At 63.3% G+C, this 230,686-nt stretch carries 181 protein-coding genes and 1 other RNA gene (2 of these 182 only partly in view); 109 read left to right on the forward strand and 73 right to left on the reverse strand.

All coding sequences use genetic code 11. From position 1 onward, the window contains the following. The 3 genes from gmk to OJ996_RS06295 all read right to left on the reverse strand — a co-directional run. On the reverse strand, nucleotides 1–683 hold the 5' portion of the coding sequence (gene gmk, locus OJ996_RS06285; protein WP_264512357.1) for a guanylate kinase. It extends 94 nt beyond the left edge of the window; 683 of the gene's 777 nt are visible here — the first part of the coding sequence; its start codon is at nucleotides 681–683; its stop codon lies beyond the left edge, outside the window. Continuing rightward, nucleotides 604–2,754, reverse strand: a complete 2,151-nt coding sequence (locus OJ996_RS06290; RefSeq protein WP_264512360.1) for a M3 family metallopeptidase — start codon at nucleotides 2,752–2,754, stop codon at nucleotides 604–606. The genes gmk and OJ996_RS06290 overlap by 80 nt, the downstream gene beginning before the upstream one ends. A 108-nt stretch (nucleotides 2,755–2,862) precedes the next feature. After that, on the reverse strand, nucleotides 2,863–3,258 hold the full coding sequence (locus OJ996_RS06295; RefSeq protein WP_264512362.1) for a ribosomal maturation YjgA family protein: 396 nt from the start codon (nucleotides 3,256–3,258) through the stop codon (nucleotides 2,863–2,865). A 110-nt stretch (nucleotides 3,259–3,368) separates the two neighbouring features. On the opposite strand from OJ996_RS06295, the gene OJ996_RS06300 reads away from it, so the two are divergent. The 3 genes from OJ996_RS06300 to OJ996_RS06310 all read left to right on the forward strand — a co-directional run bounded on the left by OJ996_RS06300 (nucleotide 3,369) and on the right by OJ996_RS06310 (nucleotide 7,020). Beyond that, nucleotides 3,369–3,968, forward strand: a complete 600-nt coding sequence (locus OJ996_RS06300) for an NUDIX hydrolase (protein ID WP_264512364.1) — start codon at nucleotides 3,369–3,371, stop codon at nucleotides 3,966–3,968. Nucleotides 3,969–4,023: 55 nt separating this feature from the next. Further along, nucleotides 4,024–5,721 carry a single-stranded-DNA-specific exonuclease RecJ gene (gene recJ, locus OJ996_RS06305; RefSeq protein WP_264512366.1) on the forward strand — a complete coding sequence of 566 codons (1,698 nt, stop codon included), beginning with the start codon at nucleotides 4,024–4,026 and terminating at the stop codon, nucleotides 5,719–5,721. Between the two features lie 171 nt (nucleotides 5,722–5,892). Next, nucleotides 5,893–7,020 (forward strand): hypothetical protein, encoded by a 1,128-nt coding sequence (locus tag OJ996_RS06310; protein ID WP_264512368.1) that lies wholly within the window; start codon nucleotides 5,893–5,895, stop codon nucleotides 7,018–7,020. A 398-nt stretch (nucleotides 7,021–7,418) separates the two neighbouring features. Here OJ996_RS06310 and leuA read toward each other — a convergent pair whose 3' ends face one another. Then, entirely contained in the window at nucleotides 7,419–9,101 is a 1,683-nt protein-coding gene (gene leuA / locus OJ996_RS06315) for a 2-isopropylmalate synthase (protein WP_264512370.1), read from the reverse strand. Nucleotides 9,102–9,461: 360 nt separating this feature from the next. On the opposite strand from leuA, the gene OJ996_RS06320 reads away from it, so the two are divergent. The 4 genes from OJ996_RS06320 to OJ996_RS06335 all read left to right on the forward strand — a co-directional run bounded on the left by OJ996_RS06320 (nucleotide 9,462) and on the right by OJ996_RS06335 (nucleotide 19,277). Next, nucleotides 9,462–13,094, forward strand: a complete 3,633-nt coding sequence (locus tag OJ996_RS06320; protein WP_264512373.1) for a choice-of-anchor D domain-containing protein — start codon at nucleotides 9,462–9,464, stop codon at nucleotides 13,092–13,094. A 316-nt stretch (nucleotides 13,095–13,410) separates the two neighbouring features. Next, the gene (locus OJ996_RS06325; protein ID WP_264512375.1) at nucleotides 13,411–14,310 is read left to right on the forward strand and encodes a GAF domain-containing DNA-binding protein; all 900 of its coding nucleotides are present in this window, start codon (nucleotides 13,411–13,413) and stop codon (nucleotides 14,308–14,310) included. A 288-nt stretch (nucleotides 14,311–14,598) separates the two neighbouring features. Continuing rightward, the gene (locus tag OJ996_RS06330; protein ID WP_264512377.1) at nucleotides 14,599–17,658 is read left to right on the forward strand and encodes a PVC-type heme-binding CxxCH protein; all 3,060 of its coding nucleotides are present in this window, start codon (nucleotides 14,599–14,601) and stop codon (nucleotides 17,656–17,658) included. Nucleotides 17,659–17,843: 185 nt separating this feature from the next. Next, complete coding sequence (locus tag OJ996_RS06335; RefSeq protein ID WP_264512379.1) at nucleotides 17,844–19,277, forward strand: C39 family peptidase; 1,434 nt, start codon at nucleotides 17,844–17,846, stop codon at nucleotides 19,275–19,277. Between the two features lie 73 nt (nucleotides 19,278–19,350). On the opposite strand, the gene OJ996_RS06340 is transcribed toward OJ996_RS06335, so the two are convergent. Together OJ996_RS06340 and OJ996_RS06345 are read right to left on the reverse strand one after the other, a co-directional pair. Beyond that, a complete protein-coding gene (locus OJ996_RS06340; RefSeq protein WP_264512381.1) occupies nucleotides 19,351–19,668 on the reverse strand; it encodes a type II toxin-antitoxin system RelE/ParE family toxin in 318 nt (105 codons plus the stop codon). Next, nucleotides 19,665–19,871, reverse strand: a complete 207-nt coding sequence (locus tag OJ996_RS06345; RefSeq protein WP_264512383.1) for a hypothetical protein — start codon at nucleotides 19,869–19,871, stop codon at nucleotides 19,665–19,667. The genes OJ996_RS06340 and OJ996_RS06345 overlap by 4 nt, the downstream gene beginning before the upstream one ends. A gap of 177 nt (nucleotides 19,872–20,048) precedes the next feature. Between OJ996_RS06345 and OJ996_RS06350 the strand changes: the two genes are divergently transcribed. After that, nucleotides 20,049–20,894: a DMT family transporter gene (locus tag OJ996_RS06350; protein ID WP_345783771.1), complete on the forward strand. Its 846-nt coding sequence runs from the start codon at nucleotides 20,049–20,051 to the stop codon at nucleotides 20,892–20,894. A 36-nt stretch (nucleotides 20,895–20,930) separates the two neighbouring features. On the opposite strand, the gene OJ996_RS06355 is transcribed toward OJ996_RS06350, so the two are convergent. Together OJ996_RS06355 and OJ996_RS06360 are read right to left on the reverse strand one after the other, a co-directional pair. Next, nucleotides 20,931–22,193 (reverse strand): Gfo/Idh/MocA family oxidoreductase, encoded by a 1,263-nt coding sequence (locus OJ996_RS06355; protein ID WP_264512387.1) that lies wholly within the window; start codon nucleotides 22,191–22,193, stop codon nucleotides 20,931–20,933. A gap of 38 nt (nucleotides 22,194–22,231) precedes the next feature. Then, nucleotides 22,232–23,623, reverse strand: coding sequence for a nucleoside permease (locus OJ996_RS06360; RefSeq protein WP_264512389.1), 1,392 nt, complete (start codon nucleotides 23,621–23,623; stop codon nucleotides 22,232–22,234). Nucleotides 23,624–23,802: 179 nt separating this feature from the next. Between OJ996_RS06360 and OJ996_RS06365 the strand changes: the two genes are divergently transcribed. The 12 genes from OJ996_RS06365 to OJ996_RS06420 all read left to right on the forward strand — a co-directional run bounded on the left by OJ996_RS06365 (nucleotide 23,803) and on the right by OJ996_RS06420 (nucleotide 39,611). Next, on the forward strand, nucleotides 23,803–25,095 hold the full coding sequence (locus OJ996_RS06365; protein WP_264512391.1) for a Gfo/Idh/MocA family protein: 1,293 nt from the start codon (nucleotides 23,803–23,805) through the stop codon (nucleotides 25,093–25,095). Between the two features lie 80 nt (nucleotides 25,096–25,175). Then, nucleotides 25,176–26,327: a formylglycine-generating enzyme family protein gene (locus OJ996_RS06370; protein ID WP_264512393.1), complete on the forward strand. Its 1,152-nt coding sequence runs from the start codon at nucleotides 25,176–25,178 to the stop codon at nucleotides 26,325–26,327. Nucleotides 26,328–26,452: 125 nt separating this feature from the next. Next, complete coding sequence (locus tag OJ996_RS06375) at nucleotides 26,453–27,364, forward strand: hypothetical protein (RefSeq protein ID WP_264512395.1); 912 nt, start codon at nucleotides 26,453–26,455, stop codon at nucleotides 27,362–27,364. Between the two features lie 50 nt (nucleotides 27,365–27,414). Next, nucleotides 27,415–29,031 carry an ABC transporter permease gene (locus OJ996_RS06380; protein ID WP_264512397.1) on the forward strand — a complete coding sequence of 539 codons (1,617 nt, stop codon included), beginning with the start codon at nucleotides 27,415–27,417 and terminating at the stop codon, nucleotides 29,029–29,031. Between the two features lie 66 nt (nucleotides 29,032–29,097). Beyond that, the gene (locus OJ996_RS06385) at nucleotides 29,098–29,754 is read left to right on the forward strand and encodes a hypothetical protein (protein ID WP_264512399.1); all 657 of its coding nucleotides are present in this window, start codon (nucleotides 29,098–29,100) and stop codon (nucleotides 29,752–29,754) included. Nucleotides 29,755–29,767: 13 nt separating this feature from the next. Further along, complete coding sequence (locus tag OJ996_RS06390; RefSeq protein WP_264512401.1) at nucleotides 29,768–31,840, forward strand: flotillin family protein; 2,073 nt, start codon at nucleotides 29,768–29,770, stop codon at nucleotides 31,838–31,840. Nucleotides 31,841–31,887: 47 nt separating this feature from the next. Then, on the forward strand, nucleotides 31,888–32,262 hold the full coding sequence (locus OJ996_RS06395; protein WP_264512403.1) for a GxxExxY protein: 375 nt from the start codon (nucleotides 31,888–31,890) through the stop codon (nucleotides 32,260–32,262). Between the two features lie 51 nt (nucleotides 32,263–32,313). Continuing rightward, nucleotides 32,314–37,395 (forward strand): DNA repair ATPase, encoded by a 5,082-nt coding sequence (locus OJ996_RS06400; RefSeq protein WP_264512405.1) that lies wholly within the window; start codon nucleotides 32,314–32,316, stop codon nucleotides 37,393–37,395. A 54-nt stretch (nucleotides 37,396–37,449) separates the two neighbouring features. Continuing rightward, a complete protein-coding gene (locus tag OJ996_RS06405) occupies nucleotides 37,450–37,689 on the forward strand; it encodes a type II toxin-antitoxin system Phd/YefM family antitoxin (RefSeq protein WP_264512407.1) in 240 nt (79 codons plus the stop codon). After that, complete coding sequence (locus OJ996_RS06410; protein ID WP_264512409.1) at nucleotides 37,686–38,093, forward strand: type II toxin-antitoxin system VapC family toxin; 408 nt, start codon at nucleotides 37,686–37,688, stop codon at nucleotides 38,091–38,093. Before OJ996_RS06405 ends, OJ996_RS06410 begins: the two co-directional genes overlap by 4 nt. Continuing rightward, entirely contained in the window at nucleotides 38,087–39,082 is a 996-nt protein-coding gene (locus tag OJ996_RS06415) for an amidohydrolase family protein (protein WP_264512411.1), read from the forward strand. The genes OJ996_RS06410 and OJ996_RS06415 overlap by 7 nt, the downstream gene beginning before the upstream one ends. 76 nt (nucleotides 39,083–39,158) lie before the next feature. Further along, a complete protein-coding gene (locus OJ996_RS06420) occupies nucleotides 39,159–39,611 on the forward strand; it encodes a type II secretion system protein (protein ID WP_264512413.1) in 453 nt (150 codons plus the stop codon). 7 nt (nucleotides 39,612–39,618) lie between these two features. On the opposite strand, the gene OJ996_RS06425 is transcribed toward OJ996_RS06420, so the two are convergent. Then, entirely contained in the window at nucleotides 39,619–41,094 is a 1,476-nt protein-coding gene (locus tag OJ996_RS06425; protein WP_264512415.1) for a DNA recombination protein RmuC, read from the reverse strand. A gap of 115 nt (nucleotides 41,095–41,209) precedes the next feature. Here OJ996_RS06425 and OJ996_RS06430 point away from each other — a divergent pair, with 115 nt between their 5' ends. The 7 genes from OJ996_RS06430 to OJ996_RS06460 all read left to right on the forward strand — a co-directional run bounded on the left by OJ996_RS06430 (nucleotide 41,210) and on the right by OJ996_RS06460 (nucleotide 51,646). Further along, nucleotides 41,210–41,836 carry a superoxide dismutase gene (locus OJ996_RS06430; RefSeq protein ID WP_264512417.1) on the forward strand — a complete coding sequence of 209 codons (627 nt, stop codon included), beginning with the start codon at nucleotides 41,210–41,212 and terminating at the stop codon, nucleotides 41,834–41,836. A 146-nt stretch (nucleotides 41,837–41,982) separates the two neighbouring features. Then, nucleotides 41,983–42,729 (forward strand): helix-turn-helix transcriptional regulator, encoded by a 747-nt coding sequence (locus OJ996_RS06435; RefSeq protein ID WP_264512418.1) that lies wholly within the window; start codon nucleotides 41,983–41,985, stop codon nucleotides 42,727–42,729. Between the two features lie 204 nt (nucleotides 42,730–42,933). Beyond that, nucleotides 42,934–44,520, forward strand: a complete 1,587-nt coding sequence (locus tag OJ996_RS06440; protein ID WP_264512420.1) for a LamG-like jellyroll fold domain-containing protein — start codon at nucleotides 42,934–42,936, stop codon at nucleotides 44,518–44,520. After that, nucleotides 44,517–46,319: a right-handed parallel beta-helix repeat-containing protein gene (locus OJ996_RS06445; protein WP_264512422.1), complete on the forward strand. Its 1,803-nt coding sequence runs from the start codon at nucleotides 44,517–44,519 to the stop codon at nucleotides 46,317–46,319. The genes OJ996_RS06440 and OJ996_RS06445 overlap by 4 nt, the downstream gene beginning before the upstream one ends. A 15-nt stretch (nucleotides 46,320–46,334) precedes the next feature. After that, the gene (locus tag OJ996_RS06450; RefSeq protein WP_264512424.1) at nucleotides 46,335–48,578 is read left to right on the forward strand and encodes a hypothetical protein; all 2,244 of its coding nucleotides are present in this window, start codon (nucleotides 46,335–46,337) and stop codon (nucleotides 48,576–48,578) included. A gap of 72 nt (nucleotides 48,579–48,650) precedes the next feature. Then, nucleotides 48,651–50,690: a PDZ domain-containing protein gene (locus tag OJ996_RS06455; protein ID WP_264512426.1), complete on the forward strand. Its 2,040-nt coding sequence runs from the start codon at nucleotides 48,651–48,653 to the stop codon at nucleotides 50,688–50,690. Between the two features lie 62 nt (nucleotides 50,691–50,752). After that, nucleotides 50,753–51,646, forward strand: a complete 894-nt coding sequence (locus OJ996_RS06460) for a S1 family peptidase (RefSeq protein WP_264512428.1) — start codon at nucleotides 50,753–50,755, stop codon at nucleotides 51,644–51,646. 89 nt (nucleotides 51,647–51,735) lie between these two features. Here OJ996_RS06460 and OJ996_RS06465 read toward each other — a convergent pair whose 3' ends face one another. Next, entirely contained in the window at nucleotides 51,736–54,111 is a 2,376-nt protein-coding gene (locus OJ996_RS06465) for a LamG-like jellyroll fold domain-containing protein (protein ID WP_264512430.1), read from the reverse strand. A 294-nt stretch (nucleotides 54,112–54,405) separates the two neighbouring features. Continuing rightward, complete coding sequence (gene lpdA / locus OJ996_RS06470) at nucleotides 54,406–55,794, reverse strand: dihydrolipoyl dehydrogenase (RefSeq protein WP_264512432.1); 1,389 nt, start codon at nucleotides 55,792–55,794, stop codon at nucleotides 54,406–54,408. Between the two features lie 339 nt (nucleotides 55,795–56,133). On the opposite strand from lpdA, the gene OJ996_RS06475 reads away from it, so the two are divergent. The 4 genes from OJ996_RS06475 (at nucleotide 56,134) to OJ996_RS06490 (ending at nucleotide 60,395) form a co-directional block, all read left to right on the forward strand. Next, nucleotides 56,134–57,045 carry a LysR family transcriptional regulator gene (locus OJ996_RS06475; RefSeq protein WP_264512434.1) on the forward strand — a complete coding sequence of 304 codons (912 nt, stop codon included), beginning with the start codon at nucleotides 56,134–56,136 and terminating at the stop codon, nucleotides 57,043–57,045. Beyond that, nucleotides 57,020–57,955: a LysR family transcriptional regulator gene (locus OJ996_RS06480; RefSeq protein ID WP_264512436.1), complete on the forward strand. Its 936-nt coding sequence runs from the start codon at nucleotides 57,020–57,022 to the stop codon at nucleotides 57,953–57,955. The genes OJ996_RS06475 and OJ996_RS06480 overlap by 26 nt, the downstream gene beginning before the upstream one ends. A gap of 87 nt (nucleotides 57,956–58,042) precedes the next feature. After that, nucleotides 58,043–59,278, forward strand: coding sequence for a hypothetical protein (locus OJ996_RS06485; RefSeq protein ID WP_264512438.1), 1,236 nt, complete (start codon nucleotides 58,043–58,045; stop codon nucleotides 59,276–59,278). Nucleotides 59,279–59,582: 304 nt separating this feature from the next. Continuing rightward, nucleotides 59,583–60,395 (forward strand): hypothetical protein, encoded by an 813-nt coding sequence (locus OJ996_RS06490; RefSeq protein WP_264512440.1) that lies wholly within the window; start codon nucleotides 59,583–59,585, stop codon nucleotides 60,393–60,395. Nucleotides 60,396–60,483: 88 nt separating this feature from the next. Here OJ996_RS06490 and OJ996_RS06495 read toward each other — a convergent pair whose 3' ends face one another. Then, entirely contained in the window at nucleotides 60,484–60,834 is a 351-nt protein-coding gene (locus OJ996_RS06495; RefSeq protein ID WP_264512442.1) for a hypothetical protein, read from the reverse strand. Between the two features lie 161 nt (nucleotides 60,835–60,995). Between OJ996_RS06495 and OJ996_RS06500 the strand changes: the two genes are divergently transcribed. Further along, the gene (locus tag OJ996_RS06500) at nucleotides 60,996–61,268 is read left to right on the forward strand and encodes a hypothetical protein (RefSeq protein ID WP_264512444.1); all 273 of its coding nucleotides are present in this window, start codon (nucleotides 60,996–60,998) and stop codon (nucleotides 61,266–61,268) included. 221 nt (nucleotides 61,269–61,489) lie between these two features. On the opposite strand, the gene ribD is transcribed toward OJ996_RS06500, so the two are convergent. Further along, entirely contained in the window at nucleotides 61,490–62,527 is a 1,038-nt protein-coding gene (ribD, locus tag OJ996_RS06505; RefSeq protein ID WP_425605551.1) for a bifunctional diaminohydroxyphosphoribosylaminopyrimidine deaminase/5-amino-6-(5-phosphoribosylamino)uracil reductase RibD, read from the reverse strand. Nucleotides 62,528–62,668: 141 nt separating this feature from the next. On the opposite strand from ribD, the gene OJ996_RS06510 reads away from it, so the two are divergent. Genes OJ996_RS06510 through OJ996_RS06525 form a run of 4 tightly spaced genes read left to right on the forward strand, consistent with a single transcriptional unit; the run spans nucleotide 62,669 to nucleotide 65,985 of the window. After that, the gene (locus OJ996_RS06510; RefSeq protein WP_264512448.1) at nucleotides 62,669–63,247 is read left to right on the forward strand and encodes an STN domain-containing protein; all 579 of its coding nucleotides are present in this window, start codon (nucleotides 62,669–62,671) and stop codon (nucleotides 63,245–63,247) included. A 41-nt stretch (nucleotides 63,248–63,288) separates the two neighbouring features. Further along, nucleotides 63,289–64,617, forward strand: a complete 1,329-nt coding sequence (locus tag OJ996_RS06515; protein ID WP_264512450.1) for a sensor histidine kinase — start codon at nucleotides 63,289–63,291, stop codon at nucleotides 64,615–64,617. A gap of 22 nt (nucleotides 64,618–64,639) precedes the next feature. Next, the gene (locus OJ996_RS06520; RefSeq protein ID WP_264512452.1) at nucleotides 64,640–65,287 is read left to right on the forward strand and encodes a response regulator transcription factor; all 648 of its coding nucleotides are present in this window, start codon (nucleotides 64,640–64,642) and stop codon (nucleotides 65,285–65,287) included. Nucleotides 65,288–65,337: 50 nt separating this feature from the next. Further along, nucleotides 65,338–65,985 (forward strand): SDR family NAD(P)-dependent oxidoreductase, encoded by a 648-nt coding sequence (locus tag OJ996_RS06525; RefSeq protein ID WP_264512454.1) that lies wholly within the window; start codon nucleotides 65,338–65,340, stop codon nucleotides 65,983–65,985. A gap of 14 nt (nucleotides 65,986–65,999) precedes the next feature. Here OJ996_RS06525 and OJ996_RS06530 read toward each other — a convergent pair whose 3' ends face one another. Together OJ996_RS06530 and OJ996_RS06535 are read right to left on the reverse strand one after the other, a co-directional pair. Further along, nucleotides 66,000–66,581 (reverse strand): type II secretion system protein, encoded by a 582-nt coding sequence (locus OJ996_RS06530; protein WP_264512456.1) that lies wholly within the window; start codon nucleotides 66,579–66,581, stop codon nucleotides 66,000–66,002. A gap of 124 nt (nucleotides 66,582–66,705) precedes the next feature. Next, nucleotides 66,706–67,026 (reverse strand): RNA recognition motif domain-containing protein, encoded by a 321-nt coding sequence (locus OJ996_RS06535; RefSeq protein WP_264512458.1) that lies wholly within the window; start codon nucleotides 67,024–67,026, stop codon nucleotides 66,706–66,708. A gap of 173 nt (nucleotides 67,027–67,199) precedes the next feature. Here OJ996_RS06535 and alaS point away from each other — a divergent pair, with 173 nt between their 5' ends. Then, nucleotides 67,200–70,022 carry an alanine--tRNA ligase gene (gene alaS, locus OJ996_RS06540; protein WP_264512460.1) on the forward strand — a complete coding sequence of 941 codons (2,823 nt, stop codon included), beginning with the start codon at nucleotides 67,200–67,202 and terminating at the stop codon, nucleotides 70,020–70,022. Between the two features lie 19 nt (nucleotides 70,023–70,041). On the opposite strand, the gene OJ996_RS06545 is transcribed toward alaS, so the two are convergent. Beyond that, nucleotides 70,042–70,446, reverse strand: a complete 405-nt coding sequence (locus tag OJ996_RS06545; protein ID WP_264512462.1) for an acyl-CoA thioesterase — start codon at nucleotides 70,444–70,446, stop codon at nucleotides 70,042–70,044. Nucleotides 70,447–70,562: 116 nt separating this feature from the next. Here OJ996_RS06545 and OJ996_RS06550 point away from each other — a divergent pair, with 116 nt between their 5' ends. The 3 genes from OJ996_RS06550 to OJ996_RS06560 all read left to right on the forward strand — a co-directional run bounded on the left by OJ996_RS06550 (nucleotide 70,563) and on the right by OJ996_RS06560 (nucleotide 75,334). Further along, entirely contained in the window at nucleotides 70,563–72,299 is a 1,737-nt protein-coding gene (locus OJ996_RS06550) for a hypothetical protein (RefSeq protein WP_264512464.1), read from the forward strand. A 104-nt stretch (nucleotides 72,300–72,403) separates the two neighbouring features. Beyond that, complete coding sequence (locus tag OJ996_RS06555; RefSeq protein ID WP_264512466.1) at nucleotides 72,404–73,882, forward strand: S1C family serine protease; 1,479 nt, start codon at nucleotides 72,404–72,406, stop codon at nucleotides 73,880–73,882. 111 nt (nucleotides 73,883–73,993) lie between these two features. After that, the gene (locus OJ996_RS06560; RefSeq protein ID WP_264512469.1) at nucleotides 73,994–75,334 is read left to right on the forward strand and encodes an OmpA family protein; all 1,341 of its coding nucleotides are present in this window, start codon (nucleotides 73,994–73,996) and stop codon (nucleotides 75,332–75,334) included. Between the two features lie 22 nt (nucleotides 75,335–75,356). Here OJ996_RS06560 and ffs read toward each other — a convergent pair. Beyond that, nucleotides 75,357–75,451, reverse strand: an RNA gene (ffs, locus tag OJ996_RS06565) — signal recognition particle sRNA small type. A 62-nt stretch (nucleotides 75,452–75,513) separates the two neighbouring features. Further along, entirely contained in the window at nucleotides 75,514–76,500 is a 987-nt protein-coding gene (queA, locus tag OJ996_RS06570; RefSeq protein ID WP_319800684.1) for a tRNA preQ1(34) S-adenosylmethionine ribosyltransferase-isomerase QueA, read from the reverse strand. 76 nt (nucleotides 76,501–76,576) lie between these two features. Here queA and OJ996_RS06575 point away from each other — a divergent pair, with 76 nt between their 5' ends. Both OJ996_RS06575 and OJ996_RS06580 read left to right on the forward strand, forming a co-directional pair. Further along, nucleotides 76,577–77,677, forward strand: coding sequence for an AAA family ATPase (locus OJ996_RS06575; protein WP_264512473.1), 1,101 nt, complete (start codon nucleotides 76,577–76,579; stop codon nucleotides 77,675–77,677). A 67-nt stretch (nucleotides 77,678–77,744) separates the two neighbouring features. Next, nucleotides 77,745–79,337, forward strand: a complete 1,593-nt coding sequence (locus tag OJ996_RS06580) for a hypothetical protein (protein ID WP_264512475.1) — start codon at nucleotides 77,745–77,747, stop codon at nucleotides 79,335–79,337. A gap of 9 nt (nucleotides 79,338–79,346) precedes the next feature. Here OJ996_RS06580 and OJ996_RS06585 read toward each other — a convergent pair whose 3' ends face one another. From OJ996_RS06585 to OJ996_RS06635, 11 genes are all read right to left on the reverse strand, one after another. Continuing rightward, nucleotides 79,347–81,224, reverse strand: coding sequence for an ankyrin repeat domain-containing protein (locus tag OJ996_RS06585; RefSeq protein ID WP_264512477.1), 1,878 nt, complete (start codon nucleotides 81,222–81,224; stop codon nucleotides 79,347–79,349). Nucleotides 81,225–81,280: 56 nt separating this feature from the next. After that, on the reverse strand, nucleotides 81,281–81,589 hold the full coding sequence (locus OJ996_RS06590) for a YHS domain-containing protein (protein ID WP_264512479.1): 309 nt from the start codon (nucleotides 81,587–81,589) through the stop codon (nucleotides 81,281–81,283). A gap of 21 nt (nucleotides 81,590–81,610) precedes the next feature. Beyond that, nucleotides 81,611–81,853 (reverse strand): hypothetical protein, encoded by a 243-nt coding sequence (locus OJ996_RS06595; RefSeq protein ID WP_264512481.1) that lies wholly within the window; start codon nucleotides 81,851–81,853, stop codon nucleotides 81,611–81,613. 18 nt (nucleotides 81,854–81,871) lie between these two features. Beyond that, complete coding sequence (locus OJ996_RS06600) at nucleotides 81,872–83,953, reverse strand: multicopper oxidase family protein (RefSeq protein ID WP_264512483.1); 2,082 nt, start codon at nucleotides 83,951–83,953, stop codon at nucleotides 81,872–81,874. Between the two features lie 146 nt (nucleotides 83,954–84,099). Then, nucleotides 84,100–84,462 (reverse strand): hypothetical protein, encoded by a 363-nt coding sequence (locus OJ996_RS06605; protein ID WP_264512485.1) that lies wholly within the window; start codon nucleotides 84,460–84,462, stop codon nucleotides 84,100–84,102. A gap of 42 nt (nucleotides 84,463–84,504) precedes the next feature. After that, complete coding sequence (locus OJ996_RS06610) at nucleotides 84,505–85,638, reverse strand: permease (protein WP_264512487.1); 1,134 nt, start codon at nucleotides 85,636–85,638, stop codon at nucleotides 84,505–84,507. Between the two features lie 15 nt (nucleotides 85,639–85,653). After that, nucleotides 85,654–85,929 (reverse strand): metal-sensitive transcriptional regulator, encoded by a 276-nt coding sequence (locus tag OJ996_RS06615; RefSeq protein WP_264512489.1) that lies wholly within the window; start codon nucleotides 85,927–85,929, stop codon nucleotides 85,654–85,656. Nucleotides 85,930–85,989: 60 nt separating this feature from the next. Continuing rightward, nucleotides 85,990–86,385: a hypothetical protein gene (locus OJ996_RS06620; protein WP_264512491.1), complete on the reverse strand. Its 396-nt coding sequence runs from the start codon at nucleotides 86,383–86,385 to the stop codon at nucleotides 85,990–85,992. Nucleotides 86,386–86,397: 12 nt separating this feature from the next. After that, entirely contained in the window at nucleotides 86,398–86,739 is a 342-nt protein-coding gene (locus OJ996_RS06625) for a heavy-metal-associated domain-containing protein (protein ID WP_264512493.1), read from the reverse strand. An 18-nt stretch (nucleotides 86,740–86,757) separates the two neighbouring features. After that, nucleotides 86,758–87,378, reverse strand: a complete 621-nt coding sequence (locus OJ996_RS06630) for a hypothetical protein (protein ID WP_264512495.1) — start codon at nucleotides 87,376–87,378, stop codon at nucleotides 86,758–86,760. 124 nt (nucleotides 87,379–87,502) lie between these two features. Beyond that, nucleotides 87,503–87,877: a hypothetical protein gene (locus OJ996_RS06635; protein WP_264512497.1), complete on the reverse strand. Its 375-nt coding sequence runs from the start codon at nucleotides 87,875–87,877 to the stop codon at nucleotides 87,503–87,505. 134 nt (nucleotides 87,878–88,011) lie between these two features. Between OJ996_RS06635 and prfB the strand changes: the two genes are divergently transcribed. Both prfB and OJ996_RS06645 read left to right on the forward strand, forming a co-directional pair. Next, nucleotides 88,012–89,152, forward strand: a protein-coding gene (gene prfB / locus OJ996_RS06640; RefSeq protein WP_264512499.1) for a peptide chain release factor 2 whose coding sequence is annotated in 2 segments (ribosomal slippage) — nucleotides 88,012–88,089 and nucleotides 88,091–89,152 — 1,140 coding nt in all. Because the reading frame shifts where the segments join, the coding sequence is not laid out codon by codon here. Nucleotides 89,153–89,273: 121 nt separating this feature from the next. After that, complete coding sequence (locus tag OJ996_RS06645; protein WP_264512501.1) at nucleotides 89,274–89,801, forward strand: glutathione peroxidase; 528 nt, start codon at nucleotides 89,274–89,276, stop codon at nucleotides 89,799–89,801. Nucleotides 89,802–89,819: 18 nt separating this feature from the next. Here OJ996_RS06645 and OJ996_RS06650 read toward each other — a convergent pair whose 3' ends face one another. Next, complete coding sequence (locus OJ996_RS06650) at nucleotides 89,820–90,488, reverse strand: GntR family transcriptional regulator (protein WP_264512503.1); 669 nt, start codon at nucleotides 90,486–90,488, stop codon at nucleotides 89,820–89,822. A 123-nt stretch (nucleotides 90,489–90,611) separates the two neighbouring features. Between OJ996_RS06650 and madL the strand changes: the two genes are divergently transcribed. The 5 genes from madL to OJ996_RS06675 all read left to right on the forward strand — a co-directional run bounded on the left by madL (nucleotide 90,612) and on the right by OJ996_RS06675 (nucleotide 97,342). Then, the gene (gene madL, locus OJ996_RS06655) at nucleotides 90,612–90,992 is read left to right on the forward strand and encodes a malonate transporter subunit MadL (protein WP_264512505.1); all 381 of its coding nucleotides are present in this window, start codon (nucleotides 90,612–90,614) and stop codon (nucleotides 90,990–90,992) included. Then, the gene (madM, locus tag OJ996_RS06660) at nucleotides 90,992–91,753 is read left to right on the forward strand and encodes a malonate transporter subunit MadM (protein WP_264512507.1); all 762 of its coding nucleotides are present in this window, start codon (nucleotides 90,992–90,994) and stop codon (nucleotides 91,751–91,753) included. Before madL ends, madM begins: the two co-directional genes overlap by 1 nt. A 5-nt stretch (nucleotides 91,754–91,758) precedes the next feature. Then, entirely contained in the window at nucleotides 91,759–93,222 is a 1,464-nt protein-coding gene (locus tag OJ996_RS06665) for an acyl-CoA synthetase (protein WP_264512509.1), read from the forward strand. 157 nt (nucleotides 93,223–93,379) lie between these two features. Continuing rightward, nucleotides 93,380–94,174: a PEP-CTERM sorting domain-containing protein gene (locus OJ996_RS06670; protein ID WP_264512511.1), complete on the forward strand. Its 795-nt coding sequence runs from the start codon at nucleotides 93,380–93,382 to the stop codon at nucleotides 94,172–94,174. Nucleotides 94,175–94,213: 39 nt separating this feature from the next. After that, nucleotides 94,214–97,342 carry a GDSL-type esterase/lipase family protein gene (locus tag OJ996_RS06675; RefSeq protein WP_264512513.1) on the forward strand — a complete coding sequence of 1,043 codons (3,129 nt, stop codon included), beginning with the start codon at nucleotides 94,214–94,216 and terminating at the stop codon, nucleotides 97,340–97,342. Between the two features lie 74 nt (nucleotides 97,343–97,416). Here the strand turns inward: OJ996_RS06675 and OJ996_RS06680 are convergent, their stop codons facing one another. Further along, entirely contained in the window at nucleotides 97,417–98,259 is an 843-nt protein-coding gene (locus tag OJ996_RS06680) for an endonuclease/exonuclease/phosphatase family protein (protein ID WP_264512515.1), read from the reverse strand. A gap of 87 nt (nucleotides 98,260–98,346) precedes the next feature. On the opposite strand from OJ996_RS06680, the gene OJ996_RS06685 reads away from it, so the two are divergent. Further along, nucleotides 98,347–99,129: a carbohydrate-binding family 9-like protein gene (locus OJ996_RS06685; protein ID WP_264512517.1), complete on the forward strand. Its 783-nt coding sequence runs from the start codon at nucleotides 98,347–98,349 to the stop codon at nucleotides 99,127–99,129. A gap of 114 nt (nucleotides 99,130–99,243) precedes the next feature. On the opposite strand, the gene OJ996_RS06690 is transcribed toward OJ996_RS06685, so the two are convergent. The 3 genes from OJ996_RS06690 to OJ996_RS06700 all read right to left on the reverse strand — a co-directional run bounded on the left by OJ996_RS06690 (nucleotide 99,244) and on the right by OJ996_RS06700 (nucleotide 101,149). After that, nucleotides 99,244–99,729 (reverse strand): fasciclin domain-containing protein, encoded by a 486-nt coding sequence (locus OJ996_RS06690; protein ID WP_264512518.1) that lies wholly within the window; start codon nucleotides 99,727–99,729, stop codon nucleotides 99,244–99,246. 125 nt (nucleotides 99,730–99,854) lie between these two features. Next, nucleotides 99,855–100,571, reverse strand: a complete 717-nt coding sequence (locus OJ996_RS06695; RefSeq protein ID WP_264512520.1) for an anti-sigma factor — start codon at nucleotides 100,569–100,571, stop codon at nucleotides 99,855–99,857. Continuing rightward, nucleotides 100,568–101,149: an RNA polymerase sigma factor gene (locus OJ996_RS06700; RefSeq protein ID WP_264512522.1), complete on the reverse strand. Its 582-nt coding sequence runs from the start codon at nucleotides 101,147–101,149 to the stop codon at nucleotides 100,568–100,570. Before OJ996_RS06700 ends, OJ996_RS06695 begins: the two co-directional genes overlap by 4 nt. Nucleotides 101,150–101,459: 310 nt before the next feature. Between OJ996_RS06700 and OJ996_RS06705 the strand changes: the two genes are divergently transcribed. Then, nucleotides 101,460–102,860, forward strand: coding sequence for a C25 family cysteine peptidase (locus OJ996_RS06705; RefSeq protein WP_264512524.1), 1,401 nt, complete (start codon nucleotides 101,460–101,462; stop codon nucleotides 102,858–102,860). A gap of 172 nt (nucleotides 102,861–103,032) precedes the next feature. Beyond that, a complete protein-coding gene (locus tag OJ996_RS06710) occupies nucleotides 103,033–105,009 on the forward strand; it encodes a hypothetical protein (protein ID WP_264512526.1) in 1,977 nt (658 codons plus the stop codon). Between the two features lie 65 nt (nucleotides 105,010–105,074). On the opposite strand, the gene OJ996_RS06715 is transcribed toward OJ996_RS06710, so the two are convergent. Further along, on the reverse strand, nucleotides 105,075–105,593 hold the full coding sequence (locus OJ996_RS06715; RefSeq protein WP_264512529.1) for an ankyrin repeat domain-containing protein: 519 nt from the start codon (nucleotides 105,591–105,593) through the stop codon (nucleotides 105,075–105,077). Nucleotides 105,594–105,666: 73 nt separating this feature from the next. Beyond that, nucleotides 105,667–107,145 carry a catalase gene (locus OJ996_RS06720; protein ID WP_264512531.1) on the reverse strand — a complete coding sequence of 493 codons (1,479 nt, stop codon included), beginning with the start codon at nucleotides 107,143–107,145 and terminating at the stop codon, nucleotides 105,667–105,669. 104 nt (nucleotides 107,146–107,249) lie between these two features. Here OJ996_RS06720 and OJ996_RS06725 point away from each other — a divergent pair, with 104 nt between their 5' ends. From OJ996_RS06725 to OJ996_RS06740, 4 genes are all read left to right on the forward strand, one after another. After that, complete coding sequence (locus OJ996_RS06725; protein WP_264512533.1) at nucleotides 107,250–108,131, forward strand: LysR family transcriptional regulator; 882 nt, start codon at nucleotides 107,250–107,252, stop codon at nucleotides 108,129–108,131. A 71-nt stretch (nucleotides 108,132–108,202) separates the two neighbouring features. Then, nucleotides 108,203–108,619 (forward strand): BlaI/MecI/CopY family transcriptional regulator, encoded by a 417-nt coding sequence (locus OJ996_RS06730; protein WP_264512535.1) that lies wholly within the window; start codon nucleotides 108,203–108,205, stop codon nucleotides 108,617–108,619. Beyond that, nucleotides 108,616–110,943, forward strand: a complete 2,328-nt coding sequence (locus OJ996_RS06735; protein ID WP_264512537.1) for a M56 family metallopeptidase — start codon at nucleotides 108,616–108,618, stop codon at nucleotides 110,941–110,943. Before OJ996_RS06730 ends, OJ996_RS06735 begins: the two co-directional genes overlap by 4 nt. Nucleotides 110,944–111,081: 138 nt before the next feature. Then, complete coding sequence (locus OJ996_RS06740; protein WP_264513052.1) at nucleotides 111,082–111,543, forward strand: pyridoxamine 5'-phosphate oxidase family protein; 462 nt, start codon at nucleotides 111,082–111,084, stop codon at nucleotides 111,541–111,543. Nucleotides 111,544–111,549: 6 nt separating this feature from the next. Here OJ996_RS06740 and OJ996_RS06745 read toward each other — a convergent pair whose 3' ends face one another. Genes OJ996_RS06745 through OJ996_RS06755 form a run of 3 tightly spaced genes read right to left on the reverse strand, consistent with a single transcriptional unit; the run spans nucleotide 111,550 to nucleotide 113,871 of the window. Further along, complete coding sequence (locus OJ996_RS06745) at nucleotides 111,550–112,365, reverse strand: TIGR03943 family putative permease subunit (RefSeq protein WP_264512539.1); 816 nt, start codon at nucleotides 112,363–112,365, stop codon at nucleotides 111,550–111,552. Continuing rightward, complete coding sequence (locus tag OJ996_RS06750) at nucleotides 112,362–113,423, reverse strand: permease (RefSeq protein ID WP_264512541.1); 1,062 nt, start codon at nucleotides 113,421–113,423, stop codon at nucleotides 112,362–112,364. Before OJ996_RS06750 ends, OJ996_RS06745 begins: the two co-directional genes overlap by 4 nt. 31 nt (nucleotides 113,424–113,454) lie before the next feature. Next, nucleotides 113,455–113,871 (reverse strand): thiol-disulfide oxidoreductase DCC family protein, encoded by a 417-nt coding sequence (locus OJ996_RS06755; protein WP_264512543.1) that lies wholly within the window; start codon nucleotides 113,869–113,871, stop codon nucleotides 113,455–113,457. A 100-nt stretch (nucleotides 113,872–113,971) separates the two neighbouring features. Here OJ996_RS06755 and OJ996_RS06760 point away from each other — a divergent pair, with 100 nt between their 5' ends. Next, complete coding sequence (locus tag OJ996_RS06760) at nucleotides 113,972–114,424, forward strand: ExbD/TolR family protein (RefSeq protein ID WP_264512545.1); 453 nt, start codon at nucleotides 113,972–113,974, stop codon at nucleotides 114,422–114,424. Between the two features lie 42 nt (nucleotides 114,425–114,466). Then, entirely contained in the window at nucleotides 114,467–115,336 is an 870-nt protein-coding gene (locus tag OJ996_RS06765) for a LysR family transcriptional regulator (RefSeq protein ID WP_264512547.1), read from the forward strand. 3 nt (nucleotides 115,337–115,339) lie between these two features. Here the strand turns inward: OJ996_RS06765 and OJ996_RS06770 are convergent, their stop codons facing one another. After that, nucleotides 115,340–116,281, reverse strand: coding sequence for an FAD:protein FMN transferase (locus OJ996_RS06770; RefSeq protein ID WP_264512549.1), 942 nt, complete (start codon nucleotides 116,279–116,281; stop codon nucleotides 115,340–115,342). Nucleotides 116,282–116,454: 173 nt separating this feature from the next. Here OJ996_RS06770 and OJ996_RS06775 point away from each other — a divergent pair, with 173 nt between their 5' ends. The 3 genes from OJ996_RS06775 to OJ996_RS06785 all read left to right on the forward strand — a co-directional run bounded on the left by OJ996_RS06775 (nucleotide 116,455) and on the right by OJ996_RS06785 (nucleotide 131,352). Beyond that, a complete protein-coding gene (locus OJ996_RS06775; RefSeq protein ID WP_264512551.1) occupies nucleotides 116,455–122,112 on the forward strand; it encodes a CotH kinase family protein in 5,658 nt (1,885 codons plus the stop codon). A gap of 122 nt (nucleotides 122,113–122,234) precedes the next feature. After that, nucleotides 122,235–127,271: a lamin tail domain-containing protein gene (locus tag OJ996_RS06780; protein ID WP_264512553.1), complete on the forward strand. Its 5,037-nt coding sequence runs from the start codon at nucleotides 122,235–122,237 to the stop codon at nucleotides 127,269–127,271. A 73-nt stretch (nucleotides 127,272–127,344) separates the two neighbouring features. Further along, nucleotides 127,345–131,352, forward strand: a complete 4,008-nt coding sequence (locus OJ996_RS06785) for a lamin tail domain-containing protein (protein ID WP_264512555.1) — start codon at nucleotides 127,345–127,347, stop codon at nucleotides 131,350–131,352. 6 nt (nucleotides 131,353–131,358) lie between these two features. On the opposite strand, the gene OJ996_RS06790 is transcribed toward OJ996_RS06785, so the two are convergent. After that, entirely contained in the window at nucleotides 131,359–131,811 is a 453-nt protein-coding gene (locus OJ996_RS06790; protein ID WP_264512557.1) for a universal stress protein, read from the reverse strand. 100 nt (nucleotides 131,812–131,911) lie between these two features. Here OJ996_RS06790 and OJ996_RS06795 point away from each other — a divergent pair, with 100 nt between their 5' ends. The 6 genes from OJ996_RS06795 to OJ996_RS06820 all read left to right on the forward strand — a co-directional run bounded on the left by OJ996_RS06795 (nucleotide 131,912) and on the right by OJ996_RS06820 (nucleotide 138,452). Further along, nucleotides 131,912–132,289 (forward strand): VOC family protein, encoded by a 378-nt coding sequence (locus tag OJ996_RS06795; protein WP_264512559.1) that lies wholly within the window; start codon nucleotides 131,912–131,914, stop codon nucleotides 132,287–132,289. A gap of 78 nt (nucleotides 132,290–132,367) precedes the next feature. Then, nucleotides 132,368–133,246 (forward strand): alpha/beta fold hydrolase, encoded by an 879-nt coding sequence (locus tag OJ996_RS06800; RefSeq protein WP_264512561.1) that lies wholly within the window; start codon nucleotides 132,368–132,370, stop codon nucleotides 133,244–133,246. A 67-nt stretch (nucleotides 133,247–133,313) separates the two neighbouring features. After that, nucleotides 133,314–134,114 carry a DUF475 domain-containing protein gene (locus OJ996_RS06805; protein ID WP_264512563.1) on the forward strand — a complete coding sequence of 267 codons (801 nt, stop codon included), beginning with the start codon at nucleotides 133,314–133,316 and terminating at the stop codon, nucleotides 134,112–134,114. A gap of 65 nt (nucleotides 134,115–134,179) precedes the next feature. Continuing rightward, nucleotides 134,180–134,920, forward strand: a complete 741-nt coding sequence (locus OJ996_RS06810) for a M14 family metallopeptidase (protein ID WP_264512564.1) — start codon at nucleotides 134,180–134,182, stop codon at nucleotides 134,918–134,920. Between the two features lie 44 nt (nucleotides 134,921–134,964). Continuing rightward, entirely contained in the window at nucleotides 134,965–137,163 is a 2,199-nt protein-coding gene (locus OJ996_RS06815; protein ID WP_264512566.1) for a transglutaminase domain-containing protein, read from the forward strand. A 182-nt stretch (nucleotides 137,164–137,345) separates the two neighbouring features. Beyond that, entirely contained in the window at nucleotides 137,346–138,452 is a 1,107-nt protein-coding gene (locus tag OJ996_RS06820) for an aldo/keto reductase (protein WP_264512568.1), read from the forward strand. Nucleotides 138,453–138,525: 73 nt separating this feature from the next. Here the strand turns inward: OJ996_RS06820 and OJ996_RS06825 are convergent, their stop codons facing one another. Further along, complete coding sequence (locus OJ996_RS06825; RefSeq protein ID WP_035610395.1) at nucleotides 138,526–138,873, reverse strand: P-II family nitrogen regulator; 348 nt, start codon at nucleotides 138,871–138,873, stop codon at nucleotides 138,526–138,528. Between the two features lie 256 nt (nucleotides 138,874–139,129). Here OJ996_RS06825 and OJ996_RS06830 point away from each other — a divergent pair, with 256 nt between their 5' ends. Together OJ996_RS06830 and azu are read left to right on the forward strand one after the other, a co-directional pair. Beyond that, a complete protein-coding gene (locus OJ996_RS06830) occupies nucleotides 139,130–139,495 on the forward strand; it encodes a hypothetical protein (RefSeq protein ID WP_264512573.1) in 366 nt (121 codons plus the stop codon). A gap of 102 nt (nucleotides 139,496–139,597) precedes the next feature. Further along, the gene (gene azu / locus OJ996_RS06835) at nucleotides 139,598–140,047 is read left to right on the forward strand and encodes an azurin (protein ID WP_264512575.1); all 450 of its coding nucleotides are present in this window, start codon (nucleotides 139,598–139,600) and stop codon (nucleotides 140,045–140,047) included. An 82-nt stretch (nucleotides 140,048–140,129) separates the two neighbouring features. On the opposite strand, the gene OJ996_RS06840 is transcribed toward azu, so the two are convergent. From OJ996_RS06840 to OJ996_RS06850, 3 genes are all read right to left on the reverse strand, one after another. Further along, nucleotides 140,130–140,999 carry a protein-disulfide reductase DsbD domain-containing protein gene (locus OJ996_RS06840; protein WP_264512577.1) on the reverse strand — a complete coding sequence of 290 codons (870 nt, stop codon included), beginning with the start codon at nucleotides 140,997–140,999 and terminating at the stop codon, nucleotides 140,130–140,132. Nucleotides 141,000–141,090: 91 nt separating this feature from the next. Next, the gene (locus OJ996_RS06845) at nucleotides 141,091–142,026 is read right to left on the reverse strand and encodes a GNAT family N-acetyltransferase (protein ID WP_264512579.1); all 936 of its coding nucleotides are present in this window, start codon (nucleotides 142,024–142,026) and stop codon (nucleotides 141,091–141,093) included. Between the two features lie 154 nt (nucleotides 142,027–142,180). Continuing rightward, nucleotides 142,181–142,981 (reverse strand): 1-acyl-sn-glycerol-3-phosphate acyltransferase, encoded by an 801-nt coding sequence (locus tag OJ996_RS06850; RefSeq protein ID WP_264512582.1) that lies wholly within the window; start codon nucleotides 142,979–142,981, stop codon nucleotides 142,181–142,183. Between the two features lie 296 nt (nucleotides 142,982–143,277). On the opposite strand from OJ996_RS06850, the gene OJ996_RS06855 reads away from it, so the two are divergent. Next, the gene (locus tag OJ996_RS06855) at nucleotides 143,278–147,093 is read left to right on the forward strand and encodes a beta strand repeat-containing protein (protein WP_264512584.1); all 3,816 of its coding nucleotides are present in this window, start codon (nucleotides 143,278–143,280) and stop codon (nucleotides 147,091–147,093) included. A gap of 83 nt (nucleotides 147,094–147,176) precedes the next feature. Here OJ996_RS06855 and mscL read toward each other — a convergent pair whose 3' ends face one another. The 4 genes from mscL to OJ996_RS06875 all read right to left on the reverse strand — a co-directional run bounded on the left by mscL (nucleotide 147,177) and on the right by OJ996_RS06875 (nucleotide 152,287). Next, nucleotides 147,177–147,581 (reverse strand): large conductance mechanosensitive channel protein MscL, encoded by a 405-nt coding sequence (mscL, locus tag OJ996_RS06860; protein ID WP_264512586.1) that lies wholly within the window; start codon nucleotides 147,579–147,581, stop codon nucleotides 147,177–147,179. A gap of 136 nt (nucleotides 147,582–147,717) precedes the next feature. Beyond that, complete coding sequence (alr, locus tag OJ996_RS06865) at nucleotides 147,718–148,815, reverse strand: alanine racemase (protein ID WP_264512588.1); 1,098 nt, start codon at nucleotides 148,813–148,815, stop codon at nucleotides 147,718–147,720. Between the two features lie 401 nt (nucleotides 148,816–149,216). Continuing rightward, nucleotides 149,217–150,725, reverse strand: coding sequence for a tryptophan 7-halogenase (locus tag OJ996_RS06870; RefSeq protein WP_264512590.1), 1,509 nt, complete (start codon nucleotides 150,723–150,725; stop codon nucleotides 149,217–149,219). Between the two features lie 23 nt (nucleotides 150,726–150,748). Next, entirely contained in the window at nucleotides 150,749–152,287 is a 1,539-nt protein-coding gene (locus tag OJ996_RS06875) for a tryptophan 7-halogenase (protein ID WP_264512592.1), read from the reverse strand. Between the two features lie 144 nt (nucleotides 152,288–152,431). Here OJ996_RS06875 and OJ996_RS06880 point away from each other — a divergent pair, with 144 nt between their 5' ends. Next, entirely contained in the window at nucleotides 152,432–153,205 is a 774-nt protein-coding gene (locus tag OJ996_RS06880; protein ID WP_264512594.1) for a class I SAM-dependent methyltransferase, read from the forward strand. A gap of 215 nt (nucleotides 153,206–153,420) precedes the next feature. Then, complete coding sequence (locus OJ996_RS06885) at nucleotides 153,421–155,682, forward strand: hypothetical protein (protein WP_264512596.1); 2,262 nt, start codon at nucleotides 153,421–153,423, stop codon at nucleotides 155,680–155,682. 80 nt (nucleotides 155,683–155,762) lie between these two features. Here the strand turns inward: OJ996_RS06885 and OJ996_RS06890 are convergent, their stop codons facing one another. Further along, a complete protein-coding gene (locus tag OJ996_RS06890; protein WP_264512598.1) occupies nucleotides 155,763–156,152 on the reverse strand; it encodes a VOC family protein in 390 nt (129 codons plus the stop codon). A 168-nt stretch (nucleotides 156,153–156,320) separates the two neighbouring features. Here OJ996_RS06890 and OJ996_RS06895 point away from each other — a divergent pair, with 168 nt between their 5' ends. Further along, nucleotides 156,321–158,393: a hypothetical protein gene (locus tag OJ996_RS06895; RefSeq protein ID WP_264512600.1), complete on the forward strand. Its 2,073-nt coding sequence runs from the start codon at nucleotides 156,321–156,323 to the stop codon at nucleotides 158,391–158,393. 60 nt (nucleotides 158,394–158,453) lie between these two features. Here OJ996_RS06895 and OJ996_RS06900 read toward each other — a convergent pair whose 3' ends face one another. From OJ996_RS06900 to OJ996_RS06910, 3 genes are all read right to left on the reverse strand, one after another. Then, nucleotides 158,454–159,011, reverse strand: a complete 558-nt coding sequence (locus OJ996_RS06900) for a hypothetical protein (protein WP_264512602.1) — start codon at nucleotides 159,009–159,011, stop codon at nucleotides 158,454–158,456. Then, the gene (gene uvrA, locus OJ996_RS06905) at nucleotides 159,008–164,677 is read right to left on the reverse strand and encodes an excinuclease ABC subunit UvrA (protein WP_264512604.1); all 5,670 of its coding nucleotides are present in this window, start codon (nucleotides 164,675–164,677) and stop codon (nucleotides 159,008–159,010) included. The genes OJ996_RS06900 and uvrA overlap by 4 nt, the downstream gene beginning before the upstream one ends. An 84-nt stretch (nucleotides 164,678–164,761) precedes the next feature. Beyond that, nucleotides 164,762–166,639: an alpha/beta hydrolase family protein gene (locus tag OJ996_RS06910; protein ID WP_264512606.1), complete on the reverse strand. Its 1,878-nt coding sequence runs from the start codon at nucleotides 166,637–166,639 to the stop codon at nucleotides 164,762–164,764. Between the two features lie 124 nt (nucleotides 166,640–166,763). On the opposite strand from OJ996_RS06910, the gene OJ996_RS06915 reads away from it, so the two are divergent. Next, complete coding sequence (locus OJ996_RS06915) at nucleotides 166,764–167,132, forward strand: globin domain-containing protein (RefSeq protein WP_264512608.1); 369 nt, start codon at nucleotides 166,764–166,766, stop codon at nucleotides 167,130–167,132. Between the two features lie 6 nt (nucleotides 167,133–167,138). Here OJ996_RS06915 and OJ996_RS06920 read toward each other — a convergent pair whose 3' ends face one another. The 4 genes from OJ996_RS06920 to OJ996_RS06935 all read right to left on the reverse strand — a co-directional run bounded on the left by OJ996_RS06920 (nucleotide 167,139) and on the right by OJ996_RS06935 (nucleotide 176,082). Further along, nucleotides 167,139–170,288 (reverse strand): protein kinase domain-containing protein, encoded by a 3,150-nt coding sequence (locus tag OJ996_RS06920; protein WP_264512610.1) that lies wholly within the window; start codon nucleotides 170,286–170,288, stop codon nucleotides 167,139–167,141. Between the two features lie 106 nt (nucleotides 170,289–170,394). Next, entirely contained in the window at nucleotides 170,395–173,085 is a 2,691-nt protein-coding gene (locus OJ996_RS06925; RefSeq protein WP_264512612.1) for a serine/threonine-protein kinase, read from the reverse strand. 327 nt (nucleotides 173,086–173,412) lie between these two features. Then, complete coding sequence (locus tag OJ996_RS06930) at nucleotides 173,413–174,633, reverse strand: serine/threonine-protein kinase (RefSeq protein WP_264512614.1); 1,221 nt, start codon at nucleotides 174,631–174,633, stop codon at nucleotides 173,413–173,415. A 63-nt stretch (nucleotides 174,634–174,696) separates the two neighbouring features. Then, the gene (locus tag OJ996_RS06935) at nucleotides 174,697–176,082 is read right to left on the reverse strand and encodes a CPBP family intramembrane glutamic endopeptidase (RefSeq protein ID WP_264512616.1); all 1,386 of its coding nucleotides are present in this window, start codon (nucleotides 176,080–176,082) and stop codon (nucleotides 174,697–174,699) included. 209 nt (nucleotides 176,083–176,291) lie between these two features. On the opposite strand from OJ996_RS06935, the gene OJ996_RS06940 reads away from it, so the two are divergent. The 5 genes from OJ996_RS06940 to OJ996_RS06960 all read left to right on the forward strand — a co-directional run bounded on the left by OJ996_RS06940 (nucleotide 176,292) and on the right by OJ996_RS06960 (nucleotide 183,370). Further along, the gene (locus tag OJ996_RS06940) at nucleotides 176,292–178,448 is read left to right on the forward strand and encodes an RCC1 domain-containing protein (protein WP_264512618.1); all 2,157 of its coding nucleotides are present in this window, start codon (nucleotides 176,292–176,294) and stop codon (nucleotides 178,446–178,448) included. Between the two features lie 150 nt (nucleotides 178,449–178,598). Next, the gene (locus OJ996_RS06945) at nucleotides 178,599–180,704 is read left to right on the forward strand and encodes an RCC1 domain-containing protein (protein WP_264512620.1); all 2,106 of its coding nucleotides are present in this window, start codon (nucleotides 178,599–178,601) and stop codon (nucleotides 180,702–180,704) included. Nucleotides 180,705–180,815: 111 nt separating this feature from the next. Next, nucleotides 180,816–181,865 carry a CPBP family intramembrane glutamic endopeptidase gene (locus OJ996_RS06950; protein ID WP_264512622.1) on the forward strand — a complete coding sequence of 350 codons (1,050 nt, stop codon included), beginning with the start codon at nucleotides 180,816–180,818 and terminating at the stop codon, nucleotides 181,863–181,865. Nucleotides 181,866–181,989: 124 nt separating this feature from the next. Then, complete coding sequence (gene thiL / locus OJ996_RS06955; RefSeq protein ID WP_264512624.1) at nucleotides 181,990–182,910, forward strand: thiamine-phosphate kinase; 921 nt, start codon at nucleotides 181,990–181,992, stop codon at nucleotides 182,908–182,910. A gap of 61 nt (nucleotides 182,911–182,971) precedes the next feature. Continuing rightward, nucleotides 182,972–183,370, forward strand: a complete 399-nt coding sequence (locus OJ996_RS06960; protein WP_264512626.1) for a ketosteroid isomerase-related protein — start codon at nucleotides 182,972–182,974, stop codon at nucleotides 183,368–183,370. A gap of 286 nt (nucleotides 183,371–183,656) precedes the next feature. Here OJ996_RS06960 and OJ996_RS06965 read toward each other — a convergent pair whose 3' ends face one another. The 3 genes from OJ996_RS06965 to OJ996_RS06975 form a co-directional block, all read right to left on the reverse strand. Next, nucleotides 183,657–183,857: a hypothetical protein gene (locus OJ996_RS06965; protein ID WP_264512628.1), complete on the reverse strand. Its 201-nt coding sequence runs from the start codon at nucleotides 183,855–183,857 to the stop codon at nucleotides 183,657–183,659. A 1,295-nt stretch (nucleotides 183,858–185,152) separates the two neighbouring features. Continuing rightward, on the reverse strand, nucleotides 185,153–187,042 hold the full coding sequence (gene mnmG, locus OJ996_RS06970; protein ID WP_264512630.1) for a tRNA uridine-5-carboxymethylaminomethyl(34) synthesis enzyme MnmG: 1,890 nt from the start codon (nucleotides 187,040–187,042) through the stop codon (nucleotides 185,153–185,155). A 161-nt stretch (nucleotides 187,043–187,203) separates the two neighbouring features. Further along, complete coding sequence (locus tag OJ996_RS06975; protein WP_264512632.1) at nucleotides 187,204–187,608, reverse strand: cytidine deaminase; 405 nt, start codon at nucleotides 187,606–187,608, stop codon at nucleotides 187,204–187,206. An 89-nt stretch (nucleotides 187,609–187,697) separates the two neighbouring features. Between OJ996_RS06975 and OJ996_RS06980 the strand changes: the two genes are divergently transcribed. The 7 genes from OJ996_RS06980 to OJ996_RS07010 all read left to right on the forward strand — a co-directional run bounded on the left by OJ996_RS06980 (nucleotide 187,698) and on the right by OJ996_RS07010 (nucleotide 194,082). Continuing rightward, complete coding sequence (locus OJ996_RS06980; protein ID WP_264512634.1) at nucleotides 187,698–188,282, forward strand: DUF6580 family putative transport protein; 585 nt, start codon at nucleotides 187,698–187,700, stop codon at nucleotides 188,280–188,282. Nucleotides 188,283–188,326: 44 nt separating this feature from the next. Continuing rightward, the gene (pdhA, locus tag OJ996_RS06985) at nucleotides 188,327–189,409 is read left to right on the forward strand and encodes a pyruvate dehydrogenase (acetyl-transferring) E1 component subunit alpha (RefSeq protein WP_264512636.1); all 1,083 of its coding nucleotides are present in this window, start codon (nucleotides 188,327–188,329) and stop codon (nucleotides 189,407–189,409) included. Nucleotides 189,410–189,478: 69 nt separating this feature from the next. Continuing rightward, nucleotides 189,479–190,465 carry an alpha-ketoacid dehydrogenase subunit beta gene (locus OJ996_RS06990; protein WP_264512638.1) on the forward strand — a complete coding sequence of 329 codons (987 nt, stop codon included), beginning with the start codon at nucleotides 189,479–189,481 and terminating at the stop codon, nucleotides 190,463–190,465. A gap of 141 nt (nucleotides 190,466–190,606) precedes the next feature. Further along, nucleotides 190,607–190,999: a hypothetical protein gene (locus OJ996_RS06995; RefSeq protein WP_264512640.1), complete on the forward strand. Its 393-nt coding sequence runs from the start codon at nucleotides 190,607–190,609 to the stop codon at nucleotides 190,997–190,999. Between the two features lie 105 nt (nucleotides 191,000–191,104). Further along, a complete protein-coding gene (locus OJ996_RS07000) occupies nucleotides 191,105–191,425 on the forward strand; it encodes a hypothetical protein (protein ID WP_264512642.1) in 321 nt (106 codons plus the stop codon). A 78-nt stretch (nucleotides 191,426–191,503) separates the two neighbouring features. Further along, a complete protein-coding gene (locus OJ996_RS07005; protein ID WP_264512644.1) occupies nucleotides 191,504–192,823 on the forward strand; it encodes a dihydrolipoamide acetyltransferase family protein in 1,320 nt (439 codons plus the stop codon). Between the two features lie 602 nt (nucleotides 192,824–193,425). Further along, nucleotides 193,426–194,082: a hypothetical protein gene (locus OJ996_RS07010; RefSeq protein WP_264512646.1), complete on the forward strand. Its 657-nt coding sequence runs from the start codon at nucleotides 193,426–193,428 to the stop codon at nucleotides 194,080–194,082. Between the two features lie 27 nt (nucleotides 194,083–194,109). Here OJ996_RS07010 and OJ996_RS07015 read toward each other — a convergent pair whose 3' ends face one another. The 4 genes from OJ996_RS07015 to OJ996_RS07030 form a co-directional block, all read right to left on the reverse strand. Then, the gene (locus OJ996_RS07015) at nucleotides 194,110–195,267 is read right to left on the reverse strand and encodes a prenyltransferase/squalene oxidase repeat-containing protein (RefSeq protein ID WP_264512648.1); all 1,158 of its coding nucleotides are present in this window, start codon (nucleotides 195,265–195,267) and stop codon (nucleotides 194,110–194,112) included. A gap of 4 nt (nucleotides 195,268–195,271) precedes the next feature. Next, nucleotides 195,272–196,687, reverse strand: coding sequence for a permuted SH3 domain-containing protein (locus OJ996_RS07020; RefSeq protein ID WP_264512650.1), 1,416 nt, complete (start codon nucleotides 196,685–196,687; stop codon nucleotides 195,272–195,274). Between the two features lie 21 nt (nucleotides 196,688–196,708). Further along, entirely contained in the window at nucleotides 196,709–197,386 is a 678-nt protein-coding gene (locus tag OJ996_RS07025) for a hypothetical protein (RefSeq protein WP_264512652.1), read from the reverse strand. Between the two features lie 126 nt (nucleotides 197,387–197,512). Further along, entirely contained in the window at nucleotides 197,513–197,788 is a 276-nt protein-coding gene (locus OJ996_RS07030; protein WP_264512654.1) for an HU family DNA-binding protein, read from the reverse strand. 161 nt (nucleotides 197,789–197,949) lie between these two features. On the opposite strand from OJ996_RS07030, the gene OJ996_RS07035 reads away from it, so the two are divergent. The 12 genes from OJ996_RS07035 (at nucleotide 197,950) to OJ996_RS07090 (ending at nucleotide 209,103) form a co-directional block, all read left to right on the forward strand. Next, entirely contained in the window at nucleotides 197,950–199,290 is a 1,341-nt protein-coding gene (locus OJ996_RS07035; protein WP_264512656.1) for a YiiX/YebB-like N1pC/P60 family cysteine hydrolase, read from the forward strand. A 131-nt stretch (nucleotides 199,291–199,421) separates the two neighbouring features. Further along, nucleotides 199,422–200,351: a F0F1 ATP synthase subunit A gene (gene atpB, locus OJ996_RS07040; protein ID WP_264512658.1), complete on the forward strand. Its 930-nt coding sequence runs from the start codon at nucleotides 199,422–199,424 to the stop codon at nucleotides 200,349–200,351. Nucleotides 200,352–200,421: 70 nt separating this feature from the next. After that, nucleotides 200,422–200,655: an ATP synthase F0 subunit C gene (locus OJ996_RS07045; RefSeq protein ID WP_264512660.1), complete on the forward strand. Its 234-nt coding sequence runs from the start codon at nucleotides 200,422–200,424 to the stop codon at nucleotides 200,653–200,655. Nucleotides 200,656–200,742: 87 nt separating this feature from the next. Beyond that, the gene (locus OJ996_RS07050) at nucleotides 200,743–201,303 is read left to right on the forward strand and encodes a F0F1 ATP synthase subunit B (protein WP_264512662.1); all 561 of its coding nucleotides are present in this window, start codon (nucleotides 200,743–200,745) and stop codon (nucleotides 201,301–201,303) included. A gap of 20 nt (nucleotides 201,304–201,323) precedes the next feature. Next, complete coding sequence (locus tag OJ996_RS07055; protein WP_264512664.1) at nucleotides 201,324–201,716, forward strand: F0F1 ATP synthase subunit delta; 393 nt, start codon at nucleotides 201,324–201,326, stop codon at nucleotides 201,714–201,716. Nucleotides 201,717–201,766: 50 nt separating this feature from the next. Continuing rightward, entirely contained in the window at nucleotides 201,767–203,308 is a 1,542-nt protein-coding gene (atpA, locus tag OJ996_RS07060) for a F0F1 ATP synthase subunit alpha (RefSeq protein ID WP_264512666.1), read from the forward strand. 56 nt (nucleotides 203,309–203,364) lie between these two features. Further along, nucleotides 203,365–204,264, forward strand: a complete 900-nt coding sequence (atpG, locus tag OJ996_RS07065) for an ATP synthase F1 subunit gamma (protein WP_264512668.1) — start codon at nucleotides 203,365–203,367, stop codon at nucleotides 204,262–204,264. A 25-nt stretch (nucleotides 204,265–204,289) separates the two neighbouring features. Further along, on the forward strand, nucleotides 204,290–204,811 hold the full coding sequence (locus tag OJ996_RS07070; protein ID WP_264512670.1) for a DUF4410 domain-containing protein: 522 nt from the start codon (nucleotides 204,290–204,292) through the stop codon (nucleotides 204,809–204,811). An 18-nt stretch (nucleotides 204,812–204,829) separates the two neighbouring features. Further along, entirely contained in the window at nucleotides 204,830–205,324 is a 495-nt protein-coding gene (locus OJ996_RS07075) for a hypothetical protein (protein ID WP_264512672.1), read from the forward strand. Nucleotides 205,325–205,362: 38 nt separating this feature from the next. Next, nucleotides 205,363–206,829, forward strand: a complete 1,467-nt coding sequence (atpD, locus tag OJ996_RS07080; protein WP_264512674.1) for a F0F1 ATP synthase subunit beta — start codon at nucleotides 205,363–205,365, stop codon at nucleotides 206,827–206,829. Nucleotides 206,830–206,916: 87 nt separating this feature from the next. Further along, nucleotides 206,917–207,330 carry a F0F1 ATP synthase subunit epsilon gene (locus tag OJ996_RS07085; protein WP_264512676.1) on the forward strand — a complete coding sequence of 138 codons (414 nt, stop codon included), beginning with the start codon at nucleotides 206,917–206,919 and terminating at the stop codon, nucleotides 207,328–207,330. 222 nt (nucleotides 207,331–207,552) lie between these two features. Beyond that, a complete protein-coding gene (locus tag OJ996_RS07090) occupies nucleotides 207,553–209,103 on the forward strand; it encodes a hypothetical protein (RefSeq protein ID WP_264512678.1) in 1,551 nt (516 codons plus the stop codon). A gap of 9 nt (nucleotides 209,104–209,112) precedes the next feature. On the opposite strand, the gene OJ996_RS07095 is transcribed toward OJ996_RS07090, so the two are convergent. The 3 genes from OJ996_RS07095 to OJ996_RS07105 form a co-directional block, all read right to left on the reverse strand. After that, entirely contained in the window at nucleotides 209,113–209,907 is a 795-nt protein-coding gene (locus OJ996_RS07095; protein ID WP_264512680.1) for a hypothetical protein, read from the reverse strand. 117 nt (nucleotides 209,908–210,024) lie between these two features. After that, on the reverse strand, nucleotides 210,025–210,936 hold the full coding sequence (locus tag OJ996_RS07100) for a hypothetical protein (RefSeq protein ID WP_264512682.1): 912 nt from the start codon (nucleotides 210,934–210,936) through the stop codon (nucleotides 210,025–210,027). Nucleotides 210,937–211,011: 75 nt separating this feature from the next. Beyond that, nucleotides 211,012–212,955, reverse strand: coding sequence for a DUF4394 domain-containing protein (locus OJ996_RS07105; RefSeq protein ID WP_264512684.1), 1,944 nt, complete (start codon nucleotides 212,953–212,955; stop codon nucleotides 211,012–211,014). A gap of 134 nt (nucleotides 212,956–213,089) precedes the next feature. On the opposite strand from OJ996_RS07105, the gene ispG reads away from it, so the two are divergent. From ispG to OJ996_RS07120, 3 genes are read left to right on the forward strand one after another with little or no spacing between them, the layout of a single operon-like run. Continuing rightward, nucleotides 213,090–214,877 carry a (E)-4-hydroxy-3-methylbut-2-enyl-diphosphate synthase gene (ispG, locus tag OJ996_RS07110; protein WP_264512686.1) on the forward strand — a complete coding sequence of 596 codons (1,788 nt, stop codon included), beginning with the start codon at nucleotides 213,090–213,092 and terminating at the stop codon, nucleotides 214,875–214,877. A gap of 7 nt (nucleotides 214,878–214,884) precedes the next feature. Further along, on the forward strand, nucleotides 214,885–215,160 hold the full coding sequence (clpS, locus tag OJ996_RS07115; protein ID WP_264512688.1) for an ATP-dependent Clp protease adapter ClpS: 276 nt from the start codon (nucleotides 214,885–214,887) through the stop codon (nucleotides 215,158–215,160). Next, nucleotides 215,157–215,615 (forward strand): DUF2017 family protein, encoded by a 459-nt coding sequence (locus tag OJ996_RS07120; protein WP_264512690.1) that lies wholly within the window; start codon nucleotides 215,157–215,159, stop codon nucleotides 215,613–215,615. Before clpS ends, OJ996_RS07120 begins: the two co-directional genes overlap by 4 nt. Nucleotides 215,616–215,632: 17 nt before the next feature. Here OJ996_RS07120 and OJ996_RS07125 read toward each other — a convergent pair whose 3' ends face one another. The 3 genes from OJ996_RS07125 to OJ996_RS07135 form a co-directional block, all read right to left on the reverse strand. Then, nucleotides 215,633–216,574, reverse strand: a complete 942-nt coding sequence (locus tag OJ996_RS07125; protein ID WP_264512692.1) for a glycosyltransferase family 9 protein — start codon at nucleotides 216,572–216,574, stop codon at nucleotides 215,633–215,635. Between the two features lie 43 nt (nucleotides 216,575–216,617). Beyond that, the gene (locus OJ996_RS07130; RefSeq protein WP_264512694.1) at nucleotides 216,618–217,646 is read right to left on the reverse strand and encodes a hypothetical protein; all 1,029 of its coding nucleotides are present in this window, start codon (nucleotides 217,644–217,646) and stop codon (nucleotides 216,618–216,620) included. Between the two features lie 251 nt (nucleotides 217,647–217,897). Then, on the reverse strand, nucleotides 217,898–218,500 hold the full coding sequence (locus OJ996_RS07135; protein WP_264512696.1) for a DOMON domain-containing protein: 603 nt from the start codon (nucleotides 218,498–218,500) through the stop codon (nucleotides 217,898–217,900). A gap of 125 nt (nucleotides 218,501–218,625) precedes the next feature. Here OJ996_RS07135 and OJ996_RS07140 point away from each other — a divergent pair, with 125 nt between their 5' ends. Further along, nucleotides 218,626–219,435 (forward strand): DUF1287 domain-containing protein, encoded by an 810-nt coding sequence (locus OJ996_RS07140; protein ID WP_264512698.1) that lies wholly within the window; start codon nucleotides 218,626–218,628, stop codon nucleotides 219,433–219,435. Nucleotides 219,436–219,481: 46 nt separating this feature from the next. Next, nucleotides 219,482–220,327: a sialate O-acetylesterase gene (locus OJ996_RS07145; RefSeq protein WP_264512700.1), complete on the forward strand. Its 846-nt coding sequence runs from the start codon at nucleotides 219,482–219,484 to the stop codon at nucleotides 220,325–220,327. Here the strand turns inward: OJ996_RS07145 and OJ996_RS07150 are convergent. Next, a complete protein-coding gene (locus tag OJ996_RS07150) occupies nucleotides 220,296–220,619 on the reverse strand; it encodes a low molecular weight protein tyrosine phosphatase family protein (RefSeq protein WP_264512702.1) in 324 nt (107 codons plus the stop codon). The two genes, OJ996_RS07145 and OJ996_RS07150, sit on opposite strands and share 32 nt — an antisense overlap. Nucleotides 220,620–220,623: 4 nt before the next feature. Continuing rightward, nucleotides 220,624–221,517 (reverse strand): LysR family transcriptional regulator, encoded by an 894-nt coding sequence (locus OJ996_RS07155; RefSeq protein WP_264512705.1) that lies wholly within the window; start codon nucleotides 221,515–221,517, stop codon nucleotides 220,624–220,626. A 70-nt stretch (nucleotides 221,518–221,587) separates the two neighbouring features. Between OJ996_RS07155 and OJ996_RS07160 the strand changes: the two genes are divergently transcribed. From OJ996_RS07160 to OJ996_RS07170, 3 genes are all read left to right on the forward strand, one after another. Further along, nucleotides 221,588–221,818 carry a ferredoxin gene (locus OJ996_RS07160; protein ID WP_264512707.1) on the forward strand — a complete coding sequence of 77 codons (231 nt, stop codon included), beginning with the start codon at nucleotides 221,588–221,590 and terminating at the stop codon, nucleotides 221,816–221,818. A 50-nt stretch (nucleotides 221,819–221,868) separates the two neighbouring features. Then, nucleotides 221,869–222,930, forward strand: a complete 1,062-nt coding sequence (locus OJ996_RS07165) for an SAM-dependent methyltransferase (RefSeq protein ID WP_264512709.1) — start codon at nucleotides 221,869–221,871, stop codon at nucleotides 222,928–222,930. A 164-nt stretch (nucleotides 222,931–223,094) separates the two neighbouring features. Then, a complete protein-coding gene (locus OJ996_RS07170; RefSeq protein ID WP_264512711.1) occupies nucleotides 223,095–225,701 on the forward strand; it encodes a glutaminase family protein in 2,607 nt (868 codons plus the stop codon). Nucleotides 225,702–225,796: 95 nt separating this feature from the next. On the opposite strand, the gene OJ996_RS07175 is transcribed toward OJ996_RS07170, so the two are convergent. Beyond that, complete coding sequence (locus tag OJ996_RS07175) at nucleotides 225,797–226,615, reverse strand: ThuA domain-containing protein (protein ID WP_264512713.1); 819 nt, start codon at nucleotides 226,613–226,615, stop codon at nucleotides 225,797–225,799. A 173-nt stretch (nucleotides 226,616–226,788) separates the two neighbouring features. Between OJ996_RS07175 and OJ996_RS07180 the strand changes: the two genes are divergently transcribed. The 3 genes from OJ996_RS07180 to OJ996_RS07190 all read left to right on the forward strand — a co-directional run. After that, a complete protein-coding gene (locus OJ996_RS07180; protein WP_264512715.1) occupies nucleotides 226,789–227,148 on the forward strand; it encodes a hypothetical protein in 360 nt (119 codons plus the stop codon). Between the two features lie 51 nt (nucleotides 227,149–227,199). Further along, nucleotides 227,200–228,060, forward strand: a complete 861-nt coding sequence (locus OJ996_RS07185; protein WP_264512717.1) for a GNAT family N-acetyltransferase — start codon at nucleotides 227,200–227,202, stop codon at nucleotides 228,058–228,060. 299 nt (nucleotides 228,061–228,359) lie between these two features. Then, nucleotides 228,360–230,686, forward strand: partial view of a LamG-like jellyroll fold domain-containing protein gene (locus OJ996_RS07190; protein WP_264512719.1) — the 5' portion only. It continues 1,231 nt past the right edge of the window; 2,327 of the gene's 3,558 nt are visible here — the first part of the coding sequence; the start codon lies at nucleotides 228,360–228,362; its stop codon lies beyond the right edge, outside the window.

The following is a 230,686-nucleotide window of genomic DNA, read 5'->3' on the forward strand; positions in this document are numbered from 1 at the left end:
CGGTACTTGTACTCCGGCCAGTGGCGCATCTCGTCGATGGCGTTGCGGAGGCGGAGTTCGATGACCTCGGCGCTGTCGGTGCCACGGCCGTTGAGGCGGGCGGCGAGCTCCTGTTCGTCTGGGGGCATGACGAAGAGATCCACCAAGGCGAGGTGGATGGATTCGTCATCGCAGGCGCGGACCTGGGCGGCGCCTTGGACGTCGATGTCCATGACGACATCGATGCCGCTGGCGAGGCGGCCGAGGACCTCGCTGCGGAGGGTGCCGTAGTGGTTGCCGTGAACCAGCGCGTGTTCCAAGAACTCACCGGCGGCGACCTTGGCGGCGAACTCTTCCCGGGTGAGGAAGAAGTATTCGCGACCGTGAGTCTCCCCGAAGCGCGGCTGGCGGGTCGTACAGGAGATCGAGAACTCGGCTTCGCCATCCTTTGCGAGGCGGCGGCAGAGGGTCGATTTCCCGGAACCCGAAGGGCCGGAGACGAGGAAGAGGATGCCGGTGCGGGACATGAAGACGATGAGAGCGGGAGAGAGGTCGCCAAAGACGCGGAGATCTGGAGCGCCTCCAGCCGGACCGTTCGGAGAACGGTCCCTGCCGTGGCGGCGATCAGGCGAGTGCTTGGGCGCGGGCTTCGGCGGCGAGGAGCATTTCTTCTTCGGCGAGGCCGGAGCGCTTGAGCAGGGCATCGAGCGAGGCATCCCGGCCCATGAAGCGACGGAAGAGTTCATCGACCGGCTCGGAGTTCCCCTTCGAGAGGATGTGCTCGCGGAAGGCATAGCCGGACTCGGGGTCGATCACGCCATTCTCCTCGAAGCGGGTGAAGGCATCCGCATCCAGCACCTCCGCCCACTTGTAGGAGTAGTAGCCCGCGGCATAGCCGGTGGGTGAGCTGAAGAGGTGGTTGAAGCGGCGCGCCATGCTGGGCGAGTCGGTCTTCAGCGGGACGCGGTACTCGGCGAGGATCTCGCGGTCCACGGTATCGAGGTCGCGGCCCTTGTAGCGATCGAGGTGGGTGTGCAGCTCGAGGTCGAGCTTGCCGAAGGAGAGCTGCCGCATGAAGGCGGTGGCGCTCATGTAGTTCTTCGCGGCGATCATGCGCTGGTAGAGGTCCTCCGGAATCGGCTCGCCGGTCTCGTGATGGCGGGCGAAGAAATCGAGGGAGCGGCGGTCCCAGCAGAAGTTCTCCATGATCTGGGAGGGCAGTTCGACGAAGTCCCAAGGGACGTTCGTGCCGGCGAGAGACTTCACCTGCACCTCGCTGAGCAGGCCGTGGAGGAGGTGGCCGAACTCGTGGAAGATGGTCTCCACCTCGCCGTGCGTGAGCAGAGCGGGCTTGCCATCCACGGGCGGGGTCATGTTTCCGGTGATGAGGCCGAGGTGCGGCTCGCGGGCAGCGCCATCCCCACCGGGGTGGCCGGTGAAGATGCAGTTCATCCATGCGCCGCCGCGCTTCGATTCGCGCGGGTGCCAATCGGCATAGAAGGAACCGAGGTGCTCGTTGGTCTTGGTATCCCGCAGGTCGTAGAACTTCACCTCCGGGTGCCAGACTTCGATCTCGTTCTCCGAGGCGGTGGCGGGGCGCTGGCCGCGCTCATGGAAAACGGCGGCGCGCTCCTGGATGGTGATGCCGAAGAGCTTCGAGCAGAGATCGAACATACCCGCCATGACCTTATCGACGGGGAAGTAGGGGCGGAGGACCTCGTCATCGAGATCGTATTCCTCCTGGCGGCGCTTCTCCGACCAGTAGGCATATTCCCACGGCTGGAGGCCATCGACCTCGGTGTCGGTTTTGCGGCCCTTATAGTCGCAGAGTTCGCGATACTCGCGGTGGAAGGCCTTGTCGATACGGTCGTGCAGGTCCTCGGTGAACTTGAGCGCGGTCTCGCCGGTGCGAGCCATGCGGCGCTGCAGGGTGAGATCCGCAAAGTGATCGTGGCCGAGGATGGCGGCCTTCTCGCGGCGGAGCTCGAGGATCTTCCAGACGAGGTCGGTATTATCGTGATCGCCCTCGCTGGCGACTTTCACGGAGGCTTCCCAGACCTGCTTGCGGATACCCTCGTCATCGAGGTGCTGCATGACCGGGAACATGGAGGGCATCTGCAGGGTGAAGCGCCATGCGGGGGCTTCCTCGGTAGCGACACCCTTGGTCTTCGCGTTGGCGAGGGCGGCGGCCTTCGCGGAGGCGGGCAGGCCGGCGAGCTTCGACTCATCGGTGATGACGAGGTCCCAGGCATTGGTGGCATCCAGAACGTGCTCGGAGTATTGCTTGGTGAACTTGGACAGCTCGGCCTCGATCTCGGCGACGCGCTGCTTCTTCTCCGGCGGGAGGTCGGCGCCGGATTGGGCGAAGTCGAGCATGGTCTCCATGACGTAGCGGCGCTGCACCGGGGAGAGGGAGTAAACCGCCTCCGACTCGCCGAAGGACTTGAGCGAGGACCAGATGCGCTCATTGAGCGGGATGGAGGCGTAGAACTCGGAGACCTCCGGGAGCATGGCATTCAAGGCGGCGCGCTGGGCGGGCTCGTCGCAAACGGAATCGAGGTGCTGGAGGCGGCCCCAAGCGAGATTGAGTGCATCGCTAGCCTTCTCGAAGGCACCGAAGGTGTTCCCGTAGGTGGCCTCTTCCGGCTTCACCTGGCAGACGGCTTCCAGATTGGCCTTCGCGGTTTCCAGCGCGGCGCGGATGTCCGGCTCGACCGCCTCCGGAACCAGCGTGGACCAGCGGACATGAAAGCCTTCATCGAGAAACGGATGCATGGGCGGTGTACTAGGCGAGCCGCCGGGAAATGGGAAATGGAGAAATGACGAATGCTGGAGAAATGACGAATGTCGAATTTCCGAATGACGAAGGAGTGGGAGACAGCCTCACGGGCTGCTTGGGCGAGATCGGGCGGCGAGGGTTTCCAAGGCGATGCCGAGGGCGACGCCCGCGGCGTAGGCGAGGAGATCGGGGGGATTGAAAGTGGAGCCGAGGACGAGGTGGCCGGGGCGGGTCTGGCGGATCGCATCGAGCCAAGCGGCGCGGTAGAGTTGGAGGAACTCGATGGTCCAGGCGAAGGCGAGAGCGGCCGCGCCGATGCGGAGAGTGGAACTGCGACGGAAGAGCCAGGCGAAGCCGAAGAAGGCCATGAGGGCCCAGAGGAGATCGCCGCCGTATTTCTCGATAGGCGGAGGGAGGGAGACGGGGTGGGAGCGGAGGAGGAGGCCGCTGGCGATGGTGAGAAGGATCCAGAGGGTATAGAGCGGGCGGCTGCGGGACATGGGGAAAGAGGAATGACGAATGAGGAATTTTCGAATGCCGAATGACGGAGAGGCAGGAACGGTGTGAGAAGGGGGTCGACATTCGGGGAATCGGGTTTGTGATCCAGGGCATGGCGTCCGACTTGCTGGCTGTGTCCCGGGAACTGAAGGCGATGGCGGAGGCGGGGCTGCGCTATTCGACGGGGGTCTATGATCTGGAGCGCTACAAGCGCCTGCACGAGATCGCGTCCGAGCTGCTGGCGGCGGAGGCGAAGGAATTCCGCTGGCCGGTGGAGATCGGCTACGCGACGCCAAAGGTGGACATCCGCGCGGCGGTGATCGAGAGGGGCAAGATCCTGCTAGTCAGGGAGGTGGGGACGGGGACTTGGGCGCTGCCGGGGGGCTGGGCGGACCTGAACGTGAGCCCGGCGGAGAATGCGGCGAAGGAGGTGCTGGAGGAGGCGGGAATCGAGGTGGAGGTCACGAAGCTGATCGCTTGCTGGGACAAGGACAAGCAGGGGCACCCGCGGCAGCCGGAGCATGTGTATAAACTTGTATTTCTTTGCCAACCAAAGGGTGGCGAGCTGAGGACATCGCACGAGACGGACGGCTCCGCCTATTTCACGGAGGACGAATTGCCCGAGATGTGCCCATATCGGAATGCTCCTCATTATGTGAAACTTGCGTTTGAACATTTCCGCAACCCGGAATTGCCGACATTGTTCGACTGAACGCGATGCGGGCTTGAGTGGCACGAGTTCCGCTGCCTATGTTCCCGGCACTGAAATGCGTGCGCCTCCCGCCGACTGGATTCTCCGCGGCGACCCTTTCCATGCCAATGGGAAAGGTCGGGGGCATGCCTTTCCGGCGATCCTCGAACACCTGATCCGGCAGCGCGGTCTGCCGGCGGGGGAGGATCTGGAGGGTTTCCTGCGGCCGAAGCTGCGCGACCTGAGCGACCCCTTCCTGATCCCGGAAATGCGGGACGCGGTGACGCGGATCCTGCGGGCGGTGGACCGGAAGGAGAAGATCTGCATCTACGGCGACTACGACGTGGACGGCGTGACCTCCATCGCGGTGATGCGGCGGCTGCTGCATGCCTACGGTCTGGAGGCGCGGCACTTCATCCCGCGGCGGAGCAGCGAGGGCTACGGGCTGAGCTGTGCGGCGCTGGCACGCTGCATGGTGGAGGGGCCGAAGCCGGACCTGCTGATCGCGGTGGACTGCGGGACGGTCTCGATCGACGAGATCGCGGGGCTGCGGCAGGACGGGGTGGATGTGATCGTGGTGGACCACCACGAGCCGAGCCCGCGCGGGCGACCGGAGGTGAACGCGCTGGTGAACCCGAAGTGCGGCGGCGGGCCGACCTATCTCTGCGCGGCCGGGGTTTGCTTCAAGCTGGCCCACGCGATGATGAAGGAGCGGCCGGTGGAGTCATTCGATCTCAAGGAGTTACTGGAGCTAGTGGCGGTGGCGACGATCGCGGACATCGTGCCGATGGTCGGGGAGAACCGGATCATGGTGCGGCACGGTCTGAAGCGGCTGCCGATGACCCTGAACCCGGGGCTACAGGCGCTGCAGGAGGTATCCGGGATGAACGGCAAGCCGACCTCGATGGACGTGGGCTTCCGGATCGGGCCGCGGCTGAATGCGGCGGGCCGGATGGATGTGCCGGAGGACGCGCTGGCCACGCTGCTGACCGATTGCAAGCGGCTGGCGCGGACGATGGCCGACAAGCTGGACGACTACAACAAGCGGCGGCAGGCGCACGAGAACCAGATCCGGCGCGAGGCGATGGAGATGCTTTCCAAGAGCTTCGACCCGATGCGCGATCCGGTGATCGTGCTGGGATCGCGGACCTGGCACCCGGGCGTGGTGGGAATCGTGGCCTCGCGGCTGATGCGGCAATTTCACAAGCCGACCTTCGTGGTGGCGATCGACGACGGCGGGGTGGGCAAGGGCAGCGGACGCAGCATCGAGGGGGTGTCCCTGGTGCAGGCGATCAATGCGTGCCGCGGTCACCTGCTGGCAGGTGGCGGCCACGACATGGCGGCGGGTCTTTCGATCGAGGAAGACCGGATGGATGCCTTTCGGAGCGACTTCGCGGAGTTCGTGCTGAACAACACGATCGCCGAGCAGCGGCAGCCGAAGCTGCGGGTGGATGCGGAGATCACCTTCGACCAGCTCTCGCTGGAGTTCTTGGCGGACTACGAGCTGCTGCAGCCTTTCGGCAACGGGAACCCGCAGCCGATCTTCATGGCGCGCGGGGTGCACCTGAGCCGACCGCCGGTGCACATGAAGAACCAGCACCTGCGGCTGAATTTGCGGCAAGGCTACCATGAGCAGGATGCCGTCTTCTTCGGGGGCGGTGAGCTGGCTCTGCCGGATCCGCCGTGGGACATCGCATTCACGATCGACCGAAATTGCTTCCGGGGACGGACGAGCCTGCAGATCATCATGCAGGATGTGCGGGCCTCGAAGTGAGGGGAGTGGCCGGCGACGGTGGGCCTGAGGGAGACGGGAGCGCTGCCGTGCAAAGTCAAAGTCGTGTCAAAGACGCGACAGCGCGGCGGTCCGATGTTGCGGAGGGTTCATGAGATATGAGCTAGTCATGGGATGGATCGGATTCCCTTTCGTGTCCCAGCTCTTTTGTCCGTGCTTGCGTTGCTGTCGCTTGGCGGATTGCGGGCTGATCCGGTGGTGCCGCTGCCGGACAAGATGAAGATCGGGAAGAAGGAGGGTGAGGCCTTGGAGGGCGTGTATCTCAACTTCAATTTCGCGGAACTCTCTGCGGCTTTCGGGATGAAGGATGGGGTGAGCACGACCACCGTGCCGTGTGCGGAGATGGATGCGGCAAGCCTTGCCGCCCTCGCGGCGAAGATTCCGCCGGTGGCGGGCTGGCTGGACGCAGGCAGGGCGCATGTGTGCATCCGGGTGGTGGGTGCGGCGACGCCGGAAGCGGAGACCGAGGCCGCGGATGCGATCCGGCAGGCGGCGGAGGCAGCCGAAGCGATGAAGGAGAAGATCGCCCTGTATCAAGTCTTCGGCATCGTCTCGCAGCTCTTGGCGGCGGAGAAGGCAGCCCATGATGCGGAGACGAAACTGGAATCCGATCTCGAGCAACTGGGGCTGGCGATCAAGGCGGCGGAAGAATGGGGCAAGAAGTACGGGGTGAACCCCCTGACCGGGGAAGACCGGTCGAAGGCCCACATGGAGTGGGCGACGGGAAGCCTGAAAGGGAGCGTGGCCCATGGCCGCGAATACAAGCTGCCGGAAACGAAACGCGACCTGATGATCCGTCTGGCGTCTTGCCGCGCCTACATCGGCTACTGCGAGATCTCCGGACGGAAGGAGTATGGGAAGGTGCTCGATGAGCTGATGCAGAAGGTGCTGGCGCGCTCGGCGATCGCGAGGGAATGGGAGCCGGCGGGATGCTGTCTGCTGGGGACGCTGGCACCCAAGGTGGCGGAGCACAGTCATCGCGGGAACAACGTCAAGCTGCTGGGCCAAATGTTCGGCAAGATGACCCTGCAATCGACGCCGGACAAGGCGCTGGACCTGCTGATCCCGCACTCGAACATCGTGGAGCGGGATGCGATCAAGAAGGCGCTCGTCGACACGGTGACACGCAAGATCAATCAGGCAAGCGTGGGGGAAGGCGATGCCCAGAGACATTTCTGGTATGCGATCAAACCGGCGATTGCCGACTTCGATCGGCGGCAGCGGGTGTTGAAGAACGTATCGCTCTTTCTGGAGGAGTCGGTCCGGATGAGCGGGCTCTGAAAAGAACTGAGCCGGGCGATTATCCAAGCGCTCCGTTCAACTACTACTTTAGCTGTTCGGATTTTTGCGACTTGGAACCGTCCGGCTCTGAGAGACTGGTCGCACGGATTCCGACGGGTGCAAATGGTTTTTTCCCACCTGCTGACCAAGGGGGAAAGCGGCGATGCTCGCACGCAGTCCAAAGCGGCTGCACCGCCAAAAGGGGCGGACTTACTGCCAATGAGGGAAAAAGTGAGCCGGGCGATTTTTTCCGTGCCCACGCCGGTCTCTCTTCAAGAACCCGCGAATTATGGACTCGGAATCGTCCGGCTCTGGGATACCGGTCGCACGGATTTCGAGCCGTGCAACCGGTTTTTGAGATGGTTAGAGAAGAGCGCAAGATGCGCCCTCTCCTAGGTTTAGCGCAGGAGATTCCACGCGGTGACCAGGGCCTTGAGGCCGGCCATTTCGATCGAGGAATCGATGCCACAACCCCAAAGGATCCGGCCGTCATCGTGCTGGACCTGGACGTAGGCGGCGGCGCTGGCATCCGATCCGCCGCGCACGGCGTGCGAGCGGTAGTCGGTGACCTTGAAGTCCTTCATGCCGACACTCTCCATGGCATGGACGAAGGCATTGATCGGACCATTACCGAGGCCGTGGATCTTCTTCTCCTCGCCATAAAGTACGACAGTCGCCGTACATGCGACCTGGCCGCGTTCGACGGTGTGGTGGATCAGCTCGTAATCCTTCACCGAGAGTGGCAGCTCGACATTCGCGAACAGGCGGTGGAACGCGTCCCGGATCTCATCCGCGGTGAGCTCGCGGCCCAATTCATCGGCGAGGTCATAGATGCGCTTGCCGACCTGCGGGTGCATGGTCTTGGGCAGATCGAGGCCGTGCTCGCGATCGAGGATGTAGGCGATGCCGCCCTTACCCGACTGCGAGTTGATGCGGATGATGGCTTCGTAGGAACGGCCGATGTCTTGCGGGTCGATGGTGAGGTAAGGTACGCCCCAAGGAATATCGGGGTTCTCCTTCACTTCCTTCTCGCGGCGGTCGAGGCCCTTCTTGATCGCGTCCTGGTGAGAACCGGAGAAGGCGGTGAAGACCAGCTCGCCGGCATAGGGATGACGCTCGCCCACGGTCATGCGGGTGACCTTCTCGTAGACCTGCCGCAGCGAGGTCAGGTCGGAGAAATCCAGGCCGGTCTCGATGCCGTGGCCGTTCATGTTCAGCGCCACGTTCACGATATCCAGATTGCCGGTGCGCTCGCCATTGCCGAAGAGCGTGCCCTCGACACGATCCGCGCCGGCCATCAGGCCCAGCTCGGTGGCGGCGGTGCCGGTGCCGCGGTCATTGTGCGTGTGCAGCGAGACGATCACCGAGTCGCGGCGGTCCAGATGGCGGACCATCCACTCGATCATATCGGCGTGGATGTTCGGCGTGGTCCACTGGACGGTGTCCGGCAGGTTAATGATCATCTTCTTCTCCGGCGTGGGCTGCCAGACATTGATGACCGCGTTGCAGATCTCCGCGGCGAAATCCAACTCGGTGTCGGAGAAGGACTCCGGGGAATACTGGAGGATCACCTCGGTCTGCGGGATCGTCGGGGCCAGCTCTTTCACCAGCTTCGCGCCGTCGATGGCGAGCTGCTTGATATCATCGCGCGAGGCGTCGCTGAAGGTCACGCGGCGCTGCAGCGGCGAGGTGGAATTGTAGATGTGAACGATCGCCTTCTTCGCGCCAGCGATGGCTTCGAAGGAGCGGCGGATCAGGTGCTCGCGGGTCTGCACCAGGATCTGGATGGTCACATCCTCCGGGATGCGGTTCTCCTCGATCAGGCGGCGGCAGAAATTGAACTCCGTGTCTGCGGCGGACGGGAAACCGATCTCGATCTGCTTGAAGCCGACGCGGCAGAGCAGGTCGAAGAACTCCAGCTTCTCCTCCACGGACATCGGCTGCGGTAGTGCCTGATTGCCGTCGCGGAGGTCCACCGAGCACCAGATGGGTGCGGTGGTGATGGTCTGGTCCGGCCAAGTGCGGTCCGGCAGCTGCACCGGCGGGAAGGGCCGGTATTTTGAAATCGAGGCAGAGTTCACGGGTAGAAAAGTAGAGAAATCGGAAAAACGGCGTGACGCCGCGGAACATGCGGCAGTCGGTGAAACGACGGTAGGAAAAGAAAATGCTCAGCGGGTGGCCAGCCCTAGAAGGAGCGGCCGCAGCTCAAGAAGCCCGCGGAGATTCGTCGTCACGGCGCAAAGCTGGACCGCGGCAAGGGAGCTGTCGAGGGGAAAGCGTCCGCGGACCCGAGGGGCGGGAGTTCTCCAATTCTTCACACATGACAGATTGAGTCTCATGCTGCTCGGGATCTAAGCTCCCCTCCCCTGTGACCGGACGAGTTATCTTTTCCCCGTAAAAGGTTATTTACAGAAATCACAAAGTAACTACTGAGTGATTACGTGAAACCCTCCAACCCATCCCGGCGTGTCATCGTCCTTGCGACTCTCGCCCTTCCGAACTCCAGCCTGCTGGCGAACACGGCCCCTGTCCTGAGCACGCCGACGTCCCCGCTGGTGATCCAGACGACGAATGCCGCAGGGGCGGCGGTGAAGTTCCTGGCCAGCGCCGATGATGCCGAGGACGGCTGGGTGGAAACCTTGGCGACCCGGGGGGGAGTGACGGTAAAAAGCGGCGACTTCTTCCCGACCGGCGACACGGTGGTGGAGCTGCGCGCGAGCGACAGCGGCGGGCTGAGCAGCACCGCCAGCTTCACGGTGCAGGTGGTCCCGGGGCCGGATCTGAAGTTGATCAACCCATCCGGCGGGACCGAGGGGAAGAGCACCGAGGTGGTGGGCTGGGGTGATCCGCAGGTGGATAATTACAAGGTTCTGCAGATCCCGAACGGACTTCAGGACGTGAAGCAGATCGACGTGAGCCAGACCCACGGGCTGGCGCTGCGGGTGGATGGCAGCGTGGTGGCCTGGGGAGGGCCAACGTATCTCAACGTGCCGACCGATCTGCCGCCGGTGATCGACGTGGCGGCGGGGACCCACGGCTCGCTGGCGCTCACGGCGGAGGGCGAGATCCGGATCTGGAATGCGATTCCGAACGCGGTGCCGCCACCTCCGGTAGGAATCGGCCCGATAATCGATATCGCGGCGGGAGGCGGCCACTATCTGGCGCTGCGGGCGGACGGCACGGTGGTGAGCTGGGCGGAAAGTTCCGTGGGCAATGCCTTGGACGTACCGGCGGGCCTCAGCGGCGTGGTGGCCGTGGCGTGCGGGCTGGGCCACAGCTTGGCGTTGAAGGCGGATGGCACGGTGGTGGCATGGGGCTACAACACCTTGGGCGAAATCTCGGTGCCGGCGGGCCTGCGCGGGGTGAAGAAAATAGCGGCCGGTCTGAAGTACTCGCTCGCGCTACGCGAGGACGGCACGGTGGTTGGCTGGGGAAGCTTCCATCCTACGGTTCCCCAGCCCCTGCCCGGCGGCCTGAAGGGAATCAAGGAAATCGGGGCGGGGAGCACCTTCTTCACCACCTTGGATGCCGCGGGCGAGATCGAGTCCCATGGCCTATTCTTCCAAGAGGCACCGGAGGATCTGCGGCCGGTCTCCGCGCTGGACAATAGCGCGGGGCAATCCTTCGCGCTGGCCGAGCTGCCACTGCGCTGGGAATTCGGCGGCTGGGAGCAGGGCTTGTCCGACTCGGTATCCTACACGATCCGGAACGAGGGCCTAACCGATCTGAACATCAGCAGCCTGGCGATGACGGGCGGGCATACCAGCGACTTCAGCCTGACAACGGATGCGCCGGATCTGGTGCTGGCACCGGGAGAGAGCTTGAGTTTCACGCTCACCTTCACGCCGACAACGAACGGCCCGCGGAAGGCGACGGCCCGGATCACGAGCAACGACACCGAGCGCCCGGTGTGGGACATCGAGCTGATAGGGCGCGGGATCAACGGCACGCCGGTCGTGCAGGACGTGAGCGACCTGAGCACTCCGGAGGAAACGCCGATCCATATCACCCTGCCCGCGAGCGATCCGGAGGGCGACCCGCTCACCTACCGTTTCAGCAACATGAACCCGCCCGGAGCGGGCATCTTCTTCGGTGTCACGGCCAACAGCGTGGGCTTCGCGCCCCTGCGCGACTTCAACGGGGACGTGAGCTTCGACTATGTGGCGGACGACGGAGGAACGGAGAGCGAGCCAGCCCGGGTCTCGCTGACGGTGACACCGGTGAATGATCGGCCGGTGCTGCTGAACATGCCGCAAATGGTCCGCGCCTTCACCCGGGGACCTGCCCCGGTGGAGGTTCATTTCCTGCGACCGACGGCCAGCGATGCCGAGGACGGGGCGCTGACACCTGCCATCACCTTGGGCGGGCATGCGCTGCCCAATCCCTTCATTGCAGGACCGGGACTCTACAATGTAACGGTGCGAGTCCGCGATCGTGAGGACGTGGAAGTCATGGGCAGCTTCCAAATCCACGTGGTTTCAGCCGCCGGCCCGGCGCTCCAGATCGAGTCTCCGACCGGTACCGCCCTCTCCCGACCGGCGAACTTCCACGAGTGGAACCGGAGCGGCTTGCTGAACGGTGCTCCGTCCGATGTCCGGGGGGCGAAACAGATCGCCCTGGGGATGGAGCACGGCTTCGTGCTGCGGAATGACGGGATCCTGGTCGGGTGGGGCAACGGATCTTACCGGCAACTCGAGGTGCCGAGCGATCTCACCGACGTGGTGAAGGTCGCCTGCGGGGACTATCACACCGTAGCGATCAAGGCGAACGGAAGAGTGGTGCAATGGGGCAAGGGCGAGGCAGGGGGCCTCGGCGAGATTACGAACGCCATCGATGTGGCGGCGGGCTCGGACTTCACGGGCGTGCTCAAGGCGGACGGGACGGTGACCGCGAAAGGGGGCAACTTCTACACCAACTACGGACCGCAGCCAAACAGCAACATCAAGGCGATCTCCATCTGCGACACCTACGGCCTGGCGCTGCGGAACGACGGTACGGTGAGCGGCTGGGGCATCAACACCAAGGGAAGGCTGAACATTCCAAACGGACTGAACAACGTGACCGCGATCTCCGCGGGCCGCTACCATGCGATGGCCCTGAAAGCGGACGGGACGATTGTAAGCTGGGGCAGCGGCGAGGAAGGACAGCGGAGTAACTCCCCAAACACGGTGACGGCGATCGCCGCGGGTGGCTACCACAGTCTGGTGCTCCGCTGGCAGAACAACCCCTTCGCTTGGGGGACTTACAAACCGGGAGAATCGCGGATCCCTTACCCATCGAACAACGTGCCGCCCGAGGTCAAGACCGCCACCTTGATCGCGGCGGGGAACGGTCGCTCCGCCGCAGCGGTGCCTGTGCAGCCTTACGTGCTGGATCTGGGCAAGATACCGATCGGTGTGGAAACCAGCCGCCTGATCCATCTCAAGAACGCGGGCTCGGGCAACCTTGCCATCACCTCGGTGGCCAAGCGATTGGGCCCGAATTCTTTCTCTGGTATCCCCTTCCAAAGCACTACCACGCCCGGCGGGCAGTCCACGGCGGTCACGATCCGCGTCAAGCCGGCGGGCCCGGGCCATATCTCGGCGACCTACCGGGTCACCACGAGCGATGCTCTGGAAGGCCATGCCGATGTCCTGGTGATGGCGCAGGGGGTGACGCCATACGAGGCGTGGGCCAATGCCAAGGGGCTGGGCGGAGCGGCATCCGCCGACGCGATCCCCTACGGCGACGGGCTGGAGAACCTGATCAAGTTCGCCTTCAACATGAGCACGAGCGGGCCGGACACGAAGGTGCTGGTGGCGGGAACGGGGAGCTCCGGGCTGCCGCATGTTTCCCTGCAGGGCAGCGGGGACCACAGCTTCCTGCAGGTGGAATTCGTGCGGCGGAAGAACGGGGGAATCGACTACCTGCCGGAGCAGACCGACTCGCTGGCGGAAGGAGATTTCGAGCCAATGACCCAGCTCTACGAAACTTCCCCCATCGACGCTGACTGGGAACGAGTGATTTATCGGGAACCCGTCGATCCCGAAACGCAGCCGAAACGGTTCGCGCGGGTGCGGGTAAGATTTCCCTAAAGGCGGACCAAGCCGCGGTTCATGCGGGAGGCCGACGACCCTGGAAACGGGGCGGGTCTCCCGCATGGGCCGTTCTTTTCAATCCCCGGACCGGCCCAACGCATGGAGGGAGGGTGTCACGAGCAAGTGACCCTCCCTCCATGGTTTCGGCTAGGCGTGCACGCCAGACTCCGGGGCTAGAAATCTTGGGTGAGCGGGGGCGGGTGGAAGCTCCCGATCCGCCTCCCGTATTGGGTTGTGGATCGTGGCACTGCTTGTTAGGGCTTGTCCACCCAGTGACCGATTTCCGGCAATAGCGGTCGAGAATCTGCAATCCATGTCGAACACGCCCCTGTCCGGCAGCGCCGAAGGCTGCACGACCGCCCGCCTGTGGAGGGAGCTGGCGCTGCTGGCCGCCCGCCACGATGCGGCGACGGCGGTGGATGAGGGGCTGGCCCTGCTGGGGAGGCACCACGATGTGGACCGGGTCTGGGTGGTGCGCTACAACGAGGAGCTGACCCACCTGTGGAACACACACGAATGGTCACGCGACGAGGTGAGCTCGCATGTGGAGGACCTGCAAGGTGCCTCGGTGGACTTCATCCGCTGGCTGCACGGGCAACTGCTGGAGGGTAAGACGGTGGTGGTGAAGGATGTGGAGGCGCTGCCGCGGCAGGCGCGCGGGTTCCAAGCGGAGCTGCGGCGGCAGAAGATCCGCTCCAGCATCAACGTGCCGCTGGTGCAGGACGGCAAGCTGCGCGGAATCTACGGCTACGACATGGTGCGGAAGCTGGGGGAGTGGCCGGACGAGACGATCGCGCTGCTGAAGGAGGCGGCGCCCTACTTCACCGCGCTGCTGCACGGGACGCGGGAGGGCACGGCGGAGGAGCGCCCGGTGCATCCCTCGACCAAAACGATCCACATCCACAGCAGCGGTTCGGTGGTGGCGATGAACCGCGACGAGCTGATCCTGATCGAGGCGGATGGCGATTACACGCACCTGCACTTCAGCGGGCAGCGGAGCTTCACGGAGTTGAGGAGTTTGAAATCCTGGGAGAAGCTGCTGCCGGAGGAGGAGTTCCTGCGGATCAACCAGAAGAGCCTGATCCACCACGGGAGGATCCGGGAATTGGAGAAGTCGGGAGGTGAGTGGCTCCTGCATCTGAACGGATGGCCGCATGCCTTGCCGGTGGGGCGGACTTATCGGCCGCGGGTGAGGCAGCATTTGGGATTTTGAGAGACGGTTCGTGGTGCGGGCCCGAGGCAACCCCGTTGGGGTTGGGATATCGGAGGACATTGTCCCGGGGTAGGCACTCCTACGTCGTGCCAACCCCGGGCTGTAAGAGGGAACGGCGTTGCCGTTCTTTGAGAGGATTCGCCGCGATTCTCCGGGAGGGTTTGCTGCCGATCTTTGAGAAGATTCGATGCCGTTCTGGAGGCGAGTTGGTTGCCGCTCTTGGAAAGAGCGGAGCGCTGGCGAGAAAATCCTTCGGATTTGATAGGTGGAACACGTATGAGGGTTGCGATGCGTGTCCTCCGCTACCTTTTGCCTCTGCTCCTTCTCGGCATCATCGGCCTATTCGCCCAACAGGAAGCGCCCAGCCAGGAGGCGCGGAGGGTGGAGGTGCTATTCTTCGGCGATGACGGGCATCACCGGCCGCTGGATATGTACCGGATCTTCAAGGAGGTGAGCGGGAACCGGGGGATCAACCTGAGCTACGAGAAGCGCATGGAGGCGCTGACTCCCGAGAACCTGGCGAAGTACGACGTGCTGCTGGTCTTTGCGAATCATCAGGTGATCACGCCGGGTCAACTAGAGGCGGTGAAGGGATTCGTGGAAAAGGGCGGTGGCTTCATGCCGGTGCATTGCGGGTCGGCATGCTTCAAGAAAACGGACGGCTACATCGACTTGGTGGGCGGACAGATCGAGGGGCATGGCGACGGGACCTTCACGGCTCGGGTGGTGGAGCCGGAGCACGAGGCGATGAAGGATTACAAACCCTTCGAGACTTGGGACGAGACCTACCGGCATCACCGGCTGGCGAAGGACATCACGATCCTGCAGCGGAACGGGGAGGAGCCGTGGACCTGGGTGCGGACGCAGGGCAAGGGCCGGGTCTTTTACACGGCGCATGGTCACGATGAACGCTGCTGGAATCAGGAGGGCTTCCACGATCTGTTAGAGCGCGGGATCCGTTGGGCGGCGGGTGAGGAGGTGGAGATCCTGAAGCTGCCAGCGCTGGAGTACAAGGTGCCGATGCTGCCGAACCACTACGAGACGAAGATCCCGGTGCCGAAGGTGCAGCAGCCGCTGAGTCCGGAGGAATCGATGAAGCGGGCGCAGGTACCGGCGGGTTGCGAGCTCTCGCTCTTCGCGGCGGAACCGGAGATCGAACACCCGATCGCGATCGCGTGGGATCACCGCGACCGGCTGTGGGTGGTGGAGACGCTGGATTATCCGAACGGGATGACGACGGGCGAGCGCGGGAACGATCGTGTGAAGATCTGCGAGGACACGAATGGCGACGGGCGGGCGGACAAGTTCACGGTCTTCGCGGATCACTTGGCGCTGGCAACCTCCGTGGTGCACGCGAATGGCGGCGCGATCGTGTCCTCCGGTGGGAAGATGCTGTTCCTGAAAGACACGGACGGCGACGACAAGGCGGACGAACGGAAGGTGCTCTTCGAGGGCTTCAAGATGTACGACACGCACGCGGGGGTCTCGAACCTGCGCTATGGCTTCGACGGGTGGATCTACGGGACGGTGGGCTATGCGGGCTTCGATGGCGTGGTGGGAGGCAAGCCGGTGAAGTTCGACACGGGGGTGTTCCGCTTCCTACCGGATGGATCGCAGATCGAGTTCCTGGGGAAGACGACGAACAACACCTGGGGTCTGGGGTTCACGGAGCAATTCGATTTGCTGGGATCGACGGCGAACCGGCAGGCAAGCTGGCAGGTGATCGGGGATGGCGGGAACGTGCGGCGCTCCGATCGCGGCACGCGGGTGTATCCGACGACTCTGGACGTGCAGGGATCCGATGGCTGGGAGCCGCCGGTGGAACTGCTGGGTGACGGAAAGATCCGGGCGAAGGGGCGGCACTACACGGCCGCGGCGGGGCACGCGGTCTACACCGACCGGCGTTTCCCTTGGGATTGGCAGAACAAGGCAGCATTCGTGTGCGAGCCGACAGGGCACTTGGTCTCGATGACTCGTCTGCGAACGGAGAACGCGGACTTCATCGCGTCCTTCGAGGGGGAGAATCTGTATGCGAGCTCCGATGCGTGGTCGGCACCGGTGGCGGCGGAGCCGGGTCCGGACGGGGCGATGTGGATCGCGGATTGGTACAACATCATCGTGCAGCACAACCGGCCGGGCGCGCCTTTCGAACAGACGAAGGTGGAGCGCGGGGCGGGAGCGGCCTATATCACGCCGCTGCGGGAGAAGCCGATGGGGCGGATCTACCGTGTGACACCGAAACTGAGGGAGAATGTTTCTCCCGTGGAAAAAGATGCCGAGCCGAAGCTCGAACCGATCGACCCCGGTAATCCGGAGAGCCTGCTGGAAGCACTTTCGGATACCTCGCTGCTCAGGCGGCTTCACGCCCAGCGTTTGATCATGGAGCGCGGAGGAGAGGATTTGATCCCGGGCTTGGTCGAGCGGGGTAGAAACATTCACGCCCTGTATGCCCTGCGCCATCTGGGTTACTTCAAGAAGGAATCCGCGGAGCCGTTGACACTCCTGCGCGACATCCTGGATGCCTCCCCTTCCCCGGCTCTTCGCCGGGCGGTGCTGGAGGTCTGGCCGGAGGGCGCAGCGATTCCGGCGCTGAAGCCGCAGTTTGAATCGGACCCTTTCTACTATCGCGCGTGGTTGCTGCTCGCGGCGCGTTCGCCCGCGGACGAGACGCTTGGGCGGACCCTGCGCGACTGGCACCGCAACGAGCAGAAGCTGCGGCGTGGCGAGGTGCTGGACCGGTGCTTCGCGATGGCGGCGGCAAGGCATTCGACGGGCTTCCTGCTGGCCTCACTGGAGAATGCGCCGGATCCCTCCGTACTGAAGGAGCGGATTTATCCGGCGGCGATCAAGGCCTTCGCGGAAAACCGCTCGCCGCAGGTGATGGCAGCGATCGAGAAGAACAAGTCGCCGCTGGGCCAAGCGCTGAAGGAGGCGATCAAGGAGCACAAGGTGGAGAAGAAGCACACCCCGCCCGCCGAGCTGCTGGCGCGGGGCGAGGGCGTGTATGCGCGGACCTGCGCGGCCTGCCACCAGAGCAATGGCAGCGGGGTGGACGGGGCCTTCCCGCCGCTGGACGACAATGCGCGGGTGGCGGGGAGCCCGGAGGCGCTGGTGAAGATCGTGCTGCACGGGCTGGCCGGGCCGGTGGAGGTGCCGGGGAAGCTGGCGGTGAACTCGCTGATGCCGCCGGTGGTGGGCCTGAGCGATGCGGAGATCGCGGAGGTGCTGAGCTTCGTGAGGCATGCCTGGACGAACGACGCCGCGCCGGTATCCGCCGAGGAGGTGGGCAAGGTGCGGGCCGCGACCAAGGAGCGTCAGGCAGCGTGGACGGTGGGGGAGCTGAAGTAGGGACGATTGCAAGGAGAGCGATCCCCTGCCCTATTTCCGCGCCTGGAACCGGAGCCAATGAGCTTTCCCTAAAGATCAGACATCACGAATCGTTCCGGATGCACGCCGAAACAGTCAGACGGAAGCGAAACTCCGGGGCGCTTCCGGTGTTGATATCCGCCTGTAAATTCGTATCGCTAGCATCCATGAAGCCCCTGTTTGCCCTCATCCCTCTGGCACTCTGTATGAACTTGCACGCGGCCATCGGCGAATGGCGCGTGCTCAAAGACGGTGAGGGCGGCCAGATCCGTGCCCGCTTCGAAGGCCTGAAGGACGACCGCTACCTGCTGCGCCGCGAGGCGGACGGCAAATTGTTCGAGGTGGCTCCGGGGATGCTGATGGGCGAGGACCGCACGAGCTTCGACGCGCAGGCCAAGCAGCTTTCGGAAGAATTGGGCAAGCTGAGCAAGATGGCGGGCTACCCGCTTTTCTCTGGCACCCCCTTTGAGGTGCGGAAGGCGGACGAGATCGCATCGGCGCTGCGACTCGGCCTTGAATCGCGGACGAAGCACAGCGCGAGCTGGCGTGCCTACACCGGCGATTCCTACAAGCTTTTCGGCGCCCGGCCTTACTCGGTGGCGCTCTATGCCGCGGAAGACGGCAATGCCTCGGTGCTGTCCGCCGTGTATGCGAACAAGGGTGACTTCAAGAGCACCATGGGCCAGGGCGAGCAGCACTTCGAAGGGAAGAGCGAGGCCGACGAAGCCAGCTTGGCGAAGGCGATGGAAGCCGACGAGAAGGCGGTGCTGGCAAGCATCACCGAAGTCCTCGGCGAGCCGACGACGCAGCGCTTCGGTGATTCCCGCAAGACCCGCCGCAAGGTGATGCGCTGGGACTGGAACGGCCACTCGCTGATCCTCTCCAGCCAGGAGGGCGAGTACGTTTCCCTTTCCATCGTGCCGCTGGAGCTGGCCGATGCCGGTGGCAAGACCGCGAAGGTGAAGGACGGCGACATCCGCAAGCGCCTGGAGCAGGACGTGGTGAAGAAGCCGAACGGCGACGTGTATCTGGGCCAGGTGCCGATGGTGAACCAAGGGCCGAAGGGCTACTGCGTGCCCGCGACCTTCGAGCGCGCAATGCGCACGGCGGGAATCGAGGCGGACATGTATGTGCTCGCGATGATCGGCAAAAGCGGCATGGGCGGCGGCACGGTGGTGGAATTCCTGCTGGATGAAGTGCGCCAGATGGTCCGCAACAAGGGCCGCCGCACGAAGGACGAGCGCGTGAAGGAACTGCGCGTGCGCGACGTGAAGGGCTACATCGACAAGGGCATCCCGGTGATGTGGACGATGCGCTCGCTGAAGCAATACAACGAGACCGCCAACGGCAACACGGCCCGGCGCAACCGGGTGACGGATTGGGCGGCATGGGCCACCGAGATCGCCGAGAAGGCGGATCTGGTGACCAAGCAGGAATCCGAGAACGAGGCCTACCACATCTGCATGATCGTGGGCTACAACGAGGCGACGAACGAACTGGCCGTGTCCGATTCCTGGGGTGCGAGCTACGAGCGCCGCTGGGTGCCTGCTTCGGTGGCGAACTGGGCCAGCTCCGGCGGTCTATTCATGATCCTGCCCTGAGACGCGGGAGATTTCCTTGGTTGTTGCAAACCCCGGGGGCAAGTCCCTCCGGGGTTTTTCGTTTCTGCACGGACTAAGCCTGATCCCGTTTGCGGGTCCTGATCTCTTCGCGGATCGACGACGGAGCGCGGCGGCCGTCAAGGATCGCCACCACAATCACTTCATTCCGATCAAGGATGTCATAGTAGATGGCATGAGGGAAATCCTTCACCAGCACCTTGTGGAAGCCATGCCTCTTGCCGTGAAAGCCGTGCAATCGTTCCAAGCGCCGCAGTTGCCGGAACACTGCATTGAACAAGAGGTCCCCGGCACCGGGTTCTTGTAGATCATAGAATTCGACCGCGGTTGCGAGATCCTCCCCGGCTTGGCGGGTCAGCCGAACGGACTTCATTTCTTCCTCGCCCGATGGCGGGCTTCCACTTCCTCCAAGCTCAGGAGCTGCACCTGTCCACTCTCCAAGTCATCGCGTCTCTGCCGGAGCAGGGGCTCCACCCAAGAGGCTTCCTCTCCCTCTTCCAGCGATTCTTGGAGCCACTCGAGCGTCTGCCACTTCTCCTCGCGGCTCAACCGTGCGATTTCCTCCCGGGTGATCATGGCGGCATGCTAGCCCGCTGCATGACCTCCTTCAAGGAGCGATCGGGCACGCAATCCGTGGAGGATCAGCCGAGTTTTCGCAGGTGACAGCGGCAGCCGGAGGGGCAGACTCCGCGCCCCGTGAACCCGGACCCGATCGCCACCCGCAAGCCGCTCGATGGCTTCAGCATCGCCTCGATGGTGGGGCTGTGCGTGATCTGGGGATTCCAGCAAGTGGCCATCAAGGCTGCGGCACCGGACATGAGCCCGGTGCTGCAGGTGGGCATCCGCTCGGCGGGTGCGGCGCTGTTGGTGCTGGCGCTGATGCTGGTGCGTCGGGAGAACCTCTCTCTGCGTGATGGCACGCTGATGCCGGGGCTGCTGGTCGGCCTGCTCTTCGGCGGCGAGTTCATGGCGGTCTCGATGGGGCTGAACTTCACGACGGCAGGACACATGGCGGTGTTCCTCTACACCGCGCCGATTTTCACGGTGCTTGGGATCCCCTTCCTCTCGCGGGAGGAGCGGATGAACCGCAAGCAGTGGCTGGGTGCGGGCGTGGCCTTCGCCGGGGTGGCGATGGCGTTCTCGGGCAGCTTCTTCGGGCCGAACGGGAAAAACATGCTGCTGGGCGATGCGCTGGGAATCCTGGGCGGGATCCTATGGGCTGCGACGACGCTGGTGATCCGAGGCAGCCGGCTCTCCGAGACACCGGCGACCAAGACGCTGCTCTATCAGCTGGCGGGGGCCGGGCTCATGCTACCGGCCTATGCGTGGCTCAGCGGGAAGATGGGTGCGGTGACCTGGACGCCGCGGCTCGGGGCCAACCTGGTCTTCCAGACGGTGGTGGTAGCCTTCGCAAGCTACCTGTATTGGTTCTGGCTGCTGCGGAAGTATCTGGCCTCGCGGCTCTCGGTATTCTCGTTCCTGACGCCGATGTTCGGGATCACCTTCGGAGTGCTGATCCTGAAGGAGCCGCTGGACCCGCGATTCGTGATCGGGGCGCTGCTGGTGCTGACGGGGATCACGATCGTGAACCGGAGGTAGGTCCTATCGGAAGTTAGCGCTCCCGGAAAAGATCTCTCAAACCTCAATCTTCCAAGGCGAGCGCATGGGCTGGTTGATCAGCTTGTTGGCGTCCGCGTCGTCGAACTTGAGGGTCTTGGGGTCGAACTTGAGGCTCTTGTTCAGGCGATGGGCGGTGACGCCCATGTTCACCATGGTGCAGGACCAGAAGCCGTTCCGTTCGTTCAGGGCGAACTTCTTGCGGGTGCGGACGCTCTCGTGGAAGTCGGTGATGACGGGCTCGGGATCCTTGAGCTCGTCGAGCTTCTTGGCGAGGTCCGGGATGCTGGACTCGAAGCCCTTGGTGATCCAGCCCTTCGGGCCTTCGATGTACTTGGCCTCCTTGTCCTTGTTGGCGCCATCGAGAACGATCTTGCAGCCGTCCGCATAGGTGAACTCGATGCGGCGCCAAGTGCCGATGGCATCGGCATCCTGCGGGTCGGCATCGATCTCCACGGAGATCGGCGCGGTATCGTCCTTACCCAGGATGTATTGGGCGGGATCGAGGTAGTGCTGGCCCATGTCGCCAAGGCCGCCGCCATCGTAATCCCAGTAACCGCGGAAGGAGGCGTGGGTGCGGTGGGCGCTGTAAGGTTTCTTGGGCGCGGGGCCGAGCCAGAAGTCGTAATCGAAGCCTTCCGGCACGGGTTGCTCGGGCAGGTTGGTCTTACCGGTCCAGATGCCGAGCTTCCAATCGAAACCGGTGACACCGGAGACGGTGATCTTGAGCGGCCAGCCTAACAGATCGTGCATGGCGGCTTTCTTGATCTGCTTCACCGGCACGCCCATGCCGTAGAAGTTATCCTGGAAGCGGAACCAAGTGTTCAGGCGGAAGACGCGGTCGTACTTCTCCACCGCCTTCACCATGGCGATGCCTTCGCCGATGGTGCGGCTCATCGGCTTCTCGCACCACACGTCCTTCCCGGACTTCGCGGCCTCGATGGCCATGAGGGCATGCCAATGCGGCGGGGTAGCGACGTGGATGACATCGATATCCTTGCGCTGCAGGACCTCGCGGAAGTCGTGATAGCCTTTCACGCCCTTGGCCTCGCCGCCGGAGTCTTTCATGCGCTGGGCGAGGTGGCCCTTGTCCACATCGCAAAGTGCAAGCAACTTGCCAGGCATCGGCAGATGGGAAGCGGAGATGCCGCCACAACCGATGATCGCCTTGGTGATTTCTTCCGAAGGCGGCGTCTGCCCTGCCAAACCGAGCACACGGCTCGGCACGATCTGGATGGTCGCGAGGGCGGCGAGGGACTTGAGCGTGTGACGGCGGTTCATGGGTTTACTCGGTTCCAGGCTACTACGTGCGAAACCAGTTAGTGTTTCGCATCCTCGCCATCGGCGGACTTATCCCAGAAGCCGAGGAAGAAGATGATGGCGATCACGGCGGCCATGCCGGCAGGGAAGATCCAGTAGTTCTTCCAATCGCCGAGGACCTTCGCGACGAGGGCGGAATCGATGCCGGCGGGGTAAGCCTTCCCGAACATACCGGCGAGACTCTCGAAGAAGCTCGGGGTGGCGGTGCCGGAGAGTCCCTTGATCTGCTCGATGAGCTGCGGGTGCTCGGCCGGAGCGGCACCATAGGCGCCGAGGGTGTTCGGCAACTTGGCCTCCGTGAGCGGGAAGTTCTGGCCGAAAGCCATGCGGAAGCCGAAGAACATACCAAGGCCTTGGGTGAGGAAGACCAGCAGCGACTGGGCCTGACCGCGGATCTCGGCGGGAGCCTTCTTGTCGGTATAGATGAAGCCGGTGACGAAGAAGAAGTCGTAGCAGATGCCGTGAAGGGCGACGCCGGCGAGAAGCATCCAAGCGACCTGATCCGGTGCGCCGAAGGCGAAGAGGGCGTAGCGGGCCACCCAGGAGAGCATGCCGATGAGAAGCATCATCTTCACCCCGAGCTTCCGGAAGAAGAAGGGGATGAGGAGCATGAAGACGATCTCGGACATCTGGCCAAGGGTCATGGTGGAAGCGGCTTGCTTGAAGCCGGCGGCACCGAGGTAGGCGGAGGTCTGACCGTAGTAATAGGCCAGCGGAATGCAGATCAGCATCGAGCAAAGCGCGAAGACCAGGAAGGGCGGGTTCTTCAGCAGCTTGAAGGCATCCACCATCAGCAGCGAGCCGAGATCGAGCGGCTTACCCTTCGCGGGGGGCGGGGTGTGCGGCAGGGTGAAGCTGTAGAGGCCAAGCGCGAGGCTGGAGGCAGCGCCAAGCCAGAAGATATTCAGAGAGGCGGACCAGCCGACTGCGCCGACGGTGAGGCCGGCTACGATCCAACCGATGGTGCCCCAGACACGGGCCTTCGGGAAATCCTCCTGACGGAGATGGGTGAAGGTGATCGTGTTCCCCAAACCGAGAGTCGGCATGTAGCAGAGCATGTAGCCGATCATCAGCCAGACCATGAGGTCGCCCTTGGCAGCGCCTTGCGGGGCAATGACAGCGACGGCAGCGACGAGAATACCGCCGATGATCATGAGCACGCCCATAACCCGCTCCGAGGAGAACAGGCGGTCAGCAATCAGGCCTAGGAAGAGAGGGGCGAAGATCGCACCGATGGGCGCGCTCTCATAGGCACGACCGATGAAGTCCCCGAGCCCGTTCCCGCCCATGGCCAGAGCAAGAGTGGCGAACCACGATCCCCAGGCAAAGAACTGAAGAAACATCATCACCGAAAGGCGAGGCAGGGCGGAGGGTGGAGCAGCTTTGTCCATAGATGGAGGGGAGACTCGACGAGAGGCTGAGGGAACGGCAAGCTAGAAGCACGGTCAATTCGGCTTGATTCGTCCGATTCTCTCATGAAAATCGGTCTAAACTGAAATTTACACCCGGATCGCGAAAGTCCGCATGGGAAATCGCGTATCCCCGTTCCGTTCAAAACCAAGCATCCGTCATGAATTCACCATCCCTATCCCGTCGCCATGTTCTCGCGGGCTCTGTCGTGACCGCGGCAGTGGCCGGCTTCCCGAACCTCTTGCTGGGCCAAGGCGCGAATACCCAAAAGCTGAAGATCGGTCTGATCGGCTGCGGCGGTCGCGGCACCGGAGCGGCGGAGCAGGCGCTGAATGCGGACCCGAACGTGGTCCTGTGGGCGGTGGGCGATGCCTTCCCGGAAGCGATCACCGGCAGCTTGAACGGCCTGAAGGGCTTCGGCGCGAAGGTGGACGTGGGCGACCGCAAGTTCGCCGGGCTGGACGCTTATCAGAAGGTGATCGAGAGCGGTGTGGACGTGGTGCTGCTGGGAGCGCCTCCGGGATTCCGCCCGCAGCACCTGCGCGCGGCGGTGGAGGCGGGCAAGCACGTCTTCGCCGAGAAGCCGATGGCGATCGACGTGGCCGGCGTGAAGTCGGTGCTGGAATCCGCCAAGCTGGCGAAGGAGAAGGGTGTGGCCATCCAGCACGGCTACTGCTGGCGCTTCGCCCCGGGCGTGCGCGAACTCTACTCGAAGATCACCTCCGGCGAGCTGGGCAAGGTCTACTCGATCTACGGCACCTACATGGGCAGCCCGCCGAAGCCGCTGCAGCCGGGGATGAAGAAGCCGGACGGCATGGGAGACGTGGAGTGGCAGTTGCGCTGGTGGACGAATTTCGAGTGGACCAGCGGCGGACCGCTGCTGGAGCAGGCGATCCACACGGTGGACAAGATCGCCTGGGCGATGGGCGATGTGGCCCCGATCGCGGCGGTGGCCAACGGTGGCCGCGCCTACCGCACGGATGCAGGCAACGTGTACGACCACTACAACATCGCTTACGAGTATCCCGGCGGCGTGATCGCCCATCTGGGCGAGCGCCAGTATCTGGGCTGCCACACCGAGGTGATCGACCGCATTTACTGTGAGAAGGGCACGGCGATCGCGCCGAACACGCCGATGGTGATGGGCTTGGATGGCAAGAAGCGCGAGTGGATGTATCGCGCGCCCGCCGGAATGGAGCAGAACATGTATCAGGTCTGCCACAACGAGTTCTTCGCCGCGCTGCGCAAGGGCGAGATCATCAACACCGGCGAATACATGGCCAACAGCACCATGCTGGGGATCCTGGGCCGCGAAGCGGCGCACACGGGCCAGCGGATCACCTGGGATGCCCTCTGGGCCTCCAACCAGGACCAGGCTCCGGACACCCTGCAGATGGGCGATGCCTTCGCGGTGACGCCGGTACCGGTGCCCGGCGTGCACAAGGTCGCCTGATCGATTGATATCCAGACCCGGTTTTCACCCAAGCGCGGACTGGACTCCATCCGGTCCGCGCTTCATTCTACCCTGCCACGATGAGCACCCGTTCGCTTCTCCTCCTCGCGCTGATCACGGCGCCGCATGTCCACGCTCAGACCGCGGCGCCGGAAGCCCCGGCCAAGCCCGCCGATCTACCAAGCCCGCAGTACTTCCCGGTGACGGAGAAGATCCACGCGCTGGTGAAGGCAAAGGGCGACGTGCCCGCGGACGCCGCGGCGATGAAGGCCTACACCGAGACGGTGCCGCAGGCGAAGGATGCGAAGTTCGACCTGGTGGCGATCCCGGGCGGCGAGTTCACGATCGGCTCGCCTGCGGGCGAGGCGGGTCGCAAGGAGAACGAAGGGCCGCAGGTGAAGGTAGCGGTGGATCCCTTCTGGATCGGCAAGTGCGAGATCACCTGGGACATTTACCGCGCCTTCATGGAAAACGGGAAGGCGCGCAACAAGGATGGCACCCTGAACCGCGACTCGAACATCGCGACGCCGGAAGCGCCCGAAGTGAAGGATGGCGAGACCTTGGTGGACGTGGTGAGCCAGCCGACACCGCCGTATGTGCCGATGCACTTCGAGATGGGTGAAGGCTATGGCGCGGGATGGCCCGCGATCGCGATGACCCACCATGCGGCGAGCAAATTCTGCGAATGGCTGACGGCCCAGACGGGACACTACTACCGCCTGCCGACCGAGGCGGAGTGGGAGTATGCCTGCCGCGCGGGAACGACCACGGCCTACAGCTTCGGCGATGATCCGGCGCAGCTCGACGAGTATGCGTGGAGCATGGCGAATGCGAGCTACACCTACCAGAAGGTGGGCCAGAAGAAGCCGAATGCCTGGGGCCTGTACGACATGCACGGGAATGTCTCCGAGTGGTGTCTGGATGCCTACGTGCCGGACGCTTACGCGAAATGGCAGGCGGGTGCGAAGAATCCATGGAACCCGGCGGTGAACCGCTATCCGCACGTCACACGCGGCGGACATTATTTCGATGGCGGTCCCGAGACGCTGCGCTCGGCAGCACGGGTCCCTTCCGACCCGGCGTGGAAGATGATCGACCCACAGAACCCGAAATCGATCTGGTACTTCACGAGCGCACCGTGGGTGGGCTTCCGCGTGGTGCGGCCGATGACGGTGCCGGAGGTGAAGGAGATGCACCGGATGTGGAACACGGGTCCGGGGCCGAAGGAGTAGGGTTTCAAGGACGGGAAGATCGGTTTCCGCCTTGTGATGTAGAGGAACGTGAGGGTGACTTCTGCGGGCCGGAGGCTCCGCGCTCCCGGGCTTGAACCTTGGCGGTAGGGCGACATGATCGGCGCATGCCAGCCCGTGTGCTAATGCTGTTCGTCTTCTGCGGGGCAGGCTTTCTCCGGGCGGAGGAAGCGGCACCGCTATTCAAGCGGGCGAGTCCGGAGGGGCACCTGCAATCGCGCGACCTGAACGAGGCCAGCGGGATGGCGGCCTCGCCGAGCGATAACCGCTTGCTCTGGCTGCTGAATGACAGCGGGTGCAGCGCCGAGCTTTTCCTGACGGAGACCGACGGCGGCAAGCGCGGTCGGGTGAGCGTGGAGGGAGTGAAGAACGTCGACTGGGAGGATCTCGCGTCCTTCGAGCTCGGCGGGAAGCCCTTCCTGATCATCTCCGATACCGGCGACAATGCCTCGAAGCGGAAGAGCTGCATGCTCTACGTGGTGCCGGAACCGAGGCTACCGGCGGAGGGTGTGGATCTCGAGGGCGCGGTGAAGCCCGCATGGACGATCCGCTTCCGCTACGAGGATGGCCCGCGCGATTGCGAATCGCTGGCGGTGGACGTGAAGGCGGGGAAGATCCTGCTGCTGAGCAAGCGCACGAATCCGCCGATGCTCTACGAGCTGCCGCTGAAGCCGGAAGGCAAGGCTGAGCAGGTCGCCCGCAAGATCGGCCAGCTCTCCAAGACGCTGCCGATGGGCTTCCCGCCGATCCCCTACGGCACGCAGCCGACGGGGATGGATATCTCCGCGGACGGAACCATGGCGACCGTGGTGACCTACGCAGGGGTTTTCGTGTTCCCGCGCGGGGAGGGCGAAACTTGGGCGCAGGCCTTTGCCCGGGAGCCGCAGGAGCTGGACTCGCATCAGTCCAGGCAGGCGGAGGCGATTGCATTTTCCCGCGACGGCAAGACGATCTGGGTGACCGCGGAGGGGGTGAAGGCCCCGGTGATACCCTACCGTCGGGTGGAGGAGAAACCGTGATGCGGCTTCCGGCCCTTGCCGGGCGGAGGGATCGCGGCTAGGCAAGGCCCATGGCCCGCCGCTCCTTCAGTCTCATGCTCGCCTGGCGCTATCTCAACCCGCGCCGGGCGATGCTTTCTGCCGTGACCTTGATCTCGGTGACGGGGGTGCTGCTGGGCGTGCTGGTGCTGGTGGTGGTGATGTCCGTGTATGCGGGTCTGGAGCGGACGGTGAAGGAGCGCCTGCTGGGTTTCACGCCCCATATCCGGCTGGAGTATGTCCCCTTCGGCGGCTTCCGCGAACCGATCGGCGAATGGCGGGGGGTGGCGGAACAGGTCGCACAGACGCCCGGCGTGGAATCCGCCACGGCCTTCGTGCAGGACTATGTGCTGATGGTGGATGAGCAATCCCGCAAGCGGCCCGTGATGTTCCGCGCGGTGGACACGGAAACGCCCTCGCAGGTGGAAGGCATCAGCAAGATGCTGGACTCGGCTTACCCGGGCAGCAGCGCAGACATGGGCTTGGACAACCGGATCGTGGTGTCCTCGGTGATCGCGAAGCAGTTTCAACTGCAGCTGGGGGACAAGATGAAGTTCCTCTCCGCGAAGAATCTCGACGAGGTGGAACGCATCGACCGGATGGCGAACGAGCCGCCGGTGCGCGAGAAGTATGCGACCGCGCTGCAATCGACCCGCGAGCTGCTGAAGACTTCCTTTGAAGAGCGCGGCGACAAGCTCTTCCTGAGCGCGGACAAGGACTTCGCCCTGACGGGGCCCTTCATGGATATCTCCCATCAGATGGAAGGCATCCGTGACCAAGAGCGCGAGATCATCGAGAGATTCCTCGCCCTCTTCGAAGCCGAGCCGGCCGAAGCAGGATTCCTGCTGGAGAAGTCGGTGCCGGAAGAGGCCGCGAAGGTGCTGGCTGAGCTCGATGCCACGGATGTGGAGAAGATGAACGCGGAGAACGACAAGAGCCTGCGCGAGATCATCCTGCCGAAGGAAGCAACGGTGATCGGGGTTTACCAAGCATCGCAGATGGCGCTGACGCCGGATGTCTTCATGCCTCTGCCGCTGGCCCAAGAGTTGACGGGTCTGCAGGATGCGGTGCAGGGGATCGCGGTGCGGCTGAAGGATCCGTATCAGGCGGAGCTCGTAGCGAACGAATTCGTCAAGACGCTGCCCGAAGGTTGGCAGTTGATCACATGGATCGAAGAACTCGGCGAGTTCTCGCGACTGATCAACCAGCAGCGCGGGATGATGTATTTCGTGCTCTCGTTCATCATCGTGATCTCGGCGTTCTCGATGATGGCGGTGATGTTCACGGTGACGATCCAGAAGCGCCGGGAGATCGGGGTGATGAAGGCACTGGGTGCCGCGCCAGGGCAGATCGTGAAGGTCTTCGTGTATCAGGGGATGATCCTGGGCTTCCTGGGGTCGCTGTTGGGCGTGGGGCTGGGACTGCTGGTGGTGAGGCTGCGGACGCAGCTTCAGGAAGGCTTGCGGGCGGTGGGTTTCGATCCGTTCTCCAAGTCTTTTCTCGGGGTGGACGATCTCCCGGCCCATGTGAACCCGACGGAAGTGGTAGTGATCGCGATCTCGGCGTTTATCTTGTGCACGGTGGCGGCCTTCGTTCCGGCCTTCTCGGCGGCGCGGAGTGATGCGGCGAAGTCGTTGCGGAACCTCTAACCGTGGGAATTCAGCCATCCTTTTATAGTCGCGAAAAGACGTTGCATTGTCTGTGATGGCAGCGTCGTGAAGGAAATTTGGGATTTAGCCACCAGCGGACCGATGCTGCCGATGACCATCTTGTTGGTCCCGATCGGCATCTATTGGCTGCTGAGCATTATCGGCGCGGTGGATCACGACATGCTCGGCGTGGATCTCGACGGCGCGGACGGCCACCACGGCGCTGATGCCCACCATGACGGAAATCCCATCTCCGAGGTGATGCATGGTGCGCTGCGCATCCTGAATGCGCAGGGAGTACCGGTGATGATCGTGCTCTCGGTCCTGATCGCCTATCTCTGGGGCTGCTCGATGCTGGGCAATCTCTGGTTTAACAAAAGCCTGAGCGGCGGCACCGGGTTCCTCGTATCTCTGGGTGCTCTTTTCTCCGCCGTGGTGCTGACGCGCCTGACGGTCACACCACTGAAGCCGGTCTTCCGGATGATGCAGGAAGATCCCGAATCCACGAAGCCGGTGCTGGGACGCACCGGGGTCGTCCGCACCGCCCTCGTGAACGAGCGGGAAGGTCAGGTGGAGGTTGAGAATTCCGGCGCGAGCCTGCTCCTGAACGCCCGGGTGGCCATCGGCTCCCCTCCCCTTTCCCGCAATACTCCCGTGCTGGTCGTCAGCTACGACGAACCTTCCGGTATCTACACCGTCCGTTCCCTCTCCGAAACCTCCTGACCACACCCTACCCATGAACCTGTCCATCCCACCACTTCTGGCAGCCCTTGAGCCCGCCATCATTGCATTGATGCTCGGCGGAGTTGTCGCCGTCGTCGTTGGCGGCGGCGTGCTGTTCTCGATGTTCTATCGCAAGGCCCAACGCGGTCAGGCGCTGATCAAGACCGGCTTCCGCGGCACCAAGGTTTCATTCAACGGCTTCACGGTGGTTCCCGTGCTGGAACGGCTGGAGACGATGGACATTTCGCTGAAGCGCGTGGAGATCGACCGTACCGCGAAGAACGGGCTGATCTGTAAGGACAACATGCGCGCGGACATCAAGGTGGCCTTCTTCGTGCGGGTGAACCAGACGGACGAGGACGTGCTGCGCGTGGCGCAGTCGGTGGGTTGCGATCGCGCCTCGAACACGGATGAAATCCGCTCGCTCTTCGACGCGAAATTCTCCGAAGCACTCAAGACCGTAGGCAAGCGCTTCGACTTCACGGAGCTGTATGAAGAGCGCGAGACCTTCCGCGACGAGATCATCAAGATCATCGGCACCAACCTGAACGGCTTCGTGCTGGATGACGCGGCGATCGACTATCTGGAGCAGACGCCGATCGAGGCGCTGGATCCGGACAACATTCTGGACGCCGAGGGTATCAAGAAGATCACCGAGTTGACCGCTGCACAGGCGAAGCTCGCGAACCACATCCAGCGCGACAAGGAGAAGGTCATCAAGCAGCAGGACGTGGAGGCGCGTGAGGCAATCCTGGAGCTGGAGCGCCAGCTTTCCGAAACCGAGGCCAAGCAGAAGCGCGAGGTCGAGAGCGTGCGTGCCCGCGAGGAAGCGGAGACGCAGAAGGTGCGCGAGGAGGAGCGCCAGAAAGCCGAGCGCGCACGCATCGCCGCGCAGGAAGAGATCGACGTCGCGACCCAGAACAAGGATCGCCAGGTGCTCGTGGCGCAGCGCAACAAGGAGCGCACCGACGTGGTGGAAGTGGAGCGCGTGAAGCGCGACCAGGAACTCGAATCGATCGAGCGCGAGCGGGTGACCCAGCTCAAGGCGATCGAGAAGGAGAAGGCCGTGGAAGTGGAGAAGAAGCTCATCCAGGACGTGATCAAGGAACGCGTGGCGGTCGAGAAGCTGGTGGTGATCGAACAGGAGCGGATCAAGGACACCGAGGCTTTCGCCGGTGCGGATCGCCAGAAGCAAGTCAAGGTGACCCTGGCGGAGGCGGCGGCACAGGAAGATGTGATCCACAAGATCAAGGAGGCCGAGGCTGCCCAGGAGGCTGCAAAGCTGCGCGCCGATCAGGAGCTCTACGAGCGCGTGAAGGCTGCCGAGGCTTCGAAGAAGTCCGCCGAGCTCAAGGCCGAGGAAGTCGTGATCTCCGCGGAAGCCGAACAGGCTGCCAGCGAGAAGCAAGCGCTCGCCAAGAAGGTGCTGGCGGAAGCTACCGCGAAGGAAGCCGCTGCCTCCGGACTCGGCGAGGTGGAGGTGCTGCTCGCCAAGGCAGATGCCACCCAGAAGCAAGGCACGGCCGACGCCGAAGTGAACCGTCTCAAGTTCGAAGCGGAAGCGGAAGGCATCAACAAGAAGGCCGAGGCGATGAAGCTGCTGGAATCCGCAGGTCAGTCGCACGAGGAGTTCAAGCTCCGCCTGGAGAAGGAGAAGGCCGTGGACCTCGCGGGCATCAACATCCAGAAGGATATCGCCGAGGCTCAGGCCAAGGTGATGGGCGAAGCCATGAAGTCGGCGAAGATCGAGATCATCGGCGGCGAAGGGAAGTTCTTCGACCAAATCGCGGGAGCCATCTCGCGCGGCAAGTCGGTGGACCGCATGGTGGAGAACAGTGCTGTGCTGGCCGATGTGAAGGACACCTTCTTCAATGGCGATCCGGAATACTTCAAGGCCCAGCTGCGCGAATGGGCGGGGCAGTTCGGAGTGACCACGGAGGATGTGAAGAACCTCAGCGTGGGCGCGATCCTCGGGAAGCTGCTGGTCGATGCCACCGGCGAAGACCGGCGCAAGCTGCTGTCCTTCCTCGGCACCGCCGACCGCTTCGGCCTGGCCGATGAAAAGGCCGCGAAGGTCCTGCGCTAAGCAAGCCAAACCACGGAATACACGGAACACACGGAAAGGACTTTCTTATGGCACTGATTCTTGAATCGGAGACTCACGCGATTCTTGGAGCATGCTTTGAAGTCTACCGCGACAAAGGCTGTGGATTCCTAGAGGACGTTTATCAGGAATGCCTCGAACTCGAACTTGCTGATCGAGGCATTCCTTTTGTCCCGCGCCTCCCGCTGCAACTCGAATACAAAGGAAGGATCCTGCGGAAACGCTACGAGCCCGACTTCATCTGTTTCGACGAAGTGATCGTGGAGATCAAGGCGTGCAAGCATATCGAGGATTCTCATCGGGCCCAGCTCATGAACTACCTCAAGGCCACCCGGAAGCGGGTGGGTTTACTGATCAATTTTGGACACTATCCGAAAGCCCAACACGAGCGATTCGCACTCTGATTACTTCTTCCGCGTGTTCCGTGTATTCCGTGGTTTTCTTTCCTCTTCCTGATGCCTGAAGAACCCCAAAAGCCCGACCAGCTCGAAGGCGGTGCGTATGAAGTCATCCGCGCCCGCCTGGACAAGCATGCTGCCACGCTGCGGACGGGACTCGATGCGCTGAATGCGGAACGCCTGCAGGTCTTCGGCGGTGTCGAGACGGCGCTGCTGGGTACCGAGCGCGTACCGACGGAGCACAACTGCATCGCCCGCGACTTGGTGGCGATCGGCAAGCAGCGCTTCCTCTTCGGCTACAACATCCAGTTCGGACTGAAGCAGACGACGGACACGAAGGACGTCTTCGCCGCGTACGATTTCAATCCGGAGACGCGCTCGTTCACGCAGGTGGCGGTGGAGGGGGTGCTGGGCGATCCGAAGTTCACGGAGGACTTCGCTTACCTCTTCAAGTATTACCGCGAGGCGGTCTTCCTGAAGTTTATGGTCATCGGGCCGCACTTGTATCTGGTGATGCGGGCCGGCAAGACGGTGGATGACATCAAGGCCTTCAAGTGGCGCTTCGCCAGCAACGGCACCCTGGAGTATGTCGGCAACCGCTTCGACCACGAATGCGTGTTCCCGGCGCAGCAGGAGTTCCAGTGGAAGCGCGCTCACCGCGGCATGCATCGCTCCGGCGAGCATCCCCACATCTCGATCGAGGATCGTGTCTTCGTGGAGACGGTGGGTGGAGACCTGACCGTGAAGGTCGAGGACAACACGGCCAGCGGCCAAGGCATCTACTCGGAGCCGGTCACGGAGAGCGACCAAACGCTGGACGATGCGGAGATCTTCTACGCCACGGTCGGCTCGCTGATCCTGCTGAAGATCTTACCCTACCGCGAGTCGATGCACCGCCATCTCGTCTACAACGAGAAGACGAAGACGGTGCACCGCATCGACACGATCGGGGACTCCTGCGTGCTGCTACCGGATGATCACGGCATCATCTTCGCGAACGGCTACCTGCTGCAGAGTGGCGAGGTGAAGACCTTCGACCACGGCATGCTGGACATGCGCTTCGAGCGCAAGGTGGCGAGCGCGAACGGCGAGGACATCCTCTACTCCTTCTACAACCGCGCGGCGGGCGACTACGTGCTGCTCTCCTACAACCGGATCAAACAATCGGTGGAGACGCCGATCGTGTGCTCCGGTTACTCGCTCTTCGGCAACGGACAATTGGTGCTCTTCCGCGCCGATGGCCAGCCGCAGAAGCACCACGTCCTGCAAGTATGGCAAACGCCGTACTTGGACGACGAGACCAGCGCGGCCGCAGCCGCCGACAAGGAGTCCTTCCTCTACAAGATCGGCAATCCGGAACTGGTCCGCGGGATGGCGGAGTCGCGCGAGCTACTCACGCTGCTCCAGAAGGACGACTCCTTCGCCGGGCTTTACCTCGATATCGTCAAGCGCTCGGGCGACCTGCTTGATGCCTACTTCTGGCTCGATCGCAAGGAGTGCCAAGCGCTGGCCGAACCGGTCCGCGAGATCAAGAAGGCGGGTGAAGCGGCGATCGGTGAGTTCGACAAGGTCCAGAAGCTCCGCACGGTCGCCGCCGAGCGGACGGCCGTGGTCCGCACCGCGATGGAGAAGCTGGTGCGCGATGCGAAGAACTCGCCTCCGGACGCGCTGCAAGGTTTCGTCCACCAACTGGCGGGTCTGCGGAAGCTGCGGGGCGAGATCATCTCGCTGCGCGACGTCCGCTATACCGAGACGGAAACCATCGCTGCCTTCGAGAAGGAAGTGGTGGAGACCACGGATGCGGTTTCGGCACGCACGGTGGAATTCCTGTTAGGTGAGGAATCGCTGAAGTCCTACGCCGCGGCGATCGACACGCAGGAGGCCGCTCTCGCGAAGATCGCCAAGGTCACGGAAGCGGATGAAGTCGCGACCGCGCTCGACCAAGCCGCCGCCGAACTGGAGATGCTGATCGAGATTGTCGGCGGCCTGAAGATCGCCGATGCGACGCAGACCACGGCGATCATCGAGCGCATCTCCGCACTCTATGCGCGACTGAACGGCACGCGCGGATCGCTGCGCAACAAGCGCAAGGAGCTCGCACGCGGTGAAGGCGAGGCGCAGTTCGCGGCGCAGATGAAGCTGCTTTCGCAGGCGCTGGCGAACTACCTCGATCTATGCGACACGCCGGAGAAGTGCGACGAGTCCCTCACACGCCTGATGGTGCAGGTGGAGGAGCTCGAAGGCCGCTTCGCGGAGTTCGACGAGTACATCGAACAGATCGCGACGCGACGCGAGGAGATCTACGACGCCTTCGAAGGACGGCGCACGCAACTGGTGGAAGCGCGCGGCAAGCGGGCGGGTGCGCTCTTCAAGTCCGCCGAGCGGATCCTGGCCGGCATCCGCAACCGGGTGTCATCCTTCGGCGAGGTCGAGGAGATCCACTCCTACTTCGCGACCGATCCGATGATCGAAAAGGTCCGCGACCTGATCGGCCAGCTGCAGGCGCTGGGTGATTCGGTAAAGGCGGACGATCTCCAGACCCGCCTCAAGACGCTGCGCGAGGACGGCGTTCGCCAGCTCAAGGACAAGAAAGATCTCTTCGTGGATGGCCAGAACGTCATCCGCTTCGGCAAGCACGCCTTCAACGTGAACACCCAGCCGCTGGAGATGACCATCGTGCCGCATGAGGATGCGATGGCCTTCCACCTGACGGGTACCAAATTCTTCGAGCCGATCGGCGATCCGGAGTTCCTCGCTGCGCGCGAGGCATGGGACCTGGAGGTGCCGAGCGAGAGCCCGCGGGTCGCGCGGGCCGAGTATCTTGCCTGGCGGTTCCTGATGGAGGGCAAGGCCGAGGGCGAATTGCTTCCCGCGGTCCAAGCCTTCATGCAGCCGCGCTATGCTGAGGGATACACCAAGGGCATCCACGACGAGGATGCCGCGAAGATCCTAGGCCAGCTCTTGCCGATCCACGCCGAGGCCGGACTGCTTCGTTTCGCACCGCGCGAGCGCGCTGCCGCGATTCTTTTCTGGGAGTCTTGGGATGATCCGGCGAAATCACGCCTCGCCGGGCAGTTCGCTTCCTACGGCAAGCGCCGTAGCTTGTTCGCGGGCGGCGACGAAACCGAACGCTGGAAAGCCCGTTTGGCGGAAGCCTTCACGAAATGGCGCGCCGACTACGGCCTGTTCACGGAAGTGGATGCCGCAAAGGTCGCAAGCTACTTGGAAGAGGAACTCGCGGCCGGCGGAGGCTTCCTCGTCTCTGCTTCCGCAGCGGAACTATCGAAGTCCTTCCACCAAGGCCTGGTGGCGAAGAGAGCGGACTCCATCTTCAAAGATTCACTCGGCGGCGAAGAGAGCCCGATCCCGCTCAAGTATGAGATCGCCCGTGACTGGCTCGCCGGTTTCGCGGCCTCCTACCCGGAGAGCCTGCAAGGGAGCCCGGCGGATCTCGCGGATGCGGTGATCGATGAGGCGGCAGTCCACATCGCGCGCGGCGGTTACGAGCAGCGCGCGGTGAAGACGGTTCCGCTGTCCTTCACCGTCGACGGTCTTCGCTCCAGCCACGCACGGGTGCAGAATGGTAGCCTGGAGATTCACTACAGCGAGTTCCTCGACCGGCTGGAGCGCCATGAGCGGACGGACGCCGCGGCCTTCCGATCCCTCGCCGAGCGCAAGACCAAGCTGACCGGCACCAAGCGTGCGGAGATGCGTCTCGAAGAGTTCAAAGCGAAGGTGATGAGCGCCTTCGTGCGCAATCGCTTGATCGACGAAGTCTACCTGCCCCTGATCGGCAACAACCTGGCCAAGCAGCTCGGCACGGCGGGTGCGAACACGCGCACCGACCGCATGGGCCTGCTGCTGCTGATCTCTCCCCCCGGCTATGGCAAGACGACGATCATGGAGTATGTGGCCAACCGCTTGGGCCTGACCTTCGTGAAGATCAACGGTCCGGCGCTCGGTCACCGCGTCCTCTCGCTCGATCCCGCCGAAGCCCCGAACGCCTCCGCCCGCATGGAGGTGGAGCGTGCGAACCTCGCACTGGAGATGGGCGACAACGTGATGCTCTATCTGGACGACATCCAGCACACGGATCCGGAGTTCCTGCAAATGTTCATCAGCCTCTGCGACGCGCAGCGGAAGATCGAGGGCGTTTGGAAAGGCCAGCCGAAGACCTATGACCTGCGTGGCCGGAAGGTCGCGGTGGTCATGGCGGGCAACCCCTACACGGAAAGCGGCGGCAAGTTCCAGATCCCGGACATGCTCGCGAACCGCGCCGATACCTACAACCTCGGCGACATCCTGGGCGGACATGAGGCGGCTTTCAAAGCGAGCTACATCGAGAACGCGCTGACCTCGAATGCCGCACTCTCCCGGCTGGCCAGCCGCTCGCAGAAGGACGTGCTCACGCTCATCCGCATCGCCGAGACCGGCAGCCGCGACGGCGCCGACTTCGAGGGCAATTACACGCCCGCGGAGATCGAGGAGATGCTTGCGGTGACCAAGCACTTGCTCGCCGTGCGCGACACGATCCTGCGCGTGAACCTCCAGTACATCGCGAGCGCGGCCCAGGAGGATGCCTACCGCACCGAGCCCTCCTTCAAGCTGCAAGGATCCTACCGCAACATGAACCGGATCGCCGAGAAGGTGCTGCCGCTCATGACGCCGGAGGAAGTGCGACAAATCATCGTCGATCACTACCGCAGCGAGTCACAGAACCTCACCACCGCGGCGGAAGCGAACCTGCTGAAGTTCTACGAAATGGAAAAGCTCCTCGACGAAGCCCAGGCCGCGCGCTGGGAGGCGATCAAGAAGGAGTTCAACAAGCGCAAGCTGATGGGCGCCGGCGGCGACAGCGATCCGGTGGGCCGCGTGGTCGCGCAGCTCACGCAGTTCAACGACGGGCTGGAGGCGATCAAGGAGGGCATCTCCTCGGCAGGCCGCAACTACTCGCAGCCGCAGTCGCTGGCCGAGCAAACGGTCTCGCAGCTCCGCCAGATCATCGAGGGCCTGCGCGCCGTGCCGGTGCAGGTCGACATCAAGGTAGTGCCGGTGCAGGACGACAAGGGCAGCATCGAGAAGATCGACGCTCCGGACAAACCACCTCTGGCCTTCCAGCCGGATGTGAAGCAGGGCTAGACCGGCACAGGAAATCGATTGCAGATCTAGCTAACTTAGCTAAGTTATTCCGTCATGCAGGTCAGCATTCACGAGGCGAAGACCCAGCTCTCCAAGCTCATCGCAGCCGCAGAGCGCGGGGAAGAAGTGATCATCGCCCGGCGCGACAAGCCTATCGTGAGGCTCAACCTCATCACCGAGTTTCAAGGCGGCAGCCGGATTGGAGGCCTCAAAGGGAAGAAGCTGAAGATCGGAGCGAAGTTCGATGATCCCCAGTTGAACAAGGAGATCGCCCGTTCTTTCGAACAAGCATGAGCTCCGCAGACGTGGAGGGATGGCTACTGGATACCCATGCCCTTCTTTGGATGCTTCACGGTGACAAGCGCCTCTCCAAGAAGGCGGCCAAGGAGATCGACGGCCGCCTGCCACTTTACCACTCTTCCGCCAGCTTCTGGGAGATCGCGATCAAGCTCTCGGGCAAGGGCTTCGATTTCGCGGTGGATGACGATTGGCACCGGATCTACCCGGAAGAATTGGAGCGCATTGCGGTCCCCCTTCTTTCGCCTTCAGTGGAGGACTTCCGGCTGCTCCAGGATCTTCCGAAGCGTCATGGCGACTCCTTCGACCGGATCCTGATCTGCCAAGCCAAACGGCGCCGCTTGGGAATCATCTCTGCAGACGAGGCATGGGATGCCTATGGAATTGTCCGCGTATGGTAGAACGAGGATCACCCCGCATCGACTGTCACGTCCACATCGTGGGCACGGGGACCGGCGGCACCGGCTGTTGGTACCGGCCGAAAGGCCTTACCCGCATCGGCGAGCCCTTTCTGGTGCGGGCGGTCGGGCTTACGACCAAGGATCTGCATGGCCCGGAGTTCGACCGACTATATGCGGAGAAGCTGCTGGAGATGGTGCGCGGCGCGACGCTGATCGATCGTGCGATGCTTCTGGCCCACGAGCTTCCTCACAAGGAAGACGGCACGGCGATCCCCGAGCTCTCCTCACTCTACGTGCCGAATGACTACGTGCTGAAGCTGGCGCAGGATCATCCCGAATTCCTCGCCGGCGTCTCCATCCATCCCGCGCGCAAGGACGCGATGGAAGAGCTGGAGAAGTGTCTCGCGGGTGGAGCAGCGGCGCTCAAATGCCTGCCGAATGTGCAGGGCATCGACTGGAACTTGCCACGCTACACCGCCTTCCTCGAGCGCATGGCCGAGGCCAAGCTGCCGCTGCTGGCCCACACCGGCAGCGAGCGCACGATGCCGGTGATGGACCACGCACTCGCATCCCCGAAGGTGCTGACCCGCGCGCTGGAGATCGGCGTGACCTGCATCGCCGCGCATGCGGGCACCGGGATGATGGTGCTGGATCCCGATTACTTCGACGTCTTCGCGGAGATGCTGGCGAAGTATCCGAATCTCTATGGCGACAATAGCGCGCTGGCCGGGCTGAGCTTCCGCCTGAGACCCTCCGCCCTGCGTGGCCTGGTCTCCACGGAGATGGAGGGACGCATTCTCCACGGCAGCGACCTGCCGGTGCCTTCCAGCGGCTTGCTCACCTGGGTTTTCGGGATGCTGTCGTGGAGGGATTTCCGCGCCTCCGCCGCGATCAGGAACCCGATGGAGCGGGATGCCCGGCTCAAGCAGATGCTCGGCTTCGGCGAGGAGAGTTTCCTCCGCGCCGCGAGCGTGCTGCGCACTGCGTAGCACTACTGCACGTGATCACGTGATGTCGCCGCGGCAGGGAACTGCTACGGTTCCGTCACCCCCAATCCCCCCAAGAATGAAAACCGCATCCCCCCTGCGGTCTTCGAGAAGGAAGCATGGCTTCTCACTGCTGGAAGTAACCGTGGTGATCGCCGTCCTCCTTTCGTTGACTACTGTACTGATCCTAGGCGCACGCGCGTGGAAGAACGGCTCCGATCGCGCCGGCTGCATCCTCAACATGCGCATGGTGCAGACCGCCGTGCGTTCCTATCAGAACCTCTACGAATACAATCCCGGCAGCATGCCCTACGCGGAGAATGGCACCCAGGATATCGGCGCGCATCTTTTCCTGAAGGGCTACATCAGCGGCAAGATGCTCAACGAGATGCAGGGATACGCCACCTGCGCCGGTGGCGGCTCCTACAGCCGCCCGCACCCGGATGTCTTCCCTCCGATAGGAGAGCTCTACATCAAGTGTTCCATGTCCTCACAGGAGGACCACGCTCTCCCCGACGGGCCGGAGTGGTGATCTGAAATCACTCGCCCAGGGCCGAACGAAGGTCGGAGGCCACGGACAGGGCCTTCACCTTCGGATCCGGGGTGGTTTCGCGTTCCTCCTCCGATTCCGACGCAGCGGCATCTGCCGGCAAGCGCGGGGATCGCTCGATCGGCTCCAAGTCCGGTAGCGGCGCATCGTGAGCCGCCACTTCCAGATCCGTGAACTTCCGTGCCGTGCCGAGCACGCGCGTTTCGTAGGCGCCCACGGCGGCATTGTAGTGGCCCACGGCGTTATCGAGGGACTTGCCCAGCTTCACGAAATGGCCGGCCAAGGTGCCGAGTCGTTCGTGCAGCGTTTTTCCCAAGGCGCAGATCTCCCGGGCATTGTCCGCCATGGCCTCTTGGCGCCAGCCGTAGAAGACGGCCCGTAGCAGGGCGATCAGGGTGGTGGGCGTGGCGAGGATGATGCCATGTTCCACGCCCCGCTCGATGAGGCCGGGATCGCACTGCAGCGCGGCGGAGAAGAAGGACTCGCTGGGCAGGAAAAGCACCGTGAATTCCGGCACGTTCTCGAACTGGGCGGTGTAGTTCTTCGACGCGAGCTGGGTGATGTGGGTGCGCACTTGGCGGGCATGGTGGTGGAGGGCTTCCTCCCGCTGGCGGTCGTCCGTGGCCTCGAGCGCGTCGAGGTAGGCATCCATCGGCGTCTTCGCATCCACGACGATGGTCTTGCCGCCCGGCAATTTCACCACGAGGTCCGGGCGCAGGCGTCGGCCTTCATCGGTCACCGTGGTCGTCTGCGTCTGGAAATCGCAATGCTCCTGCATCCCGGCCAGCTCGACCACCCGGCGGAGTTGGATCTCGCCCCATTGGCCGCGACCGGTCGGCTGACGCAAGGCCTTGACCAGCTGGGCGGTCTCCCGCTGCAGGCCGAGCTGGCCTTCGGCCAGAGTCTTCACCTGGGTTTTCAGCTCGGCGTAAGCGCCTTCGCGGGCCTTTTCGATGTCGCCGATGCGGCTCTCGAATCTCCCGAGGGATTCCGCGACCGGCTTGACGAGGTTCTCGATGGCCATCTTGCGCTTCTCCAGATCCCCCTTCGCCTCCTCCGATTGAGCCCGGAGGGAAGTCTTGGCGAGATGGAGGAATTGCTCGGCGGAGGACCGGAGCGCGTCGGCCGAGAGGGCCTTGAAGGTATCGGAGAGCCGATGCTCCGCCCGGTCGAGCAGGGCCTGCTTTTCCGCTGCCGAGCGCACCTCGTCCTCCAAACGGGTTTTCAGTTCGGCAAGCTGCGTCCGCATCGCCTGGCCATTGGCCTCGTGCTGGTGGGATTCTGAGATCGCCGCGGCGTGGCGGGCCGCCAGCTCGGTGATCTGCCGTTCGTCCGCCTTCAGCCGCTCCTCGAAGCGGGCCCGGCGACCGGAGAGCGCCAGCCAAGTGATCAGCCAGCTCAGGAAGATTCCGGTGACGAAAGCGCCAGCAATCCAAGGGAGGGTGGATTCAAGTTCGGGAGGCATGGTCGGATTGTTCCTTGCGGACGCTTGGCCCCGGGGCAAGGTTGGGCCCGTCGCGCACGCCCCTCCGGAGTACCGGCCGGGCCGCGCGAACGCAAATCAAACCGACCCCACGATCATGGCTCACACGCTCCCTGCTCTCGGCTACTCGCTCGATGCCCTGGAACCGCACATCGATGCGCGCACGATGGAGATCCATCACGGCAAGCATCACAACGCCTACGTCACCAACCTGAACGCCGCCTTGGCCGGCAAGTCCGACCTGGAGGCGAAGAGCGCCGAAGACCTGATCAAGGACCTCGGTGCCGTGCCGGACGACATCCGCACCGCCGTGCGCAACAACGGTGGCGGCCACGTGAACCACAGCTTTTTCTGGAAGCTCATCGCCCCGGGTGGTGCCACGGCTCCCTCCGGCGAGCTCGCCGCGGCAATCGACAAGTCCTTCGGTTCCCTCGATGCCTTCAAGGAAGCCTTCGCCAAGGCCGCCACGACCCGCTTCGGCTCCGGCTGGGCCTGGCTCTCCAAGACCGCCGACGGTCTGGCCGTGACCTCTACCGCCAATCAGGACAACCCGATCATGGGCCCCGACTTCGGTGGCACCAAGGGCGCGACCCCGATCCTGGGCCTCGATGTCTGGGAGCACGCCTACTACCTCAACTACCAGAACCGCCGCCCGGACTACATCACGGCCTTCTGGAACGTGGTGAACTGGGATGTGGTGGCGGAGAACTACGCCGCGGCTTAAGTTATCCCGACAGATTCCCGAAGGGCGACCGGACGAGCCGGTCGCCCTTTTTTGTTCCAGCTCAAGCAATAGTGCGAATTGCAGCGTCCGATTTTCCCTTCCGGTCCTTGCCCCCGATTGCAGGCGACTTATGGTGTTAGACGTCGATGGAACGTCTCCACCACTCGGACTACCTGCGCCTGCTCGACTTCGTCGCGGGACTACAGGAGCCGGTCGCGCTCGAGGATTTCGGGGCGCATCTGGTGCGGCTGACGTCTGAGCTGCTACCGGGGGCGACTATCGCCTTCGATCAGATCGGTGCCGATGGTCTCTTCTACGGCTTCGATCACAATGTGGAGATCAGTCCGGAAGAGCTGGCGCGGTTCGTTTCCCGGCTCCAAGAGGTCTATCAGCAGAATCCCATCTACGGCTACATCACCGGCGGCGGGTCGGATCGGATCGTGGATATCGCCGACTTGGCCTCCCGGAGGCAGTTGCACCGGACCGACTTCTATCACGACATCTTTCGTCCGTACGGGATCGAGCATCAGGTAAATGTGCTTCTCTCCCGGCCGGGCTGGATCAGCACGCTGACGATCAACCGCGACCGGCCGATCCCGCCCCGGATGAAGACGCTGCTGGCGCTGGCGGTCCGCCACATCCAGCTCGCGCATTCAAATGCCTGCGCGATGGACAAGATCAGCCGGGTGGTGATGCCCACCAGCGGCGAGCTGCTGACGGCCCGGGAGGCGGAGGTCTTCCGCTGGATGGTGGAGGGCAAGCGTAACGGGGAAATCGCGATCATCCTCGGCTGTTCGCCGCGGACGGTGGACAAGCATGTGCAGAACATCCTGCGCAAGACCGGGACCGAGACGCGGACCGCGGCGGTGCGATCCGGGCTGCCAGCCGACTGAGGCGCGTACGCGGTCCTGCGTATTTCCCCCAAGGCTGAATTTAAGGATACTCGGATCGTTCACCCGGGCGGAAGGAAGGCTGAATTTCCCCCCCCGCGGACTTTTACACCTCACCCGGGTGAACGCTCCACCATAGCTCCATGATCCGCGTCGTCCGGCGTTCCACGTCGGGCGGCGCGAAGAGGGAGCTCACCCTTCCCTTCCGTGAAAGCGTCCTTCCTTTTCGTGGCCGGCTTGCTGGCTGCCTCCACCGCGCGTGCCGATCTGGCCAACCCCACGGGGCTGTGGCAATTGAACGGAAACTTCACGCCTGCCGCGGGGTCTGCCGCCTTGGATGCCTCCAGCCTCACCGCGGGCAGCGACTATAGCTTCGGCACGGACGGGGCAGGGTTCCAGTATCTACAGACCCAGCCCTTCACCACCCCTGCCAAGCGGCTCACGGTCACCAATACCGCCGGGCCTAACGGCGGTGCCGGTGCCACCCGGACCAATCGGTGGACCATGGTGATGGATGTGAAGCTGGACGCGATGCAGCCCTATGCCGGGCTGATCCAGCTCAGCCCGCTGAACAACCTCGATGTGACCATCTACGTGGCCTCGCCGAACAACCTCACCGGTACGGTGCAGCCGGCATTGAGCTCGGCAAGCGCGGTGGCGGTGAACACGTGGTACCGGCTGGCAATCACCTGCGGCAATGACGGCGCGGGAGGCATCCCCACGCAGAAGTGCTATCTGAACGGGGTGCCGACGGGCAGTCCGCGGACCAGCACCTTCAACGGCAACTTCTCGCTGCAGTCGGTCTTCCATCTTTTCTCGGACGAAACGGTGGGCGGCAGCGACCTGAAGCCTGCCAAGCTCGGGTCCTTCGCCTGGTGGAACGAAGAACTCTCCGCCGCGGATATTGCCACGCTGGGCGGTCCGCAGCCCGCTGGCATCCAGCCGCCGGGACTGGCGGTGCCAAGCACGATCGCCGCGACCTCGCCCTATATTTACGGAGCGAACGTGGGGTGGGTTCATGCCCGGCCGGATCAGAAGGGCCTCGTCGTTGGCGAGTATGCCTGCTCCGGCTTCGCTTACGGTGCCAACATCGGCTGGATTAACTTCGGCGACGGAACTCCGGCCAACGGGATCCGCTATGCCAACACCGATGGTGCCGACACCGGGGTGAACCACGACGGTGCCGGCACTCTCTACGGACTGGCATGGGGAGCGAACATCGGGTGGATCAACTTCGGGATCAATTCGAGCGGTGCACCGCGGCCGCAGAGCGATCCCTCCCGAGCCCGGGTGGACCTGATCACCGGCCAGTTCGGCGGTTACGCATGGGGCGCGAATGTCGGCTGGTTCGACCTCTCCACCCTCAAGACTGCCACACTCTACTCGGCGGACACCGATGGCGATGGCATCGCCGACGCATGGGAGATCGAGAAGTTCGGCAATCTAACAGCCGCCAACGGAAGCAGCGATGCGGACAAGGATGGCATCTCCGACAAGGAGGAGCACATCGCCGACACGGATCCGAACGATCCTAACAGCCGCCTGCGGATCACCCAGCAACTGGTCAGCTTCTTCCCGAACGATGGCTACAATCACTGGGACGTGACCTTCACCAGTTCACCGCGCCGGCTCTATCGCCTGGAAACGTCCACAAATCTCGGCGCGACGCCTTGGGTCAACGAGATCGGCCTCTTCGCCCCTTCCTCCGGCCCGACCACGACGCGCGATTTCGATTTCCAACCCTCCCCCCGGAACTTCCTGCGGGTGCAAGCCATCAAGCCCCTTCAGCCATGAGAACTCTCCCCATCCTGTTCCTGACGGCATCCGTGGCATTCGCCCAAGGGCCGATCGCACCACCCGTCGGCCCGCCGACGCCGGGAATGCGGACGCTGGACCAGATCGAAGCCCGGATCCCGCTACCCGGGGGCACGACGACGGTGACGATCTCGCAGCCGGGCTCCTACATCCTGACGGGAAACATCACGGTGAGCACCGGTGATGCGATCACGATCACCGCGAGCCACGTGACCTTGGATCTGAATGGATTCACGCTCGCCTCCACGGCCAATCCGGCAAGCGGTCGCGCCGTCAACATTGCCGGTAGCCTGAGCAACTTGGCCATCCGCAATGGCAACATCCGTAGCGGCTCCAGCTACACGGGCAGCACCTTCAATGCCGGGCCCGGCTTCATCGGAGGAGTCGACTGGGCCTCCGGCAACCCTAACAACTGCCGCGTCACCCATCTGACGGTGACCGGTGTGCGCGACTACGGCATCGACTTGGCCGACACCGGAAACTCGGTGGCGACCGAATGCATCGTGAGCAACGTGGGTGCCTTCGGAATCCGTGCCGGCGCCGTGGCCGATTCCTCCGCGACGCTCTGCGGCAGCAACTCGATCATCGCCCGGACCACCTCGAACTGCGTCAGCTCGCTGGCGGCGGGAGGCAACGGACTGTTGGTTTCGGGGAACACCGTGGAGTCCCTCGCCACGCAGATCGCCCAGGTGCAGGCTGACAACCGGGTCCTGGCAGGACTGCTCAGCGGCTCCGGCGTAAACTTCGCTTGGAATATCCGGACGATCGACAGCACGGGATCGGTGGGCAGCGAGTGTTCGCTCGCCTTCGGCACGGACGGCCAGGCAATGGTGGCCTACCACGACTCCACGAATACGAACCTGAAGTTCGCACGCCAGAATGGAGCCAGCTGGCAAGTCACCACCGTGGATAACAGTCCCGGCAACGTCGGGACCTCGCCCTCGCTGGCAATCGGCGAGGGCGGGCAACCGGTGATCGCCTACTTCGACAGCAGCAACACCGACCTCAAGCTCGCCCGACGCAACGGGAACCTGTGGACCACCGAAACCATCCCCGATCCGATCGCAAGCGTCGGATCATACTGCTCGCTCGCCTTCGACAGCTCCGGCAATCCCGCGGTCTCCTACTATGACATCACGAACGGCGACCTGAGATTCGCCCGCTACGACGGCTCCACCTGGAACTTCTCCAGCCCGGACAGCAGTGCAGCCAATATCGGCCAGTCCACCTCCCTGGCCTTCGGACCGGACGGGAACCCGGCGATCGCCTATCACGACGTCACCAACAACGATCTGAAGTTCGCACGCTACAACGGATCGACGTGGACCCTCGGCACACCCATCGGGAGCGGCCCCTTCGCCGGCCGCTACACCTCGCTGAAGTTCGGCCCCGCGGGCAGACCGGCGATCTCCTACCGAATCAACACGACCGGCCTGCTCCAGTTCTCCGCCTTCAACGGGAACAGTTGGTCGGAGGTGCCGGTCGATGGCACCGGCGAATTCTCGGCCGGAACCTCGCTATCCTTCGGGCCCGACGGGCAGCCCGCCATCGCCTATCACGTGGCCAACACCGGCGACCTGAAGTTCGCGCGCTACAACGGGAGCACCTGGGATCTCTCCCTCGTGGATGGCGATGAGAGCGGAACCGCAGGCTACTCTGTGGGAAGCGGCGTCTCGCTGATCTTCGGTCCCGACGGCCAACCCGCGATCGCCTACTACGACATCTTCAACGGCGACCTGAAGTTCGCCCGCCGCGGCATCTTTACTCCTGCACCCTGACGCTTGTTCACTCCCATGCGCTCCCTTCTCCTATCAGGCCTCGTTCTCCTCTCCGCTCCGGCCTTCGCCCAAGGCCCCCTCGCCCCACCGGCAGGACCTCCAGCGCCGGGCATGAAGACCCTCGATCAACTCGAGGCCCGCGTCCCGATTCCGAAAAGCCCGCAGCCGTCCATTGCCGGGCCCCACTTCACCATCACCCAACCCGGCAGCTACTACCTGACTGGAAACATCGATGTCACCACCGGCAACGGCATCAACATCGAGGCGGATGACGTGACGCTGGATCTGAACGGCTACACCATCTCGTCTAACAATCCGACGGCCGCCAATTACGGCATCAGCCTCAACGGCACCCGGAAACGCGTGAGCATTTCCAATGGCCATATCCGCAGCGGCGCGACCTTCACCGGCAATGCGATCTCCTCCGGACCCGGCTTCTACAGCGGCATCAACTGGTCCACTGCCAGTCCCATCGCCTGCCGCATCAGCGGGGTTTCGGTGACCGGTGTGCCCGGCGAGGGCATCACTGTCGGCAGTTCGGTGAACAACTCCTCGATTGTCGAGGCCTGCACCGTGCGGGACGTGGGCGGCATCGGCATCCGCGCGGGCGTGGTGTCCAATTGCTCGGTCACCAACGCCGCCTCCACCTCGATCGCCGCCGAGCGCGTGATGAACTCCGTGGGCGCCAGGCAGGACGGCACCGGTACCGGGATCGTTCAAGGCGGTGCCTCCTTGGAAGCGATCGGAGCTGCCACAGACAAGCGGACCCAGATCCCCGGCGGCACCGCCACCGTTACGATCGGCACCCCGGGATCCTACGTGCTGATGGGAAATCTGACCGTCACCACCGGCAACGGCATCCTGATCAATGCCAGCGACGTGAGCCTGGATCTCAATGGCTTCACCATCGCGTCCACTTCCTCGACGGCCAGCGGAGATGCCATCGGCTTGGGCAGCGAGGTGCAGCGGATCTCGATCTCGAATGGCACGATCCGCAGCGGCACCACTTACAGCGGCGGCGTGTTCTCGAATGGACCCGGCTTCGATAGCGGCATCAACTGGCGCTCCCTGGCACCTCGATCCGTTCAGGTCTCTGGCGTTTCAATCACCGGTATTCGCGGCTACGGGATCGATCTGGGATCGGATCAGTCCAGCATCGTCCAAGCGTGCTCGGTCCGCATCGCTGGCACCATCGGCATCCGTGCCGGAGTGGTGACCGATTGCTCGGTAACCACGGGGCCTTCCACCACCATCTCCGCCGCACGCATCGCGAACTCCGTGGGTGCCCGCGCCGATGGCAGCGGCACCGGCCTCGACACCCAGACGCCATCCTTCGAGGCGATCGCCACCACCACCACCGCGACCCAAGCGGCAGTGACCACCATTCAAAGCGGAACCACCGCCTTGGTCGCCGCGAAGGACAATCGCACACCCATCACATCGCTACCATTTTCGATCTCCACCTCCGGGAGCTACTATCTGCAGGGAAATCTCCAACACATCGGTTCTGGCAACGCGATCACCGTCTCGGCGAATGATGTCACCATCGACCTCAACGGTTTCACGCTCGCTTCGGCACCCGGTGCATCCGGCAGCGCCATCAACATCAACTTCGATGCCACCAATGTGACCGTGAAGAACGGGACTATTGCCGGGAGTTCCACTTTCACCGGAAACTGGTCGAACGACTGGTCCATCACCCGCAACGGTTTCTCCTATGGTATCTTGAACGATGCCCGTGTCGGCAGTCGTTTCCACAACCTCACCATCCGCGGTTGCCGGACCTCCGCCATCTGGAGCGGCGGACCGAGTCAGAGACATTCTGCAGACATTGATCAGGTTTCCTGCCAATACAATGGCTCGGGGATCTCCGCCCCCTACAGCCGCGTCTCGAATTGCGTCGTCGCCTTCAACGACGGCTTCGGGATCAACGCTCAGACCATCTCGAATTGCCAAGTCACCTATTGCAATTCCTACGGAATCGAGAGCAGCTTCGGCACGGTGACCGACTGCTTCGTCTCCGCGGTCGAGGGGGCTGGCATCAAAGCCATCACGGTCACGAACTGCACCGTCAACAGCGGGGGAGATGCCATCACGGCCTGCACGGTTACCGGAAGCACTGTCCAATTCAGCGGGGGCATCGGTATCACGATTAGCCTGAGCAGCGGCGGAGTGATCTCGGGCTGCTGCGTCATCACCGCAACGGGAGGTGAATACTCCGCGCCCGGTGCTGTCCGGACCGGCTGCTCGCCTCCGTGAGCTGGGGCGGCGCGGCGAATACTTGAACAAGCGGGTGGCAGGGGGGCGCTTCTAGGCGCACCCTGCATCCAGATGACTTTTTCCTGCCGCGCCGCGCTCCTCCTGCTCGCCCTGTCCACCGCCCAGCCCGTGCTCGCACAGGCCGTGGCCACCCCGCCGCCCGCCGCCGAGGTCGAGGATGCGATCAAGAAGATGTACCCGGCGCTCGTCCGCATCTACGTGGTCATGGAGGAGGGCATGGATGGGCGCATGCGCAAAATGCAGGGCAGCGGCAGCGGAGCGATCATCTCTGCGGAGGGACATGTGCTGACCAACCACCACGTGGCCGGACGCGGGACGCGCTTCGTGTGCTCGCTTTCCAATCGTGAGGAGATCGATGCGACCCTGGTGGGCACCGATGCGCTCTCCGACCTCGCGGTGCTGAAGCTAGATCTCTCCACCCGCCGCCTGAAGGACCAGCCGCTGGCGGTGGCGAGCTTCGGCGATTCCGATCAATTGAAAGTGGGCGATACGGTGCTGGCGATGGGCAGCCCGGGCGGGCTCTCGCAATCGATCACCCGCGGGATCGTGGCAAACACGGCGATGATCGTGCCGAAGCACCAGATCTCCCTGACACTGGATGGCGAAACGGTGGGGGAGCTGGTGCGCTGGATCGGCCATGATGCGGTGATCTACCCCGGCAACAGCGGCGGCCCCTTGGTGAACCCCGCCGGCGAAATCGTGGGCGTGAACGAAGTGGGCATCGCCAGCTTGGGCGGTGCGATTCCCTCGAATCTGGCCAAGAAGGTGGCCGCGGAACTCATCGAGAAAGGCAGCGTGACACGGAGCTGGATCGGCATGGAGATCCAACCGCTGCTGCGCCGCATGACCGAAGAGAAAGGCGCGCTGGTAGCCTCGGTCTGGAAAGGCAGCCCCGCGGCAGCCGCCGGGATCAAGCCGGGCGATTTCGTCACGAGCTACAATGGCAACGCGATTCCCGACTGCCATGCGGCGGAAGATCTGCCGGTCTTCAACGCGATGGTGCTGGCCACCGCGCCGGGCACGAAGGTGACGCTGCAAGGCGTGCGCGATGGCAAGCCGCAGAGCTGGGAGATCACGACACTGCAGCGCGAGCCGACCATGGGCAAGGAGGACGAACTCCGGCCATGGGGCTTCACCGCGAGGGATTTTACCCGTGTGTCCGCATTGGAGAAATCGCGCGATACCACGGACGGCGTGCTGGTAGACACCGTGCGGGCCGGCGGACCTTCCGCCGAAGCCAAGCCACCGCTGCGCGCGGCCGATGTGATCGTGCGCGTGGGCGGCAAGCCGGTGAAGACGCGCGAGGAGTTGGAGAAGATCACGACAGAGCTGACCCAAGGAGCGAACGAGCCGAAGCCGATCCTAGTGGAGTTCGAGCGCAGCCGCGAGCAACTGGCGACGGTGGTGAAGGTGGGCACGCCCAAGGATGCCGTTCGCCCTCGACTGGCGGAGAAGGCATGGATGGGTGCCGCGACGCAGGTCATCACGGACGAACTCGCCACGGCACTCGGCATCCCGGGCAAGAAGGGCGTGCGCATCACCGCACTGGCACCGGACTCTCCGGCGAAGAAGGCCGGGCTGCAGGAAGGAGACCTGGTCCTCAAGCTGGACGGCAAGGTGATCAACGCCCGCCGACCGGAAGATGCCGAGGTATTCCCCGAACTGATTCTTGCCTACCCCGCCGATGCCTCCGTGGAGCTCACCGGCTTGCGCGAAGGGAAGGAGCAGACATGGACCGTGGCGCTGGCCCCGCGCCCGATCGACGATAGCGAGCTGAGCGAACATCGCGACGAGCTCTTCGAGTTCACCGCACGCCAGCTTTCGACCTCCCAGCGTGATCGCGCGAAGGAGGAGCAGGGCGAGGATCCTGCCGGGGTGGCAGTGCTGAAAGTGGAGCCCAGCGGCTGGGCTGCGCTCGGCGGGCTCGCCGCGGACGACATCATCCTCACCATCGACGGCACCGAGGTGAACGAGATCGCGACGCTGAAGGCGAAGCTCAATTCACTGCGTGAAGCGAAGCCGCGCAGCGTGGTCTTCGGCATCCGGCGCGGCCCGCGCACCTACTTCCTCGAAATCGAACCGCGCTGGTAAGAACCGGACCCGGCGCTCCGAATTCATTTATTAGATCCATAGTAGTTTATCCATTCACCGATATGATCCGTCATCTGACCCTCGCCTTGGCCGCGACCACGGCACTGGCCTCCGCCGCTACCGCCGAGTTCCGCGAAACCGCCCGCAAGCTCTCCGCCGATCATGGCGAATCCGTCGTCTGGCTCTCCGTGCTCGCGAAGACCAGCATGTCCGCCGAAGGCGATGTGCCGGCGAACCTGAAGAACATGCTGGCGGCGCAGGAGAAGGAGGACAAAAGCGAGGCCACCGGCACGGTGGTGGACGCCTCCGGCCTGATCGTCACCGCGCTGGGAAGCATCGACAAATCCTCGATGGTGGACGGGCAGACCTTCCCCACCCCGCAGGGGCCGGTGAAGCTCAAGGCCAGCTCCGAGATCAAGGAGGTGAAGGTGATCACCGCCGATGGCTCGGAAGTGCCGGCTGATCTTGTGCTGAAAGACGAGGACCTCGGTCTCGCCTTCATTAAGGTGCGCAGCGAAAGCGACGAGGCGAAGGGCGTGGAGTTCAAGGCCATCGATCTGGCCAATTCTTCTCCGGGCCAACTGCTCGACGAATGCGTGGCACTGGGCCGCATGGACGAGGCGATGAACCGTGAGCCGAGCCTGATCAGCACCGAGATCACCGGCCTGACGACCAAGCCGCGCACCTTCTACCGCGTGCCGAACGAGACCATCGGCTGCCCGGTCTTCCTGGGGAATGGCAAGCTGCTCGGCATCTCGGTGCTGCGCCAAGGCAAGGCCAGCAGCGCCCGCACCGGCCAGATCCAGATCAGCCCGGTGATCCTGCCCGCCGCCGATGTGGCCAAGATCGCCGCTCAGGCGAAGGAAGCCAAGCCGGTGGAGGCCACCCCCGAAGAGGCGAAGAAGGAAGAAGCGCCGCAGGACGAGAAGCTGCCGGCCGAAAAGGACGGCGAGTGAGACCGTGGCACCGCGGGAGCATTTGAAATGAAGAACGCCCGGAGTGTCCCTCCGGGCGTTCTTGTTTTCGCATTCGGATGATTCTCGGATCAGGGCGCGGCGCCGTCCACGATCCGCACGAAGCGGCGGGGACCATTGACCGGCACGACCGGGATCGCTCCGCCACCGGTGAAGGTGCTGCCCGGAACGGCCACGAAGTCATTCAAGAGCGTGCCGGTCTGCAGGTGATAGGACTGGCCGCTCACCAGGCCCGTTACACCGCCGATGACGATATTTCCTCCGCTGATGGTGACGCTGCCGATCTTCACCGAGCTGGGCACGGCATTGAGGTCAGGGAGCTGCTCGGTGCCGCTGGAGCTGCTCACCGCGGCATTCGCCGAGGTGAAGGCACCGCGCCAGATGCGCATCTCATTGACGGTGCCGGCCCAATCCTGATCGCCGAAGAAGACGGCCCCGCCGATGAAGTTATCGGTGGTATTGCCGAGTTCGTAGATCTCGCCGACCCATGCCACGCTGTCTGCCAACTGGCCGTCCAGATAGATGGAGATCAGATCGGCCACGGAGTCGTAGACGACAACGGCGTGGCGTTGGACATTTGCCACCAGCGCGGGGGGATTCGGCTCGGCCCGCGTATTGATCTCGCCGCTGGGCGAGCGGAAGCTGGAACTGGGAGCATCCCCGGTGATGCCGGAGCGGGGCGTGAAGTCGATGTAGGTGGATTGCTCCCCGGAGCTTCCCGGAGTGCCGAACATCCAGAGCTTCGACCAAGTCTGGGTGGCATTCGCCGGGGTGAACCAGGCCTCCACGGTGATGCTGCTGGCGCTGGCGATGGTATAGCCGATCGGGATCGTGGCGTGATTGGTGCGGACACCCGTGCCAGCCAGAACGAGATTCCCACCCGATACGCTGGCGGTGCCATTCAGGACCGCGGCGGCCGAGCCGACGCTATCGCTGCCATCCGTGGTGAAGCTCCAGCGGTGCGCAAGGACCGGCGGACTTTCCGACTGGGCACCGGTGACGTTCACGGTGATGGGGATGTCGATCTGGGCTTCGTTCTGGTCGGGATCATCGGAGAAGATCCGCAGGATACCGGTTTTCGCGCCCGAGTGAACTCCACCCGGATTGAAGGTGAAGGCGAGGTTTGTGTTCCCGCCGGGTGCGACGATGAGGGCTCCCTCGCTGACGAAATCACGGGTGACATCGAACTGCTGGAAGTGGGTGGGAGCCGTGTTGCCCGCGATGAAGATCGCATCGATGATCGCCAGCTCGCCTTGCCCGGTATTCGAGATCTGCAGGGAGTAGCTCTGCTGTGGCGCGGTACGGGCTACCGGGCCATACGCACCCGGTGTCGTCACGGCGATGTCCGGCAATGCCACCTGCACCTGGAGGTTCACGATCTTTGAGGCATTGAAGGGATCGCTGCTGGCGATCTCCACGGTAGCCGTGAAATTGCCCGTGAAGCCGTCGGGATTGAAGGACAGCACCAGATTCGAGGTGGCACCGGGTGCGACGTTCAGGGGTAGCGTGCTGGTGACTCCGAAGGAAGCGGCATCCTGCCCGGCCAAGGTGGCACCGGTGATCGAGAGGCTATTCGCGGAGCCCTCGTTGGTGACTGGCACGTTGACGCTGATCGCGCCACCGCTGGAGGTGGCGGCCACGGTGCCCGGGACGCTGATCCGCGGGTCATGCGGCGGCACGGTATCCGGACCCGCGGTGCTATTCGCGGAAACCCGGGCAGCGCTCATCGCTCCCTTCCAGACCCGGAATTCGTTGATGGAACCATTGAGGCAGGGATCGCCGTAGAAAACCGCGGCCCCGAGATAGTTCTGGGTGGTGTTCCCCAGCTGGGAGATCGTCCCGTTCCACACTTCGGAGTCGGCCAGGGTCCCGTTCAGGTAGAGACGGATCTCGTTCGCCGCGTCATCGAAGACTGCCACGGAGTGGATCTGCGTGCCTGTTCCAAGTGCCGCGGGATTCGTGCCGCCGCGGGTATTCGTCTGCGCTCCCGCCGGGGCTTTGAATCCGGTGCTGGGCGGGTTGTTCGTGATGCCGGTGAAGGGCGTGAAGTCGATGTAGCCGGTGGCGGCCTCGTTCGCTTGGGGCGTGCCGAACATCCAGACCTTCGCCCAGTTCTGGTTGGTGGTGCTGGTAAACCAAGCCTCGACGGTGAGGCTATCGCTCGAGGCAATGGTGGCGCCGATGGGCAGCGCCGCGAAGTTCGTTCGGGCAGCGCCGCCGGGGATCACCAGTTGGCCGCCGCTGACGGAGGCGGTGCCATTCAGGGTGGCATTCGCGGTGCCGACGCTGTCGTTCAAGTTCGTGAAGCTCCAGCGGTGAACAAGCTGCTGGGCCTGGAGGTCTGCGGCACCGAGGCCTAAGAAGCCGAGGAGGACCGCTTTCTTCAGCACACCGGACAAGGCGGTGCTACGGGCGGCACGAGTCCGCCCCGGATTGTTTCGGGTCATGGGTTGTTTTTGGGTTTCGTGTCTGTCGGTCCCGTCGCGTCCTTTGGGTAGCGCGGCGGAACCAAGGGATCGCCCAGGTACGGAGTTCCTACCCATGGGAGATAGGACCTGTGCTATCCCTCAAACATCATCCGCCTAGCAAACCCCGCAAGGGGAGACAACCCATTTCCATATTCCAAATCCTCTGCGCCGGGGGAGCCGGAGACCGCCGACATATCTCCTCTTCTTCCAAAACGAAAAAGGGCAGCGGTGAACCCGCTGCCCCCTTGGGAAAAGACTGACTTACTCCAATCTTCAGAAGTGGATCGCGTGGCCGTCGGCGGCCAGCGTCGCTTCGTGGATGACCTCGCTCATGGTCGGGTGAGCGTGGATCGTCGCGTGGATCTCGTCCGCGGTAAGCTCCTGGTCAAGCGCCAGGCCCATCTCGGCGATGAGCTCGGTGGCGTTCTCACCGATGATGTGGGCACCGAGGAGTTCGCCGTGCTTCTTGCCGTAGAGGAGCTTCGCGAAACCGTCTGGCTCGCCCGAGGCGATGGCCTTGCCGATGGCGACGAAGGGGATCTTGCCGACCTTGTACTCGATACCCTCTTCCTTAAGCGCGCGCTCGGTCTTGCCGACGGAGGCGATCTGCGGGTGGCAGTAGGTGCAGCCCGGGAAGACGGTGACCTTGCGCGGGGTGTGGCCTTCCACGTAGAGGCCGTCGACGCACTGGATCGCCTCGAAGGAGGCGGTGTGCGCGAGCAGCGGCGGGCCGCTCACGTCGCCGATCGCGTAAACGCCGGGGATGGAGGTTTCGTAGCGGTCGCCGATTTTGACGAAGCCGCGTTCGGTCAGCTCCGGCTGGACTCCGCCGGGGCCCGGGAGCACCGGCTGCACGCCGATCGCGACAAGCACGACATCCGCAGTGAGGACGCCGTTCTCCTTGGCACCTTCAACCGTGACCTCGACCTGGCTGCCCTTGACCTCGGTCTTGGTGATCTTGTGGTTCGAGAGGCAGCGGATGCCCTGCTTGGTGAAGGACTTCTCGAGGGCGTCGCCGATCTCGTCGTCTTCCACCGGAACAAGGCGCGGCAGCATTTCCACGACGGTCACCTTGGTGCCGAAGGCGTTGTAGATGTAGGCGAACTCCACGCCGATGGCACCCGCGCCGATGATGATCATGCTCTTCGGCTGCTTCTCGAGCACCATGGCTTCCTTCGAGCCGATCACGGTAGTGCCGTTGAAGGGCAGCGGCGGGAGCGGGCGGGACTTGGCACCCGTGGCGACGATGATGTGCTTCGCCTCCAAAGTGCTCTTGGCACCGTCCGCAGCGGTCACCTCGACCTTGCCGGGGGCGCTGATCGCGCCGAAGCCGCGAACGTAGTCGACCTTGTTCTTCTTGAACAGGAACTCGATGCCGCCTGCCAGCTTGTTTGAAACCGTGCGGGAGCGGCCGACCACCGCGGACCAGTCGTACTGCAGGTTATCGAAGGAGAAGCCGAATTCCTTGGCGCGGTGCGACAGGGTGTGGAAAAGCTCCGCATTCTTGAGCAGCGCCTTGGTCGGGATGCAGCCCCAGTTCAAGCAGGTGCCGCCAGCGCGGTCCGCCTCCACGCAAGCGACTTTCTTGCCAAGTTGCGCAGCGCGGATTGCAGCGACGTAGCCGGCAGGGCCGCCACCGATGACGATAAGATCGTAAGCCATGATTCGGGAGTCCTTCTGAAGTTCGGGCGGAGCGTGGTGGCGGCCTCCCGGATTGTCAAAGGGGAAGGGTCGGAAGGATTTTGCCCCTTCCATCGAAGCGGCGGACAAGCAACCATCCCGGCAAAAGATGGTTAAGTAGTAAATAAATCTGACATTCCTTAACTTGCCTTCGCGTATCGATAGGTTTTTGCTGAGGTCCCGGCTAGGTCATACCCGCTCTATACCCGGTCCGGGGGTACTTTGCTTTTTTTATAAAATGACTAACCGTTGTTGACATCTAGATCATCAAACATTACTAAGTAACTGCACTACACTGCTGTTCCCCTTCCTCCCACTTCGATGAACCTTGACCCTTTGCACCTACGTGCATTTACCGCCCTCATGAATGAGGGTTCGGTAAGTCGCGCGTCACTGGAGCTGCGTACCAGTCCCTCCAACGTGAGGCGTATCTGGCAAAGCTTGGAGGAACAATTGGGAGACCGATTGTTTATCTCGAACGAAACCGGCGAGACACGCCCGACAAGCGCGGCAAAACTTCTCGACCGGGAGATGACCTCGCTTCTCGCCGAGATGCGTCGTTTTGAAGCCTCGGTGGACAAGATCCACCGCAACGGCCGCACCCTGCGTCTGGGAGCCGACAGGAATGTTTTCAATACCCGCCACTTCGGCCGCCTCTTCAATTCGCTCCGGCACGACAGCCGTTTCCGGATCTCTTTCCTTGAGGTGAGCGGCGATGATGGCCGCGGTGCCCTGGAATCCGGAGCCTGCGACATGGTTTTCGCCTTGGATGGCACTCCGGGCCGCCGCTTTGAAACACGCTACCTGCCGCCGATGCGTTTCGACGTGGCCTGCGCACGCCAACGCGAGGGAGAACCGACGCTGGATCCAAGTGCACTGGCAGACCTGAACTGGTCGCTCGCCGACTTTTCCACCCGCCCCCTGGCCTTGGACCGGCTGAAGAAGATCGAAGCCTGCGGTGGGGGCAGCGGCTCCCTCTGCTCGCAAACCCAGTTCATGCGCTGGGCGGAGGAGCGGCCGGAAGGCGATACCGAAGCGATCGTGTGCGTACAACCGGCTTCCTTCAGCCGTTCCCCGCAAGTTAGCTTTCTCCCCTTTGAATCAGTGGCCGGCTTCCCCCTCTGTGTGACCTATCTCAGGCAGCATCCTTACGAATTCCTGCCGGTGATCACGGATCAGATGGAGCGCGCCCTGAAACCACCGGCCGATGGATCCCGACCTTCCCTGTCTTGAAACCTTCGTGCAGCTTGCCGATTGCGGCAGCTTTTCAGAAACCGCCGCCCGGCAAGGAATCAGCCAGCCGGCCGTAAGCCAGCGGATTGCCAAATTGGAAGCCAACACCGGCCTCCGTCTCTTCCAGCGGGTGCAGGAAGGTCTGAAAATAACCCGCGAGGGCAAGGAGTTGCTCGAGATCGCCCGCAAGATCGTGGCGGAGCACCAGCGGCTCGGCATCCGGATGGGCCGGCACGTGCGGGAGATCCGTGGAATCGTTCGAGTGATGATCGATCGTTCGATCGCCGGGAACCGTATCGAGGCGGGTTTGCGGGAAAGAATCCCTTCGCCGGAGCATCTCGATATCGTCCATCCGGAAGGCTTTCTCTGTTGGACCTCCGCGCTCGAACAACATCAGGTCGATATCGTGGTCACCGGGACCTTTTTACAGATCGGTGATTCCGCCGCACTGCAACGGGTGGAGCTGGAAAGACAGCAGGGAACCACGCTCGCCTGGAACCGGGTATATTTCGATCTGGACCCCGCCAACTTCCGCTTCCCGGAAATCATGCGATCCACCATCTTGGTACCGAGCGAGCGACTGATCCCCGGATATATGCCCTTCTTGGAGCGTTGGTGCTCGGAGTCGTACGGACTCCTGCCCCCCGACATGATACCCTTCGACGACGAGAGTTCCGCCCGCGAAGCATGCATCTCGGGGCTCGGAATCCTCGTGTTCCCGGGCGAAGCCGACAAGCGGATGGGCATCGAAAGCGCCGGGCTCGGGATCCTGAAGACCTTCGATTTCCTGCTTCCCGACGCCTTCACCTACGCCATTCATTTACGTACCGGGGAAAAGGCAACGCAGGTCCTTGAGACGGCGCTGAAGATCAACGACGCCTACAAGTCGCCACGTCCATCACAAGCGTGAACTTAACTTCACCTTATAACTCAATAAGGAGAAAGTTCAAGCGGCAGTTTGTTTGTAACGGCGAGAGCATCGACTCTCACCGTTGCTATGAAACGCTGTATATCCCTTACGCTCGCAGCACTTCCCGCGTTCGCGTCCTCCCTAGGGGCCGAAGCTATTGTCGATGGATCGAACTATGGTGACCTGTTCAATCCGTCCGGTGCCGCAGTTACCGTCGTTCACCCCACCGCTCCCGAAGGTTCCATCGCGCAGCTGCTGCTGAGCGGCAATGGTTCCGGCCCGCTCGGGCTTCATTGGGACGCCGAAGCTACCGGCGGCCTCAAACTGGCAACCAATCTTATCCTGGACGACGAAATCGTTCTGGCTTCAACCGGGGCACAAGTCCGGCTCAGCGGATCCGCCTTGGAATTCAACCAGGTAAGCACCGGAGTTCTGTCGCTGCTTGGCACCGGCGTGACGATGAACTGGAGCGCCACCGCCACCTTCGACAAGGCGGGTGCGGTCGTGGCTCTTTCGCCCAACTCGGTCTACGAGATCAGCTTCAACGTGGTCGATGGTAGCGGGCTCCTGAACTCGACCCTCGGGATCACGCCAAGCTTCGGGATGCAGTTGCTCGACGGTGCCAACAATCCGGTGGGTTCTTCCACCGGCGGCACCCTCATCAACGTCCTGGGCCTCGACCTGCTCGAAGTGGTGGGCGCGCCACAGGGGACGGGGCGGGCCACGGTGCGATTCCGTACCGGCACGACGGTCGGCTCCGGCGCGGCGAAGGTGCGCTTCACCGGCGGTGCGGTCCTGCCGCTCAACCTGCTGGGAATCGGCTCGAACTTCGCAACCATTTCAAACCTGATGGTCGAGCAAATCGACCCCTACACCGTTTGGGTGGAAGACAACGAGATCCCGGAATCGATGCAGGATCCGGACGCCGATCCCGACAGCGACGGCAAGCCGAACAAGCAGGAGTATGCACTCTCCACCGACCCCAACTCCGGCGGCCACGACGACGTGGACTTCGCGACCGGCGATCCGGATGGCAGCGGTCCGGAAACCTCCGCCTTCGTGATGACGCTGCCGGTGCGCAGCGGAGCCCAATTCTCCAACCAAGGGGGAGACCAGATCGCTACGCAAGATGGTGCGAACTACCGGGTGGAAGGCTCGTTCGATCTGGCAAGCTGGAGTCTCGCCGTATCCGAGGTGACCCAGGACGACGCCTTCGTGGCTGACTTGCCCGCTCTGCCGGTGGGCTGGGAATACCGCTCCTTCCGCGTGCCGGGACAAACTCCCGACAGTGTCCGCGCCTTCCTGCGCGTGAAATTCGACTGACAGGTACAGGTGAATCGGCGGCCCGTGTCCCGCATGGACCGGGCCGCCTGCTTTCTTTCCGACTCGTTGGTAAAAACAATCTCCCGGGGAGTGTGCCCCGGGGGGACAGCACAGCGCCGGAGCCGGGGTCCTCCCCCGGCTCCGGGGCAAGCGTGGGAAACGCACCCCCCGCGATCGCGTAGCGTTAGTCATTTATTCTTATTGCTTTATAAGAATAAAGTCCCGTCAGGGCATTGAGCAGGGTTGGGCTTTCCCCCATGGTGTTCAGTGCATGAAATGCTGCGCACCCCTCCTCGCTGCAGCGTTGGCCTCCTCCTGCTACCTTGCAAACGGCCAATCGCTTGTAGACGGCTCAAACTATCCCGGGCTCTTCTCGCCTGCGGATGAAATCACGGTAGACCCGCCAATCCCCGAAGGGGCAGTGCTGGGAACCTACATCGGCGGCACTGCTAGCGGTGCCTTGGGGACCTACTGGCAAGCGACGGCCCAAGGTGGGGTGGTGCTCGGCTCCAACCTGCTGGGCGAGATCCGCGTGGCAGATACCGGAGCCCAGGTTGCACTTTCGGGAAGCGGGCTGGAATTCAACATCAGCAACGATCCGGACTCGCTGCTTGGTGGTCTGGGGGTCGGCCTGGGTGCCACGATGAGTTGGCAAGCCACCGCGACCTTCGACGAGCCGGGAGAGGAGCTCTTCCTCCTGCCTAACACGGTGTACCGCGTGGTCTTCGACGTGGACGGTAGCAACGGGCTGCTGAACTCCACGCTCGGCCTCACGCCGAGTTTCGGGATCGAGATGCTTGACGGGGCCGGCAATGCGATCGACGCCCCTGCCGAAGACGGGACACTGGTGAACATCATCGGCTTGGAACTGCTCGGCATCATCGGCTCACCTCCTGAATCCGGACGCGCCGTGGTCGATTTCCAGACCGGCTCTTCCGTGGCAGCGGGAGCCGCGGGACTACGCTTCACAGGTTTCGCGATTCTCCCGGCCACCGCGCTGAATCTCGGTACCAATTTCGCCACCATTTCCAACATCAGCATCACTGCCGTACCAGAGCCATCGGCGCTCGCACTCGGATTTGTGGGCGTCGCGTTCACGCTACGCCGTCGCCGTTGAAAAGCCCCCCAGCACGCCTGAAACAGCACATGGCGGCATCGTCGTTCCCCGACGGTGCCGCCATGATTGTTTCAAGGTAACAAGGGTATTATGCGCCGAGAGGCGGAGGCGTATCGGCGGAGACAGGGGAACTCACTTCGGAAGCGGCCTTCTCCGCAGCGCGACGACCATCCCGCATGCCACGCCGAAGGGTGTCCTTCACGCTTGAGGGGACCAATTCCTTGGCAAAACAAGCGGCGAAGCAAGCGCCGAAGGCCGCCCCGTAGGCCATGTCATGAGCAGCTCCCGCCAGGGCCTGCTTCAGCTTGGGGGCGGCCTCCCGCGCGATGGAGGATGCGTCCGCCCGGGCAGAGCTGAACGCTTCTGAGAAAGAGTTGTAACGCGGCGCACCGGTGGTGGATTGCTCTTCGCCAGCAGAGGATGAATTGAAATCGTTCATAGTCGGATTTGTTGTGACGTTCGGTAGCACGATCTCATTCGATTGTTCCGCGCGCCATGGGAAACGGAGGGTTCGTTTGGAAGAAGCCCGGAAAAAATCACGCGGAACTTGAATAAGCACGGCGCATCTCCGTCGGAACCGGTGAATCCCAATTCAACGACATGAAGAAGCTGATCGGAATCCTCACTCTCGGTATCGCCGCACTCGTCGCCACTCCCACCGCGGATGCGAGACACTATCATCGTCCTTCGCGGACCTACGTCGAGTTTCACCGCTCGTGCCGCGGACCAGCCTACATCGAGCGCTACGTCGCTTACTATGATCGCCATGGATGCGCGGTGTGGCGCACACGGGTGATCCCGATCCGCCACCATCATCACCATCGCCCGCACGTGGAAGTGCGGTGGAGCAGCGGCGGCGGTTACTGCCGCTGAGATCGGAGCGGACCTAGCCGTAGCAATACCCGGTGCAGCCTTGCGGCAGCACCGGGTTTTTTCGCGCCGGTGCGTACGAGGTCTGACAAGGGATGAGCGCGAGACCGCGACCCCCGTGGGTTTGGCTTTTGATAGAGTCACTTGCGAGGAGGGCAACGACCAGCCCACGACGCTAGAGAGATGCGTGAAGAGAAGATGAGGGCTGTGTGAAAACCGCGTACTCAATCGCGCCGGACCAATGCCCTGAGCATCACATCGGGTCCGAAGCGCTGGAATGCCGGAGCCTCCAGCTTCACACCCTCTCCCATTCCCGCACCCGCCAGAGCGGGAACAGGCCCGCCACTGAGCAATGGAGCGAGAAACGCAACCCATTCATCGACCAAGCCTGCCTCCACGAGCTCCGCGGCGAGACGGCCACCGCACTCTACCATCACGGAACTAACAGCTCTCTCCACGACAAGCCTGCGTAGAACCTCCGCCGGATGATCGCGATCTTCCACTACGGTCCGCTCACGATGCGCATCGGTGAAGAGATGGGCTTCAGGCGGCAGCGAGGCGGCATCCCGGGTAAGTACCACTCGCCACGGCTGGGCACGGCCCGCGGCGAGTTCCGGATCACGCAAATCAAGGCGGGGATTGTCCCTGCGCAAGGTTTCTCCGGAGGTGAGGATCGCTTCGCAAGAAGCCCGCAGACGCTGGACTTCCGCGCGTGCTTCCAGCCCGGTGAGCCACATGCTCTCCCCGGGTGGCCGGGTAATGCGGCCGTCCAAGCTCATCGCCGTCTTCAGGATGACCCAAGGCATGCCGCTGCGCTGGACCTTCGCAAAAGGACGGATGATTGCGGCGGCTTCATCGGCCAGCACGCCGCTCTGCACGGCGATCCCGGCAGCCGCCAGAAGGCGGTCTGCCCGGCCGGCATGCGCGGGATTCGGGTCCTCCGCCGCATAGACGACACGGCTGATACCGGCCTCGATCAAGCCCTCCGTGCAAGGCGGTGTGCGCCCGTGGGTGGAGCAGGGCTCGAGCGTGACGTAGATGCTGCTACCGCGCAGGGCCGCCTCCCCGTGCGCTTCTCTAACAGCTGCGATCGCTTCCCGCTCCGCGTGAGGCAGACCGGCACCGCGATGCCAGCCGCAGCCGAGTTCCACGCCGTCCTTCACGATCACGGCGCCGACAGCTGGATTGGGCGAGGTACGTCCTGATCCCTTGCGCGCTTCGTCGATCGCGCGTCGCATCCACCGTGCGTCTTCACCTTGCATGGACAATGAGAGGCCATTTCCCGGAAATCTTCGCAAGCCTGCGGCTTGGCTGTTGATCGTGCTGCAAGTTCCCTGCAACTTCTTCATAAGTGGTAAACCCCGCATTTGCCACGTGCCCAAAACCTGCAAACGCAAACCCCAATGAAGATGCGTGTACTGATACTAGCCGTACTGGCAGTCCTGCCCGTGCGCGCCGATACCGCTGCCACCCTTTACAAACAAGGGATGGCCGCGGTCGAAGAAGGAGACGTGAGGGCGGCCGAGCTCGCCTTCAAGGAAATCCTCCGCCTGCAACCGAACAACGCCAACGCCCGCTATCAACTCGGGCAGTTAAAGCAAAACCAGGATTCGATCGCGGCCCGGGCGAGATCGCGACAACTGGCGCAGTACGAAATCGAGCAGATCGATTTCAGCAAGACCGAGGTTTCGGAAGCGCTGGTCGCTCTCGGCATGCTGATCGAGAAGAAATCCGGAGGGAAGTTCGCACCGAACTTCATGATTCAGGATCCTTCCAACCGGCTGGCCGATCGCGAGGTGACGCTTCAAGTCAAGAAGGTGCCTGCCTCGGCAGCACTCAACATGATCCTGCAGCAAGCCGGTGCGAGCGCGCGCTATGAGAAGCACGCGATCGTGATCGTGCCGCGACCCAGCACCTCCAGCAGCGAGGAATCCGCCGTGCAACCCGTGAAGAAGGGTAAAGCGGACAAGACGACCGAATGATCTTTGGCCATCCCGCAGGGTGAGCTAATCTCTCCTGCGGGATGCTCCCCGATCTCCGCACGCTGATCCTAGCCACCAGCATACTCTGCGCCGTACAGGCGATGGGGATGCTGGTGCTCTGGACCCTGAACCGGCGGATGAAGGGAATTCCCTTTTGGGCCGCGGGCAATGTCTTCAACGCGGTGACCACCGCCTTGCTGCCGCTGCAAGGGGTAGTGGACAACCGGATAATCACGACGCTGATCCCCAATCTGAGCGCGATCGCCGCCGCGGTTTGCTATCTGGTAGGGGCCCGCAGCTTCCTAGGGCAGAAGCAGTGGAATGCGACAGGAACGATCGGGTTGCTGATCTTGATCCCCTGCTACGCGTACTTTGTTTTCATCCACGACAGCCTGAGCGCGCGGATCATGATGGCCTCGGTCCTCCTGCTGTTCCTTTACGGCCAGTGCGGGATCGCCCTGCTGCGTGACAAGACGGATGGGATGCGATTCTCAACGCGCTTCACCGGCTTCATGTTCCTGGGTTATGCGGCGCTGCTGGTACTCCGCATGCTCAGGGTGGCCATGGAACCGCCCCCCGCGACATTGTTCGATGCCACCATGGCGCAATGGCTAACCTTCCTGGGAACGGTGACCTTCGCCTACCTCTGGAACTTCGGCACCATCCTTCTTATCATTCAGCGGCAGACACTCGAGATCTCGGAAGGACATGCGGCCCAGCTGCGTGCTGAGGAAGCATTGGCCGCCACCCGGCGCGAGGCCTTGGTGCGTGATCTCCATGACGGGATCGGCGGGATCACGGCGAATCTCGCAGTACTCGCCAGCTTGGGCCGAGAGGAAGAACAGGGACCTGCCCGTGAAGAAACGCTGCGCCATATCCAAACGATGGCTCTGCAAGGCAGCCGTGAGGTGCGGAGCCTGATGAGCACGCTGGAGAAGAACCGTCTGCCGTGGGTGGAGTGGATGACCGAGATCCGGAATTATGCGCAGGAGCTCTCCGATACGCGCAGCATCAGGCTGGTGTGGAACGTGCTTGGCACCCCGGATGAAGCAATCACGGGAGATGCAACCGCAGCGATTTCCCTGAGCCGTGCGGTGAAGGAAGCCATTCATAATCTAACACGTCATTCGCAAGCCAGCGAAGCCCGCATCGAGATCGAGTTTGACGCTGATCATTTGCGTATCCTCATCGCCGACAATGGCTGCGGACTACCCGAAAAAGTGCGTGCCGGGCGCGGCTTGGGTAATATGAAACGACGTGCCGAGGAACTCGGAGGGAGCTGCGGAATCAGCACCAGTGAAGGCACTTCCGTCCTCTTCAACCTACCGCTACCCCTCAAATACCCCGATGCTAGCCTTGTCGCCCGTTGATTCTATCAAGACATCTGTTCAAGTGATTCGTATCATCGTAGTAGAAGATGATCCGCGCCTGCTGGAAAACTTGGCGAAGCTTTTGCAGCGACGTGAAGACTTCGAGGTAGCGGCATGTTATTCCAATGCGGAAGACGCACTCGCGGCGAACCTGTGGCAAGCCGGCGACGTGCTCATCTCCGATATCGACCTGCCTGGCATGTCCGGTATCGAGCTGATCGCCAAGGTGAAGGAAGTTCAGCCCGAAGTTCTTCCACTGGCTTATACCATCTATGAGGATCGGGACACCGTCTTCGCCGCCCTGACCGCCGGTGCTTTCGGGTATCTTGTAAAAGGCAGCTCGCCGGAGACCTTGGAAACCTCGATCCGCGAGCTGGTGCGGGGCGGCGCGCCGATGAGCCCGTCGATCGCGCGGCGCCTGCTGGATCGCTTCCTGCAAGACTCACCGCCCCAAGAGTCCGTGGCGCTCTCGACCCGTGAAGTCGGCTTGCTGAAGCTGGTGGCCCAAGGCCTCATCTACAAGGAGATCGGCGAGCAACTCGGAATCAGCCCGCACACGGTGCACACCCACATCAAGAACATCTACGGCAAGCTGCATGCGACCGATCGCGCCCATGCGCTGCGCCGCGCGCGGATGCTGGGTTATCTGGAGTCTCAGGACGAAGGCTAAGTCGGCATCGCTTCTTGCGGGCGGGACGGGCAGCTCTCACGCTGGGAGGCGTGAGCGGACAGGTGATCATCACCGGGGGTGAAGGCGGTCTCGGGCGGGTGCTCGCGGCGGCCTTCGCAGATGCGGGCCACGAGGTGCTTGCGCCGGGGCGGAGCGAGTTGGATGTCTGCGACGCCAGCGCGGTGAAGGAGTTCTTCAAGGACCGGGCGGTGGATCTCCTGATTTGCAATGCAGGGCTGACCCGGGACGCCCTGCTCGGGAAGCTGCCGGAGGAGGACTGGGACGCGGTGATGGAAAGCAATCTGCGTGGCGCAGCGCGTTGTGCTGCGGCGGCCTCGCGGGGAATGCTGCGGGCGCGTGCGGGTCACTTGGTTTTTATCTCCAGCCACTCGGCGATTCACCCGCCCGCCGGCCAAGCGGCGTATGCGGCGGCGAAGGCCGGGCTGATCGGGCTAACAATGTCTCTGGCGAAGGAACTGGGCCCGGCGGGGATCCGGGTGAACGCGGTGCTGCCCGGATTTCTGGAAACACGGATGACCAAAGGACTCAGCGTGGAAAGGCGGGAGGAGGTGCGGGCGGAGCATGTGCTAGGGCGCTTCAACACCGCGGAGGCGGTGGGGCAGTTTCTCGTGACGCTGCACGAGAGGATGCCCCACAGCTCCGGGCAGGTTTTCCGCTTGGACAGCCGGGTGGGCTAAACCCCGCGAAGCGCTTACCAGGATTTCACGTCATCGCCGCCGCCCGCCTTCCCGTCGGCACCGAAGCTGTAGGCGATCACGGATTCCCGAACGACCTTCCCCGCGTTGAAGGGATCCGGGACCTCGCCGTCGTTGTCGGTATCGATCACCAGATAGAGGGCGTTCCCCCAGGAATCGTAGAGGCCCTCGGGCTTCGCTCCGGAATCCTTGCTGGTGTAGACGAGTCCGCCTTGGCTCTTGTTCGAGCTCTCGCGGAAGGTGGCGAAGTCGATCTGCTTCTTGTTCTGCATCGAGTCACCTACCTCCTCCTTACCGAGCAGGATGGTCAGGAGTTCACCTCCCACCTCGCCTTCGACGCGGATCTCCTCACTCTGAGCCCCGAAATCCGGATAGCGGCTGTATTCGCGGTTGAAGTCGTCGATCGCATGAACGAGTCCGACGGCGTCGTTCTTGGTTTTAGTCTCTTTACCTCGATTCATTGCCCGGGCTCCGACGCTCAGGCCCATGGCGGCCAAGACCACGATAATGGCGATCACCACGAGGAGCTCGACCAAGGTGAAGCCGGCGAGGCGGCGAGAGACGAGACGGGTTTTCATGCTACGGCAATGGGTTAATTGGTTTCCGAAACAAAAAGGACCAACCTGAGACCTAGGGACGTAACTTTACGCCCTATCCAACCATGGATAGTAATCGATGAACCTGTCTTGCCAAGCTGGAAGCTTATCGTTTCCGCGGCGGACGGGGCGGGCGAGGCTGCCGCTTCGGGGCGGGGCGGGAAGGCGGGGGCTCTTTGAGCAGGGAGGAAGATGCTGCGCGTTTCACGCGTAGCTTCTCGGACCCGAGCTGGGAGCCATCGAGAGCCTCGACGGCAGCGAGCGCCTCATCGTGACCGGGCATGTCGGCGAAGCCAAAGCCCTTCGACTTGCCGGTTTCCTTGTCCAGGACGAGGTCGAAGCTGCGCACCTTGCCGTGTTTTTCGAGGACTTTGCGCATTTCCGCTTCGCTGATGGAGCGGTCGATGTTCCGGACGAGGATGATCATTCGGGGAAAGCACTAATCATTAATTCCCTAATCATCAATCGAAGTGTGCGGGAGAATAGGGGCGCAAGCGTTTGGACGCCGGATGGGGGTGGCGGAATCGGCACAACCCAGCCCGGGCTTTACTCGCCGCGCGCTATCCGCCACCTTCCCCGCCCTTTCCGCCTCAACGACCCATGACCGCAGCCGAGATCCGCCAGAGCTTCCTCGATTTCTTCCGTGAGAAGCAGCACACCATCGTGCCCTCCGCCTCGCTGCTGCCGCAGTCGCCGGGTCTGCTCTTCACGAACGCGGGGATGAACCCTTTCGTCCCCTACTTCTTGGGCGTTGAGAAGGCACCCTACGATCCGCCGCGCGCCGCGGACACGCAGAAGTGCATCCGCGCGGGCGGCAAGCATAACGACCTGGAGGATGTCGGCTACGACACGTACCACCACACGTTCTTCGAAATGCTGGGGAACTGGTCCTTCGGCAACTACTTCAAGAAGGAGGCGATCCACTGGGCTTGGGAGCTGGTGGTCGAGCGCTGGGGCCTGCCCGCGCACCGCCTGCACGCTTCCGTCTATGCACCGCAGCCGGGCGACCCGGGTCACTTCGACCAAGAAGCATGGGATATCTGGGCCGAGCTCTACATCTCCAAGGGCTGCGACCCGAATGTCCAGATCGTGCACGGCAACCGGAAGGACAACTTCTGGCAGATGGGCGAGACCGGTCCCTGCGGTCCCTGCTCCGAGTTGCACGTGAACCTGACCCCGGCCGGCGACCCGATGGAGGGACGCCTGCTGGTGAACAACGACTCGGACCTCTGCATCGAGATCTGGAACCTCGTCTTCATCCAATACAACGGCGAGGCCGACGGGACCTTCCGCGAGCTGCCCTCCAAGCACGTCGATACCGGCATGGGCTTCGAGCGTGCCTGCTCGATCATCCAGGGCACGAAGGGCTTCACCGACTTCTCGCAGAAGCCTAGTAATTACGCGACGGACGTTTTCCAGCCGATCTTCCGCAAGATCGAGGAGCTGAGCGGGAAACCCTACGCAAACATCTACCCGCCGCTGAATGCGGACCGCACGGCCTTCACGGAAGAGATGAAGGAGGCGATCGCTTTCCGCGTGATCGCGGATCATCTGCGCACGCTTTCGTTCTCGATCGCGGACGGGATCATGCCGGGCAACACCGGCCGGAACTACGTACTGCGCCGTATCTTGCGCCGCGCGGTGAAGTACGGGCGCCAGCTTGGTTTTTCCGGCGAGAAGCCATTTTTCGGCGCGCTGGTGGGGACCTTGGTGCAGGAAATGGGCGCCGCTTTCCCCGAGATCAAGAACCGCGAGGAATCCATCCGCAAGACGCTGGAGCAGGAAGAGGCGAGCTTCAACCGAACGCTCGACCGCGGCCTGAAGCTTTTCGAAGACGCGGTGAAGGATGCGAAGGACGGCCGCATTTCCGGCGAAGTCGTCTTCGAACTCTACGACACTTACGGCTTCCCGGACGACCTAACCGCGCTGCTCGGCAGCGAGCGCGGGCTGACAGTGGATACCGAGGGCTACAAGGCCCTGATGGAGCAGGCCAAGCAGATCAACCGCGAGGCCCGCACCTCGGTGGTGGTCCGCGCGCTGGATATTTCGACCGACGCCGTGACCGCCTTCACGGGCTTCGACGCCGACGAGGCGGAAGCCACGGTGCTGGAGGTGCACCCGCAGGAAGACGCGCTCTTCGTGATCACGGACACGACGCCTTTCTACGCCGAGATGGGCGGCCAGTCCGGAGATACGGGAAGTCTCGTAATTGATGGCAGCGAGTATCCGGTCAACGGCGTGCAACAGGTCGGCAAGGCGCGCGCACATATTGTCGACGGCTCCGTATCCGTGAAGCCCGGTGACAAGGTGACGCTGAAGCTGGATGCTACCCGTCGCCGCCCGATCGAGGCACACCACACGGCGACGCACTTGCTCCACTGGGCGCTGCACGAAGTCGTTTCGAAGGACGCGGCGCAACAAGGCTCCTCGGTGGACGAGAACCGCCTGCGCTTCGACTTCAACAGCGGGGCAGTGACTGCCGAGCAGATCGCGGAGATGGAAGAAAAGGTGAACGCCTGCATCATCGAGAACGATGCGGTGTCCTGGAAGGAAGTGCCGCATTCGGAGGTGAAGGGCCGGGCAGACATCATGCAGTTCTTCGGCGACAAATACGGCGAGTTCGTGCGCGTGGTGCAGATCGGCGGCGGGCGAGGCGACCTGACCGGCTACTCGATGGAACTGTGCGGCGGCACGCACGTGCGCAACACCGCGGAGATCGGTCTTTTCAAGATCAAGAGCGAGGGCGCGATCGCTTCCGGCGTGCGCCGGATCGAAGCGGTTTGCGGTGCGAGCACGCTAGCCTTCCTGAAGGAATCCGCGGCCCAGCTCGACGCCGACACGAAGGCGGCGGAGGCGAAGCTGCAGGCCGCGAACGAGAAGCTCGCGAGCATCGGTGAAGCCGGCGTGCCCGGGAAAGACTCGCCGCTGCCGGACGTGGAATCCTACTACGAAGCCGCGGACATCCGCGCGATCAACGATGCCTTCAAGGCCGCACGTGCCGCGCTGGAAGCCACCAAGGAGGCCTCGATCGAAGCAGAGAAGCGCTTCAAGAAACTCCAAGCCGGTGCCGCCGCCAAACAGGCGGATGCCGCTCTGGCCGAACTGATCGCAGCGGGTGGGCCGATCGTGGCCAGCTTCGAGGCGGATGCCTCGCTCCTGCAAGAGCTGCTCAACGGTATGAAGAAGCAGGGCTTCACCGGCGCGGGCTTCGTGATCGTCGACGATGGCGACAAGCTGCACCTGGGTGCCTACTGCGGTGATGCCGCGCAGGCCACCGGCCACAAGGCCGGGGATATCCTGCGGGATCTCGCGGCGATCGCCGGTGGCAAGGGCGGCGGCAAGCCGGACCAAGCCCGCGGCGCGGCGCCGGAACGCGGGAAGCTGGGCGAGATCGTGGAAGCGGCGAAGGCGCGATTGGTCTAACGCGACGCGTTACGGCCGCTCAAGCCTGCCAATCTTTGGGGAGGCGCACGGGCTTGCCCTCGGGCATTTGCACGAGGGCGAGGGCCTGTCGGCAGGTGATGAGCAGAGCGTCATCGCTCTCGCGGCGGACTTCGAAGGCACACCAGAAGCGGGCGCGCTGCATCTCATCGAGCCGGCCATGAAGCAGCAGGACATCGCCGAGCGTAGCGGGGCGGCGGTAGTCGATCTCCGTGCGGACGACGACCGGGAAAAGCTTGGTATCCGCCATCGACTTGAGGTCCATGCCCATCTTCGCGGCGAGGCGGGTGCGGCAGGTTTCGATCATCCGCAGGTAGGCCAGATTGTGGACGACGCCGCCGATGTCGGTATCGAAGAACATCACTTCCTCACGGGTGCTGGTGTGGAGATCGGCGGGTAAAGGCATGCAGGAGAAAACCAGCTCCATCCAATCTTCCAACCCCCAATCGGCACCGTGTTTTGGATAGCCCGGGAGGTAATTCCGGCTCGCGGCGGAGCGTATGGGTGGCTAGCATGGAGGCGATGAGATGGCTGGCATTGGCCTTGGTGGCGCTCGCGACGGAGGGAAGGGCGGAGTTCGTGGCTCCGGCCGAGGGGCCCGTGCCTTTCCGGCGGGATAAACTGCCGGTCGACGTGGACACGATGTCATCCCTTTCCCGGCAAGTGCTGACCCTGACCGGAGCCCCGCTGGCGGAAGGCGCTCCCGGATGGCGCGGCATGGCGCAGATGACCGCGCTAGCCCTGGCCTTGGATCCGGCGAACCGCCAAGCTCGCGAGCTACTTACCCGGCTTCAGGCGGGCGAGTCCCCTGACAAAGTGCCCGTGAAGGAGATCGAGCGCAACTTAGGCCGGGCGTGGCAGGTAGCCGGGTGGCTTGAGATGCCCGAGGCCGGGCCCGATGCACAGGCACTCGCCGCCTGCCTGGAGGACGTGCTGGTGCTGGCCGATCCCACCCACCCGAAAGCCGAGGAGCGCCGGGAGAGCGGGGAACTGGGTGCATGGAAAGACTGGATCGCCCCGGAAAGCGCGTTCCAGCCGAAGACGGCCCCCGAGCCCGAGGAAACCGAGCCCGCGATGGACGAAACGCCTGCCAGCGTGGGCATCGCCCTAGCCGATCTTTCCGTGGCCGCGCCGATGTGGATCAGCGACAAGACCTCGGAAACCAACGTTCTGAAGGTGGTTCCCGTGCACCTGAAAGCGGCTGAAGGAGGTGAAGGCAACCCTCTCACCTTGGCCGTCGCCGGAGGTGAGGCATCCCCGGCCATCACGGCGGCGGCAGCGAACGTGACGAACTTCATCGCCCGCCGGCATCCGGATCTCGGGAAGACCCAAGGCGTTTTCTCATGGGAGAAGGAGAAGTCCTTCGCCGCGGCATGGAACGGGGCCTCGCTCTCAGGGACCTGCGTGCTGCTTCTGGATGGAGCGATCACGGGCAAAGCCCCGCTTTCCAGCACCTTCGCGGTGGTGGAGAGCGACGGAAAGCTAGGCCTGCCGCCCCACTTCTGGAAATCCTTGCGGACGCTTTCCGCGACTCCGGACGTGGGAGGGCGGCTGATCCTGCCGAGCGCCGCTGCGGACTACCTGACCGGCCTCGTGGTGCTGGACGACGCCGCTTTCTTCCTGAAATTCGAGGTCCTGCTGGCGGAGACGGCAGATCAACTCTGCGATCTGGGCGGCGGCAGTCCGAAACCCGAGCTCCAGGATGCCTACACGCGGTTCAGCGAGATCAAGAAAGCGGCCGGCGGCAAACAACTCGGTGCCTTCGTGGCCCACCCTACGACTCAAGCCCGTCTGAACCAACTCGCTGCCTCGCTGCCGCAGCATGCCTCCGCCCGCATGCTGGCGCTGCAGGGCTCCGGCAACCGGCCTCGCTTCCTGCAACGCGCGGTGCTGGCCGAGGAACTCCGCGACGCGCTGGAACCGATCACCATGTTGGCCTCCACCAGCACCGACAAGCTGGTGCCCAAGCAGCTCGACCAGATCCACGAGCAATCCCGCGAGAAGCTCGATAAGATGGGCGGCTTCATCGACATCCGCGACCGCGACCTGCACAAGTCGGCGGTAGCTGCCGCCGACAGCGTGCGCACCTTGGCCCGTATGCTCGACAAGAAGGATGACGATTATCGCACGAGCCTTATCCTCAAACAGATGGCTGCCCATCGGGCGGCATGGAATGAATACATCGCGGCGGTGGAGGTGCTGACCAAGGCTGCCGGGGATGAGGGGGCATTTCCGATCCCGAAGCCGCTGGCCGAGTGAAACGATTTTTCACAGACAATAAGGCTGTTGTGAGGAATTCCTTGCAAGGGTAGTATTCCCGCGTCCCTGTTCCGCGCGCAGTCACCCCCTTTCACCCCTTACCCATGCAACAAGGCATTCGACGCCTTATGGCACTGGTCGCCGTTTTTGCGGTGGCCTTCGGTGCCGTTTACCTGATCCGCAATGGCACCTCCGGGCTATCCCGCCTCTGGGATGGCCGGGGCGGCGGTTCCGCGCCCCAGCACCGGCCGGAGCGGGCCACCCTGCCGGACCGCCCGCCGCTCGAACTGGGCGACGTGGAACTCCTTGCCCGCCTCGATGCGGAGTACTCCAAGCTGACGGAAGCCGTGGTGCCATCGGTGGTCAGCATCGATACCGCGGGTGAGCGGGCCGAGCGGCTGCTGGATGGCTGGGGCCGCCAGCGCGGCATCCGCCGCGTGCCGACCCAAGGCCAAGGCTCCGGCGTGATCGTGAGCGAGGAAGGTCACGTGGTGACGAACCAGCACGTGGTCTCCGGCCAGAACCAGATCCAGATCACCCTCTTCGACGGCAAGATCTACCCGGCCACCCTGATCGGGCAGGATCCGCAACTCGACGTGGCGGTGCTGAAAATCGAATCGCAGGGCGAAAAGTTCCGCCCGCTGAAATTCGGCGACTCCTCGCAAGTACGGCGCGGCCAGATTGTCTTTGCGATCGGCAATCCCTTCGGCCTCGGCGAGACGATCACGCAGGGAATCATCTCTGCGGTGGAGCGCTCGCTTTCCGACACGCAGCGCGACCTCTTCCAGACCGATGCGGCGATCAATCCCGGTAACTCCGGCGGTCCGCTGGTGAACCTGCAGGGCGAGATCATCGGCATCAACTCGGCGATCTACACGCCGGACCGGGCGAATCCCGGATTCCAAGGTGTCGGCTTCTCGATTCCGTCCAATGACGTGAAGGACACGCTCTTCGCCATTCTCGAGCGCGGGAGGCCGGTGCGTGGCTACCTGGGCATGCGGATGGCGGAAACCCGCTACGGTGTATCGGTGGATTACATCGCTCCCGGCGGCCCGGCGGAAGCCGCAGGCCTGAAGGAACAGGACATCGTGCAGTCCTACGATGGCGACAAGGTGACCTCGATCAACCAGCTGCGCACTCTGGTGCAGCGGACCCGGATCGGCCGCAAAGTGGCCCTGATCGTCAACCGCAGCGGCCAGCAGATCGCGCTGGAGCCGGTGATCACGGAGAACCTGCCGGAAGCAGAAGCCGCCGCCTCCCAAGGCAAGACCCGGGATACGACGGAGGTGCTCAATGCCATCGGCGTGGATGTGCGCGAGCTCTCGGGCCAAGAGCGCATGATGGGAGTGCCCGGCGTGGTCGTGGTCTCGGTGAAGCCCGAAGGGCTGGCCAAGGATCATCTGCAAGCGGACGACGTGATCGTGGCGGTCAATCAGAACACCGTGCGGAACGCTTGGGAATTCTTCCAGTATCTCTCCTCCTCTGCAGCGGTCCAGGATACCACCCTGCACTACATCCGCGGCGGCAAGTTCGCGCGCGTGGACCTGCCGATGGTGCCGCGCAAGGCGGAGGAAGGAAAGTGACCCCTGACTGCATTCCGGGGATAAAGCGATTGCCCCTGCCGCGTTGAAAGGGCATCCGTTCTGCAGCGCTCTTCCGGCCCCGCGGCCACGGGTGCGATACCTTTTCCCGCCATGCGTGACGCCCGCTTCCCAGTTGTTTTCGTGATCGGTGCCTTGGCCCTCGCGGGTCTGGTCGCGGCGCTCTATCTGAAACGCGGCACCCCCGCGGATCCGGGTCAGGCGCAGCAGACCCCCGTCACGCCCGCCAACCCGACACCGGAGCCAAAGCAAGAACCCATCGCCGCAACCCAAAAGGAATCGATGGTGGACACTCCACAGACGCCGGAAGCGGCACTGGCCAATGCCGGGGTGGGAGTGGCGACCGCCAACCCGGCGGAGCTGATGCAGAAGATCGGCGCGGCACTGGAAGCTGGCGATTTCAATGCACTGGGCAAGCTGATCGGGAAGGACGCCCTCGACGAGGCAACCCGCAAACGCCTCACCCAGCTAGCGGCGGATCGGCAGGTGAAGCTGCGCCGCCCGGATGCCGTGCAGGAGGTGGGTGAGCTGGAGCTGAACCAGCGGGCCCGCTGGGCACTCTGGCTGGATGGCGAGCAATCCGGCCGCGACCGGATTTTCTTCGATCTCAAACGAGATGCCGGCAAGTGGTCGGTGCAGTCGATGACCCTGCCTCCCGGCGAGGGTGAGCCGGTGCCGAAGGCGGTGCTGGTGGATGCGCTGGGCATCGCCGATGCCTTCCTACAGGCGACGCTGCACCAGCAATTCGAGATGGCGAAGGAGTTCGTGGATACTTCCACCGTGTCCGACGCGAAGATCGCGGGACTGTGCATCCTCTTCGAGGAAGGGAACTACCGCATGCGTCCGGAGAAGCCGCTGCGTGCCATGTTCCAACGCGAGAACAGCGAGGGCTATCTGGCCCGGGTCGTGACCTCCGACGGGGCGGATGCCGCCGAGTTCTCCCTGGTGCTGAGCCAGCCGCAGAACGGCGGGCACTGGCGTGTCTCCGACATCAATCTCGACCAACTGCTGGCGGACTACGCGGCCCGCGTGGCGGGTGGCGATGTCTATTACTCGCCGCTGCTGAAGAACCCGAAGGGCGGTGACACCCTGGTGCTTTACTTCGGCTTCAACGAGGACGTGCTGGCCCCGCGCACGGAACGCCAGCTCCAGATCGTGGCGCAGATCCTGAAGACCGACGCGGACAAGCAGCTCACGATTTCCGGCCACACGGATGCCTTGGGCACCGAGGAATACAACCGCAGCCTCTCCGCACGGCGAGCCGGCATCGTGAAGGACTATCTGGTGAAGACCGGCGTGCGCGAGGACCAGATCATCACCCAGGCAAAGGGCCAGTCGCAGCCGCGCCGCCCGAACTTCACCGAGAGCGGGGATGACAATCCGGAAGGTCGCCGGGCCAACCGCCGCACCGAGATCTACTTGGATTTCGATTGAGCCTGGCGGCTGGGAAAAGAAGTGCTGCCAGGGAACCGCGGCAAGCACGGACAAACTACCGTTGCTCCGATCAAGGCCTGGCGGGATTCGCTTGCCGAACCTCCACGGCCCCTGACAGCAGGCGGAGCAAACAGCCCGGGGGCCGGTGTGGCAAGCGGTTTCACCGACTGCGGGAATGCTCAGACGAGGAGCATGCAATCCCCGTAACTGTAGAAGCGATAGCGCTCCCGCACGGCCTCGCGATAGGCCTCCATGACGAGGTCCTTTCCGGCGAAGGCGCTGACGAGCATGATGAGGGTGCTCTCCGGCAGGTGGAAATTCGTGAGCAGGCCGCCGATCACCCGGAAGCGGTGCGGGGGGTAGATGAAGATATCGGTTTCCCCCTGCTGATCCGTGGCAAGCAGGCGCTCACTCTCCGAAGCCTTACCGAGGTGCTCAAGGACCCGGGTAACGGTGGTGCCGACGGCGATCACTCGCCCCGCTGCATTGATCTTCTCCGCAACCTCACCCCGCAGAGCGTATCGCTCGGAGTGCATGACGTGCTCCTCCGGCGTATCCACCTGCACCGGGCGGAAGGTCCCGACGCCGACGTGCAGGGTGAGGAAATCGTGCGGCAGGCTGGCGAGCATCTCCGGCGTGAAGTGCAGGCCGGCGGTGGGCGCAGCGATGGCTCCTTCCTCACGGGCAAAAACGGTCTGGTAGCGCTCGCGATCGGCCAGCTCATCCTCGCGCTTCATGTAGTGCGGCAGGGCAAGGTGGCCGTGCTGGTTGAGGTCCACGGGTGTGTCCCAGCGGATCAGGCGATCGCCGTTCTCGAAGACCTCCGTGACGGTGCCGGTGATGCCACCGACCGAGACGGTCTTGCCGATGCGCATCTTCTTGCCGGGGCGGACGAGAGAGCGCCATTCGATGGGCGAGAGCCGGTCGAGGCAGAGCAGCTCGATCTTGCCGTCGTCCGAGAAGACGCGGGCCGGGATGACACGGGTATCATTCAGCACCAGCAGATCGTCGGAGCGGAAGTACTCGGGGAAGTCACGGAACATGCGGTGCTCGATCCGGCCGGTATCGCGGTGGACCACCATCATGCGGGATGCGGCGCGCTCCTCCAAGGGCCGGGAGGCGATCAGCTCCTCTGGCAGCTCATAGTGGAAATCGCTGGTGCGCAAACCCATGCCCGGCAGTAGCGGCGGGAGCAGATGGGGGCAAGGCTTGGCAGAGTCCTCCGCGATCCTTAGATGAGACGTGCTCCGCAGCCTCCATCTCCGCGGCTATCGCTCGCTCCGGGATTTCCGCCTGAAGCTGGGGCGGGTGACCGTGATCACCGGGGAGAACGGTGTGGGGAAATCGAACTTCTACCGCGCGCTCTCCATGCTGCAACGGATGGCGGAAGGCCGGCTGGCCGAAAGCATCGCGCAAGAAGGAGGCATGCCGAGCCTGATGTGGGCGGGAGACCGGCGGACCGATGAACCGCACCGGGTGATCTGGGAAATCGAGCACGAGATCTTCTCCTTTTCCATCGAGTGCGGGCTGCCGCGGCCGGCTATCACCGCCTTCAAGCTGGATCCCGACCTGAAGGAAGAGGTTCTGCGGTTCGGAGGAGCCAAGGGGCGGATCATGGCCAAGCGGAAGAGGCCGATGATTGAGGTGCGGGACGCGGAGGGCAGGCTGGAGGCGCTGACCCTGCCCTTCCATCCCACCGAATCGATGCTGTCCGAAGTGCGGGATGGCAGCCGCTATCCCGCGCTAACGGCAAGCCGCGATATCCTGCTGGGATGGCGTTTCTACCACCAGTTCCGCAGCGATCCGGAATCGGCGATGCGACAGCCGAGGGTGGGCTTTCACTCACCGGTGCTCGCACACGACGGCTCGAACTTGGCGGCAACCCTGCAGACGATCGAGGAAGCGAAGCCGGGCATACTCGACGAGACCATAGAGGCCGCCTTTCCCGGAACCAAATGGCGAGCGGTGGACGACAGCGGCAGCTTCCAGCTCCAAATCGCACGATCCGGTCTCAACCGCTGGCTGAACGCGGCCGAGCTCTCGGACGGAACCCTACGCTTCTTCTGTCTCTGCGCCGCGCTGATGAGCTCCAGGCCATCGCCGCTGCTGGTGCTGAATGAACCGGAGAGCAGCCTGCATCCGGCGCTTCTCGATCCTTTGGCCGGAATGATTTCCCGGGTGGCGCCGGAGACCCAAGTGATCGTGGTAACGCATTCCCAGCCCTTGGCCGCGGCGATCACGGAACGCTGCGAGGCAAAGATCGTGGAGCTCGTCCGCTATGAAGACGAGACCCGACGCAGGGGCGATGACTCGGCGAAACGCTCGTGGACCTTCGACGAATAGGCCTATCTGCAATATGCATGATCGAAGGCTGGCCAGCGGGGTAGTGCCGGGTTAAATTTCTATCGCTGTGAAATACCTTGCTGCCCTCCTGCTGCTTCCGGCCCTCACCCCGCCGGGGCATGCTCTCGACATCCGCGCGTACAATAGCGCGCTCCATGATCGGTTTACCGGCTATCCCTTCTCGACGGTAATGAACCCGGCATTTCTCTACGATGCCTCCAAGTTCACCGGGGTGGGATGGAACGGTTCGGAAGCCTACAAGCAGTTTGCCCTGATCTCCCCGCAGCACTTCGTATGCGCTAGTCATCCCGGCGCCCCGCCCGCGATCGGTCATAATCTCCGCTTCATCGATTCGAATGGGAATCTGGTCCAACGGCAGATTACCGCGCTCGCTTCGATTCCCGCGGACGATTTGGGAAACACCGATCTGATGGTAGGAACCTTGGCGGCCGCCGTCCCCTCGTCGGTCGTCAAGCCTCTGGCTTGGCTGAATCTTCCTACGGAAGGAGACTACGCAGGCCACGACCTCGTGGTTTTCGGCTACGGCTTGGTTCCGGGAGTCGTAGTGCGTGCGGGCCATGGTACAATCGAGGATTTCGGCAATGGTGATGTGGACGGGAGTGGGACAAGCTACGGCACCACGCGTTTGATGCGCTTCATCTATGAGGGTTCCGGGACCGATCCGAACGACGCCCACTTCATCGGCGGGGACTCCGGCAGCCCGACCTTTGTCATGCAGGGAGGCCAACCGGCCTTGGTCGGAATCCACTACGGGGTCAATCCGGTCGGCTCCGATTTCCACAATTACGATACCTTCATCCCGCCTCATGTTCCCAAGGTGGATCTTCTGCTGAGTGGATCCGGCTACCGCATGCGACCAGCGATCTTCACGCCCACAACCTTGGCCCTGACGAGTGGCTCGACGCCCGCCAATTTGCAGAGCGGCGCGAGCGGATCCGTCAATCTCACGGTCGGAAATACGGGCGCGGAAACCACGGGCAACCTGACCGTCACCGTCAGCTTCCCGCTCTCTCTCGCTCCTTCGAGCATTACGTCCGCCGGCTGTGTGGTCGAATCCGTGTCCACCGGAGTGTGGCAAGTACGGAAGGCGGTGGTGGCAGCAGCGGAAAATGTCGTTATCACCGCGGCTTGGCCCAGCGTGCCGAATACTTCCGAGCTGACGGCCACGGTGGCGGTGGAGTCCGATACGACGACCACTTCGACCCATCCGCTGAGCATCCCGGTGGCGCAGACCTATGCCTCATGGTCGCAGGGCCTCTCCGAGGCAGGGGAAGCAGACGATCCGGATGACGACGGCGAGGTGAACTTGCTGGAGTATGCCTTCGGTAGCCCTCCGAGCTCGGGTTCCCACGCGCTGCCCGGAGGTGTGCTGCCCTTCCCCGTACTGATGAATCAAGCCGGGACCGTGACGCTTAGCTATCCCGAGCGGACACAGGCCGCGCTACTGGGACTTTCCTATGCAGTGGAAACCACCACCGATCCGGCACAGCCATCCTGGCCGCTTTCCCTGCCGGTGGGCGCGGTGACGAGCACCCAGCCCTATGTCCCCGCGATTCCCGGCTTCGTGAAACGGACCCTGACCTGGCCGGCGGATGGCCCGCGGAAGTTAGCACGGGTGAGGGTGGAGCTTGCAGAGTGAAGTCCGCGCTCAGGGGCGGATCTCCACGCGATCACCCAGCTCGGTGAGCGAGAAGAGCTTGTTCGCGTTCCCGTGCGGGACGCGGATGCAGCCGTGCGAGGCGGGATATCCGGGGACGACGCCTTGATGGAAGCCGAAGTCCCCGCAGCTGAAGCGCTGGAAGAAGGGCATGCTGGCATCGTAAATCGTGGAGGTCCAATCGCGGTACTTGTTCGTGATCGCGAAGGTGCCGGTGGGGGTGGCGAAGCCCGAGCGGCCGGTGGAGACCTTCGTGCTGAAAAGTTCGTAACCGGAGGAATCGAAGATCCACGCCTTCTGCTCGGAGAGATCGACCACGATCCGGCGTTGCTCGACTTCCGGATCCTTGCCGAGCAGCACGCGCATCATCTTCACGTCGCCTTTGCGGGCGGCGATATTGATCGGCCACATGCGGTTGCGGCGGGTCCAGACGCTGGTCTTGGCCCCGGCGGCGAGAAGTGCGCGGGCGGTGGATGGATGACCGGAGTCCGCCGCCAGCATGATGGGCGTGATGTTCTGATCGTTCTTCAGCAGCCAGCGCATGTTCCCGCCACGGACTTGGCGCAGGAACTCCGCGGAAACCGGCAGGCTGAGCGCGACGTTCGGATCCACGCCTGCTTTGAGCAACTCCTTCACGATTCGGGGCCGTCCGAGGACGATCGCGAGGTGCAGCGGTTCCACGCCTTCCGCCACCGACTGCATCGGCGAGGCACCACGATTCAGCAAGAGCGAGACGGTGCGGAGATCGTTATGCCGGATCGCAAGGCCCAGAGGGGTATCGAGCCAAGGTGGAGGCAGCGGCTTCGGCAGGCCGCAATGGGCGACAATGATGCCGGTCTGGTGAAAGGCTTTCCGGCGACTGGCCTCGTAGAACAGGCCGCTGCCATCCGCCCCGTAGGAGAGGAAGAGATGGAGGAAATCCGCGCGGCCATCCGCAAGGGCGGCCTGAACCGGACGCCGGCCCTGCGGATCCCGAGTATCCGGGGAGATGCCCATGCCGAGGAGCAGACCGCAGACTTCGAGATCGCGGGCGGTGTAGGACTTCCAGAGTGCGTTCGCCCACGAGCCATCAAGCGGGCGGGCACCGAGGCCCACCAGCAGCTTGGCGAGCGGCAAGTCACGGGCATCGAGCGCGGCCTGGAGGGGCAAGCGGCCCTTGCTATCCGGGAGATTAGGGTCGGCCCCGGCGGCGGCGAGGGGTCGCAGCATGTCCCGCCATTCCTTGCGCAGGGCGGCCACCAGCGAGGACTCGCCGCTGCCGCTGACCGCGCCGGCATCCGCGCCTTGTTCGAGCAACTCGCTCACCAGATCGCGGCGGCCGGTTTCGATCGCGACGTGGAGCAAGGGGTTCCCGGCGGCATCCTTTTGATGGGGATCCGCGCCGCCCTGCATGAGGCGGCGGACGAAAACCAAGCGGCCATTGCGGATCGCCCACGGCAAGACCTTGTCGCCATCCGGGGTCAGGCCTTCCGCCGGAGCGCCCGCGTTGAGCAGGCGATCCGCCAAGGCGCTCTCGCCCTTGAAGACGGCGAGCGATACCGGCGTGACGCCCGCGGGGTTTGCGACGCGGAGATCGGCCCCTTCCGAAATAAGGCGATCTGCAATGCCAACGTGCCCGCGGGAGAGAGCGACATGCAGAGGGCTATTGCCCTCCGCATCCCGCTGGCCGGAGTAGACCCGCGCCTGCAGCAGGAGGTTCACGAGCTTGTCATCGCCGTCCTGAACCGCCTGAAGCAAGGACGCTCCCGAGGCCTCGATCTTGTCCTTCTCAAGTTGCTTGAGCGCCTCACGCTGGGGATTCCGGCACGCAGGCACGGCCAGCAGCAAGGCAGCGGCCAGAGCAACACGGGCGTGAGGGCGACAATTCACGGCCCGGGCGTGTTATCATATCGTTTTGAATTAGACAAGTTCCGGCCTTGTCGCAATTAGCCCGACGCCTTTGCCAGGGCCTTCACGTACTTGCCGGGGTTCTTGTTGAACTTCTTCAGGCAGGGCTTGCAGCAAAACTCGAAGGTCTGGCCCTCGTAAACGGTCGTGACCCGCTCGTCCATGTCGTCCAGCCCGTCACCGGTGACGAGGCAGGTTTTCAGCGGGTAGGACTTCGGTTTCGGCTCTTTCTTCGCCACCTTCTTGGACCGGGCGGCGGACTCGGGAGTAGCGGCGGCCGCCTCCGGCGCCTTGGCGGCGCAGGAAGCGAGCGCGATCGATGCGATCAGGAGAAATACGGGTTTCATGTCCGTCCGGATTGAAGGGGATTATCGAATCTTGGCGAGGTACTTCGCGGGGTTCTTCTCGAACTTCGCGACACAGGGTTTACAGCAGAATTTCACCTGCTGCCCGTCGTAGACCTTGGTCACCGGAGTGCCCATCGAGCCGAGCTTGTTGCCGGTCACGATGCAGGTGCTGGCGGTGTAGGATTTGACTCCTGCGCTGTTGCCACCGGAAGCGGCACAGGAGGCGAGGAAGACGGAGGCGAGGAATGCGATGGTCGTTTTCATGATGTCGTTTGTTGTTTGTTAGAAGCGGAAGGAGAAGCCCCCGCCGAGGCCGTACTCGGAGTGGTACTGGGTGATGAGGGAGAACTGCTTATTGAGGATGTAGTCCGCGCCGAGCGACCACTCCCACTCGCTACCGGTGTCGTACTGGACGCCGGCGAAGACCCCGAACCGGTCGGTGATTTGCAAGGCCTTGGCGAGGCCGAGCCTGAGCTCGCCTTCGCTATCGACCTGAGCCGAACTCCAGACGAGGTAAGGGAGGCGGTATTGGATCCCCGCGAACGCGCGGTCCTCCTCATCCTCCATATTCGTGAAGCGCCAGCCGAGGACGGTGGAGAAGTTCGGATTGAAATAACGCTTCCAGCCGAGATCGATCTCATACTCGGTCTCATCCACGTCGCCGTAGCCGACATCCCACATGGCGAAGTAGTCGTTGCGGGAATTCATCAGGGTCAGCATCCCCTCACTCAGGTGGCTCTGCAGGCTGCCATCGAGCATGATGTAAAGCGGGTCGTGCGCATGCTCGCCGAGGTGCGGATGGTGATCGGGACCCTGCTCCTCATAGGAGAAGACCCGGGCCATGCCCGCATGCATGTGGTAGAGCAGGTGGCAGTGGAAGAGCCAATCGCCGCTCTCATCGGCCTCGAACTCGATCGTGCGGCGGCCCATGGGCGGGACGTCGATGGTATGCTTGAGCGGGGCGTCCTTCCCCTGCCCTTCCAACACGCGGAAGAAGTGGCCGTGCAGGTGGATGGGATGGTGCATCATGGTGTCGTTCACCATTTCCAGGCGCAGGACTTCGCCGCGCTTGATCTTGATCACCGCGTCCTCGGCCATGGTCTTGCCATTGAATGACCAGGCGTAGCGCTCCATATCCCCGGTGAGTCGGAGCGGAATGGTCCGGCGCGGCAGCGAGGCGGCGAAGGCGGTGGATTCCGGAGCGCGGAGCTTCGAGTAAGGCGGCAGCGGCCGCGGGTTCTCCACCGCGGCGGAGCCATGCTTCATGGCACCGTGGCCGGACCCCCGCAGGGACATGGCAGAGTGATCCATTCCCGGCATCTCCATGCCTTCCTCCATCTCGTTCATGCCGGCCATCATGTAGTCCATGCGATAGAGGTCGGGCCGCGGGATCTCCGGCGCGGGATGGAGATCCCCGCTACCTAACAGCACGGATGCATGTCCCGAGCCATCCTGCGCGGTGGCTCGCACCTCCCATTGACCGGATGGCGGGACGGTAACGATCACGTCGTAGGTCTCCGCCATGCCGACCAGCAGACGTTTGATGGGAAGCGGACGCACGGCCGGACCGTCTGCCGCCACGATGGTCATGGGACCGGTGGCGGACTCGAGGTAGAAGTAGGTGGATGCCGCTGCATTGATGAAGCGGAGGCGCACGCGTTCACCGGGCTTGCCCGGGAGCTGGATCGAGCGCCGGCCATTGGCGAGGAAGGCATCATAGGCCACATCGGAGATATCCATGGCCGGCATGCGGGTGCGCTCACGCTCCCAGAAGTCCTTCAAGGCCCTGGCTTTGATCGCACCGGTGAGACTCTGCATGCTGTTCTTCCGCAGGGCATACCACTCGCTGCCGCGCATGAGGGTGCGCATGACCTCGTTCGGATTCTCGACCGTCCAGTCGGAGAGAACCACGACATGATCGCGGGCCGCTTTCACCGGCTCGCCACCTTTCGGTTCGATCACGATGGAGCCATAGACCCCGCGCTGCTCCTGCAGGCCGGTGTGGCTGTGATACCAATAGGTGCCGGAATGCCTGAGCGGGAATTCGAAGGTGTGCGTGGTGCCGGGCTGGATCGGCGGCGTGGTGACATGTGGCACGCCGTCCTGGGCATTCGGCAGCAGCAAGCCGTGCCAGTGGATCGAGGTTTCTTCACCTTTGAGGCGGTTGTGGACCCGGATCCGTGCCGTATCACCCTCACGAAAACGCAGGGTAGGACCGGGGATGCCGCCATTGAGAGTCAGGGCGCGGACGCTCTTCACGCCGTCACCGGGCGACCAAGATTGTTCGGCCACTTCGAGGTCGTATTCCACGACCTTCGCGTGAGCGGCTGTTAGAAAGAGAAGTAATGTTAGAAAATGTTTCATGATGGGATGTGAGTGGGATCCCCCGGCGCGGATAGACCGGCAGGATGGATCACGGATGAGCGGGCTGCGCCGGAAGCATTCGCCGGCGCGCGGACATCGACAGACGGCTTGGCTCGCTAGAGGGGCCGCCTACGTCTCAGCTCACATCAAATCAGAAAACGCTGCAGCATGGCGAGCCTGCGCAGAGGCGGCCCGGTACCGCAGCGGAAGTCCGCGACAGGGACCTCGCGTTCCGGGACTTCCGGAATTCGCAGCTCCTCAAAAGATGCCAACACCGGCGGCAACTCGATCGGACTGAACACCGGGATGACCGGCGGATCCTCAAGTTGCTTCGGACTGGTGGAAGGACACGCGCAGTGCTGAGGCGCTTCCTTCTGCTCCTTCTTCGTCCCGCCGCAGCAATGATGGGACTGCGCGGGCTCCGCCTCTTTCCTCGGGGTACAGCAGCAGGCCGGATTCGCGATCAGGATCGCGAAGAGGACGGCGAGAATGCTGCGGATGATGCTCATGGCGAAGCTCGGACGGGAAACCTAGGAGGCTAGTCCATTTCTTTACTGGTTCAAGAACCAAGCGATCAGCAACACCTGCGGCACGGTGATCAATGGCAAGGCAAGTGCGGCCTTCCACGACTTGGTCGTTTCGCGGAGAATCATGATCTCCGTGTAATCGGTGGCGGCACCGGCCATCAGGAAGGTGAAGGCGTTTCCGGGAGCGGCGGCACGGGTCAGGAGATCCGCGGCGACAGGGCTGGAGCCCTCCGAGCAGACCTCGATAATGGTGGTGGCCAACAGGGTAAGCAAGAGCCCCACGAGCGAAGGACCGAAGTACTGCGAGAACACCTCTGCCGGGACAAAGGCGCGCACCGCTGCGGCAAGCACCACCCCGAAGAAGATCCACCGCAAGATCATGCGCGACTCCGAGAGACCCGTGCTGGCAATCGCCTTCAGGTTCGCGGCGGTCGGCTTGATTTGGATGAAAGCCTCGCGAAAAGCGGGACCGAAGCGGAAGTCGGCAGGCAATTCACGGGCATTCGGATTCGCGGGCAGGACCCCGCGGCTGACGAGGCGATCCGCCACCCAACCGGTGATGATGCCGATGACCATGGAAGCGGCAATGAAGAGCAGCATCCACTTCCAGCCGATTAGCGCGGCTAGGATGAGAGTCAGCGAAAGCGAGTTCCAAGGGCTGGAGACGAGGAAGGCGAGCGTCTGGCCGAGTGACGCGCCCTTTTTGTAGAGCTGCGCCCCGACCATGAGGATGCCGTGATTACAGAGGTCGAGCAAAGTGCCGGCAAAGGTGGCGCGAAGGATGCCGCCGAAGCTACCTCCCTTCCCCAACAAACCGCTGAGGAGGTCCTGCGGCAGGCGATTGATCACGCCAACCGCGACGATACCCGCGAGGAGTCCCCACCAGGCCTTCGACATGAATTCCCAGCTGCCATGCGCGAAAGTGTGCCACCACGCGGGGCCGCCGCCGAGGAAGTGCCCGGCAACACCGGCAGTGACCAAAGCCAGCGAGCCCCAGAGAAGCCAATCGATCTTGTTCTTCGATGAAGGCGCGCAGCAGGAAGCGATCTCCTGGTCTGGCGGTCCGCCGCAGCAGGATGGCTTGGTTTGCGGGGAGGCCGGAGCGCAGCACGAGGGCCGGGGCTCGGGCTTCGAGGCGTGAGTGTGGCAGGAATTCATGGCGGGCTCCGGGGGTTAAGCAAGGCGGCGCTTGTAGAGTTCGATGAGCTCCTCCATGCGGCGGTCGAGCTGTTTTGCATCCGTGGCAGCTTCGGTGACGCAGTGGCGGACGTGGTCCTCAAGGAGTTTGGCTTCGAGTCCACGCAGAGCGGAGTGAATGGCGGAGATGGTATTGAGGATCTCGGGGCAATCCCGGTTCTCTTCGATCATCCGGCCGATCCCCTGAACCTGCCCGACAATCCGGTTCACCCGGCCAAGGAGAGGCTTCGTTTCGTGGCATCCGCGCTGCATGAAAATACCTATAGGGGGTATAGGTATATTTGCAAGAGAGAATTTTGGAGATACTTGCGATCAACGACCGTGTTGCCTCGGCCACAGTTTGCGCAGCCAATCGTCCATCTCAGTGGGGGCATGATGGTACTCCACGAGATTCCTGAGCGAGACGTAGTCGGCGCAACTCATGATCTGAGGCAGCAATGCGGCGCGCTGCGGGGAATCGATCAAGTGTTCGCCGAAACCCAAAGCCGCTGCCGTTCGTACGTCCTCCCCGCCATGCTGGAGACACCAATCGCAGTAGCGCCAGATCCGCCGCAGAAGATCGATGGGAGGCGGTTGGCTCCCACATAACTTCTCGAACTCCGTATTGAGTTCGATCCACAGCATCATCGGGCCGTCCACAAACCGCGAGGCAATGATCCTCTGCAGCTCGGGCAGCCGTTCCGATGCTTCGCGACGCCAAAGGCTCATCGGCAATCGGCGCTACGATTTCTTGTCGGCCTTCACTTTCTCAAAAGCGTCGGTCACGCGTTCCACTTTTTTGGGTTCGAAGCCGGACTTCTTGATGAATTCCGTGATCTCCTCGTCCTTGATGGTGGCACCTTTCTTCTCCTCCAGGATGACGAGCTTGCGGGTGAGGTCCACGTGGACGTTCGAGACGGCGGGGTGCTTCTTGAAGTGGGTGACGAGGCCCTGCGCACAGAAGGAGCAGACCATGCCATCCACGGTGGTCTTGACGGTCATGACGCGCTCGTTCGAAGCGCGGGCGGGTCCGGCGAGGAAGAGCCAGGCGCCGAGGATGCTGAGCAGAATGTTGTGATACATGGCAGTAATAGGTTCGGTTTAGAAATGGATCATGAAGTTCAGGAGCGGCTCGCCATCGAGCGAACAGCCGAGTTCCACGAAGTAGGGTCCCTTGAAGAAGCGAAGCTTCGGGATGACATCGAGGTCGTCCTCCATCCCGCTGACGTGCTCGAGCTGGAGGATGATCCAGGTATTGAGCTGCTCGAACTCCGCCTTGTACGGGGCGACGCCGAAAGACAGGCTGGTCACGCCGCGGGAAACGTCTTCCGAGCCGATGAGTTTCGATTCGAAAGCGGTGTAGATGCGGCGGGTCTCATAGTCGGCGCGGAAGAAGCCGAGACCGGCGGGTGCGGCGGAATCACCGTCCTGCTTGGCCATGCCGGCCCCTAGGCCGAGGTAGACGTTCGCCTGGGCTTCGGGCAGGTTCCAGCGCTTGAGCAGCCAGTTGTGCTGAAGGCCGGTGTAGTAGTCGTCATCACCTTCATCCTCGAAGCGCATAGCGTGAAAACCGAAGGCGGTCTTCGAAGTGTAGGAATGGTAGATTTCGAAGTTTTGGACGGACTCAGTACCGCCGAGCATGAGCTGCCACGCTTCTTGGAAGGAAACGGGATGGGCAGCCGCAGCCCCGGCACCGAGCAGAAGGATGCAAAGGGATCTCATGGAGATGGACACAGGGATTGAGAAGAAGACGGATCAACGCGGCAGACAGCACCGACAAGGCGGCGGTGGCATGGCGCGGACAAACGGGTGACGGCCTACCAAAGCGGCCGCAGCGGGTCTTTTCTCACAGTGTCCTGCTAACCAGGAGAGCACGCCGCAGCGAAGGCGGGGCATGCCACGGGACCGAGGGCACCCAAGCGGGGCTTAGGTCCAGATCGGATTGGAGGGCCAAGGGCAGCCAAACGCTGGCCGGCTCAAAGGAAAGTTGGGATGCCGCGTGGGGCGGCGGAATCAAAGGAACGTCCGGAGACTCGCGGGGATCGTTCTTGGCGCAGGCGCAGTCGTGATCCGGCTTCTGCTTGTCGTTTTTTCCGCCGCCACAGCAGCAGTCGAAACTCTTCTCCCCCTGCTCCTGCCGCAGTTCCGCGGCGCAACAGCACAGCGGGCTGGCGACCAGAAGCGCCAGCAAGCAGGTGAAGATGGAAGCAAGACGCGACACCGGTAATGAGAGGCAAAACGCCCCGGAAGATTCCCTCCATAGCCGAAAAGCCCGTGAAAGCAAGACGAGAAGCCCTTCCGGCGCAGCCATCTCCTTGACTCCCCCGCCCTGCGCCGCCACGTTCCGCCCACCTTATGGCTGAACCTCAAACCGCCGACCTCCTGGCGCTGGATACGGACGCTCTGAAGAGCCGTCTGACCCAGCTCGGGAGGTATCTTTGACGTGCCGACCCTGGAACGGGAGATCGGCTCCCTCGAGGCCGCCATGGGCGACCCGGATTTCTGGAACAATCAGGAGAAGGCCCGCGCGACCAACACGCGCATCGCCGGACTGAAGAAACGGCTCGGCGCTTTCCAAAAGCTGAACGGTCGCTACGAGGACTTGCTCGCGGGCATCGAGCTCGCGAAGGAGTTCGACGACCACGATGCGGCGGTAGAGGCCTACCACAACGCGGCGGAGCTGGATAAGGACATCAAGTCCTTCGAGCTGCTGACGCTGCTGGATCGCCCGAACGACTCCTCCTCCTGTTACCTGGTGGTGCAGGCCGGTGCGGGTGGCACGGAGGCCTGTGACTGGGCCCAGATGCTGTGGCGCATGTATTCGCGCTGGGCGGAACGCAAGGGCTTCACCTGCGAGACGATCTACTGGGAAGACGGCGACGAGGCCGGCCTGCGCGGCGCCTCGATGAAGATCACCGGCGACTACGCCTACGGCTACCTGAAGAACGAGCGCGGGGTGCACCGGCTGGTGCGGATCTCGCCCTTCGACTCCGCGGGCAAGCGCCACACCTCCTTCTCTTCGGTGGATGCAACCCCGGAGATCAACGACGAGATCAAGATCGAGATCAACGAGAAGGACATCGAGATCACGACGATGCGCTCCGGCGGCAAGGGCGGCCAGAACGTGAACAAGGTGGAGACCGGCGTGCTGCTGCGCCACCTGCCCACCGGCATCCTGATCCGCTCCACCAACGCCCGCTCGCAAGGCGCGAACAAGGAGCTGGCCTACGAGATCCTGAAGGCAAAGCTGTTCCAGATCGAGGAAGACAAGCGCAAGGCGGAGTCCGAGCGCGCCTACGGGGAGAAGGGCGACATCGCCTGGGGCAACCAGATCCGCTCCTATGTCTTCCAGCCGTACCAGAAGGTGCTGGACCTGCGCACGGGCGAGGAGACGAACAACATCCAAGCCACCATGGACGGCGACATCGACGCCTTCATCGAAGCCAAGCTGCGCGGCAAGGTCCGCGTGAAGGGCGGCGGTGGCGACGACGATTGATCGCCCTCCCGCGGGCGGCGGCTCCAGTCCTAGACTTGCACCCTCCTCCTAAGGCGGAGGGTGCAGCCTGCCACGGAATAAGCTGGAAGCCGCGCCCTCGCATGGCCGTATCTTCCTCGCCATGCGCTCTCTCTTCGCCTCCCTTTTGTTGACCCTGGCCGCGTCCGCCGCGGACCTGAGCACGATTCCCTTCAAGACCATCACCGGCAAGGAGACCAGCCTGGCCGATTACAAGGGCAAGGTGGTGCTGGTGGTGAATACCGCCTCGAAGTGCGGCCTGACCCCGCAGTACAAGGCGCTGGAGGAGATCTACGACAAGTATCGTAGGAAGGACTTCGTGGTGCTGGCCTTCCCCTGCAACGACTTCGGCAACCAGGAGCCGGGGACCGGGAAAGAGATCAAGGAGTTCTGCAAGACCAGCTTCGACATCAGCTTCCCGCTCATGGACAAGGTCCACGTGAAGGGCCCGGAGCAGCACCCGCTCTACACCGCCCTGAGCGGCAAGGACGGAGCTTTCCCGGGCGATGTGTCTTGGAACTTCGGCAAGTTCCTGATCGGCAAGGATGGCAAGCCGATCGCCCGCTTCGAGCCGAAGACCACACCGGACAGCCCGGAGGTGACCGAGGCGATCGAGAAGGCGCTGAAGTAGCGCTCCGGGTTCGTGGGCCTAGACACCCGCCGCTTTCCCGGCCTTCTCGTAGCTGGAGAGGAGGTCGTGGAATCTTTCCCCCTGCACGGTAACATGGCTGCGCAGGCTGCCGGAAGCGGCCTCCGGATCTCCGGCTTCCAACGACCTCAGAATGAGCGCATGCTCTTCCATCGACTGCTTCATGCGTCCGCGGGCGCGCAGCTGCATGCGCCGGAAGGGCCGCAGCCGCTTCTGCAGGCGCTTCGCTTCGGTGGCTAGGAAGCTGTTTCCTGCAGCCTTGTAGATCAGTTGGTGGAACTCCTCGTTGCGGTGATAGTAGCCATCCGGGTCTTCCTTATCCAGCGCCTGCTCGCAGGCCCGCGCGGCCACCGATAGCTTGGCCAGCTCGCCCGGGGAGATCCGCCGCGCCGCCAGGCGTCCGCACAAAGCTTCCAGTTCCGCCATCACCTCGAACATCTCCACCAACTCGACAATGCCGGGGTGGCGGACAAAGGCCCCGCGCCGCGGGATGAGCTCCACCAAGCCGGAGCCCGCCAGCATCCGCAGGGCTTCCCGCAGTGGAGTACGGGAGACGCCGAAGCGCTTTGCCAAGGTGACCTCATCAAGGCGCTCCCCGTCCTCGAATTCGCCTTCCACGATCCGTTGCTCGATCGTTTCCCGGATATCATCGGCACTGCGACTCGCCATGGCGGGAGGAGACTAGCCACGAATATCGCGACCAATCCAGCCACCATTTATTTTGTATACAAAAACAGGGACACTCCTACAGATAGCCACTGTCCGCCTCCCAAAACCCGAAACCCAAAGGGCATGGCCATCTACGGAACCGCCTTGTTATCATTTTGCCTGCTCGCCGGCTTGTTGGCGGGAAAATTGCTCGGCTGGATGCTGGGCATGGACGGGAACATCGGCGGCGTGGGGATCGCGATGCTGCTGCTGGTCCTGCTGACGGACCGCCTGAAGAGAGACGGCGCGCTACCGGAACCCAGCGAGCAAGGCATCCTTTTCTGGAGCTCGATCTATATCCCGGTGATCGTGGCCATGGCGGCATCGCAGAATGTCCGTGCCGCGATCCATGGGGGGCCGGCCGCCATCCTGGCGGGTCTGCTGGCCACCCTCGCCTGCTGTGCGCTGGTGCCGGTCTATGCCCGGATCGGCCGGTCGCAAGATGACGATTCCCCCCTCCCCTGATGATCAAGTTCATCGAGCCCCTGCTGATTGAGTACTCGCTGATCACGGCTTTCGCCCTGATCGGTTTGCTGGTGTGGATCTCCTACATCCTCTCGGGGCGGTTGACCCGGGGACGGGTGCATGGTTCCGCCGTGGCGATCCTGCTCGGTCTAGGATTGGCCTATGCCGGAGGACTGGTCACCGAGGGAAAGAAGGGCCTCGCCGACATTCCGGCCTTCGCCGGCGTGGGTTTGATGGGCGGCGCCATGCTGCGCGACTTCGCGATCGTGGCGACGGCCATGGGCGTGCATCTCGGCGAGCTGCGGAAGACCGGCTCGGTCGGCGTGCTCTCACTTTTCACCGGAATTCTGGTATCCTTCATCATGGGCGGCTGCGTGGCTTGGGCCTTCGGTTTCCGCGATGCGGTCAGCATCACCACGCTGGGAGCCGGTGCAGCCACATTCATCGTCGGCCCCGTCACCGGCACCGCCTTGGGAGCCAGCTCGGAGGTCATTGCCCTGAGCATCGCGGCGGGGTTGGTGAAGTCGATCCTCGTCATGATCGGCACACCATGGGTGGCCCGCTCGATCGGGCTGAACAACCCGCGCACCGCGCTGATCTTCGGCGGGCTGATGGGAACCACCAGCGGCGTAGCCGGAGGCCTGGCCGCGACCGACCCGAAGCTGGTGCCCTATGGGGCCATGACAGCGACCTTTTACACAGGGCTGGGCTGCCTGCTCGGACCTTCCGTGATGTACTTCCTGATCCGTTCGATTGTTTGAGAGAGATGTTGGAACTTCCGCTGATAGCCCGTGCCCGCAGCTTCGAGAACCGCCACGCCCTGCGCGAGGGGGAGGTGTATCGCTCCTATGGCGAGCTGCTAGATGCTTCCGCCCGGATCGCAGCAGCACTGCTCGGCGGGAGGCGCGATCTGGAGGAAGCGCGGATTGCCTTCATGGCGCCGGCCAGCTTCGAGTATGTCGCGATCCAATGGGGTATCTGGCGCGCAGGCGGGATCGCGGTGCCTCTCTCGGTGCATGCGACGGTGCCTGAACTAGCGCATGCGCTCGGGGACTCGGATGCTTGCCTGATCCTAGTGACGAGGGCCGAGGCCGATCGTTTTGCCTCCGAAGAGAGAGCCCTATTGCTGGTGGATGATGCGCTACGCTGCGAAGCCTGCGAGCTGCCGGAGATCCGCCATGAGCGCCGCGCGATGATCCTCTACACCAGCGGCACCACGAACAAACCGAAAGGTGCTGTGAGTACCCATGCGAACCTGCAGGCACAGATCGAGGCACTTGTCGTTGCATGGGAATGGCAAGCGGACGACCGCATACCGCTTTTCCTGCCGCTGCATCACATCCACGGGATCATCAACGTGCTCGGCTGCGCCCTGTGGTCGGGTGCCTTGGTCGATGTCTTCCCGCGCTTCGATCCGGCCATGGTGCTGCCGCGGGTGGCGGCGGGAGAATACAGCCTCTTCATGGCAGTGCCGACGATCTATGCGAAGCTGGCGACGCAGCTTGAGCCGGACTCGCAGAGGGCGGTCTTGAAGGGCTTCGCCGCAATGCGGCTGATGGTCTCCGGGTCCGCGGCACTGCCGGCAAGCCTTCATCGCCGCTGGGCCGAGCTGACGAGCCAAAGTTTGCTCGAACGCTACGGCATGACCGAGACGGGAATGATCCTGTCCAATCCGCTCCATGGTGAGCGCCGCAGCGGCAGCGTGGGGCAGCCACTGCCGGGTGTGGAAGTCCGGCTGCGCAGTGAGACGGGCGAGACGATCACGACCGCGAATGAGGCGGGGGAGATCCAAGTGCGCGGACCGGCCGTCTTCTTGGAATACTGGCAGCTTCCCGAGACAAGCGCCGCCTCCTTTGAAGATGGATGGTTCCGCACCGGCGATATGGGCATCCGCGAGGATGGCTACTACCGCATCCTCGGCCGCCTGTCCGTGGACATCATCAAGAGCGGCGGCTACAAGCTCTCCGCCTTGGAGATCGAAGCCGCGCTGCTGGAACACCCGGCAATCCGCGAGTGTGCCGTGATCGGTTTGGAAGATGATACCTGGGGTGAGACCGTGGCCGTGGCGGCGGTGCTCGAAGGAGATCTCGGCTTGGAAGATCTACAGCACTGGAGCAAAGGGCGGCTTTCCTCCTACAAGCTGCCGCGGCGCTTGCTACGTGTGGAGAGCCTGCCGCGGAACGCGATGGGCAAGGTGGCGAAGAAGGAGGTCGGAAAGCTCTTTCGTTAAGTTGTCTTAGGACGGTTTCGCGTCATCACGGAAAGGATAGGAATCGTTGTGAGTATGCTTCATCCTGATTATTGTATACAATAGGATTGACCTTGAAGGCGATCTCTCCATTTTCGGACACATGACCCTCCCAAACCCAAGGTCGCTCCGTATCCTCGTGCCCTGTCTTCTGGTCACGCTGCTCTCCCCCAAGGCCTCCGCCACCACCACCGTCCTGGTGGATCTGGGCCTGACCACCGGCCATGCGCAGGGCTCGCCGACCGCGAGCCCCGATACGAACGGCGTCTACTGGAACAATGCCACCTCCACCGCCCACGGTGCACCGGTTTCCGGCGGTACGGGCTTGGCACTGAACAATCTCGTCACGACGGGTAATGCCAGCACCACGGTGAGCCTGGCCTTCACCGCCGACAACGGCGGGCCGGACGCCACCGACCAGCAATGGCTCTCCGCGGGCCGGGCGAATGGCGGACTTATCGGCAGCAACCCCGGCTTGCAGATCGATGGCATCACCATCGGTCTCCAGACGGCTACGGAAGATTACTTCTTCTCCGAGTTCGGTCCGGCGACGATCACGATCTCCGGCCTGAACCCGAACTGGGTCTATGACCTCTCGATGTTCGGCACCCGGAATACCATCGAGGTCCGGATCACCACCTACACCGTCACGGACCTCAACGGCACCCACGTGACGACCCTACAGACTTCCGGCACGGATCTGGGCGGCACCGGCTATCACGGTAACGTCTCGACCATCGCCGGTCTGGACAACCTCGTCCCCACCGGGGGCGGCACCCTGACCCTGAGCATCTCGGGGAGCGGTGCGAACCCACGCTTCGGCTATCTGGGCGTACTGGGCATTTCCGTGCCCGAACCCGGCTCCGCGCTCATGGCCGGACTCGGCGTCATCGGCCTGCTGGCCCGGCGCCGCCGCAGCTCTGCCCTGTGCTGAGCGGCCTGTCGTTTCTCCCCACCTGAACCCATCGAACCCATGTTACTTCGCAAGCTCCTTACGGGCTGGCGACCGGCGCTGCTTGCCGGTTTCGTCACCCTCTTCGCCAGTCCTCTCCATGCCCGCAGCCTGCTGGTGGACTTCGGTCCCAACAACGGCACGGACGGCAATGTCACTCCCTCCGGCACTCCGGTAATCAACCCCGGCAACGGCAGCACCGGAGTGGCCGATACCAACGGCAACTACTGGAACAACGTGGTGGGCGCCGGCAATACCGGCGGCCCGGTGGCGATGAGCTACCTGAATCTGATCGACACGGCGAACGCTCCCACCGGGATCGGCCTGACCCTCGGCCCCAGCTGGAAGTCGAACGGTCGCCTCAACGGCGGTCTGCTCAGCCCTGATCCGGTCAAGCTTGGGAACTTCGCGGTCGGCAAGGCGACAGAGGATTACTTCTTCATCGATGGTGCCAACGGGGTTTATGCCACGCTCAACATCAACAATCTCGATCCCGGCAAGCTCTACAACCTGCGGATCTTCGGCACCCGCGATGTGGCGGCGGTGAGAAAGACGACCTACACGGTTTCCGCGGGCAACGGCGTCTTCAGCACCGTGCTGCAAACTTCCGGGGGCGACCTGGAGAGCAGCACGGATGGCAACGACAGCACGATCGCTTCTCTCTCCGGCCTGCAGACCGATGCCAGCGGCCAACTCTCCCTGCGCGTGACGGCGACGGAAGGCGGCTTCGCTTATCTCGGAGTGCTGGAACTCACCGAAGGTGATGCGGTGGCGCCGATCGCTTCCAAGAAAGTGCGCGTGGACTTCGGCCGCCACGACACGACCAACGGCAACCCGACGACGAGCCCGGACAGCTTCGGCAACCACTGGAACAACTTCGGCACGGTCGCCAACGGCACCACGGTGAACAACCTGGTGAGCACCACGAACGAGCCGACCGCACTCGGCATCACGCTGACTTCCACGAACTGGCAGAACAACGGCATCCTGAACGGCGGACTCTTGGCTCCGACCCAAGCGCTGCTCGGTGATCTGGCCGTGGCGACCGCGACGCAGGATTACTTCTTCATCAACGGTGCGACCGCGACTTCCACGATGACGATCCGCGGCTTGAGCCCGACGAAGCTGTATTCGATGCGCTTCTTCGGCACTCGCAACGAGGCCGGAGTCCGACGCTCGACCTACACCGTCACCGCGGGCAACGGCATCACCGCCGGAACCCTGCAGACCAGCGGTGCGGGCATCGGCACGGACGGGGGCCCCGCCTACAACGGCAACAACCGTAGCACGGTGGCGCTCGGCGGCATCCAAGCGAACACGACCGGCGAGGTGACCCTGCAGCTCGCGGTGGCCCAAGGCGACTTCGCCTACCTCGGAATCCTGGAGATCGTGGAAGGCGCCACGGTTCCGGCCTTGCCTCCGGTGGCGATCAACAACGAGATCGACCGCTGGACCTACCAAGACAGCGTGGATCCGATTGCCCCCGGTGGCGTGCTCTTCGTCGGCAGCTCGAGCATCCGGCGCTGGGAGAATCTGGCGAAGGACTTCTCGGACTACCGCATTGTTCAACGTGGATTCGGTGGCTCGCAGTTCTCGGATCTGAATCCGATCGTGCACCGCATCGTGACGCCGTACCAGCCCTCGGCGATCGTCGTCTTCGAAGGAACCAATGACATCCGCGTGGGCAACAAGACCGGCGAGCAGGTGTTCGCCGACTTCCAGACCTTCATCAACTTGGTGCGGGCAAGCCAACCGAACGTGCCGATCTGCTACATCGGCATCACGCCGGTCCCGTCCTTCTTCAACAATCCGGACCACGATCCGCGCCGCCGCACCGCGAACACGCTGATCAAGAACTACTGCAATTCGGATCCGAACCTGAAGCTGCACTTCCTGAACACGAACGAGCTGCTGGATACCCTGCACGACACGAATCCGACGGAGTGGAACACCTATTTCGTGGATGACACCCACATAAACCGCAAGGGCTACGATCACTTCACTTCGGTGATCCGTCCGGCGCTCCAAGCGGTGATCGCCCCTAACAAGACCTACACGGCGAATCCGAACGCACTCGTGGCGGGCGAGAAGCTGTTCTTCGACTTCGGCCCGAGCGATGTGACCACGGGTGATCCGACCACCGGCGCCGATGCCAACGGCAACCACTGGAACAACTGGTACCTGACCAACGGCGGCATCACCATCAATGCCGGCGAGCACCTGGGGAACCTGGTCCGCAGCACCGGCACGAACACCGGCATGCGCATGGTCATGACCGGCGGCTTCCTCTGCAACGGCAAGGCGACCTTCGGCGGACTCTTCGCCCCGCAGGCATCGCTGCTCGGCGAGCTAGCGGTGGAGACGGCGACGGAGGACTTCTTCTACTCCACGGCGAACGATATCTACGATGCGACTAGCGACGACGTGCCCGGTGGCTTCATGCTCTCGGGCCTGAATCCGGAGCTGAGCTACGAGTTCCGTTTCTTCGGCGCGCGCAGCAATGCCGAGATGCGCACCACGAAGTACGATGTCTTCGGAGCCAACCAAGGCACGGCAAACCTCACCACCAGCGGCACGGGAATCGGTAGCACGGGCGGTGACAACAACGACGACGAAGTGGCCGTGATCAGCGGCATCCGCCCGGATGCCTTCGGCCAGGCCTTCGTGGACATCACGCTGGTGCAGGGCAGCTTCGCCTACATCAGCGCGATGCAGATCACGGCATCCACGGTGACGCCGCCGCTGACTCCCTACCAGAGCTGGCGCTCCGAAAACTTCAGCGCCGGGGAGCTGGCCGACGCGGAACTGGAAGCAAGCCTGTGGGGCAGCGAGGCCGATCCCGACGGTGACGGTCGTTCAAACCTGCTCGAATACGCGGCGGGCACCGACCCGCGCGAGAACGATGCCGATAGCACCAGCTTCGCGATGGAGACGGTGGAAGAGGACGAGTTCATCACCCTGACCTATCGAAAGAACCTCGCCGCCTCCGACCTGGACTTCCAGGTGCAGAAGGGTGACGACCTCTCCGAGTGGGATGACGTGACCGACGCGCTGGTTTCGAGCGAAGGCGGCATCGAGGTCCGCAAGGCCACGGTGGCCAAGGAAGGCACCCGCCTCTGGCTGCGACTGAAGGTGGCCGAACTGCCCTGATCCGCCAAGGGAGTTTCACCGGATCGGGTTTCCGGGCCCCATCTACGATGAGAATCGTAGGTGGGGTTTTTCTTTTACCACTGGAAAGTGGCGCGGACGGGGAAGTGATCGGAGGGATAGTGGCCATCCTTGGAACTCCTCACGATCATTGATTCCAGTCCTTTCAGGTCCGGGGTGGCGTAGATGAAGTCGATGCGCGAGCGGTCGGTCACGCCGGTGAACTCGTGGAAAGTTCCCGACTCCTCCAAAGGAATCGTGGGATTGAGGGTCTTCCAAACATCGCTCAGACCAGCGGCCTTGATCGTGGCGTGAAGAGGATCCTCATCGGTGGCATTGAAGTCGCCGGTGAGAAGGACGGGGCCGGCGGGTTGCCGTGCGGCGATGCGCGAGAGGATTAGTTCGGTGCCCTTTTGACGCGCGAGCTCGGAGGCGTGATCGAGATGGGTATTGAAGAAGTGGAAGGTCTTCTTGGTCTCGCGGTCGTAGAGTTTCGCCCAAGTGCAGATGCGGGTCACCGTATTGCCCCAGGTGCAGGAGTTGCAGATCGTGGGCGTATCCGAGAGCCAGAAAGTACCGGACTCCTGCACACGGAAGCGGTCCGCCTTCACGAGGATCGCGGCGTACTCGCCTTGGTCGATGCCGTCCTCACGGCCGACGCCGATCACGGCATAGCCGGGCAAGCGATCGGCCAGGTCATTCATCATGGGCGGGAGGCCTTCCTGGATGCCGACGATGTCCGCGGCGTCGTTCTTGATCAACTCGGCGGCCTGATCGCGCCGCTCTGTCCACGCACGCTCGCCCTTATCGCCAGAGGTGATGTAGCGCAGATTGTAGCAGAGCACCCGCAGAGGTTCCGCTTGGACCAGGCCGCTCGCCAATACCGCCGCCGCAAGGGTAGCCAAGGACTTCTTCATCATGGCCGCAGCTTGGAAAAGCGCGGGTGGCGGCGTCGAACCGAAACTTCCGTATTGCCCGGGGCGGTGCGGATCCCCGAGCTTGCGAGCATGCGCGTTCTTCTCGCCCTGCCCTTGATCGCGGCCGCCACCGCCGAGCCGCTGAGCTATGAGTGCAAGCTCTCGAAGGAATCGCCAGTGGTGGATGGCAATCTCTCCGACGAAGCATGGAAGGCCGCCGCTTGGACCGGTGACTTTATCGACATCCGCGGCAAGGATCATCCCGCGCCGCGTTTCCGCACTCGGGCCAAGATGCTGTGGACGACGGAGGGCCTCCACGTCTGCGCGGAGATGGCGGAGCCCCATGTGTGGGGCACGCTCACGGAGAAGAACGCGATCATCTTCCACGACAACGATTTCGAGATCTTTCTGGATCCGGACGGCGACACGCTCAACTACTACGAGTTCGAGATCAACGCGCTGGGCACCATCTGGGAGCTGACGCTGGACAAGCCCTACGCGAAGGGCGGCACGGCCGTGCACGGCACCAACCTCCCAAGCTTGAAGAGCGCGGTAAAGATCCAAGGCACGCTCAACGATCCCGGCGACACGGACACGGGCTGGACGGTGGAGGTCTTCCTACCGTGGAAGGACCTCGCGAAGCACCAGGGGAACGTGACCTCGCCACCAAAGGCCGGAGATACCTGGCGGATCAACTTCTCCCGCGTGGAGTGGAAGCATAAGATCAAGGACGGCAAGTATGTCCGCGTGCCGGAGCACGGCGTGAAGATCCCCGAGGGCGAGCATCCGGAGGACAATTGGGTTTGGAGCCCGCAAGGCGAGATCGCGATGCACATCCCCGAGATGTGGGGGAGGCTGCAGTTCGTTGAGTGAGAAGGAGCCCATCCGCGTCTTTGGAAACGTCTTACCTGCAAATGCCAAGACTTTCCGGTGCCGGTGCTGGCAACCGGCCCGGAAAGTTCTAGGTTTGAAGCCAATTCCCGATCCTTACTTGGCCGGAGGCATGATCACGGTATCGATCACATGGATCACACCGTTGCTGGCCTCGATATCTGCTTTGGTTACTTTTGCACTGCCGTTTAGCGTCAGTGTGTCTCCCTTCACGGACAACATGATGTCCTTTTTATTGACCGCGGTGGCCTTAGTAAGCTTCACCGCATCCGTGGATGGGACCTTACCAGCGACCACGTGATAGGTGAGCAGATCCGCCAGCTTCGCCTTGTTCTCCGGCTTCAGCAGATCCTCAACGGTGCCCGCGGGCAGTTTCTTGAACGCTTCGTCCGTGGGCGCGAAGACTGTGAAAGGGCCCGTGCCTTTCAATGTTTCGACCAGATCAGCCGCTTTAACGGCGGCGACCAAGGTCTTGAAACTGCCCGCCGCGACGGCGGTATCGACGATGTCTTTCTTCTCTTGGGCCGTGGCGATGCCGCCGGCGACAAGGAAGACCAATGCTGACTGTAGGAGTTTCTTCATGGTAACTTTCGTTTGGTTGGGATTGCGAACGCCTGGGCGATGCGCTCAACCAAGAGGTTCGATGGACGTGACCAACCGGATTCAACTATCCGACGAATTTTCCCTGTCCCCCCGCGAATGACAGCTTAGCGCTTGGCGATTGCCGCCACGACTTCCTGCTTTGAGCGAACCACCCCGCCGGGCTTTTCCCGTGTGACGACGAAGGCGGCAGGCGCGTGCACCGGCAACTTGGCATCGATGGAAATGATGGTCGGGCCCGACGATGATCGGATATCGAATACTCCTCCGTCCACTGGCAGTTCGTCCCGCGAGGGATCCACGATCCAGAGTTGATACTGGCTCTCCAGCGGATTGTTGGAGGGGAGATGTGACAGCGTCAGATAGCCCTCTTGGCGCGAATCGCTCCAAACGACCTCGCCCTGCACGTCCGCGAATGCTCCTTCGGTACCATTGAAATCGAGGCGCAGGACCAGCTTTCCCTCCCGCAATAAGGCCTCTCGGTTTTCCGCTGCCGTCGGCCGCTTCGGCGGGTTCTCATTCTGTCGAAGGATCAGGAGACCGAGTAAGCAGGCCGCGAGCGCCCATCCCATCCATGTGCCAAAACGATTCCGCGGCCGCGTCTTGGATTCTACTTTCAGGCCCGTGGCCACGACCTCCGATAGATCTAGCACGGGCGAGTTTGCCGACAACTCGCCGACCAAGCGGTCGAACAGTGGATCGGCGCCACAGCCCAGCGAGGCTGACAGCGCCTCCCACTCCGCCGTTTCCGCTGCGTCGAGATCACCCAGCGCGCGACCGGAATCCAGCTCTTCAAAACGCGCTTCTTTCTCTTCCCGCGTCATCTCACACCTCCTTCCCAAGTCATGGCGGGTAATCTCCGCTTGAGCAAGGCCCGGGCTTCGATCAAACCGCGGCGTAGCCCTGTTTTCACACTACCGAGCGGCAGCCCGGTCTCGGCGGCGATCTCAGTGTGGGACATGCCACGATCGAAGTGCAGATGGAAGAGCCGCCGGGTTTCCTCGGACAAGGTTTCCAGAGCTTGGCGCAGGATCTCCCCGTCCAGCATCCTCCCCGGCGCTTCCGCCTCCGCCGGGATGTCGGCTTCTCCCAGTAACGGTGCGAGTTCAGGCAAGCGTGTTCGTTTCCGGATCCAATCGACCGTGCGCCGCCGAGCGATCATCGCGATGTAGCCGCGTTCGCTCGAAAGACCCGGCTCATGTTTGGAGGATACCCTCCAGATTTCCGTGAAAATCTCCTGAATCAGGTCCTCCGCCGCTCCATGGTCCTCGATCTGACGCCGCACGATCCCGCCCACCAATGGCCCATGAAGCGCCATGCAGCGGCGCATGGCGTCATCGTCACCTCCGGCTATCCGGGGGAGCAGGGCTTCCGAGCCATCGCTGGAGGAGGGGTCCGACACTATCACCATTCCAACTAGATCATCCTTGGGCCCATGCAACCGAAGTTCCCTGAAACAGGGGGGGAACTTTGCAAGCCCGCGCCGGATACGCCCCGGGAGCCCCGGAGGTATCCCGAGCAAGCAGGGGCTCGGCGCGAGGAATAGAAACGCGGCGTCCCGATCCCGAGAGCATGGCTGGGTCTCCATGAATTGACATTTCAGCCGACAACTTTGCGAGTTAGTTCGCTCGATACGCTCCCCCGGATTCAGAAAAGCTCTCAAGTAGCAGGCTGATTTTCCACCCGCCACCGGCTACGATCACGTGGTAGAAATGAGCATGTTGAAGCGGCTCGCGCTCGTTTGTTTCGCCGGAGTTCTCTCCACCTCGGGTGGGGAGCGCGGAATCTGGCTGTGCGTCGGGCCGGAGTCGCTGGTGAATGAGACCGCGCCGCTGTGCGAATTGCGGTCGGCGCAAGGCTGGAAAGTGGAGCGTTCCTCGATGCCGCTGGCGGAGGGAATCGCAGCGCTACCTACCAAGCCGGCGGCAATCCTGATTCTGGCTGATGACGATTCTCCCGGTATCGAGGCCGCACGGCTGCCTTATCACGGCTGGCTGGCGAAGCATCCGAAGGAGTTCGCGAGTGATTCCATGTTCGGCGACTTGGATCACGATGGCGTCCCGGATGTGCCGGTGGGACGTATCCCGGCCCACAATCCAGAGGAGCTGGCGGCAGTGATCCGCAAGATCCTGGCATGGGAGGCCCGCACTCCTTCACCGGAGGATCTAAGCATCCCGGTATGGGCAGGCGATCCGGGCTTCGGGAGGATCGGGGATGTGATGGCACAGGTATCGCTGCCTTTCTTCATGCAACGGCTGCGCCACGAGGCGCCGCCATGGGCGGGCTTCTGGCTGATGCACTCCGAGCCGCGCAGCCCCTTTTGCGGTTGGGTGAGGGATAGCGCCGCGACCTTCAATCAACGGATCGGGCAAGGAGGACTGCTAAGCGCGATGATCGGCCACGGGCGCAATGACTCGTGGTGGATCACCACCCTGCCGTCCGGGCCGCTGCGCTACCGCGCGGAGGATGCACGTAGCATGATGGGAGCGACGCCAGCTCCACCGCATCTGGTCTTCGCCTGTCGCTGCGGAGCCTTCGCCGACCCGGAGAAAGCCTGTCTGGGAGAGGAGATGCTTTTCGCCCCCGGCGGCCCGGTGGCCTGTATCGCCGCCTCCGTGGATTCCCACCCGATCACGAACTACTATGGATCCACGAGTTTGCTGGCCTGCCTGAGGGACGAGCCGGCCGACACCTTGGGACAGCTCTGGGTGGAATCCATCCGGCATGCGCATTCACGCCGGGAGCTGACGAAGGAACTCCTGGTCTCTGCGCTAGAGCCCTTCGTGATCGGGACGCGGAATCCGGTGAGGGATCTGAAGGCAGATCATCTTCTGATCTATAACCTGCTGGGAGATCCGGCGACGCAGCTCTTCCTGCCACGGCCGCTGCGGGCACAAGTTCTCAAAGTGGAGGAAGGGTGGCGCTGGACGGTGGAGAAACCCGAAGGTCTTCCGGCAGGGGCGAAGCTACTGGTCCAGCAACGTGTGCCGCTCCCGAACTTCCGCTTGGGCCAGCCCTCTCCGGAAGCGGCAGGGGCGATGCAGGTATTCCGGGAAGCGAATGCAACACTGGACTTCCGGACGCTGCGGGAACTCGACTCTTCTCAAGAATAGAGCGAATCGATCCCGAACGCGGGGACCCTGCGGCTGTGTCTTCTGCTCAGGAACGAGATGCAGGTCTTTGCCCGCGACCTCAAGACTCCGTAGCCCACTTAGCATCTCTTTAGTAATTACAAAGAGAATACAGTATTGACATTGTGTTGTCGTCATACAGAACTTGGGCAAGATGAAACCCAAGCATCTGAGCCTGCTGCTGCTCTCTTCCCTAACTTCCCCGCTCCTCGCGGGACTTCCCGGCCCCGAATTGGTCAAAGATATCTATCCAGGCGAGTACGGCTCGATCGACTACGAGACAAACTTTGAAGTATGCGGCGACACCCTCTTCCTAGGAGCCAACAACCGGAGCCTCGGCAAGGAACTATGGAAAAGCGACGGGACCCCCGAGGGCACCATGCTGGTGAAAGACCTTTGTACCGGATCCCACGGGGGTGGTCCCAACCGCTTCATGCGGGCCGGGAACTTCGTCTTTTTCTCCGGGCATGACCTCAGCCACGGATACGAGCTCTGGCGGACCGATGGAACGACTGCGGGAACATTGATGCTGAAGGACATCCTCGAGGGCAAGGATGCTTCTTCCTATCCCAAGCCGCTCGGGGTCTCAGGGAGCACGCTCTACTTCACCGCCAACGAGGAACGCTACGGTGTCGGCGAACTCTGGAAAACCAACGGCACGCCGGAAGGGACAGTGAAGGTCACTTCTATTTCACCCGGCAGCAGGGTGGGAGTTTATCCCGGGGTGGCAATCGGAGGGACCTACTACTTCCGGGTTTCGAGGTCATCCCGGATGGAGCTATGGCGTACCGATGGAAATGCCCAAGGAACCCGCTTCCTGACCCGGATCGACAGCATGCCACGAGCAATCGGGAATCGCCTCTATTTCATCTACGATGACGGCATCCATGGAAAGGAGCTCTGGACCAGCGATGGAATCGGCTCCAGTTGGATGGTGAAGGACATCGCACCGGGATCCACAGGCGCGGTGCCCTATGAACTCTTCAGGGGAGGTGACCTCGTCTATTTCTCGGCGCGGACCGGTGCTAACTCGGTGTGGGCGCTGTGGCGAAGCGATGGTACTGCCGAGGGGAGCTTCCCACTCCTGGAGCTCGCGGAGCCTTATGGGCACAACGTGCACGTGGCGGGCGGGCGTATCTATTTCACACCCAAGCTTCCCAATGGGAGCTCCGAGGTATGGAAGTCCAACGGTACCGTGCCGGGTACCAAGCCGCTCAGAGCCGGAACCCCGGGCGGGCGGATGATCTATTTCGGAAGCGGTGGGGAGCATTTCTACTTCCTGCCCGCGATCAATGGACCGCTCTGGCAGAGCGATGGCAGCACCCAAGGCACCCGGATGGTGGGAGACTTCTCCATGGGCACCACCGGATCCGCAGGCGACGGTCTGTATCCCACGCCGGTGAACGGGAAGCTCTTGTTCGCCGCCTATCAATCCACCACCGGCAAGGAACTCTACAGTTACGACATCCGGCTTCCCTCGATCGCCAAACCGCAGGTCAGCGAACTCACCACCAGCAGCGCGAGACTGGATCTGGCGGTGAATCCGAACGGCCTGACTACCAGCGCCAAGCTGGAGTATGGAACGAGCGATGTCTATGGCAGCGTCCGCTACCTGCCGGTAACTGGCGACAGCTTGCTCTCCAGCTTCCAGGACTTTCCAGTGCTGCTCTCCGGCCTCGCTGCCGGCACGACCTACCACTACCGCGTGAGTGCCACGAACGAACGTGGCACACGCGTGAGCACCGGCAGCTTTCGAACCGCCTTAACCCGCGATGCTTGGCGTTCCGCGGCCTTCGGTTCGGAAGCCAGCGCCGAGGTCTCTGCGGATGATCAGGACCCGGATGGCGATGGCATCAGTAATCTGATCGAGTATGCCTTCGGCCTCGATCCCAACATAGGAGACCCGGACGACCTCCCTAAGCCGCTTACAAACAGCGAGGAGATGATCCTCGAATTCACCCACCCGGAAGGGCAGGAGGACATGATTTACGGCGTCGAGTGGAGCCCGAACATGGCACCGGGCAGCTGGGCGTCCGTTCCGGACACGGGCAGCGGGAATCATCACCGCTTCGTGGTGGATACGCGCCAGAAATCCCGCGTCTTCACCCGCTGGAAAGTGACTCCCCGCTGATCTTCCCCCGGACGTCCCGGGCCCTTCGCGAGAAGCGAAAGGTCCGGGGCGAAAATTCTCCTTCCTCAATTCCCCGCTACCGAGGGACGGAGCAGCTTGCGGAAGAAGATCGCCCGCGGGATGGCCATGATGCGTGCGAGCCATCCGAGCGAGGACTTCCGCCAGCCCTTCGCGACGGCCTTGCTTTCAAGAAGCTTCACCATCTCCAGATGGCCGAACATGGCGGCGAACATGACCGGCGTGCGGCCTCCGCCCTGATCCGCCACGGGATCGGCACCTGCATCGAGCAGCAGCTTGGCGACCGCGATGTGGCCCTTGAAGGCGACACCGGCCAAGGGGGTCTGGCCGCGGTCGTTGCGGGCGTCCACCTCCGCATCGTAGCGCAGGATCACCCGTGCGGCTTCCTCATTGCCGTGGTAGGTGGCGAGCATGAGGAGGGTGTTCCCCTTCTCATCGCGCAGGTTCACCGGCATCCCGGCCTGCAGCATGGGCGCGAGGGTATCGACATCGCCGTGGCGGGCGGCATCGAGCGCCATCGCTTGCAGCTCGGCATAGCGCTGCTCTTCTTGGGCGTTGAGCGTCATCGGATCAAATTGGGTTAAGGAAGTGGGCGGTGCCGACACACCGCCCGCCATCATTCAAGTTTGCGCGGACGGATCAAGCTAAAGCCGGTTCATTCGGATACGCGCCGCTGGCCTCCCATTCGACCTTGAGGGCTTTGGCAACGCCGGCGGCGTAGGCGGGATCGGCCTTGTGGAAGTGGCCGAGCTGGCGGTCGACGATCTCCCGCGGCACACCTTGCATGGCTTCCGCGATGTTGCTGAAGAGCTGCTGCTGTTGCGAGTCGCTCATCAGGCGGAAGAGGTTGCCAGGCTGGGTGTAGTCGTCGTTGCCGTCGCGGTGATTCCAGCGGTCGGCATCACCGGAGATTTTCAACGGCGGCTCGGCGAAGCGGTCGTCCTGGGCGGGGCCGCCCATGGTGTTCGGCTCGTAGTAGGCGTTGCTGGACTTGGGCTCCATGAAGTTCATCGAACCGTCCATGTGGTAGGTATTCACCGCGCTCTTCGGACGGTTCACCGGCAGGGCCTCGTACCAAGTGCCGACGCGGTAGCGGTGGGCATCCGCGTAGGAGAAGATGCGGGCCTGGAGCATCTTGTCCGGCGAGAAGCTGATACCGGGGACGATGTTCGAGGGCGAGAAGGCGGACTGCTCGATCTCCTGGAAGTAGTTCTCGGGATTGCGGTTCAGCTCGAGGATGCCGACATCGATGACCGGATAGTCCGCATGCGGCCAGACCTTCGTGAGGTCGAAAGGATTGAAGGGGCACTTCTCGGCGTCCTCCTCGTTCATGATCTGGATCTGCATCTTCCACTTCGGGAAATTACCTTTCTCGATCTCCTCGTAGAGATCGCGTTGCGAAGACTCGCGGTCCTTGGCGATAACCGCCTCTCCTTCGGCATTGGTCATCGTGCGGATGCCCTGCTGGGTCTTGAAGTGGAACTTCACCCAGAAGCGCTCGTTCTTCGCGTTGATGAAGGAGTAGGTGTGCGAGCCGTAGCCATTCGTGTGGCGGTAGCTCAGCGGCAGACCGCGGTCCGACATCAGGATGGTCACCTGATGGAGCGACTCCGGCGAGAGCGACCAGAAGTCCCACATGGCGATGGCGCTGCGCATATTCGTGCGCGGGTGACGCTTCTGGGTATGGATGAAGTCCGGGAACTTCAGTGGATCGCGGACGAAGAAAACCGGGGTGTTGTTGCCAACGAGATCCCAGTTGCCTTCCTCGGTATAGAACTTGAGCGCCCAGCCGCGCACGTCGCGCTCGGCATCGGCGGCTCCGCGTTCACCGGCCACGGTGGAAAAGCGCAGGAGCATATCGGTCTTCTTGCCGACCTCGGAGAAAATGCCAGCCTTGGTGTATTTCGTGACGTCGTGCGTGATGGTCAGCGTGCCGAAGGCACCGGAGCCCTTCGCGTGCACGACGCGTTCCGGAATGCGCTCGCGGTTTTGGTGGGCGAGCTTTTCGATAAGCTGGTAATCTTGGAGGAGGAGAGGTCCGCGCGGTCCCGCGGAGATCGAGTTCTGATTGTCGGCGATCGGGTTGCCGCCGGTCGTGGTCATCTGGGGTTTCGCCATGGTAACTGGATTGGGATTGCGTGGCGGAGCGTGACGTAAACACAGGCATTTGTGAAATCGCAGGTTGAAAACGGAGCCATTGGATTTACTTATGGCCTACGTTCATGGAACTCCGCCAACTTGAGATCCTTTCCAGTGTCGCGGAGTCGGGGTCGCTGACAGCCGCGGCGAAGCGCTGCAATCTCTCCCAGCCCGCGATCAGCCAACAAATCCAAGCGCTGGAGGATGAGATCGGCGAACCGCTGCTGATCCGGCGCGCGCGCGGAGTGGACATGACCGCGGCAGGACGCACGGTGCTCGAGCATGCCGCGCGCCTGCTGGCGGAGCGCGACAAGCTGCGCGATGCCTTCGCGGACCGCCGTGAGCTCCGGCATGGGCGGGTGGCTTTCGGGATCATCCCGACCATCGCGCCCTACCTTTTACCGCAGTGGCTCGGGCCCTTCCGCGAGCGGCACCCGGGGATCGCGATCGCGATCTCCGAATCGCGCACGGAAGACCTGATTTCGCAGTTGGTAGAGGGCAGCATCGAGTTCGCGATCCTGAGCGATGTGCCGGAGCACGACCGGCAAAAGTGGTCGCTGAAGGTGAAGGAACTATTCCGCGAACCGCTGCTTCTGGCCGCGCCCTCGAAACATCCGCTGGCATTGAGGAAGGCAGCACCCACACCCGCCGACCTGAACGCCGCGGAGTTGATCCACCTGAAGGGCGGACACTGCCTCTCCGATCGCACGCTGCGGCTGTGCAAGATCCGCGAGCCCGATCCTGGACTGCAGTGCGATCAACTGGGCACCGCGCTCTCGATGGTAGCCTCGGGCCTGGGCGTCACGGTGGTGCCGAAGCTGGCAACGCGCAACCGCGCGATGGACGGCATCGTGGTGCGGCCCTTCTCGGGGAAAGGCATGTATCGCGTGATCGCGCTGATGAAGCGGCGGGATAACAAGGATAGCCCGGCGGCGGCCGAACTCCTCAAGCAGCTCTCTGCTTGAAGAGATTTCCCAATAACTAAAAACTTAGTTTTTATCTTGCCGCAGGGACCGGCTCCGTTTCTTTTCCCGGAATGCCGCGGAAGAAAATCCCACAACCCCTCTCCGGACTCTCCCGGCGCGAGACGGAGATCATGGAGATCCTCTTCGCCATGGGTGAGGCAAGCGTCAGCGCCGTCACCGCGAAGATGCCGGCCGAGCTGAGCCCCAACGGGGTCCGCACCATGCTCACCATCCTCGAGGGCAAAGGCCGCGTAACCCGCCGCAAGGACGGGCGCGAGTACTTCTACAAGCCCGCCACCGATCCCGCCATTGCCGGCCGGAGCGCCCTGCAACAGGTGCTCCGCGTCTTCTTCGACGGCTCCCTCAAGCAAGCACTGCAAGCACGCTTCACCGGCGACGGAAGCCCTCCCGATGCCGCAGAGATCGCGGAACTTGAGCAGTTGATCCGCGCGGCCAAGCGCCGGACCAAGGAGGACCCCAAGCCATGAAGCTATTGCTTGAGAACCTCGCCGGTTCATGGGCACTTCTCGGCGGCCTGAAGATCGCGGCAGTCGCACTGATCGCTGCCGCCTTCATTCCGCTCGTTCGTCAGCGCGACCTCGCTTCGTCGCTCCGTGCCATTGTCATCCTTTCGCTGCCGGCGGTCTTCCTCTCCGGACTCCTACCCTTGGCATGGCGGGTCCTACCCATTCCGGAACCACGGGAAGAGCCAGCTGCTGCGATGGTCGCCGCAAGCTTCGCATCACCCGCTCGCCCTGATGAGGTCTCCCCGCGACCGCAGTCCTCACCCGAGCTTTCAAGCCCCACCATCTCAGACCGGATACCGGAAGCGATCTCACCTGCCCCTGCCATCGCGCCCCGACCCCTTCTTTCACCAGATCGATCCCTGCTTCTGCTCTGGCTCACGGGTGCAGCGCTCAGCCTTGCTCCGGTCCTCTTCTCGTGGCTCGCCGCAGTCAAGTTGCGGCGTCAGCCATCTTCACCGGAGCTCTCCCGCCAATGGCTGGCACTCGCCGGTCCTCACGCCGCTCGCGTGCCGCTCCGGATCTCGCCCGATGTGAGCGGTCCCGGTCTCGCCGGACTCATCCGCCCGGTGCTGCTGTTACCGCCTGAAGCTAACACCTGGTCCACGTCCCGTCTCCGCTCGATCTTCCTCCACGAGGGGCATCACATTCGCCGTAAGGACGTGATCTGGCGTGAGCTCGGCCGCGTCGTCCGCGCCGCGCTCTGGTTTCATCCGGTCGCATGGTGGGCACAGTCGCGCCTCGTGGTCGCGCAGGAGCGTGCTGCGGATGAAGCGGTGCTCGCTCACGGAGTTGCCGCACCCGATTACGCCTTTCACCTGCTCGCCATCGCAGCCGGCACGCGTATGGCTCCCGGTGTTGCGATGGCACGCTCGTCCCAAGTCGGTGGGCGCATCCGTCTCATCCTCTCGCGCCATGAAGCTCTCCACCCGGGACGAATGTTCATCGAGCGCGCCGCCGCCGTCCTCACCGGTGTTGTCGCCATGCTGGTTACCTTCATGGCCTTCATCCGCCCGTCCCAGGCATTCGGCGAGGAAGCCGCCATCGCGGACTACGGTTTCCGGCCGCCGATCATCGATCGCCACGGTCGCCTGATCGCCACCTCGGACCCGACCCGGATGCCGGAAAACCGGCGCGAAAACACCCCCGTCCGTTGGTATCCCGAGCGCGAGATCACCGCCCATCTTACCGGCATAGTCACCCCGGACGGGAAAGACGGAGTTCGGGTCGGCAAACGGAGCGGTCTCGAAGACAGCCCCGAGCTGGAAGCCGGCCGACCCTTGCAAACCACGATCGACCTGCGGATCCAGCGCCTCGCATGGAAGATCTTGGAGCAATCCGGCAAGCGCGGGGCCATGCTGGTCAGCGATGCCGCAAGTGGCGAGATCCTCGCCGCCGTTTCATGGCCCGCTTTCAATCCGAACCTATTCGCTGAAGGGATCACCCCGGAGCAGCAGCAGGCTCTTGATGAGGATGAAATGCATCCCTTGGCCAACCACATCTCAAGACCGGAGCCTCCCGCTTCGCTCTTCAAGTTCTTCATCGGCCTCAGCGCCGCCAAGGCAGACGCGGCGGACCGGCTGTTCCACTGCGGTTCCTCCATCCAGGTGAGCGGGCACCGCTTCAGCGATTGGAATAAAAAGCGCGATGAGATGCTTGATCTCCCGGCAGCGCTCTCATCGGGTTGCAACACCTACTTTATTCCCATGGCGATCCAGATGGGCCCCCAGCCCTTGCTCGCAATGGGCAAAGACTTCGCCTTTGGCGGAGCAGGGTCGGGACCTTGGATCCCCTGCGGCGACTGGCACGGAGGCCGCGATGGCTTGGCTCTCTCCAAGCCGATCGATCTCGCGATGGCCGCGCTGGGCCAAGGGTCGACACGTCTCTCGTTGGTCGATTGTCACCGGCTGACCGACGCCATTGCCTCTGGAAAGATCCGTCCCGCCGTCTTCGTGAAGAACCGCCCGGCAGGATTACCGCGCAGCTTGGCAAGCACGGGAGTCGACGAACGCGAACTCGGCATGATCCGCCGCGGAATGATCGATTCCTTCGTGACCAGAAGAACAAAGTGCCCCGGTGGCCTCGCGGCGTCCGCCGCCACAGCGATGAGCGAGGTCCAGCGACATGTGCATGTAGCCTTCTGCTCAGGCTATGCCCCGCTTGACGCTCCCCGCTTCGTCGTTTCGCTGCGTCTTTGGTCCGCCCCGGGGCAAGGTGCTTCCGGCGTCCAAGATGCAGGACCGCTGCTTGGAGAGGCCATGAACAAGCTTCTCAGGGAGGAGTTCTGATCGCGGGGGCCCGACCCCCTTCCGAGTTCGGGGGACATCCCGTGCCGGAATTTCTTTTGACTCTCCCGGCAGGCGGTCGAGCGTACGATCGCCATGAGTGCCGTTGAAGATCTACAGGACAACAGGGCCGTCACCAAAATGCGCGAGCTGGTTAAAGCAGCGCCCACCTGCATGCTTGGAACGGTATTGGGAGATCTACCTCCGCACCTCTGTCCCATGCAGGTGCAAGATGTGGATAGCGACGGTTGTCTATGGTTCTTCAGCGGGGCCGATAGCGCTCACAACGCACATATCGGGGAAGACCCGCGGGTCCAACTCGTCTTCTGCAATAACAGCAACCACGAATACCTCGCGGTTTACGGAAAAGCCGAGATTACCCGCGATATCCACAAGGTGGACGAGCTATGGACGAACATGGTGAAGACTTGGTTTCCCGATGGAAAGGACGACGCGAACCTCACCTTGATCTGTGTATGTCCGGAGAAGGTCCACTACTGGGACGTGAAGGACGGCAAGCTCGTGGCGATGGCCAAGATCTTGATGGGAGCAGTTACGGGAAATCCCCAGGATATCGGGATCGAAGGTGATTTGAATCCCTGATCCAGCTCAGAAGCGACCGCGCATGAAGGACTCCTCCGGGGGCGCGGTGCCTTCCTTGGCGTGAATCACTTCAAGAACGGGCACGGGGCCTTCGCCTTCATCCGGGAAGCGCATGGTTCCGGAGAGCTCCATCCATGCGCTCTCCTCGACGGCAGGAACCTCGTCCTTGAAGCGTACGATGATCGGGATCGCTTGGCTATCTGCCGCGCAGCAGGTGATGAAAAGACGATAGAGCCGGCGCTGATTCGGACCGCCTTCCGGGTCTTTCACCATGCGGCCTTCGGTTTCGACCATCATGCCTTCCACCAGATCCCGCATCTCGGGATCACCGGTGGTGAAGAACAGTTCCATGAGGCTGAACTTGTGGAAGCCTGCCTCGTTCTTCGCATGCTGCTGCTCGATCAGCTCCTTGGTGAGCTTCGGCATGATCGACTCCAACATCGGCGAGCGGGTGGCCGAGGGAGTATCATAGAGGCCCTTCTGGCTGAGGGCCTGAAGCGAGAACCCGTCCTTCGTATAGGCCACGCTGAAGGCGAGCGGGATGATGAGGATGAGGAGAGCGACGACCGGGTGGACATCCAGGCTCTCGTGATCGTGCGAATCATCCGGCCCGTGGTCGTGACCGCAGCTCGCCTCTTGGGTGGAGGTGAGCAGGTTGAAGAGACCCACCACCACCAATCCGAGACCGCCCGCGAGGACGAAGGAGTGGAAGTCCGGCGCGAGGTACTTCGTGATCCGGCCGGTGCCGTAGAAGTACAGCAGCACCCCGCCCCAGATGATCAGGGCGATCGAGGAGAGCACGCGCTGGAGTTTGGCGTTCACGGGTTCGCGAGGGAGAAGATGATGGCCTGCCAGGCGATCGCTGCAGCGCCGATGCCAAGGAAGAGGCCGATGGAAAGCCAGAGGATGAAGCGACGCTTCAAGACCGTCTGGTAAAGGAAGATCAATTTCACGTCCAACATAGGACCGAAGACCATGAAGGCGAGCTTCGCGCCATAAGTGAACTTGTCGAGGGTGGCTGCGATGAAGGCATCCGAGGTGCTGCAGAGGCTGAGCACGAAGGCCAGCACCATGAGTGCAGCAGGCGCGGCGTAGTTATTCGTGGCAAGGGTGCCGAGCCACTGGGCACCCGGAGCAATGCCGGTATTGAAGAGAGCCGTGATGGCGACACCGATCGAGAAGTAGACACCGACATCCACGAAGTCCCGCATGGCGGAGCGAAAGGCGGCAACCAAGCGATTCTCACCATGGCCATGATCGTGGTGATGATGATCGTGCCCATGATCATGCGCATGGTCGTGACCACAGCAGCCGTGACCGTGCTTGTGATCATGGTCATGATGGTGGTGCTCCTCCTTCACGGCGTCCGCCAGCTTGTCCTTCTCCAAGCTATCCACCAGGCGCTGGCGGAGGATCTGGACCATCGGAATCCGTGAGACGATCAGGCCCACAGCGACGGCGACCAGGAAACCAAGTCCGAGACGGGACACCGTCATCACAAGGCTGGCGGAGTAGCTCATCTCACCGAAGGGAATCTCCGGACCCTTGAAGGCCTTCCAAGTGCTCAGGGCCGTGATCGGATTCACGATCGGAGCAGCCAGCATGTAGGTGAGCGCGCAGGAGACCGGCAGGCCCTTCTTCACCAGACGGCGAATCACGGGAACCACGGCGCACTCGCAGACCGGCAGGATCGCGCCCAGCAGCCCCGCAACGAGGATCGCGGGGAACTTCCGACGCGGCAGCAGCTTGTCCATCGTACCCGCGGGCAGGTAGATGTCGATGAAGCCGCTGATGAGCGTGCCGAGCAGGATGAAGGGTGCCCCCTCGAAGAGGATGCTCAGGAAGGCGAAGGCGAAGTCCTGCTTTTGGTCGGGCGACACTCCGGCAGGAAAGGGAGCGGCACCTGACCTGTCAAACCCGGTCGCCGTCGAGCAAGCGTTCGCGCAGTGCGGGAGAGGGCAGCGAACAGACATCGGCCTTACCGAACCAGCGATAGCGATTCCGGGCGATGAAACGATAGAGGGGATCCCGGAGGGCCTTCGGTATCAACGAGCCTAAGGATCCGAGGATCGTCCAAACCCCGCCCATCGCCTTGAGAATCTGGCAGATGGCTTCGGAATGGGTGAAAACGCTGCCTTCCCTGCGCACGATTACGGTGCTCAGCGATTCATTCACCGCCTGTTCTTCGATCTGTCGTCCCACGGGACTCTGGAGCGCGACAAATCTCAAACTCCGCCGCGAGTCGTGCTCGGCAAGAAAGCGGATGCCGCTGCTGCACAGCATGCACTCGCCGTCATAGGCGATCACGACCGGTTCCCCGCTTGCCACGGGAAGACCCTAGCACGGCACTCGCGTCTTGCCTGCCGTAAAGTTGGTGCCTATCAACTTGTCCGATGGGGGAACGGATCTTCCCCCTATATCGCAGGCCATGAAAAAGAGACCTCTGCGCCCCCGCAGCGATGCGGCTACCACCCCCGGCTTTCAGATCGCCCCGATGATCGACGTGGTCTTCGTGATCCTCCTCTTCTTCATGGTGAAGGCGGGCGACATCCAGACGGAAAAAGCCCATGTCACCCGACTCCCGAGCGATACCTACCAAGGTTGCATGGTGAAGATGCCAGATGAGATCGCCATAACCGTGGCGGAAGACGGTCAGGTCTATCTCAACGACGATCCCTTCGACACGCCGGACTCCACCAGCTTGCAACAGCTCGCGGGCAACCTGAATGCGCTGAAGCAGAGCGCGGACTATCTGGGAGCCGAGGTCCGGGTTCTGGTCCAAGCGGAGGAACAGGCGAAGTACCAGCGGGTGATCGACGTGATGGATGCCCTTCACCAGGCCCAGATCTCCGAAGTCAGCTTTGCATCCTTCGGCGACTGAAATGCTTTCCTTCATCATCGAATTGAAGCTGGAATACGGTTCGTGACGCCGAACCTGCATCATCTCGAGCTCTTCTATCATGTGGCCCGGCACGGGGGGATCACCGCGGCGGCACGGAGCATGCCCTACGGCATCCAACAGCCGGCGATCAGCGGCCAGATCTCGCTGCTGGAGGATCAGCTCGGGGTCCGGCTATTCCAGCGCCGGCCTTTCAAGCTGACTCAGGAAGGGCGCGATCTCTACGACTTCCTGGCCCCCTTCTTCGGCGCCTTGCCCGAGGTGGCTTCCCGGATCGCCGGACGCGCTTCCCGCCGACTGCGGCTCGCCGCACCGGCCACGATCATCCGCCGCCATATGCCCGACGTACTGGCGGCGATGCGCAAGACGCAGCCGGACCTGGAGCTCAGCCTCGTGGATACCGACCAGCGGGCGGCCTTCGCCCTGCTGGAGCAAGAGCAGGTAGACTTGGCCGTGTGTGAGCTGGAGTCCAAGCCTCCTTCCGGAATCCGCACGGAGGTCCTGATCACGATGCCGCTGGTTCTGCTGCTGCCGCAGTCCTACAAACCCGCGCGCTCCGGCATCCATGCGATGGCGGTGGACTTCCCGCTGATCCGTCCCTCAAACGATACCGCGCTGGCCCGGCTTTTCTCGAAGGGGCTGGCCAAAGCCAGGCTCGATTGGCCGGCGCGGATCGAGGTGAACTCGCTGGAGCTGGTGCATGCCTATGTGGCCGGGGGCTTCGGTGCCGGTCTGAGCGTGAAGGCTCCGGGCATCACCTTTCCGAAGGGCAGTCAGGCATGGGAGATTCCGAACTGCCCGGAGCTGGTCATCGCCGCCGCGTGGCGCGGGAAGCTCTCGCCGCTGGCGGAGATGGTGCTCGACGGGCTGCGGAAACGGGCAAAGGGCAGCTAGCCGCTAGTCCGGCAGACGGACAATCACGCGGGTGGCACCAGCCTTTCTCCCGAGGGCATCCGCCTTCCCGGCTCCGGCGACGCAGATGCCCGTGTCCAAGCCATCGGCGACCATTCCGCTCGGCGCGATCACGCTCACGGCGATGCGACGCGTAAGCCCGAGGCCGGTGTGTGGGTCGATGATGTGCGAGTAGCGTTTGCCATCGATCTCCACCGCTTGATGGAGGTCTCCCGCGGTGGAGACGGCGCAGTTCGACAGCTCGACCACTTCCTCGGGCTCGTCGTCATCGAAGGTCTGCAGGCCGACCCGCCATGCGGTTTTCCCCGGCGGCGGTTCACCCAGGCGGAGGTCGCCTCCCGCGGCGATCAAGATGCGGGAGAGGCCGCGCTCCTTCATGGCCGCGAACATCTTGTCGGCGGCGAATCCCTTCGCGATGCCGCCTAGGTCGAGCTGCATGCCGGGCTCCTTGAAGCGGATGGTCTGCGCGGTGCCGTCCCAATCCACCTTGGTCCAGCCGCAGGCGGACTGCGCTTTCGCGAGGGTCGCGGGATCGGGTAGGGTCTTGCTGTCCCGGGTCTGACGCCAGAGCTTGGTCAGCGGGCCAAGCGTGGGATCGAAGGCGCCATCGGTTTCGCGGGCCTTGGTGAAGGCTCCTTCAAGAACCTCACCGAGCAGCGGGGAGACCTTGATGGTTTCGCCTGTCCGGTCGGACAGCTTCATGAGCTCGCTATCCGGCAAGTAGTCGGAGGCCACGGCATTGATCTCCGCGCCGATGGCGAAGGCGGCGTTCGCGGCGGCCGTCGCGACCACTTCGTCCTCGGCGTAGCAGGTGATGGCGAAGCGGGTGCCCATGAGGGGACGCTCGAAGTTGAAGCGCTTCTCTTCCGCCCCTGCCGATCCGAAGACCAGCAGGAATCCGATCGTGATCCGCACCCAGTTGCTCACGCGGGGGAGGCTGAGCGTGGTTTGGCGGGATGCAATGCCGGGAAATCCCAACCTGAATAATTACCCGTTTGTGTCGTGGACAGGGATGGGAATATGGCGTAAATGTCACATTAAAGCTAGGAACGTCACTTTTATGGCGAATTCCAGCTTCCCGGTTCACCCCAAAAGCCCCTATGACGTCTGCCCGACGCTTCGCCTCGCTGGCGTGCGCCCTCATCTTGCCTGCCGTGCACGCCGCTCCCGTGAGCGTCGGCGATTTTTCCTTTGAAGGTAACGGCTTCGGTCCCGGCGGTTTCAACTATGGCTTGGGTCCGGAGTGGCTGGAGACGAACGGGCCGGATAACGGTGCGGGATTCGAGGAGTATATCACGGGGTTCGCGGCGGAGGGGACGGATCACCTCGGGATGGAGCTGAACCACAATGTGTGGCAGGACCTAGGGGTAACTTATCAGGCGAATACCCGCTATACGCTCACGGTCGCCGCGGGATACCGGAACGGGAATACGAACGCGGGTAACCAGAGCACTTACCTTCTCGCGGATAGCACGGGGGAGATCTATGCCACGGGGATCTTCAATGCCTCCACGCTCCCGCCGCAGAGCTTCGGCGATGCGCCGGCGCTGGTCTTCGATACGCCGAACAATCCCGGGTCGGTCGGGAAGACGATCCGGATTCTCCTGCAAGCCCGGGGAGCGGGGCGTTCGCACTTCGACAACATCCGGCTAGATGCGACGCCGCTGGTGCCGCCGGGCACGGCGACGATCCAGAATCTGGCCCCGACCGCGGTGACAGCGACCACGGCCACGCTCAACGGGCAGATCAGCAACATCGGCGACGCAGCCCCTTCGATCACTTTCTTCTGGGGTCCGAGCGACGGCGGGCTGACCCCGGCAAACTGGGCGAACACGCTGACGCTGCCGGGGACACAAAGCGGCAGCTACTCGACGCCGGTGAGCGGCTTGGCCCCGGCTTCGACCTGCTACTTCACCGCGCGCGCCACGAACAGCGCGGGGCAATCCTGGGCACTGGCGACGACGAGCTTCGAGACGCCAGCGCTGGCGCCTGCGGTGGCGAACATCGCGGCCTCCGAGATCCTGCCAACCACGGCGACGGTGGGAGCACAGGTCACTTCCACCGGCGGGGAAGCGCCAACGGTCACCCTCTACTACGGTACCAGCGACGGCGGCACGGTCGCGGGAAACTGGGCCTTCTCGACAAGCCTGGGGCAAGTGGCGACGAGCGCGACCACTTCCCTGAGCGGATTGCCTGCGGGCAGCACGATTCACTTCCGCGCCTTCGCTTCGAACGGGGGTGGCTCGGCATGGGCTCCGGCCAGTTCCAGCTTCGCCACGCCTGCAGTGAGTTTGCCCGCGGTCGCAAACCGCAGCGCGCAGGGAATTACGGGCAGCACGGCCACGTTGCGCGGCGAGGTGACGGCGGATGGCGGGGATGCGCCGGTCATCACACTGTTCTACGGTCCGGCGGATGGCGGCACGAACGCGGGCGCATGGGCTTCTTCCGCACCGCTCGGCAACCAGTCCGGCGAGTATTCCTTCTTCGCCGCCGGGCTCAACCCGCAGACGACCTACCATTTCCGTAGCAGGGCGGTGAATGCGGCGGGCACGGTGTGGGCCTCCGGCAGCCTGTCCTTCGCCACCACGCCGCTGGTGCCGAACACGGCGGTGATCAACGAGATTCACTTCAAGCCAGCCGACAAGACGAGCCTCGAGGAATTCATCGAGATCCACAACCCGGGGGACACCGCCCTGGATCTTTCCGGCTGGACGCTATCGGACGCGGTGAGCTTCACCTTCCCCGGCGGTAGCAGTCTGGCGGCAGGTGGCTACCTGATCGTAGCGGAGAATCCGGCGGTGATCCTGTCGAAATACGGGAAGACCGCGCTGGGACCGTGGACCGGCAAGTTGAACTCCAGCGGCGAGCAGATCGACCTGCGGGATGCCGGGGGCGTGCTGAAGGATAGCGTGGACTATGGCGTGGGCTTCCCTTGGCCGACGGCGGCGGATGGTACCGGCAGTTCCGCGGAACTGATCCACCCCGGCCTGGACAATGATCTGGGCGGCTCCTGGCGTTCATCCGGAAGCGTGGTGGGCACACCGGTGACCTACATCGCCTCCCAAGCGACCGGCTGGAGATACCGGAAGGGCAACGCCGAGGCATCCAGCCCGGTGGATGCGTGGCGGGCGACCGCCTACAACGATTCAAGCTGGCTCACCGGGCAGACGGGGATCGGCTACAACGATCCCGGTGTGTTGACGATGCTCGGCGACATGCAGGGTGCGGGCGGTTACCGCAGCGTCTATTTCCGCAAACAATTCACGGTGCCTGCGGATGACGTTCCGGACCAACTGCGGCTGCGGGTGCGGGTCGACGACGGCTGCGTGATCTGGATCAACGGTTCACCGGTGCACCGGATCAATGTGGCGGACGGACAGCTGGCCTACAACTACCTGGCGCCGGAGAACCATGAGGCGGTGTGGGAGGAAGTCACGCTGGAGAACGCGGGAGCTTACCTCTTCGGCGGGACCAACGTGATCGCCGTACACGCCTTCAATACTTCCCAAGGCAGCAGTGATTTCTCGATGGATCTCGAGCTGAGTTCGGGCGGCGGAACCAGCGGCGGCCTGCCCACTCCGGGCGCGACGAACTCGGTACGCAGCGCTCCGACCGAGATTCCACCCTCCATCCGGCAAGTGATTCACACGCCGACCACTCCGGCGCCGAACCAAGCCGTGACCATCACCGCGCGCATCACCGACCCCAACGGCATGGGCACGGTGAACCTGATGTACCAGACGGTGGATCCCGGTGCTTATATCCGCCTCACGGATGCTGCCTACACGACGGCCTGGACGACGGTGCTGATGCGGGACAACGGAACCAACGGCGATGCGGTGGCGAACGATTCGATCTACACGGCGCGGATTCCAGCCGCGACGCAGACGAACCGGCGCTTGGTCCGCTACAAGATCAGCTTGGCCGACTCGGCCGGGAATACCGCGACCGTTCCTTATTCCGACGACGAGCAGCCGAACTTTGCCTACTACGTGTATAGTGGCTTGCCCGCATGGCAGGGCGCCTTCCGCCCGGGCACGACGCCGCTCCAGACCTTCAGCCCGGCACTGCTGGACGACCTGCCGGTGTACAGCCTGATCGCGAACGGCAGCGACGTGATCAACTCGCAGTATAGCGGCGGCTCCGATGCCGTGCGCTTCCGCGGCACCTTCGTCTATAACGGCGTGGTCTACGACCACATCGAATTCAAGAACCGCGGCGAGGCCTCCACCTACGTCTCAGGCAAGAACAAGTGGCGCTTCTTCTTCAACCGGGCCCGCGACTTGCCGGCGCAGAACAACTTCGGCGACGACTATGCGGAGACCTGGGGTTCCTTCTCCGGAGACGCGTGTGCCAGCCCTTGGGCTTCGCTGCACCGCGGGATGGCAGGCGTGGAGGAAGCAGCCTCCTACAAGCTCTTCCAACTCGGCGGCCTGCCCTCCCCGAACACCCACTACTACCACTTCCGCGTGGTGCGGGGGGCGAATGAAACCCCGGCGGCGGGGACCAGCATCAACGATCCGATCGGCAATGCGGACGGCCAGTACGCAGGGGATTTCTGGGGGCTCTACCTCGCGATCGAACAGCCGGACGGCTCCTTCCTGGATGAACGTGGCCTACCGGACGGCAGCATCTACAAGATCGAGGGGAACGGCGGCGACAAGAAGAACCAAGGCATCACCCAGCCGATCAATTCCTCCGACTGGGACAGCTTCCGGGACGCGCATGTGAACGCCGATCCGAACGAGACCTGGTGGCGGCAGAACATGGACATGGAAAGCTACTACACCTTCCATGCCCTGAACCGCCTGACCGGGAACGTGGACGTGCGCGGCGGCTTCAACCACTACTTCTACCACCGCTCTTCCGACAACCGCTGGGTGCCGATGCCATGGGACCTGGACATGATGTTCATCGCGAAGAGCCACCACCAGACCGGGGTCGGCGGCGGGAGCTATCCGGGCGTGATCCACGCCTACAAGTCGATCCTACAGAACCCCGCGCTGGCGCTCGAGTATCGCAACCGTGCGCGGGAGATCCTCGATCTCTTCGCCTCCGACGGAGGCAACGGTGGCGGGCAGTTCGGCCAGCTCATGGGCGAATTCGCGGACATCGTGAATCCCACCGGGCAGACACTGACCTGGGCCGATGCGGATGCGGCGATGTGGAACCTGCACCCGCGCACCCAAGGATCGGATAGCGCGGCCAACGGCCAGACCAACCACCGCGGCAACTTCTTCCGCACCAGCTTCGCGGATAGCCGGATCGGCGGCGGCTGGACACGCTGGCTCCGCACGCCCGCTTCCTCCGGCACCATGGAGCACGAGGACTCCATGATCTACCTGCGCGACTACGTGACGAACACTTGGCCGGGCGGAGCTTGGGCCGTGAACAATGGCAACCAGCTCGGCTACGGTTACCAATATGTGGCGAACGACGCGGCTGACGCGGCGATTCCCCAGAAGCCGGTGGTGACCGCTTCCGGCGATCCCTCTTACCGGCTGGACGACCTCAGCTTCAGTTCCTCCACCTTCTCTGATCCGCAGGGGAGCGGCAGCTATGCGAAGACGCGCTGGCGGCTGGCCGAGGTCTCCGGCCCGGGCGTGCCCGGCTATGTCGCTGGGGCCGCGCGGAAGTATGAGACGGATGCGATCTGGACCACGGAGCTGAACAGTGTTCCGGGGACTATCACCATTCCCTACGGCGTGGCCCAGGCGGGCAAGACCTACCGGGTGCGCGTGCGCCACCAAGACAACACCGGCCGCTGGAGCCACTGGTCCGCTCCGGCGCAATTCAGCGCCACCGAGCCGCCGCCAGGCGAGCTGATGCACTACTGGAATTTCAACGCGGCGAACTTCTTGGTGGCGAACACCAGCATCGGCGGAGCCCAGCTCTCCTCCACGGTCTCCAACGGTGCCCAAGTGATCCAACACGACGCCCAGGACCAAGGCTTCGCCGCGCTGAATGCGCGCAACGACGATCCGGTAGGCAGTCACTTGCGGGTGAATAACCCGCTGGGAGCAACGCTGACCTTCGCCGTACCGACGACCGGCTACGAGGACGTGGTGATCAAGTACGAGACGCGCCGCTCCGGCTCCGGGGCGGGCACGCAGCTCGTCTCCTACACGCTCGACGGAAGCAACTTCCTGCCCTTCGCGAACATCTTTCCGCCGGACGGCGACGCCACGGTGCAGATCCTCGACTTCCGCCCGATCTCCGGTGCGGACAACAACCCGCTCTTCGCGATCCGCATCAGCTTCCAGCAAGGCACGGGCGGCACGGCGGGGAACAACCGCTTCGACAACGTGACGGTCGAAGGCGACGAGATCAGCCTGCAACCGGGAACCTATGCCTACTGGCGGGCCGAGGAATTCCCGAATCCGGCGGACCGGAACAACCCGGCGATTTCCGGGCCGGATGCGAATCCCTCCGGTGACGGGGTGGCGAACATCCTGCGCTATGCGATGGGCGTGGGTCCGTACGATCCGGTGGCCCACCTGCTGCCGGTGCTGAACACGGCCGGTAGCAACCGCGAGTTCCGCTTCCGCTACGACGCTACGAAGACCGATCTGGTCTGGCGCGTGGTGGCCTCGAACGAACTGGGGGGCTGGAACTCGGAACTCTTCGACTCGGAGGAGGACACGATCCCGCCGCTGCAGGGTGGCTGGCTGCCGGTGGCGATCCCGCTCCACCTCGGCCCGGGCCCGTCCGCAGACCCCCGCATCTTTGTGCGACTGCAGGTCGAGTTCGTGCCCTGAAGGGCCGGGATAGATGGGAAAACGCGGAAGCGTAGGGTTCTGTCCCCGCTCTGGGGGATTGCAATGGGGTGGAATATGGCGATCTTGCCACATTTCGCCCCGTCCGAAACCCCGGCCCGCCCATGCGTCCACCCGCCGCCGCTTGCCTAGCGCTCACCCTCCTGGCCCCACTCTCTGCTGTCGCGAACCCGGTCATCACCGAGTTCATGGCCAGCAATCAGGCAACCATTGCCGATGAGGACGGCGATTTCTCGGACTGGATCGAGGTCCACAATCCGACCACGGCCCCGATCTCGCTGAACCAGTGGTGCCTGACGGACTCCGCCAGCAATCTGGCGAGGTGGCGTTTCCCGAACGTCACGCTGGCACCCGGCGAGTTCCGGATCGTGTGGGCATCCGGCGAGAACCGGCGCAATCCCGCGGCGCCGCTGCATACGAATTTCTCCCTTTCGGCCGGGGGCGAGTATCTCGCGCTGGTGAGGCCGGATGGCGTGACCGTGCAGCAAGACTTCGGCCCGGAATATCCCGCGCAGGATGGGGACGAGTCGTATGGCTCGCTCTTCAACAGCACGGTGCTGGTGGGGCCCGGGGCCGCGACCCGCTACCGCACTCCCACCAATGCCTCCGATCCCGGAAGCAACTGGAACCAGCCCGGCTTCGGCGACGGGGCCTGGAGCGTGGGGCCCTCCGGCTTCGGCCACGGGATCACGGTGCCGGGGATCACGGTGCGCCAAGTCTTCCGCAATAGCAGCGCGGGCACCCTGAATACCCTCGCGGCGACGGATGCCCTGCTGGCGCTGCCACCGGGAGATCCGGGCATCATCTCCGACACCACCATCGTCGACGGCGTGGTAAACTATCTGGGCGACGGCAGCGACGGACGCTTCGGCGGGAACTCAGCGCCTCCCGGCGGTTCCGGAGACAACTACGCCATCAAGGCGACCGGCTGGATCGAAATCACCCAAGCCGGGGTCTACACCTTCGGCACGAACAGCGATGACGGGATCCGCGTGCGGATCGATGGCGTGGCGGTCATCACCGACAACACGTCCCACGGCCCGCTCGATTTCTTCGGCACCCGCAACCTGAGCGTGGGTCTGCACAGCTTCGAGGTGGTGATGTTCCAAGGGAATGGGGGCAACTGCGTGGAGTTCTTCGCCGCGCAGGGCAGCTACAGCGCATGGGATGCGAATGCCTTCCGGCTGGTGGGTGACACGGCCAACGGCGGCCTGCCTGCGACCACCCTGCAAGGCGGGGCCAGCGGGCTGATCGCCACCGACACTCAGACGCTGCTGAACGGGAAACAGGGGGCTTACTTCCGCACGCCCTTCACGTCCACGGGTCCCGGTGCAGCGACCGCGCTCTCGCTGGTGACGCGCCATAACGACGGCTTCGCGGCCTGGCTCAACGGGACGAAGGTGGCCTCGCACAACGTGCCCGCGAACCCGGCCTACAACTCCACGGCGAACTCGGCGCGGGGCAACTCCGATAGCCTGCGGCCGATGGGCTTCAGCCTGGCGGAGCATCTGCCGCTGCTGGCGAACGGCTCGAACGTGCTGGCCATCCACGGCATGAAGAACACCGCGGCGGATGCGAGCTTCCTGCTGCTGCCGGAACTGATCGCGGGATCACTCGATCCGATCTCGCCGCCGGCCTACTTCGGCTCCGGCAAGGCGAGCCCGGGCTGGATCAACGGCACGCCCAGCTCGCTGGGCAAGGTGGCGGACACTTCCTTCAGCATCGATCGCGGGTACTTCACCTCGCCGATCCAGGTCGCGATCACGACGACCACACCGGGGGCGACGATCCGCTACACGCTGGACGGCTCCACGCCCTCCGACACGCACGGCCTGATCTACAGCGGCCCGCTGAACATCGCCGCCACCCGCACGGTGCGGGCCTGCGCGGTGAAGTCCGGCTGGGAGTCAACGGATGTCGACACGCAGACCTACCTCTTCCTGAACGACGTGATCACGCAATCGGCGGCACCGGCAGGCTGGCCATCGACAAGCGGCACCGCCCAGGTGCTCGACTACGGGATGGACGGGGACATCGTGAACAACTCGAACCTGGAGATCGGCAGCCCGGGCCGGGTGAAGGATGCGCTATCTGCCCTACCTGCGGTCTCTATCGTCACGGACCTAGACAATCTCTTCAACATCAACGGATCCTCGGGCATCTACTCCAATCCCTATGCGCGGGGTTTCGCATGGGAGCGGCCGGCATCGATCGAGTGGATCAACCCGCCGAACGGGCAGAACCCGAATGGCAGCAGCGAATTCCAGATCAATGCCGGGATCCGGATTCGCGGCGGCTTCTCGCGATCCACGGACAATCCGAAGCATTCCTTCCGGGCCTTCTTCCGCTCGGAGTACGGCGACTCGAAGCTGCTCTACCCGCTCTTCGGCCGGCGCGGGGCGCAGGAGTTCGACAAGATCGATTTCCGCACCTCGCAGAACTACTCGTGGAACTTCGGCGGAGATACGCGGAACACCTTCCTGCGGGAAGAGTCCGCACGGCAGGCCCAGCTCGACATGGGCCAGCCGGGCTCGCGGGTACGCTACTTCCACCTCTACCTGAACGGCCAGTACTGGGGTCTCTACAATCTGGACGAGCGGACGGAGGCGGACTACGCCGAGACCTATTTCGGTGGGAAGAAGGAAGAATACGACGTGGTGAAGGCGGAAGGTTCGGACGCCGATTACGTCATCGGGGTTACCGATGGCAACTTCGCCGCCTGGCAGGATCTCTTTAACAAGGGCGAGACCCACCGTGCCTCTCCGACGAACGCGAACTACTTCCGGATGATGGGCCGCGCCGCGGACGGCGTGACAGCTACGGCGGATCCCGTACTTCTCGATCCGGATAACCTGATCGACTACCTGCTGCTGACGATGTGGACCGGCAACCTGGACGGCGCCACCTCCGCCTTCCTAGGGAACAACAAGGCCAACAACTGGTCCGGGAGCCGCCGCCGGGACAACAACCCGGGGCAGGGCTTCCGCTTCTTCGTGCACGACTTCGAGCACAGCGCGCTGTGGACCGGGGAGGACCGGACCGGTCCCTTCGACTTCCCTGCGGAGGAAGCGAATTTCGCCCGCTCGAACCCGATGTTCCTGCACCAGGATCTGACGGGAAATGCCGAGTACCGCATGCGCTGGGCGGACCGGATCCAGAAGCACATGTTCAACAACGGGGCGCTGGTGCCCTCCGCCTGGCTGAACCGGGTGAACAAGTTCTCCGCCGATGTGGACCAATCGATCATCGCGGAGAGCGCGCGGTGGGGTGATGCTTCGGCTCCGAATGATCCGCGCACGCGTCTGACCTGGCTCGGGGCGCTGAACGAACTACTGGGCTATCACACGCCGCGGGCCCCGATCGTGCTGAACCAATTGCGGGCCGACGGGCTTTATCCGGCGATCGATGCGCCATCGATCTCTCCCTTCGGCGGATATCACGACAGCGGCGTGGAAGCGGTGATCTCCGGTCCGCCATCCAGCACGCTCTACTACATGCCGGATGGCAGCGATCCGCGTGCGATCGGCGGAGCGCTGCGCGCGGGTGCCCAGGTCTACACGCCACAGAACTCGACCGAGGCGCTGGTGCCGTGGTCGGCCGCGAGCTGGCGCTATCAGGCGGACGGCCTGAATCTGGGCACGGCGTGGCGGAACTCCGCCTACGATGACAGCTCCTGGCCGACGGGCACGGCGGGGCTGGGATATCCGGCGGGTGTGAATCGCACCACGGTCATCCCGATCACCTACGTGGCCCCGGACCAAAAGGCGGCCACCTGCTACTTCCGCCGCAGCTTCACGGCCAGCAACGTGAACGGGATCACCAATCTCTCCGTGCAGGTCATGTATGACGACGCCTACGCGGTGTACCTGAACGGCACGCGGATCGCGGGGAATCTGCCGACCGATCCGGCCTACAACTACTACTCGGTGAACGTGGTGAACGACCAGGACTCCGGAGCAATCACGGTGCCGCCCTCCCTGCTGGTGAACGGCACGAACGTCATCTCGGTGGAAGTGCACCAAGCGAATGCGCAGAGCTCCGACCTGACGATGAATCTCTCGCTGACCGCGACGCGCTCGAACTCCAGCAGCCCGCTCTTCCTGACCGGCAACGGCGAGCGGCCGCTGCGGGTGCGTGCCCGTGCCGGCAGTATCTGGAGCGCGCTGACGGAGGCGACCTTCCTGTTAGAGACGGAGCCCGCCTCGCCCTCGAACCTGGCGATCTCGGAAATCCTGTATCATCCGGCCGAGCCTTCCTCGACCGAGATCTCCGCCGGCTTCGACGACGCGGAGGACTTCGAGTTCGTGGAGATCCTGAATACCGGTAACAAGGCGGTGGATCTGCAAGGCGTGTATTTCTACGGTGCGATCACCTTCGACTTCACCAATGCGCCGACCGGGCGGACCCTGGCACCCGGCGCGCGCCTGCTGGTGGTGGCGGATCTGGATGCCTTCCAACAGCGCTACGGTACGAACAAGCCGGTGGCGGGACAGTATTCCGGCCAGCTCAACAACGCGGGCGAGAGCCTGGTGCTGTATACCCCGGGCGAGACGGTGATCCGTGGGGTGGAATACAGCGATGCCCCGCCCTGGCCGGTGGCTGCGGATGGCGAGGGCTACTCGCTGGTGCGCCGCCATCCGAACGATCCGGCGGGCGATGCGGATGCGGACGGATGGGCGCTGAGCGGCAGCATCGGTGGAACTCCCGGTGAGGCGGATGTGCCAGCGAGCGGTTCCTTCGATGCCTGGGTGAACTCGGTTTTCACGCCGGCACAGCGGGCTGCGGCTGCGACTTCGGCGGTATCGGCGGACCCGGACGGGGACGGTCGCCTGAACTTTGAAGAGTTTGCCTTCGCTACGAATCCGCTGGTGGCGGATCAGCCGCGGATCGACTTCGTGTGGCAGGGCACGGCCCCGAACCGCTTCGCCGCGCTGCGGCTGCTGCGGCCGGAGACGGCGCATGGCATTCTCTACGAGCTGTTGGCGGCGGATAACCTGGCCGGACCATGGACGCCGATCTCATCCGCACCGGTCTCGAACACCCCGGCGGGGGCGGGGCTGGAGAACGCCATCTTCAGCGACGAGGCGCCAGCTTCGGGGCCACGGCGTTTCCTGAGAATGCGGGCGGCTTGGGCCCCGTGAAGCGCGGGGATTCGGGGATTGCCTGCCGGGGGCTTGGTGACCAAGTTGTCACATACCCCCGGATTCCGTCACCATGCGCCGCTTTTCCGCTGCTTTATCGATATCCCTTTGCCTCACCTCGGCAGCGTATGCGGAGGTGATGATCTCGGAATTCCTGGCGGATAACTCCAACGGGATCGAGGACGACTTCGGTGACCGGGAGGACTGGATCGAACTCTACAATCCGGACGGCGCCGCGGTGAGCCTGGATGGCTGGTGGCTGACGGATGACTCCGCGAACAAAAAGCAATGGCGAATCCCGGCGGTGAGCTTGCCGGCGAAGGGGACACTCCTCATCTGGGCTTCCGGTCGCAACCGGGTGGATCCCGCGGCACCGCTGCACACGAACTTCGGGCTTTCAAAGAGCGGGGAGTTTCTCGGCCTCTACAAGCCGCATGCGAGCACCGGGCAGCCGCAGCTGGTGCACTCCTACGGAGCCTCCTATCCGGTACAGGCGCCCGACATTTCGTACGGTGTCTCGATCGCGCAGACCACGACCACGCTGGTGGCCTACGGAGCCGGCCAGCCCGGGCGCTACCGCGTGCTGACCAACGACGCCACCGGAGCGAGCCACTATGGTGGTAGTAATTACGCCGCCGGCAATGTGGGCACGGGGCTGAGCGGGGGCTGGAATGTGAGCGCGGGCTTCTCCGATACCGCCTGGACCAGCGCTTCCCCGGGGCTGGGCTATGACACGAGCGGCGGGCTGAATGCGTGGATCACCACGAACGTGCAGGCAGGTTTCCAAAACGTGAATCCTTCGCTGCTGTTCCGGCGGACTTTCTCGCTCGCGAGCCCATCGGCCTATGCGTCCTACACGCTGCGGATGAAGTATGAGGACGGCTTCGTGGCATGGATCAACGGGGTAGAGGTGGGGCGTGCCAACTTCGCGGGGCCGACGGCGTACAATTCGGTGGCGACCGCGGCGCTGGACGAGGCGGTGGTGAACTCGTGGGCGGAGTTCAACGTGCCTGCCTCCGCGCTGGTGGCGGGAGCCAACGTGCTGGCGATCCAAGGGCTGAACTCCTCGGTGGGAAGCTCGGACTTCCTGCTGCTGCCGGAGCTCACGGGCGGTACGAATCCGGTGGCGGGGGACGCGGTGTACTTCAGCACGCCCACGCCGGGAGCACTGAACAACACCGGAACGGCGGGACCCGTGATCTTCAATGCGACACCGCTCGATCCGCTGGTGCCGCGACCGCTGGGCAATGGCTCGAGCCCTGCGATGAACGTGACGGCGCAGGTGATCCGGACGAAGAACAACATCACCGCGGTGCGTGCCTACCATCGTGCGATGTGGAACGCGGAATCCGCGGCGGTGGCCATGAACGATGCAGGCACCGGGGCGGATGCGATCGCGGGGGATGGCATTTACTCCGCGGACCTTCCGACCAACCAGGTGGCAGCAGGCCAGATGTTTCGCTGGCGTTTCGAGGCACAGGACGGGCAGGGCAATATCACGAAGTTCCCGGCTTATGCGGATCCGCTGGATTCGCCGCAGTACTTCGGGACCGTGGCGGTGAACGGAGCGACCGCGACCAGCCAGCTACCGATTCTGGAGTGGTTCGTGCAGGGCTCTCCGGTGGGGGGGCCGACGGCGGCGGCCTTCCGGGGCAGCTGCTACTATCTGAATCGTTTTTACGACAACGTCGGTCACGAGATCCACGGCCAGACGAGTTCCGGCTTCCCGAAGAAAAGCTACGATTTCGATTCCAACAGCGATCACCGCTTCGTGTGGAAGGAAGGCGAGCGCGCGGTGAAGGATCTCAACCTGCTGACCAACTACGCGGACAAGACGAAGACGCGGAACACGCTTTCACAGGAGACGGCCAAGCTGGCGGGCACCGTGTATCACTTCGCATTTCCCGTGCGGGTGCAGTTGAACGGCGGATTCCACGGCGTGATGGATCTGGTGGAGGACGGCGACGACCGGATGCTGGAGCGCAACGGGCTCGATGGTGAAGGGGCACTCTATAAGATCTACAGCGAGGGGCTCCTGGGCAGTGCGGAGAAGAAGACCCGCCGCGACGAGAACAACGCCGATCTGCAGGCGATGAGCGCCGCACTCGATCCTTCGATCGCGCTCGCGACGCGGCGGACCTGGGCCTACGACAATATGGATATCCCGGCCACGGTGAACTACCTGGTGGTGCGGCAGTTCAACAGCGACCGCGATCACGGACACAAGAACTTCTACCTGTATCGCGATACCAACCGGACCCGGGAGTGGCAACCGATCATCTGGGACGTGGATCTCTCCCAAGGCCACAACTACACCAACCAGTACTTCGACGACACGCTCTTCGCGAACAACCCGCTCAACGCGCACACGGCGAACAACCGCTTCTACAACCTGATCCTGGAGTCCCCGGAGATGCGGCTGATGTGGGTGCGCCGGATGCGGACGCTGATGGACCAGATGATGCAGCCGCCGGGAACGGTGAACGGATTTCTGGAGACGCGCATGCGGCAGATCGCGGCGACGATTGATCCGGATCCTGCCAATCCCTCCGCGTGGACCGATGGGGATCTGGATACGGCGAAGTGGGGTATCCATGCGAACTACGTCCAGAACCGGGCGAGGGAAGAAGTGGAGCGGGTGGTGAGCGGCTACTTCGGCCCGCGGCGGACATTCCTTTTCAATAGCGGCAGCGGGCGGCCGCTGCTCTATGCACCCGGGAATGTCGCTTCCACGGAGATCCCGGCGACAGGGCAGGCGGATAACGCGGGGATGATCAGCATCGATTCGGTGGACTACTCGCCCGCTGCGGGGACGCAGGCCGGTGAGTATCTGATCCTGCGGAACACCACCGCCCAATCCGTGGACATCTCAGGGTGGACGCTTCAGGGCGGCATCGATCATGTCTTCAAGGGAGGCACGGTCATTCCTGCGGGCAATGGCAGCGCGGCCGTGGAGTATCGCGGGCTGTTGCATGTCGTGAAGGATTCCGCCGCTTTCCGCGGCCGTGGCAGCGGGCCTACGGGCGGGCAGAAGCGGATGGTGCAGGGCAACTACGGCGGGCAGCTTTCCGCACGGGGAGAGACGGTCGAACTGCGAAACGCGGCGGGACTCTTGATCGCCAGCTTTACCTATCCCGGGACACCCTCGCTGCTCCAACAGTTCCTGCGAATCTCCGAACTGCAGTATCATCCCGCGAATCCCACTCTCGCGGAGGAGAGTGCCATGCCAGGGGTGACGGAGGACGACTTCGAATACCTCGAACTGGTGAATACCGGTGCTGTTAGCCTTGATCTCGGGGGGGCGAAGTTTACCGAGGGCATCGGCTTCACTTTCCCTGTCACTTCGCTTCCGGCCGGACAGCGGCTCATCGTTGCGAAGAATCCGGGGGCCTTCGCGCTGCGGTATCCGGGCACGGTCGTTCCGGTCCTCGGGCCCTATGAGGGAGTGCTGGCCAATAGCGGGGAAGTGATCGAGCTGGTCGATGCGGTGGGCGAGAACATCTTGGATTTCGAGTACAAGGATGGCTGGTATCCGGCGACAGATGGCGATGGTCGCTCGCTGGTCATTCGCGATCCAGTCGCTACCTCCTACTCCGACTGGGGCAGTTCGCGGATGTGGGCGATCAGCGGTGCGAGTGGGGGCAGCCCCGGCAGCACGGATGCTTCGCTCGCCCAAGCCTATCAGGGCTGGGACAACTTCCACTTCAGTTCCGCGGAGCGCGATGATCCGCTGATCTCCGGTCCGGATGCCGATCCCGATGGTGATGGCCGCAGCAACATGGACGAGTATGCGCTGGCCACCGATCCCCGCAGTCCGGATGCGCCGCTGTTGGCGTTCACCTGGTCGATGGACGGCCCGGTAAAACGCCCCGCGCTGCGCTTCCGGCGTCCGGCAAACGCCCTCGATCTGAGCTATCAATTGACAGCGAACGGAGGGCTAGCGGGGCCTTGGCCCAGCGTCTCCACCACCGCGGTTTCCAGCACGCCCTTACCCGGACAGACCGAGGAGGTCATCTTCCGCGATACCGCAAGCAGTACCGCGGCGCGACGCTTCCTCCGGCTTCAATACCAGTTGGAGTAAGGAGTTTCAGGACTCCGCGGGGGCGGGCACGACAAGCGTGGGCACCGCAGCCTTCCTCACCATGCCCTCCGCGACGCTGCCGAGGAGCAGGGCGGCGACGGCACCGTGGCCATGGGCACCGACGACGACGAGATCCGCGCCGTGCTTCTTCACATACTCGAGCACGGCGTGCAGCGGACTGCCCTCCGCGAGGTGCACGGTGGCATTCGGGATATCGCTCGAGACCTGGCCTAGCAGCTCATTGAGGCGAGCCGTGGCCCGTTTGCGGGCTTCTTCCTGGAAGAGATGGATGGCGGGAAACTCGTCGGGCGTGAAACCGTAGGCCGTGTAGCTCGGCTCCGGCTCGACCACATGGAGCAGGTGGAGCGCGGCACCGAAGGCCTTGGCGAGCTGCGAAGCGGTATCCAGCACGCCGGGGGTGGCATTCGAGAAGTCGACGGCGGCAACGATGTTTTTCATGGCTTCCTCTCCCTAGCACGGGAATCCGCGGTATGCCACTCCGCGATGTTTCGCGCGCCGACTTTGCAAATCGCCGCGCCGCGTCCATGCTCCCGGCGTCATGATCAAGTTTCTCCACACCCGCATCCGCGTGGCCGACATGGACCGTTCCATCGCCTTTTACGTGAAGCTCGGTTACACCGAAGCGCGCCGCCAGGATTCCCCGCAAGGAAACAAGCTCGCCTTCCTGGAGCTGCCGGGCAACGACGTCTTCCTAGAGCTGTGCTACTCCCCGGACTATACCGACAAGTGCCCGGAGGACCTGATGCACACCTGCCTGGGCGTGCCGGATATCATCGAATACTGCGACGGTGTCGAAAAAGCCGGAATCGAAATCTGGCCTTCCGGCTGGCGGGAGAAATTCTCCTCCGGTGAGCGGAAGATGGCCTTCGTGACCGATCCCGACGGCTACGAGGTCGAGATCCTCGAACGCAAGTAAAGGGATCAGGCGGGTCGATGTTTCGCTCTGAAACATCGACTCACGAATTCCCGTCGCCCGTCTTATGTTTCGCCCTGCATGAAGGAAGACCAACAAGCGCGACTGCCGGACGGGCGGATGCTCGGTTACGGCGAGTACGGCGACCCGGCGGGAGAACCCTTGTTCTTTTTCCACGGCTGGCCGAGCAGCCGCTACCACGGCATGATGCTGCATGCCGAAGCCGAGCGCCGGGGCCTACGGGTCATCGCGCCGGACCGGCCGGGGATCGGCCTTTCCGACCCGCTGCCGGGACGGGGCTTTTCCTCGTTCCCGAAGGATATCTCGGCGCTGGCCGATGAGCTGGGTCTCGATCGTTTCCGGCTCTTCGGCATCTCGGGCGGTTGTCCCTACACCCTCGCCACGGCGGCGGCGCTGCCGGAACGGGTCCGTGCCGCGGCAGTCATCTGCGGGGCCCCGCCGCTAGGTTCCCCCGCGGACAAGGCGCACATGCACTGGGCCTACCGCAGCCTGGCCGGGCTGCGACGGCTGCGGCGCGCGGTCATGCCGGTCTTCCTGGGCACCAGCCGCTGGATGATCGCGCGTGGCTCCCACCGGGCCCCGATGTCATGGGTCATGCACAGCATCCCGCCGAGCGACCGCGCCGCGATCGCGGAGCACGGTTGCTGGCAGGATGTGACGCGCAGCTATCTGGAAGCGGTGAACAGCGGCCCGGAGGCGGTGCTCACGGACGGCGAACTGTATCTGGAACCGTGGGACTTCTCGCCGGAGGAGATCTGCGTGCCCGTCGCCTTTTGGCACGGGCTCGCGGACAAGAATCTACCCTGCGAGGTGGCGAAGGGGCTCGCTGCCCGGGTGCCGGGCGCGGAGGGCCACTGGATCGAGAACGAGGGGCACTACTCGCTGCCGCTGCGCTATCGCGGGCAGGTGCTGGATTGGCTGGGCAAGGCACCCGCCTGACAAGTTCCCTACAGATCGGGCTTGAGACTTGGTCCTCCAACGGGAAGCTTCTGCGCCTCAGTCCGCTATGGAATGGATTCACACGATTTTAGGTGCCGACCCGGCCGCGGGGCTGTTGGTGATTTTCATCCTGATTATCATCGAGGGCGTGCTCTCGGTGGATAATGCCGCCGTGCTGGCGACCATGGTCATGAAGCTGTCGAAGGAGCAGCAGGGCAAGGCGCTGCGATATGGCATCTTCGGTGCCTATTTCTTTCGCGGGCTCTGCCTGATCCTCGTCGCCTGGTTGATGAGCATCTGGTGGCTGGAGCCGATCGGCGGTCTCTACCTCCTCTATCTGGCGTGGAAGCATTTCGCCAAACACGAGTCGGTCGAGCAGATCGGCGAGGAGCATGTGGCGGCGGAAGGCAACTGGCTGTATCGCCAGACCATGGGCCGCCTCGGTCCTTTCTGGGCCACCGTGGTGGCGGTGGAAGTCATGGACCTCGCCTTCTCACTCGACAACGTGTTCGCCGCCGTGGCCTTCACGAAGAACAAGGAGCAGTTCCCGCCGCCTTCCGACATGATCATCGTCTGCATCGGCGTGTTCATCGGGATTCTGGCGATGCGATTCGCCGCCCAAGGCTTCGTAAAGCTGATGCACCGCTACCCCTTCCTGGAGAACTGCGCCTTCGCGGTGATCGGGATCCTCGGCGTGAAGCTGCTTCTCAGCATCCCGCGCCACTTCCTGCCGCCCGGAAATGGCGTGCATGATTTCCTCGCCAGCAAGTACTTCGACCTCGGCACCTCGGTGCTCACGCTGCTGATCTTTATCGTGCCGGTGATCGTGCACCGCATGAAGGGCAGCGCGGCTCCCCCTGCCGCCTGAGGCGGAGGATTTTCCCGCGCAGTTCATTTGCGGACCCCGGACTTGCTGGTTAGTGATTCCCCCGCATGGCAGAGGCCTTCGATGTCGCATCATTCCTGAAGGAGTTCGGCGAACTCGCGGAAAGCCGTGGCTTCATCCGCCGCCATCTCTGTGACACGGATGCCGGGCCGCTGCTGGCTTGGGAGCGGCTTGATGGCACCGCGCCGGACTACATCTCCGCCGGAATGCATGGCGACGAGCCGGCCGGCCCGCTTGCGGCGCTGGAGCTCCTGCGTTCGGGCGTGCTGGACACCGGCGCTTGGGCGATCTGCCCGGCACTGAATCCCACCGGGCTGGCCCTGGGCACCCGCGAAAATGGCGCGGGGATCGACCTGAACCGCGACTATCTGGCGCTGAGCACGGAGGAGGTCCGCACCCACACTGCTTGGCTCGCCTCCTTTCCTTGTCCGCGCTTCTTCGCCTCGCTGCACGAGGACTGGGAGACTTCCGGCTTCTACTTCTACGAGATCAACCTGCTGGAAGACCGGCCCGAACGTGCCGCAGCGATCCTGCAAGCGGTGACCCCGTGGTTCGAGCCGGAGCCCGCCACGCTAATCGATGATCACGAGATCCGCTCGACCGGGTGGATCTATCACGTGCCGGAGGCGGACGCCCCGGAGAACTGGCCGGAAGCGATCTTCCTGGCGAAGCGTGGTTGCCCGGTGTCCTTCACCTTCGAGACCCCGAGCGCGAACTGCCTGAATGACCGGGTGGCGGCGCATGTCGCGGCCGTGAAGGCGGCACTGGCTTCGTTGGCCCCGCTGTAAATCCGGAGATTGATCCGCCTTCCCGCGCCGCTAGCGTGCGCGACATGAAATGGCTCCCGATCCCGCTGGCCCTCGTTTCCAGCATCCTGGCCGCGCCGGTGGATGACTTCATCACCGCGGCGAAGTCGAAGCACGGCGAGGCAGGCGAGAAGGCGGCGAAGTTCCTGACGGAGCACATGCCGACGGGGGACAAGGAGAAGCTGGATGCGGGCTTCCTCGGAACGAATCTGGACTTGGCCTTCCAAGCGCGGGGGGAGTTCCCGTGGGCGAAGCAGGTGCCGGAGGAGATCTTCCTGAACGATGTGCTGCCCTACGCGGTCTTTGACGAGACGCGGGAGGCGTGGCGGAAGGATTACCTGGAGAAGGCCCGGCCGATCGTGAAGGACGCGAAGACCGCAAGCGAGGCGGCGCAGGCGCTGAACAAGGAGTTCTTCAACCTGATCAATGTCCACTACAACACCGGACGCAAGGCACCGAACCAGAGTCCCTCGGAATCGGCAGCCCTGAGCAAGGCGACCTGCACCGGGCTTTCCATCATTCTGGTAGATGTTTGCCGCGCGGTGGGCATCCCGGCCCGTGCGGTGGGCACCCCGCTATGGGCGAACGAACGCGGCAACCACACCTGGGTGGAGATCTGGGACGGGGACTGGCACTTCACGGGAGCCGACGAGTACGACGAGGAGGGTCTGAACCGCGGCTGGTTCGTGAACGATGCCGCGCAGGCGAAGGCGGATGAGCCGAAGTACGCGATCTACGCGACCTCATGGAAAAAGGAGGGCCTGTCCTTCCCGATGGTGTGGGCGGGCGGCAGCAAGGAAGTGGCAGCGGTGAATGTGACCTCCCGCTATGCCAAGGCCGGAGCCGCTGCTCCGGTGGCGAACGTGGGCATCCGTCTCTTCCGCGAGGGCAAGGGCGAGCGTGTGGTGGCGAAGCTGCAAGTGCTCGACGAGAGCGGCAAGCTGTTAGGCGAAGGTGAGACGAAAGCCGGAACCGCCGACATGAACGACATGCCGCGGGTCCCGGTGAAGCCCGGCACCAAAGGCCTGATCCGTTTCACCGTGGATGGCGTCACGCGGGAGAAGAGTTTCGGCCCGATCGAAGCCGGTGAGCCGACCCTGGATGCGGTGTGGAGCGAACTCGCTGCGGTGAAGCCGGCCGCCGAAGTGCCGCAAGGTCCGCTGACAAAAGATCAGGCAGCTCAAGTCGCAGCCAAGATCGCTGATGAACGCCTCGCGACGCTCCGTGAAGAGCGCAAGGAGGAGATGGATAAGAAGGCGATCGTGCAGGGCGACAAGACCCTGCGCTGGCTGGAGAAGAGTTTCGGCGAGGCTCCCGAAGGCAAGCGTAGCCTATGGATCTCGATGCATGGAGGCGGAGGCGCTCCGGCCCGCGTGAACGACCAGCAGTGGCAGAACCAGATTCGCCTCTACGAACCCAAGGAAGGGATCTATGTGGCACCCCGCGCGCCGACCGATACCTGGGACCTGTGGCACCAAGGCCACATCGATCCGATGTTCCAGCGCCTGATCGAGGACTACGTGGCACTGCGCGGCGTGAGCCCGGACAAGATCTACCTGATGGGCTATTCCGCCGGGGGCGACGGTGTGTGGCAACTGGCACCGCGGATGGCCGATCGTTTCGCCGCCGCGGCGATGATGGCGGGTCACCCGAACGAGGCGCAGCTCGACGGCCTGCGCAACCTGCCCTTCGCGATCTTCATGGGCGGTGCCGATGGCGCGTATGACCGCAACAAGATCGCCGCGGAGCGGGCCGCAAAGCTGGACCAGATGGAAAAGGATGATCCGGGCGGCTACATCCACATGTCCCGCATCTACGAAGGCCTGCCGCACTGGATGAACGGCAAGGATGCCGAGGCTGTCCCTTGGATGGCCAATTACACGCGGATCGCATGGCCGAAGAAGATCGTGTGGCTGCAAGACGACGTGACCCACGACCGCTTCTACTGGCTCAAGATCCCTGACAAAAACGCCGCGAAGGCGGGCCAGAAGATCGAGGCGAAGGTCGAAGGACAGACGATCACGCTGAGCGGTGATGTGCCCTCAGGCACCGAACTGCGGCTCTCCGACGCGCTGCTCGATCTCGAGCAGCCGCTGAAGGTGATCGTGAACGGAAAGGAAGCCTTCAGCGGCAAGGTGAACCGCAGCGCCGAAGCGATCCACCGCACGCTCGATGAGCGGGCGGACCTACCCGCTGCAGCGTCGGCGATCGTCACCCTGCCCTGAGCACCGCTCTCTAACAGAGCATCGTCACTTGCTTTCCCGTTTTCCGACGGGAGGGTCATCGGTTCCTGATGGGCCGGCTTCCGGGAAGCGGCGCGATTTCCGCGCGGCTTCAAACGCATTGATCGAAATTTCGTGCGGGTTTCGGCCCTCCCAAGGGACGCAAGCAAAACGAAATTCATCTCATGATCTCTAGACGTCATTTCCTATCGACCGTTTCGGGAGCCGCTGCTGTCAGTGCCTTGCCCCAGACTGCTGCCGCTCAATCCACGGGAATTTCCCTGACGCAATCGGCCACCACTGCCGGTGGGAAGTACCGGCCGCCCTTCCGGATCGGTCTCGGAGGAGCGCCGATGGGCGGATCCTCGAAGCTGCCCGTCACCGATGAAGAGGCGGTGGCAATCCTCGACAACGCATGGGCGGCCGGCATGCGCTTCTACGACAATTCGCCTTGGTATGGACTCGGCCTGAGCGAGCGGCGCTTCGGGCAAATGCTGAACGACAAGAAGCGGGACGAGTATGTGCTCTCCACGAAGGTGGGGCGCATCTTGACCGGCTCTCTCAAACCGAAGGCCACGGCTTGGGGCAATCCCGACTCCTTCGACTACACCTACGATTACACGGCTTCCGCCACGCGACGCTCGATCGAAGACAGTCTCCAGCGCCTGGGCCTGCCTTCGATCGATATCGTGTTCATTCACGATCTCACCGCGGTGAACGGTGATCTGGGCGAGCGCTGGACCGAGTACTTCGACCAAGCGGTAAAGGGGGCCATGCCCGAGCTCACCAAGATGCGAGAGGAGGGCATCATCAAGGCTTGGGGGCTCGGGGTGAACAATCTCGAGCCGATCCTGCGCACGCTCGATGTCGCCGACCCGGACATCTTCCTGGCGGCCTGCCAGTACTCGCTGATCGAGCATGAAGAGTCCGTGACGAAGCTCTTCCCGGCCTGCGATGCGAAGGGTGTGTCGATCGTGGTGGGCTCGCCCTTGAACAACGGATTCATCACCGGGGCCCAGCGCTTCAACTACGGTCCGAAGATCCCCGCAGGCTTCGAAGACAAGCGAGCACGGATGCAAACGATCGCGAAGGAGCACGGTGTCGATCTCCGCACGGCGGCACTCCAATTCACGGCGGCCCCGACGACCGTTTCCGCCACGATTCCCGGAGCCCGCAAACGCAATCACCCCGAGGAGAATGTGAAGTCGATGGCGGTGAAGATCCCCGCCGACTTCTGGGCGGAGCTGAAGCAGGAGAAGCTGATCGCCGAGGGGGCGCCTGTCCCTGCCTGAGACTGAGCAAGGACACAAAAAAGCCCGGCTTCCTTGGGGGAAGACCGGGCTGGTTAAAGGGAACGGGAGAAGATCAGTTCACGGCGACAGCCGAGGAACCGGTTTCGCCGGTACGGATGCGGATGGCTTCCTCGATGGTGGAGATGAAGACCTTGCCGTCACCGATCTTGCCGGTGTTGGCGCTCTTGACGATGGCCTCCGCCACGGAGCCAGCCTGAGCGTCATCCACGACAATTTCGATCTTCACCTTGGGGAGGAAATCCACGGTGTACTCAGAGCCGCGATAGATTTCGGTGTGGCCTTTCTGACGGCCGAATCCTTTGACTTCCGTGACAGTCATGCCCTGCACGCCGACTTCGGCGAGGGCTTCCTTCACTTCCTCCAACTTGAACGGTTTGATAATCGCTTCGATTTTCTTCATGGTGCGGCGGATTGGTCAAAGACGGTTGAGCAAGGCCCATGCCAATTGCGACGTGGATCTTTTTAAAACTTCCCGAAGCTAGTCATAAACACCCCCGTTGGCGAGGGGAAAACCAGTCAGCGTAAGGACTTTCCGGCGATCAAGGGGTGAATGGAAACGAATCGGGAGAATTCGTTTCCATTCGCGATTAGGAGCTTTCCAAGGCGTGTCGTAGGAGGCTAACAGTAAGTGTTCGGGCCGGGACCTTTATCAAGCGATGGACTCCTCTTCTATCTCCGGAAAGCCGGTTCCCGGATGGACTTTCTTGCGCTTCTTCCTGTGGCTGATGCCGGGCTTCCTCACGGTGTGCCTGCTGGCTGTCCTGAGCTTCCCGGGAACCCCGCTCCACCTCGCGCAGTCCAACCCGCGTCAGCTGCTAGCCGGCGCCTCCGCGCTCCTCCTCGCGGTCGCCTGTGCCTGGCTGGATTCCTTCCTGGCTCCGGCTACTCACCGGATTGCCGGAGTGTCTCCGCGACGGCGAGCCGCATGGACGGGCCGGATGACGGTAATCCAGGTGCTGGTCCTGCCGGTGGTGTTCCTGATCTTCGTGGCGCTGGCCGAATCGAAGGGGATCCGGGTTTAGCGGTAAAATGTGATGGCGATTGGAAAATTTCCCCCGGATTGGAGTGTTGCTCCGGGCTGAAAGATCCCTCACTTTCCGGGCGTACCAAGCCCTCATCCGAGTATGAAGAAATTGATTCCTATCCTGTCCGCCCTTTGCCTCGCCTCGCCGCTGATGGCCGAAGAGAAGAAGCTTGAGATCACTGGCAACGACCAGATGCAGTACAACACCAAGACTCTCGAGGTGACTGCAGGCGACAAGGTCTCGCTGACCTTCAAGCACATCGGCGTGCTCCAGAAGGTGGCGATGGGCCACAACGTGGTGATCCTGAAGGCCGGCACCCCGATCCCGACCTTCGCGACCAAGGCGATGCAGGCCGCGGCGACCGATTACATCCCGGCGGACGAAGAGTCCAAGAAGATGATCGTGGCCCACACCAAGATCCTGGGTGGCGGCGAGTCCCAGACCATCACTTTCACGGCACCTGCCGAAGCGGGTGACTACCCCTACGTCTGCACCTTCCCGGGCCACTTCGCCCTGATGCAAGGCGTGCTGAAGGTGAAGGCCAAGTAAGCCGCGGCTGTCTCACAAGTTCTCGTTCGATCCCCGTCCGCTTCCGAGCGGCCGGGGATTTTTCTTACCCGGGCCGGGCCGCTTACTCGGCTTCGCAGTGAGGGCACTTCGCCCCGGCGGTGGATTCGAGCTCTGCTCCGCCCGGGATCGCTGCGAACAAGGGGCCGCCCTTCCAGAGCGGGGACTTCGCGACCAGCACGCCGGGGAGATCCATGCGGCCCTTCGGCCCGTACTGGGCGCGCTCCGCGGTGATCTCGATCACCCCGGCTTCCTTGAGGGTCACCGTTTGCTTGGGAGCGGAAGAGATCTGTCCATCCGAGGAGAAGAAGTAGGCTCCCTCCGCAGGCAGGGCCTGATCATCGGCAGGAGTAAGGCGCAGCTTGATCTCCGCGGCATCGACTTCCGAGAGCCGCTCGACCTTCCAGTGCTGCAGAGGCTGGGGTAGTTCGGCACGGGCCTTGGCGAAGGCTTCGGCCTGAGTGCTATCGGCGGTCGTTTCGACAGCCACGGGGAGATCGAGCGAGAGCTCCTTCTTGCCCGGGTAGCAGCCATCCGCGCAGGCCATCCATGTGGCCGTCGCTTTCAAGCTCACTCGGCTCGCGGTGAGCTTCTCCGGTGGCGTGATCCGGACCAGGAGCATGACGTCGCGCTTGAAGCTGTGGACCGGGTGGATGGCCATCAGCCCTTGGTCGGGATAGGGCCACTGAATCGCTCCGGCCTTGAAGCCCTCCGGGAGTTCCCATGCCAGCTTCATCGGCACACCGGCGATTCCCGGATTCTGCCAGTAGGTGTGGAAACCGGAGTGGTGATGGATCTTCAGACCGACCGTGAAGGGCTGGCCGGCGACGAGAGCGGACTGCTCCGATACCAGTTCCAAGTCGACACCCTTGGTCTTCTCCGGCGCGGCGAGGGCGGAGCAAATCGTGAGAAGCAGGGCAAGCAGGGGCTTCATGGCTGGCCCATCAACGTCGCGGGAGCCGCCAAGCTGTCAAGGCAGGCGGGCGGAAGATCCAAATTCCAAACTTCAAGATCCAGTGAACGTGCTAAGCCACCCGGGGCATGGCGGCGCGCATGAAGGCGTCGTAACCGGCCTCTCCCATGTAGCGGGCCAGCACCGTGGCCGGGGCTTGGCGCAGGTCCACCAAGACCAAGGCGTCGAGCACATCGGAGAAGTCCGGGTCGACATTGAACTCCAGCAGGGTGGCATTCAGCTTGAGATACTGGCGCAGCAGAACCGGCACGCCCTTGTGATCGGGCTCGGCGGCGGCCACCGCGGCGGAGACTTCCTCGATCGACTGAAGACAAGGGCTGATGTCCGAGCCTTCGGGCAGACCGCCGTAAGGATGCAGCGGGCGGACCCAGCGGGAGATGGCCTCGTCCTGCTTCCGATCGCGCAGGAAACGCACGATGAGATCCTGAGAGGCGGCGGTATAATCGCTGGAGATGCTGACCGGCCCGAAGAGGCGCGCGTAGCGGGGGCGCTCTGCGACGAAGCGGCCGATGCCGCGCCAGAGCAAGGCAAGCGGATGGATCGATTTCTGATACTCCGGGGCGACGAAAGAGCGCCCGAGCTCCAAGGCCGGCCTGAGATAATCGAGGAAGGGCTGCTCGAAGTGGAAGAGCGTGGAGGTGTAGAGGGCACCCGGCCCGCCGGCGGCCAGTAGTACGTCGGTGCAGCCGAGACGGTAGCCACCGGCGACGCTACCTGCTTCCCGGTCCCAGAGGAAGAGATGCAGATAGCTAGCATCGAAGGGATCGAGATCGAGGGCCTTGCCGGTGCCTTCACCGACGGCGCGGAAGGCGACTTCGCGGAGCCGTCCGATCTCGTGCAGGACCGCGGGGATCTCCCATGCGGCGGCGAGGAAGACATCGAGCCGACCCTGCGAGGCGAGCGGCCCGCGCTTCATGAGCCCGGCGATTTCGCTCGCCAGTTCGGTGGGATCGGCAGCGGCAGCGATCGGTTGAAAACAAGAGTTCATGGCTGAATCACATTCCAGCATGGTCGCCAGCGCCCGATTTCCCGAATCGAAGAAATCGGACGCTTCATCGGTGAAAACGATGAAAGCGAGACCGGCACGAGGGGTCGAATCTCCTGCGACAACATTCTCGTCACACGGGCGACGAGCGAAGTGCTCAGGCGTCGATCGCGAGAGTGGCCTGCCGGAGTTGTGCGGCGGCGGCAGCGGGATCCATTCCTGCCACGCTGGTCCGCTCCAGCCTGCGGGCCTTGCAAGGAACGATGCCACCGCGCATGGCGAGCAGGACACGCGGCAGGAGTGCGGTGCGCACCAGCGGATGAATTCCGCCCGCGAGGTGGAACCATGGCGGCGTCTTGCCGGGGAACTTCACCGCGACCAACTCCGCGCCGGTCTTGATAGCCAGCGAGGCGATGTGCGGGGACCACGGGCCTTCCTCCACCGCATGGCCTTTCCAATTCGCCACCTCCCCGGAAGGGAAGACGGCGAGCAAGCCACCACCGCGCAGGTGATCGAGGGAGCGCTTCAGGACGATCGCGTTCTTCCGTGATGAACCCTCGGCTCCAAGAATGGATAGCGGCAGCATCGACTCGCCCAACACGGGGAGCTCGGCCGCCATTTCATTCGCCATGAGCAAGGTGTCCCGCCGATGGGCCATGCACAGCGCGCCCAAGGACAGGGCATCTGCACCTCCATAGGGATGATTCGCCATCACCACGACGGGGCCGGTGAGCGGAACCGCGGCCTCGAAATCCTCTGCCGCGAGTTGAAGGCCGAAGGCATCCAAGGCGTTGGCAAAGGGTTCACCATGAGCAGCGGCAGCCTGACCGAAGTCCCTGCGGACGCGCGTGAGTCCGAGCGCTGCATCCAGACAAGCGCGCAAGCTTCCGCGCCAGCCATCGCCATCGAGAAAGGGAAGAGCGGCGCGCAGGTCGAAGGGCTCGCGGGGCGACGGCATATCACGGAATCCACCGGAGCGGGGATGCGATCAAGCCCGCAATTGTAACGGGCCGGACCCCTCTACCGACGAGCCGGCAAAGCTTCCTGAGAACCTTTTGTAAGGGGGAGCTGTCATAGACCGGACGGTAAAGCTGCCATGACAGGAGCATTTCAGGTACTCCACTTTCGCATTGTTGGCGCGGAGCCTTCGCCATTCTTGGGGGCTTAACCCAAATCGCGCCGCGGACAGTCCCGGCCCGACCCCTCGTCTTGTGGCGTCGCAGAGCCGACGCCTTGACCCTCCACCGCAAACCCATGAAACCGATATCTCCGAAGTTACGTATTTATCTTGTCGGAGCGTTCCTGAGCCCTATGGGGCTGCAGGCGGCGCAGCTCGCTTATGAAGGATTCGATTATCCCACCGGCACGGGAAACCTGACCGGGCAGACCGGCGGCTACGGCTGGGGTGGAGCGTGGCAGACCGTGAACAATGGCAGCGTGGATCTCGTTGCGGGCAGCCTTGCCGCTGGAGGCAGTGCTCCCGCCGGCTTCGATGCCTTGTCCGCGGGCAACAACGCGTTCCTGCCGAATGGGCGGCGCGTGGGGCGCAAGATCGACACCAGCACCACCGGGGCTTTCGGCGTGGCAGGCTACCGCGATGCCAATGGCCGGATCGGTGCGGACGGGAAGACGATCTACATCAGCTTCACGCAGCAGCCGAACGGTACGGCGTCCTACTACGAGTTCGAGTTCCACCGCGGTGACTTGGGCGACCCAGGACGTATCGCCGGTATCGGCAACGACCAAGGCGGCGACAACGTGCACCTGCGGGCGCCGAACAACACGCACAGCCTGATCGGCGCGGGAAATACCAACGTGAACTTTTACGTGGTCCGCATCGATTTCAAAGCGGGCAACGACGATGTCTACGTCTATCGCAATCCCACCTCGCTGACCGAGCCCGGCGTGCCCACGCTTACGAAGCTGGCAGCCGCGGACATGTCCTTCGACGGGATTTCCTTCGGTGCCTTCGTGGGTGGCGGCCGCACCGTCTCACACGACGAAGTGCGCCTCGGTGATAGCTGGGCGGATGTGACGGTGCCTCCGGTGGCACAGCCCGCCTTCGCCACGCAGCCGCACCCGACGACGAGCTTCACGGGTGGCACGGTGGTGCTGAACGCCCGCGCAAGCGGCAACCCGCTCCCGACCTATCAGTGGTACAAGGGTTCCAACCCGATCTCCGGGCAGACGGGTGCCAGCCTCACGCTGGGCAATGTCCAAACCGGCGATGCGGGCGCTTATCATGTGGTGGCGACCAACTCGCAGGGTTCCGCAAGCTCCAGCAACGCGCAGGTCAATGTGCTCAACGCGCCGGCAGGCCTGCTCGCCTATGAGGGCTTCGACTACGCTCCGGGTGCGGGCAACCTGACCGGCAAGACCGGCGGACTCGGCTGGGGCGCGGCATGGACGAACGTGAACGGAGCCGGCGGCACGACGCTCAGCGGCAACCTCGCCGCGGGAACCAATGCCCCGAACGGCTTCGATGCCCAATCGCTCGGCAACAGCGCCTTCATGGCGAACGCGCAGCGGGAAGGGCGCTCGCTCGATACCTCGCCGGGCGGACGTTTCGGCGCGGCGGGCTACCTCGATGGCAGCGGCCGGATCGGTGCGGACGGCAAGACGATTTACCTGAGCTTCCTGCAGCAGCCGGACGGCACGACCAAGTTCTACGAGTTCGAGTTCCACCGCGATAACCTGGGCGATCCGGGCCGGATCGGCGGCGTGGGCAACGACACGAACAATCCCACCGTGGCGCTGCGCACGGGTGGCCTGCAAACCTTGATCGGACCGGCGAGCACGGGCGTGAACCTCTACGTGGTCCGGATCGACTTCAAACCGGGCAACGACGACGTCTACGTCTATCAGAATCCGATCTCGGCCACGGAGCCGGGCACGCCGACGCTGACGATGCTGTCGGCTTCGGACATGTCCTTCAACGGCCTCTCGATGGCCGCCTTCGACAACGGCCGCACCGTGAGGCACGACGAGATCCGGGTGGGCCAGAACTGGTCGGACGTGATCTTCGGCACGAGCCGCCGCGAGCTGGTCTGGGTGGGCAATGGCACGACCAACCTCTGGAACCTGAGCGCGTTGAACTGGAACGCAGGCTCCGGCCCGACCGCCTTCGTGGACGGTGATCCGGTGACCTTCGACGACACGGGTTCCAACACGCCGGCCGTCAGTGTCCCGGCGAACGTGGCCACCTCTCACGTCACCGTCTCCAACGATACCAAGAACTACACCATCGGCGGTGCCGGCTCGGTGCTTTCCTCCGGCGGGCTGCTGAAGTCCGGCACGGGATCGCTGACCCTGAGCGGCACGACGAACATCGGCTCCGCGATCAGCATGCGGGATGGCAGCCTGATCCTGAGCGGCACGGCGACCGTGGGCGGCGAGCTGGATATCGAGTTCGGCGATGTAACCTTGAGTGGCACGAACACCTTCACTGGTAACCTCACCTCCGCGGGCGGCGGTAACGTGGTGCTGAGCGGCACGAACACCTTCGCGGGTCTGGCCGCCACGAGCACGAACTTCACCGTCACCGGGGCCACGACCATCAATGGCACGGGCGGCACGGCGGTCTGGATCGGCAATTTGGGCGGTGCGGATTCCCTGCTGACGATGGAAGCGGGCGGATCGCTGACCATGAGCGGCAGCTTCAACGATGCTTGGGTCATCGGTCGCGATGGCGGCAGCGGCCGCGTAGTCCAGAACGGCGGCACCATCACCTACAATCCTACCAACCGGGATGTGGCGTTCATCGGTGCCAGCTTGAACAACCCGGCCACCATCGCTTCCTACGAGCTGAACGCAGGCACGCTGGAAATGACCGGCAAGCGGCTGGGCATGGCGATCGGAGCGATCACTGCGACGCTCGATCAGAACGGCGGCACCATCAACATCCGCCAGCTGGATCTGGGTGCGAACTCCACCACCGGCACAGGCATCTACAACCTCGTGGGCGGTGTGATGAACATCGGCGCGGGCGGGATCACCTCGAACAGCGGGCTCTATCAACTCAACCTCGGCACCGGCACCATCGGCGCCACCGAGAACTGGGCGTCCACGCTGATCCTCAACTTGAGCGGTACCACCACCTTCGCCACCGGCGCGAACAAGGTGACACTCTCCGGTGGACTCGACGGTAGCGGCAACCTGGTGAAAACCGGCAGCGGAACGCTGATCCTGAGCGGCTTCAACACCTACACCGGTACCACCACGGTGAGCGCCGGCACGCTCGGCGGTCTGGGAACCAGCGATCAGTCAACACTCACCGTCGCCTCGGGAGCCACGCTGGCACCGGGAGACGGAGAGGTGGCCACCTTCTACAGCGGAGGCAGCGTCACCCTCGCAAGCGGCTCCACGCTGGCCCTCAAGATCGACAGCACCAGCGGCTTCTCCGACCAGCTCAGCACCACCGCCCCGCTCAACATCAGCGGCGCGACCCTGAGCCTGTCCGAAGTGGGACTCGGCATCATCCCCGCCGGCGAGCAACTGATCATCATCGACAACACCGGCACCACCCGCACCGGCACCTTCGCCGGATTGCCGCAAGGCGCATCGATCAATGCGGGACCGAATAGCTTCACCATCAGCTATTCGAATGCCTCACAAGTGGTGCTCACCTCCACGACCGTCGAAACCCCGTATCAGGCCTGGGCTACAAGCAAGGGTTTGGACGGATCGCCGGGGAAGGAAGCCGGCTTCGACAACGATCCGGACAAGGACGGAATCTCGAACGGCCTGGAGTGGGTGCTCGGCGGCGATCCGCTGCTCGCGGATGGCAGCGCGCTGATCGCCTCCAGCGGCAGCACCGCGAACGGTCTGACCCTGAGCTTCAAGCGTGAGGAAGCCTCTCTCGGCAATGTTACCCTTACCCTCGAGTGGGATACCGACCTCGGCGGAACTTGGACTTCCGTACCGATCACCCAAACCGGCGGCGCCCAAGCCAACGGCGTGAGCGTGACCGTGAACCAGACGGCCACGCCGGATGAGATCACGGTGACCATTCCCGCGTCGAACGCGGTGAACGGTCACCTGTTTGCCCGCCTCCGTGCCTCGACGCCCTAAGGGCTCAAGGCCAGAGCAGCAGCATAGTATCCGGGGTGGCGATGGGTTCCGTCACCCCGGATTTTTTTGCCCGGTAGCAAGGCTCAGGCCTTGCCTTGCTGGCTCTTGAGCAGGTCGCGGATCTCCGCGAGGAGTTTCACATCGGCCGGGAGCTCGGTTGGTCCCGCGGGAGCGACCGGTGCTTCGAAGCGCTTCTTGGCGGTCGTGTAGGCTTTCACCACCAGGAACAGGGCGAAGCCGACGATGACGAGGCTGATGAAGGAATTGATGAGCGGACCCAGATCGATCAGCTTCTCTTTTCCGTCGATCATCTTCTTCGCGACCGGAACCGCGCCCACTTCGGTCGTTCCCGTGCCAAATGTGATGGCGGAGAGGAGGAGCTCGGTGAAGGAGGTGACCACCTTGCCGAAGGAGGCGCCGATGATAACACCGACGGCGAGGTCCAGCATGTTACCCTTGAGGATGAAGTCTCTGAATTCTTTGATCATGGCGACAGTTGATAGGAGTTGCCCTGCCAGCGAAGCACACCCTCTAACATGCGGCAATCCCGTTTTGCCAAAGGGTACCGGGCATTGCCCGATACCGGATAGTCGCGGCTCCTGAAGATTGCCTAACGCAATCCACTCAAGCGTAGACCCTCACCACGCGGGGAGTGATGCCGGTGAGGATCTCCCAAGCGATCGTGTCCGCCTTGGCCGCGACTTCATCGACACGGATGTTCGGGCCGAACATTTCGACTTCGTCACCTTCGGCGACCTCGCTGTCGGTCACATCGACCATGATCTGGTCCATGGTCACGCGGCCGATGAGCGGGTAACGCTTGCCGCGGATGAAGGCCTCGGCCCCGTGGCCGGAGACATGGCGCGGGTAGCCATCGCCATACCCGATGCCGACGGTTGCGACGCGAGTCGGCTTGGTGGTGACGAAGGTCTTGCCGTAGGAGACGCCGTGTCCGGCGGGCAGCGTGCGGACAAGGGTCACGCGAGACTTGAGGCTCATCACGTTCTTGAGCGCGATTGAATGGCCCGGCAGCGGGCAGATCCCGTAGAGCATGAGCCCGGGGCGGGCGAGATTGCAGGACTCGCGCTCGTAGCCGAGCAGGCCGGCGCTGTTCGAGAGGTGTCGCCAGACGAAGCGCTCCGGGCCGCCCAAGGAGGCGAGGATCGCGGCGTATTTCGCCATTTGCTTGCGGGTGAATTCCTCGTCTTCATCGGCGGAGGAGAGATGTGAACCGATGCCTTCGATCTCCAGATTCGGCATGCCCTCAAGCTGTTGCAGGATCTCCGGCAGACCTTCCGCGACGAAGCCGCCGCGGCCCATGCCGGTGTCCACGGAGAGATGCACCTTCAGCCGGGAGCCGTGGGCGCGGGCGAGGTCGTCGAAATGGCGGGCCTCATCCAGCGAAGAGATGCAGGGTGTCCAATCGCGGGCGACGATCTCCGCACGTTCCTCCGACCAGGTGGCGCCGAGGAGGTAGATGCGGGTGCTGACCCCGGCATCCGCGATGCGCCGGGCCTCGCCGACATTGGCCACGCCGAAGAAGGCGATATCTTCCGCTGCCAAGGCGGTGGCGACTTGTTCCAGACCGTGTCCGTAAGCTCCGGCCTTCACCACGGCCATCACTTGGCAGCCGGCGGCATCGCGGGCGGCGCGCAGATTGTGACGCAGGGCGGACACATCGATCTCCGCCCAGGCGCGGGGCGGTGAGGCAAGCGGGTTCACGGCGGGGAGGAAAGCCGCGCTTCAGGGGAGGGGCAAGTGCTGCTTTTTCAAACGATGAAAGGAAACAGGATGACGCAGGTCACCGCTGGAGCCAAAATGACTTGGAGAAGCAAAAAGCGGACCGTCATTTCCGCCCAGAGGATAGGACGGCGATCTGACGGAGCATCATAAGTCAGCACTCCAGCCGCAAAGATACAGCAGCCGATCAGGGTCAGAATGAAGGTCCCAACCGTTCCCCAAGTCGCCCAGCTTCCCGCATGACCTTTCGGAAGGATCCCGAAATCGAAAAGGCAAAAGAGCCCGAACAAGGCCATGCCGGGAACCGAGAGTGAGATCGCTATGATCCACCACTGTGCCGTCGGAACCCGGTTGCTTTCGGACTCGTGAGGCTCCATGGAACTTCAGGGGAATGCGGCGCGGGGTTCGGGGCGCATGGCGCGACGGGCGGCACCGATGCAGAGCTCCGCGGGCACGGCTTGCTTGGCCATGGCACGGCGTTGTTCGCAGAGGGATTCCCAAGCCTTCTTCTCGGGTGCGGGAATCTCCGGCTGATGACGGAAGGGCACGCCCATGCCGAGCAAGGCGGCGATCCATGAGTCGATGCCGATGGCCCCGGGCCATGAGGGGATGAACTGCGCCAGCAACTGCGAGGGACCGATCGATTGATAAAGGTCCACCAGCGGAGCACAGGACCGGGGCGCGACCGTCTCCCGCGCACGGGTCCAGAAGGGCGAATCGGAAGCGGTATTGTAGCGGTGGTGGATGGCGTGGAAGTCACGCAGTTCATCCCATGCCTCGGCGGCGATCGTGTTGTAGCTGGCCGCCGACGCATCTCCCACGCGGCCATCCGTTTCCGCGAGCAAGCGGACGAGCCAGTTCACCTGGAAGAGGAGCATGCCGATGCGCAGCGAAGCCATCGGCGGCAGGAAGCCACCGGCATCACCCACCGCGATCACCGCACCCTGCCACGGGCTGGTGAGGCGGCCGTTGTTCCAATGATGGATGCGAGTGACAGCAGAAGAATCATCGGCCTTCGCAAGAAGCTGCGCACAGGCTTCTTCCTCCTCCATGAATTCCGGAGCCCACGCGAGGGCGAGGCCCACGGCATCATCATGCTCGATGCGCCAGCGCCAACCGGCGTCCTGTGTTTCGAGCGTGGTGAAGGGCCGGATGGGCTCGCTGCCGCGACGGCGCAGCACGGTGACGGCGCGGGTGCAGGGTGCGGCGTCCTCGTAGGACACCCAACCGCTGTTCCCTGCCAAAGTGGAGAGCGGACGGGCGCTGCCGGCGGCATCGAAGAAGAGGTCGGCTTCCAAGGAGCCGCCATCCGCCAGCACCAGGCGCTGCGGTGCCTGCTCGATCGCGACCGGACGCCCCTCGCGCACGGCAATGCCGAGCACTTGGCAGAGCTTGAGCAAGAGGTCATCCAGCAGCTCGGTGCGGAAGTTCATGCCGGTGAGATGCTCAAGCGGCTTGAAGGCGTTCGCCCCGTCCTTCGGGAAGAGCTTGCCCGCAGCCATCAGGGCGATGGAGGGCGAGCAGGAATCCAATCCGGTAGCCGCGGCGAGATATCCCGGCTCGGTGCGGAAGCCGTTCAGGCCCTGGCTGAAGGTCTGGTCGAAGCCGCGGAAGAAACTGCCGCGGGCACCCCAGAGACACTTGTAGCCGAGCGTCCACACCGGGCGGGCGCGCAGGTGAATATCCTGACCCTGCAAGCCGAGCACGCGGGAGATCTGCTGAAGTACGGCAGGAGTCGTACTTTCCCCGATCGGATCGGCAGCCTCCGCCGCGGGATCGCGGAGCAGGGTGACGCCGAGGCCGGGGAGCTGGCGCTTGAGCGAGGCGGCGGTGAGGAGGGCATCCGTGCCGGAGCCGAGCACGACCACCTGACGAACGAGAGAAGCATTCATGAACGGAGCGGGAGGAAAGGGATTCAGGTCCACTGCCAGGAAGGACGGCGGATGGCATCAAGTGCCTGGCGGACGCTCACGCCGCCCTTTGCTTGGGCAGCGAGCTTGTTGCGGTGGGCACGGAATGCCTCGAACTCGGCATCGCCCGGCTGGTAGGAGGCCTCATGCGGCACCTGCATGCCGACGAGCATGGCGAGGAAGCCCTCCACGCCGTAGATGTTCGGACGCGCCGGGAGGGCGTGTACCAGCAGCACCGGATTCGGCCCAACCTCCTGGTAAAAGTCATGAAATGTCTGGTAGTTCCCCAAACTCGTGTGCGCCCGGCAGTGCATCCAGAAGGGCGTGTTGTGCCGCGTATTGAAGCGGTAGTGATAGGCGAGGAAGTCGCGGATCTCGTCCCAAGCGATGCCGACCACGCGGTTGAAAGCGGCAGTCATCGCTTCATCCAGATGATAGCCGGTCTGGCGTAGGGACTCGGCCAGCCAGTTCGATTCGTAGATCACCTGGGCCAGCGCGGTGGCTTCGAGCGGCTCGACGAAGCCGGAGGCATTGCCGATCGCGACGACATTACCCACCCAACTGCGCTCGTAGCGGCCGCTGCGGAACTTGACCACACGGGTCTCGGTGATCTTCGGGTTCTTCGCGACGAGCTCGGCCCGGGCCTCCTCATCGGACACGAAATTGCTGGAGTAGACGTATCCGCGGTTGATGAAGGTCTCATGCTCGATCTGCCAGCACCAGCCGTGATACATGGTCTCCGCGGTGGTGTAGGGGTGGATCGGCTCATCCTCCCGCTGCCAGCCGCCGATCACGGCGCGATCGCAGAAGAGCGAGTCGGAGAAGCTTTTGAAGGGCTCCGCGAGGGCCTTGCCGATCAGTTCCGCGCTGAATCCGGAGGCATCGATGTAAAGGTCCGCGCTGCGGGTGGTGCCGCTCTTGAAATGCAGGGCGGTCACCTTGCCCGCATCGACTTCGGCACGCTCCAGAGTGTCATCCTCCAAGGTGATGCCGGAGCGGCGGGCGATGCTCTCCAAACAGGAGACGAGACGGTGGTTCTCGATGTGAAACGCATATTGGCCCTTGATCACGGGTCGGCCGAGCGGACCCGTGGTGAAGGCCTTGTCCCGGCCCATGAGCGCTCCCGCCTGCGAGAGATCGCCGCAATCACCGGCAGCATAGAAGCCGTTCGCCTTCGGCATGCCCTCGAAGCGTTGGTCGTACTGGAACTCGAAGTCGTAGAAGAACTCCTCGCGCGGGCCCCAGAGCAGGCGGATGCCCTGCTTCCATGTCGGCCGGGCCTCGCGGTAGAATTCCTCCTTCGGGATGCCAAGGGTCTCGAAGAGATGCGCGGGAAAGACGGCGGTGGTCCCCTCCCCCACCCCGATGACGCCGAGTTCGGAGCTGTAGACGAGCGAGACTTCCAGCGCGGGATGAAGACGCTTGAGGGTGAGCGCGGCAAGCAGGCCGGCGCTGCCGCCGCCGAGGACGAGCACTCGCCGAACCTTCGACGAGCCGGGGTTTACGGATTCCGGATGAGAGACCATGGGAGTTTCTTCTGCCATGCCAGCGGAAGCGGGCGGCGACGACAAGCGGGAACGGCCCCTTGCCGGAGGGGAAGCCCTCAACCGCGAATGGACGCCAATGGACGCGAATAGAAATCCGGGGGCCTTGTCGGGAGGACTTCTCCGGAGCAGGGTATTTGCACCATGGCACTCGATTCCCAGCAACAGCGTTCCGCCGCCCAGTTCGATCGCCAAGCTGCCAACTACGGCAAGCAGCACATTCTAGCCGACACACGCGACGTGGATGAGCTACTCGCCATGATTCCGGAGAAGAGCGGCGCGGCGCTGGATGTGGCCACCGGTGGCGGGCACACGGCGCTGGCCCTGGCCCGTGCGGGTTACACGCCGGTGCTGGGCGATCTGGCGCCGGCGATGCTGGAGCACGCGGGCAAGCTGCTGGAGGGAGAAGGTTTCCCCGTGGCAACGGCGCTCTTCCCGGCAGAGGAGATCCCCTTCCCCGACGCGAGCTTCCGGATCGTGAGCTGCCGCGTGGCTCCGCACCACTTCACGGATGTGCCGGCCTTCGTGAAGGAATGCTACCGGGTGCTGGAGCCCGGCGGTTATCTGCTCATCATCGACGGCAGCGTGGTGGATGATGACCCGGAGACTGCCGAGTGGCTGCACCAGGTGGAGAAGCTGCGCGATCCCTCGCATGGCCGCCTGTTAGATCGCAACACATGGGTGCGGATCGTGGAGGAAGCCGGATTCTCCATCCGGCATGCCGAACTGCAGCCAATGAAGATGCCGGATCTGGAATGGTATTTCACCGCAGCGGCGACTTCGGAAGAAAATCGCGAACAGGTGCGGGCATTGATCGCGAATGCGAGTCCCCATGTGCGCGAACGGATGGAGCTGCAAACGAATGAAGAACCGATCCGCTGGATATGGCAGCGGGTGAGTTTGCTCGCGGTGAAATGAGATGCGCCGACGCGCTGAATTATCGTGCATCCGGCAATGCGGCGGGTTGCAGTGCTCAGGCGCGGTGCGTTTGAATCGGCGAAAGCTTCATTGTGTTATCGCGCTGAGCCGCAAGGCATAGCCGGTCGTGGGCAGGTGTGGCCGGCGGTTTGCAGTGAATAAAGTCCGGTCCCGATGCGTCGACCGGACTGAACCACTGCGAACCGATAGGAATCATGAAACCACGATACTTCTCCATCATCGGGGCGCTCGCTGTCATGACGGCAGGCGGGCCGCTCCTGCTTCCTGCGGCTGCGCAGGCGCCGCCATCCACGGAGGTGGAGGCGACGGAAGACGATCAAGCCGTCGAAGTTCTCACCCGCGGACCCGTGCACGAAGCCTTCGCGGAGGCGGTGATGAGCAATCCCGAGCCCGGCTTGATCATCAGCAAGGCCCCTCCGACGGCCATCGAAGAGTTGCCGCCCGAGCAAGAGCTCGAGGGTGACAACGTGACTTGGATCTCCGGCTACTGGGCATGGGACGATGATCAGAACGACTTCCTCTGGATCAGCGGTGTGTGGCGTAACATGCCACCGGGCCGCCAATGGGTGCCGGGCTACTGGAATGATCTGGGAGGCAGCCAGTGGCAATGGACCTCCGGCTACTGGGCCGACTCCGAAACCACCGAAGTCGATTACATCGAAGAGGCTCCACCCGCCACACTCGATGCGGGCCCGAACGTGGAATCTCCCGGGGACGACCACACCTGGATCCCGGGCAATTGGCGCTACGCCGAAACCCGCTATGTCTGGAGCCCCGGCTACTACACGCCACTGCGGCCGGACTGGACCTGGGTGCCTTCCCGCTGGTCGTGGACCCCGCGCGGCTACTGCTATGTGGATGGCTACTGGGACCATGCGATCGCGCGCCGCGGCATTCTTTTCGCTCCGGTGCACTTCCATCGCCCGGTCTGGTCCACCCCCGGCTACTACTACACGCCTAGTATCGTTGTCGGCCTGAACGTCTTCAACGACCACTGCTGGGTTCGCCCGCGCTTCGGTCACTACTACTTCGGTGACTACTATGCCCCGCGCTACAGCGGTCTGGGTTTCTTCTCTCCGCACGTGTGGCACGGCCACCGCGCCCACTACGACCCGATCTGGGCTCACGTGCGCTGGCACCACCGCCACGACCATGGCTGGGGCGACCGCTTCCGCGATCGTTTCGCCTTCCTGCGTGCCCATGAGGACGCCCGCCCCTTCCGTACTTGGGCGGCGATGCGCGACTTCCGCGGTGATCGCTTCCGCAACGACGACATCGGCCGCACCCGCTTCTTCGCGAGCCGCTTGAATGGCTTTGCCAATAACCCGGTGGGTGGCATGCGTTTCCGCCAGATCAATCAGGAGCGCCGCAATCAACTGGTGCAGCAGCGCCAGCAAATGCGGGACTTCGCCCAGAACCGCCGTCAGGTCGAGATGGTGCGCAACAACCGCGGTCCGCAGGCTCAAGGCAATCGCATGGCGATCGCTCGCGAGAAGCTCCGCCGCTCGCCGGTGGTAGGCCGTAATGCAGCCCAGATGGCGCAGAACCAAGCTCCGCCGCGCCGTCCGGAAGCCCGTGGCAATCGGGTGCGCCCCGATGCGGTGGTGCGCGGTGGACAGGGTCGGAATGGGCGCGATATCGCCCGCGGCGACGATAACACTCCCGGTCGTAATGGTCTGGCTCAAGGCCAAGGTCGGAACCGGCCGAACCAAGCCCAGCCACAGACGAACCGGACCCCTCGCGATACCGCCGCGAACGGCAACCGCGGTGGCCAGCAACGCCAGCAGGTCCGCCCGAATGTGGGTCGTAATCCCGAAGCCGCCCAACGCCAGAATCCGGGCCGCGCCGCTCAACAGGCTACCCCACAGCGTCGCCAACAGGTGAATCCGCAGCAGCGCCAAACCGCCCCGCAACGCCAGCAGGTGCGTCCGCAACAACAAGCTCGCCCGCAACAGCAGGCCCGTCCTCAGCAGCGTCAGCAAGTGAAGCCTCAGCAGCAAGCTCGCCCGCAGCAACGTCAGGCCGCGCCGCAACGCCAGCAAGTGAGGCCTCAACAACAGGCTCGCCCGCAACAGCGCCAAGCCGCTCCGCAGCGCCAGCAAGCTCGCCCGCAACAACGCCAAGCGGCTCCGCAACGCCAACAAGCGCGCCCGCAGCAGCAGGCACGTCCGCAACAACGCCAAGCCGCTCCGCAGCGTCAGCAAGCACGCCCGCAACAGCGCCAAGCCGCTCCGCAGCGCCAGCAGGCACGTCCGCAGCAACGTCAGGCGGCACCGCAGCGCCAGCAGGCCCGCCCGCAGCAGCGCCAAGCGGCTCCGCAACGCCAGCAGGCCCGTCCTCAGCAACGCCAAGCGGCTCCGCAACGTCAGCAGGCCCGTCCACAACAACGCCAAGCGGCTCCGCAACGCCAACAACAGCGCCAGCAGGGCCGGGGCAAGAATCGCGCGGACGCGTGATTGCCATGGGGAATTGATTCACCCGAATCCAATCGACCGCGGGAGGCTACGGCTTCCCGCGGTTTTTCTTGTACCGACGCCTAGTGCCGCCGCTGGGTCATCATGAACTCGTTCCCTTCCGGATCGATGCACATGGCGAGATGGAGCGGATCCTCCTGGGTGTCGTTCGGCTCGCTGGTCAAGGCTCCGCCGCATTCGGCAAGGCGGGCAATGCCCGTGCGCAGGTCATCCAGCTGGAACGAAAGGCCGGTCCATGTCCGCTTCCCCTCCCCGCCGCCGTGAACTCCGATGGTGGCACCGGCAACCACGATCTCGCTCCAGACTTCGGACTCGAAGCTGATCACCCCTCCGAAGAGATCGCGATAGAACGCGAGGCAACGCCGCCAATCCGCCGCCCACAGGACATATTTCACCTTCTCCACACGCATGTGGCCGAACAGATAAGAATAGCCTCGCGCGGGCAATTCCATTCTTGCGGGCAGGAGACTTGTGTTGGTTGAATATGTCCCCGCCTTATCTTGCTGTCTTGGACATCGCAAAGTTTTCGGCAGCGCTTATGGTGCCGTTAAGACAGCGTTTGAATAAATTCCCCCGGTCTCTCGTCAGCTCCCTGAATCCACCGCAAATCAAGAGGAACCATGAAACCACGATACCTCCCAATCATCGGGGCCCTGGCCGTCATCGCGACGGGCGGGCCGCTTCTGCTTCCTGCGGCGGCGCAGGCACCCGCTCCGGACGTCGAGGCGAGCGAGCCCGACAACGAGAACGTAGAGATCCTGACCCGCGGCCCGGTTCACGAGGCCTTCGCGGAGGCGTCCGGGTCCAAGCCGGAACCGGGCTATATCATCACCAAGTCACCGCCCACCCCGATCGAGGAGCTGCCGCCCGAGCAGGAGCTCGAGGGCGAGAACGTGACCTGGATTTCCGGCTACTGGGCCTGGGATGACGACCAGAACGATTTCCTGTGGATCAGCGGGGTGTGGCGGAATGTGCCTCCCGGTCGCCAATGGGTGCCGGGCTACTGGAGCGATCTGGGCGGATCCAAATGGCAGTGGACCTCCGGCTATTGGGCCGATGCCGAACTTGCGGAGGTGGACTACGTGGAAGAAGCGCCGCCCGAAAGCGTGGATGCGGGCCCGAACACGGTCTCGCCGGGCGAGGACCACACCTGGATCCCCGGGAACTGGCGCTACGCTGAAAGCCGCTACGTGTGGAGCCCCGGCTACTACACGCCGCTCCGGCCGGATTGGACCTGGGTGCCCTCACGCTGGTCATGGACTCCGCGCGGCTACTGCTATGTGGACGGCTACTGGGACTATGCGGTGGCACGCCGCGGCATCCTCTTCGCCCCGGTGCATTTCCATCGCCCGGTATGGGCCCTTCCCGGCTATTCCTACTGCCCGAGCGTGGTGGTAAGCGTGAACGTTTTCACCGATCACTTCTGGCTGCGGCCGAGCTGCGGGCACTACTACTTCGGTGACTACTACGAGCCGCGCTACGCCAGCCTGGGCTTCTTCTCGGCCTATTCCTGGCATGGCCGGCGCGGCTGCTTCGACCCGATCTGGGCGCATCACCGCTGGTCGCACCGCCATATCCACGGCTGGAACGACCGCTTCCATGATCGCTTCGACTTCCTGCGCCGCCATGCGGATGCCCGCCCGCTGCATACCTGGGCCGCGATGCGGAACTTCCGCGGCGACAAGTTCAGCAACAATGATCTGGTGGGCCGCAACCGTCTCTTCGCCACCAGCCTGAAGGGCTTCGCGAGAAATCCGGTGGGCGGTCAAAAGTTCCGCCAGCTCAACATGGAGCGCCGTAACCAGATCGTGCAGCAGCGCCAGCAGATGCGGAACTTCACCCAGCAGCGCCGCCAAGTCGAAGTGGCCCGGGTCGGGAACCGCGGACCGGACCAAGCCGGTGCCGGGCGCCAAGCCGTGCTGCGCGAGAAGCTTCAACGCTCGCCGGTGGTGGGACGCGGAGCAGCCCAAATGGCGAAGAATCAGGCTCCGCCGAAGCGCCCCGACCTGCGCGGGAACAAGCCGGTGCAACCCCAAGCAGTGGTGCGGGGAGGGCAAATCAGCCGCCCCCGAGGAATGGACGGAGTCACCAGCCGCGGCAGCGACATCATCTCGCCCGATAACACCAAAGGACGCCCGCAGGTAACAAACCGCGGGCCGGTGCAGCCTGGAGGAAAGAACGCGAATCCCTCGAAGGGGCAGACTCCGGGTCGCGGTATGGGCGGGGTGACCCCGAACCAGATTCCTGGCCGCGGGACGGGGGACGCCACTCCGAATCGCCGCCAAGCGGTGCCGAAGGCAAATGTCCCGCAGACCAAGCAGGCGATGCCGCAACGGCAGGTACAACCCCAGCGGCAAGTGGTTCCGCAACGCCAGGTGCAACCCCAGCGTCAGGTCGTGCCACAGCGGCAAGTTGTTCCGCAGCGTCAGGTGCAACCGCAACGCCAAGTGGTGCCGCAACGGCAAGCCCAGCGCCAAGTGCAACCGCAACGCCAGGCCCAGCCGCAACGGCAAGTGCAGCAACCGCAGCGTCAAGTTCAGCGGCAGATGCCGCAACGCCAGGTGCAACCGCAGCGGCAGATGCCCCAGCGGCAGGCCCAGCCGCAACGTCAGATGCCGCAACGCCAGCAGATCCAGCCGCAACGGCAACAACAGCAGCAGCAACGTGGTGGCAAGAACCGCGGTAACGGCTAAGCTGAGGACGCGCTTCAATCATCACCCGCGGGAGGCAAGCTTCCCGCGGGTTTCTTGTGTCTACCGGCCAAGTACGGGCCAGTAGTAGTTCTCTTTCTTGGAAGCCGCGATGGGAATCATGAAGCCGAAGAAGCCGGCACCGAACTCGGATTCCTCGCCGAGAAGGCCGCCATCGGCCGAGGGCCGGACGACCACGGAGGCATCTCCTACGAAGACACCGAGATTCCCCACGCCCGTTTCGCCGATATTTGAAGGAACCTTCACGGAAAGGCCGCTCTTCTCCACGATGAAGTCGTCCTTCTCCCGCAGAACCTTGGACTGAAGCAGCTTCCCCTTCCCGTCGCGGAGCAGCACGTGAATCGTTTTACCATCTGCCGCGGGACGGAGCTCGGTCCGCTCGCCACGCTTGTCCGAGATGTGGAGCTGGCCATCGATGAGATCGTAGAGCTTTCGTCCGTAGGTCCCGCCGCCTTGGCCCTTGTTGGCGTAGACGCCGCCGAGCTGGGAGAGGCTTTTCAGAGCAACCGGCTTCGGCCAATCGGAGCCGGGGCCCTGATGAGAGACGCAGCTTGCAAGTGCGAACGTGAGCGCTGTCACCAGGATCCGGGAGGTCTTCATGAGTTGAGCGAGAGCGCCGTCGCGAGGAAGGGAGCCGTGCGGGATTTCTTGGATTTTGCCACGGTCTCCGGTGGTCCCTGCGCGATGATGGTTCCCCCTTGATCGCCCGCCTCCGGGCCCATGTCGAGAATCCAGTCCGCCTCCGCCGCGACCGCCATGTGGTGCTCGATGACGATGACCGTGTGGCCTTCGTCGACCAGACGGTGCAGCACGTCGATGAGGCGCTTCACGTCTTCCAAGTGCAGGCCCACGGTCGGTTCCTCGATGAGGTAGAGATTCGAGCGGTTCAGGGTCTTGAGGTTCTTGGCGGAGACGCGGCCTTTGGTCAGCTCGGTGACCAGCTTGATGCGCTGGGCCTCGCCACCGCTGAGAGTGGGCGAGGGCTGGCCGAGTTGGAGATAGCCGAGGCCGGTATCTGCCAAGAGTTTCAGCGGCGCGGCGATGCGCGGCTGGGACTCGAAGAACTCCGCAGCCTGCTCGATGGTCATGCGCAGCACCTGCCCGATGTTCTTCTCGCGGAAGCGCACTTCGAGCGTGGCGGGATTGTAGCGCATCTCGGCACAGGCCTCGCAGGGAACCCAGGTGCTCGGCAGGAAGTCCATCTCCAGCTTCACGCGTCCATTGCCCTCGCAGACGGGGCAGCGGCCGTCGCCGGTATTGAAGGAGAAGCGTGAGGCCTCGTAACCGCGCACCCGCGAATCCGGGAGCTGCGCGAAGAGCTTACGGATGTCATCGAAGACCTTCACGTAGGTGGCCGGGCAGGAACGGGAGGTCTTGCCGATCGGCGATTGGTCCACCTCGTAAATCGACTGCAGCTTGTCGAAGCCGCTGGCGGACTTCCATTTGCGGACGCCGGTCTTCTTGCCCTCGGCCTTCGCATTCTTCGCCCGTGCGGCATCCGCGATGCAGGAGTGCATGAGCGTGGATTTCCCCGAACCGGAGATCCCGGTTAGAACCGTGAGTCGCCCGAGCGGGATGCCGACATCGATGAACTTCAGGTTGTTCGCGCGGCAGCCTTCCACTTTCAGCAGCGGATGATTCTTCGGCACCGCACGGCGCTTGCCACGGGTCGGGTGGAGGATCGGATTCGAGAGGGCGCGATAAGTGGGCGAGGCAGAGACATCGAGCATGGTGCTGCCTTCTTCCTTCGCGGCCTTCTTACCTTTCTTGGGCGCCGCATTGATGCCCGGAACCGTGGGAGGTGGGCCCTGATAAACGATCTGTCCGCCCAAGCGACCGGCACCCGGCCCGAGGTCGATGAGATGATCCGCCCGCGCGATGGTATCCTCGTCGTGCTCGACGACGATCAGGCTATTGCCGCGGTCGCGCAGTGCGACCAAGGTCTCTAACAGCGCGGCATTATCGCGGGGGTGAAGGCCGATGGTCGGCTCATCGAGGACGTAAAGCACGCCGCGAAGATTGCTGCCGAGCTGCGCGGCCAAGCGGATGCGCTGACTCTCGCCGCCGCTCAAAGTGCGCGCCGAGCGATCGAGCTGGAGATAGCCCAGACCGACTTCCTGCAGGAAGGCGAGGCGCTGGCGGATCTCCGGCAGGATATCGCGGGCGATCAAACTTTCGCGATCTCCGGCCACCTTGAGCTTCTCGAAGTGCTGCGAGGCGTGCTCGACCGGCAAGCGGGCGAGATCCGCGAGCGGCGAGCCTTGGAAACGCACCGCGCGGCCCTCCGGATTCAGGCGGGCACCGTGGCAGGCGGGGCATTCCACCAGCTCCTCGTCTTCCATCCGCTCGATCTTGCGGTCGGCATCCATCTCCGCTTCCAGCACGGACTCATACTTCGAGGTATCGAGATGATGACGATGCTTCGGCACCATGCCATGGCCGCGGCACTCCTCGCACCAGCCGTGCGGCGAGTTGAAGGAGAAGAGACGCGGATCGAGCTCCTCAAAGGAGCGATGGCAGCTCGGGCAGCTCGCCTCGCTGGACAGCAGCATGAACTTCTTGTCCGGCGTGAAGAGCTTCAAGGTGCCCTTCCCGATATCGAGCGCGCGCGGGATCACGGTGCCGAGCGATTCCTCCGCGCCCTTCTTCGAGCCGACGGAAAGCTCGGCGACAACGACATCGATGTCGTGCTCCTTGAAGCGTTCCAGACGGGTGAAGCCCTCGGCATCCTTAAATTGCTTGTCGACCAGCAAGCGCGTGAAGCCCTGCTTGAGCGCCCATTCCGCGACTTCGGTGTGATAGCCCTTCCGTCCGCGGATCACGGGAGCGAGGATCGAAACCGCGCCCTTTTTGAGCAGGTCGCGCACGCTCTTTTCGATCGCGGCGAGCGACTGCTTCTCCACCGGCACATTGCAGTCCGGGCAATAGCGGGTGCCGAGCTTCGCATAGAGCAGGCGGACGAAGTTCCAGACTTCCGTCACGGTGGCGACGGTCGATTTCATCCCGCCCTGCGAGACCCGCTGCTCGATCGCCACGGTCGGCGGCAGGCCGGCCAAAGAATCGAGTTCGGGCTTTTCCAATTGCTCGGCGAACTGCCGGGCATAGGCGGACATCGAATCGAGGAAGCGCCGCTGGCCTTCCGCGAAGAGAATATCGAAGGCGAGCGTCGACTTGCCCGAGCCGCTGAGCCCGGAAACGACCACGAACTTGTCGCGCGGGATATCGATCGAGATGTTCTTCAAGTTGTGCTCACGCGCACCGCGCAGGGAGATCACATTCGCCTGCTTCGCCAGCGGCTGCGGCAGCATCGGCTCTTCCTTAAGACGCGCCGACCCCACGTCGCGGGGCGCGAGCATCGGCTGGAGATAGCGCGAGGTCTCCGTCTCCATCGCCGCGATCTGCTCCGGGGTCCCCTGCCCCACCAGCTGGCCGCCCTGCGCGCCCGCCTCCGGGCCGAGATCGAGGATCCAGTCCGCGCACTTGATCACGTCCAGGTTGTGCTCGATTACCAACAAGCTGTGGCCCGCATCTACCAAGCGCTGGAACACGCCGAGCAGGCGCTCGATATCCGAGAAATGCAGGCCGGTGGTCGGCTCGTCGAGGATCAGCAGCTTGGACAACTTCGAGTCCTGCGACTTCGGCCCGGCTTCGGCGAGAAGCTGGCAGAGCTTCAGACGCTGCGACTCACCGCCCGACAGGGTGTTAAGCGGCTGGCCCAGCTTGAGGTAGCCTAGGCCCACTTCCGCCAGCGGCCGGAGCAGCTTGCAGACCTGCTCATGGCGCTTGGCATGCGGGCTGGAGAGGCCCTCGGTCTCGCCGTAGAAAGCGATGGCTTCCTCGATCGAGAGATCAAGGATGTCCGCGACCGACTTGCCGAGGTAGTGGATATCCAGCGTGGAGGGCTTGTAGCGCCGGCCATTGCAGTCCGGGCAGGTCACGTGCAGGTCGGAGAGGAACTGCATCTCCACCTTCTCGCTACCGGCCCCGGCGCAACGGTCGCAGCGGCCCTCACCCGAGTTGAAGGAGAAGAAGCCGGTATTCAGGCCGCCCGCCTTCGCATCTTCCGTTTGCGCGAAGAGCTGGCGGATGGGATCGAAGGCACCCACCAGCACCGCCGGGGTCGAGCGCGGCGTGCGGGCCAGCGGTGACTGGTCCACCAACAGGACATCGCTCAAGTACTGCGTACCTCGTAGCTCCTTGACCGGTGCCGGATCGAGGTCGGACTCCTCCTTGCGCAGCTTCCGCGAGATGTTCGCGTAGATCACGTCGTGCGCGAGCGTGGACTTGCCCGAGCCGGACACCCCGGTGAGGCAGGCAAAGAGACCGAGCGGAAGCTCGAGATCGAGCCTCTTCAGGTTGTGCCGACTGGCACCGCGGATCTCGATCTTCTTCGCACCCGGCTTGCGGCGCTTCGCAGGCAGCGGGATGACGCGCTCGCCCGAGAGCCAAGGCAGGGTGCCCGTCTTGGCCTTTCCTTTCGCGCCGAAGGCGAGACCGTTCGATACCGGGCCTTGGAAGACAAGGCTGCCGCCGTGCTGCCCTGCCGCCGGACCGATATCCAGCAACTGGTCCGCGGCGCGCATGACGGCTTCCTCGTGCTCCACGACCACCAGCGTGTTCCCCTTGTCCCGCAGGCCGTGCATCACGCCGACGAGCCGGTGAATGTCCCGCGGATGCAGACCGACCGTAGGTTCATCGAGTACGAAGAGCGTGTTCGTCAGCGAGGCACCGAGACAGGTGGTAAGATTCACGCGCTCGATCTCGCCGCCGCTGAGCGTGCGCGCCGGGCGGTCGAGGGTCAGGTAGCCGAGGCCGACCTCGTTCAGATAATGAAGGCGCGAGGCGATCTCCGTGAGGATCAATTGCAGCGAGGCATCCGGCGCGGAGCCGAGGGTTTCCGGCCCGAGGTTCGAGAACCATTCGCGCAGGTCGGTGATCGGCAGGAGCCAGAGATCCGGCAAGGCCTTGCCCTCGATCTTGTAGCACAGGGCCTCCGGTTGCAGGCGCTTGCCGCGGCAAGTGCCGCAGGTGGTGTAGGAACGGTAACGGCTCAGGAAGATGCGGACATGCATCTTGTAAGCCTTCGTCTCCAGCCAATCGAAGAAGCCCTTCACGCCATACCAGGAACCCGAGCGCCAGATCTCTTCGAGGTCTTCCGGGCTGCTCGAACTACGATCCCCGTAGTAGACCCACTCGCGCTCGTCCTCCGCCATGTCTTCCCATGGCGTGTTGACGTCGACCCGGCGCTCCTTGCAGCAGCGCAGCAGGTCGCGCTGGCAATCCTCGCCACGCTCGCCTTGGAAAGGCTTGATCACGCCCTGGCGGATGGTGAGCGAGGGATCCGGCACGGCACGGTCCAGATCGAGCCCGATCACCCGGCCGAAGCCGCGGCACTTCGGGCAGGCACCAAGCGGATTGTTGAAGGAGAAGAGTGCGGGCGATGGCGGGCGGAGCGAGTTCCCCGTGGCCGGGTTCGTCCATGTCGAAGAGAAGGGCCGCGCCTTGAAGTCCGCACCGGAGGCCAAGGACACATGGCCTTTTCCCAAGGTAAAGGCGTGCTCCAAGGCTTCTAACAGACGCGTGCGGTTCTCCGGCGTGACCGGCAGGCGGTCCTGGATCACGGCGACGCCCTGCGATTTCGAGAGCTTCACCACCTTGCCCGCCTCATCCGTGCGGTGCACTTCCTTCCCGATCAGCACGCGCAGGTAGCCTTGCTGGTTCAGGAAGGGGAAAAGCTCCTCGCTCTTCGTCTCCGCCGGAATCGCCACCGGGAAAGTGACGAGAACCTGCTCGCCCGCGAGATGCTCGAAGGCCCATGCCGCCGCGGACTCCGGTGAATCCGGCCGGATCTCCTCGCCCGTGTCCGGATCATAGCCGCGCGCGGCCCGCGCATAGAGCAGCTTCAAGTAATCATTGATCTCCGTGAGCGTGCCGACCGTGGAGCGCGTGGTGCGGATGTTGTTCTTTTGCTCGATTGCGATCGCCGGCGGGATGCCATCGATGTGATCCACCACCGGCTTGTCCATGCGGTCGAAGAACTGCCGGACATAAGGCGAGAAGGTCTCCACGTAACGCCGCTGCCCCTCCGCATAGAGCGTGTGGAAGGCCAGCGAGGACTTCCCCGAGCCGGAGGGACCGGTCACCACGGTGAGCTGCCCGAGCGGGATATCGAGGTCCAGCCCCTTCAAATTATGCTGCCGGGCACCTCGGATGCGGATGGCGGAAACAGCAGGCGCGGACTCGGACGGCTTCTTCTTCGCGGGCACGCGGGGAGACTAGGCGGGAAGCGCGGAATCGCCAGCGGAGTTTTCGGGAAAATGTGGTCAAAAGAACAGTTATCCCGAAGCCCCCTATTTCTGCGCCGCCCAGCGCAGGATCTCGGCTTCCGCGAGCGGCGCTTCTGCCAGCTCTAGGCGATCCTCGGCATCCGCGGCGCGATAGGCTGCACCGATATCGAAGCACGCGAATTTGCCCCCCGTATGGTGCAGAAGCAGCGGATTCGGCGCGGCCAGCATCGCGGCTCCCTTGTAGGTGCCGATGCGACGGAGGCCCGGTGCAAAGGTGCCCGGTCCGAGGAAGTTCTCGTCCAAAGAGAAATCCAAAGCCGAGCAATCCACGGCCAATCCATCTGCAGCCGGCGCCGCCAGCATGGCCCATAGACTGCCCCTCCCGCTTCCCGAAAGCAGCACGCGATCCACCGCCGGCAGCTCACGCAGCATCTGGCACACGGTGATCAAAGCCCCCACCTGCTTCTGCAGCGAGGTCCGGTTGTAAGTGGTGAAGTGGTTCGAGATCTCGTCCGCCACGGCATCTTCCGCAGCCCCTTTGAAGGTCATGACCGTGACACCGTCGCGGCGCTCGATCTGCAGCTTGTCCGGATCCACTGCCAAGTCTCCCGTGACCTTGATCAAGACTGTTCCCTCGACCTGCTCCCGCGCCACCCACTCGGCCGATGGGGGAGACTTCTTCTCACGATCCGCCGGTGTCCAATCGGTCTGCAAGGTGTGACGCCACGCCGGGAAAAGCTCCGTCCTGAAACGCTCGAGAGCCGCTTGATCCCGCGGCACCAACTGCTTCCAGTGATTGCGCTGGGCCTGCTTCCGCGCCTTGATGAACTCTTCCATGCTCAGCGCATCGTCCGGCAGCTTGCCCGGGAAGACGCGTAGGACATCATCCGGCTCTTTCTGGTAAGGCGCCTCCTTGAACGAAACTGCCTCCGGATGCTCCAGCAAGTGCCGGCCCAGCCACTCGTACATGGCTTCGCGGCTTTGCTGGTTGTAGTTATGCGGGGCCTCGAAGCGCTGGTAGTTCAGCTTCTCCTCCGCGCCGAGAAGCTTGTAGATACCCGCTACCGCCGGGCCTTCCACCTCCATGGTCGCCTTGGTCCAATCGCCGGTGGCACCGATGATCAACTGCGGCCTGGGTGCTGCTGCCGCTGCGATCTCCATGTTCGAGTGATCCACCCGCAGGCCCGGAGCGTTCTCGCAGATGCAGCCGCCCTGCATGCTATGGCTCACCATCACCACGGGCACCTGCGCGGCGAGCCTGCCATCCACCGCGGCGAGCATGAAAGTCTGCGTGCCGCCCCCGGATTCACCGGTGCAGGCGAGGCGCTTCCGGTCGACATCCGGCAGGCTCTCCAGAAAGTCCAAGGCGCGGATGCTGTTCCAGAGCTGCAAGCCCATCGAATTGATACCCCAGAGCTGGTCCTCCGCACGCGCCCCGAATTTGCGGTGGCCGCCGTCGGCTTCGGTTCCATCGGCGAAGCGCGTGTCGTTGTAGCCGACCATGTCGTACGAGAAGGCAATCATGCCCATCCGCGCGAGACCGATGCAGCGCGCCGGGATACTTCCGTTCCCTTCATCCGCCAAGCGGCCTTGGTCCCAATGACCATGAGGATTCAGCACCGCGGGAAAGGGTCCTGCGCCCTTGCCCAAAGGCCGGTAAAGATTTCCCGCCAAGTAAAAGCCGGGATAGGGCTGCAGGTGGACCTTCTCGATCGAGTAGCCATCGCGCTCCACCTTGTCGAAGACCACCGCATTCAAGGGCCCCTTCTCCGGCAGCGGCCAAAGCCCGCAGCTCACGAGGATCTGCTCCCGGATCTCCTTCACCCGCGCCTGCCATGCCTCGCGTGATTCGACTTCCGGGAAGTTCCACGGCGAGTTGTGGGTCTTGGGTTCCGCCGACAGGGGCAGCGTCAGAGAAGCGAGCAAAAGAAACACACGCACCGGACAATAGAAGACAGCTGCAAGCCGGAAGCCCAGCAATCTCTCCGTCCAAAAGGGCCTTATATCGTTCCCATCCCGCGCTTGCTCCCCACCCGTCCCGATGCCATCAGGGGCCGTGGACTCCATGGAACAAATCGTCGCCCGCGAGTTGGGCGCGGAGGGCATCGCCCGGATGGTCGCGGGCTTCTACCGCCGCGTGAAGACCGACGATCTGATCGGCCCGCTTTATCCGGACGACGATTGGGAGGGCGCGGAGCAGCGCCTGCGCGAGTTCCTGCAGTTCCGCTTCCTCGGCGATGAATCCTACATCGCGAACCGTGGCCACCCGCGCCTGCGGATGCGGCACTTTCCCTTCGTGATCAAGGAAGCCCACCGCAACCGCTGGATCGAACTGATGGAAGCGGCGATGGACGAAACGAACATCACCGGCGAGGCCCGCGCGGTGATCTCGCCCTTCTTCGCGCAAGTCGCCGAGGCGATGCGAAACCACTGAGCCGGGTCACTCCGGCAGCAGGCGCTTGCCGGAGAGCTTCCCACCCTCGGTGTTCTCGCCCGCGAGCTTGTTGGTGTCCTCACCCATGATCAGCCGGTCAACGGTCGCCCAGTTCACCCACTTGATGGCATAGGTGCGCTGGCCGTCCCCGTCCGATTCGAGCTTCCAGGTTCCTTGGTCCCGCAAGGTGGCGGCCGTGCCGTCCGCATTGAAGATGTAAATGGCCTGGCCGTTGTCGAAGGCCCAAGCGCCGATGAATTTGTCCTCTCCTCCCGCGACGGTGGCCGGGGGAATCTTCAAGCCCCGCACCACTTCGCCCGTGGGGTTCTTGCCCTCCAAGGTCTGGCCGTCCGGCGCCACGGTCGCTTCGATCGTCCAGTCTTCATCCCACGTGAGATCGAAATGAGAGCCGCTATCGTCGCTCGACTTCAGCTTCCAAGTGCCGGGGTTGCCACCGTTGCGGCGGGTTAGAGTGCCATCATCGCGGAAGGTGAAGAGATCCTTGGCCTGCCACACCCACACTCCCACCAGCACCTTCAGACCACCGCCGCCGGAGGCAAGCGCCGAGGCTTTTTCCCCCTGCACGCCGAGGGTCGCCACCCACTTCTCCAGATCCCCCGCCACGGTGATGCGGCGTTCCAAGGTCGGCTTCAACTCCGGCGTGGCGGTCTCCGCCGCTGCCTTCACGCGCGTGACATAGGAATCCCGGATCCGCGCGGCCTTCGCATTGAAAGAGGCATCGATCGCCGCCTGCTTGTCCGCGCAGTAGCTCACCACCTTCCGCATCTGGTCGGACATGCGGAAGCTACCGTCGCCCGGTATTTTCGCCGGCACCCGGTTGTTCCGCACCGATTGCTTCAGCAAGTTCACGTCACGCTTCCATGCCGAGACCTCGTTCTTGCTCAGGTCGTTCAGCCAGGTATCGAGATCCCAGTGGAAGGTCTTGGCATTCGCCGCCAGCTCCTTGTCCCGATCCTTGCCCAAGTTCGCCAGGAGATCCTTCGCCTTCGTTTCAAGATCGGCCAGGTCCGGCGGCAGCTTCATGTCCACGATCACCGGCGCAGCCGAGGGCTTCGCCTTCACCGGCTTGGAGGGCCACTGGATGACGAAGCCGGAACTGCGCGCGGCGGGGTAGACATTCACCCATCCCGCACCCGGCATGAGCTTCAGCCGGCCGCCCGGCTGGCCGTCCTGGGTGTCGTCCGTCCAACGGGTGTACCCCCAATCCTCGCCGCTGGCCCAGGACCAAGCTTCCTCGTCGCGCGTGCCGCCGAGCCAGAAGCCGTCATCGGAATCGCCCGGGAGATGCTCGTTGAGCCAGAGACTTGCCTCTTCCGTGGGCAAGGACATCAGCCTCCCGCCGGCGCTCTCCGCCAAGCCGCTGGCCACGGTGTAGCTCCCCGGTACGCTGGCGATGTAGATCCGCCCGCCCGAGTGCTGCAAGGTGCCGGGAGGATAAACGGGCACTCCTGCGGAGATCGATTCACCGGTGCGCTTCAATACTTCCTCAAGCGCCGCGGGGTTCGTCCCGTCAGCACGCCACTGGATCGCGAAGGGATAACGGTCCCCGGGCTCGCGGGCCTGCAGGCCGCCCTTGCTATCGAGGATCACGTAGGGACCTTCACCTTCCGGCTTGAGCGTCTCCTGCCACGGCGTGCCATCCACCCAGGACCAAAGGTCCTCACCGGAGCTGCCCGCTCCGATCCACAGACCGGCCTCTGCTCCGCCCTCCGCCGCGGGCATCAGCAGCTGCAGCTTGCCCAGATCTTCCTCCGTCTTCGCGACGAAGAGGTGCGCGCCATGCTCTGCGGCAAAGGTGGATGCCGCGCCCCAGCTCATCGGTGCCGGCACCACCATGAAGTGGGTGTCCCCAAGAGCGACGCTGCCATAGGGCATCTCGCCCCGCTCACCGGAAACCAGTCTCCGCTGCAAACGCGAGAGCGCCTTGAGCGGGGATTCCTCCCGCACGATTGGCGCGGGTTTCTTCTTCTCCGGCTTGTCCTCCCGCTTCGCCGGATCGGCGGAGGTCGAACGCTTCGTATCCCGCTCGGCCGGGATCACGCGATCCTCGCTCGGGGTGAAGGCCTTCTCGACCTCCGACACCGCCCGCTTGATATCGGCATTCGCCTTCTTGATGGCATTCACCTTCGACCACACCACCGCACCGATGACGATCGCGATCGCCAGCATGACCAAACCCTTGACCGCTCCGGCCGAGGACGAGGAAGCGCGGGTCGCCGTGCGGCGGGGCGCGGGTGAGGACAGATAATCCGAGGTGGCCGGAACATTCCGCCGTGGCCCCCCCGGAGCCTGCTGCGGCAGAGCGGCGGGAAGCGGCTGGCCGAGCGGTGAGAAGGGCCGGCGCAGCCACGCCTCCAGATCCGCGGACATCTCCTCCGCCGTCTGGTAGCGCAGGTCCGCCACCGGGTTCATCGCCTTTTCGCAAATGCGGTCCAGCGTGGTGTCGCAGCCGGCCAGCTTCGAGGGCGGGATGATCCCCTCGTACGGCGGGCAGCGCCCGATCAGCAGTTCATAGAGCACCACGCCGAGTGCAAAGAGATCCGAGCGGCGGTCCGCTTGCTCCGGGTGGTGCAGCACCTCCGGCGCCACGTAGCCCGGCGTGCCCATCACCAGGCCCGCACCGTCCGAATCCACCGGCCGTGCCAGCCCGAAGTCGCCGATCTTCGGCACCGCGCGTGGCGTGAGCAGGATGTTGGCTGGCTTGATGTCGCGGTGGATCACCCCGTTCTCGTGCGCGTGGGCGAGACCATCACAGATGCCCTTCACGATTCCCACGGCTTGGCCGGGATCCACCTTCAGATTCTGCGCGGAGTAGAACAGCGATTTGCCGTTCACGTACTCCATGACGATGTACGGCATGCCGTCCACCTCGCCATAGTCGTACACGCCGATGAGGTTCGGGTGGTTGAGCTTGGCCATCGCCTTCGCCTCCGTCTCGAAGGAGGCCACGAAGGCGGCATCCTCCCCGAGCTCCCGCGGCAGGATCTTGATCGCCACATCCCGATCCAGACGGCGCTGCTGCGCCTTGTACACGGCACCCATCCCGCCCTTCGCGATGAAGGCCTCAAATTCATAAGCCGGCAGCAGGGCTGCCATGGCTTCCAGGGTGGGTGCTTCGAAGTTATCCAAACTCATCGGAGGAGATGCAGACGCGGCATATCACAAGGCCGCGGGGCTGGCGATTGGAACCCTGACGCCAAATTCACAATTCCCCGCCCGATCCCGCGTTTTCGCGGGCGCCTCACTCCTCGATGCGCTCGCCGGAGATCTTGGCGCCGTGGTTATTGGTACCCTTGAAGCTATCGCCGTTCTTGGCCAGCGTGAAGGTATCGGTGTAGCCGGAGCCCCAGCGCACGGTATAGGTCCGGGTGCCGCCTTCTTCGGAATCGAGCGTCCACTTGCCGCCGTCGTTGCCCTTCGAGACCGTGGAATCCGAGCGGAAGATCGCCTTGGCATTCCCCCACTGCCAAGCATCCACGATCGGGTCACTGCCCTTGAGGATGCGCCAAGCCGTGATGGTGTTACCGATCTGGTTCTTGCCGTTCATTTTGTTGCCATCGGCGGAAACCGTCACGACATCCACCCAGCGACCGTTGTTCCACGAGAACTGATAGCTGTCGGAGCCCGGCTCCTCGCGCTTCCACTCGCCCTTGTTCTTGTTGGTCTCGTTGAAGAGCGAGCCATCCGGCCGGATGATCACGATATCCGCGCTCATCCAGACCCAGCGTCCGCTCAGGTCGAGTTCGGCCCCGTCGATAGCCGCGGAAGCCTCCATCACCTCTTCCTCTTCTTCACCGGCCTCTTCACCCTTCACGAAGGAAACCCAGCCCTTCAGCTCGGCCGCCTTTTTCACCCGGGCTTCCGCCGCCTTGGCGGCTTTGGGATTCCCGGCAAGACTCTTCGCTCGGTCTGCCATGCGCGCGGCGTAAGAGGTGCGGGCGCGCTCCGCCTTCGAGTCGAAGTCGGCATCGATCTCCTTCTGTTTCGCTGCGGCACGCTTGGCCAAATCTTCCATTTTCGGGGAAAGGCGCACGCCGCTATCGGGACCGATTTTATCCGGCACCCGGTTCTCCTTCACCAACGTCTTGAGGAGCGTGACATCCCGGTTCCAAGTGGCCTGGTCGTTTTTGCTCAGATCTTTGTGCCAGGAGTCGATACCCCAGGTGAAGCTCTTGGCGTTCTCCGCCAGCTTCTTGGAGCGCTCTTCGTCGAGCTTGGCCAGGTAGTCCTTCGCGATCTTGTCGAGGCTGGCGATCTCCTCCGGAAGATCCTCCGTGGAAAGTGCATCGTCTTCCGCCGCGTCCTTCGATCCGGATGCGTCCTTGCCGGAGTTCTCACCGGCATTCACCAGCGCATCCGGAAGCTCGGGAACCGAGGCACCATCCTTGCGCCACTGGATCACGAAGGGATAGCGGTCCACCCGCTCCCGCATCTGCGGCGCACCCTGTGCGTCCACGATGACATAGACGCCTTCGCCCCCGGGCTTCACGGAGAGCTCCCAAGGCGAGCCATCCACCCACATCCATGCATCGGCACCGGTCATGCCGGCACCGATCCACAAGCCGGCCTCGGCACCGCTTTCCGCTTCCGGCATCAGGGCCGACACCTTGCGAAGGTCGGCAGGTGTGAGAGCCATGAAGAGCTGCGCCCCGTGCATCGTCGCGAAGGAAGACGCAGCGGTCCAACTAAGCGGGCGCGAGACGACCATGAAATAGCGGTCGCCCAGCAGCGTCGCTCCCTTGGGCATCTCCTCGCGATTGCCGCTGGCCAGCTTCTCCCGCAGACGCCCGAGCGATTCCATCGGGGTCTCGTTGGTCTCCTTCTTGGCGGTCGCGTCGTCGGACTTCGCCTTCTTGTCGGCCTTCGGTTTGGACGAGCCGCTCTTATCATCGGCAGCGGGCGGCACCTGCGCCGCGGCTGCTTGGAAACCCGCGGTCTGCGCCTTCTGACCGTTGCTGAACATGGACCAGCCGATGGCCCCGACCGCCACCACAGCCGCCAGACCGAGCAAACCTTTCATGCCGCCGGAGGAGCTCTCCGCCTTCGAAGGACGATAGCCACCGCTCATCGCACCCACGCGCCTGATCCGGCCCTTGGGCGCAGCCGGAGCCGCTGCTGCCGCCGCCGGGTTCGTGGCGCGGCGCATCCAGGCATCCAGATCCGCGGACATTTCTTCCGCGCTCTGGTAGCGCAGGTCCGCGATCCGGTTCATCGCCTTGTCGCAGATACGGTCGAGCGTCACGTCACAGCCGCAAACCACCGAGGCCGGCGGTTGATAGTCGTACGGCGGGCAGCGCCCGATCAGAAGTTCATAGAGCACCACGCCAAGTGCGAAGAGATCCGAGCGGCGGTCGGCATGATCCGGGTGATGCAGTACCTCCGGTGCCACATAACCCGGCGTGCCCATCACGATGCCGGTGCTGTTTCCCGCAGGACGCGCCAGACCGAAGTCGCCGATCTTCGGCGTCACCTTCTCGTTGAGCAGGATGTTCGCCGGCTTGATGTCGCGATGGATCACGCCGTTCTCGTGCGCGTGGGCAAGGCCGTCGCAGATGCCCTTCACGATCGTGACCGCCTGGATCGGATCGACCGCCATCTGATAAGCGGAGTGGAACAGCGATTTGCCGTTCACGAACTCCATGACGATATAAGGCATGCCATCGACATCACCGTAATCGTACACGCCGATCAGGTTCGGATGGTTAAGCCGCGCCATCGCCTTGGCTTCGGTCTCGAAGGATTGGCGGAACTCCGGATCTTCCCCGAGTTCGCGCGGCAGGATCTTGATCGCCACGTCGCGGTCCAAGCTACGCTGACGCGCTTTATAGACGGCACCCATGCCGCCTTGCGCGATGAAGGCCTCGAAATCATAGGCCGGAAGCAAGGCCGCGAGCATTTCAAGGGATGGAGCTTCGAAGGAGTCGGTGCTCATGAGGAGGGATAGACGGTGGACTTAACAGAAATTCGCCGGTCGCTGCGATTGTAGAACCGCCGACATTTCATAACGCCGACGTACGCAAAACTTGCGCCTTGTTTACGCGTATTTGTACGAGTTGACACATATCGTGACTAATTCTTGGGGGGAATATTCATTTCTTCACGGAATCTTCACGTAACCCGCCGCTGCAATCCTACGCGCGTCCCCCGATCAAGGGACACAGGTCCGGGGGGTGGGATCACATGCAAACGAAAGCGCTCCCGAAACATCCGGGAGCGCTCTCCGAAAACAATCCGGCACCGCTGCGGTGCCTCTCACCCGTCACTCGCCCGACGCGGGTTCGGACTCTTCCGCAGGCGGAGCGGCCGGCTCCTCTTCCTTGGGTGCTTCTTCAGCTTTCGGGGGAGCGGCAGGTGCCGGTGTCGCTTCCGGCTTGGCGGGCGCGGTGCCCGGCTTGGGAGCGACCGGTGGAGTACCGGGCTTCTGCGCCTCTTCCTTCGGAGCCGGGGGCTTCTCGTGCTCGCGCTTCGCTTCCGCAATCTTGTTCCAGAGGAAGGCCAGCGCCCCGATCACCACGGCACCGATCAGGATATGCTGCAGCAGTGCCCAATCGGTCCCACCCTTCTTCTTGCGATGCACCACCGGAGCGGGTGCACGACGGCGCGGCGCGGTGTGGGCGATCGGCACCGGCTGCATCCGTCCGGGCGGCCGCTGCATGGTCCGCAGCGTGGTCGTCTCGCCGAGCTTGTTCGCCCAAGCTTCGAGATCGTGCGCCATCTGGTCCACGGTTTCATAGCGCCGCTCCGGATTCGGATCGGTGGCCAGCCTCCAGATCGCGTCCAGGCGTTTGTCGCAATGCACCACGCTGGAAGGCGGCGGCGAGTCTTCCTCCGACTTCTGGCCGGTCAGCAATTCATAGAGGATCACGCCCACCGCGAAGATATCCGTGCGGCGGTCGCAGTGCTCGGGATTGTCGTAGATCTCCGGCGCGGTGTAGCCCGGTGTGCCCATGATCAGGCCCGGGCCTTCCGCCCAGTGCGGGCGAGCCAGGCCGAAGTCGCCGATCTTCGGCACCACCTTCTCGTTGAGCAGGATGTTCGCCGGCTTGATGTCACGGTGGATCACGCCGTTGTCATGCGCGTGAGCCAAGCCGTCGCAAATCCCCTTCACGATCGCGGCCGCCTGCTCCGGGTCCACCGCCAGATTGTAGGCGGAGTGGTAGAGCGACTTGCCGTTCACATACTCCATCACGATGTAGAGCATGCCGTCGATCGCGCCGAAGTCGTACACGCCGATCAGGTTCGGGTGGTTCAAGCGGCCCATCGCTTTCGCCTCGGTCTCGAAGGACTGGCGGAAATCGGGATCATCCCCCAGCTCGCGCGGCAGCACCTTCACCGCCACATCGCGGTCCAGCGCGATCTGGCGGGCTTTGTACACCGCTCCCATCCCGCCCTGCGCGATGAAGGCATCGAAACTATAGGCGGGCAGAAGCTGGTTGAGGGCTTCCAGCGTTGGGGCTTCAAAGGACGACTCGGAACTCATCTTAGGCGACTGCGGAAATAGCGGGCCGGGACCGGCTTGGCCAGTGGAAGACGTGACTTCACGCTACAGCGGCGCGTGGTAAACGATCCATTCGGGGACTTTAATGACAAAATTGTAAATCATATGCAGCGCGATCGCCGTGGCGAGATTCCCGCTGGCCGCAAAACACAAGGCACAAGCCGCTCCGAAAATGCCCACCGACACCAGCCCGTAGGGCTCGTAGAAATGCACCACGGCAAACACCGCCGAGGAGAACAAGGTTGCGGCCGGAACCCGGATCCCGTTTGCCAGCGAGCGGAATAGCACCCCGCGATACAGAATCTCCTCCGCCACCGGAGCAGCCAGACAGGCCGATACCAAAGCAAGCACGAGACCCCACCAGCCTGCCTCGGACGCACTCAGCCCGCCCGTGGGGTCATGGATCATCCGCCCCGCGAAGCCCTCCTTGAGACCGAAGTCGATCGCCGTGAGCAGCGCGAAAGTGCCGAAGATCATGAACAGATCCGGCTTCGCGAAAAGCCCCAGCCGGCTGCTCACATGCCCGCCCCGGCGATACAAAAAGCCCAGCGCCACCAAGGCCGGAAGGAATCGCGTGCCTCCATCCAGCAGGGCCAGCACCGGTGGCTCGAGGTAGATCGGCTGGCCTCCGAGTTCCCCGGAGATCACCCCGCTCAAAAGACGCTCGAAGCCCACCGCCGCCAAATACGCCAAAAGGAACACTCCCAGACCAAGATTCGTGGAAATCCGCCCCGGATAGCCCTGCGGTCGAGAGCGCAACGCACGCCCGAAGGCCCGCAGCGTGCGCGGGATAAAAAACACGCCGACACCCGCCAGCACCCAGACCGCCCCGCGGCACACCACCGCGCGCAAGGCGAGCTCTCGATTCCGCGAGTCCTCCTCCGCCGTCCGCGGAAGCAGTGCCACCGTGGGTGACCCTTGCTCGCCGAAGCCGATCAGATACTGCCGGTCCCACCAAGTGTCCTCCCCATCCGCCACCCGCGCGATGATGGCCCGCGGATCCGGGGGACCCGGCAGGCGCGGGTCCACGAAAGGCCCCCGCACCGGATTGTTGCCATGGCGGATGGCGTCCAAGATCGCCAGCGCGTACGCGCCTTCCAGATCCAGAGCGTTTTCGGTGCCCAGAATCGCCAAGGACTGCACCGAGGTCTGGATCGTCTCCTTCAGATCGCCAATGCCAGCCGCCTTCCGCAGCCACGGCGGAAACTCCCGGGCCGATTCCGCCAAGCGCAGGTCCCGGTCGATCTTCACCAGCGCCATCCGCGAGGCGTCCTGATCGTACCCCATCTGCTGGCCGAAGTGGTTGTCCCACAGCCACACTCCCATCAGGAACAGGAGTAGCGCCAAGAACGGCTCCGGCACGCGACGGCGCAGGATCTGACGATAGGGGTTGTCCGCCTTTTTTGCCGCGCGCGCTTCGATGCACGGCATTATCCGGGTTTTTTTGAAAAACCGCAAGTCTCACCGACAATCACGAAATATTAAATAAGGTCCCCTCCCACCACAAACAGGCTGACTGGCCGGGTTCCGCCCGCCCCTCAGATTTGCCTCAGACTTTTACTTCCACGGGGGCACAAGTTATGCCCTAACTTTATTTGAAGGCCTGTTTCCCCTTCAGGCCCTGAACCCTCCTTGATCTTATGATCAAAACCCTACCCGCCTTCGGGCGCCCGTCTGCGCACCCGGGTGCATTCACCCGCCGGTCCCGCGCCCTGCTCGATCTGCGTAACTTCGCGCTATGTTCCAGCGCATGGCCTGCCGCCGCCACGGCCGCCTCCGCCCAAGCGGGCCCCGGCGATTGGGTCGCTCCTCATCCCTCCGGTGCGTTCCCCGCCGAGATCATGGTGACCTATCCCCTCGGGGTGTATGCCAAGATAGCGGCCGGCTATTACAGTACCCTTCTCCTCCGGGCGGATGGCAGCCTCATGGCTTCAGGAGGTGCCGCTATTCCCCCACAGGGTCGCACGGGGATCAATGCCATCGTCGCCGGGAGCGGCCATATCGTGGCGCTCAAGCAGTATGGCGAGGTCGTGGCTTGGGGGAAAAATGATCTCGGTCAGACCACCGTGCCCGTAGCCGCCCAGAGCGGTGTTACCGCCATCGCTGCCGGATCCAATCACACGGTGGCTCTCAAGAATGGCTGCGTCATTGCATGGGGTGAGCCCTACAGCGGCCAACTCAATGTGCCGGTAGAAGCTGGCTCCGGTGTCATTGGCATCGCCGCCGGATCCTCCCACACTGCTGTCCTCAAGCAGAATGGCACCGTCCTCGTATGGGGCGGCACACACTTCGTGCGCGCCATACCTCCGGAAGTACAAGGCCAGACCAAAGCGATCTCCGCCTTGGCCGGCTTCACCCTGGCTCTGAGAAATGACGGCAGCGTCGTGGGCTGGGGCGTCGACGGCCAACTCACCGTACCGGCGGATTTCCAAAGCGGCATCGTCACGATCGCCGCCGGTGGCCCCAGCCTCGGCCTCAAACAGGATGGCAGCGTCGTCGCTTGGAACTCCACCGTCCCGGCTGCCGCGCAGAGCGGCGTCACCGCCATTGCCGCAGGAGCGGGTCACTCCATCGCCCTCAAGCAAGACGGTAGCGTGGTGATATGGGGCAACTCTAACAACGCCACATTTCCCGCGGGTATCAGCAGCACCGTCATCGACATCACGGAAAGCTCCGCCCACACCATGGCTCTTCGGCAAGACGGCACCGTCGTCGGCTGGGGGAGTTCCACGCCCTACAGTCTGATTCCCCTGCCCGCCGCCGCCCAAAGCGGCGTCACCGCTCTCGCCGCGGGTGAGTTTCACAGCCTCGCCCTCAAGCAGGATGGCAGCGTCTTCGCCTGGGGAAGAAACGATAGCGGCCAAGCCACCGTGCCCTTGGAAGCCCGGAGCAACATCGTGGCCATCGAAGCCGGACGGGATCACAGCGTCGCCCTCAAGCAAAACGGCGGCGTCGTGGCTTGGGGAAGAAACGAGAACGGCCAAGCCACCGTGCCCTTGGAGGCACAGAGCGGGGTCGCGGCCGTCGTCGCGGGCGAGTATCACACCGTGGCCCTCAAGCAGGACGGGACCATCGTCTCCTGGGGTGCCACCTTCAGCGGCCTTGCCCCGGTACCGGTGGAAGCGCAAAGCGGCGTCTCCGCCATCGCCGGGGGCTGGGCGCACACCTTGGCCCTCAAGAACGGCAAGGTCATCGCCTGGGGCTACAATCCTTGGGGCTCAATCTCCGTGCCGGTTGCGGCCCAGAGCGGCGTGGTCGCCATCGCCGCCGGTAACAACATCAGCCTGGCCCTCAAGCAGGACGGCAGCGTGGTGACCTGGGGCAGGAACGACACCGGAGGCATCACCCCACCGCAGGAAGCGAAGGCCGGGATCAGCCAGATCGCCTGCAGCCCGATGTCCGGGCGCGCCTACTATCGTCTTAGTACTTCACCTCAACCCTACGTGCGCGACGAAGACGGCGACGGCCTCGGCGACGAGGTGGAAGCCCAACTGGCGGCACTCGGATTCGACCCTTACGTGAGCCAGCCGGAAATGGTCGCAGCGCTTTTCGCCGGTGCCAAGCATGCCGGCCTCTACACGACCAGCCAGGTCCAACCCATCTCTCCCGGCAGACCGCAGATGTCCCGCAACGCGCAAACAGGAAAGTTCAAGCTCAGCTTGGACTGGCGGACCCTCACCCCTCTCGCGGGCGCTCCTCCCTCTCCTGCAGACGTCTCGGTCAACGGGCTCGGAGACATCGAGTTCCAATTCAGCGGCCCCGCTTCCGCAGCCTTCCTTCACGTGGACGCAGAGTAAACCCACCCACTGGCCATGAACCCCCTCGCTCCCATGATCGAAACCCTTTCTCCCGCCAAGCGCGGGTCGCGATTCAACCCCAGACTCCGGACAGATTTGTTCTACCGCTCAGCGATCGGGGTCCGAGTCTGCGCCTTGCTCGCTGTCGCCATGACCGGATCCAGCTCGGCCTCCATCGGCGAATGGATTTACTTCGGTTCTCAGTACGGACCGATCCCGCCGGCCATCGCCGCGCCGGGTCCGAGCAAAATCGCCGCGGGCCTTGGTCACACCGCCATCCTGAGACCGAATGGTGATGTCATCGCCTGGGGAACAAATCACCTCGGCCAGACCAATGTACCGTTTGCGGCGCGAACTGGCGTGACCGGCCTCGCTTCCGGACTCAATCACACCATTGCTCTCAAGCAGGACGGCAGCGTCGTCGCCTGGGGTGACAACTCAAAGGGTCAGACCGACGGACTACCGCAAAGCGGCGTCACCGCCATCGCTGCAGGAGCCAATCACAATCTGGCACTGATGCAAGACGGCAGCGTCGTCGCTTGGGGTGACCCTGCCGAGGGCAAGATCACGGTGCCGACGGCGGCCCAGAGCAACGTGATCGCGATCGCCGCGGGACTTAATCACAGCCTCGCCCTCAAGCAGAACGGCAGTGTCGTGGCTTGGGGCACCAATATCTCTTTCGCCTCCTCGGTCCCGGCCGGCGGCGAAAGCGGAGTGGTGGCCATCGCCGCAGGTGGCGACGGAAGCTTGGCCCTCAAGCAGGACGGCACTGTTCTCGCCTGGGGCTCGCTCTCGAACGCGCCGGGGCCCGCGCTGAGTGGCGTGACCGCCATCGCCTCGGGGGGCAACGTCGGGGGTGCACACGCCTTGGTCCTCAAGCAGAGCGGCGGAGTCATCGCTTGGGGCTGGACCAGTCATAACCAATCCGTCGTGCCTGCTACGGCACTAAGTGGCGTGGTCGCCATCGCCGCAGGGCCCTTCAATAGCATGGCGATCAAGCAGGATGGCAGTGTGGTAGGCTGGGGATTCAATAGCCACGGTCAAAGTTCCGTTCCGACCACCATCCAAAGCAACATCGTCGCCATCACCTCCGGTCAAGCTCACAGCGTGGCCCTGAAACAGGATGGCAGCATCGTCGCCTGGGCTTCGAATAACAGCTTCGGGCAGATCACCGTGCCGCCGGAGGCGCAGAGCGGGGCCACCGCCGTTGCTGCAGGTCAGAACCACAGTCTGGTTCTGAAACAAAACGGCAGCGTCCTCGCCTGGGGCTATAACTCCAATGGCCAGGCCACGGTGCCGCTCGCCGCGCAGAGCGGTGTCGCCGCCATCGCAGCAGGTGGCAGCCACAGCTTGGCCCTCAAGCAGGACGGCAGCGTCGTGGCTTGGGGCGAGAATACCCACAGCCTGAACACGGTGCCGCTCGCCGCCGGGAGTGGCGTCGTCGCCATCGCCCACGGCTTTGGCCATTGCCTGGCTCTCAAGCAGGACGGCAGCGTTGTGGCTTGGGGAAGCGGCTACTTTGGCGAAGGTCACGTGCCCGCAGCAGCTTTGAGCGGCGTCACTGCCATTGCCGCAGGCGGCTCTCACAACCTGATCCTCAAGCAGAATGGCTGTGTCGTCGCTTGGGGATACAATGAATTCAGCCAAGCCACGGTGCCGCCCGCAGCGCGGAGCGGTGTCGTTGCCATCGCCGCGGGCCTCAATCACAGCTTGGCCATCAAACAGGATGGCAGGGTCGTGATCTGGGGGAGCAACACCTACAACCCCTCCGTGATCGTGCCCAAGGAAAGTCTGGCAAGTGCCAGTCGGGCCGTGGCTGGCGGGAATGCCATGGGGACCTTCTATCGCCTCGGCTTGCCCCAGCCACTACCCTTGGCTGCCCCGGGCGATCAGGATGGTGATGGCCTCAGCGATGTTGCGGAAGTCCAGTTGGCAGCATTCGGCTTCAACTATGCGGTGAGCCAACCGGATCTGGTCGCCGCCTTCTTGTCCACGGTCACCAACGCCAGCGCGGACTTGGGGCTTCACACCCCGGCCCAGCTCCAGGCCCTCAATCCCGGCAAGACCCTGATCGGCCGCAGCGCCACCACCGGGAAGTTCGCACTGACCCTCGATTGGAAGAAGTCCACCGATCTCAGTTCCTTCACCGACTTCCCCGCCGCCCCGGCGGAAGTCTCCGTGGGCGGCTCCGGAAGCATCGACTTCGAGTTCGAGTCTCCCGAGACAAAGGCCTTCTTCCTGCTCAACGTCGACTGACGCAGGGCCTGAACTTGGGGTCGACGTCTCGGGCTACCTTTTTGAACCTCCGGGCCTCCGAACCTTTGGGCTCGCCCGGGGGCCCGGCCCCTCCCAAATTCCGCGGCGCGCATGTTATTCACCGTTGCCGCCGCCGGATCCCGGACCTTTCCCGAGTTGCTCGCCAGCCAAGCGGCGGACCGGGTCATCCTCGGCACCTTCCTCGCCGCCGCGCTCCTCTTCGCCGTCTTCGCGCTCATCCACGCGATCCGGAAACCCCGGCACGCTCCTCCCGCCCTGCCGCTTCCCGCCAGCGGGGAAGCTCCGGCCGTCCCTTCCTCCGAAGGCCCGCCGCCTCTCCCCTCCCCGGATCCCTACGTCCCCCCCTGGTCGCTCAGCGCGGCGCCACTGGAGCCCGCCACCGGCCCCGCCCGGATCTTCCAATACTTCAAGGTCCCGACCCATCCCTACCGCTGGATCGACCTGCTCTTCATCGGCCTCGTCTTCCTGATCTTCTCCGGGCTCACGGCAGGCTCTGGCGGCGCGGATGCCAAGCAGATGAGCATCGAGGAGAAGTATCGCCCCGAAATCCTGGTCACCTCGATGTTCTTCCAGTTCGCGATCATGGGCATCGCCTGCGCCTTCATGACCCGCCGCATCCCGCAGGCGGAGTGGCTCGGCCTGCGCTGGCGCCAGTGGTGGCTCGCCTTCATCATCGCGCCCGCCACGGTCTTCTTCATGTGGATCAGCATGGCCGTGCTCCAAGTCTCCGGCTGGAACGGATGGCTTGAGCAAGCCCTCGGGATCGAGTCCCTGCAGGAATCGGTGAAGCTCCTCCAGGAGGCGAAGGATCCCGTGGTCGTCGCGCTCATGGCCATCGCCGCCGTGATCGTGGCCCCCATCGCGGAGGAAGTTGTCTTCCGCGGCTACCTCTACCCCGCCGCGAAGCACTTCTGCGGCCCCGTCGGCGGCATCCTTTTCTCCTCTCTCGTCTTCGCCGCTGCCCACGGCAATGTGGTCGCCATCGCGCCGCTCTTCCTCCTGGCCGTGCTCCTCTGCCTCATCTACGAGTTCACCGGCTCCATCTGGGCGAATATCTCCGTCCACTTCCTCTTCAATGCCGCTACCGTCGCCATCCAGCTGCTCTTCCGCTATGGTGTCCTCGACATGCCTTCGTCGTAGCAGGGAAGGCAGCCTACTTGGCTCCACACGCAGCTCGTTTCATTCTCCATTTCCATTCTTCTATCCTCGGCGCAGCCGCACTCCGATTGATGATTGGAAGATTAGTGATTAGTGATTTTTACCAGTGGCTTCCACCCCACCCAAACGCCTCCGCGATCTCGGTGAAGACGCCCTGATCTCCCGCATCCTCCGCGGCTTCCCCGGCGGTGACTCCCTCACCGTCGGCCCCGGCGATGACTGCGCCGTCGTCGATCCCGGCAAAGGCCGCGGCCCTCTCCGCCTCCTGAAGACCGATGCCATCGTCGAAGGCATCCACTTCCTCCCGGAGACCCCCTCCGAGAAAGTTGGCTGGAAGTCCGTCGCCCGCGTCCTCAGCGACTTCGCCGCGATGGGCGGCAAGCCGGAGCACCTGCTCGTCACCATCGCCATCGATCAGGACCGCCCGGTCGCCTGGATGGACGGTCTCTACCGCGGCATCCGCAAGTGCCTCGCCAAGCACGGCGGCATCCTCGCTGGTGGTGAAACCTCGCGCCTCCCTGCCGGCGCCCTCATCTCCGTCGCCGGGGAAGGCAGCGTGGAGCGCAAGCACCTCACCCTCCGCTCCACCGGCCAACCGGGCGATATCATCGCCGTCACCGGTCGGCTCGGTGGCTCGATCACCGGCAAGCATCTCTCCTTCACCCCCCGCCTCGCCGAAGCCGCCTGGCTCGTCCGCCATCTCCGCCCCAGCGCCATGATGGATCTCTCCGACGGCCTCGCCAAGGACCTCCCCCGCCTCGCCGCTGCCAGCGGCTGCAGCTTCCAGCTCGACCCCGCCGCTCTCCCCCTCACGCCCGGCTGCACTCCCCAGCAAGCCCTCGGCGATGGCGAGGACTACGAACTCTTCCTCACCATCCCGGAGCGCCACTGGAAGGCCGCCTCTAACAACTGGCCCGCCGCCTTCCCCAAGCTCCCCCTCACCCCCATCGGCCGCCTCACCGATAAGTCCTCCAGATCCACCCCCCTCACCGGCGGCTGGGACCACTTCAACCCCTCTTCCCACTGATCACTGCTCACTGATCACTCGGCACTTCTCCTTCTCCGCATTTCGCTCCTCTAACACCACCATGTCCGCCCAACTGATCGAATCCTACTACGCCGCTTTCAACTCCGGCGACCGCGAAGCCCTCCTCGCCATGCTCACCGATGACGTGGTCCACGAGATCAACGAAGGCGGCATCGAGACCGGCAAGGACACTTTCCGCGCCTTCCTTCAACGCATGGACCGCTCCTACAAGGAGACCGTCGAAGACCTCATCGTCTTCTCCTCCACCGACTCCACCCGCGCCGCCGCCGAGTTCTACATCCGCGGCACCTACCTCGCCACCGATGCCGGCCTGCCCGAGGCCAGCGGCCAAACCTACCACCTCCGCGTCGGCGCCTTCTTCGACATCCGCGACGGCAAGGTCGCCCGCGTCACCAACTACTATAATCTTAGTAATTGGCTCAAGCTCGTCGGCGCATGACCCCAAGGAGGGTGTGCGTCCCGCGCCCCTTCCTCCAAACGCTCCCCCTCATCTCAAGCGGGAGCAAACACCGGCGATCCCCTCTTTCGCGGCGCAGCCGCTGTGGAGTGCGGCGAGCATCGCCGCTTTCGAGCGATCCTCCCCCAACCTCATCCTATGAGGACTCGGAAAGAATCCTCCCTAACGACCGGCTCACCCCCCACGACTGAGGAAACAACTCATAAGAGCTCGTCGGCACAAGGTGCCTGCCTGGCGTCCCCGCGTCCCGTAAGGACACCTCAACTCCTTACCCCTTATCAAGTTCACCCTTGAGGGACAACCGAGCCTTCCTCAACTGCCACAGCATCACTCCTCCTAGCCAGACCGTCGCGTAGCCGGCCACCACCAGCCAGTAGGGTAGGGAGAGATAGAAGTACCAGTTCTCGTCATCGATCTCCTCGGCATCCCAATCCAAAGCAGCTATCCAGCAGCGATCGGCTGGCTTCACCCGGGTCGCATAAGTGTCCCACCTTTTCACCGGCACCCCGCATCGAGTCGTGAAAGTCTCTGCCGGCCAAAGCTTGTTGATGCCGACCCTCCCTCGAACGTAATCGACCTCCGCCTCATGGAGATGGTCCACACTCAACCAATGCCAGAAGATCTTGCCTTGAGTTGACGAAAGTGAGGACGGAACAAGGAAGACGCGGTGGTGCCGTTGGTTGGATTCGCACCAAGCCCATACAAGAAACACCAGGCCCGGCAAACCTAGCCAGAAGGCCATGGAGCGCCACCAACTCCTCCCTAACTGACTCCCCGGCTTCATGGCATCTCTTGGCGCTGGATCCTTCTCTGCCTCCGACGATACCAAAACCAAAGCCCAGTCCAGATCCCCACGTAAGCCGCAGCCATCAACCAGTAGGGAAGGGCCAGCAGCGTGAAGGGTGTCGCAGGGTCATCCGAAGTCTGGAAACGCGGCGGTGGGAACCAAGTCCGCTGCACCGGATGAACCGAAGACTGGCTGAAATCCCAGACTGAAGGAGGCAGCGCCGGTCCAAAGCTGCATTGTATCCCCGATGTCGGCCAGCGGCCTGCTGGTGGATAGACTAGTGCCAGCCATGAATCCAATTTCAAGCCTGCGGAAGTTGCGGCGGCTGAGAACTGGACCGTGAGGAGATGTCCATGTGTGGACCAGATGCTCACCCTGCTGGGAGAGTGCTCCAGAGTGCTCGTTCTATGATTGGAGTCAACCCACGCCCAAATCAGGAAGCTCAATCCAAAACTTGCAAGCCAGGAGCAAGGCGACAGCCACCAACTCCTCCCTAACTGACTCCCCGGCTTCATGGCATCTCTTGGCGCTGGATCTTTCTCTGCCTCCGACGATATCAAAACCAAAGCCCAGCCCAAAGCCCCGAGTAAGCAAGCACCACCACCCAGAGTTCCAGCACCCCATGGAAGCCTGTCCTGGCCCGGACCTTGGAACTCATACCGAAGCAGAGGCCATGTTTGCCGCGAGATCACGCTCATTCCGCGTTCCGCCCCCATCGGGTATCGCTTCGCCCCGAAATAAGTCCCGATGCCATCGCCAAAGGAATAGGGCCCTCCCATACCAGAACAGAAGTTCACCCTGCGATACTCCTAGCGCCACGCCGCGCATCGCCGGAGCGCTGCCCCAGCGCCATGATACCCCTGAGCTGACCTGAATCGAGTCAAGCCAAGCCAACGCCAGGCCCGGCACCCCCAGCCAGAAGAGCCTCGACCGCCACCAGCCTCTCTTCCTTCCGCGTATTCCGTGTATCCCGTGGTTCACCCCTCCTCCGCCGGAACCGGCACCTCTGCTCTCTTCCCCTTCTCCAGCCACACCGCCAGCACGGCCACATCCGCAGGGGTGATCCCCGTAATCCGCCCCGCCTGCCCCAGAGTCGCCGGCTTGATCCGCGCGAAGTTCACCTGAGCCTCCTTCTTCAGGCCACGGATGCTCGAATAATCCAAGTCCGCCGGGATCCGCTTGTCCTCGTGACGGGCCATGCGCTCCACCTGCACCTGCTGCCGATTCAGGTGACCCTCATACTTCAACTCGGTCTCGATCAGCGGCCAAAGTTCCACGTGGAACTCTCTCTGGACCTCTTCGGGCAGCATATCCCAAGTATTCTCGCTGCGCCGGAACCAGTGATCCATCTTCACCCCCTCGTGCGCCGCTTGCCGGGACCACTTCAGCGCCCGCTCTAGCTCCGCGCCCTTCTCCACCACCCGGCGCACCCGCTCCCCGCTTGCTAGACCGGCCTCGGCAGCCAATGGCGTGAGCCGCAGGTCGCAGTTGTCCTGACGCAGCAGCAGCCGGAACTCCGCCCTGGACGTGAACATCCGGTAGGGCTCGATGCAGCCTTTGGTGACCAAATCATCTACCATCACGCCCATGTAGGCCTGATCCCGGCGCAGGATGAAGTCCGGCTTCCCGGCCACCTTCAGCGCCGCATTGGCGCCCGCCAGCAGGCCTTGGGCCGCCGCCTCCTCGTAGCCGGAGGTCCCGTTGATCTGCCCGGCAAAATACAACCCGGACACCCGCTTCGTCTCCAGCGTCGGATTCAGCTGAGTGGGCGGGCAGTAATCATACTCTACCGCGTAGCCCGGGCGCAGGATCTCGCACTTCTCCAAGCCCGGGATGGTCCGCAGGAAGGCCAACTGCACCTCGTAGGGCAGCGAGGTCGAAACCCCGTTCACGTAGTACTCGTGGGTATGCCGTCCCTCCGGCTCTAGGAAAACCTGATGCCGCTCCTTCTCCGCGAAGCGCACCACCTTGTCCTCGATCGAGGGGCAATAACGCGGGCCCACGCCCTCGATCACCCCGCAATACATGGGAGATTTGTCGAGGTTCCCCCGGATGATCTCGTGGGTATCCGGATTGGTGTAGGTCACCCAGCAGGGCATCTGTTCCACGTGGAACGTGGAATCGCCCCACGGATTCAGTGTGAAGAGGTCGTCCTGCCCCCGCACCAGCGTGTCCGCCAAATAAGAAAAGAGTGGCGCGGGAGTATCCCCGTCCTGCCGCTCACACGCCGACAGATCCAGCGAGCGCCCGTTCAGACGACAGGGCGTGCCGGTCTTGAAACGTTCCACGTGGAACCCCAGCTGTTTGAGCGAGTCAGAAACCGTCGAGGTTGCATCTCCCATTCGGCCCCCTTTCTCGTTCTTCAGGCCCACATGCATGAGCCCGCGCATGAAGGTCCCCGCAGAGAGGACCACCGAGGAGCACTCGATCAGCATCCCCAGCGAGGTCGAGATCCCGGTGACCTGATCGTTCTCCACCAGAATCTCCGCGACGTTCCCTTGGTGCAGCTCGATGCCCGGCGTGGACTCCAGCAACCACTTCATCCGGAACTGGTAGGCCTTCTTATCGCACTGGGCCCGGGGAGCCCGCACCGAGGGACCCTTGGAGGCATTCAGCATCCGGAACTGGATCCCGGTCGCATCCGTGTTTACTCCCATCGCCCCGCCCAGCGCGTCGATCTCGCGCACCATGTGGCCCTTGGCCAAGCCTCCGATCGCCGGATTGCAGGACATCTGCCCCACGGTATCCAGATTCTGGGTAAGCACCGCCACCTGCGCACCCAGACGGGCGGCAGCAAGGGCAGCTTCCAAACCGGCATGACCGGCTCCGATGACGAGGACGTCGTAGCGCTTGGGATAGCGGAACATGAGCTAGGGCCGCGGAGCCTAGACTCTCCCGCCACCCCACACAAGACCTGTCGCCATGTTCCACGTGGAACTCTCTCTCTAGCACCGACCTCCGACCTCCGACCTCCGTGACCCTGCCATCTGCCATCTGCCACCTCACAAAACCCAAAACCACAGACATTTCATGACCTTTCCGGCAGATCCAAGATCCCCGCCGAAGCCCTCGGTAGCAGCTCCGAAAGCCGGAACACCACCTGCTCGGTCCGGTTCGCCAGACACACCAGCGGATCCCCCTCCCCCGCGAACTCCGCCAATACCTGCCGACATGCCCCGCAAGGAGAGATCGGCACCGCCGTGTCCGCCACCACCGCCACCGCCTCCAGCTTTCGCTTCCCCGCTGCCACCGCCGTCCCCATCGCCACCCGCTCCGCACAGTTGGTCAGGCCATAGGACAGGTTCTCCACGTTGCACCCGGTGAAGACCTCACCCTCCACTCTCAGGGCCGCTCCGACATGAAACTTCGAGTAGGGCGCATGCGCCATTTCCCGCACTTTCCACGCCGCCTCGATCAAGGGCTCCCAGTCCATATGCAGCAAGAGAAACCAGCCATCCGACCCCATGGCAAGCCCGCGCATTTTCGGCTCGCCGGACCCCCTCCGATCAGTCAGGGAAAGGCATGCAACGCCCTTGGATTCCCGTGCTCGTGCTAGCCCTCCTGCTGGTCGGCTTCCGTTGCCTGGGTGCCGCTTTCTCTCACGATTTGCCGAACTTCCAACCGCTCCCGGCGCTCTTCCTCTGCAGCATCGTCTTCCTCCGCGGGACCAAGGCATGGGCCCTTCCCGTCATCGCTTGGCTGGTCAGCAATCCCATCGCCAGCATGCTCCAAGGCTACTCCCCCTTCGCCAGCGGCGGGGTGATCGTCGCCTTCCTCGCCCTCCTCCTTACCGGAGCCATGGCCCTGCCGCTGCGCCGCTCCCCGTCCCCGCTCCTCGTCCTGGGCGGAGGCATCCTCGCCGCGGTCGTCTTCCACCTCGTCACGAATATCGTGATCTGGGCCACCGACCCGACCTACGCCGCCTCCTCGACCGGACTCTGGCAGGCCCTCTGGTCCGGTCGCCCCACGGACCTCATGCCTACCTGGGTCTTCTTCCGGAATCTCGCCGCCGCGAATGTCCTCTTCACGGCGCTCTTCCTGCTTGCCCGCCAGTCCTGGATGCCCGCCTCGAAACCCCTTCCTGCCTCCTTGCAGCAGACCCGATAAGTTCTTGCTCCAAACCTGTTTTCGCCTCTATCACCGCGCCGCCCATGTCATCCGTCACCGCTGATTCCCCGCGTCTCGACTTCTCCGGTTCTCCGGTCAACAAGGCCCTGACCGCCGAAGACAAGATCGAGCTCTTCCGCAAGATGGTCCGCATCCGCCGCTTCGAGCAGGAGGCCCTGAAGTTCTACACCGCAGGCAAGATGGGCGGTTTCCTTCACCTCTACATCGGCCAGGAGTCGGTCGCCGTCGGCACCCTCTCCCTCTGCGGCGAGAACGACCACAACATCACTGCCTACCGCTGCCACGCCCACGCCCTCACCGTGGGGATGAACATGAACGAACTCATGGCCGAGCTCTACGGCAAGGCCACCGGCTGCTCGAAGGGCAAGGGCGGCTCCATGCACTTCTTCGCGCCGGACAAGAACTACTGGGGCGGCCACGGCATCGTCGGCGGCCAGACTCCCCTCGGCCTCGGCCTCGGCTACGGCCTGAAATATCTCGGTAAGGAAGGCTGCGCCCTCTGCTACATGGGCGATGGCGCCGTGAACCAAGGTGCCTTCCACGAGTCCCTGAACATCGCCGCCCTCTTCGAGATCCCGGTCGTCTACATCATCGAGAACAACGGCTACTCGATGGGCACCTCGCAGAAGCGCTCTTCCTCCTACCGCGGTTGCCTTGCCCAGCGCGCCGAAGGCTACGACATGGAGTGGGACGTCGTCGACGGCTCCGATCTCTACGAGGTCCGCGCCAAGGCCCACATCGCCATGGAGCGCGCCCGCAAGCAGCACAAGCCCTCCATCCTCGAGATCACCACCTACCGCTACTACGGCCACAGCGTCGCGGATGCGAACCACAAGAAGTACCGCACTCCCGAGGAGATCGAGAACTACAAGGCCAATCACGATCCCATCCACCTCTGGCGCCGCCGCCTCATCGCCGAGGGTGTCCTGACCGAGGAGTCCGCCGCCGCGATCGATGCCGAAGCCAAGAAGGAAGCCGCCGCTTCCAGCAAGTTCGCCGACGAATCCCCCGCCCCGACCGTCGAGTCGATCATGGACGACGTCTACTGGGAAACCGACAACAAGACCGAAGCCTCCAAGCTCGGCCGCCACTTCTTCACCGACTGAGCCGGCCCGCACGAACTACGGTAACTCTAGTAGCAAATTTCCCAAGCACTCCGCACGCATCCTTTCTCAATGTCCCGCACCCTCACTTTCCGCGAAGCTCTCCGTGAAGGCCTCGACGAGGAACTCGCCCGCGACCCGAACGTCGTCATCATGGGCGAGGAAGTCGCCCAGTACAACGGTGCCTACAAGGTGACCGAAGGCCTCTGGAAGAAGTGGGGCGACAAGCGCGTCGTCGATACCCCGATCTCCGAAGCCGGCTTCATCGGCATGGGCATCGGTGCCTCGATGCTCGGTGTCCGCCCGGTCATGGAGCTGATGTTCTGGTCCTTCCACTCCGTGGCCTTCGACCAGCTCGTCAACAATGCCGCCTGCGTCCGCTACATGTCCGGCGGCCTGATCAACTGCCCGATCGTGATGCGCGGCCCGGCCAACGGCGGCACCAATGTCGGTGCCACCCACTCCCACATCCCGGAAGGCCTCTTCGCCGCCTTCCCCGGCCTCAAGGTCTGCGCCCCGGCCACCCCGGCCGATGCCAAGGGTCTGATCAAAGCCGCCATCCGCGACAACGATCCGGTCTACTTCATGGAGAACACCCTTCTCTACGGGACCACCGGTGAAGTGCCGGACCCCGCCGAAGGAGATTTTGTAATTCCGCTCGGTGTCGCCGACTTGAAGCGTGAAGGTAAGGACGTTTCGATCATCAGCCACGGCCGCTCGGTGATCCACGCCCTTCAGGCCGCCGAGACGCTCAAGGAGCAGCACGGCATCGAAGCCGATGTCCTCGACCTGCGCTCGATCCGCCCGCTCGATGTCGAGGCGATCCTCAAGACGGTGAAGAAAACCAACCGTGTCGTGCTGGTCGATGAGTCCAAGGGCTTCGGCGGTGTCTCCGCCATGGTCTCCCACCTCATCCAGGACGAGGCCTTTGATTACCTCGACTCGCCGATCAAGCGTGTCACCACATTGGATGCACCGGCGATATACTCCCCGCATATCGAAAACGAACAGCTTCCGAATCCGCGCCGGATTGTTGAAAAAGTCCTGTCTTTGCGCTGATCCCCGAGGCTTTTTCATTGCCACGGAACAAGTCACTTCTAGCATTCTTGCAACATGACCAAACTTCTTTCCCTCGTCGGGCTTGTCGGTCTTTGCCTTGCGGCCACCTCGTGCTGCTGCCTCTTCTAATTGACTAACACCATGAAAAACCTGCTCCTGATCCTGCCCCTCGTGGCCCTCTCCATGGGTCTGTCTTCCTGCTGCTCCATGTTCGGCTGGAACAGCCAGCACGCCGGCTACAAAGAGGAAACCTATCAGCGCAAGCTCTGCGGATACGACATCGTCCGCGAAGAAGTCGTCGTGGATGCCAAGAGCGGCATGACCGAGGTCAAGGAAACCAAGGTTCCGCGCTACAAGACAGTGACCAAGAAGGTCCGCCTCAAGTGCCCGGATTGCGTTCGCTTCTACTGCCTGAACGAAGGTTGCTGCGGTTCCAACACCGAAGCCGCCCGTCGCATGGCCACCACCCAGGGCGGCACCGGCAGCCCGCACATCGGCCTCATCCCGACGATGAAGCAGATCGTGGTCGAGTAATCCGTCACATCTGACCATCTTTAACGGAAAGCGGAGGTCCACCCGGGCCCCCGCTTTTCTTTTTCCCCTTGCCCGCTCCGGTCCCCGCGCGCATTCGTCCGGATGATGAGAACGCTTCCCATCCTCGCATGCCTCGCACTGGCGGCCTGCCAGCAACAGGAATCCAAGCCGCCGCCTCGTGACACTCCACCAGCACCTGCCGCACCAGCACCGCCTCCGGGAAAAGTGAGTTCCGATCCCTCCGACGCCTCCTCTTACGTGGGGATGAGCGTCTCCGAAGCGAGTTCCCGTGCCGACAAGGCCGGAATCCGCTGGCGCATCGTGGAGGAAGACGGGCAATCTCGCCCGGTCACGAAGGACTTCCGCCCGGACCGCCTGAACTTCGCCGTCGCCGCGGGAAAAATCATCCGCGTCACCAAAGGCTGAGCCCCGGGGAAAAGACTGGAAAAGCCTTTCCGATTCCCCAATCTCGCCGCGCCTCACTCCCTCTTTTTTATCAGATCCATGGCCATCCAAATCGAAATGCCAAAACTCTCGGACACGATGACCGAGGGCACCCTCATCAAGTGGCACAAGAAAGTCGGCGATTCCGTCGAGATCGGCGACATCCTCGCTGAAGTTGAAACCGACAAGGCCACGATGGAAATGGAAGCCTTCGACGAAGGCACCCTGACCGAAATCAAGATCCAAGAAGGCGAGAAAGCCGCCATCGGTGCCGTCCTCGCCGTGCTCGATGGCGATGATGCCGGCTCCGCTCCTGCTCCCGCAGCAGCACCGGCCGCCGCTGAAGCCGCACCGAAGTCCGAGGCAGCCGCACCGGCTTCCACCCCTGCCGCTGCAGCCGCTCCCGCTCCGGTGCAATCCACCGATGGCGAGCGCATCAAGGCCTCGCCTCTCGCTCATAAGGTCGCCGGGGAACTCGGTGTCGACCTTGGCTCTCTCTCCGGTACCGGCCCTGCCGGTCGCATCGTGCGCGCCGATGTGGAAGCCGCCAAGGGCTCGAAGCCAGCCGGCAAATCCAGCGAGGCTTCCGCCGCCGCCGGTCTCGCCGCTGCCGCCAAGTCCCGCTCCACCACTCCGGCCCCTGCTGCCGCAGCACCGGCCGCCGCTGCCATTCTGCCGACCGCCAAGGATGGCGACGCGCGCATCGAGCTTTCCTCCATGCGGAAGGTCATCGCCTCCCGCCTGCTCACCTCGAAGCAGACCATCCCGCACTTCTACCTCCACGTGGAAGCGGATGCCGCCCCGCTCATGGCGCTGCGCAAGCAGATCAACGCCCAGGCCGAGCAGACCCACGGCAACAAGTACTCGGTGAACGATTTCATCCTGAAGGCCGTCATCAACGCAGCGGTCGCCGTGCCCGCCGTGAATGCCTCCTTCGCCGGTGACCACATCGTCTCCTTCAAGCATGTCGGCCTCGCGGTCGCCATCGCCGTGGAAGACGGCCTGGTCACCCCGGTCATCCAGCAGGCGGAAACCAAGTCCGTCCTTCAGATCTCGAAGGAAGTGAAAGACATGGCCTCCCGCGCCAAGGAGAAGAAGCTGAAGCCCAGCGAATTCGACGGCGGCACCATCACCGTCTCGAACCTCGGCGCTTGGGGCATCGAAAGCTTCGACGCGATCGTCAATCCGCCACAGGCCCTCATCCTCTCGGTCGGCGCCGCCATCGAAAAGCCCGTGGTCAAGAACGGCCAGATCGTCGCCGGCCTGCGCATGAACCTCGGTGTCAGCTGCGACCACCGCGTCGTGGACGGTGCCGTGGCCGCAGCCTTCCTGGCGGAGGTCAAGAAGCTCGTCGAGCAACCGGCCCTCATGCTGATCTGAGCTGCCCGCCAGCCCCACTCTCAAAGGCGTGCCATCCCCGCGGTGGCACGCCTTTCTTATGCCTCTCCAGCATCACACCCGGCGGAACGACAAGCGCCCTCACCAGGCCACACGACGCCGGGATTCTCAGGGGATCATTTAGCGGATGCCTCAGCACCCTTCCCGGCCTGAGTTTTTCACACGCTCTAAGAAGAGATCATTTAGGTACGAAACAAACCATTCATCTTAGTAGTGTGAACAAGCCTCTGAGATCGCCGTTCCACCGCATCAGATCAAGGATTCCACGCCTGCAAAACCCTGCGAAAAACCTCCCGGCATCTGGCTACAAGCCCGGCTAACAGACCCCGCTCTCCGAATTACGCCCGGAGAATTCCCGAACTGTTCACAGTCCGCTAACAGAATGAGGTCTCCCGGAATTTGACGCCCTTTTGACACTTCTCCTCCGCGCTTCCCGGCAAACTGATAGGGCTATGGGATTCGCGACTTTATTCGTCGGAGGCTCCATCACCGAGCCATCGCAAGTCGGTTCAACTTCGGGAGTGAGACTTGCCTCGCCGCTCTTTGTGTTTCTCATCGTTGCAAATCTCGTCTTTAGCCCCGCGATGGCTGGAAAGCCGCCAGTTTTCAAGCATCCTTTGCAGCGGCAGCTTGAGTCGCAAATCCTGCCCGAGGTCCGCTTTCAAGATGCCGACTTCATGGATGCCATCTTCTACCTTCAGCTACAGGCCTTGTCCTCGTCGAAGCATACCCTGCAGGTGCCTTTCATCGTGCAGCTGCCACCGGACTTCAAGCCACGCCATGAGCTAACCCTCGATCTGAAAAGCGTTCCGGCGTGGGAGGCTTTCCGACATCTCTGCGGCCAAGCCGGTGTTGAGTTCTCAATCGCGCGGAATTCGGTATGGATCCGCCATCCGGACATGCCAGCCACCTCGAAGACGGTGGTACGAACGCTGATCCCTGCTCCCGTCGTTCCGGATCCGGGCAAAGCACAGGCCAGCCCCCTGAGAAAGCCCGCCAGACCCTTCGGGACGGGACACAACAATCACTACACTACCAGCGGAGAAATCCAGCCGCAGAGGTCCGGCACCGTGAAGCATCGGAACCTCAGTGGTTGGGCCATCGACATGGATCCCGGAAACCGCTTCAGCATGAACTGCATCGATATCGCGCGATGTAAGGCCAAGTGCGACGGCAAATGCGGATGCTATGCCTGCGCCTGCCAACCGCCCAAGGACAAGGCAGTCCCCGCCAAGCCCTAAGCACGGTTTGTGAGCCTCCAGCCTGAGTCAGCTCTTCGGGACAAGCTTCTTCTGGCACCAAGCCATCGCCATCAGCGAGTAGCCGGTACCATAGGGCTGATGGTAATCGTACAGCGGATAGTCCCACCAGGAACCGTCCTTCTCCTGCCGGAATAGGATGAGCTTAGCCAGCTTCTCGGCATGTGCCTTCTGTTCCGCAGCCGGGAGAAATTCCACCGACTCCGTGAAGTAGAAGACCCCGTAATAGTAGAAGTAGCCGGAGATCTGGAAGTGCGTCTCGTGCGGTACCGGGCGCTTGCGTCCGATGCTCAGGAAGCCTTCGCGATCGATGAAGCGCTCCGCCCATTCATGGATCACCTTGTCCGTGACCTTCGTTTCACCGAAGGCCCGCAGGGTGGCATTGCATGCCTGGCTACGCGCCAGCGAACCGGCCGGACGATTGATTGGCACCCGCGGCCGGTAGATGTGGCTGTGCGAGTACACGTATGCGAAGTCCGGCGTACGCTGCCGCTCCACGCTTGCCACCGAGGCCTTCACGATCCGGTCATCCAGCTTGATGCCCATCACGTCCCGGGCCTCGCGCATCGCGAGAAGTACGGTAGCTGTAGTAAAACACGTCGTGATCCCCGTCGGCTTCTGTGTCGTCAGACCGTCGTAGATATCGAGGTAGCCCCAACCGCCGTTGATGTCCATGTAGCGGTTGGCCAGGTCGCACTGCTCTTGTGCCAATCGCTTCCACTTCTCCTTCGCGGCATCATCTTTCGCGGTCTTGTACAGCCGTGTCAGGGCGCGCATACCGTAGGCGTGGCCCCATGCATTGTAGGTCGTCGTCTGATCCGCGCGGCGGAGCTTGGGAAGCTCGGCTTCCATCCATGCACCGCCTTTCTCGATCGCTGCCAGTGTCTCGGGACGAGTGTCGCCGCTGTCGATCAGGCCGGACAAGGCCAGCCCGCTTGCACCTGCCCGGAAGGCATGGTGGGCACCCGGCAGCGGCGCATAGATGTTCAGGCCCTTGGTCCGCGTCGCACCGCCCCAGGAACCGTTGGGATTCTGGTCTGCGATCAGGAAGTCCACGCCGCGCCGCACCGATGCCGCCATGGTGGAGGCATTCACCTCCGCCACCGGCTTCTCTTGTGCGAAGGCGCAAGCGGTGCAGGCCAGTAGGATCGCGAGCGGTCGCTGCATGAGCTTAGTCCGGAATGATGACCACTTGCCCTGCTTCCAGCCCGCCGGCGATCTCCACGCGGTCGCCCGAAACGCGGCCGCGCACCACCGTGCGGGTCTCGTTCTTGCCGTCCGCCATCTTCACTTGGACGGTCCACTTGCCTTCATCCGCAGCGCGCAGCGCCTTGGCGGGCAGGGTCATCGCCGTGTCCGACTTGTAGACCACGAAACGGCAATCGAAATTCATCCCGGCCACCACATCAAGGTCGGCCGGGAACTCGAGCTTCTCATCTTCCGGCCATTCCGGCAGCAGATCCACGCGGTAGCGTCCATCGGCGGCCGGCACTGCGGCTACCTGTTGGATCACGGCGGTAAGCGCCACATCCTCACGGCCGCCGGCGCTTGCTCCTCCCTTCATCAACTTCCGCAGGCTACGCGCCGTGCTTTCGTCCACATGTGCCACCAGACCGAGATCCGCCTCGTTCGGCACCAACGAAGCGAAGGGCCGGATGAACGGAACCTTGCCACCCTTCACCAGTGACTTCGCCAGCTCGCCAAGAGTCCAGCGTCCTTCATCCAGCGAGCCGTGGTAGAAGATACCGTCTTCGCTCGCCTTCAGTTCAAGCAGCGCGCCATCCTTCTCGAGATCGGCCAGATCCTCCTTTTCGCGTGCCGCTGCAATGCGTGCCGCATCCAGATCCAGCCGCGCGTTCTCCAGCGAGCGTGGCAGATTCTTCTCCGCCTTCTCCAGTTCGATCGACGTCGACTTCGCATCGGTGGTCAGTCCCTCCGCCTTGCGAGGCAGCAGGACTTGCAAGGTGCGGGTGGTGGAAAGCTCCGTAAGCTTCAGGGCCAGCTCGGAGGACTTCACCGCGTACTCCTGGCGCTTCAGGATGATCTCTTCCGTCTGCTCGGTCAGATCGTCCGCATCGTACATCATCTTGAGCTGCTTCAGCTCTTCCTGCGCGGCTTCCAAGCGACGCTTCGATCCCTCCAGATCATCGGCGATCTCTTCCTCCTGCGCCTTGCGTCCGGTCGTCGTGAAATACTCCAGTTCTTCCGCAGCCACTCGCTGTGCCTTGCGTGCGGCTTCCAGGCGGATCGTGGTCTCCTCGCTCAGCTTGGTGAAGGCGAGCTCTTGGCTGGCGAGAGTCAGCGCCCGGCCCTCCACTGCGCGTTTCAGATCCTGCAGCTTCTTGTCGTAGCCTTCGCGATCGAACTTCACCAACACATCGCCCTTCTTCACGGCCGTGCCATGCGGCACGATCTGCTCGATCGTGAAGTCACCCCAGCCTTCCGGGTCGATGGAAACCAGCACCGGCTTGGCCGGCAGGATCGTCGCCGTGAACGAGCGCTCGATCGCGAATGGCTTGGACTCCACCGTGACTTCCGCTGCGGGAGCCACGGCGACGGTGGCCGCGAGGAGGGACAGGTACTTCATAAAGATGCGGGATTAGCGATATCACTCGCCGGATTTGCCTTTTCGGGCAAGCCAAAGGAAATGGCGGCGCGGTCGGCGGGCATTCGGGCTGGCGTCGATCTCGTGACGCACCACCTCGAATCCGGCACGCGCCAAGTTGCGCTCGATCATCGGCAGCGGGCGCGAGGAACCGATCCCTAGCAGACCGCCCGACTGCAGCGCGCCATGAACTGCGGCAAGCCAGCGCCGGTCCTCGAAAAGACCGCGGCCACGTTCGCCGAGCGGTGCGGTATCCGAGTGGACCAGCACCGCGTGCAGTTCCTGCTCATACTCATGGAAGGCTGTCGCCTCCACGTTTGAAAGGATCTCCACGCGCGAGTCCGTCACCGCCGGACTATCCGGCATGAACTTGCGGTGCCACTCCGCCACCACCGGCCACGGCTCGCCCACGATGAAGGTCCCGCGCTTCTGCGGCAGCGTTTCCATCGCCCCCGCCAGCACCTCGCCCAAGCCTAGGCCTACCACCCAGATCTTCGGTTGCCGCACCGGGCGGAAGGGCGCGCAGGCCACCCGGCCCAGCTCGCGCTCGCTTGCTCGGGTCACCGGTCCGGCCAGTTGCACGCTGCCGTGCTGCAGGTATTTCCGGCCGTCGTGCTCGTGCAGTTCCAGCACCGTGCCGTCCGGCAAGTTGGCTTCCGCCAAGGTGATTCGCGGCTTCATCGCTCTGCTTCTTCTTCGGTTGTCTTGGAAAACAACGACCCCGGCGGAGTGCCGGGGTCGTCAGTTTTGGGCTTTTCGGATCCCTTCGGGCACCGGTTCCGGGAGGTCCCGGCACCCTCTCGCGGATCAGAGACCTGCTTTCAGCGTGGACGATGCCTTGAAGCCGACGGACTTGGAGGCGGCGATCTTCATTGCTTCGCCGGTCTTGGGGTTGCGACCCTGACGAGCGGCGCGCTTCTTCACTTCGAAAGTGCCGAAGCCGATGATCTGGACCTTCTTGTCCTTCTTCACGCCCTTTTCGATGGAGGTGAGAACGGCGGCAAGAGCGTCCTCGGCGGCGCGCTTGGTAGCGTCCTTACCGAGGGCTTTCTGAATGGCTTCAACAAGTTCAGCTTTGTTCATGGCGAGGACGGTATTGCGGTCCGGACCCTTGTTTGGCAAGCTAAAATAGAAGCCCGCCAGCCCGCCCCGCCCTTAGAGCCAAGCACGTTAGCGGCCCTTCCACACCCCCGCCGACAGCCCGTTACGAGAGTCATCGTAACACCCCGATCCAACCCTAACCGATGCCTCCCGAACCCGCCGAAGACAGCGACCTGAAACGCGCCGAACAGGTGATCGCCGGTGCCGCCCACGCCGCGACAGTGCACTTCGCAAACAATCTGTTAGTCGCTGCCGCGTTGCGCGGCTACATCGCCCCGGATGAGGACGAAGAAATCAAGCTACGATACACCCAGTACTTGAGCGTACGCACCGCGCTCCTCTCCCTGTTAGGGACCATGGAACCCGCGAGCGGCAGGAATGCCGCCGAATGGCGCAGCGGGTTACCCCGCTTCAGCGCGGCCTTCGCAGCCGCTTGTCTCCTGCTTCGCGGGGCATTGGGCCTTGTGGATCAAGCGAAAGGCTCGCGTCTCCTGCGCAAGAAGCTGGATGAGGCGGACTCCCTGCGCGGCATCCCGCGCAAGACCTTCACCGCCATCTACCGCTCTTGCACGGATACCTCCCGCCTCCACCGCTTCCGCGATGCCGCGGATTTCTACTATGCGCACCGTAGGGAGATCCATGCCACCGCACCCGCCGGTATCCTCGCCGCTCTAACAGACTGCGAGCCTTGGATCGACGCATGCCGCTCCGGCATCTCCCGCCGCCGCCTCGGCTACCGCTGGTTCTCCTTCAGGCGCCGCCATCACTCCGCGTGGAAAAAATCCATCTTCGGCTTCTTCGAACTCTCCGGCCGGGCGATCGCGGATCTGCGTCAGCCGGGGGTGAAAGCCTCCGGAGCGGCGAAGCGTGTCAGCATCCCCCTGCGGGAGCGCGCCCTCGCCCTCGCCCGCCCGGGGGATATCTTCGTGACCCGGCACGATGACGCCCTGAGCAATCTCTTCCTCCCCGGCCACTGGCCGCACGCCGCCCTCTACCTCGGCAGCCCGGAGCAGCGCCGCCAGCTCGGCCTCGTCCTGCCCCCGCCCCTCGAACGCCGCCTCGCGGGGGAGGTCTGCTTTCTGGAGGCGAAGAAGGACGGCGTTCTCCTTCGCCCCCCGGACGACACCCTCGCCGTGGATGCCTTCGTGATCCTCCGCTCCCCCCTCGGCCCTCCCGATCTCGCGACCGTCCTAACCCGCGCCATGGACCATGCGGGCAAGCCCTTCGACTTCTCCTTCGATTTCCGGAGGGCCGAGCGCCTCGCCTGCACCGAGCTCGTCTACCGCGCCTACCACCACTGCGGGCCGGTCGTCTTCTCCCTGATCGAGGTCTCCGCCCGCCCCTGCCTCCCGGCGGAGGAGCTCATCTCCCAATCCCTCGCCCAAGGATTTCGGGTCGTCGCGGCCTGCGGCGTGGGAAATGACGAAATCATTTCGGGTCCCCGGGCAGAGCTCCTCCTGCACGCCAGCCGGAGTGCACTTTGAAGCACCCGTAAGTCCCACAAAACGAGTGTTTTCCTGAGCTTGTGAAAAATTTCACAAATAGCTCTTGCGCCGTTATAAAACCCTTTGATACAGCCCCCGCGCGCTTTCGCCAGCCGCATCCCTTTCTCGGCATGACTCGTCGCTCCATTTTTTCCATTCTGTTCGCATGGCTCTGCTGTGCGGTGCCGGCTTTCGCGGCGGATGCGGCCCACGGTGCCGGTCACTCCGGTCACGATCACCTCCCGGCCCACGCCGAGGCCATCTTCGAGCTCGGGCCCTTCGTCATCACGAACTCGATGCTGATGGTCTGGATCGTCGCCGCCTTCATCATCGTGGTCGCCCAGCTGGCCACCAAGAAGCTCACCCTCGTCCCCGCCGGCCTCCAGAACTTCGTCGAGTGGATCGTCGAGAGCCTCTACAACTTCCTCGAGGGCATCCTCGGCGCGCACCTCGTGAAGCGCACCTTCTGGTTCTTCGGCACCATCTTCGTCCTCATCCTCTTCACGAACTGGTTCGGCCTCATCCCTGGCGTCGGCACGGTTGGCTGGCAGCTCAGCGGCTCCGGCGTGGATCCCCACGATACCTTCCGCCCCTTCCTGCGCGGTGGTAATGCCGACCTGAACATGACCGCCGCGATGGCCTTCACCTTCGCACTCCTCTGGTTCTACTGGGCCCTCACGGAGAACGGCATCAAGGGCTTCTTCGCCCACATCTTCGCCCCGAAGGGCAAGTTCGGCGGCATCATGGCGGTGCTCATGATCGTTGTCTTCGGCTTCGTCGGCATCCTCGAAGTCATCTCGATCCTCTTCCGCCCCGTCGCCCTCTCCTTCCGTCTCTACGGTAACATCTTCGCGGGTGAGAACATCCTCGAGAACATGATGCTCGTCGTCGGCGACAACAAGTGGCTCGCCTGGCTTCCGCCGCTTCCCTTCTACTTCATGGAGCTCCTCGTCGGCCTGATCCAGGCTCTCGTGTTCATGCTCCTCACCGCCGTCTTCCTCAAGCTGATCTGCGACCACGGCGATCACCACGACGAGGACCACAAGGACCACGCTCATTGAAAAGCTTTCCCGTCCTGACCATGGCACAGACCGTGGGGGTCGGGCGTAACACCAAAACAGAACAACCAACATGACCCTCGATCTCCTTGCCCAGACCGCCGAAGCTGTCTCCGGCCTCAAAGGTAACTTCCACGTCGCCTTTGCCGCTGTTGGCGCTGCCGTCGGCATCGGCCTGCTCGGCTCTAAGGCTGCTGAAGCCACCGGCCGCAACCCCGGCGCCGCCGGTAACATCCTGACGCTGTCGATCATTCTCGCAGCTCTTATCGAAGGTATCGTCTTCTTCGCGATCTTCCTCGCCAAGTAAGCCTTCCCGGCGCGGAGGTCCCCGTGACCTCCGCGCCACCCTTTCCTTTTCCCGCCTGATTTCACCGATTCTCCAGCATTTCGTCCGATGACCACGATTCTCGATCTCCTGGCCGCAGCTCCTCCCGTCGAAGCAGACGGCGGCGTTGCCGGTGAAATCTTCCGCACCTTCAAGATCGACTGGGCTTTCTTCATCAGCCAGGTCGTTTCCTTCCTGATCGTCGCCTTCCTGCTCAAGAAGTTCGCCTTCGGCCCCATCCAAGCCATGCTCGAGCAACGCCGCGCCCGCATCGCGGAGGGTGAGTCCAAGCTGATCCAGATCCAGCAGCAGCTCGCGGAGTCCGAGGCTTCCACCGCCGCCGCCATCGCGAAGGCGAATGAAGATGCCGCCCGCCTGATCAACGAGGCCAAGACCAGCGCCGCCGCCCTCACCGAGCAGAAGGCCCAGGAGGCCATCGCCGGTGCCCAGCAGATCCTCGCGAAGGCCGAAGCCGCCGCCCAAGCCGAGCGCGCCGCCATCAAGGCCGAGCTCAAGCAGGAGTTTGGTCGCCTCGTCGCCTCCACCACCGCCCAAGTCACCGGTAAGGTCCTCACCTCCGACGACCAAGCCCGCCTCAGCCAGGAAGCCCTCGCTACGGTCGAGCGCTAATCTCCTTTCTCCGCCTCGTCATGAAGATCTCCAAGACCGCCACCATCACCGCCCGCCGCATTTTCCGGCTTTGCCAGAGCGGTCCCCGCCTTGACGAGGCCAAGCTTTCCGCGGCCGTGCGCCAGCTCGCCACCGAGAAGCCCCGCGGCTACCGCGGTGTCCTCGTGGCGCTCAAGCGTCTCGTCCGCCTCGATGCCGAGCGCCGCCGCGTGATCGTGGAGAGCGCCACCGAGCTCGACCAAGGCGCCCGTGACCGCATCGTTTCGAACATCGCGGTGAAGTACGGCGTCGATCTCGCCTTCGAATTCCGCACCAATCCCGAACTCCTCGGCGGCCTCAAGATCCGCGTCGGTAACGACGTCTTCGACGGTTCCGTGAAGGGTCGCCTCGACCGCCTCGCCAACGCTTTCTGATTTCGCCTCTCTCCTTTTAAAACTAACCACCGATAACCGGAACCCTTCCAATGAGCAGCATCCTCCAGGAACTCGAAAAGGAGATCGCCAACGCCTCGGCCTCCGTCGAAAAAACCAACGTCGGCGTCGTCCGCGAAGTCGGTGACGGCGTCGCCAAGGTCGAAGGCCTTTCGGACGTGATGCTGAACGAGATGATCTCGTTCCCCGGCGGCGTGACCGGCCTCGCGATGAACCTTGAGGACGGTGAAGTCGGTGTCGTGCTTCTCGGCTCCTACGACAAGATCGTCGCGGGCATGGAGTGCTCCACCACCGGCAAGCTGCTTTCCGTTCCGGTCGGTCGCAAGGTCTTCGGCCGCGTCGTGAACGCTCTCGGCCACGCCATCGACGGCAAGGGCGAGATCGAAGCCTCCGCTTCCTACCCGATGGAGAAGATCGCTCCGGGTATCATCAAGCGTAAGTCGGTGTCCGTCCCGGTGCAGACCGGCATCATGTCCATCGATGCCATGATCCCCGTCGGCCGCGGCCAGCGCGAGCTCATCATCGGTGACCGCTCGACCGGCAAGACCACCATCGCCGTCGATACCATCATCTCCCAGGCCAAGCAGAACAAGCTGGCCGAGCAGGGCAAGCTGCAGAACCACAAGCCGCTTTACTGCATCTACGTCGCCATCGGCCAGAAGCAGTCGAACGTGGCCCGGATCCAGAAGACGCTGGAAGACTCCGGCGCCATGGAATACACCACCATCGTTTCGGCCACCGCTTCGGATGCCGCCGCGATGCAGTTCCTCGCTCCTTACGCCGGCTGCGCCATCGCCGAATACATGATGGACCAGGGCGAAGACTGCCTCATCGTGTTCGATGACCTTTCCAAGCACGCCGTGGCCTACCGCCAGGTGGCCCTGATCCTGAAGCGCCCCTCCGGTCGCGAAGCGTATCCGGGTGACGTGTTCTACCTCCACTCCCGCCTGCTCGAGCGCTCCGCTCGTCTGACCGAGGCCGCCGGTGGTGGTTCGCTTACCGCTCTCCCTGTCATCGAGACCCAGGCCGGTGACGTGTCCGCTTACATCCCGACCAACGTGATCTCGATCACGGACGGCCAGATCTACCTGGAAACCGACCTCTTCTACCAGGGCATCCGCCCCGCCATCTCGGTGGGTCTCTCGGTGTCCCGCGTGGGTTCCGCCGCCCAGACCAAGACCATCAAGTCCGTCGCCGGCACCACCAAGCTGGACCTCGCCCAGTTCCGCGAGCTGCAGGCCTTCGCTCAGTTCGGTTCGGACCTTGATGCCTCCACCAAGAAAAAGCTCGATCGCGGTGCCCGCATCGTGGAGCTCTTCAAGCAGAACCAGTACTCCCCGCTCTCCATGGAGATGGAGTCGATCTACCTGTTCGCCATGCAGAACGGCTACTTCGACGATGTGAAGGTCAGCGACGTGAAGCGCTTCCAGACTGCGATGGGTGAGTTCTTCGAGACCCGCAAGACCGAGCTCCTCGACAAGATCCGCAACGAAAAGCCGGACCTCAAGAAAGACGCCGCCGCCGTTGAAGCCGTGAAGACGGCCATCAACGACTTCAAGGCTTCTTGGAAGTAATCGGCTCCTCTTAGTCCCTCGCTACTGCTCCCTGCTACTCGCTACTTCTTCTTCCCATGGCCAACCTTCGCGACATCCGCCGACGCATCAAGTCGGTCAAGAACACCGCCCAGATCACCCGGGCGATGCAGCTTGTCGCTGCCGCCAAGATGAAGAAGGCGCAGGACCAGGCGCTCGCCGGTCGTGATTACGCCGATCTTCTCAATCAGGTCCTCGTGAACCTGAAGGAGAACGTCGGTGAGGAAGCCCACCCGCTCCTCCAGACCCGCGATGGCGGCAAGGAACTGGTGCTGGTGATCTCCACCGACAAGGGCCTCTGCGGCGCGCTCAATACCAACGTCGGCAAGAAGATCCGCGCCGAGGTCTCGAAGGACGCGGACTTCGTCACCGTCGGCCGCAAACTGCGCAACCAGCTCGCGAAGGCCGGTCGCAACATGGTTGCCGACTTCGAGGTGAAGGACCCGGTTCCTTTCGCCGAAGCCCGTCCGATCGCAAAGTTCCTGACCAAGGCCTTCCTCGAAGGTGGCTACAGCAAGGTCAGCGTCGCCTTCGCGAACTACGTCAACGTGATGCGCCAGGAGCCGACCATCGTCCAGCTCCTGCCGATCTCGACCGCTTCCCTCGGCGAGAAGCAGGATTACGAGGGCATGGGCGCCGAGGTGAAGGTTAAGGCAACCGACCACGGTGCTGCCCTTTCCAAGGACTATCTCTTTGAGCCCTCCGGCAAGGACGTCCTCGATACCCTCCTGCCGCTCTACATCAACTTCCAGGTCTATCAGATGCTGGTCGAGAGCCGCGCCTCCGAGCACTCCGCCCGGATGGTCGCCATGAAGGGCGCCACGGACAACGCCAAGAAGTTCATCAAGGAGCTGACCCTAGAATACAACAAGCTCCGGCAGGCCGCCATTACCGCGGAACTGCTCGAGATCACCACGGCCATGCGCGCCATGGAGTGATCGGCTCCCGCTTCTTATCTCCGTCATGAAACTCGTCCTTCCATTGCTTCCGATTGCCGCGGCGCTCCTGAGCGTCAGCTGCGGCGGCGGTGGCCTTGACTATGCCGAGGCCTCGGCTCCGACTGCCCCTTATCAGGTGGCTGTCGTGAAGGGCTTCGGCTACAAGGTGGATGGCCCCGATGCCCGGGGTAAGCAACTGTCGAACGAGTTTGCCTCCGTCCTTGCCGAGGAGATCCAAAATGTCGGCAAGTTCTCGAAGGTGACCACCGCTTCCGAGTCGGGTCGCGCCCTCCGCATTGAGGGAGACGTGACCTATCTGGAAGAGGGAAACAACGCCCTGCGCATCGGCATCGGCATGGGTGCTGGGAGTGCTCATTTTAACTGCACCGGTCGCTTCGTCGACAACTCCACCGGTAAGCTGCTCGGGACCTTTGAGGTCGAACGCAGCAGTAAATCGGGCCTCCGCGGCGTGGCCGATACCTTCCCGATCATCCGCCGTTCCGCTGCAGGCGACATCGCCGCAAAGGCCGCAGAGCTCGCCCACTGATTTCCCTCTCATATCCCGATGTCCTCCTTCTCCAAGATCCTCGTCGCCAGCGCCGTGACCGGTGCGTTGCTACTGTCTAGCTGCGCCTCTATCGTGAGCCGCGCCAGCCGCGACGTGTCGATCCAGTCGAACCCCTCGGGACTCGCGTTCTCCGTGGTTAGTGTCGACGGCGAGCCGCTCTACTCCGGCACCACCCCGCAGACGGTGAATCTCAGCGCGCGTGGCGGCTACTTCAAGCCGGCCAAGTACACCGTCCTGGTGAAGCGCGGGAATAAGGTGGTCGGTAGCCATCAGGTCACCGCCGGGATCAACGGCTGGTACTTCGGTAATATTCTCATCGGTGGCCTCGTCGGCATGCTGATCGTCGATCCCCTCACCGGCGCGATGTATCGCATGCCCGCCAGCATCACCGTGGATGCCAATGCAATCGCCGGAGACGCCCCGCGCTCTCTTACGCTCGCCAGCATCGACACTCTGACACCGGAACAGCGCGCCAGCCTCGTCCGCCTCTAAGACCTGAAAACAGAAATCTGAACACAGCAACCGCTGCTATGAGCAACCAAGGAACCATCGTCCAGGTCATCGGCGCCGTCGTTGACGCCGACTTCTCGAAAGCCACCGCGCTTCCCGGGATCTACAACGCCCTCGAAGTCAGCTACAACCTGAACGGCGTCGACACCAAGCTCGTGCTCGAAGTGCAGCAGCACCTCGGTGACGGCTGGATTCGCGCGGTTGCCATGTCCGCTTCGGACGGCCTCAAGCGCGGTATGGTCCTCACCGACACCGGCAAGGCCATCGCCGTGCCGGTCGGCAATCAGGTCCTCGGCCGTATCTTCAACGTGACCGGCGATCTCGTGGACGAAAACGTCCCGCTCGCCAATCCCGAGCAGCGCTCCCCGATTCACCGTGCGGCCCCGCTCCTCACCGAGCAGTCCGCCACCACGGAGATCCTTCCTACCGGTATCAAGGTCATCGACCTCATCTGCCCGCTGCTCAAGGGTGGTAAGGGCGGCATGTTCGGTGGTGCAGGCGTCGGCAAGACCGTCGTCATCATGGAGCTCATCAACAACATCGCGAAGGCGCACGGTGGTTTCTCCGTGTTCGCCGGCGTGGGTGAGCGCACCCGTGAGGGCAACGACCTCTACTGGGAAATGATCGAGTCCGGCGTTATCGCCACCGAGAAGGACGAGAAGGGTCACGTCGCTCTCGACGAGAAGGGCAACCCGATCCTCTCCGCTGAAGGCTCCAAGGTGGCGCTTTGCTACGGCCAGATGAACGAGCCTCCGGGCGCCCGTCTCCGCGTCGCTCTCTCCGCCCTGACCATGGCCGAGCACTTCCGCGACGAGGCCAACCAGGACGTGCTTCTCTTCGTCGATAACATCTTCCGCTTCTCGCAGGCCGGTTCCGAGGTGTCCGCTCTTCTGGGCCGCACCCCGTCCGCCGTGGGTTACCAGCCGACCCTCTCCGAGGAAATGGCCGGTCTCCAGGAGCGCATCACCTCCACCAACAAGGGCTCGATCACCTCGATCCAAGCCGTGTACGTGCCGGCGGACGACCTTACCGACCCCGCTCCCGCGAACACCTTCGCTCACCTTGACGCCACCGTGGTGCTTGAGCGTGGCCTTGCCGAGCAGGCGCTCTTCCCCGCCGTGGACCCGCTCGCCTCGACCTCCAAGGCCCTCGCGCCGGAAGTGGTCGGCGCCGAGCACTACCGCGTCGCCCGTGGCGTCCAGCAGGTGCTCCAGCGCTACAAGGACCTGCAGGACATCATCGCGATTCTCGGCATGGACGAGCTTTCCGACGAGGACAAGCTCACCGTGTTCCGCGCTCGTAAGATCCAGCGCTTCCTCACCCAGCCCTTCCACGTCGCGGAAATCTTCACGAACGTGCCCGGTGCCCTCTGCTCGATCGAAGACACCGTGCGCGGATTCGCCGAGATCCTCGACGGCAAGTGGGACGATGTACCGGAAGGTAACTTCTACATGAAGGCCGGCATCGACTCCGTCTCCCGCGACTAATTCTTCGAAGAAGCCAGAGGCAGGAATCCAGAGACAAGATCTCGAAATTCAAGCCCCTGGTCTCTGGACTCTGGTCTCTCAAATCTCATGGCTCTCCACCTCGAAATCGTCACCCCGGAGAAAAAGATCTTCTCCGACACCGTCGGCAACGTCTACCTGCCCGGGGCTGATGGCGAGCTTGGCATTCTCGACGGCCACGCCGCCTTGGTGACCGCGCTTCAGCCGGGCGAGCTTCGCTACGAGAAGAACGGCCAGACCGTCTCCATGGCCATCGGCACCGGCTTCGCCGAAGTCACCGAGCACCGCGTGAACGTCCTCACCGACCTCGCCGCGGATGCCGACCAGATCGACGAAGCCAAGGTCGAAGCCGCCATGAAGCGTGCGGAAGAGCAGCTCGCCGGCATCAGCCACGACAACGATGCCGAAGAGGTGGCTCACCTCCAGGCCATCATCGCCAAGTCGATGGCCCAGCTCCGCCTCAAGCGCCGCAACCACAACTAAGGTCAGCGGACCGATTCATCACCACGGAAAGGGGCGCACCAGCGCCCCTTTTCCATGTACCTCAAGGAGGGGGTGCGTCTCGCGCCCTCTCTCACACGTCACGCTCCCGACCCGCGAGGGGCGCGAGACGCACCCCCTCCTTGTTCTCTTCCTCCCCTCACTCCAAATACCCTCTCCCTTTCCCATTCCCCCGCCCCCGAGACTCCTCCTATCCTCCCCCAAATGCGCCTCCATCCACGTGTCTGGGAAATGCTCCGATCCCGTCGAACGAAGATCATCCTCGCGTGCTCTCCCTTCATCCTCGCCCTGCTGGTAGCACTCGCCTACCCCGTCTCCACTTGGCTCGGCCGCCGCTCCCTTGAGCAGTTCGTCGAGTCCATGCACGACCAAGGCTACGTCACCAACGCCGCCGCCTACTTCTCTCCCTCCGGCCCCGCCGAGGAGAATTACTTCCTCCATCCCGCCGCGCTCGCGGAGCAGGAGAAATCCGGCAGCATCGTGAAAGCCCTGCGCTACTTCGAGCCGCCGCTTCCCGGGATCTCGCGACGTTTGGAAACCGGCGAACCCGCCCTCGCTCGCCGCGCCGACCTCCGCACTTGGCTCACGCCTCCCTTGGCGGACGAAGCTGGGACCGCCCGCCATCTGCTCGCCGCCATCGAGCCCTCGAGCCGCCGCCTCGATGAACTCCGCGAAGCTCTGAAACGACCCCGCGCCGAGTGGCCCTTGGATGATGGCTTGGACGCAAGCACGGAAGCCATCGAGAAGATCGTCCGCTCCCAGTTCCGCCTCCGTCCCGTTGCGGATTTCGCCGCCGATGAAGCTTATCTTTACCTCGCTCTCGGGGATAGCGAGCGCGCGGCCGCGGACCTCGGAGCCATGCTTGAATGCAACCGCCTCTATCTCTCGTCCAAACCCACCGTTGTAGCTCTCCTTCTTCATGAAGCTCTCTCGCGGGGAACCACCAGATTGATCTGGGAAGGCATCGCCCGCTCCTCATGGAACGAAGCGCAGCTCGCTTCCTTCGAAGCAGCCTTGGCTCGCGAGAATCCCCAGTCCGCCCTTATCCAAGCCTTCCATGGAGAAGCTGCCCTTCTTGAAATCTGGGCGGCCAAAGTCGGCTCCCTTGAGAGCCACGACCAAGGAGCCAATCTCCTCAAAGGCTGGGATCCCGATCTTGATCGCATCCAACAACGGCTGCGCGGAATCTGGCGCGAACTCCGCCCGCTTGGCTTCGTCCTATCGAAGCACGTGCAGAGCCAGCGCGCGCTCTTCGGTGAGATGACGCTTCCCGATGGCACCGCCCGCCAACGCTTCGAACCCGAGGACCTCGCCCGCTTCCGCAGCACGCTCGACTCGCTTCCCCAAGCGATCGTGACCAGCGAGAGCGGTGCCACCCACACCAGCCGCGATATCGATGCCGAAGCTTGGGGAATGCTTCGATCTCTCTCCACCACCGTCCTCCGCGCGGAGGCCACCATCGCCCTCGCCCGCACCGGCATTGCCTTGGAGCGCTATCGTCTCCAGCACGGCATTCACCCTGCCTCCTTGCAGGAACTTGTCCCGGCCTATCTTCCCTCTGTTCTGTTAGATCCTTTCACCCGCCGACCTCTCCACTACCGGGTGCAAGCGGATGGCTCTCCGCAGGTTTGGTCCATCGGCGCCAATCTCACCGATGAGGGCGGCCTTCCAAAACGCGACCGGGATCAGGGTGATCTCGTCTGGATCACCCGTCCCATCCCCGGCTACACCGAGAAGGAGTTCCGCAAGCCCTGAGGCCCGGACTTACCTTCTGCGGCGCAGCAGTGGCACCAGACCCAGCATGCCTAACAGCACGGCCGCAGGCTCCGGTACCGGTGCCGGCGTGATCGAGAGAATCCCTTGGAAGATCGACACGCGGTGCGCATTGTCGCGATCCGAGAAGGAGTAGATGCTGAAGGACGAGATCGGCGTGTCTCCGAAGTCCAGGAAGGTCCGGTAAGCCGGTGCATTGTTCGGATTCCCCGCCGGACCGGAGATCGCATACGTGATCGATTGCCCGTTACCCGTCGCGATGATCCCCGCGCTCAAGCTCGTGTCCTGCGTAAAGACAAAACCTGCATCGATACCACTGCCGATCGATCCCGGCGCCAGCGTCAGGAATGCCTCGGCCGCGATCGCATCGCGGAAGCCATTGCCACCTGCCAGGTTCGATTGATCCGAGTCCACGTCATCCAGGCCCAGCGAGCCCAGGATCACCGGCACGGAGAAAGTGAAGTCCCAGCGCTGGTAGTGCAGCAGGGTTCCGTTCAGATCGTTTGCATCGTCCTGTGTTCCCAAGATGAAGCCGGTCGGATTGCCGGAGGTATCCAGCGTCAGGTTTCGCGTGGAAGGATCCGCTGTTCCCACGATCGAGCTTTGGAAGGTGAGCGTCACGCCGTCCTTCACCAAGGTGCCGGAAGTCGCGTTGTTCAGATAGCCCGTTTGGGTGTTCGAGCCGTTCGTCCACACATCGGTGATGAAGGAGAAGGTCGTGACGGCTTCGGCCGTTAGAGCAGAGCAGGCGAATGCCAGCCCCAGCAAGGAGGTGAGCTTGTTCATGGTTGGGGAGAGATCGAGACGAGAGGCCGGGACTCTTGATCTTTAATCAAAGTTAATCAAGTGCCGTGATCACGTAAGAATCCGGATCCACAGACATTTCCTGACCTTTCTACCCCATCACTCCCCGATATCCCAAGCTGTCACCCACTCGGTGCTCCCCAGCATCCAGCCGTCCTCCACCAAGCGTTCCACCATGTCCGGGAAGTGGGCTGCGCCATAGAAGACCCCGAGCTTCTTCTTGCCCGCTTCCACCTCGCGCGCCAGCACCTCCAGGCACTTCGCATTGCGATCACTGATGATCACGCTCTCGCCCGCGAGCCCTGCCACCTGATCGTCACCGGCACCCAGCGTGTGCACCAACTCGCGCTTCACCCCGTTCGCACTACCGCGGATCAGCGAGGTGAGCAGCTTGAAAGTGCTCGGCTGCTTCACGCCTTTCTGATCCGCTTCGAGCCCTGCCTTCAGCACGAAGCTGAGCAGCGACTCGCCGCGCTTCTCCTGTAGCTCCACGAACTCGTCGTAGCTCAGATCCGCATGCACGAAGTTCGGCTTCGCATAGTCGATCTCCTTCATCTGGTAGGCCAGATCCAACCACTTCGCACCCGCCTCATAGGCTTTGTGCAGCCCGCTCAAATTGCCTTTCGGCTTCTTCTCCGGCGCCACAGGTTCCGCATCTTCGCTCGGCTCTTCCTCCTCGGCCCGGATCTCCTCCAGCGAGGCAGGCCTGCCATTTCCGATGCCCTCCCACAGCAGTGCATCGTAGCTCTCGAACCTCGTGTTCAGCGCCTGATAGTACTTCTTGTCCGCGATGTGGATCGCGCCGATCAGCTCCACGCTGGCATCCCCTTTCGTCAGCTTGACCACCGCCGTCTGCAGCTCGGTCGCCTTCCCCTTCTCCTCCACGCGGATGAATTGCTCCTTCTTCTCGGCCTCCTCCGTTTGCGCGGCATCGGCCGCAGCCGGAGCCGCGGGTTCGGCCCGCAGTGCGGGGATCAGGAATGCGGCAATCAGCCAGAGGTGCTTCTTCATCGTCGTCGCCAGCTTACGCCGGAAAGCGCCGGAAGAAAGCCCCCTCGTCTCGCGAAGTGATCCCGCTCCTGCTTCTCATGGAAGCACGATCCGCCAGTAGCGCCGCTTCTCGCCCTCGTATCGTGGCACCGGCACCGTGGTCGTCGTTTGCGTTGCTGTAATTTTGTAGGCGTAGGGCGTCCAGTTGATCAGGTCCTCGGAGGTCTCGATGGAATAAACCGAACCGATCCCGGAAGGCCATGAGATCGGGATGTGTCCGTTTCCGGCTTCACCGGCCACCGCTAGCCCCGCAATGGATCCGCCGCCGCTGATCGGTCCCTTGTTGATCGCCGCCCCGGTCGAGAGCTCGATGCGATACAAGCCCGTGCTCGACCCCGTCCTCAGCGCGGCCCATCCATGGCCGTTCGATGGCGTGTTGCTCGCGCCGCTCGTCCCGCCCTCCGCCGTGATGTCGAACCCGCATACTGCGGAGAAATCCACCGTCGTGCTCCCTACTTTCACCACCTTTTGCTGCGTCTGAGTTCCCGAGTTGGGCGGGTTCTGGATCCACAGCGAGTCGTTGGAGGAGTTGAGCGTATACTGCGTCGTGCTACCCGCCGCACTGTTGGCATAAGAGTTGGTGTAGGCCGTCTCCATCGCCCGGGTTCCCCCTCCGCTGATGTTGCCGTCCGGGTTGACTCCCGACACGGACCCGGCTGCACCGCCGTAGTTCCCGTCGACTGGAGCACCGTTGGTCGGATTGATCCGGAAGTTGAGGCCGGACGGAGTCACCACCCGGATCCGGTCCGCAGTCGGATTGAAATCGAAGCCGTAGCCGGAAGTTGGCACCGGTAGATCGACTGGCGTCGTGCCGTCGGCCTCCACGAACTGGGCTTGGCCTGCAATGCCCACCATCGCCATTGCCCCGGTCTTTGGATCCAGCAGATACAGGCTGGCACTATTGGCATCCGCATTCACTCCCAGACCCATCAGCTGGCCGTTCAGCGGTCGGAAATCGATGCCCACCAGCGTCTCCCCGCTGGCTAGAGATGCGGTATTGAGCGGGATGGTGTTCGCCACTCCCGGATTCGTGGTTCTGAAGAGGACAAGGTTGGATCCGCCTTCGCTCAGTCCCACCGCTACCGGAAGTTGGGTCCGGATCGCGAGACTTCGCGCCGTGTACCCGCTCAGCGCACCGAGGAAGGTCGGGCTACCGTTGGCCAGATTGATCCGATACAGGTTGGTGAAGCCCAAGCCTGTGCTCAGGATCGCGTAGGCGGATCCGGGCGCCGCCGCGTTGCTGCTCGGAGCATTCACCCCCGGCGCGATGTCGAATCCCCGCACCGCCGTGATCCCCACGATCTGGGAAATCGTCACCGTCTTCCCCTCGGTTTGTGTTCCCGAGTTGGGCGCATTCTGGATGTAGATGCTGTCCGTGGAGGAATCGAAGGTGTATTGCGTCGTGATCCCCGTCACCGGGTCATTGTTCGTGTAGGCCGTCCCGTCCACTCCCGTGGTCGCGCCGTTGATCGGTCCGTCCGGATTCATTCCAGCTGTCGTCTCGCTACTGTCCAGATAGTCTCCCGTGTTCGGATTCATTCTCACATTCAGACCGCTGGTGGAGACGATCCGCAGGCGGTCCACGGCCGGGTTGAAATCGATGTCAAAGCGGTTCGCTGCAGTTGCTACTGGCGTGCCGCTTGCGTCGACCAAAGGCTGAGCTGGACCGACGAGGTTCGCCGTACCCGTCTCCGGGCTCAGGTGGTAGAGTGCCAGGCCGCCGCTTGTCGTGTTCCGGGCCAGCCCGTAGAGCTGCTGGTTCAGTGGCCGCACGTCGATCGCCACCAGCGAATCACCGGACTGCAGCCCGGTGATAGCCATCGGCGGGCTGGCGCTGGCTACCGCCGTGTCGCAGAAAGAGACCAGACGGTTGTCATCCGTCAGCACATAAAAGCCGATCCCCGGCTTGCCGATGGTAGGGGAAATGCCGGCGTAACAGGGCACTGTCGCCAGAAGCGCGAGCAGGGAGGAAGCTCTCATGGGCCGCTTGATATCCATTTCCCGCTTATAATCAAGGGTCCTTCCCGAATGACCCCATAGGGATTTTCCACCGGCTTCGCCGCCCGCATGCACCGCCGTTGCCGATCTCCCGATCATCGTGTATCTCCCGGCAAATGAGCGACCACGCGCTGCTGCGATATTGCCCCGACCTCTTGGCCTACAACCGCCGCCTGACCCGGCCGGTCATGGTCGGCCACGTGGGCATCGGCGGCGGCAACCCGATCCGCGTGCAGTCGATGATCACCTCCGACACCCGCGATACTCCCGCTTGCGTCGCGGAGGTTCTCCAGTTGGCGGAGGCCGGCTGCGAGATCGTCCGCATCACCGCCCAGACCAAGGTTTACGCCGCGAATCTGGAGAACATCGCCCGTGAAGTCCGCGCCGCCGGCTGCCAGGTTCCCCTCGTCGCCGATATCCACTTCAAGCCGGATGCCGCCCTTGAAGCTGCCAAGTGGGTCGAGAAGGTCCGCGTGAACCCCGGGAACTACGCCGACAAGAAGAAGTTCGAAGTCCGCGAGTACACGGATGCAGAGTACTTCGAGGAACTCGAGCGCATCCGCGAGGAGTTCGCTCCCCTCGTCGATCTCTGCAAGTCGCTCGGTCGCGCCATGCGCATCGGCACCAATCACGGTTCGCTCTCGGACCGCATCATGAACCGCTACGGCGATTCGCCGCTCGGCATGGTGGAGAGCGCCTTGGAGTTCGCCCGCATTGCACGGGAGATGGACTACCACAATTTCGTCTTCTCGATGAAGGCCTCGAACCCGAAGGTCATGATCGAGGCTTACCGCCTCCTCGTCGCTCGTCTCGGTCAGGAAGGCTCGGATTGGAACTACCCCATCCACCTCGGCGTCACCGAGGCTGGCGATGGCGAGGATGGCCGTATCAAGAGCGCCATCGGCATCGGCTCGCTGCTTGCCGACGGCATCGGTGATACGATCCGCGTCTCGCTTACCGAGGACCCCGTGTTTGAAGTCCCCGTGGCGCAGGCCCTTGCCGCTCCTTTCCAGCAGAAGCCATCCGTGGTGGAGCAGCACGATCTCGTCCCCTCCTACGATCCCTTCTCCTATGAACGCCGTAAGTCCGGCGTGATGGAGGTCATGGGTCATGAACTCGGCGGGGACAAAACCGTTCGCGTCTTCACCACCCAAGAGAAGTGGAACGCCGTCGCCCACAAGATCGCGAAGATGGGCGACTTCAAGCCGGAGATCATCCTCGAGAAGTCCGGCGTCGTCGCCATCGACCCGCGGGATGAGGCGGCGCTCTCCGCGCTGAACCATGGCACGGCGACGCAACTTGTCACCGTGGCGGATGGCGTCGATCTCGATGTCATCGCTGCCTTCCGCATGCTCGCCTTCCGTCTTGATGCGCGGCACCCCATCCTGCTCAAGGATACCCTGACCCCCGCCACGGAAAGCGGTGATTTCGTCGAGACCCTCCTTGTTGCCGCCCGTCACATCGGCTCTCTGCTTTGCGATGGCATCGGTGATGCGGTGATCATCCAGTGCGAGCCCGCTCCCGGCCAATCCCTACGTCTCTCGTACAACATTCTTCAGGCCGCCGGCACCCGCATCTTCAAGACGGACTACGTCGCCTGCCCGAGCTGCGGTCGCACGCTCTTCAATCTCCAGAGCACCACCCAGAAGATCCGCGCCTCCACCGGTCACCTCAAGGGCGTGCGCATCGCTGTCATGGGCTGCATCGTGAACGGCCCCGGCGAGATGGCGGACGCGGATTTCGGCTACGTCGGCGGCGCCCCGGGCAAGATCAACCTCTACGTCGGCAAGCAGGCGGTGAAGTTCAACATCCCGGAGGCCGAGGCCGTCGAGCGTCTCATCGATCTCATCCGCGAGCATGGCAAGTGGATCGACGCCCCCACCGGCGAAACCGTCGAAGTCTGAGCCATTCATGTCCGACACCCTCGTCCAGACGATCGAAGACGTCTCGCTCGATGTTCCTTGGAATGTCGTGGTCCATGACGATCCCGTGAATCTGATGAGCTACGTCACGCTCGTGCTGATGAAGATCTTCGGCTACCCGGAGAACCGCGCTTCCGCCATGATGATGGAAGTCCACAAGCGCGGCCGCTCCATCGTGTGGACCGGCGAGCGCGAAAAGGCCGAGTTCTATACCCAGCAGCTTCAGGCCCATCAGTTGAAGACCTCCATGGAGAAAGCGGAATGAAGGTCGGACCCACGCTCCAAGGCGGCCTGCGCATCGATGTGGAAACCTCGCTCGATTGGATGGTGCTACGATGCATCTCGTACGACGCCCGTGGCGGTGGCATCGATCTTGCGGGTCGTGTGTCCTCACCCATGGAGCAGGATGAGAACTTCGCGGACTGGCAGGACTTCGTTCTCCCCGACTTGCGCGATAGCTTCAACTCCCAGCTCGATACCATCGAGGGAGCCCTCTCCCTCGCAGGCGATGGTGAGGAACCCGCCGAGATTCACATCTCCAAGCAGGATGCCGAGCTCTGGTATGGCGGCCTCAATCAAGCCCGACTCGCCCTTGAAGAGCGCTACGGCTTCGCCTCGGAGAATCCCGAAGGCATGACCCCGGGCAAGCGTTCCGCCTGGTTCCGCTCGCAGTTCTACCTGCACGTCCAGAGCGTCCTGCTCGACCACGTCATGCGCTGAGCGTGGGACACCTGCCGTTACCCCGCAGGCTCAAGCACCCGCAGAATCTCCGCAGCCTCCAGCTCCTTCTGGCATCTCAGATCCATCACGCACTTGCTCGCGAAGCACGGCGAGCACTCGACCTTCCGTCGCGCGATCACATGTTGCTTCCCCATCGGTCGCATCCACTCCGGCTCCCCCGGCCCGAAAAGTACGACACACCTCGTACCCACATGGGCTGCAAGGTGGGGCACGCTTCCATCCGCCGCAATGCACAAGCCGTGGGATGCCAGCTCATCCAACCCCGGCAACGACAGATCCACCGCTTCCACCTCCGGCAGAGCTTTCGCCAAATCCGCTCCCAGCCGCCCCGCCCTCGCGAGGCGTAGCAGGCGCCCCTTCTCCAGCAAGGTCTTCGCCAGTTCCCGCCACTTCTCCAGCGGCCATTCGTAGTGCGAGCCGAGATCCGAGTCCGGCACTAGCAGCACTCGTTCCATGGCCCGCGGCACATCCACCGCCACTGCTGCGAAGTTCTCCGCCACCATCACCTCCGCTCCGAGCTTCTCCGCCAGCCCGATATAAAATCTCACCCGGTGCTGGATCGGCCCGGGTTGCCCGACGACGGAAAGACTCTCGGTAAGACGCTTCTCCAAGCCTTTCAACGGCGGCCCCATCCGTCGCGGGATGCCTGCCTTGGCCAGAGCTTCGGCCGTCTCGCCTGCTTCCCAAGCCAAGCTCACTGGAGCCTTGTCTAACAAACCGGCGATCTGCCGTGCCGAGGCCTTCTCCGGATAGCCCCTCACCTCCGCGAATCCGCTCAGCTCCCAGAATACCGCCTGTCGCTGCGGGCACAGCACCTGCACGGCGATCCCCATCCGCTTCAGCGCCCGCATGGCGGGCATGGAGATGCAGGCCTCCCGCCATTCGACCGGCGCGGCCACGAGGAGCGTGTCGCCGGGATGAAGGAGTGGGTCGGGCATGCGCGGAGGCTAGGGACTCAAACCCGGCAGGGGCAAGTCATGCTCATTCGTCTTTGCCTTCGAATGCGCTCCCCAGCGTCGTGGCCATCCCCGGTTCGGTGAGAAGCAGCATGCGCAGTTGTGCGGGATGCAGGCTCATCACCAAGCCCGTCACGTCGCCATCGGGAATCTCCTTGGCTTGATCCGCGGTGAAAGGGAAGACGCCTGTCGCCTCATGAATGGGTTCAGCCGCCCCTTGCTCTCCTTGCTCCGTGCTTAGGACTGCCGACTGGTCGGCCCTCAATTCGCACTTCTGCGAGGGTTCGCTGCGCTCGTCCTGAAGCCAGAGAATCGGTGTGAGCAGGCTGCTTTCCTCTGCGGGATCAGCGGCCTCCTGAGCAGGACTCTCACCCGTATGCGCCAGCTCCAAGGCATCCTCCGCCTGTGGGAAATCCGCGGACAGCTTTTCCACCAGCTTCAGTCCGCTCTGATAGGCCTCCTTCTTCTGCTCACGGTCTAGGCGCAAGCCATCGGCCAGAGCATCCGCATACCAGCGTTGCTGGCTTCGGGCGAGCTGTAGGCCCTTCTCCTTCAGCACTTCCGCAGCCTTGTCGGATAGCTCCGGTGGATCCGCCGCTTCGCCATCCTGCCATTCCTTCCAGCCGCTGGTCTGGCTCACCACCTCCGCCGCATCCTTCACCTCGGCCGGGAGACCGCCCGCCTCTTCGCTCAGGCCGGCTTGAATGAAGTCCTCCAGGATCCAGCGGACCTCTTGCGCCCGCATCCCCTTCTTGCAGCGCTCCCGGTAGTCCGCCTCCACATCCACGACCCGAAGCTTCGCGTAAAACTCGTTGCGGTCCTTCACCTTGCCCGGCTTCATCGTCGCTCCTAGGCCCGTCTTGGCCGTTTGCAGGCTGCCCTTGGCCGCGAGCATCGCTAGCCAGCATCCGCCTAGGGAGGCAATCAGGGCGAGCATCAGCCAGATCGCCCCGTTTTTCTTGCGGGGCGCCTCTTCCGGCTCGCGGAACTGCTCGAGCAGGGCCTCCAACTGGGCGGCCTTCTCGTCTTCCTGCTGCTGCTCCTCTTCCAGCACCCTCGTACCTTAGCCCCGATCCACCCGCCACCGCAAGCCTGCCTGCAGTACAAGAAAAACCAGCTAACGCCGTTGGGGGGAACGAAGGCAGCGGGTTTTCCCGTGGGGGTGTCTTCCACCTTCGGGGGGTCGGTGGGTTTGTTTGGGGGGATTTCGCAAGCGCTACCTCGGGGGGACTGGGGTGTCGCTTACGAGGACCATCATGTCCGATTTTCCCCCTTCTGCCATTACGCGTTCACGTGACCGGAATGTCACGCAGGCGGCAGATCCCGCAGCTCGAGCTTGGAAAAACGGTCCGGCCGGTGGAAATCCGGCTCGCCGCCGCCCAAGTCGGTGGCGCTCAGAAAGCGTCGCTCCGGCGATTCAAGGATGAAAGTCACGTTCATTCGAGTGTCCCTGCCGAAATCCAGGCGTCCCTCTAACAAATCGCGCGGGATCGCCATCGCCGACACCCAGCCGCCCTCCGGTGAGAGCTCTGCGAAGGTGGCCACCTCCGGGAAGGCGATCTCCACCTCCTCGGCACGCACTCGCGGTGCGGTGAACTCGCAGCTCCACCACGCTCCGTTAGGCGCAAGATTGAACTCAAAGTAACGTCCGCTTGTCGGATGATGCAGAAACAGCTCCGCCACGTCGTGCTTCCACAGCTCCGGCGTGAATCGCCCCGGCCGTGCGGCCGGATGCAAGCGGGCCGCCTTCGGATGAGACGCGATGAACCACAGGCTCCGTGTATCTACGGCAACGCAAAACGCGGCTTGCGGACTCACCCCGTTTCCATACCAATCCTCCTTAATACCGAACAAGGGTACGTCCAGCTCACCCCAGATCAAAGGCCTCGTGCTGCGGAACACCATCATCGCGGGCGAATCTGGGAAGGACCTCTCTAACGGTCGAGACAGCTTTCTTGGAAAAAATTACTGCGCATCGGCGAAAAATGTCGCATGCAAGTCCCGGTTTTGTTTTACTTTCCTTAAATAGAACAATGGCGAAGCGTCGGAACAGCCATCATCTCGGCACGATCGAATACATTGGACCGCGTCCGCAGGCCAAGAAGCCGCAGCGCCGTCCCAATTTCCTCGGCGGTTGGGTCGTTCTCATGATCGCGGCCGGTGCCGCGTGGTTCTTCGGAAAACCGCTGGTGCCCCTGCTTCGCGCGCAGAACACGGTGGCCACGGTGGAGAGTGCGGATCGGCTGATCCTCGAGCTCTCGCCCTCCGCCGAGTTCGGCGAGCGCCTCGCCGCGATGGCCCTGCAGCGCACCAAGACTCCTAGCATTTACGACACGGCCTATTACCAGATCGCGTATCCCGGCGGCGACATCCCCGGCGGCGGCGCGGATGGCAAGACGCCCAAGGGCAAGGCCGAGGACCTTCTGGTCCGCAGCTACCGCAGCCTCGGCATCGACCTGCAGGTCCTCATCCACGAGGACATGACCAAGAATTTCTCGGCCTATCCCCGTCTCTGGCCGACCTCCGGCCCGGATTCGAACATCGATCACCGCCGGATCCAGAACCTCCAGCGCTACTTCAAGCACACTGGTGCCGAGATGGCGGTCGATACCAAGCGCCCGAACAAGAGCGAATTCAAGGCGGGCGATGTGGTGGTTTGGATGCTCGCTCAGGGCGAACTTCACTGCGGCATCGTGGTCCCGGGCCCCGGCGACCGCCGCGACGAGCCTTGGGTCGTCCACGACAATGGCCAAGGCCCGAAGTGGGAGAATGTTCTCACCGAGTATCAGATCCACGGCCACTACCGCTACACCGGTCAGGTGGGCGAGGTCGCCAAGCGCTGAGCAAGCCGGCCTTATGGGCATCGGCTGATGAAAGCGTGACCGAGTGATGTCCCGCTTCACCCGTCTCCGCCGTCAATGGTCGCGTCCGGCCTTGGACGGACCTTGGACACTCCCGGTCGATCCTGCGCGCCTGCAGGTCTTCCTGCTCATGGGCCAGTCGAACATGGCGGGCTACGGCTGTATCCGCACGGAAGACCCGTGGCAGCCCGGCGACCGCGATCCCCTTTCCGGCGTTCTCTCGCTCGGCGGGCAGTGCACGCTCAAGTCAGGCCTCGCGCGCGGTTGGACTCGCTGGCGGCCCGCCAGCCATCCGCTCCATCTCAACCAGGCCAGCGCCGCCTTCGGCCTCGCCCTGCCCTTCGCCGCCCGCCTGCGCAAGCAGGCTCCGGATGCGATGATCGGCTTCGTTCCCTGTGCTTGGGGTGGTGCTCCCATCGACGCTCTCGGTCCCGGATCCTTGCTTTACGCAAATGCCCTCGGCCGCGCCCGGATCGCCGCGCGGTCCGGCACTCTTGCCGGGGTGCTGTGGCATCAGGGTGAGACGGATGCGGACCACGAATCCCTCGCCCCGCTCCACGCTGCCAAGCTGGAGGCGCTCATCCTGCAGCTCCGGCGGGACCTAGGCACTTCCACCCTACCCTTCCTCATTGGCGACCTCGGCGGCTGGGGAGATGATCAGCGCAAACCCGCTTCCGTTGATCGCCGGAATATTGTCCGTAGCGGTCTCCGCCGCGTTGCCACGGAAGATTCCCACGCCGCCTTCGTCGAAAGCACCGGCCTCCCCGGCGTCGATTCCGTCCATTTCGGTCGCAGCGCGCTCATCGAGTTCGGCCACCGCTACGCCGCCGCCTATCTCGCGCTCATTTCAGGTGCGGCTCGCAACGAGCCTTGAGCAGCTCCACCAGCGCCGGATCCATGTAGTCGTAGTCATCGGGGATCCCCAGCACCACTACCCGCTTGCCCTTCAAGGCGCTGCCGAAGGCCTTGTTGAGCCTTTGCCGGTGGATCGCTTCCATCACCACGATCAGATCCGCCCACTCCACCTGTTCGCCGGATAACCGCACATCCGCGTCTGGACTCAGGCCCGCGGAGTCCACCGCAATCCCCGGATAATCCGCGAACACCGCCTCCGCCGTCGGGCTTCGCAGTCGGTTGCGTGAGCAGAGAAACAAGACCCGTTTCATCGGTTCAGCGGAACAAGATCTCTGCGATGAAGTCGCGCACATGTTCGGGCAGGCTGCCCCTCTTCGGTGTCACGATGGCGAGCTCGCGGGTCATCGGTTCAGGCAATTTTATCCGCCGGATCTGCCGCTTGCGCGGGAAGGTGCTCAAAGCCCGTCGCGGCACACAAGCCGCACCCATGCCCAGTGCCACGAGCTGGATCGTCACGTCGAAGCTATCGATCTCCATCGCCACGTTCGGCTGCAGCTTGCGCTCTTTCCACCAGCGATCGATGCAATCCCGCGAGCGGGTTCCCGTCGGCGGCACGATCCAGTTCTGCGTCTTCACCCAATCGCTCCAGCCTTGTTCGTCCGGAGCGTCCCCACTCTGCCCCGCGATTACCACGAAGCTGTCTTGGATCCGGTGACTCAGCTCCAAGCCCTCCGGAAGGCGCGGGGGCGGGCAGAGCACGGCCAGATCCAATCGGCACGCGGCCAAGGCCTCCAGCAGCGCGCTTCCTCCGAGATGGGAAACTAGGATCTTCACTTCCGGATGATGCCGCCGCTGGCCATGAAACAATCCCGGCAGATGCGCCAACGAAACGCTGCGCGACACCCCGATCCGGATCTCCCGCTGCTCGCCTGAGAATTCCTCCTTCAGGCGTCGCATCGCGCTATCCAGCAGCCCGGACACCATCGCGGTCTCCCGCAGCAAGAAGCTCCCCGCTGGCGTGATTCTGAGCCTCCGGGTGCTCCTCTCGAAGAGCTGCAGGCCCAGCCGCGCTTCGATCAACTGGATTTGCCGCGTCAGCGCGCTCTGCGATAGCCCCGCCTCCCCCGAGGCCGCCGTGATCCCCTGGTGCTTTGCCACGAGCCGCAGCAAGTGAAGGCAGTGGAGGTCGATCGTAGGATGCTCATTCATGCGCCTGATGCATGAATCGATCACATCCTTCGATTTCACGCAATGATGAGGACCTGTCAGCTTGCTCGTCATGGCTGATCGATCCGACAAGCAATCCAAGAACACTCCCGGCAAATTCTACAACGACGGCAGTTGCATCGACTGCGACCTCTGTCGCGAGACCGCCCCTGCTTTCTTCCGCCGCGATGATGATGCGGGCGCCAGTTACGTTTGGCGTCAGCCTCTCACTCCGGAAGAGCTGGCCCTTGCCCGTGAGGCGATGGAGGGCTGCCCGACCGATTCGATCGGCTGCGATGGCTAGCCACTGCAAAATCATTGCCGCCGGGCTCGATTCGCCGCAGGACACTTTCCGTGTCCGAACTCACTGCTCCCTCTTGGCTCCTCCGCATCCCGGAAGTCTTCGCTCCCTTCGCGAAGGAGATCCTCGCGGGCCTCTCGGCGAGTCCTCTGAAGGAGCTCGGCAGCGACTATCACCTCGTCCGCCTGGAGAATCCCGCGCTGCTGCAGGAGTCGGAGTGGGCGAAGTTCGTCGGCTGGAATCTCCCGGTTCATCATGCTTGGCCCTGCAATCCCCAGAAGATGGACGGCTTCATCGAGAAGGCCGCGCAGGGACTGGCTCGCAAGTTTGCGGATGTGTCCCCGCAGACGCTCCTCACCGGCCCGCTCCAGACCGCGGTGGCTCATCCCTACTACAAGCATCTCGCCACCAATCTCCGCGGCCGGGCGCTCCAGCTCTTTCCGCCGCTCCCGGCCGTCGCAGAGGTCGAGTCCCAAGATCCCGCCGCTCCCACGCTCTTCTGTCTCCTTGGGAAGGAAGGTCTTTTCGCCGGTCTGCAGAGCCCCCGCCTCGCGAACGGCTTCTACCCGGGTGGCACCAAATTCATCAGCCAGAGCGCGGGCATCAGCCGCGCCGGTGCCAAGCTCGCGGAGGCCCTCCATCACCTGCTTCTCCATCGCCAGCCCCCGCCGCAGGGCGCCCGCTGGCTGGAGCTGGGAGCCAGCCCCGGCGGGATGACCTCCGAGCTGCTTGCCCGCGGCTATCAGGTCACCGCCGTCGACCGCGCGGATCTCGATGCCAGCCTGAAGCGAAAGCCCGGGTTGGAGTTTATCCGCCGGGATGTCGATGCCTTCCGCCCCGAGCCCCGCGATCGCTTCGATGCTCTCCTCTGCGACATGAATGGCGACCCACGCGTCGCATTGCGTCAGGTGCTGCGCCTCGCGGCGAATGTCCAGACGGGCGGGCTGATTATCTTCACCCTGAAGGGTGCCGGAGCCGAGACCGCCAGCGAGTTGAATGCGATCTCCCGTGCCTGCGTCAGCTACGCCGGTACGGCCGGTGTCGAGCTTCTGTCGGAGACTCACCTAACTTATAACCGTCACGAGTTTACCCTCTTCTTCGAGGTGACCCGTTAGGCGGAGAGGTTGCATGCCCTGCATTTCGTTTGACAGGGAAAACACGTTTCAGAAGCTCTGCGAGCCGTACCCGGCACCCGCAGGGCCACTTTCCGTGGGACAAAAATAGCGTTCCGGCGCATCATGCCGGACGCTCCCCATCGGCCCTAACCCATTGGATCATCATGAAACTCCATCCTGCATCCGCTCTGCTTGCCCTCGGCACGCTGGGCACGAGCTTGGTCACCGGCCAAGTCCGCCAGTCCCCTCCCGGAGACGGCCTCATCCCGCCCTCCACCCCCCTCGTCGCTTGCGATCCCTACTTCAGCATCTGGTCGCCCGGCGACACGCTGAACGGCGTGGAGACCACTCACTGGACCGGTCGCCAACAGCCGCTCACCAGCCTGGTGAAGGTGGATGGCAAGGCCTTCCGCGTCATGGGAGCCACCCCGGCCGCGACTCCCGTGCTGGAGCAGAAGAGCCTGACCGTCCTGCCCACCCGCACCATCTACACCTTCGAAGGTGCCGGCGTCGCGCTCGACCTCACCTTCACCACCCCGGCCCTGCCGGATGACATCGACCTGCTCTCTCGCCCGGTCACCTATCTCACCTACAGCTTCCGCGCCACGGACGGTAAGGAGCACGAGGTTTCCGCCTTCCTCGGTGCTTCCGGCGAACTCACCGTGAACACTCCGGATCAGGATGTGACGTGGAACGATGCGAGCGCCGGCGGCCTCTCCGTGGTCCGCATGGGCTCGAAGGACCAGCCGGTCCTCCAGAAGAAGGGTGACGACCAGCGCATCGACTGGGGCTACCTTTACATCGCCGCTCCGGCGGAAGACACCGCCAGCTATGGCTTCGCGAAGCCGAGCGAACTGGGTGTTGCCTTCTCGATGAACGGCATCTCCGGCGGCAAGGGCGCGGAAGGTGCCGCCGATCGGGCGGACATCGCCGGGGCCGGACTTGAGCTCAAGTCCTTCAAGGTCGGCGCACAGCCGGTTTCGAAGTGGGCCATGATCGCCTACGACGACATCTACGCCATCCAGTTCAACCGCAAGAATCTCCGCCCCTTCTGGCGTCGCAACGGCTGGGAAGCCAAGGATCTGCTCGAAGCTTCCGCCAAGGAGTATGCCTCGCTGCAAGAGCGTTGCGCCAAGTTCGACAAAGAGCTGATGGCCGACCTCACGAATATCGGCGGCGAGAAATACGCCAAGATCTCCGCCCTCGCCTACCGCCAGTGCTTCGCTGCCGGCAAGTTCGCGGCGGATGACAATGGCCAGCCGCTCCAGTTCTCGAAGGAGAACCACTCGAACGGCTGCATCGCCACCTCGGACGTGTTCTACCCGATGGCACCGCAGTTCCTGCTCTTCGGCCCCTCACTGGCCAAGTCCTTCCTCGCGCCCTTCATGGAATACGCGAAGAGCGACCGCTGGAAGTTCCCCTTCGCCCCGCACGACCTCGGCACCTACCCGCACGCGAATGGTCAGGTCTACGGCGGCGGTGAGAAGACCGAGAAGGATCAGATGCCGGTCGAGGAAAGCGGTAACCTGCTGCTCCTGATGGCCGCCGTGGCCCAGATGGAGGGCAATGCCGACTACGCCGGTCTCTACTGGGATCGCCTCGTCCAGTGGGCGGAGTACCTCAAGAAGGAAGGCTACGACCCCGCCAACCAGCTCTGCACCGACGACTTTGCCGGTCACATGGCGCATAACGTGAATCTCAGCGTGAAGGCCATCTGCGCCCTCGGTGCCTTCGGCAAGCTCGCCGAACTCCGCGGTGAGAAGGCCATGGCCGAGGAATACACCAAGCTCGCCAAGGAATTCGCCCAGCGCTGGGTGAAGGAAGCGAAGGATGGCGATCACTATCGCCTCGCCTTCGACAAGCCCGGCACCTGGAGCCAGAAGTACAACCTTGTCTGGGATAAGATCCTGGGCCTCGGCCTCTTCCCGGATGAAGTGCTCCGGACCGAGATGGACTTCTACAAGAAGATGCAGAAGCCCTACGGCCTGCCGCTCGATAACCGCCGCGAATACACCAAGCTCGACTGGATCGTTTGGACCGCCTCGCTCACGCAGGACCGCTCCGACTTCGAGGCCCTCATCGCTCCCGTCTTCAAGTTCGTCAATGAAGGCCGGGTCCGCCTGCCGATGGGTGACTGGTACGACACGGTGACTGCCGTGAAGGAAGGCTTCACCGCCCGCCCCGTCGTCGGCGGCGTTTACCTGCCTGCCCTCTATAAGAAGGATCTGTGGGTCAAATATGCTTCCCGCGATGTGACCAAGGCCAAGGGGTGGGCTCCGATGCCGGAATACATCGAGCCCGTGCTCGTCACTCTTGTCCCGCACGCCGGCCAGAAGAGCGATATTTCCTGGCAGTACACCACGGATCGTCCTTCGGGCGACTGGTTCGCGGCCAACTTCGATGCCTCGTCTTGGAAGAAGGGTAACTCCGGCTTCGGAGGCGGTGGCGCCCCGAACACGGAAGTCCGCACCCGCTGGACCAACTCGGACATCTGGCTGCGTCGCGAGATCGAGATGCCGGCCAATATCCCCGCCAGCATTGCCCTCCACGCCTACTTCGACGAGGACATGGACGTTTACATCAATGGCGTCCAAGCGGCTTCCGCCGGTGGCTTCGTCACCGACTACAGCATCGTCCCGCTCAGCGAGCAGGGTAAGGCCGCGCTCAAGTCGGGTAAGAACATCATCGCCGTGCACTGTCACCAGACCAGCGGCGGCCAGTACATCGACCTCGGCATCGTCGAGGTCCGCCCCGGCGAGAAGAAGAAGTAAGCTTCTTTCTCATCTGCAGGAATCAAAGAGGGGCACGGGAGATAATCCCGTGCCCCTTTTCGTGTCAGAGCTCGTCCGCCCGAGGCGTGCTGCATTTACTTCTTCACCCGACCGTATCCCGGCTTCGGCTTGCCGGCGGTGTCCAGCTTGTCGGTGGCCCAGAGCGCGCCTTTCGCCACCAGATCCAGATAGCGCGGATCTTCGACCGTCGCGTTGTTGTGACCCAGCGTCGTGCCGAAGACCTTCACCTTGTTCTTCCCGAAGGTGTTCGTCCACACCACCACCGCGTCCTTCTCTCCCTCTTGCTTGCCCTTGGCCAGTTCGTCCGCGGTCTTGAAGACCTTCACGTTGTTGTAGAGCTCCTCGTTGATCGTGGTCCAATCCTTCATTCCCTTGGTGACCACGTGGTTCTTGAAGGAGATCTCGATCGGCTTCTGCGCGCCGTGGCGGCTGGACTGGATCCCGATGAATTCAAACCACAGCGCATCCGCCGAGCCTTCCTTCGCCGGCTTGTTGATGTCTCCCACGCGGTAGCTGTGCATCGCGCAGTGGAGGGCCACGGCCGGGATCCCGTCTTCCACGTGGGGCTTCAGCACGCCCTTCACGGTTGCCTCGTCCTTCACATCCGCCGCGCATTCGTCGTGGATGATCAGGTCGTAACCCGCACCGTAGTCCGGGTTGCCGTAGATCGGCAGGGCCGGCTTGGTGCTGCCGTCATCCACGTGGATCTGGTCCACCGTCACGTTGATCCGCTCCTCCAGCCCCTTCTTCAGGATCTCGGTCTGCTTCTTGTAATCGTGGCAGCAGCCGCCGGTGATGAGCATGACCTTGAGCGGCTTCACCTCCTGGGCGGCGGAGATACCGGTGGAAGAGACGAGTCCGCAGAGTGCGAGGGCGAGGACGGCAGGTTTCATGGAGTTCGAGTGGGCGATGACGTTTTCCGGTTCCGATTCTGAAACCCAAGCCTACCCGGAAGGAAGCGTAGTTTATTCACCCCAAAGGGGTAGCATCCGGCGCGGGAAAGGCGTCCTTGCTTCCTCGGCAGGGGCGTGCCAACATGAAAGGTGAGAAAGGAGTTTTCATCGCTATGAAGGAACTTTTCGACGCGTGGAAGGACGTGGACCGTAACAAGATCGCGGCCTTGTTGAGCGTGATCCCCGGTATGGGGCACCTCTACAAACACCATTACATCGACGGCTTCGGAATCCTGACGGTCGGCAACGCCCTGATGATCTTCGTCGCCCTCTGGCTGTCGATCGCCACCATCGGCCTGTCCTTGATCGTCGTTCCCGCCATGTGGATCAGCTCGATCGCCTATGCAGCTTACTCGGCGGAAGACCAGCACGGGGCTCATCCGTGGCTTCATGTCTGGAAGCACCGCTGGGCCCAAGGCCTGTTGCGACACAATGACAAGCCATTGCCCGCCAAGGTGGGACGAAAGGTGTAAGCCGCGCAGGACTGCTTGCACCGGGACAACATGAGGCGTAGTTGACCCCCCATGGCACTCGAACTCGTTCCCGCGACTGCGGAGGAGATCCCCACGCTGTCCCGCATTTGCCACGAAGCATTCTCCGCGCTCCATGACCGCTGCGGTGTCGAGCGGGATATCCCGGACATCGCCGTCGGCGAGATGATCATCACGCCGGTGGTGAAGCGTCCGGACTACGCCGGCGTCATGGCCGTCCTCGATGGCAAGATCGTCGGCTCGAATTTCCTTCTCCATGCGGATGAGGTCGCGGGGGTCGGCCCCATCACCGTGGATCCCGGCGTTCAATCGAAAGGGATCGGACGCGCCCTCATGCAGTGGGCGGTGGATGAAGTGCGCCGTCGCGGCATCCGTCAGACCCGCTTGTTCCAAGAGGCGATCAACACCACCTCGCTCTCGCTTTACACCTCGCTCGGCTTCGATTGGCGGGACTCCGCTGCCCTCATGCAGGCCGTACCCGCAGAGTCGGATGACCCGACCATCCGGCCCATCACCGCGGATGACCTACCCGCCATCGCGCAGCTTTCCCGCGAGACCTTCGGCTTCTCCCGCGAGAACGATGCCGCGCAATGGATCGCTTTGGAGCTCCCGGGTTTCATCCGCATCCTCGATGAGCGACCGGTCGGCTATCTCTTCGCCACGCTTTTCGGCCATGCCGGGGCGATCAACGAGGTGAACCTTTTCGCCCTCGCCTCGCACGCCGCGCGCCACCTGCCTCCTCCCCTCGCCCGCTTCATTTGTCCCATGGCCATCCCCGGGCTCTATCGCTTCGCCCTCGCCGCAGGCCACCGCACCCTCAAGGTGCTCTCCTACATGTCGCTCGGCGACTACGTCGCCCCTCGCGGGGCGCATTTCCCTTCCATCCAAGGCTGAGATGGTCCGGACAGATGTGCGGTCGACACCCCTGCCGCCCTCCTCCCCTTTTAGGCGCAGTCAGATTCCCTGAAGAAGGCATGGCGAGTTCGCGGCGCAAAACGCCGCTTGAAGTTCCTTTGCCCGCGATCCGCACTATCCGGGAAACACGCGTTAAAAGATACAAATGGATAGGTCGTTTATACAAGCGGCCTGTGCTATGATGGGTAGACCGAATCCACTGATCTTAAACCGATCAGAAGACCCAAGCCACCGGATTCGAGGTCTCAATCCCTTTTGGGGAAACAACCCACCCGTAGATGTCATACATATTATCTCGCCGCGGCGAGCTGTGCCCTCGTCGTGCCTTCGTTTGGTGCTCGCTGCTTGCCGCATCCACCCAGCCCCTGCGCGGTGACATCACCTACAATTTGAACTTCGATCCGGCTTCCTCGCCGGAAGCGCAGCAAGTGGCGAATTCGGTGGCTGTGGCTGCCGCGTTCTACAACAAGCACGGATCCTTCAATAAGCACTGGAGTGTTTATCATAACCCGGGCATCCCCACGGCGGAGGGAAACTACGATGGTTACATGGGCTATGGAGGCACCCGAAATGAGCGGGTCGTCTTCCATGAGGCCGCCCACACCTTCGGCATGGGCAACGGCCCGAATTACCGCGATCTCATCGCCGGTGGAGTGTGGAAGGGGCGGTACGGAAATCAGGCACAGGCCGATACCTACAACGATTTCGGCGATGGCCTGCATGGTGACAATCACGCCGTCTGGCCCAGTGGCTTCAACTACGACAACGAGGACGGCTTCATTGAGCGCCATTGGCATGCCCGGATCATGGCGGGCATCCGTGCCGACATGGGCATCCTCTCCTACACGCGCGAGGCACGGCATGAGGCCGTGGTGACGGGGGAAACCGCCGAGTTCCGCGTGGAGTCTCCGATGGCGGTGGGATGGCAGTGGCATCGGAACGGAGTCGCGCTGGCCAATGGCGGCGACATCTCGGGTGCGAACAGCGCGACCTTGCGGATCACCAATGCGGAAGCGGCGGACGCGGGCAGCTATCATTGCGCGGTGAACGGTGCGAACGAGACCTTGAACAGCCGGCCGCGCCAATTGTGGGTGCATGCCGCCCAGCAACTGGGGCAGTGGAACTTCAACGGCAATGCCGGTGATGGCGTCGGCGGGAATCACGGCAACGCCCTCGGCGCTCCCGCCTATGTCACGGGCAAGATCGGACCCGCGGTGGATCTGGATGGAACCGACGACTACATCGATCTGCCGGATGCGGTCGGCCGCCTCGGTGACCTCACCATCGCGAGCTGGGTGAACTGGGACGGGGGAGGGGATTGGCAGCGCGTCTTCGACTTCGGCACCGGCACTTGGCAATACCTGTGCCTCACGCCGAAGGCGGGTGGCGGCAACCTGCGCCTCGTCCTGAAGGACTCCATCAACGCGAAGGATCAGGAGTATCAAGTGAATGCTCCCACCCTGGCCACCGGTCAGTGGGTCCACCTCGCGGCAGTGATCCGGGGGAATTACATGAGCCTCTACGTGAACGGCAAGCCGGTGGGATCGACCTTCGGCATCGACAGCAGCCCCGCGCATTTCCCCGCGACGAACAACTTCATCGGCAAGAGCCAGTACAACGATCCGTTCTTCAATGGCCGGATCGACGATTTCCGCGTCTATGGCAAGGCCTTGGACGGCCCGCAGATCTGGACGCTGTGGGGCCAGAGCGCGAATGCCGCACCCGCTTTCTCGCAAGCTCTCATCACCTTGTCCGGTGCCAGCTCGCTGGAGCCTTACACCGGTCAGTCGCTCGCGTTCTATGCCAGTGATGCGAACTCGGACACCTTGACCTTCACCAAGCTGAACGGCCCCGGTTGGTTGACGGTCGGAGCGGATGGAACTTTGTCCGGACAGCCGGGTGCGGGGGATGGCGGCGAGAATACCTTCGTGGTGCGCGTGACGGATCCCTCGGGAGCCACTTCGGATGCCACGCTGAAGATCGCGGTTTCCGCTTTCCCGGCGGCACCTGTCACCTCCAATACCAGCGCGCCAGCCATTGATGCGGATGACGCCTACTTCATCGCCAGCAACATCGGCGAGCCGGACACGATCAACGGCACCACCAATGCGGGCGATAATGATGAGTTCACCTTCGTCGCGGAGAACCGTAGCAGCAAAGGCCAGACCTTCACCACGGGGCCGAACGCTCAGGGCTATTTCCTCCAGTCCTTCAGCTTCCAGCACATCAATTGGCCGAGTCTCACTCCGAACGGGGCCTTCTATGACGTGCAACCGGGCGACCAGTGGGAGTTCCAGGTGGGTAGCATCAGCGGCACGACCAAGACCCAGATTCTGAAATACAGTGCCATCTATGATGGCGCGGCTATCACCGGTAGCGGCACCACCGGTACCGGCAGATTCCTGACCTTCAACGTCTCCGGTCTGGGTCTTCAGCTTGCCCCGAACACGACCTACTATTTCGAGGTCGCGCCGCTCGCGGGTGAGCCTTTCTTCGAGCTGAACAGCTCCCGCACTTCGACCTACACCGGCGGCACGGCCTTCCGCGGCAATCTTACCGGAGCGATCGGCACCGCCGTGACCACACTGCCGGGCGATTATATCTT

The sequence above is a fragment of the Luteolibacter rhizosphaerae genome (assembly GCF_025950095.1).
GTDB classification, from domain to species: domain Bacteria; phylum Verrucomicrobiota; class Verrucomicrobiia; order Verrucomicrobiales; family Akkermansiaceae; genus Haloferula; species Haloferula rhizosphaerae.

Bases quoted from the DNA above. Each gene is read 5' to 3' on its own strand.
- OJ996_RS06945 (WP_264512620.1), top strand. From the start codon at position 178,599: ATGACCGGATCCAGCTCGGCCTCCATCGGCGAATGGATTTACTTCGGT.
- OJ996_RS06870 (WP_264512590.1), bottom strand. From the start codon at position 150,725: ATGAATGCTTCTCTCGTTCGTCAGGTGGTCGTGCTCGGCTCCGGCACG.
- atpA (WP_264512666.1), top strand. From the start codon at position 201,767: ATGAGCAGCATCCTCCAGGAACTCGAAAAGGAGATCGCCAACGCCTCG.
- OJ996_RS06545 (WP_264512462.1), bottom strand. From the start codon at position 70,446: ATGCCTTTACCCGCCGATCTCCACACCAGCACCCGTGAGGAAGTGATG.
- OJ996_RS06430 (WP_264512417.1), top strand. From the start codon at position 41,210: ATGGCTCACACGCTCCCTGCTCTCGGCTACTCGCTCGATGCCCTGGAA.
- OJ996_RS06740 (WP_264513052.1), top strand. From the start codon at position 111,082: ATGCGCGAGCTGGTTAAAGCAGCGCCCACCTGCATGCTTGGAACGGTA.
- OJ996_RS06355 (WP_264512387.1), bottom strand. From the start codon at position 22,193: ATGAACCGCCGTCACACGCTCAAGTCCCTCGCCGCCCTCGCGACCATC.
- OJ996_RS06405 (WP_264512407.1), top strand. From the start codon at position 37,450: ATGCAGGTCAGCATTCACGAGGCGAAGACCCAGCTCTCCAAGCTCATC.
- OJ996_RS06720 (WP_264512531.1), bottom strand. From the start codon at position 107,145: ATGGCGAAACCCCAGATGACCACGACCGGCGGCAACCCGATCGCCGAC.
- OJ996_RS07185 (WP_264512717.1), top strand. From the start codon at position 227,200: ATGGCACTCGAACTCGTTCCCGCGACTGCGGAGGAGATCCCCACGCTG.
- OJ996_RS06400 (WP_264512405.1), top strand. From the start codon at position 32,314: ATGCCTGAAGAACCCCAAAAGCCCGACCAGCTCGAAGGCGGTGCGTAT.
- OJ996_RS06805 (WP_264512563.1), top strand. From the start codon at position 133,314: ATGGAATGGATTCACACGATTTTAGGTGCCGACCCGGCCGCGGGGCTG.
- ribD (WP_425605551.1), bottom strand. From the start codon at position 62,527: ATGCAAGGTGAAGACGCACGGTGGATGCGACGCGCGATCGACGAAGCG.
- OJ996_RS06760 (WP_264512545.1), top strand. From the start codon at position 113,972: ATGAAAAAGAGACCTCTGCGCCCCCGCAGCGATGCGGCTACCACCCCC.
- OJ996_RS06485 (WP_264512438.1), top strand. From the start codon at position 58,043: ATGAAACGCTGTATATCCCTTACGCTCGCAGCACTTCCCGCGTTCGCG.
- OJ996_RS06590 (WP_264512479.1), bottom strand. From the start codon at position 81,589: ATGAAACCCGTATTTCTCCTGATCGCATCGATCGCGCTCGCTTCCTGC.
- OJ996_RS06650 (WP_264512503.1), bottom strand. From the start codon at position 90,488: ATGGCGAGTCGCAGTGCCGATGATATCCGGGAAACGATCGAGCAACGG.
- OJ996_RS06435 (WP_264512418.1), top strand. From the start codon at position 41,983: ATGGAACGTCTCCACCACTCGGACTACCTGCGCCTGCTCGACTTCGTC.
- OJ996_RS06855 (WP_264512584.1), top strand. From the start codon at position 143,278: ATGAAACCGATATCTCCGAAGTTACGTATTTATCTTGTCGGAGCGTTC.
- OJ996_RS06675 (WP_264512513.1), top strand. From the start codon at position 94,214: ATGTTACTTCGCAAGCTCCTTACGGGCTGGCGACCGGCGCTGCTTGCC.
- OJ996_RS07160 (WP_264512707.1), top strand. From the start codon at position 221,588: ATGGCTGATCGATCCGACAAGCAATCCAAGAACACTCCCGGCAAATTC.
- OJ996_RS06920 (WP_264512610.1), bottom strand. From the start codon at position 170,288: ATGAGTTTGGATAACTTCGAAGCACCCACCCTGGAAGCCATGGCAGCC.
- OJ996_RS06360 (WP_264512389.1), bottom strand. From the start codon at position 23,623: ATGGACAAAGCTGCTCCACCCTCCGCCCTGCCTCGCCTTTCGGTGATG.
- OJ996_RS06815 (WP_264512566.1), top strand. From the start codon at position 134,965: ATGAAATGGCTCCCGATCCCGCTGGCCCTCGTTTCCAGCATCCTGGCC.
- atpD (WP_264512674.1), top strand. From the start codon at position 205,363: ATGAGCAACCAAGGAACCATCGTCCAGGTCATCGGCGCCGTCGTTGAC.
- OJ996_RS06390 (WP_264512401.1), top strand. From the start codon at position 29,768: ATGAACCTGTCCATCCCACCACTTCTGGCAGCCCTTGAGCCCGCCATC.
- OJ996_RS06980 (WP_264512634.1), top strand. From the start codon at position 187,698: ATGCAACGCCCTTGGATTCCCGTGCTCGTGCTAGCCCTCCTGCTGGTC.
- OJ996_RS06425 (WP_264512415.1), bottom strand. From the start codon at position 41,094: ATGCCTCCCGAACTTGAATCCACCCTCCCTTGGATTGCTGGCGCTTTC.
- OJ996_RS06825 (WP_035610395.1), bottom strand. From the start codon at position 138,873: ATGAAGAAAATCGAAGCGATTATCAAACCGTTCAAGTTGGAGGAAGTG.
- OJ996_RS06890 (WP_264512598.1), bottom strand. From the start codon at position 156,152: ATGGAATTGCCCGCGCGAGGCTATTCTTATCTGTTCGGCCACATGCGT.
- OJ996_RS06935 (WP_264512616.1), bottom strand. From the start codon at position 176,082: ATGCCGTGCATCGAAGCGCGCGCGGCAAAAAAGGCGGACAACCCCTAT.
- OJ996_RS06365 (WP_264512391.1), top strand. From the start codon at position 23,803: ATGAATTCACCATCCCTATCCCGTCGCCATGTTCTCGCGGGCTCTGTC.
- alaS (WP_264512460.1), top strand. From the start codon at position 67,200: ATGACCGCAGCCGAGATCCGCCAGAGCTTCCTCGATTTCTTCCGTGAG.
- OJ996_RS06515 (WP_264512450.1), top strand. From the start codon at position 63,289: ATGCTCCCCGATCTCCGCACGCTGATCCTAGCCACCAGCATACTCTGC.
- OJ996_RS06295 (WP_264512362.1), bottom strand. From the start codon at position 3,258: ATGTCCCGCAGCCGCCCGCTCTATACCCTCTGGATCCTTCTCACCATC.
- OJ996_RS06395 (WP_264512403.1), top strand. From the start codon at position 31,888: ATGGCACTGATTCTTGAATCGGAGACTCACGCGATTCTTGGAGCATGC.
- OJ996_RS06535 (WP_264512458.1), bottom strand. From the start codon at position 67,026: ATGATCATCCTCGTCCGGAACATCGACCGCTCCATCAGCGAAGCGGAA.
- OJ996_RS06350 (WP_345783771.1), top strand. From the start codon at position 20,049: ATGGTGGGGCTGTGCGTGATCTGGGGATTCCAGCAAGTGGCCATCAAG.
- OJ996_RS06510 (WP_264512448.1), top strand. From the start codon at position 62,669: ATGAAGATGCGTGTACTGATACTAGCCGTACTGGCAGTCCTGCCCGTG.
- OJ996_RS06900 (WP_264512602.1), bottom strand. From the start codon at position 159,011: ATGAAGACCTCCCGGATCCTGGTGACAGCGCTCACGTTCGCACTTGCA.
- atpG (WP_264512668.1), top strand. From the start codon at position 203,365: ATGGCCAACCTTCGCGACATCCGCCGACGCATCAAGTCGGTCAAGAAC.
- lpdA (WP_264512432.1), bottom strand. From the start codon at position 55,794: ATGGCTTACGATCTTATCGTCATCGGTGGCGGCCCTGCCGGCTACGTC.
- OJ996_RS06620 (WP_264512491.1), bottom strand. From the start codon at position 86,385: ATGAGCCTTTGGCGTCGCGAAGCATCGGAACGGCTGCCCGAGCTGCAG.
- OJ996_RS06780 (WP_264512553.1), top strand. From the start codon at position 122,235: ATGCGTCCACCCGCCGCCGCTTGCCTAGCGCTCACCCTCCTGGCCCCA.
- recJ (WP_264512366.1), top strand. From the start codon at position 4,024: ATGCGTGCGCCTCCCGCCGACTGGATTCTCCGCGGCGACCCTTTCCAT.
- OJ996_RS06300 (WP_264512364.1), top strand. From the start codon at position 3,369: ATGGCGTCCGACTTGCTGGCTGTGTCCCGGGAACTGAAGGCGATGGCG.
- OJ996_RS07005 (WP_264512644.1), top strand. From the start codon at position 191,504: ATGGCCATCCAAATCGAAATGCCAAAACTCTCGGACACGATGACCGAG.
- OJ996_RS07175 (WP_264512713.1), bottom strand. From the start codon at position 226,615: ATGAAACCTGCCGTCCTCGCCCTCGCACTCTGCGGACTCGTCTCTTCC.
- OJ996_RS06380 (WP_264512397.1), top strand. From the start codon at position 27,415: ATGGCCCGCCGCTCCTTCAGTCTCATGCTCGCCTGGCGCTATCTCAAC.
- OJ996_RS06705 (WP_264512524.1), top strand. From the start codon at position 101,460: ATGAGCATGTTGAAGCGGCTCGCGCTCGTTTGTTTCGCCGGAGTTCTC.
- OJ996_RS06595 (WP_264512481.1), bottom strand. From the start codon at position 81,853: ATGAAAACGACCATCGCATTCCTCGCCTCCGTCTTCCTCGCCTCCTGT.
- OJ996_RS06335 (WP_264512379.1), top strand. From the start codon at position 17,844: ATGAAGCCCCTGTTTGCCCTCATCCCTCTGGCACTCTGTATGAACTTG.
- OJ996_RS07090 (WP_264512678.1), top strand. From the start codon at position 207,553: ATGCGCCTCCATCCACGTGTCTGGGAAATGCTCCGATCCCGTCGAACG.
- OJ996_RS07095 (WP_264512680.1), bottom strand. From the start codon at position 209,907: ATGAACAAGCTCACCTCCTTGCTGGGGCTGGCATTCGCCTGCTCTGCT.
- OJ996_RS07155 (WP_264512705.1), bottom strand. From the start codon at position 221,517: ATGAATGAGCATCCTACGATCGACCTCCACTGCCTTCACTTGCTGCGG.
- OJ996_RS06370 (WP_264512393.1), top strand. From the start codon at position 25,176: ATGAGCACCCGTTCGCTTCTCCTCCTCGCGCTGATCACGGCGCCGCAT.
- OJ996_RS06710 (WP_264512526.1), top strand. From the start codon at position 103,033: ATGAAACCCAAGCATCTGAGCCTGCTGCTGCTCTCTTCCCTAACTTCC.
- OJ996_RS06410 (WP_264512409.1), top strand. From the start codon at position 37,686: ATGAGCTCCGCAGACGTGGAGGGATGGCTACTGGATACCCATGCCCTT.
- OJ996_RS06880 (WP_264512594.1), top strand. From the start codon at position 152,432: ATGGCACTCGATTCCCAGCAACAGCGTTCCGCCGCCCAGTTCGATCGC.
- OJ996_RS06290 (WP_264512360.1), bottom strand. From the start codon at position 2,754: ATGCATCCGTTTCTCGATGAAGGCTTTCATGTCCGCTGGTCCACGCTG.
- OJ996_RS06375 (WP_264512395.1), top strand. From the start codon at position 26,453: ATGCCAGCCCGTGTGCTAATGCTGTTCGTCTTCTGCGGGGCAGGCTTT.
- OJ996_RS07075 (WP_264512672.1), top strand. From the start codon at position 204,830: ATGTCCTCCTTCTCCAAGATCCTCGTCGCCAGCGCCGTGACCGGTGCG.
- OJ996_RS07085 (WP_264512676.1), top strand. From the start codon at position 206,917: ATGGCTCTCCACCTCGAAATCGTCACCCCGGAGAAAAAGATCTTCTCC.
- OJ996_RS06420 (WP_264512413.1), top strand. From the start codon at position 39,159: ATGAAAACCGCATCCCCCCTGCGGTCTTCGAGAAGGAAGCATGGCTTC.
- madL (WP_264512505.1), top strand. From the start codon at position 90,612: ATGGCCATCTACGGAACCGCCTTGTTATCATTTTGCCTGCTCGCCGGC.
- OJ996_RS06875 (WP_264512592.1), bottom strand. From the start codon at position 152,287: ATGGCAGAAGAAACTCCCATGGTCTCTCATCCGGAATCCGTAAACCCC.
- OJ996_RS06840 (WP_264512577.1), bottom strand. From the start codon at position 140,999: ATGAAGCCCCTGCTTGCCCTGCTTCTCACGATTTGCTCCGCCCTCGCC.
- OJ996_RS06785 (WP_264512555.1), top strand. From the start codon at position 127,345: ATGCGCCGCTTTTCCGCTGCTTTATCGATATCCCTTTGCCTCACCTCG.
- OJ996_RS06460 (WP_264512428.1), top strand. From the start codon at position 50,753: ATGATCCGTCATCTGACCCTCGCCTTGGCCGCGACCACGGCACTGGCC.
- OJ996_RS06845 (WP_264512579.1), bottom strand. From the start codon at position 142,026: ATGAACTCTTGTTTTCAACCGATCGCTGCCGCTGCCGATCCCACCGAA.
- OJ996_RS06940 (WP_264512618.1), top strand. From the start codon at position 176,292: ATGATCAAAACCCTACCCGCCTTCGGGCGCCCGTCTGCGCACCCGGGT.
- OJ996_RS07035 (WP_264512656.1), top strand. From the start codon at position 197,950: ATGCCTCCCGAACCCGCCGAAGACAGCGACCTGAAACGCGCCGAACAG.
- OJ996_RS07050 (WP_264512662.1), top strand. From the start codon at position 200,743: ATGACCACGATTCTCGATCTCCTGGCCGCAGCTCCTCCCGTCGAAGCA.
- OJ996_RS07180 (WP_264512715.1), top strand. From the start codon at position 226,789: ATGAAGGAACTTTTCGACGCGTGGAAGGACGTGGACCGTAACAAGATC.
- OJ996_RS06810 (WP_264512564.1), top strand. From the start codon at position 134,180: ATGGCAGAGGCCTTCGATGTCGCATCATTCCTGAAGGAGTTCGGCGAA.
- OJ996_RS06600 (WP_264512483.1), bottom strand. From the start codon at position 83,953: ATGAAACATTTTCTAACATTACTTCTCTTTCTAACAGCCGCTCACGCG.
- OJ996_RS06680 (WP_264512515.1), bottom strand. From the start codon at position 98,259: ATGATGAAGAAGTCCTTGGCTACCCTTGCGGCGGCGGTATTGGCGAGC.
- OJ996_RS06930 (WP_264512614.1), bottom strand. From the start codon at position 174,633: ATGAGTTCCGAGTCGTCCTTTGAAGCCCCAACGCTGGAAGCCCTCAAC.
- OJ996_RS07070 (WP_264512670.1), top strand. From the start codon at position 204,290: ATGAAACTCGTCCTTCCATTGCTTCCGATTGCCGCGGCGCTCCTGAGC.
- OJ996_RS06555 (WP_264512466.1), top strand. From the start codon at position 72,404: ATGCAACAAGGCATTCGACGCCTTATGGCACTGGTCGCCGTTTTTGCG.
- OJ996_RS07020 (WP_264512650.1), bottom strand. From the start codon at position 196,687: ATGAAGTACCTGTCCCTCCTCGCGGCCACCGTCGCCGTGGCTCCCGCA.
- OJ996_RS06560 (WP_264512469.1), top strand. From the start codon at position 73,994: ATGCGTGACGCCCGCTTCCCAGTTGTTTTCGTGATCGGTGCCTTGGCC.
- madM (WP_264512507.1), top strand. From the start codon at position 90,992: ATGATCAAGTTCATCGAGCCCCTGCTGATTGAGTACTCGCTGATCACG.
- OJ996_RS06975 (WP_264512632.1), bottom strand. From the start codon at position 187,608: ATGGACTGGGAGCCCTTGATCGAGGCGGCGTGGAAAGTGCGGGAAATG.
- OJ996_RS06715 (WP_264512529.1), bottom strand. From the start codon at position 105,593: ATGACGCTCAACGCCCAAGAAGAGCAGCGCTATGCCGAGCTGCAAGCG.
- OJ996_RS06605 (WP_264512485.1), bottom strand. From the start codon at position 84,462: ATGAGCATCATCCGCAGCATTCTCGCCGTCCTCTTCGCGATCCTGATC.
- OJ996_RS06820 (WP_264512568.1), top strand. From the start codon at position 137,346: ATGATCTCTAGACGTCATTTCCTATCGACCGTTTCGGGAGCCGCTGCT.
- OJ996_RS07055 (WP_264512664.1), top strand. From the start codon at position 201,324: ATGAAGATCTCCAAGACCGCCACCATCACCGCCCGCCGCATTTTCCGG.
- OJ996_RS07015 (WP_264512648.1), bottom strand. From the start codon at position 195,267: ATGCAGCGACCGCTCGCGATCCTACTGGCCTGCACCGCTTGCGCCTTC.
- OJ996_RS06530 (WP_264512456.1), bottom strand. From the start codon at position 66,581: ATGAAAACCCGTCTCGTCTCTCGCCGCCTCGCCGGCTTCACCTTGGTC.
- OJ996_RS06795 (WP_264512559.1), top strand. From the start codon at position 131,912: ATGATCAAGTTTCTCCACACCCGCATCCGCGTGGCCGACATGGACCGT.
- clpS (WP_264512688.1), top strand. From the start codon at position 214,885: ATGTCCGACACCCTCGTCCAGACGATCGAAGACGTCTCGCTCGATGTT.
- atpB (WP_264512658.1), top strand. From the start codon at position 199,422: ATGACTCGTCGCTCCATTTTTTCCATTCTGTTCGCATGGCTCTGCTGT.
- pdhA (WP_264512636.1), top strand. From the start codon at position 188,327: ATGTCATCCGTCACCGCTGATTCCCCGCGTCTCGACTTCTCCGGTTCT.
- OJ996_RS06915 (WP_264512608.1), top strand. From the start codon at position 166,764: ATGGAACAAATCGTCGCCCGCGAGTTGGGCGCGGAGGGCATCGCCCGG.
- OJ996_RS06695 (WP_264512520.1), bottom strand. From the start codon at position 100,571: ATGACGCGGGAAGAGAAAGAAGCGCGTTTTGAAGAGCTGGATTCCGGT.
- OJ996_RS06790 (WP_264512557.1), bottom strand. From the start codon at position 131,811: ATGAAAAACATCGTTGCCGCCGTCGACTTCTCGAATGCCACCCCCGGC.
- OJ996_RS07145 (WP_264512700.1), top strand. From the start codon at position 219,482: ATGTCCCGCTTCACCCGTCTCCGCCGTCAATGGTCGCGTCCGGCCTTG.
- OJ996_RS06615 (WP_264512489.1), bottom strand. From the start codon at position 85,929: ATGCAGCGCGGATGCCACGAAACGAAGCCTCTCCTTGGCCGGGTGAAC.
- mscL (WP_264512586.1), bottom strand. From the start codon at position 147,581: ATGATCAAAGAATTCAGAGACTTCATCCTCAAGGGTAACATGCTGGAC.
- OJ996_RS06495 (WP_264512442.1), bottom strand. From the start codon at position 60,834: ATGAACGATTTCAATTCATCCTCTGCTGGCGAAGAGCAATCCACCACC.
- OJ996_RS07105 (WP_264512684.1), bottom strand. From the start codon at position 212,955: ATGAGAGCTTCCTCCCTGCTCGCGCTTCTGGCGACAGTGCCCTGTTAC.
- OJ996_RS07125 (WP_264512692.1), bottom strand. From the start codon at position 216,574: ATGCCCGACCCACTCCTTCATCCCGGCGACACGCTCCTCGTGGCCGCG.
- OJ996_RS07030 (WP_264512654.1), bottom strand. From the start codon at position 197,788: ATGAACAAAGCTGAACTTGTTGAAGCCATTCAGAAAGCCCTCGGTAAG.
- OJ996_RS06850 (WP_264512582.1), bottom strand. From the start codon at position 142,981: ATGCCGTCGCCCCGCGAGCCCTTCGACCTGCGCGCCGCTCTTCCCTTT.
- OJ996_RS06800 (WP_264512561.1), top strand. From the start codon at position 132,368: ATGAAGGAAGACCAACAAGCGCGACTGCCGGACGGGCGGATGCTCGGT.
- OJ996_RS06480 (WP_264512436.1), top strand. From the start codon at position 57,020: ATGGATCCCGACCTTCCCTGTCTTGAAACCTTCGTGCAGCTTGCCGAT.
- OJ996_RS06830 (WP_264512573.1), top strand. From the start codon at position 139,130: ATGGACTCCTCTTCTATCTCCGGAAAGCCGGTTCCCGGATGGACTTTC.
- OJ996_RS07000 (WP_264512642.1), top strand. From the start codon at position 191,105: ATGAGAACGCTTCCCATCCTCGCATGCCTCGCACTGGCGGCCTGCCAG.
- OJ996_RS07170 (WP_264512711.1), top strand. From the start codon at position 223,095: ATGAAACTCCATCCTGCATCCGCTCTGCTTGCCCTCGGCACGCTGGGC.
- OJ996_RS06690 (WP_264512518.1), bottom strand. From the start codon at position 99,729: ATGAAGAAACTCCTACAGTCAGCATTGGTCTTCCTTGTCGCCGGCGGC.
- OJ996_RS06625 (WP_264512493.1), bottom strand. From the start codon at position 86,739: ATGTATCACAACATTCTGCTCAGCATCCTCGGCGCCTGGCTCTTCCTC.
- OJ996_RS06645 (WP_264512501.1), top strand. From the start codon at position 89,274: ATGCGCTCTCTCTTCGCCTCCCTTTTGTTGACCCTGGCCGCGTCCGCC.
- OJ996_RS06500 (WP_264512444.1), top strand. From the start codon at position 60,996: ATGAAGAAGCTGATCGGAATCCTCACTCTCGGTATCGCCGCACTCGTC.
- OJ996_RS06990 (WP_264512638.1), top strand. From the start codon at position 189,479: ATGTCCCGCACCCTCACTTTCCGCGAAGCTCTCCGTGAAGGCCTCGAC.
- OJ996_RS06550 (WP_264512464.1), top strand. From the start codon at position 70,563: ATGAGATGGCTGGCATTGGCCTTGGTGGCGCTCGCGACGGAGGGAAGG.
- OJ996_RS06340 (WP_264512381.1), bottom strand. From the start codon at position 19,668: ATGAAGTCCGTTCGGCTGACCCGCCAAGCCGGGGAGGATCTCGCAACC.
- OJ996_RS06630 (WP_264512495.1), bottom strand. From the start codon at position 87,378: ATGAGATCCCTTTGCATCCTTCTGCTCGGTGCCGGGGCTGCGGCTGCC.
- OJ996_RS07010 (WP_264512646.1), top strand. From the start codon at position 193,426: ATGGCTGGAAAGCCGCCAGTTTTCAAGCATCCTTTGCAGCGGCAGCTT.
- OJ996_RS06775 (WP_264512551.1), top strand. From the start codon at position 116,455: ATGACGTCTGCCCGACGCTTCGCCTCGCTGGCGTGCGCCCTCATCTTG.
- OJ996_RS06415 (WP_264512411.1), top strand. From the start codon at position 38,087: ATGGTAGAACGAGGATCACCCCGCATCGACTGTCACGTCCACATCGTG.
- OJ996_RS06665 (WP_264512509.1), top strand. From the start codon at position 91,759: ATGTTGGAACTTCCGCTGATAGCCCGTGCCCGCAGCTTCGAGAACCGC.
- OJ996_RS06885 (WP_264512596.1), top strand. From the start codon at position 153,421: ATGAAACCACGATACTTCTCCATCATCGGGGCGCTCGCTGTCATGACG.
- OJ996_RS07045 (WP_264512660.1), top strand. From the start codon at position 200,422: ATGACCCTCGATCTCCTTGCCCAGACCGCCGAAGCTGTCTCCGGCCTC.
- OJ996_RS06325 (WP_264512375.1), top strand. From the start codon at position 13,411: ATGTCGAACACGCCCCTGTCCGGCAGCGCCGAAGGCTGCACGACCGCC.
- OJ996_RS07100 (WP_264512682.1), bottom strand. From the start codon at position 210,936: ATGAAGAAGCACCTCTGGCTGATTGCCGCATTCCTGATCCCCGCACTG.
- OJ996_RS06345 (WP_264512383.1), bottom strand. From the start codon at position 19,871: ATGATCACCCGGGAGGAAATCGCACGGTTGAGCCGCGAGGAGAAGTGG.
- OJ996_RS06330 (WP_264512377.1), top strand. From the start codon at position 14,599: ATGCGTGTCCTCCGCTACCTTTTGCCTCTGCTCCTTCTCGGCATCATC.
- OJ996_RS07140 (WP_264512698.1), top strand. From the start codon at position 218,626: ATGGCGAAGCGTCGGAACAGCCATCATCTCGGCACGATCGAATACATT.
- OJ996_RS06450 (WP_264512424.1), top strand. From the start codon at position 46,335: ATGCGCTCCCTTCTCCTATCAGGCCTCGTTCTCCTCTCCGCTCCGGCC.
- OJ996_RS07025 (WP_264512652.1), bottom strand. From the start codon at position 197,386: ATGAAGCCGCGAATCACCTTGGCGGAAGCCAACTTGCCGGACGGCACG.
- OJ996_RS06475 (WP_264512434.1), top strand. From the start codon at position 56,134: ATGAACCTTGACCCTTTGCACCTACGTGCATTTACCGCCCTCATGAAT.
- OJ996_RS06950 (WP_264512622.1), top strand. From the start codon at position 180,816: ATGTTATTCACCGTTGCCGCCGCCGGATCCCGGACCTTTCCCGAGTTG.
- azu (WP_264512575.1), top strand. From the start codon at position 139,598: ATGAAGAAATTGATTCCTATCCTGTCCGCCCTTTGCCTCGCCTCGCCG.
- OJ996_RS06465 (WP_264512430.1), bottom strand. From the start codon at position 54,111: ATGACCCGAAACAATCCGGGGCGGACTCGTGCCGCCCGTAGCACCGCC.
- OJ996_RS06960 (WP_264512626.1), top strand. From the start codon at position 182,972: ATGTCCGCCCAACTGATCGAATCCTACTACGCCGCTTTCAACTCCGGC.
- OJ996_RS07120 (WP_264512690.1), top strand. From the start codon at position 215,157: ATGAAGGTCGGACCCACGCTCCAAGGCGGCCTGCGCATCGATGTGGAA.
- OJ996_RS06735 (WP_264512537.1), top strand. From the start codon at position 108,616: ATGAAGCTATTGCTTGAGAACCTCGCCGGTTCATGGGCACTTCTCGGC.
- OJ996_RS06610 (WP_264512487.1), bottom strand. From the start codon at position 85,638: ATGAATTCCTGCCACACTCACGCCTCGAAGCCCGAGCCCCGGCCCTCG.
- mnmG (WP_264512630.1), bottom strand. From the start codon at position 187,042: ATGTTCCGCTATCCCAAGCGCTACGACGTCCTCGTCATCGGAGCCGGT.
- OJ996_RS07135 (WP_264512696.1), bottom strand. From the start codon at position 218,500: ATGATGGTGTTCCGCAGCACGAGGCCTTTGATCTGGGGTGAGCTGGAC.
- OJ996_RS06685 (WP_264512517.1), top strand. From the start codon at position 98,347: ATGCGCGTTCTTCTCGCCCTGCCCTTGATCGCGGCCGCCACCGCCGAG.
- OJ996_RS06730 (WP_264512535.1), top strand. From the start codon at position 108,203: ATGCCGCGGAAGAAAATCCCACAACCCCTCTCCGGACTCTCCCGGCGC.
- OJ996_RS06725 (WP_264512533.1), top strand. From the start codon at position 107,250: ATGGAACTCCGCCAACTTGAGATCCTTTCCAGTGTCGCGGAGTCGGGG.
- OJ996_RS06455 (WP_264512426.1), top strand. From the start codon at position 48,651: ATGACTTTTTCCTGCCGCGCCGCGCTCCTCCTGCTCGCCCTGTCCACC.
- OJ996_RS06995 (WP_264512640.1), top strand. From the start codon at position 190,607: ATGAAAAACCTGCTCCTGATCCTGCCCCTCGTGGCCCTCTCCATGGGT.
- OJ996_RS07150 (WP_264512702.1), bottom strand. From the start codon at position 220,619: ATGAAACGGGTCTTGTTTCTCTGCTCACGCAACCGACTGCGAAGCCCG.
- OJ996_RS06925 (WP_264512612.1), bottom strand. From the start codon at position 173,085: ATGAGCACCGACTCCTTCGAAGCTCCATCCCTTGAAATGCTCGCGGCC.
- OJ996_RS06445 (WP_264512422.1), top strand. From the start codon at position 44,517: ATGAGAACTCTCCCCATCCTGTTCCTGACGGCATCCGTGGCATTCGCC.
- OJ996_RS06895 (WP_264512600.1), top strand. From the start codon at position 156,321: ATGAAACCACGATACCTCCCAATCATCGGGGCCCTGGCCGTCATCGCG.
- ispG (WP_264512686.1), top strand. From the start codon at position 213,090: ATGAGCGACCACGCGCTGCTGCGATATTGCCCCGACCTCTTGGCCTAC.